The 225,446-nt window shown below is 63.1% G+C and carries 221 protein-coding genes, 3 tRNA genes and 1 pseudogene (2 of these 225 running past the window's edge); 117 read left to right on the top strand and 108 right to left on the bottom strand.

Features of this window, described 5'->3' with window-relative positions; translation table 11 throughout:
* The 4 genes from NKH01_RS08995 to NKH01_RS08980 form a co-directional block, all read right to left on the bottom strand.
* A protein-coding gene (locus NKH01_RS08995) for an ABC transporter permease (RefSeq protein ID WP_353019973.1) crosses the window boundary here: on the bottom strand, positions 1–156 show its 5' portion. It extends 657 nt beyond the left edge of the window; 156 of the gene's 813 nt are visible here — the first part of the coding sequence; the start codon lies at positions 154–156; the stop codon falls past the left edge of the window.
* A complete protein-coding gene (locus NKH01_RS08990) occupies positions 149–1,078 on the bottom strand; it encodes an ABC transporter permease (RefSeq protein WP_353019972.1) in 930 nt (309 codons plus the stop codon). The genes NKH01_RS08995 and NKH01_RS08990 overlap by 8 nt, the downstream gene beginning before the upstream one ends.
* Positions 1,078–2,178, bottom strand: coding sequence for an ABC transporter ATP-binding protein (locus NKH01_RS08985; protein ID WP_353019971.1), 1,101 nt, complete (start codon positions 2,176–2,178; stop codon positions 1,078–1,080). The genes NKH01_RS08990 and NKH01_RS08985 overlap by 1 nt, the downstream gene beginning before the upstream one ends.
* A gap of 140 nt (positions 2,179–2,318) precedes the next feature.
* On the bottom strand, positions 2,319–3,986 hold the full coding sequence (locus tag NKH01_RS08980; RefSeq protein ID WP_353019970.1) for an amidohydrolase: 1,668 nt from the start codon (positions 3,984–3,986) through the stop codon (positions 2,319–2,321).
* A 141-nt stretch (positions 3,987–4,127) separates the two neighbouring features.
* Here NKH01_RS08980 and NKH01_RS08975 point away from each other — a divergent pair, with 141 nt between their 5' ends.
* A complete protein-coding gene (locus NKH01_RS08975) occupies positions 4,128–5,159 on the top strand; it encodes a histone deacetylase family protein (protein ID WP_353019968.1) in 1,032 nt (343 codons plus the stop codon).
* Between the two features lie 21 nt (positions 5,160–5,180).
* On the opposite strand, the gene NKH01_RS08970 is transcribed toward NKH01_RS08975, so the two are convergent.
* A complete protein-coding gene (locus NKH01_RS08970; protein ID WP_353019967.1) occupies positions 5,181–6,368 on the bottom strand; it encodes a TMEM43 family protein in 1,188 nt (395 codons plus the stop codon).
* Positions 6,369–6,893: 525 nt separating this feature from the next.
* On the opposite strand from NKH01_RS08970, the gene flaF reads away from it, so the two are divergent.
* The 8 genes from flaF (at position 6,894) to NKH01_RS08930 (ending at position 14,501) form a co-directional block, all read left to right on the top strand.
* Positions 6,894–7,229 (top strand): flagellar biosynthesis regulator FlaF, encoded by a 336-nt coding sequence (gene flaF, locus NKH01_RS08965; protein WP_352918294.1) that lies wholly within the window; start codon positions 6,894–6,896, stop codon positions 7,227–7,229.
* A 172-nt stretch (positions 7,230–7,401) separates the two neighbouring features.
* On the top strand, positions 7,402–9,045 hold the full coding sequence (locus NKH01_RS08960; protein WP_353019965.1) for an MFS transporter: 1,644 nt from the start codon (positions 7,402–7,404) through the stop codon (positions 9,043–9,045).
* 137 nt (positions 9,046–9,182) lie between these two features.
* Complete coding sequence (locus NKH01_RS08955; RefSeq protein ID WP_352590625.1) at positions 9,183–10,043, top strand: FAD binding domain-containing protein; 861 nt, start codon at positions 9,183–9,185, stop codon at positions 10,041–10,043.
* Complete coding sequence (locus NKH01_RS08950; RefSeq protein ID WP_023720228.1) at positions 10,043–10,519, top strand: (2Fe-2S)-binding protein; 477 nt, start codon at positions 10,043–10,045, stop codon at positions 10,517–10,519. Before NKH01_RS08955 ends, NKH01_RS08950 begins: the two co-directional genes overlap by 1 nt.
* Before the next feature lie 2 nt (positions 10,520–10,521).
* A complete protein-coding gene (locus NKH01_RS08945) occupies positions 10,522–12,786 on the top strand; it encodes a xanthine dehydrogenase family protein molybdopterin-binding subunit (protein WP_353019964.1) in 2,265 nt (754 codons plus the stop codon).
* A complete protein-coding gene (locus NKH01_RS08940) occupies positions 12,786–13,031 on the top strand; it encodes a MoaD/ThiS family protein (protein WP_352845597.1) in 246 nt (81 codons plus the stop codon). The genes NKH01_RS08945 and NKH01_RS08940 overlap by 1 nt, the downstream gene beginning before the upstream one ends.
* Before the next feature lie 277 nt (positions 13,032–13,308).
* On the top strand, positions 13,309–13,731 hold the full coding sequence (locus NKH01_RS08935; protein ID WP_353019963.1) for a GNAT family acetyltransferase: 423 nt from the start codon (positions 13,309–13,311) through the stop codon (positions 13,729–13,731).
* Positions 13,732–13,937: 206 nt separating this feature from the next.
* Positions 13,938–14,501: a GNAT family N-acetyltransferase gene (locus NKH01_RS08930; protein ID WP_352815601.1), complete on the top strand. Its 564-nt coding sequence runs from the start codon at positions 13,938–13,940 to the stop codon at positions 14,499–14,501.
* Between the two features lie 90 nt (positions 14,502–14,591).
* Here the strand turns inward: NKH01_RS08930 and NKH01_RS08925 are convergent, their stop codons facing one another.
* Positions 14,592–14,990 carry a GFA family protein gene (locus NKH01_RS08925; protein WP_023720218.1) on the bottom strand — a complete coding sequence of 133 codons (399 nt, stop codon included), beginning with the start codon at positions 14,988–14,990 and terminating at the stop codon, positions 14,592–14,594.
* A gap of 225 nt (positions 14,991–15,215) precedes the next feature.
* On the bottom strand, positions 15,216–15,668 hold the full coding sequence (locus tag NKH01_RS08920; RefSeq protein WP_023720217.1) for an Lrp/AsnC family transcriptional regulator: 453 nt from the start codon (positions 15,666–15,668) through the stop codon (positions 15,216–15,218).
* A 118-nt stretch (positions 15,669–15,786) separates the two neighbouring features.
* Between NKH01_RS08920 and NKH01_RS08915 the strand changes: the two genes are divergently transcribed.
* Positions 15,787–16,797: a nucleoside recognition domain-containing protein gene (locus tag NKH01_RS08915; protein WP_353019961.1), complete on the top strand. Its 1,011-nt coding sequence runs from the start codon at positions 15,787–15,789 to the stop codon at positions 16,795–16,797.
* 38 nt (positions 16,798–16,835) lie between these two features.
* Here NKH01_RS08915 and NKH01_RS08910 read toward each other — a convergent pair whose 3' ends face one another.
* Both NKH01_RS08910 and NKH01_RS08905 read right to left on the bottom strand, forming a co-directional pair.
* Positions 16,836–17,948 carry a TauD/TfdA family dioxygenase gene (locus NKH01_RS08910; RefSeq protein ID WP_352850975.1) on the bottom strand — a complete coding sequence of 371 codons (1,113 nt, stop codon included), beginning with the start codon at positions 17,946–17,948 and terminating at the stop codon, positions 16,836–16,838.
* 256 nt (positions 17,949–18,204) lie between these two features.
* A complete protein-coding gene (locus NKH01_RS08905) occupies positions 18,205–19,986 on the bottom strand; it encodes a chloride channel protein (RefSeq protein ID WP_352494726.1) in 1,782 nt (593 codons plus the stop codon).
* 260 nt (positions 19,987–20,246) lie between these two features.
* On the opposite strand from NKH01_RS08905, the gene NKH01_RS08900 reads away from it, so the two are divergent.
* Entirely contained in the window at positions 20,247–20,531 is a 285-nt protein-coding gene (locus NKH01_RS08900) for an SCP2 sterol-binding domain-containing protein (protein WP_023720213.1), read from the top strand.
* Positions 20,532–20,582: 51 nt separating this feature from the next.
* Here NKH01_RS08900 and NKH01_RS08895 read toward each other — a convergent pair whose 3' ends face one another.
* Entirely contained in the window at positions 20,583–21,146 is a 564-nt protein-coding gene (locus NKH01_RS08895; protein WP_352494790.1) for a GNAT family N-acetyltransferase, read from the bottom strand.
* Positions 21,147–21,280: 134 nt separating this feature from the next.
* Positions 21,281–22,414: an ornithine/lysine decarboxylase gene (odc2, locus tag NKH01_RS08890; protein ID WP_353019959.1), complete on the bottom strand. Its 1,134-nt coding sequence runs from the start codon at positions 22,412–22,414 to the stop codon at positions 21,281–21,283.
* A gap of 563 nt (positions 22,415–22,977) precedes the next feature.
* On the opposite strand from odc2, the gene NKH01_RS08885 reads away from it, so the two are divergent.
* The 4 genes from NKH01_RS08885 (at position 22,978) to NKH01_RS08870 (ending at position 26,984) form a co-directional block, all read left to right on the top strand.
* Positions 22,978–24,177 carry an amidase gene (locus tag NKH01_RS08885; protein WP_353019958.1) on the top strand — a complete coding sequence of 400 codons (1,200 nt, stop codon included), beginning with the start codon at positions 22,978–22,980 and terminating at the stop codon, positions 24,175–24,177.
* Between the two features lies 1 nt (position 24,178).
* Positions 24,179–25,078, top strand: coding sequence for a LysR family transcriptional regulator (locus NKH01_RS08880; RefSeq protein ID WP_023720210.1), 900 nt, complete (start codon positions 24,179–24,181; stop codon positions 25,076–25,078).
* An 86-nt stretch (positions 25,079–25,164) separates the two neighbouring features.
* Complete coding sequence (locus NKH01_RS08875) at positions 25,165–25,833, top strand: DUF1007 family protein (protein ID WP_352494723.1); 669 nt, start codon at positions 25,165–25,167, stop codon at positions 25,831–25,833.
* Positions 25,830–26,984 carry a nickel/cobalt transporter gene (locus NKH01_RS08870; RefSeq protein WP_353020012.1) on the top strand — a complete coding sequence of 385 codons (1,155 nt, stop codon included), beginning with the start codon at positions 25,830–25,832 and terminating at the stop codon, positions 26,982–26,984. Before NKH01_RS08875 ends, NKH01_RS08870 begins: the two co-directional genes overlap by 4 nt.
* Positions 26,985–27,009: 25 nt before the next feature.
* Here the strand turns inward: NKH01_RS08870 and denD are convergent.
* From denD to NKH01_RS08850, 4 genes and pseudogenes are all read right to left on the bottom strand, one after another.
* A pseudogene (gene denD / locus NKH01_RS08865) lies at positions 27,010–27,986 on the bottom strand (D-erythronate dehydrogenase).
* Between the two features lies 1 nt (position 27,987).
* A complete protein-coding gene (locus NKH01_RS08860; RefSeq protein ID WP_031194351.1) occupies positions 27,988–28,194 on the bottom strand; it encodes a hypothetical protein in 207 nt (68 codons plus the stop codon).
* Positions 28,195–28,256: 62 nt separating this feature from the next.
* Positions 28,257–29,240, bottom strand: coding sequence for a cation diffusion facilitator family transporter (locus NKH01_RS08855; RefSeq protein ID WP_352918306.1), 984 nt, complete (start codon positions 29,238–29,240; stop codon positions 28,257–28,259).
* A gap of 13 nt (positions 29,241–29,253) precedes the next feature.
* Positions 29,254–29,940 (bottom strand): GNAT family N-acetyltransferase, encoded by a 687-nt coding sequence (locus NKH01_RS08850; RefSeq protein ID WP_023720204.1) that lies wholly within the window; start codon positions 29,938–29,940, stop codon positions 29,254–29,256.
* An 83-nt stretch (positions 29,941–30,023) separates the two neighbouring features.
* Here NKH01_RS08850 and NKH01_RS08845 point away from each other — a divergent pair, with 83 nt between their 5' ends.
* Positions 30,024–31,208, top strand: a complete 1,185-nt coding sequence (locus NKH01_RS08845) for a pyridoxal phosphate-dependent aminotransferase (protein WP_353019956.1) — start codon at positions 30,024–30,026, stop codon at positions 31,206–31,208.
* A gap of 28 nt (positions 31,209–31,236) precedes the next feature.
* Positions 31,237–31,617 (top strand): YciI family protein, encoded by a 381-nt coding sequence (locus NKH01_RS08840; protein WP_023720202.1) that lies wholly within the window; start codon positions 31,237–31,239, stop codon positions 31,615–31,617.
* Between the two features lie 115 nt (positions 31,618–31,732).
* Here the strand turns inward: NKH01_RS08840 and NKH01_RS08835 are convergent, their stop codons facing one another.
* Together NKH01_RS08835 and NKH01_RS08830 are read right to left on the bottom strand one after the other, a co-directional pair.
* Entirely contained in the window at positions 31,733–32,488 is a 756-nt protein-coding gene (locus NKH01_RS08835; RefSeq protein ID WP_352481957.1) for an SDR family oxidoreductase, read from the bottom strand.
* Between the two features lie 223 nt (positions 32,489–32,711).
* Positions 32,712–33,458: a tellurite resistance TerB family protein gene (locus tag NKH01_RS08830; protein ID WP_352481956.1), complete on the bottom strand. Its 747-nt coding sequence runs from the start codon at positions 33,456–33,458 to the stop codon at positions 32,712–32,714.
* 277 nt (positions 33,459–33,735) lie between these two features.
* On the opposite strand from NKH01_RS08830, the gene NKH01_RS08825 reads away from it, so the two are divergent.
* Entirely contained in the window at positions 33,736–34,095 is a 360-nt protein-coding gene (locus NKH01_RS08825) for a YybH family protein (protein WP_023720199.1), read from the top strand.
* A gap of 22 nt (positions 34,096–34,117) precedes the next feature.
* Here the strand turns inward: NKH01_RS08825 and trhO are convergent, their stop codons facing one another.
* The gene (gene trhO / locus NKH01_RS08820; protein ID WP_353019955.1) at positions 34,118–35,038 is read right to left on the bottom strand and encodes an oxygen-dependent tRNA uridine(34) hydroxylase TrhO; all 921 of its coding nucleotides are present in this window, start codon (positions 35,036–35,038) and stop codon (positions 34,118–34,120) included.
* A 169-nt stretch (positions 35,039–35,207) separates the two neighbouring features.
* Between trhO and NKH01_RS08815 the strand changes: the two genes are divergently transcribed.
* The gene (locus NKH01_RS08815) at positions 35,208–35,846 is read left to right on the top strand and encodes a 2-dehydro-3-deoxy-phosphogluconate aldolase (RefSeq protein ID WP_353019954.1); all 639 of its coding nucleotides are present in this window, start codon (positions 35,208–35,210) and stop codon (positions 35,844–35,846) included.
* 59 nt (positions 35,847–35,905) lie between these two features.
* Here NKH01_RS08815 and NKH01_RS08810 read toward each other — a convergent pair.
* From NKH01_RS08810 to NKH01_RS08800, 3 genes are all read right to left on the bottom strand, one after another.
* Positions 35,906–35,979, bottom strand: a tRNA-Gln gene (locus NKH01_RS08810).
* Positions 35,980–36,085: 106 nt separating this feature from the next.
* Positions 36,086–37,951, bottom strand: a complete 1,866-nt coding sequence (gene mepK, locus NKH01_RS08805; RefSeq protein ID WP_353019953.1) for a peptidoglycan L,D-endopeptidase MepK — start codon at positions 37,949–37,951, stop codon at positions 36,086–36,088.
* Between the two features lie 359 nt (positions 37,952–38,310).
* Positions 38,311–39,873: a sigma-54-dependent transcriptional regulator gene (locus NKH01_RS08800; protein WP_353019952.1), complete on the bottom strand. Its 1,563-nt coding sequence runs from the start codon at positions 39,871–39,873 to the stop codon at positions 38,311–38,313.
* 152 nt (positions 39,874–40,025) lie between these two features.
* Here NKH01_RS08800 and NKH01_RS08795 point away from each other — a divergent pair, with 152 nt between their 5' ends.
* The 6 genes from NKH01_RS08795 (at position 40,026) to NKH01_RS08770 (ending at position 46,223) form a co-directional block, all read left to right on the top strand.
* Positions 40,026–41,861 (top strand): M3 family oligoendopeptidase, encoded by a 1,836-nt coding sequence (locus NKH01_RS08795; protein ID WP_353019950.1) that lies wholly within the window; start codon positions 40,026–40,028, stop codon positions 41,859–41,861.
* 391 nt (positions 41,862–42,252) lie between these two features.
* Entirely contained in the window at positions 42,253–43,062 is an 810-nt protein-coding gene (locus NKH01_RS08790) for a helix-hairpin-helix domain-containing protein (protein WP_353019949.1), read from the top strand.
* Positions 43,063–43,220: 158 nt separating this feature from the next.
* Complete coding sequence (locus tag NKH01_RS08785; RefSeq protein ID WP_031194349.1) at positions 43,221–44,372, top strand: aminodeoxychorismate synthase component I; 1,152 nt, start codon at positions 43,221–43,223, stop codon at positions 44,370–44,372.
* Entirely contained in the window at positions 44,321–44,983 is a 663-nt protein-coding gene (locus NKH01_RS08780; RefSeq protein WP_031194348.1) for an aminotransferase class IV family protein, read from the top strand. Before NKH01_RS08785 ends, NKH01_RS08780 begins: the two co-directional genes overlap by 52 nt.
* 17 nt (positions 44,984–45,000) lie before the next feature.
* Complete coding sequence (locus tag NKH01_RS08775; RefSeq protein ID WP_023720190.1) at positions 45,001–45,288, top strand: YciI family protein; 288 nt, start codon at positions 45,001–45,003, stop codon at positions 45,286–45,288.
* The gene (locus tag NKH01_RS08770; RefSeq protein ID WP_352481946.1) at positions 45,285–46,223 is read left to right on the top strand and encodes a heme-dependent oxidative N-demethylase family protein; all 939 of its coding nucleotides are present in this window, start codon (positions 45,285–45,287) and stop codon (positions 46,221–46,223) included. The genes NKH01_RS08775 and NKH01_RS08770 overlap by 4 nt, the downstream gene beginning before the upstream one ends.
* 98 nt (positions 46,224–46,321) lie before the next feature.
* On the opposite strand, the gene NKH01_RS08765 is transcribed toward NKH01_RS08770, so the two are convergent.
* Both NKH01_RS08765 and NKH01_RS08760 read right to left on the bottom strand, forming a co-directional pair.
* Positions 46,322–46,765 (bottom strand): DUF6640 family protein, encoded by a 444-nt coding sequence (locus NKH01_RS08765; protein ID WP_031194347.1) that lies wholly within the window; start codon positions 46,763–46,765, stop codon positions 46,322–46,324.
* 15 nt (positions 46,766–46,780) lie between these two features.
* Positions 46,781–47,107 (bottom strand): MoaF-related domain-containing protein, encoded by a 327-nt coding sequence (locus NKH01_RS08760; RefSeq protein ID WP_156948115.1) that lies wholly within the window; start codon positions 47,105–47,107, stop codon positions 46,781–46,783.
* A 195-nt stretch (positions 47,108–47,302) separates the two neighbouring features.
* On the opposite strand from NKH01_RS08760, the gene NKH01_RS08755 reads away from it, so the two are divergent.
* From NKH01_RS08755 to NKH01_RS08720, 8 genes are all read left to right on the top strand, one after another.
* Entirely contained in the window at positions 47,303–48,352 is a 1,050-nt protein-coding gene (locus NKH01_RS08755) for a LacI family DNA-binding transcriptional regulator (RefSeq protein ID WP_352494711.1), read from the top strand.
* Positions 48,353–48,510: 158 nt separating this feature from the next.
* On the top strand, positions 48,511–49,749 hold the full coding sequence (locus NKH01_RS08750; RefSeq protein WP_353019948.1) for a hypothetical protein: 1,239 nt from the start codon (positions 48,511–48,513) through the stop codon (positions 49,747–49,749).
* A gap of 122 nt (positions 49,750–49,871) precedes the next feature.
* Positions 49,872–51,317 carry a homospermidine synthase gene (locus tag NKH01_RS08745; protein WP_353019947.1) on the top strand — a complete coding sequence of 482 codons (1,446 nt, stop codon included), beginning with the start codon at positions 49,872–49,874 and terminating at the stop codon, positions 51,315–51,317.
* Positions 51,318–51,504: 187 nt separating this feature from the next.
* Positions 51,505–51,879: an outer membrane lipoprotein Omp10 gene (omp10, locus tag NKH01_RS08740; protein ID WP_023720183.1), complete on the top strand. Its 375-nt coding sequence runs from the start codon at positions 51,505–51,507 to the stop codon at positions 51,877–51,879.
* Positions 51,880–52,182: 303 nt separating this feature from the next.
* Positions 52,183–54,318 (top strand): 5'-nucleotidase C-terminal domain-containing protein, encoded by a 2,136-nt coding sequence (locus NKH01_RS08735; RefSeq protein WP_353019945.1) that lies wholly within the window; start codon positions 52,183–52,185, stop codon positions 54,316–54,318.
* Positions 54,319–54,469: 151 nt separating this feature from the next.
* Positions 54,470–55,534, top strand: coding sequence for a ferrochelatase (gene hemH / locus NKH01_RS08730; protein WP_352845582.1), 1,065 nt, complete (start codon positions 54,470–54,472; stop codon positions 55,532–55,534).
* 129 nt (positions 55,535–55,663) lie between these two features.
* Positions 55,664–56,611 carry an SPFH domain-containing protein gene (locus NKH01_RS08725; RefSeq protein WP_023719098.1) on the top strand — a complete coding sequence of 316 codons (948 nt, stop codon included), beginning with the start codon at positions 55,664–55,666 and terminating at the stop codon, positions 56,609–56,611.
* Between the two features lie 4 nt (positions 56,612–56,615).
* Positions 56,616–57,080 (top strand): NfeD family protein, encoded by a 465-nt coding sequence (locus NKH01_RS08720; protein WP_023719097.1) that lies wholly within the window; start codon positions 56,616–56,618, stop codon positions 57,078–57,080.
* 7 nt (positions 57,081–57,087) lie between these two features.
* On the opposite strand, the gene NKH01_RS08715 is transcribed toward NKH01_RS08720, so the two are convergent.
* Positions 57,088–58,089 (bottom strand): KpsF/GutQ family sugar-phosphate isomerase, encoded by a 1,002-nt coding sequence (locus NKH01_RS08715; protein ID WP_353019944.1) that lies wholly within the window; start codon positions 58,087–58,089, stop codon positions 57,088–57,090.
* 150 nt (positions 58,090–58,239) lie between these two features.
* Between NKH01_RS08715 and NKH01_RS08710 the strand changes: the two genes are divergently transcribed.
* On the top strand, positions 58,240–59,991 hold the full coding sequence (locus tag NKH01_RS08710; protein WP_353019943.1) for an outer membrane beta-barrel protein: 1,752 nt from the start codon (positions 58,240–58,242) through the stop codon (positions 59,989–59,991).
* 129 nt (positions 59,992–60,120) lie between these two features.
* On the opposite strand, the gene galU is transcribed toward NKH01_RS08710, so the two are convergent.
* Positions 60,121–61,026, bottom strand: a complete 906-nt coding sequence (galU, locus tag NKH01_RS08705; RefSeq protein ID WP_023719094.1) for a UTP--glucose-1-phosphate uridylyltransferase GalU — start codon at positions 61,024–61,026, stop codon at positions 60,121–60,123.
* 207 nt (positions 61,027–61,233) lie between these two features.
* On the opposite strand from galU, the gene NKH01_RS08700 reads away from it, so the two are divergent.
* Both NKH01_RS08700 and NKH01_RS08695 read left to right on the top strand, forming a co-directional pair.
* Positions 61,234–62,460, top strand: coding sequence for a lytic murein transglycosylase (locus tag NKH01_RS08700; RefSeq protein WP_023719093.1), 1,227 nt, complete (start codon positions 61,234–61,236; stop codon positions 62,458–62,460).
* Positions 62,461–62,486: 26 nt separating this feature from the next.
* On the top strand, positions 62,487–63,737 hold the full coding sequence (locus NKH01_RS08695) for an SGNH/GDSL hydrolase family protein (protein ID WP_352494705.1): 1,251 nt from the start codon (positions 62,487–62,489) through the stop codon (positions 63,735–63,737).
* Between the two features lie 36 nt (positions 63,738–63,773).
* Here NKH01_RS08695 and NKH01_RS08690 read toward each other — a convergent pair whose 3' ends face one another.
* The gene (locus tag NKH01_RS08690; protein ID WP_352465855.1) at positions 63,774–65,228 is read right to left on the bottom strand and encodes a glutamate synthase subunit beta; all 1,455 of its coding nucleotides are present in this window, start codon (positions 65,226–65,228) and stop codon (positions 63,774–63,776) included.
* A gap of 143 nt (positions 65,229–65,371) precedes the next feature.
* A complete protein-coding gene (gene gltB / locus NKH01_RS08685; protein ID WP_353019941.1) occupies positions 65,372–70,102 on the bottom strand; it encodes a glutamate synthase large subunit in 4,731 nt (1,576 codons plus the stop codon).
* 475 nt (positions 70,103–70,577) lie between these two features.
* Between gltB and NKH01_RS08680 the strand changes: the two genes are divergently transcribed.
* The gene (locus NKH01_RS08680) at positions 70,578–71,630 is read left to right on the top strand and encodes a threonine aldolase family protein (protein WP_353019940.1); all 1,053 of its coding nucleotides are present in this window, start codon (positions 70,578–70,580) and stop codon (positions 71,628–71,630) included.
* Between the two features lie 93 nt (positions 71,631–71,723).
* Here NKH01_RS08680 and NKH01_RS08675 read toward each other — a convergent pair whose 3' ends face one another.
* Positions 71,724–72,188 carry an Hsp20 family protein gene (locus tag NKH01_RS08675; RefSeq protein ID WP_023675381.1) on the bottom strand — a complete coding sequence of 155 codons (465 nt, stop codon included), beginning with the start codon at positions 72,186–72,188 and terminating at the stop codon, positions 71,724–71,726.
* 476 nt (positions 72,189–72,664) lie between these two features.
* Here NKH01_RS08675 and NKH01_RS08670 point away from each other — a divergent pair, with 476 nt between their 5' ends.
* Complete coding sequence (locus tag NKH01_RS08670) at positions 72,665–73,639, top strand: alpha/beta fold hydrolase (protein ID WP_352494701.1); 975 nt, start codon at positions 72,665–72,667, stop codon at positions 73,637–73,639.
* Between the two features lie 144 nt (positions 73,640–73,783).
* Complete coding sequence (locus tag NKH01_RS08665; protein ID WP_352815566.1) at positions 73,784–74,242, top strand: styrene oxide isomerase; 459 nt, start codon at positions 73,784–73,786, stop codon at positions 74,240–74,242.
* 151 nt (positions 74,243–74,393) lie between these two features.
* Here NKH01_RS08665 and hisN read toward each other — a convergent pair whose 3' ends face one another.
* Positions 74,394–75,167 carry a histidinol-phosphatase gene (gene hisN / locus NKH01_RS08660; protein WP_352640187.1) on the bottom strand — a complete coding sequence of 258 codons (774 nt, stop codon included), beginning with the start codon at positions 75,165–75,167 and terminating at the stop codon, positions 74,394–74,396.
* Between the two features lie 357 nt (positions 75,168–75,524).
* Complete coding sequence (locus NKH01_RS08655) at positions 75,525–76,466, bottom strand: N-formylglutamate amidohydrolase (RefSeq protein ID WP_353019939.1); 942 nt, start codon at positions 76,464–76,466, stop codon at positions 75,525–75,527.
* 153 nt (positions 76,467–76,619) lie between these two features.
* On the opposite strand from NKH01_RS08655, the gene cpdR reads away from it, so the two are divergent.
* Both cpdR and NKH01_RS08645 read left to right on the top strand, forming a co-directional pair.
* Positions 76,620–76,982 (top strand): cell cycle two-component system response regulator CpdR, encoded by a 363-nt coding sequence (gene cpdR / locus NKH01_RS08650; RefSeq protein WP_006199474.1) that lies wholly within the window; start codon positions 76,620–76,622, stop codon positions 76,980–76,982.
* A gap of 104 nt (positions 76,983–77,086) precedes the next feature.
* A tRNA-Val gene (locus NKH01_RS08645) sits at positions 77,087–77,161 on the top strand.
* Positions 77,162–77,254: 93 nt separating this feature from the next.
* Here NKH01_RS08645 and fcl read toward each other — a convergent pair.
* Positions 77,255–78,217 (bottom strand): GDP-L-fucose synthase, encoded by a 963-nt coding sequence (gene fcl, locus NKH01_RS08640; RefSeq protein WP_353019938.1) that lies wholly within the window; start codon positions 78,215–78,217, stop codon positions 77,255–77,257.
* Positions 78,218–78,379: 162 nt separating this feature from the next.
* Positions 78,380–79,534, bottom strand: a complete 1,155-nt coding sequence (locus NKH01_RS08635) for a dihydrodipicolinate synthase family protein (protein ID WP_353019937.1) — start codon at positions 79,532–79,534, stop codon at positions 78,380–78,382.
* Between the two features lie 244 nt (positions 79,535–79,778).
* On the opposite strand from NKH01_RS08635, the gene NKH01_RS08630 reads away from it, so the two are divergent.
* The 13 genes from NKH01_RS08630 to NKH01_RS08570 all read left to right on the top strand — a co-directional run bounded on the left by NKH01_RS08630 (position 79,779) and on the right by NKH01_RS08570 (position 94,487).
* The gene (locus NKH01_RS08630; protein WP_353019935.1) at positions 79,779–80,834 is read left to right on the top strand and encodes a LacI family DNA-binding transcriptional regulator; all 1,056 of its coding nucleotides are present in this window, start codon (positions 79,779–79,781) and stop codon (positions 80,832–80,834) included.
* The gene (locus tag NKH01_RS08625; RefSeq protein ID WP_353019934.1) at positions 80,831–81,847 is read left to right on the top strand and encodes a Gfo/Idh/MocA family protein; all 1,017 of its coding nucleotides are present in this window, start codon (positions 80,831–80,833) and stop codon (positions 81,845–81,847) included. Before NKH01_RS08630 ends, NKH01_RS08625 begins: the two co-directional genes overlap by 4 nt.
* Positions 81,844–83,445, top strand: coding sequence for an acyl CoA:acetate/3-ketoacid CoA transferase (locus tag NKH01_RS08620; RefSeq protein WP_353019932.1), 1,602 nt, complete (start codon positions 81,844–81,846; stop codon positions 83,443–83,445). Before NKH01_RS08625 ends, NKH01_RS08620 begins: the two co-directional genes overlap by 4 nt.
* Entirely contained in the window at positions 83,438–84,214 is a 777-nt protein-coding gene (locus NKH01_RS08615) for an enoyl-CoA hydratase/isomerase family protein (RefSeq protein WP_352845567.1), read from the top strand. Before NKH01_RS08620 ends, NKH01_RS08615 begins: the two co-directional genes overlap by 8 nt.
* Before the next feature lie 25 nt (positions 84,215–84,239).
* Positions 84,240–85,751, top strand: coding sequence for an aldehyde dehydrogenase family protein (locus NKH01_RS08610; RefSeq protein ID WP_353019931.1), 1,512 nt, complete (start codon positions 84,240–84,242; stop codon positions 85,749–85,751).
* A 60-nt stretch (positions 85,752–85,811) separates the two neighbouring features.
* Positions 85,812–87,065 (top strand): ABC transporter substrate-binding protein, encoded by a 1,254-nt coding sequence (locus tag NKH01_RS08605; protein ID WP_031194023.1) that lies wholly within the window; start codon positions 85,812–85,814, stop codon positions 87,063–87,065.
* Between the two features lie 143 nt (positions 87,066–87,208).
* The gene (locus NKH01_RS08600; protein ID WP_353019930.1) at positions 87,209–88,168 is read left to right on the top strand and encodes a carbohydrate ABC transporter permease; all 960 of its coding nucleotides are present in this window, start codon (positions 87,209–87,211) and stop codon (positions 88,166–88,168) included.
* Entirely contained in the window at positions 88,165–89,109 is a 945-nt protein-coding gene (locus NKH01_RS08595; RefSeq protein ID WP_023719057.1) for a carbohydrate ABC transporter permease, read from the top strand. The genes NKH01_RS08600 and NKH01_RS08595 overlap by 4 nt, the downstream gene beginning before the upstream one ends.
* 4 nt (positions 89,110–89,113) lie before the next feature.
* The gene (locus NKH01_RS08590) at positions 89,114–90,229 is read left to right on the top strand and encodes an ABC transporter ATP-binding protein (protein ID WP_023719056.1); all 1,116 of its coding nucleotides are present in this window, start codon (positions 89,114–89,116) and stop codon (positions 90,227–90,229) included.
* A gap of 5 nt (positions 90,230–90,234) precedes the next feature.
* Complete coding sequence (locus NKH01_RS08585) at positions 90,235–91,749, top strand: GMC oxidoreductase (protein WP_353019928.1); 1,515 nt, start codon at positions 90,235–90,237, stop codon at positions 91,747–91,749.
* On the top strand, positions 91,746–92,507 hold the full coding sequence (locus tag NKH01_RS08580; protein ID WP_023719054.1) for a 3-ketoacyl-ACP reductase: 762 nt from the start codon (positions 91,746–91,748) through the stop codon (positions 92,505–92,507). Before NKH01_RS08585 ends, NKH01_RS08580 begins: the two co-directional genes overlap by 4 nt.
* A 29-nt stretch (positions 92,508–92,536) precedes the next feature.
* Entirely contained in the window at positions 92,537–94,165 is a 1,629-nt protein-coding gene (locus NKH01_RS08575) for a GMC family oxidoreductase (RefSeq protein ID WP_353019926.1), read from the top strand.
* A 10-nt stretch (positions 94,166–94,175) separates the two neighbouring features.
* Positions 94,176–94,487 (top strand): Dabb family protein, encoded by a 312-nt coding sequence (locus NKH01_RS08570; protein ID WP_353019924.1) that lies wholly within the window; start codon positions 94,176–94,178, stop codon positions 94,485–94,487.
* Here the strand turns inward: NKH01_RS08570 and NKH01_RS08565 are convergent, their stop codons facing one another.
* The 18 genes from NKH01_RS08565 to NKH01_RS08480 all read right to left on the bottom strand — a co-directional run bounded on the left by NKH01_RS08565 (position 94,488) and on the right by NKH01_RS08480 (position 112,960).
* Positions 94,488–95,333 carry an EamA family transporter gene (locus NKH01_RS08565; RefSeq protein ID WP_023719051.1) on the bottom strand — a complete coding sequence of 282 codons (846 nt, stop codon included), beginning with the start codon at positions 95,331–95,333 and terminating at the stop codon, positions 94,488–94,490. It lies immediately after the preceding gene.
* 7 nt (positions 95,334–95,340) lie between these two features.
* On the bottom strand, positions 95,341–96,255 hold the full coding sequence (locus tag NKH01_RS08560) for an endonuclease/exonuclease/phosphatase family protein (RefSeq protein ID WP_353019923.1): 915 nt from the start codon (positions 96,253–96,255) through the stop codon (positions 95,341–95,343).
* Between the two features lie 89 nt (positions 96,256–96,344).
* A complete protein-coding gene (locus NKH01_RS08555; RefSeq protein WP_352845555.1) occupies positions 96,345–97,895 on the bottom strand; it encodes a cation:proton antiporter in 1,551 nt (516 codons plus the stop codon).
* Positions 97,896–97,963: 68 nt separating this feature from the next.
* A complete protein-coding gene (locus NKH01_RS08550; protein ID WP_023719048.1) occupies positions 97,964–99,136 on the bottom strand; it encodes a glycosyltransferase family 4 protein in 1,173 nt (390 codons plus the stop codon).
* 17 nt (positions 99,137–99,153) lie between these two features.
* Positions 99,154–99,330 carry a hypothetical protein gene (locus NKH01_RS08545; protein WP_353019922.1) on the bottom strand — a complete coding sequence of 59 codons (177 nt, stop codon included), beginning with the start codon at positions 99,328–99,330 and terminating at the stop codon, positions 99,154–99,156.
* A gap of 11 nt (positions 99,331–99,341) precedes the next feature.
* Entirely contained in the window at positions 99,342–100,103 is a 762-nt protein-coding gene (locus tag NKH01_RS08540; protein ID WP_353019921.1) for an NAD-dependent epimerase/dehydratase family protein, read from the bottom strand.
* Positions 100,104–100,130: 27 nt separating this feature from the next.
* Positions 100,131–100,967 carry a methyltransferase domain-containing protein gene (locus tag NKH01_RS08535; RefSeq protein WP_353019920.1) on the bottom strand — a complete coding sequence of 279 codons (837 nt, stop codon included), beginning with the start codon at positions 100,965–100,967 and terminating at the stop codon, positions 100,131–100,133.
* A complete protein-coding gene (locus NKH01_RS08530) occupies positions 100,903–101,289 on the bottom strand; it encodes a class I SAM-dependent methyltransferase (RefSeq protein ID WP_023719046.1) in 387 nt (128 codons plus the stop codon). Before NKH01_RS08530 ends, NKH01_RS08535 begins: the two co-directional genes overlap by 65 nt.
* A 342-nt stretch (positions 101,290–101,631) precedes the next feature.
* Positions 101,632–102,696, bottom strand: a complete 1,065-nt coding sequence (locus NKH01_RS08525; protein WP_023719045.1) for an ABC transporter ATP-binding protein — start codon at positions 102,694–102,696, stop codon at positions 101,632–101,634.
* A 15-nt stretch (positions 102,697–102,711) separates the two neighbouring features.
* Positions 102,712–103,506: an ABC transporter permease gene (locus NKH01_RS08520; protein ID WP_352484656.1), complete on the bottom strand. Its 795-nt coding sequence runs from the start codon at positions 103,504–103,506 to the stop codon at positions 102,712–102,714.
* Positions 103,503–104,396: an ABC transporter permease gene (locus NKH01_RS08515; RefSeq protein WP_352494690.1), complete on the bottom strand. Its 894-nt coding sequence runs from the start codon at positions 104,394–104,396 to the stop codon at positions 103,503–103,505. The genes NKH01_RS08520 and NKH01_RS08515 overlap by 4 nt, the downstream gene beginning before the upstream one ends.
* A 72-nt stretch (positions 104,397–104,468) precedes the next feature.
* Positions 104,469–105,575 carry an ABC transporter substrate-binding protein gene (locus NKH01_RS08510; protein WP_352909130.1) on the bottom strand — a complete coding sequence of 369 codons (1,107 nt, stop codon included), beginning with the start codon at positions 105,573–105,575 and terminating at the stop codon, positions 104,469–104,471.
* Positions 105,576–105,819: 244 nt separating this feature from the next.
* Positions 105,820–106,992 carry an iron-containing alcohol dehydrogenase gene (locus NKH01_RS08505; protein WP_352590548.1) on the bottom strand — a complete coding sequence of 391 codons (1,173 nt, stop codon included), beginning with the start codon at positions 106,990–106,992 and terminating at the stop codon, positions 105,820–105,822.
* A 37-nt stretch (positions 106,993–107,029) separates the two neighbouring features.
* The gene (locus NKH01_RS08500; RefSeq protein ID WP_352590545.1) at positions 107,030–107,521 is read right to left on the bottom strand and encodes a DUF2569 domain-containing protein; all 492 of its coding nucleotides are present in this window, start codon (positions 107,519–107,521) and stop codon (positions 107,030–107,032) included.
* Between the two features lie 9 nt (positions 107,522–107,530).
* Positions 107,531–108,952 (bottom strand): aldehyde dehydrogenase family protein, encoded by a 1,422-nt coding sequence (locus NKH01_RS08495; RefSeq protein WP_353019918.1) that lies wholly within the window; start codon positions 108,950–108,952, stop codon positions 107,531–107,533.
* A gap of 137 nt (positions 108,953–109,089) precedes the next feature.
* Positions 109,090–110,460, bottom strand: a complete 1,371-nt coding sequence (locus NKH01_RS08490; protein ID WP_352815552.1) for a glutamine synthetase family protein — start codon at positions 110,458–110,460, stop codon at positions 109,090–109,092.
* An 84-nt stretch (positions 110,461–110,544) separates the two neighbouring features.
* Positions 110,545–112,113 carry an amino acid permease gene (locus tag NKH01_RS08485; RefSeq protein WP_352484627.1) on the bottom strand — a complete coding sequence of 523 codons (1,569 nt, stop codon included), beginning with the start codon at positions 112,111–112,113 and terminating at the stop codon, positions 110,545–110,547.
* Positions 112,114–112,135: 22 nt separating this feature from the next.
* Positions 112,136–112,960 (bottom strand): N-formylglutamate amidohydrolase, encoded by an 825-nt coding sequence (locus NKH01_RS08480; RefSeq protein ID WP_353019916.1) that lies wholly within the window; start codon positions 112,958–112,960, stop codon positions 112,136–112,138.
* Between the two features lie 144 nt (positions 112,961–113,104).
* Between NKH01_RS08480 and NKH01_RS08475 the strand changes: the two genes are divergently transcribed.
* On the top strand, positions 113,105–113,932 hold the full coding sequence (locus tag NKH01_RS08475; RefSeq protein WP_023719035.1) for a MurR/RpiR family transcriptional regulator: 828 nt from the start codon (positions 113,105–113,107) through the stop codon (positions 113,930–113,932).
* 34 nt (positions 113,933–113,966) lie between these two features.
* On the opposite strand, the gene NKH01_RS08470 is transcribed toward NKH01_RS08475, so the two are convergent.
* Complete coding sequence (locus NKH01_RS08470; RefSeq protein WP_352484631.1) at positions 113,967–114,110, bottom strand: hypothetical protein; 144 nt, start codon at positions 114,108–114,110, stop codon at positions 113,967–113,969.
* 338 nt (positions 114,111–114,448) lie between these two features.
* On the opposite strand from NKH01_RS08470, the gene NKH01_RS08465 reads away from it, so the two are divergent.
* Positions 114,449–115,264: an SDR family oxidoreductase gene (locus NKH01_RS08465; RefSeq protein WP_352494684.1), complete on the top strand. Its 816-nt coding sequence runs from the start codon at positions 114,449–114,451 to the stop codon at positions 115,262–115,264.
* 38 nt (positions 115,265–115,302) lie between these two features.
* Positions 115,303–115,797 (top strand): MaoC family dehydratase, encoded by a 495-nt coding sequence (locus NKH01_RS08460; protein WP_031194015.1) that lies wholly within the window; start codon positions 115,303–115,305, stop codon positions 115,795–115,797.
* 27 nt (positions 115,798–115,824) lie between these two features.
* On the opposite strand, the gene NKH01_RS08455 is transcribed toward NKH01_RS08460, so the two are convergent.
* On the bottom strand, positions 115,825–116,526 hold the full coding sequence (locus NKH01_RS08455; RefSeq protein WP_353019915.1) for a hypothetical protein: 702 nt from the start codon (positions 116,524–116,526) through the stop codon (positions 115,825–115,827).
* Between the two features lie 191 nt (positions 116,527–116,717).
* On the opposite strand from NKH01_RS08455, the gene NKH01_RS08450 reads away from it, so the two are divergent.
* The gene (locus NKH01_RS08450) at positions 116,718–117,359 is read left to right on the top strand and encodes a TetR/AcrR family transcriptional regulator (protein ID WP_352845538.1); all 642 of its coding nucleotides are present in this window, start codon (positions 116,718–116,720) and stop codon (positions 117,357–117,359) included.
* Positions 117,360–117,544: 185 nt separating this feature from the next.
* Entirely contained in the window at positions 117,545–117,784 is a 240-nt protein-coding gene (locus NKH01_RS08445; protein WP_352845537.1) for a DUF680 domain-containing protein, read from the top strand.
* Between the two features lie 99 nt (positions 117,785–117,883).
* Here the strand turns inward: NKH01_RS08445 and NKH01_RS08440 are convergent, their stop codons facing one another.
* The 7 genes from NKH01_RS08440 to NKH01_RS08410 all read right to left on the bottom strand — a co-directional run bounded on the left by NKH01_RS08440 (position 117,884) and on the right by NKH01_RS08410 (position 124,572).
* Positions 117,884–118,108: a hypothetical protein gene (locus NKH01_RS08440; RefSeq protein ID WP_352845535.1), complete on the bottom strand. Its 225-nt coding sequence runs from the start codon at positions 118,106–118,108 to the stop codon at positions 117,884–117,886.
* Between the two features lie 53 nt (positions 118,109–118,161).
* Positions 118,162–118,740 (bottom strand): sarcosine oxidase subunit gamma, encoded by a 579-nt coding sequence (locus tag NKH01_RS08435; protein WP_352845533.1) that lies wholly within the window; start codon positions 118,738–118,740, stop codon positions 118,162–118,164.
* Positions 118,733–121,726 (bottom strand): sarcosine oxidase subunit alpha, encoded by a 2,994-nt coding sequence (locus NKH01_RS08430; protein ID WP_353019914.1) that lies wholly within the window; start codon positions 121,724–121,726, stop codon positions 118,733–118,735. The genes NKH01_RS08435 and NKH01_RS08430 overlap by 8 nt, the downstream gene beginning before the upstream one ends.
* Positions 121,723–122,019: a sarcosine oxidase subunit delta gene (locus NKH01_RS08425; protein ID WP_023719025.1), complete on the bottom strand. Its 297-nt coding sequence runs from the start codon at positions 122,017–122,019 to the stop codon at positions 121,723–121,725. Before NKH01_RS08425 ends, NKH01_RS08430 begins: the two co-directional genes overlap by 4 nt.
* Positions 122,020–122,027: 8 nt before the next feature.
* Positions 122,028–122,450 (bottom strand): hypothetical protein, encoded by a 423-nt coding sequence (locus NKH01_RS08420; protein WP_023719024.1) that lies wholly within the window; start codon positions 122,448–122,450, stop codon positions 122,028–122,030.
* Positions 122,450–123,703, bottom strand: coding sequence for a sarcosine oxidase subunit beta (locus tag NKH01_RS08415; protein ID WP_353019913.1), 1,254 nt, complete (start codon positions 123,701–123,703; stop codon positions 122,450–122,452). Before NKH01_RS08415 ends, NKH01_RS08420 begins: the two co-directional genes overlap by 1 nt.
* A 128-nt stretch (positions 123,704–123,831) precedes the next feature.
* The gene (locus NKH01_RS08410; RefSeq protein ID WP_353019912.1) at positions 123,832–124,572 is read right to left on the bottom strand and encodes a hypothetical protein; all 741 of its coding nucleotides are present in this window, start codon (positions 124,570–124,572) and stop codon (positions 123,832–123,834) included.
* A gap of 194 nt (positions 124,573–124,766) precedes the next feature.
* Here NKH01_RS08410 and NKH01_RS08405 point away from each other — a divergent pair, with 194 nt between their 5' ends.
* From NKH01_RS08405 to NKH01_RS08380, 6 genes are all read left to right on the top strand, one after another.
* Complete coding sequence (locus NKH01_RS08405) at positions 124,767–125,525, top strand: SDR family oxidoreductase (protein ID WP_352494680.1); 759 nt, start codon at positions 124,767–124,769, stop codon at positions 125,523–125,525.
* A gap of 109 nt (positions 125,526–125,634) precedes the next feature.
* The gene (locus NKH01_RS08400; RefSeq protein WP_352494679.1) at positions 125,635–126,033 is read left to right on the top strand and encodes an SET domain-containing protein; all 399 of its coding nucleotides are present in this window, start codon (positions 125,635–125,637) and stop codon (positions 126,031–126,033) included.
* Positions 126,034–126,298: 265 nt separating this feature from the next.
* Positions 126,299–126,571, top strand: a complete 273-nt coding sequence (rpsU, locus tag NKH01_RS08395) for a 30S ribosomal protein S21 (protein ID WP_023675331.1) — start codon at positions 126,299–126,301, stop codon at positions 126,569–126,571.
* 161 nt (positions 126,572–126,732) lie between these two features.
* Positions 126,733–127,578, top strand: coding sequence for a tetratricopeptide repeat protein (locus tag NKH01_RS08390; protein ID WP_353019911.1), 846 nt, complete (start codon positions 126,733–126,735; stop codon positions 127,576–127,578).
* A gap of 136 nt (positions 127,579–127,714) precedes the next feature.
* Positions 127,715–128,188, top strand: coding sequence for a DUF992 domain-containing protein (locus tag NKH01_RS08385; RefSeq protein ID WP_023719019.1), 474 nt, complete (start codon positions 127,715–127,717; stop codon positions 128,186–128,188).
* A 373-nt stretch (positions 128,189–128,561) separates the two neighbouring features.
* Positions 128,562–130,061, top strand: a complete 1,500-nt coding sequence (locus NKH01_RS08380) for an MFS transporter (RefSeq protein WP_502912612.1) — start codon at positions 128,562–128,564, stop codon at positions 130,059–130,061.
* Between the two features lie 18 nt (positions 130,062–130,079).
* On the opposite strand, the gene coaBC is transcribed toward NKH01_RS08380, so the two are convergent.
* The 3 genes from coaBC to ubiE all read right to left on the bottom strand — a co-directional run bounded on the left by coaBC (position 130,080) and on the right by ubiE (position 134,031).
* Positions 130,080–131,543, bottom strand: a complete 1,464-nt coding sequence (coaBC, locus tag NKH01_RS08375; RefSeq protein WP_352845525.1) for a bifunctional phosphopantothenoylcysteine decarboxylase/phosphopantothenate--cysteine ligase CoaBC — start codon at positions 131,541–131,543, stop codon at positions 130,080–130,082.
* 66 nt (positions 131,544–131,609) lie between these two features.
* Positions 131,610–133,184 carry a 2-polyprenylphenol 6-hydroxylase gene (ubiB, locus tag NKH01_RS08370; RefSeq protein WP_023719014.1) on the bottom strand — a complete coding sequence of 525 codons (1,575 nt, stop codon included), beginning with the start codon at positions 133,182–133,184 and terminating at the stop codon, positions 131,610–131,612.
* Positions 133,185–133,254: 70 nt separating this feature from the next.
* Positions 133,255–134,031 (bottom strand): bifunctional demethylmenaquinone methyltransferase/2-methoxy-6-polyprenyl-1,4-benzoquinol methylase UbiE, encoded by a 777-nt coding sequence (ubiE, locus tag NKH01_RS08365; protein ID WP_352484649.1) that lies wholly within the window; start codon positions 134,029–134,031, stop codon positions 133,255–133,257.
* 168 nt (positions 134,032–134,199) lie between these two features.
* On the opposite strand from ubiE, the gene NKH01_RS08360 reads away from it, so the two are divergent.
* The 3 genes from NKH01_RS08360 (at position 134,200) to NKH01_RS08350 (ending at position 136,601) form a co-directional block, all read left to right on the top strand.
* Positions 134,200–135,174 carry an adenosine deaminase gene (locus NKH01_RS08360; RefSeq protein ID WP_352856933.1) on the top strand — a complete coding sequence of 325 codons (975 nt, stop codon included), beginning with the start codon at positions 134,200–134,202 and terminating at the stop codon, positions 135,172–135,174.
* A 136-nt stretch (positions 135,175–135,310) separates the two neighbouring features.
* Positions 135,311–135,940, top strand: a complete 630-nt coding sequence (upp, locus tag NKH01_RS08355; protein WP_023675320.1) for a uracil phosphoribosyltransferase — start codon at positions 135,311–135,313, stop codon at positions 135,938–135,940.
* 100 nt (positions 135,941–136,040) lie between these two features.
* Positions 136,041–136,601 carry a TIGR02281 family clan AA aspartic protease gene (locus tag NKH01_RS08350; protein ID WP_023719011.1) on the top strand — a complete coding sequence of 187 codons (561 nt, stop codon included), beginning with the start codon at positions 136,041–136,043 and terminating at the stop codon, positions 136,599–136,601.
* A gap of 3 nt (positions 136,602–136,604) precedes the next feature.
* Here NKH01_RS08350 and deoA read toward each other — a convergent pair whose 3' ends face one another.
* Genes deoA through NKH01_RS08320 form a run of 6 tightly spaced genes read right to left on the bottom strand, consistent with a single transcriptional unit; the run spans position 136,605 to position 142,776 of the window.
* Positions 136,605–137,921: a thymidine phosphorylase gene (gene deoA / locus NKH01_RS08345; protein ID WP_353019908.1), complete on the bottom strand. Its 1,317-nt coding sequence runs from the start codon at positions 137,919–137,921 to the stop codon at positions 136,605–136,607.
* Positions 137,921–138,739: a purine-nucleoside phosphorylase gene (locus NKH01_RS08340; protein ID WP_023719009.1), complete on the bottom strand. Its 819-nt coding sequence runs from the start codon at positions 138,737–138,739 to the stop codon at positions 137,921–137,923. Before NKH01_RS08340 ends, deoA begins: the two co-directional genes overlap by 1 nt.
* On the bottom strand, positions 138,736–139,128 hold the full coding sequence (cdd, locus tag NKH01_RS08335; RefSeq protein WP_023719008.1) for a cytidine deaminase: 393 nt from the start codon (positions 139,126–139,128) through the stop codon (positions 138,736–138,738). The genes NKH01_RS08340 and cdd overlap by 4 nt, the downstream gene beginning before the upstream one ends.
* A gap of 6 nt (positions 139,129–139,134) precedes the next feature.
* Complete coding sequence (locus tag NKH01_RS08330; protein ID WP_023719007.1) at positions 139,135–140,106, bottom strand: ABC transporter permease; 972 nt, start codon at positions 140,104–140,106, stop codon at positions 139,135–139,137.
* Position 140,107: 1 nt separating this feature from the next.
* Positions 140,108–141,247 carry an ABC transporter permease gene (locus NKH01_RS08325; protein WP_352484653.1) on the bottom strand — a complete coding sequence of 380 codons (1,140 nt, stop codon included), beginning with the start codon at positions 141,245–141,247 and terminating at the stop codon, positions 140,108–140,110.
* Positions 141,244–142,776, bottom strand: a complete 1,533-nt coding sequence (locus NKH01_RS08320) for an ABC transporter ATP-binding protein (protein ID WP_023719006.1) — start codon at positions 142,774–142,776, stop codon at positions 141,244–141,246. The genes NKH01_RS08325 and NKH01_RS08320 overlap by 4 nt, the downstream gene beginning before the upstream one ends.
* Before the next feature lie 181 nt (positions 142,777–142,957).
* Between NKH01_RS08320 and NKH01_RS08315 the strand changes: the two genes are divergently transcribed.
* On the top strand, positions 142,958–143,167 hold the full coding sequence (locus NKH01_RS08315; RefSeq protein ID WP_031194007.1) for a SlyX family protein: 210 nt from the start codon (positions 142,958–142,960) through the stop codon (positions 143,165–143,167).
* A 67-nt stretch (positions 143,168–143,234) separates the two neighbouring features.
* On the opposite strand, the gene NKH01_RS08310 is transcribed toward NKH01_RS08315, so the two are convergent.
* From NKH01_RS08310 to NKH01_RS08300, 3 genes are all read right to left on the bottom strand, one after another.
* A complete protein-coding gene (locus NKH01_RS08310) occupies positions 143,235–144,224 on the bottom strand; it encodes a BMP family lipoprotein (protein WP_023719004.1) in 990 nt (329 codons plus the stop codon).
* A gap of 215 nt (positions 144,225–144,439) precedes the next feature.
* On the bottom strand, positions 144,440–145,102 hold the full coding sequence (msrA, locus tag NKH01_RS08305) for a peptide-methionine (S)-S-oxide reductase MsrA (RefSeq protein WP_353019907.1): 663 nt from the start codon (positions 145,100–145,102) through the stop codon (positions 144,440–144,442).
* 72 nt (positions 145,103–145,174) lie between these two features.
* Positions 145,175–145,498: a hypothetical protein gene (locus NKH01_RS08300; RefSeq protein ID WP_023719002.1), complete on the bottom strand. Its 324-nt coding sequence runs from the start codon at positions 145,496–145,498 to the stop codon at positions 145,175–145,177.
* 420 nt (positions 145,499–145,918) lie between these two features.
* Between NKH01_RS08300 and NKH01_RS08295 the strand changes: the two genes are divergently transcribed.
* A tRNA-Ser gene (locus NKH01_RS08295) sits at positions 145,919–146,008 on the top strand.
* Between the two features lie 183 nt (positions 146,009–146,191).
* The gene (locus tag NKH01_RS08290) at positions 146,192–146,680 is read left to right on the top strand and encodes a GNAT family N-acetyltransferase (protein WP_352548339.1); all 489 of its coding nucleotides are present in this window, start codon (positions 146,192–146,194) and stop codon (positions 146,678–146,680) included.
* A gap of 419 nt (positions 146,681–147,099) precedes the next feature.
* Here NKH01_RS08290 and NKH01_RS08285 read toward each other — a convergent pair whose 3' ends face one another.
* The 4 genes from NKH01_RS08285 to NKH01_RS08270 form a co-directional block, all read right to left on the bottom strand.
* Positions 147,100–147,507 (bottom strand): heme-copper oxidase family protein, encoded by a 408-nt coding sequence (locus NKH01_RS08285; RefSeq protein WP_023719001.1) that lies wholly within the window; start codon positions 147,505–147,507, stop codon positions 147,100–147,102.
* A gap of 272 nt (positions 147,508–147,779) precedes the next feature.
* On the bottom strand, positions 147,780–148,052 hold the full coding sequence (locus NKH01_RS08280) for a hypothetical protein (protein ID WP_031194005.1): 273 nt from the start codon (positions 148,050–148,052) through the stop codon (positions 147,780–147,782).
* A 463-nt stretch (positions 148,053–148,515) separates the two neighbouring features.
* Complete coding sequence (locus NKH01_RS08275) at positions 148,516–149,124, bottom strand: YdeI/OmpD-associated family protein (RefSeq protein WP_352789345.1); 609 nt, start codon at positions 149,122–149,124, stop codon at positions 148,516–148,518.
* 90 nt (positions 149,125–149,214) lie between these two features.
* A complete protein-coding gene (locus NKH01_RS08270) occupies positions 149,215–149,640 on the bottom strand; it encodes a cupin domain-containing protein (protein ID WP_353019906.1) in 426 nt (141 codons plus the stop codon).
* 320 nt (positions 149,641–149,960) lie between these two features.
* Between NKH01_RS08270 and NKH01_RS08265 the strand changes: the two genes are divergently transcribed.
* The 14 genes from NKH01_RS08265 to NKH01_RS08200 all read left to right on the top strand — a co-directional run bounded on the left by NKH01_RS08265 (position 149,961) and on the right by NKH01_RS08200 (position 162,914).
* Positions 149,961–150,395: a DUF3597 domain-containing protein gene (locus NKH01_RS08265; RefSeq protein ID WP_353019905.1), complete on the top strand. Its 435-nt coding sequence runs from the start codon at positions 149,961–149,963 to the stop codon at positions 150,393–150,395.
* A 408-nt stretch (positions 150,396–150,803) separates the two neighbouring features.
* Positions 150,804–151,034: a hypothetical protein gene (locus NKH01_RS08260; RefSeq protein WP_023718996.1), complete on the top strand. Its 231-nt coding sequence runs from the start codon at positions 150,804–150,806 to the stop codon at positions 151,032–151,034.
* 255 nt (positions 151,035–151,289) lie between these two features.
* Complete coding sequence (locus NKH01_RS08255; RefSeq protein ID WP_023718995.1) at positions 151,290–151,478, top strand: DUF3606 domain-containing protein; 189 nt, start codon at positions 151,290–151,292, stop codon at positions 151,476–151,478.
* The gene (locus NKH01_RS08250) at positions 151,478–151,660 is read left to right on the top strand and encodes a hypothetical protein (RefSeq protein ID WP_036244723.1); all 183 of its coding nucleotides are present in this window, start codon (positions 151,478–151,480) and stop codon (positions 151,658–151,660) included. The genes NKH01_RS08255 and NKH01_RS08250 overlap by 1 nt, the downstream gene beginning before the upstream one ends.
* Before the next feature lie 161 nt (positions 151,661–151,821).
* On the top strand, positions 151,822–153,303 hold the full coding sequence (locus tag NKH01_RS08245) for a hypothetical protein (protein ID WP_352495474.1): 1,482 nt from the start codon (positions 151,822–151,824) through the stop codon (positions 153,301–153,303).
* A gap of 335 nt (positions 153,304–153,638) precedes the next feature.
* The gene (locus NKH01_RS08240; protein WP_023675300.1) at positions 153,639–153,728 is read left to right on the top strand and encodes a K(+)-transporting ATPase subunit F; all 90 of its coding nucleotides are present in this window, start codon (positions 153,639–153,641) and stop codon (positions 153,726–153,728) included.
* Positions 153,729–153,754: 26 nt separating this feature from the next.
* Positions 153,755–155,458 carry a potassium-transporting ATPase subunit KdpA gene (gene kdpA, locus NKH01_RS08235; protein WP_353019903.1) on the top strand — a complete coding sequence of 568 codons (1,704 nt, stop codon included), beginning with the start codon at positions 153,755–153,757 and terminating at the stop codon, positions 155,456–155,458.
* Between the two features lie 7 nt (positions 155,459–155,465).
* A complete protein-coding gene (locus tag NKH01_RS08230) occupies positions 155,466–155,675 on the top strand; it encodes a hypothetical protein (RefSeq protein WP_031194001.1) in 210 nt (69 codons plus the stop codon).
* Positions 155,672–157,765 (top strand): potassium-transporting ATPase subunit KdpB, encoded by a 2,094-nt coding sequence (gene kdpB, locus NKH01_RS08225; protein ID WP_353019901.1) that lies wholly within the window; start codon positions 155,672–155,674, stop codon positions 157,763–157,765. The genes NKH01_RS08230 and kdpB overlap by 4 nt, the downstream gene beginning before the upstream one ends.
* Positions 157,766–157,777: 12 nt before the next feature.
* Entirely contained in the window at positions 157,778–158,347 is a 570-nt protein-coding gene (gene kdpC / locus NKH01_RS08220) for a potassium-transporting ATPase subunit KdpC (protein ID WP_353019900.1), read from the top strand.
* 52 nt (positions 158,348–158,399) lie between these two features.
* Positions 158,400–161,135, top strand: a complete 2,736-nt coding sequence (locus NKH01_RS08215) for a DUF4118 domain-containing protein (RefSeq protein ID WP_353019898.1) — start codon at positions 158,400–158,402, stop codon at positions 161,133–161,135.
* Positions 161,132–161,824 (top strand): response regulator transcription factor, encoded by a 693-nt coding sequence (locus NKH01_RS08210; protein ID WP_352789329.1) that lies wholly within the window; start codon positions 161,132–161,134, stop codon positions 161,822–161,824. The genes NKH01_RS08215 and NKH01_RS08210 overlap by 4 nt, the downstream gene beginning before the upstream one ends.
* A gap of 148 nt (positions 161,825–161,972) precedes the next feature.
* Positions 161,973–162,278, top strand: coding sequence for a hypothetical protein (locus NKH01_RS08205; RefSeq protein WP_353019897.1), 306 nt, complete (start codon positions 161,973–161,975; stop codon positions 162,276–162,278).
* A 126-nt stretch (positions 162,279–162,404) separates the two neighbouring features.
* Positions 162,405–162,914 (top strand): NUDIX hydrolase, encoded by a 510-nt coding sequence (locus tag NKH01_RS08200; protein WP_353019896.1) that lies wholly within the window; start codon positions 162,405–162,407, stop codon positions 162,912–162,914.
* Positions 162,915–162,986: 72 nt separating this feature from the next.
* On the opposite strand, the gene NKH01_RS08195 is transcribed toward NKH01_RS08200, so the two are convergent.
* The 6 genes from NKH01_RS08195 to NKH01_RS08170 form a co-directional block, all read right to left on the bottom strand.
* A complete protein-coding gene (locus NKH01_RS08195; protein ID WP_353019895.1) occupies positions 162,987–163,838 on the bottom strand; it encodes a citryl-CoA lyase in 852 nt (283 codons plus the stop codon).
* 19 nt (positions 163,839–163,857) lie between these two features.
* Positions 163,858–165,042, bottom strand: coding sequence for a CaiB/BaiF CoA transferase family protein (locus NKH01_RS08190; protein WP_353019894.1), 1,185 nt, complete (start codon positions 165,040–165,042; stop codon positions 163,858–163,860).
* 15 nt (positions 165,043–165,057) lie between these two features.
* Positions 165,058–166,581: a tripartite tricarboxylate transporter permease gene (locus NKH01_RS08185; RefSeq protein ID WP_353019893.1), complete on the bottom strand. Its 1,524-nt coding sequence runs from the start codon at positions 166,579–166,581 to the stop codon at positions 165,058–165,060.
* A 4-nt stretch (positions 166,582–166,585) separates the two neighbouring features.
* Entirely contained in the window at positions 166,586–167,119 is a 534-nt protein-coding gene (locus NKH01_RS08180) for a tripartite tricarboxylate transporter TctB family protein (RefSeq protein ID WP_023718981.1), read from the bottom strand.
* A 155-nt stretch (positions 167,120–167,274) separates the two neighbouring features.
* Positions 167,275–168,252, bottom strand: coding sequence for a Bug family tripartite tricarboxylate transporter substrate binding protein (locus tag NKH01_RS08175; protein ID WP_352453995.1), 978 nt, complete (start codon positions 168,250–168,252; stop codon positions 167,275–167,277).
* A 207-nt stretch (positions 168,253–168,459) separates the two neighbouring features.
* On the bottom strand, positions 168,460–168,999 hold the full coding sequence (locus tag NKH01_RS08170; RefSeq protein WP_353019892.1) for a GNAT family N-acetyltransferase: 540 nt from the start codon (positions 168,997–168,999) through the stop codon (positions 168,460–168,462).
* A 227-nt stretch (positions 169,000–169,226) separates the two neighbouring features.
* Between NKH01_RS08170 and NKH01_RS08165 the strand changes: the two genes are divergently transcribed.
* From NKH01_RS08165 to NKH01_RS08150, 4 genes are all read left to right on the top strand, one after another.
* Positions 169,227–169,682: a DUF2214 family protein gene (locus NKH01_RS08165; RefSeq protein ID WP_353019890.1), complete on the top strand. Its 456-nt coding sequence runs from the start codon at positions 169,227–169,229 to the stop codon at positions 169,680–169,682.
* A gap of 183 nt (positions 169,683–169,865) precedes the next feature.
* Positions 169,866–170,843 (top strand): tripartite tricarboxylate transporter substrate-binding protein, encoded by a 978-nt coding sequence (locus tag NKH01_RS08160; RefSeq protein WP_353019889.1) that lies wholly within the window; start codon positions 169,866–169,868, stop codon positions 170,841–170,843.
* Positions 170,844–170,920: 77 nt separating this feature from the next.
* Complete coding sequence (locus NKH01_RS08155; protein ID WP_353019888.1) at positions 170,921–171,388, top strand: tripartite tricarboxylate transporter TctB family protein; 468 nt, start codon at positions 170,921–170,923, stop codon at positions 171,386–171,388.
* A 9-nt stretch (positions 171,389–171,397) separates the two neighbouring features.
* Positions 171,398–172,909 (top strand): tripartite tricarboxylate transporter permease, encoded by a 1,512-nt coding sequence (locus NKH01_RS08150; protein WP_023718975.1) that lies wholly within the window; start codon positions 171,398–171,400, stop codon positions 172,907–172,909.
* Between the two features lie 34 nt (positions 172,910–172,943).
* Here the strand turns inward: NKH01_RS08150 and nth are convergent, their stop codons facing one another.
* Positions 172,944–173,765 (bottom strand): endonuclease III, encoded by an 822-nt coding sequence (gene nth, locus NKH01_RS08145; RefSeq protein WP_353019887.1) that lies wholly within the window; start codon positions 173,763–173,765, stop codon positions 172,944–172,946.
* A gap of 22 nt (positions 173,766–173,787) precedes the next feature.
* Between nth and NKH01_RS08140 the strand changes: the two genes are divergently transcribed.
* Positions 173,788–174,282 (top strand): DUF2244 domain-containing protein, encoded by a 495-nt coding sequence (locus NKH01_RS08140; RefSeq protein ID WP_353019886.1) that lies wholly within the window; start codon positions 173,788–173,790, stop codon positions 174,280–174,282.
* Positions 174,283–174,285: 3 nt separating this feature from the next.
* Here NKH01_RS08140 and NKH01_RS08135 read toward each other — a convergent pair whose 3' ends face one another.
* Positions 174,286–175,101 (bottom strand): class I SAM-dependent methyltransferase, encoded by an 816-nt coding sequence (locus NKH01_RS08135; protein WP_353019885.1) that lies wholly within the window; start codon positions 175,099–175,101, stop codon positions 174,286–174,288.
* A 115-nt stretch (positions 175,102–175,216) separates the two neighbouring features.
* Between NKH01_RS08135 and NKH01_RS08130 the strand changes: the two genes are divergently transcribed.
* From NKH01_RS08130 to NKH01_RS08105, 6 genes are all read left to right on the top strand, one after another.
* Positions 175,217–176,110 carry a methylated-DNA--[protein]-cysteine S-methyltransferase gene (locus NKH01_RS08130; RefSeq protein WP_023718971.1) on the top strand — a complete coding sequence of 298 codons (894 nt, stop codon included), beginning with the start codon at positions 175,217–175,219 and terminating at the stop codon, positions 176,108–176,110.
* Positions 176,111–176,222: 112 nt separating this feature from the next.
* Positions 176,223–177,131 (top strand): ribokinase, encoded by a 909-nt coding sequence (locus NKH01_RS08125; RefSeq protein WP_353019884.1) that lies wholly within the window; start codon positions 176,223–176,225, stop codon positions 177,129–177,131.
* A 6-nt stretch (positions 177,132–177,137) separates the two neighbouring features.
* Complete coding sequence (locus NKH01_RS08120) at positions 177,138–178,598, top strand: amidase (RefSeq protein ID WP_353019882.1); 1,461 nt, start codon at positions 177,138–177,140, stop codon at positions 178,596–178,598.
* Positions 178,599–178,701: 103 nt separating this feature from the next.
* On the top strand, positions 178,702–179,316 hold the full coding sequence (locus tag NKH01_RS08115; protein WP_352847392.1) for a LysE family translocator: 615 nt from the start codon (positions 178,702–178,704) through the stop codon (positions 179,314–179,316).
* Between the two features lie 98 nt (positions 179,317–179,414).
* Entirely contained in the window at positions 179,415–179,735 is a 321-nt protein-coding gene (locus NKH01_RS08110) for a hypothetical protein (RefSeq protein ID WP_353019881.1), read from the top strand.
* A 249-nt stretch (positions 179,736–179,984) separates the two neighbouring features.
* On the top strand, positions 179,985–180,221 hold the full coding sequence (locus NKH01_RS08105) for a hypothetical protein (protein WP_353005899.1): 237 nt from the start codon (positions 179,985–179,987) through the stop codon (positions 180,219–180,221).
* Between the two features lie 6 nt (positions 180,222–180,227).
* On the opposite strand, the gene NKH01_RS08100 is transcribed toward NKH01_RS08105, so the two are convergent.
* Positions 180,228–181,169, bottom strand: a complete 942-nt coding sequence (locus NKH01_RS08100) for a nucleoside hydrolase (RefSeq protein WP_352483583.1) — start codon at positions 181,167–181,169, stop codon at positions 180,228–180,230.
* Positions 181,170–181,313: 144 nt separating this feature from the next.
* Here NKH01_RS08100 and NKH01_RS08095 point away from each other — a divergent pair, with 144 nt between their 5' ends.
* Positions 181,314–181,739: an Hsp20 family protein gene (locus NKH01_RS08095; RefSeq protein WP_023718964.1), complete on the top strand. Its 426-nt coding sequence runs from the start codon at positions 181,314–181,316 to the stop codon at positions 181,737–181,739.
* A 63-nt stretch (positions 181,740–181,802) separates the two neighbouring features.
* The gene (locus NKH01_RS08090; protein WP_352483584.1) at positions 181,803–182,060 is read left to right on the top strand and encodes a BQ00720 family protein; all 258 of its coding nucleotides are present in this window, start codon (positions 181,803–181,805) and stop codon (positions 182,058–182,060) included.
* Positions 182,061–182,131: 71 nt separating this feature from the next.
* Here NKH01_RS08090 and ptsN read toward each other — a convergent pair whose 3' ends face one another.
* The 6 genes from ptsN to lptC all read right to left on the bottom strand — a co-directional run bounded on the left by ptsN (position 182,132) and on the right by lptC (position 187,383).
* Positions 182,132–182,596, bottom strand: coding sequence for a PTS IIA-like nitrogen regulatory protein PtsN (gene ptsN / locus NKH01_RS08085; protein ID WP_023718962.1), 465 nt, complete (start codon positions 182,594–182,596; stop codon positions 182,132–182,134).
* A 59-nt stretch (positions 182,597–182,655) separates the two neighbouring features.
* Positions 182,656–183,240: a ribosome hibernation-promoting factor, HPF/YfiA family gene (gene hpf, locus NKH01_RS08080; RefSeq protein WP_352483585.1), complete on the bottom strand. Its 585-nt coding sequence runs from the start codon at positions 183,238–183,240 to the stop codon at positions 182,656–182,658.
* Between the two features lie 288 nt (positions 183,241–183,528).
* Positions 183,529–185,055, bottom strand: coding sequence for an RNA polymerase factor sigma-54 (rpoN, locus tag NKH01_RS08075; protein WP_352483586.1), 1,527 nt, complete (start codon positions 185,053–185,055; stop codon positions 183,529–183,531).
* 198 nt (positions 185,056–185,253) lie between these two features.
* Positions 185,254–186,072: an LPS export ABC transporter ATP-binding protein gene (lptB, locus tag NKH01_RS08070; RefSeq protein WP_023718959.1), complete on the bottom strand. Its 819-nt coding sequence runs from the start codon at positions 186,070–186,072 to the stop codon at positions 185,254–185,256.
* On the bottom strand, positions 186,072–186,683 hold the full coding sequence (locus NKH01_RS08065; RefSeq protein ID WP_023718958.1) for an LptA/OstA family protein: 612 nt from the start codon (positions 186,681–186,683) through the stop codon (positions 186,072–186,074). Before NKH01_RS08065 ends, lptB begins: the two co-directional genes overlap by 1 nt.
* Entirely contained in the window at positions 186,670–187,383 is a 714-nt protein-coding gene (lptC, locus tag NKH01_RS08060) for an LPS export ABC transporter periplasmic protein LptC (protein WP_023718957.1), read from the bottom strand. Before lptC ends, NKH01_RS08065 begins: the two co-directional genes overlap by 14 nt.
* Before the next feature lie 305 nt (positions 187,384–187,688).
* Between lptC and sppA the strand changes: the two genes are divergently transcribed.
* From sppA to lhpI, 4 genes are all read left to right on the top strand, one after another.
* Positions 187,689–188,645 (top strand): signal peptide peptidase SppA, encoded by a 957-nt coding sequence (gene sppA / locus NKH01_RS08055; RefSeq protein ID WP_023718956.1) that lies wholly within the window; start codon positions 187,689–187,691, stop codon positions 188,643–188,645.
* 78 nt (positions 188,646–188,723) lie between these two features.
* Positions 188,724–189,008, top strand: coding sequence for an integration host factor subunit beta (locus NKH01_RS08050; protein WP_006200394.1), 285 nt, complete (start codon positions 188,724–188,726; stop codon positions 189,006–189,008).
* Positions 189,009–189,057: 49 nt separating this feature from the next.
* Positions 189,058–189,390 carry a DUF1049 domain-containing protein gene (locus tag NKH01_RS08045; RefSeq protein ID WP_352483587.1) on the top strand — a complete coding sequence of 111 codons (333 nt, stop codon included), beginning with the start codon at positions 189,058–189,060 and terminating at the stop codon, positions 189,388–189,390.
* A 51-nt stretch (positions 189,391–189,441) separates the two neighbouring features.
* A complete protein-coding gene (gene lhpI, locus NKH01_RS08040) occupies positions 189,442–190,410 on the top strand; it encodes a bifunctional Delta(1)-pyrroline-2-carboxylate/Delta(1)-piperideine-2-carboxylate reductase (protein WP_352856876.1) in 969 nt (322 codons plus the stop codon).
* A 98-nt stretch (positions 190,411–190,508) separates the two neighbouring features.
* On the opposite strand, the gene NKH01_RS08035 is transcribed toward lhpI, so the two are convergent.
* Positions 190,509–190,877 carry a VOC family protein gene (locus NKH01_RS08035; protein WP_031193999.1) on the bottom strand — a complete coding sequence of 123 codons (369 nt, stop codon included), beginning with the start codon at positions 190,875–190,877 and terminating at the stop codon, positions 190,509–190,511.
* An 86-nt stretch (positions 190,878–190,963) separates the two neighbouring features.
* Positions 190,964–191,647 carry a helix-turn-helix transcriptional regulator gene (locus tag NKH01_RS08030; protein WP_352856874.1) on the bottom strand — a complete coding sequence of 228 codons (684 nt, stop codon included), beginning with the start codon at positions 191,645–191,647 and terminating at the stop codon, positions 190,964–190,966.
* A 124-nt stretch (positions 191,648–191,771) separates the two neighbouring features.
* Here NKH01_RS08030 and NKH01_RS08025 point away from each other — a divergent pair, with 124 nt between their 5' ends.
* From NKH01_RS08025 to olsB, 7 genes are all read left to right on the top strand, one after another.
* Positions 191,772–192,257 (top strand): DUF1772 domain-containing protein, encoded by a 486-nt coding sequence (locus NKH01_RS08025; protein ID WP_353019879.1) that lies wholly within the window; start codon positions 191,772–191,774, stop codon positions 192,255–192,257.
* 89 nt (positions 192,258–192,346) lie between these two features.
* Positions 192,347–193,411, top strand: a complete 1,065-nt coding sequence (locus NKH01_RS08020; protein ID WP_352483590.1) for an RsmD family RNA methyltransferase — start codon at positions 192,347–192,349, stop codon at positions 193,409–193,411.
* Positions 193,412–194,275 carry a TrmH family RNA methyltransferase gene (locus NKH01_RS08015; RefSeq protein WP_353019878.1) on the top strand — a complete coding sequence of 288 codons (864 nt, stop codon included), beginning with the start codon at positions 193,412–193,414 and terminating at the stop codon, positions 194,273–194,275.
* Between the two features lie 26 nt (positions 194,276–194,301).
* Entirely contained in the window at positions 194,302–194,778 is a 477-nt protein-coding gene (lspA, locus tag NKH01_RS08010) for a signal peptidase II (RefSeq protein ID WP_023718949.1), read from the top strand.
* Positions 194,779–194,830: 52 nt separating this feature from the next.
* Entirely contained in the window at positions 194,831–195,820 is a 990-nt protein-coding gene (gene acuI, locus NKH01_RS08005; protein WP_352847377.1) for an acrylyl-CoA reductase (NADPH), read from the top strand.
* Positions 195,821–195,907: 87 nt separating this feature from the next.
* A complete protein-coding gene (locus NKH01_RS08000; protein ID WP_023718947.1) occupies positions 195,908–198,196 on the top strand; it encodes a hybrid sensor histidine kinase/response regulator in 2,289 nt (762 codons plus the stop codon).
* 149 nt (positions 198,197–198,345) lie between these two features.
* The gene (gene olsB, locus NKH01_RS07995; RefSeq protein ID WP_023675251.1) at positions 198,346–199,221 is read left to right on the top strand and encodes a l-ornithine N(alpha)-acyltransferase; all 876 of its coding nucleotides are present in this window, start codon (positions 198,346–198,348) and stop codon (positions 199,219–199,221) included.
* Positions 199,222–199,230: 9 nt separating this feature from the next.
* On the opposite strand, the gene NKH01_RS07990 is transcribed toward olsB, so the two are convergent.
* Positions 199,231–199,863 (bottom strand): trimeric intracellular cation channel family protein, encoded by a 633-nt coding sequence (locus NKH01_RS07990; RefSeq protein WP_023718946.1) that lies wholly within the window; start codon positions 199,861–199,863, stop codon positions 199,231–199,233.
* A gap of 75 nt (positions 199,864–199,938) precedes the next feature.
* On the opposite strand from NKH01_RS07990, the gene NKH01_RS07985 reads away from it, so the two are divergent.
* Both NKH01_RS07985 and NKH01_RS07980 read left to right on the top strand, forming a co-directional pair.
* Positions 199,939–200,589, top strand: coding sequence for a TetR/AcrR family transcriptional regulator (locus tag NKH01_RS07985; protein ID WP_352483594.1), 651 nt, complete (start codon positions 199,939–199,941; stop codon positions 200,587–200,589).
* Positions 200,590–200,642: 53 nt separating this feature from the next.
* Positions 200,643–201,422, top strand: coding sequence for a cupin domain-containing protein (locus NKH01_RS07980; RefSeq protein ID WP_352847375.1), 780 nt, complete (start codon positions 200,643–200,645; stop codon positions 201,420–201,422).
* A gap of 119 nt (positions 201,423–201,541) precedes the next feature.
* Here the strand turns inward: NKH01_RS07980 and grpE are convergent, their stop codons facing one another.
* Entirely contained in the window at positions 201,542–202,177 is a 636-nt protein-coding gene (grpE, locus tag NKH01_RS07975; RefSeq protein ID WP_023675250.1) for a nucleotide exchange factor GrpE, read from the bottom strand.
* 237 nt (positions 202,178–202,414) lie between these two features.
* Here grpE and NKH01_RS07970 point away from each other — a divergent pair, with 237 nt between their 5' ends.
* On the top strand, positions 202,415–202,618 hold the full coding sequence (locus tag NKH01_RS07970; protein ID WP_023718943.1) for a hypothetical protein: 204 nt from the start codon (positions 202,415–202,417) through the stop codon (positions 202,616–202,618).
* Between the two features lie 121 nt (positions 202,619–202,739).
* Positions 202,740–203,762 (top strand): fatty acid desaturase, encoded by a 1,023-nt coding sequence (locus tag NKH01_RS07965; RefSeq protein WP_352483596.1) that lies wholly within the window; start codon positions 202,740–202,742, stop codon positions 203,760–203,762.
* Positions 203,763–203,908: 146 nt separating this feature from the next.
* Here the strand turns inward: NKH01_RS07965 and NKH01_RS07960 are convergent, their stop codons facing one another.
* The 6 genes from NKH01_RS07960 to cysG all read right to left on the bottom strand — a co-directional run bounded on the left by NKH01_RS07960 (position 203,909) and on the right by cysG (position 209,656).
* Positions 203,909–204,529, bottom strand: coding sequence for a DJ-1/PfpI family protein (locus tag NKH01_RS07960; RefSeq protein ID WP_353019876.1), 621 nt, complete (start codon positions 204,527–204,529; stop codon positions 203,909–203,911).
* 137 nt (positions 204,530–204,666) lie between these two features.
* The gene (locus tag NKH01_RS07955) at positions 204,667–205,203 is read right to left on the bottom strand and encodes a DUF934 domain-containing protein (protein ID WP_352717410.1); all 537 of its coding nucleotides are present in this window, start codon (positions 205,201–205,203) and stop codon (positions 204,667–204,669) included.
* A gap of 216 nt (positions 205,204–205,419) precedes the next feature.
* Positions 205,420–206,184 (bottom strand): phosphoadenylyl-sulfate reductase, encoded by a 765-nt coding sequence (locus NKH01_RS07950; protein WP_352717412.1) that lies wholly within the window; start codon positions 206,182–206,184, stop codon positions 205,420–205,422.
* Entirely contained in the window at positions 206,159–207,829 is a 1,671-nt protein-coding gene (locus tag NKH01_RS07945; RefSeq protein WP_352717414.1) for a nitrite/sulfite reductase, read from the bottom strand. Before NKH01_RS07945 ends, NKH01_RS07950 begins: the two co-directional genes overlap by 26 nt.
* Positions 207,830–207,902: 73 nt before the next feature.
* Positions 207,903–208,208 (bottom strand): DUF2849 domain-containing protein, encoded by a 306-nt coding sequence (locus NKH01_RS07940; protein WP_023718938.1) that lies wholly within the window; start codon positions 208,206–208,208, stop codon positions 207,903–207,905.
* The gene (cysG, locus tag NKH01_RS07935) at positions 208,205–209,656 is read right to left on the bottom strand and encodes a siroheme synthase CysG (RefSeq protein WP_353019874.1); all 1,452 of its coding nucleotides are present in this window, start codon (positions 209,654–209,656) and stop codon (positions 208,205–208,207) included. Before cysG ends, NKH01_RS07940 begins: the two co-directional genes overlap by 4 nt.
* 441 nt (positions 209,657–210,097) lie before the next feature.
* Here cysG and NKH01_RS07930 point away from each other — a divergent pair, with 441 nt between their 5' ends.
* Positions 210,098–210,547, top strand: coding sequence for a baeRF12 domain-containing protein (locus NKH01_RS07930; RefSeq protein WP_353019873.1), 450 nt, complete (start codon positions 210,098–210,100; stop codon positions 210,545–210,547).
* Positions 210,548–210,967: 420 nt separating this feature from the next.
* Here NKH01_RS07930 and NKH01_RS07925 read toward each other — a convergent pair whose 3' ends face one another.
* Positions 210,968–211,465 (bottom strand): GNAT family N-acetyltransferase, encoded by a 498-nt coding sequence (locus NKH01_RS07925; protein ID WP_023718935.1) that lies wholly within the window; start codon positions 211,463–211,465, stop codon positions 210,968–210,970.
* A 451-nt stretch (positions 211,466–211,916) separates the two neighbouring features.
* On the opposite strand from NKH01_RS07925, the gene NKH01_RS07920 reads away from it, so the two are divergent.
* Positions 211,917–213,689, top strand: coding sequence for a cation:proton antiporter domain-containing protein (locus NKH01_RS07920; protein WP_353019872.1), 1,773 nt, complete (start codon positions 211,917–211,919; stop codon positions 213,687–213,689).
* Positions 213,690–213,803: 114 nt separating this feature from the next.
* On the opposite strand, the gene NKH01_RS07915 is transcribed toward NKH01_RS07920, so the two are convergent.
* The 6 genes from NKH01_RS07915 to NKH01_RS07890 form a co-directional block, all read right to left on the bottom strand.
* A complete protein-coding gene (locus NKH01_RS07915) occupies positions 213,804–214,556 on the bottom strand; it encodes an SDR family NAD(P)-dependent oxidoreductase (protein WP_023718933.1) in 753 nt (250 codons plus the stop codon).
* 97 nt (positions 214,557–214,653) lie between these two features.
* Positions 214,654–214,992 carry a hypothetical protein gene (locus tag NKH01_RS07910; RefSeq protein WP_353019871.1) on the bottom strand — a complete coding sequence of 113 codons (339 nt, stop codon included), beginning with the start codon at positions 214,990–214,992 and terminating at the stop codon, positions 214,654–214,656.
* A 3-nt stretch (positions 214,993–214,995) separates the two neighbouring features.
* Positions 214,996–217,248 (bottom strand): transglycosylase domain-containing protein, encoded by a 2,253-nt coding sequence (locus NKH01_RS07905; protein ID WP_023718931.1) that lies wholly within the window; start codon positions 217,246–217,248, stop codon positions 214,996–214,998.
* Between the two features lie 291 nt (positions 217,249–217,539).
* Positions 217,540–217,791: a hypothetical protein gene (locus NKH01_RS07900; protein WP_023718929.1), complete on the bottom strand. Its 252-nt coding sequence runs from the start codon at positions 217,789–217,791 to the stop codon at positions 217,540–217,542.
* Between the two features lie 43 nt (positions 217,792–217,834).
* Positions 217,835–218,455, bottom strand: a complete 621-nt coding sequence (locus tag NKH01_RS07895; protein WP_031193995.1) for a ribonuclease D — start codon at positions 218,453–218,455, stop codon at positions 217,835–217,837.
* 103 nt (positions 218,456–218,558) lie between these two features.
* Positions 218,559–219,944: a M20/M25/M40 family metallo-hydrolase gene (locus tag NKH01_RS07890; RefSeq protein ID WP_352884541.1), complete on the bottom strand. Its 1,386-nt coding sequence runs from the start codon at positions 219,942–219,944 to the stop codon at positions 218,559–218,561.
* 445 nt (positions 219,945–220,389) lie between these two features.
* Here NKH01_RS07890 and polA point away from each other — a divergent pair, with 445 nt between their 5' ends.
* A complete protein-coding gene (polA, locus tag NKH01_RS07885; RefSeq protein WP_353019870.1) occupies positions 220,390–223,338 on the top strand; it encodes a DNA polymerase I in 2,949 nt (982 codons plus the stop codon).
* A 223-nt stretch (positions 223,339–223,561) separates the two neighbouring features.
* On the opposite strand, the gene NKH01_RS07880 is transcribed toward polA, so the two are convergent.
* Positions 223,562–223,966 carry a Fur family transcriptional regulator gene (locus tag NKH01_RS07880; RefSeq protein WP_023721937.1) on the bottom strand — a complete coding sequence of 135 codons (405 nt, stop codon included), beginning with the start codon at positions 223,964–223,966 and terminating at the stop codon, positions 223,562–223,564.
* A 211-nt stretch (positions 223,967–224,177) separates the two neighbouring features.
* On the opposite strand from NKH01_RS07880, the gene NKH01_RS07875 reads away from it, so the two are divergent.
* On the top strand, positions 224,178–225,446 hold the 5' portion of the coding sequence (locus NKH01_RS07875; RefSeq protein ID WP_353019868.1) for a caspase family protein. It continues 933 nt past the right edge of the window; only the first 1,269 of its 2,202 coding nucleotides appear in the window; the start codon lies at positions 224,178–224,180; its stop codon lies off the right edge, out of view.

The raw sequence follows: 225,446 nt of genomic DNA, 5'->3' as shown, positions 1-225,446 counted from the left end.
GAACCCGATGCCCTCCCAACGCGTCACCAGAGACCCTGTATTCAGCGAAAAGATCATCAGGATCAGGATCGGCGCGTAGAGCACGCAGAGGCAGATGATGGCGATCGAGCGGAACCCCGGCTGGTCCTTGATATCGGCACTGCGGGGGTCAGCCATGCGCCATCTTCCCCGACGTGTTGCGGACATAGAAGTAGAGCGCCACCAGCACCGCGGCCATCAGGATCAGCGCCTGCGCGCAACCGAGCGGCCAATTGCGCCCGGAACCGAACTGCTGGGCGATGAGATCGCCGATCATCAGATGGATGCCGCCGCCCAGGATCAGCGGCGTCACATAAGCGCCGAGGGCCGGAATGAAGACCAGCAGGCAGCCGGCGATGATGCCGGGCCGCGACAGCGGGATGATCACGCGCCACAGCACCTGCCGACGTGTCGCGTAGAGGTCGTAGGCGGCCTCGACCAGCCGGAAATCCAGCTTCTCCAGGCTGGAATAGAGCGGCAGCACCATGAACGGCAGGAACGAATAGAGCAGGCCGAGCTGGATGGCGAAGTTGGTGTAGAGCATGGTGATCGGCTTCTCGATCACCCCCAGTGCCATCAGCGTGTTGTTGATGAGGCCTTCGTCGCGGATGATGAACATGATGGCGAGCGTGCGCACCAGAAGGTTCGACCAGAATGGGATGGTCATCAGCAGCACCCACCAGTTGCGCTGCGCCGGCGGTCGCGTCGCCATGAAATAGGCGGTCGGAAAGCCGAGCAGCAGGCAGATGATCGTCGTCACCACGGCAAACAGAAACGAGCGCAAATAGATGATCAGGAAATCCGGCGTGAACTGCAGCGTGTCGTCGAAAATATCGCGCTGGAACAGGAAGTTCAGATAGGCGTCTGTCGAGAACTTCCACTGCACCCCGCCATAGGGTGCTGCGGCGAGAAATGAATAGATGAGGATGATGAGAAGCGGCAGCACGCCGAAGATGCCGATGATTACCAAAGCCGGTAGCGAAAGCAGGCGGTGGCGCCTTGCAGTGGCTTTCTCCGCCTCCGCTTCGAATACCGCCGCCTTGGAAAACGTGACTGCCATCAATCCCTCAAAATGCGCGCGCCATCGTCCTCGAACACGACACCGACCTTGGCGCCCGGCTCGAATGAGACGGCGCCCGAGCGGCTGTTCTGGTGGCGCACGATGAAATCGTCGCCGCCGTCGAGCTTCACGTGATAGTGGGTGTCGGTGCCGAAATAGACGACATTTGCCAGGGTTCCCGAGACCATGCCCTTGGCGGCATCGGCGACGAGATCGGCATGTTCCGGCCGCACCACAACAGTCACCGCGCCGGAAGGGTCGAAGTTTTCCGGAAATCCCGCCGCCACCGTCGCTTCGGAGGCGATCTTCACCATCGCGATACCGGATTTCTTCGACACGACAGTGCCCTTGAGGAAATTGGTTTCGCCAATGAAGTCGGCAACGAAGCGCTCGGCCGGCCGGTCGTAAATATCGCGCGGCGTGCCGACCTGCAGGATCTTGCCGGCCGACATCACCGCGATGCGGTCCGACATGGTCAGCGCTTCTTCCTGGTCATGGGTGACGAAGATGAAGGTGATGCCGGTCTGGTGCTGCAGCCGTTTCAGTTCGATCTGCATTTCCTTGCGCAGCTTGTAGTCGAGTGCCGACAACGGCTCGTCGAGCAACAGCACTTTTGGCTGCGGTGCCAGCGCGCGCGCCAGTGCCACGCGCTGCTGCTGGCCGCCGGAGATCTGGCTGGTGCGGCGGGCACTCAGCGCCTCCATCTTGACCAGCTTCAGCATCTCGGCGACGCGCGCCTTGATTTCGGTCTTCGGCTTGCCCAGCATCTCCAGGCCGAAGCCGATATTCTCGGCCACGGTCATGTGCGGGAACAGCGCGTAGGACTGGAACACGGTGTTGACTGGCCGCTTGAACGGCGGTAGCGGCGCGATGTCGTGCCCGTGCAGCAGGATTTCGCCTTCGCTGGGAAAATCGAAGCCGGCGATCAGCCGCAGCAGCGTCGTCTTTCCGCAGCCCGACGGCCCCAGCAGCGTGAAGAACTCGTTCTCGTGGATCGACACCGAAACCGTGTCGAGAGCGGCGACTTGTGCGTCCCCGGTACCGAACACCTTGCGGACGCCGCGGACCTCGATTGCACTCTTACCCGGCTGATCCGGCACGCACTACCCCATTTGTCATGTCCGCTCTTGATGGCGGATCCAGTTCCCATTCGATTGTCAGCATATGCCGGTCGGCTTGGCAACCATGCATCTGAATCTCGGTTCAGAATGCAAGCTCCGTGCCATCGTCAGCGCCACCATCAAACCTGATAAGTGATCTTGCCGCCGCAGATGGTGCTGACCGGATGCACCTTGTGTAGCGAACCCGGTTCAGTTGTCTCGATATCGGCCGACAGCACCACCAGATCTGCCAGATAGCCTGGTTTCAGCCGGCCCTTGCGGTGCTCCATGAATTCGGCATAAGCGCCTTCGACCGTATAGCCCGCAAGCGCTTCCAACAGCGAGAAGCTCTGGTCGGGAACGCCGTCTGCCCAAGGTTTGCGCAGCATCGCCGCCTGAATGCCCAGGATCGGATCGATCCGCGACACCGGCCAGTCGGAAGCGAAGACGACATGCGCGCCCGCCTGCTTCAGCGTCCGCCAGGCATAGCTCAGCGGCCATCTTTCGCGGCCGATGCGCGAAAGCGTCGGCTCCAGCGGGAAGTCCATGGCGCCGGGCGGGTGCGGCGGCTGCATCGAGGCGATGACGCCGAGTTCGGCGAAGCGCGGCACGTCGGCGGCAGTGGTGACCTCGATGTGCTCGACCCGGTGCCGGCTGTCGCGCCTGCCGTTCTTCCGCTGCGCCGCCTCGTAACCGTCGAGAACCGCGCGCACCGCGCCGTCGCCGATCGAATGCACGGCGATCTGCAGGCCGCGCCGGTCGGCCTCCAGCGCCACCTCGGCGAAATGCTCGGGCGTAAACAGCGGCTCACCGCGCCAGCCCGGCCGGTCGGCATAGTCGTCGACCATGACCGCGGTCCAGCCTTCCAGCACGCCGTCGTAAAACATCTTGACCATGCCGGACGACAGCCATTCCGATTGGTAGGAGTTGGCCATGCTCGATGCCTTTTCCAGCACGTCGAGTGTCATGAAATTCTTGAAATGAAAAGGTATCTTGGTGCGGCAGAGCAGCCGCCCTTCCTGTTCCAGCCCGGCTAGCAGCTGGAGCTGGTAAAAATTGCCGTCCATGTTCTGGATCGAGGTGATGCCGTGGCGGGCGCACCATTCCAACCCGCGATGCATCAGGTCGCGGTCGGCAGCGACTTCGGCGGCGGAAGGGCACGGCTCGGGCTCGCCGCCTGTCGCAAGGCCGAGCCGCACGCGGTTCTGCCCGGAAAGCTCGAGGATCGGCCCGAACGCCTCGCCCTCGCGCAATTCGCCCGCCGCCAGGCCATCCGCTCCCATGACGATCTCGTTGCCGGGACCGAGTTGCTTGCCGTGCAGGATGCCAGCCAGTTCCAGCGCCTTTGTGTTGGCCCACATCGTGTGGTGATCGGAAGCCGACATCGCGAACGGCCGGTCGGCGATGATGCGATCGAGATGATGGCGGGTGACCGGCTCTTCCTTGGAAAGGATAGTGTAGTCGACGCCGGCCCCCAGCAGCAATTTGGCGTTCGGCCGTGCCGCCGCGTAGGCGCGGATCGCGTCGCTCAGCGCATCGAAGCCATGCACGCCCTGAAGGTGCAGATTGTCGAGTTCGGCCGCGCCGCCGAAAAGATGCATATGCGCTTCGATAAAGCCCGGCACCACCGACCCGCCTTGCGCATCGATGACCTTCGTGGCCGGCCCTTTCAGCGCCTCGATCGTCCGGCGATCGCCAACCGCCAGGATGTTGCCGTCCTTTATCGCCACCGCTTCGGCCGTCGGATTGCCTTCATCCATGGTCAGCACGCGGGCATTGGTGACGATCAGGTCGGCATTTGAACTCATGATTTCCCACGGTTTGGTTGCGCTGCCGGCAGGCTAGACGACCGGCTGCCGTGCCAGCAAGCCATGGCTGGTTGGCCCAGCGCCTTGTGAAGGGCCATGCAGGACGGTTAGGGTCGCCGCGTCTCACCACGGAAAGATTTCATGAAGACTGTTTTTTCGCCTCTCCATGCCGGCCATTCCGGCAATGTCGAACTGATCGCCGGCGCCATCGTGCCGGCTTTTGAAAAGCCCTCGCGCGCCGAGTTCATCAGGGCGCGGGTGGAGAGCGAAAAGCTCGGTCCGATCCTGTCACCGGAAAGTCACGACCTCGCCGCCGCCAAGAAGGTTCATGCCAGCGACTACATCGATTTCCTGCAGACCGTGTGGCCGCTCTGGGAAGCGTCGGGCCGCACCGGTTCGGCCATTCCCTTCACCTGGCCGACGCGCGGCCTGCGCGGCGACGTGCGCCCGAAAGGCATCGATGCGTTGCTCGGCTTCTACTCCTTCGACGGCGGCGCGACTTTTGTCAAAGGCACATGGGACGCTATCAAGTCGTCCTATGATGTCGCGCTGACAGCCGCCGCGCTGGTCAAGGCCGGTGAGCCTTCCGCCTTCGCGCTGTGCCGCCCGCCGGGGCACCATGCAGGGGCGGCCTTCATGGGCGGCTATTGCTTCATCAACAACGCCGCCGTCGTCGCGCAAAGGTTTCGCGACCATGGCGCCGGGCGCGTTTCGATCCTCGACATCGACTATCACCACGGCAACGGCACCCAGGAGATATTCTATCGCCGCGGCGACGTGCAGGTGCTGAACCTGCATGGCGATCCGATGACCGAATATCCGTTCTTTCTCGGCCATGCCGACGAACGCGGCGAGGGCGACGGCGAAGGCTTCAACGACAATTATCCGATGCCCTTCGGCACCGGCTGGGACGTGTGGAACGCCTCACTCGAGGAGGCCTGCACGAGGCTTTCGGCTTATGCTCCTGACGTCGTCGTGGTTTCACTCGGCGTCGACACTTTCGAGAAGGACCCGATCAGCCAGTTCAAGCTGAAAACGGAAAACTATCCCAGAATCGGCCGCCGCATCGCCAGGCTCGGCCTGCCGACGCTGTTCGTCATGGAAGGCGGCTACGCCGTCGAGGAGATCGGCGTCAACGCCGTCGGCGTGCTGACCGGCTTCGAGGACCGCTAGAAGTGCCGCCGGTGCCTGCAATCATGTAGCGGCGCTCGGCGTGGCAAGCGGTGCGGCCTGCCTGCGCGAGCGGCCAAGATAATAGACCGCCGCCGCCGCGATGACGCCGGCGGCCAGGATGCCTGCCGCCAGCACCGGCCGGTACCAGAACCAGGCGATCGCCATCGTCGTCGTGCCGACCAGGATCGCCAGGAAAAAGGCAATGATGCCGGTGCCCATCCGCGCCACGCTGCCGAGCAAAGGAATAACGTCGAGGACGACGCCAATCGGGCTGAGCAGCAGGGCAAAGCCGATGGCCAACAGCAGCAAGCCGGCGGCGCGCAGCAGCCAGGTGATAAGCGTGTTCTGGCTGACCGCGTCGGCGAACATCTTTTCCGCCGGCACATTGCCGATGTCGACCATCAGCAACTGGTCGCCGGCCTTTGTCTGGTAGGGTTCGAGCCCGCCCGCTGCCTGGCGCGCGACGACGCTGACCAGGCCGAGCGGCGCCAGCTCGTAGCCAATGCGATAGTCGCCGAGCGCCGGCGACGTGGTGTTGAAGCCGAGATAGATCTTTCCGTCGACGATGTTGACCCGCTTGGTGCCGGTGTAGGCGGCATCGATGGTAGCCGACTGGTCCGGTGACAGTGAAAACTCCTTGTCGCCGCCGATCAGGTCCAGCACCGGCCGGTCGAGCGTGAAGGCACCGAGCTTGCCGTCCGGGATCTGGAACCTCGTGCTGTGGATCTCCATCGGCGGATTCTCATGGCCGTCCGGCTTCTTGAACTCCGACGAGTTGATCTGGCTGTCGTCCCACACTTTCGAATAGCTGTAGGTCGTCACCGTCTCCTCGCCGCCACCAAGCTTATTCGTCGTCTCGGATTTCTGTTCTTCTTTCCACTGGTACATCTCGGCGCTGCGCGACAGCCGCAATCCTTGCGCCGAAATGCCAAAGTCCGGATCGGCAAGGCCGCTCCTCGCCGTCACCGCCCCGGTGACATGGACAAGCTTACCGTCATTGCCAGCATCGATGCTATCGGCGCCAACCGAGATCACCGCGCCCGACCCCTCGGCCAGCGAACGCGCCGTCTGCACGGCGCGACCCTCGTTCCAGAACAGGCCGATCACCATCAGCACGATCAAGAGCAAGCCGAAAACGATCCCGCCGACCGCGCGCTTGATCCGCCCGAACCACGAGACGGACGTTATTTCCTGAATTGAATCGCCCATTGTTTCCCCCAATTCCCCAAAGCCAGTTTCACGAATCCGCGCTCTGTCGCGCAGTGGCATGCAACCGGCGTTACCCCAAACCGAGACAGACGCCCCATCCGTCCCGACAGCAGGAGCCTATCGCAATCGACGAACTGCCGATACGGCACACTTGCAGTTGGATCCGACCGCCGCAAAGCACACGGGCGCTTCGAAAATGTACCCTCGGAGCGCCTCGACCGATGGAATTCGTTTCAGTCAAATCGCGTTTGATGTCGGATTCGTCTACGGTTAGATTGTAGCCGAATCAGCCGTTCCTCGGGGGGCGCGGCGACCACCAAAACCTCATGTTCCGGAACCATTCCGGAGCCGGATTCGCGCTCCCTGCAACAGGTGCGATTTTGTGCGCGGCGTCGCGTGGTGGTGTCCCTGGTGAAGTGATGCGTATTCGGCAGCTGGCGATGCCAGCATCTGGATCAAATCTCGCAACTCGATCTGTTGAGTTTCCTGACCTGACAACGCCGACGGAGCGGTAGAGCAGCAACGATGTATCAATTCCCCCGAGCCGAAATGCAGACCGCTGCCGGGGCCAGGCATCGGCAGCTTCTTAGCCGTTCGATCGACATGCTGTTGGCGGCGATGGCGGCTGGCCGCGATTCGCTGGAAGCGGCCGAGGCCCTGCATTTCACCAGTCGCGTCTGGACCGCCTTCGTCGAAGATCTCCGCTCTGGCGACAGCGCCCTGCCCACGGAGCTGCGCGCCAATCTCATCTCGATCGGTTTGTGGCTGCTGCGCGAAACCGAAGACATCCGCCAGGGCCGCACCGACAATTTCGAAGGCTTGATCGAAGTGGCGGCGATCGTCAGGGACGGCATGCAGTGAGCCCGCTATGGCGCGCGCGGACGGGCTCCGCGCTCGCTATCTTGTTGTTGGACCATGATCTTTCTCGAGAATGCGTTCGCCCTTTGCGCTGTGATGTTCTATTTTTTGAATCCATGGCTTGAGGGGCCGATTCATCGCAAGAACAAACGCATTTGAGCCCGGGAAAGCATCGATGAACGACGACACACCGGAAAGCGAAAGCGCCTCGGCGCTGGCGCCGTTCCGGCACGGCATCTTCCGGGCGGTGTGGTCCGCCAGCCTCGTCTCCAATTTCGGCGGCCTGATTCAAGGCGTCGGTGCCGCCTGGATGATGACGACGATCGCCACCTCGTCCTACCAGGTCGCATTGGTCCAGGCCTCGACCACCTTGCCGATCATGCTCTTCGCGTTGCTGGCCGGCGCCATCGCCGACAGTTTCAACCGGCGCAAAATCATGCTGATCGCGCAGATGTTCATGCTCGCCGTCTCGGCTCTTCTCACCGTCTTCACCTATCTCGACCTGATGACGCCGTGGACGCTGCTCGCCTTCACCTTCCTGATCGACAGCGGCACCGCGCTCAACAGCCCGTCCTGGCAGGCTTCGGTCGGCGACATGGTGCCTCGTCCCAAGGTGCCGGCGGCGATCGCGCTCAACTCGATGGGCTTCAACCTGACGCGCAGCGTCGGCCCGGCGATCGGCGGCATCATCGTTGCCGCCGCAGGCGCCGCCGCGGCCTTTGCCGTCAACACGCTGAGCTATGTCGGCCTCATCGTCGTGCTGGCCCGCTGGAGGCCGGAACTGCCGGCATCGACCTTGCCGCGCGAGACGCTGGGCGCCGCAATGGCCGCCGGCCTGCGCTACGTCGCGATGTCGCCCAATATCGGCAAGGTGCTGGTCAGGAGCTCGGCCTTCGGCTTCAGCGCCGGCGCGGTCCTGGCACTGCTTCCCCTGGTCGCGCGCGACGTCGTCAAGGGCGACGCCTTGAGCTACGGCATCATGCTCGGCGCCTTCGGCATCGGCGCCGTCGGCGGCGCGCTGACCAGCGTCAGGCTGCGGCAGCTGCTGTCCAGCGAAACCATGGTGCGCATGGCATTCGCCGGTTTCGCGCTCTGCGCCTTCAATGCCGCCGTCAGCGAGAATGCCTGGCAGACCTCACTCGGCTTGCTGGTCGGCGGCGCCTGCTGGGTGACAGCGCTTTCGCACTTCAATGTCACCGTGCAGATGTCGACGCCGCGCTGGGTGGTCGGCCGCGTGCTTTCGGTCTACCAGACCGCAACCTTCGGCGGTATCGCGCTCGGCAGCTGGGTCTGGGGCGTGGTTGCCGACGCCCATGGCGCCGAAGTCGCCCTGATGGCGGCCAGCGTCGCGATGCTGGCGGGAGGCGCCATCGGCCTGCTGCTGCCGCTGCCGCAGCAGGCCGTGCTCAACCTCGATCCGCTCAACCGCTTCCAGGAGCCGCATCTGGCACTTGATCTGAAGCCGCGCAGTGGTCCCATCGCCATCATGATCGAATACGTGATCCGCAACGAGGACGTGCCGGAATTCCTCGCCACCATGGCCGAACGGGGCCGCATCCGCCGGCGTGACGGCGCCCGCAACTGGACATTGGCGCGCGATCTCGAAAATCCCTCGATATGGATCGAGCACTACCACACGCCAACCTGGGTCGAATATATCCGCCACAACAGGCGCGCCACCTACGCCGACGCGGTCATCGGCGAGCGCATAAGGGCCCTGCACAGCGGCAACGAGCCACCCCGCGTCCGCCGCATGATCGAGCGGCCGACGACAGCCGGCACGGCGCTGGTGATGCCGAAGGGACCGATCGAGCATTAGTGGCCGGCGCGGCGTCCAGTTGGACGAGCAAATGAAATTGCTACGCCTGGCCCAATCCGCGAATGTACGAATGGGATGGCCATTGTGGAGAGACGGTTTATATCAGTTGATGTGATTATGACCACTAAGGGGAGACGATGCGTTACATACGTCCGCTTTCAATTGAAGACGCCGCCGGCCTGTTGGCCGGCTCAGCCGGCACGGCCGCCATCCTTGCCGGAGGCAGCGACCTCTTGGTGAGAATGAAAGGCGGCTTTATCGAACCCGACCTGATCGTCGACATCAAGGCGATCGACGGGCTTGGCGAGATCAGGGAAACAGCCGAGGGCTTCAGCATCGGCGCGGCGGTCCCCTGCGCGGTGCTGGGCGAGAGCAAGGCCCTGAAGAACGCATGGCCCGGCGTCGTCGAAGCTGCGAACCTGATCGGCTCGAAGCAGGTGCAGGGACGCTGCACCATCGTCGGCAATCTGTGCAACGCCTCGCCGGCCGCCGACAGCGTGCCGGCGCTGGTAGCCGCTGGCGCCAAGGCGGTGGTCGTCGGCCCGGGAGCCAGGCGCACGATTGCCGTGGAAGCGGTACCGACGGGGCCGGGCAAGACGTCGCTGACCAAGGGCGAGATCATCGAGGCAATCCTGCTCGACAAACGTCTGCCGCGTTCGGGCGATGCCTATCTGCGTTTCATTCCGCGCACGGAGATGGACATCGCCGTGGTAAGCGCCGGCGTGAACCTGATGCTCGATGAGCAAGGTCGCGTCAAATTCGCCCGCCTGGCGCTGGGCGCCGTGGCGCCGACGGTGATTCTGGTCGAGGAGGCCGCCGAGGTTCTCATCGGCTCCAAGCTGGACGAAGCCACGCTGGAAAGGCTCGCCAAGGTCTGCTCGGGGGCCTGTCGTCCGATCGACGACAAGCGAGGCACTATCGAATTCAGACGGAAAGTTGCGGGTGTGCTGGCCAAGCGGGCCGCCACGACCGCCTATGCACGTGCAGGAGGCAAATAATGGCTGGTGTGGCAGTATCAACGACAATCAATGGCGACAATGTCGAGTACCTTTGCCAGCCGGACGAGACGCTGCTCGATGTCCTGCGCGATCGCCTGGGGCTGACGGGCGCCAAGGAAGGCTGCGGCACCGGCGACTGCGGCGCCTGCAGCATTATCCTCGACGACCGGCTGGTGTGCTCGTGCCTGGTGCTCGGCGCGGAGGCTGAAGGGCGGCGCATCGAAACCATCGAGGGCATGGCGCATGGCGACAAGCTGCATCCGCTGCAGCAGAAATTCCTGGAACACGCCGCGCTTCAATGCGGCATCTGCACGCCGGGCTTCCTCATGGCGGCCAAGGACCTGTTGGCCAAGAACCCCGATCCGACCGAGGAGGAGATCCGCTTCGGCCTCGCCGGGAACCTCTGCCGCTGCACCGGCTATGACAAGATCGTGCGTGCCGTTCAGGACGCCGCGAGCGTGATGAAGGGAGCATGACGATGAATTTCGATCCACGTTACTCCGGACGCAATTTCACCTCTGTCGGCACGCGCCCCATCCGTCCCGACGGCGTCGACAAGGTGACGGGCCGCGCACGCTATGGCGCCGACTTCAACATGGCCGGGCAACTGGTCGGGCGCGTTCTCAGAAGCCCCCATGCGCATGCCACGATCAGGAAGATCGACACGTCGAAGGCGGAGAAGCTCGCCGGCGTCAAGGCGGTGATCACCGCGGCCGACCTGCCCGACCTCACCGACGGCGATGCCGCCATGTACGACATCCTCGACAACTGCATGGCGCGCAAGAAAGCGCTCTACGACGGCCATGCTGTGGCCGCGGTCGCTGCGGTCGATGCCCGCACGGCGAGGCAGGCACTGAAGCTGATCGAGGTCGACTACGAGGTGCTGCCGCATGTCACCGACGTCGACGAGGCGATGAAGCACTCCTCACCCGTGCTCAACGACGCCATCTTCACCGAGGGCCTTGAGCAAAAGCCCGTCAAGCCTTCCAACGTCACCAAGCGCACCCAGTACGGCCATGGCGACATCCATGAAGGTTTCGGCCACGCCGATTTCGTCGTCGAACGCTCCTTCAAGACCGAGCAGACGCACCAGGGTTATATCGAGCCGCATGCCTGCGTGGCCAATGTCAGCTCCGACGGCACCGCCGATCTTTGGGTCTGCACGCAAGGGCATTTCGTCTATCGCCAGCACTGCGCCCAGCTGCTTGGCATGGAGGCCTCGAAGCTGCGCGTCACCTCGTCGGAGATCGGCGGCGGTTTCGGCGGCAAGACCCATGTCTGGGCCGAGCCGGTGGCGCTGGCGCTGTCGCGCAAAGCCGGCCGGCCGGTCAAGCTGGTCATGACGCGCGACGAGGTGTTCCGCGCCTCCGGCCCGACTAGCGCCACCTCGATCGACGTCAGGATCGGCGCCCGTAAGGACGGCACGATCACGGCGGCCGAGGCCACGCTGCGCTATTCCTGCGGCCCCTATGCCGGCATGTGGGCTGAGATCGGCGCCATGACCGCCTTTGCCTGCTACAAGCTCGAGAACGTCAGGACGGTCGGCTACGAAGTGCTGGTCAACCGGCCCAAGACGGCGGCCTATCGCGCGCCGTCGGCACCGATGGCGGCGTTTGCGGTGGAAAGCGCGGTCGACGAGCTGGCCAAGGAGATCGGCATGGACCCGGTCGAGTTCCGGATCAGGAACGCGGCGCAGGAAGGCACCAGATCGTCCTACGGCCCGGTATACGGCCCGATCGGCATCGGCCCGACGCTGGAAGCGGCGAAGAGCCATCCGCACATGAAGGCGCCGCTCGGCAAGAACCAGGGCCGCGGCATGGCCTGCGGCTTCTGGTTCAACTTCGGCGGCCAGACCTGCACCGACCTCAACATCGGCATGGACGGTTCGGTCTCGCTTGCCGTCGGAACCGTTGACGTGGGTGGCTCGCGCGCCTCGCTTTCGCTGGTGGCGGCAGAGGAGCTCGGTATCCCCTATGAGCAGGTCAAGGCGGTGGTCGCCGATACCTCCAGCCTCGGCTACAACGATATGACGGACGGCAGCCGCGGCACCTTCTCGTCGTCGATGGCGACGATCTCCGCCGCTCGCAACGCCATCAAGATCCTGCGGGATCGCGCCGCGCAGACGTGGGACATCCCGGTCGACGACGTGGTCTGGGAAAGGGGCCACGCGATCGCTAGGGGCGAGAAGTACGGCAACCTTGCTGCGCTGTCGCTGAAGGAGATCGCGGCCGCGTCGGGCAAGACGGGCGGACCGATCGCCGGCCACAGCGAGCTCGTCGCCGACGGCGCCGGCGTCTCCTTCGCCACCCATATCTGCGATATCGAGGTGGATCCGGAGACCGGCTTCACCAGGGTGCTGCGCTACACCGTCGTTCAGGACGCCGGCAAGGCGGTGCATCCGACCTACGTCGAGGGGCAGTACCAGGGGGGTGCCGCGCAAGGCATCGGCTGGGCGCTCAACGAAGAGTACATCTACGGCAAGGACGGGCGGCTGCAGAACCCTGGCTTCCTGGACTACCGCATCCCGGTCTGCTCGGACCTGCCGATGATCGACACACAGATCCTCGAGATCCCCAACCCTAACCATCCCTACGGGGTGCGCGGCGTCGGCGAGACCTCGATCGTGCCGCCGCTGGCGGCGATCGCCAATGCAGTCTCGAATGCGGTCGGCGTGCGCATGGCGCATATACCGATGTCGCCGCCGCGCATCCTGGCGGCGATCGAGGCGGAACGGGAAGGCTGATGGTTGAAGTAACGCTCTGGGGATCGCTCGGCGCGATCGCCGGAGGCAAGAACAAGGTCGAGATCGAGGCGAAGGATATTCGGGAGCTGTTCAGGAAGCTGGCTGAGCAGTATCCCGGCCTCGAGCCCTACATCGATCGCGGCATCGCCGTCGCTATCGACGGTACGATCTATCGCGACACCTGGTCGAAGGAGCTGCCGGAAGGGGCGGAGATATTCCTGCTGCCGCGTCTTGCCGGGGGATAATTTGAGGTCTACCTCGAGCCGCGCAGCGGCGTCATCGCCATGTGATCGAATATGTCATCCGCAACGAGGACGTGACGACCGCGGCCGCATCCGCCGCCGTGATGGAGCACAGCAGCAATGAGCCACCCCGCGTCTGCCGCATGATCGAGCGTCCGACGACAGCAGGCACCGCGCTAGGCATGCCGAAGCTACGGGCCTACAACGACAACTTCCAAAATCACCCGCTTATTAGGTACTGTCTGGTTCGACCCCCGATTGGCCTATCCGGGTAGACTGAATGGTCTCGATTGTAGAATACACCGACTGCCACTTTGACGGGGTCGAGGCCCTGTGGCGGGACGCATTTCCCAACGATACACCTTGGAACGCAGCCCACATCTCAATTCCCGAGAAGCTGAGGCATCAGCCGAACCTGCTCTTGGTGGCGATAGAGGCCGATCAGGTCGTCGGATCGATCATGGCCGGGTATGACGGCCATCGAGGGTGGATATCGCGAATCGCTACCCTGCAGTCCCATCGCCAAAAAGGGATCGGCGAGGCCCTCATCCACGAAGCGGAAAGGCGGCTCGCCGGCCTTGGTTGCATAAAGATCAACCTCCAAATTGTCGCTTCCAATTCGACGGTTCTTGGGTTCTACCGAAAGTGCGGATACGAGGTCGAGGAGCGCATAAGCATGAGCAAACTGTTATCGAAAGTTTGAGGTGCTCCGCCGATTAACTCCTCGTCGCGGCTCGACGGCTCAGGTCCATTGGAATCTTGCTGCCGATGATTATTGTGGCAGGCGAATCTCTCCGGGAATCGCGTTGCGGGACACGGCCGACAGCCGAAGCCGGGCGAAGTTCAGCCAACCGGTGGGGCACAAAACGCCCTACATATGGTCCAATTGCTGGTGCAGTGAGAACATGCATGCAGATCGCATCCAAGCCACGCGTCCGCCTGGCAAGCCGTCAGGAACTGGATGGAATCGGGTTGCTCATCTCCGACGCCTTCGCATCGTTACGGCCCGTTCTGGCGCCACACATATTCGAGCCCTACGTGGACGATGCGCGGGATGTCGCGGGGCGATGGGCGAAGGCTAGCGTCGCGGTGCTCGAAGCCGAGGGACGGCTCGTCGGGACGGTCACCTACTACGCCGATGCCGCCTTTGACCGCATGGGCTGGCCGCCCGGGCTGGCAGGCCTCAGGACCCTCGCGGTCGCTCCCTCGGCACAGGGCCGCGGATACGGCCGCGCGCTTTGCGAATGGTGCGTCATGCAAGCGCGTCGGCAAGGCTCAGGCGGCCTTGCGCTTCACACTGCCTCGTTCATGCCGTCTGCATGCAAGCTGTACGAGAGCCTTGGCTTCGAGAGACGCCCTGCTCACGACCTTTTCGCATCCGACATTATTGGCTTTGATCCAGCTCTCGGCGATCAGCAGATCATCGCCTACCTGCTGCCGCTCAAGCAGGTCGAGAGCAGCCACGATCGATAATGTTTGACCGCCGTTTGAACGGACGGGGGTATCATCTCGCTTCCGGACGCTGTCCTCAGCTTCCGCCGTTTGTCTCGATGCGAGCAGATCCTAGTCTTTCGTATAGTCAGGCCCAAAACGGGTCGGCAGGTTGTCGGCGAGTTTCAACCAAGGGAGCTTCTCCTCAAAGGCGACATGCAGCGTAGGTGCAAATTTTTCTGGCTCCTCCATCGCTGCCGCAAAAAAATGCATGACATCAGACATGTTCTTTGAGCGGAAGGACAGCGGCGTGCCACAGTGATCGCAAAATGTTCTTTCCACACCGGGAGAAGAGTTGAATACCTTCGGTAGCTTGCTCAGCCATCGCCATTGGCCGTTCAAGACGCCAATATAGGAGGTCATCGGCGCAGAACATTGCCGCCGACAACTTTCACAATGACAGACCACGCAGGCCTGTGCCGGGCCATCGACTTCAAAAGCAATAGCGCCACATAAGCAATGACCACGCATGCAAATTCTCCTTGAGTCAACAAGGACAGCTTCATGCCTGGGCGTGAGGGAGGCGCCATGAAATGCGTCGAGCTGGCGCCCAATTCCGACATTCGGCGCCAGCGATTGTCCTAGCGTGCGCTAGGCGTTCCTTCACTACCGCCTTTGCGGCATATTGAAAGTTCGTAAAGTTTCTTCGCCGGGCCGCTGAATTCACGGCCTAGCAGGTCTATCGCAACCCGAACACTACAGTGGAATTGCGGTCACTTCTTTGGCCGTTCGGATCACGAACATCGTTTGGTATCGCGCGACGTTGCTTCGGTCTCGGAACAGTCGCTCGCATAGCGCATCGAACTCTTCCATATCCGTCAGGCGGAGCATAAGGACGGCGTCGGTTTCGCCGCTCACGCTGTAGGCCTGAGTGACGGCCGGTTCCTGAGCGGCCAACTCGAGAAAGTCCCGCATATACTGCTCGCCATGACGCTCCAGTTCGACGGTGACGATCGCTTTCAAGCCCCGGCCAGCCTTTGCAGGTGCGAGAAGCGCGACAACGCGGCTGATGACGCCGCTTTTCTTCAGTCGTCGTATGCGGCGCAGGCAGCTCGAAGGGGAAAGCCCGACTAACCCCGCCAGTTTGGCGTTCGTTCGTGAGGCATCATCCTGGAGCAGGTTGAGAAGCCTTCTGTCGATCTTGTCCATCTCGGTCGCGCTCATCGTCGGTGTATTGCAATTTTATTGCACGTAATCGCAAACTTTGACCACAAATGCGAAGCGTCTCAGGTTACCCAGATGGCTCCAGGGATGATGGAGCAGCATGATGGCAATTTGCGCCGCCTTCTATCGCAAGACATTGGAAACGCTTGAAATCTATTGGGAGCTGGTTCGCGTGATCGTTCCGGTTGCGATAGCCACGCGGCTCCTGCAGGACCTTCGCGTCATCCAGGCAATTTCTCCGTTCTTCTCCCCGCTCATGTTGCAGGTGGGGTTGCCACCTGAACTCGCCTTTGCCTGGCTGACGGGATTGCTGGTCGGGATCTGGGGCGCGCTTGTGATCGTATTCACCTTGGTTCCGGTTTCGGCGCTCAGCACTGCCGACATGACGGTTCTTTCGGCTCTCTTGCTGTTTGCACATGCCATTCCGATCGAGCAACGGATCATTCAGAGGACCGGGCCGAGCTTCCTGGTCACCGCGGCGCTTCGTATTGGCGGGGGTTTGGTCTTTGCTGTCCTTCTGCATCAGATATTCGCCGTGACCGGATGGCTGTCAGGACCGGTGACGCCGGCGTGGATGCCGGCGAATGAAAGCACCGACTGGGGCGGCTTTCTCCTGGGTACGCTCAAAACCCTGGGCATCATGCTCGTCGTTCTGCTTGCGCTGAGCTGGGTGATCGAGCTTCTCAAGATGTCGGGCATTTTGGAGTGGATGAACAGAGGGCTTGCACCGCTCTTTCGGCTCGCCGGCATCGAAAGGCAGACGGTACCTTTCGCCGCTGTCGGCCTGTTTCTCGGGATTTCCTATGGCGCAGGACTGCTGATCCGCGACGCGCGCACGTCTAGCGCGGAGCCGCGTCAGATATTCCTCGCCTGCGTGTTCATGGGTTTTGCCCATAGCCTCATTGAGGATACGTTGGTCGTCGTCGCTCTTGGCACCGATGTCACGAGCGTGCTTCTCGGTCGCCTGGCGTTTGCCGTGCTCGCGACCGCCGTGATCGCAAAAATAATCAAGGCGGTTCCCGACGCTCTTTTCTTCAAGACACTCTTCCACAAGGAAGAAGGCAGTTCGCGCAATCGGATTTCTGAGCCGGCGATTAGCGGACCGTTGACGTGAGCCGTCCTTACGCAGCAGCCGACATGTGTGTCGCATCACTATCGCGAGAGGACGCGAATCCGGCTCTGGAACTCACCACGATCGACATAGCATCCGCGCAGATGTCGCCGCCCGGTGTTCGGGTTGAACGATTGGCGGCCATGCAACACCCGGCGATTGTCGAAGACCGCCATTTCGCCGGCCTTCAGGCGGTAGGCTATTTGGAAACGCGGCCCGCGGATCATCATCATCAGCTTGCGATAAGCCGCATAAAAGGGCGCGCATAGGTCGGAGGGAAGGTCGATGACATCGACAAGATGGGCGTTGAACCGCAACTCCGTCACTTCCCCGTCGCGTTGCGTTACAATCACAGGAAACCGACCGCGCAGATCGTAGTTTTCATCGTGAAAACGATAGGGGATCTCGATCTCGCACAATAGGCGGTAGGCTTCCGGATCTTCCGCCTGTAGCGCGGCGACGACCGCAAACCCGTCGGCAAAGATCGATCCACCGCCCTCAGCGTCATTGGCGATACAATGCAGGAACTGGTAGCCGGGCGGCACCTCCTGGTTCGCGAGATCGGTGTGTAGCGGCAAGGCGACCGGCGTATAGGCCAGATTGTTCGGGTTCGGCATCGACACGACTTCGAACATCGTGCCGAAATTTGTCTGGCGCAGGAAACCAATCCGCTCGGCCGCACGCCGCCCCGCATCGGGATCATCGTCAAGCCCATCGACGATGGAGAGCCCGTATGCAGCCGTTGCCTTCAGCCAGGCGAGCAGATCGGCATCGCTTTGCAAGATGTCCCCGGCGGCGTGACGCGGCATGGTTTCAAGATTGATTGAGGCGTCCCAGAGTTTCGGAGCGATGTCGGCCGGATCGTCCCGCTTTCTGCCGGGACGGTAGGACTCAAAGAACTGGCTCGGGAATTCCTCCTCAGCCTGGTCGTTCTGCCAGACAATGCCCACAGCGCTGCCCCTGTCCCGCACGCTGATGGGTCTGAGCGAGGGGTCTACGCTGGTCAGGTCGAAAGTTCGTTCTTCGGTCTGCGGGTGAAACGCCGATGGTGCATTGTCCTTTAGCCAAAGCCAGGGGTAGCAGACTGTTTCGCCCGACACGAAAGTCACGGCAAGCGCGGTCTCCCGGGCTTCCACGGAAAGCAGGGTATTCATGATGATGTCTCTCTGAACACAGAATTTGATTTTCAGCTTGGATCAGGCCCGCAGGCCGTCAACCCAACGGTGGTGGCCACCACAAGCTCGGCTTCCCATAGCGATGGGATCCGGGATTTCTGTTCGGTTCTTCGAGCACGCCATCTCCAGGCGGAATCTGGCTCCAGATGAAATCTGGTTCAAAGCCACCGCGATGGTAGCGGTCATTCGCCGGCGGTGTCCAGCTAAATGCAGCGGGATCGCCATCCCCTCTCGGCTACCCCTCGCCCGACAGATCGCGCCGCGCCTTGTCGAGTTCCTCGGCATAGCGGCGCATCAGGTGGCCTTCGGTCAGCAAACCGACCACCTTGCGGTCGGTGAAATCCTCGACCACTGCCAATTCCTCGGCGCCGGCGCGCTGGAAGGTCTCGGCCGCCGACTGCACGTTCATGCTCGGCACCAGCACCGCATCCCTAAATTTGGCGAAGGACAGCACCGGCATCTCGTCATCCGACAAATGGCTGTGCAATTCGGCGACGATCAGCACGCCGACATAGTGCAGTTCGGCATCCACCGCGATGACGCGCTGCGAGGCACCGAGCGGCACCTGCTTGCGGAATGTTGCAAGCGTCGTTGAGGCGTCGATGGTGCGGACATCCTTGCGCATCATCGAGCCGACCGTCAGGCTGCGCATCCAGCCTACATCATGGGCGCTGCGGATGGTTTCGCCGCGCAGGTGAAAGCGCCATGTCGAGAAGGAATAGCCAAACGTTTCTCGCACTAGGATCGCCGCCATGAGCGAGGCGGCCAGCACCACGCCGGTCAGCGTCAGGTCGCGGGTCGATTCCAGCGCCAGGAAGGTCATCGTCAACGGGCCACCGACGACGCCGACGGCGAGCGAGGTCATGCCGACGACGGCGGCGACGGCGGGGTCGATGCCGGTCGCCGGCGAGACGAACGCCATCGCGCCGGCGAACATCTTGCCGAGCAGGGCACCGAGGAACAAAGAGGCAAAGAACAGCCCGCCGCGGAAGCCGGAGCCGAGCGAGATCGCCGACGCCGACAGCTTCAGCACGAAGACGCTGGCCACCACGGCCAGCCCGTAATTCATCGCGAATTCGCGGTGCAGCGCGCCATGGCCGCTGGACAGGACCTGCGGCGTGATCAGCCCCAGCAGCCCGACCATCACGCCGCCGATGGCTGGGCGCAACGAGGCGTCGATCGACAGCCGCGCAAAGATGCGCTCGATCAGGCTCACCAGATGCATGATGGCGATCGAAGCACCGCCACCCAAAAGCCCGAGCAGCATGAACGGCAAATACTGGCTGACGGTGAGCGCCGGCAGACCCGCGAGCTCCAGCGGAAACGGCACGCCGCCGAACATTTCGGCGGTCAGCGAGGCCGAGATCGCGGCGGCCATCACCGGCGCGACATTGGCGACCGAATAGATGCCGATGACCAGCTCGAAACCGTAGAAGGCGCCGGTCAGCGGCGCATCGAAGGCGGCGGCGATCGCGCCGGCCGCACCGCAGCCGACGAGGATGCGGACATCGTTGCGGCGCAGCCTGAACAAGCGCGCCAGCCGCGACGCCAGGCCGGAACCCACCTGCGTGTAGCCGGCCTCGAGCCCGACCGAAGCGCCGAAGCCGCTCGAGATCATCGTCTGCCCGGCGATGATGAAAGTGTCGGTCAGCGACATGCGGCCGCCGTAAAGGGCGTTGGCTTCGATCGGATCGACCGGCGTGCGGAACTTCCGCTTTCTCAGCCAGATCACCGTCAGCCCGAGCAGGATGCCGCCGATCGCCGGTATCAGCGCTTGCTCCGGCCTTTGCAGCGAAAACATCGCCGAAAGCCGACCACCGGGCTGAACGCCGAACATAAGCCCATGCAGGACCTGCACCAGTTCGCTCATGCCGGTGACCAGCGCACCCGCTATCACCCCGACCAAAGCCGCCAGAATGACGACGGCGATGCCGCGCGCCTCGAGCAGCGGGATCGATCGGATCAGCACCGCGCGCAGTCGGCGGGCATAGACTTGCGGTTCGTTTCTGGAAAGCACCGGGGCGGCTCGCCGATATCAAAAGGGGAGTGGTGCCTGATACGCCCGGCGGCTTTGCATGGCAACAATGCCGGCCGCCAAGGTGTCATGCCCGCGTGATGCTGCGGCGATAAAGCCCATCTTCAGCTCGGGGAACCGCGTTGACGTAAACGTCAACCCGAAGCTATATGCGCCGACCGTGGCTGTAAAACCAGGCAAGCGGCTTCGGCCGGGTCGAAGCGCCAAGGCGCGACAAACGCAACCAGACGAGGAGAACCGCCATGAGCGTTCAGGAGATTGCCGACAAGATCAGGTCGCGCGTGGCGAGCGCCGGGTTCGATCGCTCCGTGAAATTCGACACCGGCAGCGACGGCGTCATCGTCATCGACGGCGCCGATGTCTCGACCACCGATGCACCGGCAGATTGCACCATACAGCTGTCGCTCGACGATTTGGACTCGCTGATATCAGGCGATCTCAACCCGACCATGGCCTTCATGTCCGGCAAGATAAAGGTCGAAGGCGACATGAGCGTCGCCATGGCGCTCAGCCAGCTGATCGGCTGATCGCTTAAGGTGAGACAAGCCGCCGCGCGCGACGACGGCGGCTTCGAACCATCAGGCAGCGAGCGACAGCCGCTGCGCCTTCAGCTTGCGCCCGGCCGCCTTCAACGTGCCCTGCGCGCCGTCGAGCGCGCCGACCACCAGTTCCCGCGCCAGCAGGCGGTGCCGCTCGTAAGGCCCCGGCATGGCCAGCGAGCCGGTCTTTGCGGCCGAAAACCCGAAGCGCTCGTAATAGGGTGCGTCGCCGACCAGCAGGATCGCCGCATGGCCAAGCCGCTCGGCCTCAGTCACTGCATGGCGCATCAGCGCCGAGCCGATGCCGGCATTTTTCAGCGCCGGGTCGACCGCAAGCGGGCCGAGCAGCAGCGCTGCCTTGCCGCCCTCGCCCAGCACCACGTCCCACAGCCGCACGGTGCCGGCAACAGCGCCCGACGCATCGCGCGCGACAAAGGCAAGGCCCTCCGAAGGCCGGCGGCCGCGCCGCAGCTTTTCCGACGACTTCTTCCGGCGCTTCGGCCCCATGGCGCGATCGAGCAAAGCCTCGCGCGCACCAATATCGGCAGCGGTTTCGGCAGTGATGACAAAAGCGCCGGCATTCTCCCCCCTCGAGGGGGACATCCCCGCGGCGCCTTCAACAATGAAATCCAAAACGTCCATTTCCGCGATCCTTCACGAGCGGATTGTTCCACAGGCGAGCCCGGGCGGGCGACAGGCGCCCACCTCGGGATGATCTGATCGGTTCTTTCGAACCGTCAGATCAGGTAGGATCGGAGAGGCTCGAAGCCGTTGAAGGCAACCGACGCGTAGGTCGTCGTGTAGGCGCCGGTGCCCTCGATCAGCACCTCGTCGCCAATGGTCAGCGACAAGGGCAGCGGATACGGCGTCTTTTCGTACATCACGTCGGCCGAATCGCAGGTCGGGCCGGCGAGCACGCAAGGCGCGGTCTCGCTGCCGTCATGCGCGGTGACGATCGGGTAGCGGATCGCCTCGTCCATCGTCTCGGCGAGACCGCCGAACTTGCCGATGTCGAGGAACACCCAGCGCACATTGTCGTTGTCGGCCTTCTTCGAGATCAGCACGACCTCCGACTTGATGACGCCGGCATTGCCGACCATGCCGCGGCCCGGCTCGATGATCGTCTCGGGGATCGCGTTGCCGAAGTGCTTCCTGAGCGCCGAGAAGATCGCCTGGCCATAGGCCTGCGCCACCGGCACATCCCTGAGATAGCGGGTCGGGAAGCCGCCGCCCATATTGACCATCTTCAGCACGATGCCTTCGTCGGCGAGCGTCGCGAACACCTTCTTGGCGTCGCCCAGCGCGCGGTCCCAGGCGGTCAGGTCGGTCTGCTGCGAGCCGACATGGAACGACACACCATAAGCATCGAGGCCGAGCGCCCTGGCATGGCGCAGCACGTCGACCGCCATCGCCGGCACACAGCCGAACTTGCGCGACAGCGGCCATTCGGCGCCCTCGCCGTCGGTCAGGACGCGGCAGAACACGCGAGCGCCGGGAGCGACACGGGCGATCTTCTCGACCTCCTCGACGCAGTCCACCGCAAACAGCTTAATGCCGAGCTGGTAGGCGCGCTGGATGTCGCGCTCCTTCTTGATGGTGTTGCCGAAGGAGATGCGGTCCGCCGGCGCACCGGCGTCCATCGCCATCTCGACTTCGGCAACGGAAGCGGTGTCGAAGGACGAGCCCATCGCAGCAAGCAGGCGCAGGATTTCCGGCGCCGGGTTTGCTTTCACCGCATAGTAGATCTTGGAATCGGGAAGCGCCTTCTCGAAGGCGCGGAAATTGTCGCGCACCACATCGAGGTCGACGACGAGGCACGGGCCGTTCGGACGTCGGGTAGCGAGGAAATCAAGGATGCGCTGGGTAGCCATCGGGGTCTCTCCATCAGCGCCTTTCGGCGCGCACAAAGGCTTGCGGACGCGGGCTCTCGGCCTCGCGAACACGCGGTGGACAAAGGCGGGACGGAAATCCATGGAACCAGCCGGTGGAGACCCCGGAACCATGAAGCGCCGTCTCGCGGCGGTGAACCTTGGCCTTGCCCGGCCTCGGTTCGCTTTGTCTGCCTTGGCTTGGATGGGAGACCCGTCCGCACTGCCGGCAATGAAGGTGTGCCTCTTCAGTAACCCCGGTCTTTGGACGACCGGCAGAACACCAGAAAGGCCCGCACCGTCGTTGCTTCAAGGTGTCCTCGGTTGGCGGTTGGCCGCTAAACCGACTGGAGGGGTTGGCTCCAGTTACCTTACCGATATCCCTCACCATTCGAGGATCGGCGGACACCCACAGGCACGTGCGACTTTGGGCAAGCGCGATATAAGAGCGAAAGATTTCACAATCAATAAAAATCGTATGGCAGGTTGTAAAATTTGTGGCATCGAACAATGCTGCGGCAACCAGAAGAACAATGCTGCGGCAAGCACATCCGGATATCGAACGCATGACAGGCACTCGCGGCCCGCTGAACGCTTTTCTCGACCTTGATCAAGCCCCTGTTACCAATGCGCAATCCGGCCCGCTTGTCGGCTTGCGGCTGGCCGTCAAGGATATCTTCGACGTCGCCGGCTACCGCACCGGCTGCGGCAATCCGCAGAAATACCGGGAAGCTTCACCGGCCACGGCGACCGCGCCGGCCGTCCAGGCGCTGCTTGATTCGGGCGCACGCTTCGTCGGCAAGACGCAGACCGACGAACTCGCCTTTTCCCTGCTGGGGCTGAACGCGCATTTCCCGTCGCCGGTCAATCCGGCGGCACCCGATCGCGTCACCGGCGGCTCGTCCTCCGGTTCTGCCGCGGCTGTCGCCGGCGGGCTTGCCGACATCGCCACCGGCTCCGACACCGGCGGCTCGATCCGTGCGCCGGCAAGCTTCTGCGGCCTGGTCGGCCTCAGGACGACGCATGGCCGCATCCCGCTCGACGGCACCATGCCGCTGGCGCCTTCGCTGGACACGGTCGGCTGGTTCGCCAGGGATATCGTCGCCTACGAAAAGGTCGGCACGGTGCTGCTCGGCGACGATCCGCATCGCCACGAACTGGTAAGCCCTCTTGCCCTCGACGCGCTGGACAGCCTGGTGCTCGGCCCGCTGGAGGCCGAGGAATATCGCGCCATGGTCCGCGGTGTCGCTACGGTGCTGGGAGCGCCGCGCAGCGTTGGCCCGCTGTCGCATTCAATCGACGATCTTTATTGGTGCTTCCGTAAGCTGCAGGGCTATGAAGCCTGGCAAAGCCACGGCGCCTGGATCGCCGGCGGCGACCGCATGCTCGGCCCCGGCGTCAGGGAGCGCTTCGAGCATGGCGCGACCATCAGCGCGACAACCGCGCAGCACGAAACGGAACGTCGCGTTTCGTTTCGCCTCGAACTTGCCGGCCTGCTTGGCGACGACGGCGTTCTTGTGCTTCCGACCGCTCCGGGTGCCGCGCCGCTCAAGGCCGCGACATTCGACGATTTGCAGACCTATCGCGAGCGCGCGCTGAGACTGCTATGCCTTTCCGGCCTGTCCGGTTTTCCGCAAATCACGCTGCCGCTCGGCAGGGCCGAAGGCGCGCCGTTCGGACTTTCGCTGCTCGGTCCGAAGAACAGCGACCGGCAGCTGATTGCGCTGGCCGCCCGCATCCTTTCAGCCCGCCAAGGAGGCGCATGACATGGATACGCTGACCCGCATGCGTGCCTTCATCGACGTGGTCGAGGCCGAAGGCTTTTCGGCGGCGGCGCGCAAGATCGGCCGCTCCAAGGCGCTGTTGTCGAAATACGTGCGCGAGCTCGAGGACGAGCTCGGCGCGCTGCTGCTCAACCGGACCACCAGGCAGTTCTCCCTGACCGAGGCCGGCCACACCTATTACCGGCGCGCCTCGGAGATCGTGCGCGAGGTCGACAGCCTTGCCGATGCGGTGCGCGAATCCTCCGGCGACGTGCGCGGCAGGATCAAGCTGTCGGCGCCGCGTACTTTCGCCGACGCGCCGATCGGCCAATCGCTGATCGACTTCGCCAAGCAGCATCCCGACATCGTCCTCGACATTCATCTCGACGATCGCTTCGTCGATCTGGTCGAGGAGGGCTTCGATCTGGCGGTGCGCATTTCGCGGCTGGAGAATTCCTCGCTGATCGCCAGGCGCCTGGCGCCATTTTCGGTACGGCTTTGCGCGTCTCCCGAACTGATCGCCAAGCACGGCATGCCGGTCAGGGCGCAAGACCTTGCCCGCGTGCCTTGCATCATCGACACCAATGGCCGCTGGCTCACCAACTGGCCGTTCAAGGGCGACAGCGGCGATACCGTGAGCGTCTCGGTTTCCGGCCCGATCGAGGTCAACAGCCCGATGGCGGCAAGGGCCGCTGCCGTGGCTGGATTGGGATTTTCCATCCTGCCAGATTTCATCGCCGCGCCCGACATCGAAAGCGGCAAGCTGGTGACTGCGCTGGATGACCGCATCCTGCCCGGCGGCGGCATCTTCGCCGTCTATCCGCACCGGCGCTATCTGCCTGCAAAAGTTCGCGTATTCGTCGACTTCCTGGTGCAGTGGTTCAAGGCGCTGGACACCGCATGAGCTTTCAGCCGGCTTGCGGTCCCATTTTCGCCCCCTTTCTGGTAACTGTCGGCAATTCACCGAAGCCGATTGAATCGCGACCGAGAATGCACCTGAAACAGCAAGCCATCATGCTGGCTTCGGCCTTGACCGCGACTATTGCCGCCGTCGGACCGGCCGAGGTGCATCCCCACGTCTTCGCCGAGGCCCGGCTCGAAGTGGTCCTCGGCCCGGATCACCAAACTGTGAAGGCATTGCGCCATGTCTGGCGCTTCGACGATTTGTTTTCGAGCACGGTGATGATGGAATTCGACAAGAATTCCGACCTGAAGCTCGACGACAAGGAGCTGAAGGATGTTGCCGACACCGTCCATGCCTCGCTTGCCGAATTCAACTACTTCCAGCTCGTCACCGTCGACGGCAAGGACGTGGCAATGACCCCGCCGCCGCAGCTGATGGCCAATTTCGACAACGACCAGTTGATCATCCTGTTCGAATCTGAACCGAAGGCGCCGATCAAGCTCAGCGGCAAGATCGACATCGGGGTGTACGACCCGACCTTCTACACCGCGATCGATTTCACCGAGGATGCCCATCTGCAGGTCGATGGCCTGCCGCCGACCTGCACCAGCAAGGTTGTCCGCCCGAATCCGGATGAGGCGATCGCCCAGAACCAGAAGACCCTGACCGACGCGTTCTTCAACGATCCGACGGGCACCGACATGAGCAAGATCTTTGCCACCAAGCTTGAACTGACCTGTCAGCCGGAAGGATAGATCCAGTGACGAAACCGTCCCTGCGTTTGGCAGTCGGTCTTCTGGCCGCCGCCTTTGTGATGACGCACTTTCTCGGCTCCGCCCACGCCCAGAGCTCGCTCGGCATCGGCACCAATGACGGCATGGCTCCAACCGCCACCGGCCCGTTCGCCCACATCCTGATGTGGATCAATCTGCGCCAGCAGGAATTCTATCATGCGCTTGCCGGCGCGATGAAGGCGATGCGCCAGGACGGCAGCAAGATGTGGCTGCTCATCGGCCTGTCCTTTGCCTATGGCATTTTCCACGCTGCCGGCCCCGGTCACGGCAAGGCGGTGATCTCATCCTACATGGTGGCCAATGAAGTGGCGCTCCGGCGCGGCATCATGCTGTCCTTCGTCTCGGCCCTGCTGCAGGCGCTGACCGCGATCGTGGTGATGCTGCTCGCCTATTTCGTGCTGCGCGGCACCGCGATATCGATGACCGACGCCGCATGGTTCCTCGAAATCATGAGCTATGTCTTCGTCACCCTGTTCGGCGCCTGGCTGCTGTGGCGCAAGGCTGGCCCGGCCATCCTGCGCCTGTTCGGCGCAAATCCCGGCTACAGCCTCTCGGCTGCCCATGCCGGCCATTCACATGCCGGCCATTCACATTCCGCGCATGCCCATGCGGCACATTCCCACGCGCTTCATGCGCATGACGATCACGACCATGCGCATGACCATCATGACCACGGCGCACACGACCACGCCCATGCTGCGCACGATCACCACAGCCATGCGGCGGGGGAGGTCTGCGAGACCTGCGGGCACTTGCATGCGCCCGACCCGGCGCTGCTTTCCGGCGATCGCTTCGACTGGCGCACGGCTTGGTCGGCGGTGGCTGCCGTCGGTATCCGCCCCTGTTCCGGCGCGCTGATCGTGCTGAGCTTCGCCTTGCTAAATGGGCTGTGGTTCGGCGGTATCCTGTCGGTGCTGGCCATGGCGTTAGGCACCGCAATCACCGTCTCGGCTCTGGCGACGCTTGCGGTCACCGCGAAGAACTGGGCGGTGTATTTCGCCGGCGACGGCCGCATGGGCAACCGCATCCATTCCTTCGTCGAAATCGGCGGTGCCGCCTTCGTCTTCCTGTTCGGTCTGCTGCTGCTATCGGCCAGCCTGACTGGCGCCTGACCTCGTTGCGCCCGATCGGGGTGCTTTAACTAGGGATCCTGCCGCCCAACTCGTCCTCGATATGGACGCGTATGATCTCGTCGAAGCTCGTTTCGGCAGCGAAGCCAAGCTCCCTCGAGCGCCGCGCCTCGAAGCGTGTCGGCCAACCCTTCACGATCGCCCAGATCGTCTCGTCGGGCTCCTCGCGGATCAGTTTGACCGCCTTGGCGCCGGCAACACGTTCCAGCGCTTCGATCTGTTCGCCGACACTGACGGCGACGCCCGGCATCGTCAGGTTGCGGCGCGGCCCGACTGCAGCGCCGTCAATTCCAGCCGCATGGATCAAAAAATTCACCGCCGAACGCGGGCTGGCGTGTGTGTGGACGACCGAGCGCGGCACCGGCAGGATGGCTTCATGGCCGCTCAGCGGCTCGCGGATGATGCCGGAGAAGAAACCCGAGGCCGCCTTGTTCGGCTTTCCCGGCCTGACGCAGATGGTCGGCAGCCTGATGCCGATGCCGTCGAAGAAGCCACGCCTGGTATAGTCGGCAAGCAGCGCCTCGCCCATCAGCTTCTGCGTGCCGTAAGGGTCAGCGGCGTCGGGTGGAACTCGTCCGGAATGATTTCGGGAAACGGCGCGCCGAACACGGCGATCGATGAGGTGAAGACGAGGCGCGGCGCAAATGCCGCCAGCCGGACGGCATCGAATAGCGCCCTTGTGCCATCGAGATTGACGCGGTAGCCGAGATCGAAATTGGCCTCCGCTTCACCCGACACCACGCCGGCGAGATGGAAGATCACGTCGGGCCGCGGCGCGACCAGATTTGTCGTCGCGCCCGGCGCGGCAAGGTCGCCGGTGTGGACGCTGATGCTGACGCCTTCGAGGGCGGGCGCCTGCGGTGGCACGATGTCGTGAAGGTCGAGCGCGGCGATCTTGCGGCCGCCGAGTGTCCCGTCCTTGGCCAGCCGGGCAATGAGCTTGCGGCCGACCATGCCTGCCGCGCCGGTAATCAGAATGCGCATGTCACTTTCCCTTTTTGCGCTGGCTGCGGCTACGCAGCCAGAACACGACGAAGATTGCCACCATGAAGATCGCGGCGACGACGCCGGCAAGAACCGTCGAGACGTTGCCGACCGCCAGCATCACGGTTGGAAGATAATAGGCTGCGATGCCGAACAGCAGCAAAATCCAGGCGGCGCCGATTGCCGCATTGCGGGTGTCGCGGTCCATCACGCGGCCCCAGGGTAGCGGGCGTTCATGTCGATCGTTGCCAATACCAGGAACTCCCGAAATCAGTGATAGTGGCCACGGTGCGGTGCCGCATCATGCGCGTGATCGTGCTCGCCATCATGCTCATGGCTGTCGGCACATTGGCCGAATTCCGGTTCGACGGTGGCATGGGCTATGCCATGCTCCTGCGCAAGCCGTTTCTTGATCGCGCTGACCGCCATATGCGCGTCGACGCCGTCATTGAGGCAGGCATGCAACGTCGCCATGTTGCTGGAACCGTCGATCGACCAGACATGCATGTGATGCACCTCGCGCACGCCCTTGATCGAGCCTTCGATGTCCCTCGCGATCAGGTCGCGGTCGAGGCTTGCCGGCACGCCTTCGAGCAGGACGTGGGCAGCCTCGCGCATCAGCGACCAGGCCGTGGACAGGATCAGCAGCGCGACAAGGACCGACAGGATCGGATCGATAGGCGTCCAGCCCGTCGCCAGGATTATCAGCGCCGCGATGATCGCCGCGGCCGAGCCAAGCAGGTCGCCGAGCACGTGCAGGATGGCGCCGCGCATGTTCAAGCTGTCACGGTCGCCGCCATGCAGCACGAAGAAAGAGCCGATATTGACCGCAAGGCCGGCGATCGCAACGACCAGCATCGGCCCACCGAGCACGGGCGCAGGCGTCAGCAAACGCCCCCAGGCCTCATAGACGATCCACAGCGCAATGGCGAAGATGGCGATGCCGTTGGTGTAGGCGACCAGTGTCTTGACCCGGCCGAAGCCGTAGGTGAGGCGCACGGTCCCCGGTCGGCTCGCAAGATGAAAGGCATACCAGGCAAGGCCGAGCGCAATGCAGTCGGCAAGCATGTGGCCGGCATCCGCCAGCAGCGCCAGCGATCCCGTCAGGAGACCGCCAAGCGCTTCGACGACCATGAAGCCGGCGGTCAGGCAAGCCGCGATCAGCACGCGCTTCTTGTCGGTCGAGCCATGCACATGCCCGGCACCGTGACTGTGGTCGTGGCCCTGCGCGGCATGGTCGTGGGTATGCGCCATCTATGAGCTCCTGCTACGCGCCAAACTCGGCGCGGAAATCCTCGAGCCGCCGCTTCTGCTGGCCATCGCTGTCGAAATTGGCCGGATCGAGCCACGCCTCATAGGCTCTGCGCAGATCAGGCCATTCCTTATCGATGATCGAATACCACGCGGTATCGCGGTTTTCGCCCTTGACCACAAGATGCTGACGGAAAACGCCCTCGAACTTGAAGCCGAAACGTTCCGCCGCGCGCTTCGACGGCTCGTTGCGATTGTTGCATTTCCATTCGTAGCGGCGGTAGCCAAGCTCGTCGAAGACGTACTTCATGAACAGGAACTGCGCTTCCGTCGCCGCCGGCTTGCGCGAGATCAGCGGTCCCCAATAGATGTTGCCGATCTCGATCACGCCATAGGCCGGATCGATGCGCATCAGCGTCTGGCGCCCGGCGACCTTGCCGCTGGCCTTGTCGATGACCGTGAAGAACAGCGGGTCATCGCTGGCTTCGGCCTTGTCCAGCCATGGCTGGAAGGCGGCGCGGGTCTGCGGCGGGTCGTCGAACAGCCAGGCGAAGCGGCCGCCGGCATCGACCACTGACGAGGCCTCGAACAGGCCGTCGCCGTGCTTTTCGGCGTTGAGCGGCTCCAGCCTGACAGTGCGCCCCTCCAGCAACTTGCGTTCGGGCCGCGGGCGCGGTTGCCAATTCTTGAGATTTTCCGACACCGAAAACTCCAATCCGTTTGACTTTTGCGGGCGGACGCTCACAAAAACGCACGCTCGCTGAAAGAACCACACGGACGGGAAAAATGCTCCACACGATTTCGGCCTTCGACCGCCTCGGCGAGGAAAATGCGTTCGCAGTGCTGGCGCGTGCCACTGCACTTGCCCACCAGGGCCGCGACATTGTCAATCTCGGCATCGGCCAGCCCGACTTCAAGACGCCGCAGCATATCGTCGAGGCAGCGATCAAGGCGCTACGCGATGGCCATCACGGCTATACGCCGGCCAACGGCCTGCTGGCGACGCGCGAAGCTGTGGTACGCCGCACGCTGGCCACCACTGGCGTCGAAGTCTCGCCGGAAGCGGTGATGATCCTGCCCGGCGGCAAGCCGACCATGTTCGCGGCGATCCTGATGTTTGGCGAGCCGGGTGCCGAAATTCTCTATCCCGATCCCGGCTTTCCGATCTACCGCTCGATGATCGAGTTCACCGGTGCTGCCCCCATCCCGGTGCCGATGCGCGAGGAGAACGGCTTTGCCTTTTCGGCCGCGGAGACCTTGGCGCTGATCACGCCGAAGACCAGGCTGCTGATCCTCAACTCGCCGGCCAATCCGACCGGCGGCGTCACACCGCGCGCCGAGATCGAGAAGCTGGTCAAGGGCCTGGAAGCGCACCCGGATGTCGCCATCCTTTCCGACGAGATCTACGACGTGATGACCTATGACGGCGAGACGCATTGTTCGCTGCTCGCTTTCCCCGAAATCCGCGACCGGCTGATCGTGCTCAACGGCTGGTCGAAGACCTGGGCAATGACCGGCTGGCGCATGGGCTGGTCGATCTGGCCGAACGGCGACAAGGGCGCGCATCTCTACGACAAGGTGCGCAAGCTGGCGGTCAATTGCTGGTCCTGCGTCAACGCGCCGAGCCAGTATGCCGGCATAGCCGCCATCGACGGCCGGCAGGACGATGTCGACACGATGATGCGCGCCTTCGACCGCCGCAGAAAGGTCGTGGTCGAGGGGTTGAATGCCTTGCCCGGTGTTTCCTGCATTACGCCGAAAGGCGCCTTCTATGCCTTCCCCAATGTTTCCAAGACCGGCTGGAAGGCCAAGAAGCTCGCCTCGGCGCTGCTCGAGGATGCCGGCGTGGCGCTGATCGGCGGCCCCGATTTCGGCATTCTCGGCGAAGGCTATGTCAGGCTATCCTACGCCAATTCCGAGGAGAACATCCTGCGCGCGCTGGAGCGGATCGAGACGTTTCTGACGAAGTGAGGCCACGATCGACGAAAGGAGACGCCAGATGTTCTATGCCATTCTAGCCTATCACGAGGAAGAAGCGATTACGGCGCTGACGCCGGAGCAGGATTCGGCGCTGATGACCGATCTTCTCCAGATCAACGATCGGCTTTACCGGCAAGGCACCCTCGGACCGGCGGCGCGGCTCGGCGCGACACAAGACGCCTGCACCTTGCGCGGGCCAGGCACCGGAATGGTTGTTGACGGCCCCTTCGCCGAGACCAAGGAACAATTGCTGGGACTCTATGTTGTCGACTGCGCCAACCGTGACGCCGCTGTCGACATTGCGCGCGACCTTCGCCGCGTCAATCCGACCGCCGTCTACGAAATCCGCCCGATTTCGCTGTATCTTCCCGGCGTGCCGCTTCCCGTCACGCGGCCCTAATGCATGTCGCGCAAAAGTGTGCAGCGGTTTGTGATAACGACATGCATAAACAAGAACCTAAAGCGCGTCGCATGAGGCCGGTCGAACGCGACGCGCTTTTAGGACCGGGCTGAGACTAGCCGCGGCCGACAAACGGCATCTTGGTCGCCATCACGGTCATGAACAGCACGTTGGCGTCGAGCGGCAGGCTGGCCATGTGAAGGACGGCATCGGCGACGCGCTCGACATCCATCACCGCTTCGGCGGCAATGGTGCCGTTGGCTTGCGGCACGCCGACCGTCATCGCTTGCGCCATGTCGGTCAGCGCGTTGCCGATGTCGATTTGACCGCAAGCAATGTCGAAGGGCCTGCCGTCCAGCGCCAGCGTCTTGGTCAGCCCGGTGATGGCGTGCTTGGTCGCCGTATAGGGCACCGAGCCCGGCCGTGGCGCATAGGCCGATACCGAGCCGTTGTTGATGATGCGGCCGCCCATCGGCTGCTGCCTGCGCATGGCGCCGAACGCGCCGCGAGCACACAGGAACGAGCCTGTGAGATTGACCCCGACAACGTCGTTCCACACTTCGACCGGGATATCGTCGATCAATGTCGATTTGTAGCTCGTGCCGGCATTGTTGAAGAGCAGGTCGACGCGCCCGAAGGCCGCTGCCACCGTCTCGAACAGATCGTCGACCTGATCGGCCTTGCTGATGTCGCAGGCGACCGCCAATGCCTTGGCCTGTGTCGGCCCGGCGGCGGCGATCGCATCCTCCAGCACCGGCTTGCGGCGACCGCAGAAGACCGTATTCCAGCCGGCCTTGAGCAGCGCCGTGGCGACGCTTTTGCCGATGCCCGTACCGGCGCCGGTGACGATGGCGGTTTTATAGTCGCTCATGGCTGTACTCCCTGAAAGGGATGAGGCATCGCAAATGACGGGAACCATGGCAAGCCGGCCCAAGGCCTGTGCTCGCAAAAAGGGCGGCCATTGGCGACCGCCCCTGATCCGAACCGGGCTTGGGAGGAGGAAAGCCGATCCGACTGCCTGAAATCATGCGCTCACCGGATTAACGAGAGCTAACGCGAATGCCGCCGAGCGCTCCGAGGCTCTCCCCTTCAAGCTACCAGCGCGAACCGGTCACCGGCTTGGCCGTGCTGCCCGCTGCCGGCACCTTCGCCGCCGTCACCGTCGCCTCGACATGGTCGACCAGCGCGTCCGGCAGGCCGAGGCGGCCAGCAAGCAGGTCGAGATAGCCGCGTTCGGCCCGCGTGTCCGGATCGATGGCAAGACGCGAGGCGGTGTAGAGTTCCAGCTTTTGCGCATCGGTCTTGGCGCCGGCGATCAGCACATCCAGATCGAGCGGTGCGTCCAGTTCCGACATCAGGAATTTCTCCGCTTCGGCGCCGACGCCGGCGAGGCTGAGCTTGCCGGCGATCTTCTGCCGCTCTTCGTCATCGACATGACCGTCGGCCTTCGCCGCCGAGATCATCGCCCTGACCAGCGTCAGCGTGAATTCGTCTTCGCCCTGGGGCGCTTGCGACGGATGGAAGGCGGTATCGGCCGGCGGCGGCAGCAATTCCGGTTCGCCGGCGGCTTGCGTTTCGGCCGGCGCGTTGCCGTTCTTGTAGTTCTGGTAGGCCTTGTAGGCGAGGCCGCCGATCGCGGCCAGGCCACCGAGCTTCACCGCCGCACCGGTGACCTGGCGGCCTGGGCCGGTTCCGAGCAGCACCGCGGCCAGCGCGCCGGCGGCAAGCGGATTGTCCTTGGCCATCTGCACCGCCTGCCCCGCCTTGTCGCGGACGGTCGATCCGGTGCCGGGAACTTGCGAGCCGAGCAGATCATCGAGGAGCTTCTTGGGATCGAACATCTATGCCTCCAGAATTGGCCCGGCCGAAGGTGCGCGGGCAGGTTTGCACGTCGAAGACCTAGGTCCCGCAGTTTGACATTACAATGACGCGGTGCATCCTTTTGCCCGCTGCCACGCGTGACCTCGCACCGACATCTGCTGGGATTTCACACGGAAATCAAACTGCTTCAGCCTCCTTCCGCACCCTAAAAACATGCAGTGCTGTGGACCTTGGAAGTGTCGAAACCAGCCCCGACTTCGAGTAATGTCGCGGCATGTCGCTTGCGAGGAGCCTGGCATGACCGATGAGACTGACCGCCAGCCGGCACGCGATCCCCAGGAACTGGAGCGCCTGCTGATTTCACGGCAATGGGTCGGAGACATTGACGGCATGGCCGCGCTTTTTGAGCCGCATGCAGTCATCGACAGCGGTGGCGGACAACTGACGTTCGGCCGCGAAGCCATCCAAACGCTGTTCGCGGAGATCACCGCAACCGGCCGAAAATTTCAGTCCGGAGATCAGCGTCCGGCTGTCATCAATGGCGACCTGGCGCTCACCTCGACCCGGCTTCCCGACGGCACGATCACCACCGAGGTCGCACGCCGGCAGAACGACGGGACATGGCTGTGGGTCATCGATCGCTTCTCTGTTGCTTAACGTGAAGTTGCTTGACGTGAAGCTAACTTCCGATGTGACGATCGCCGCGCGCTTGCGCCAGCTCGACCTGGCGCTGGCGCTCGGCATAGCGGGCGCGATCCTCCTCCGAGCGGGCATCGAAGCAATGCGGGCATGAAACGCCGGTTGCATATTCCAGCGACAGCCGGTCTTCTGCGGCTAGCGGATGCCGGCAGGCGCGGCAGAGTTCGGCCTCGCCTTCGACCAACCCGTGCGATACCGAAACGCGCTCGTCGAACACGAAGCATTCGCCTTGCCAGAGGCTCTGTTCGGCGGGCACGTCTTCGAGATACTTCAGAATGCCGCCCTTGAGGTGGAAAACGTCCTCGAAGCCAAGCGACTTCACATAGGCCGTCGCCTTCTCGCAGCGTATGCCGCCGGTGCAGAACATGGCGACCTTGCGCCCCTCGAGCGCATGCCGATGCCGCTCGACCCAGGCCGGGAATTCGCGGAAGCTGGTGGTGGCGGGATCGACAGCGCCCTTGAAGGTGCCGAGCGACACCTCGTAGGCGTTGCGCGTATCGATGACGATGGTGCCTGCATCCGAGATCAATGCGTTCCAGTCGGCCGGCGCAACATAGGTGCCCGCACCTGCCGCCGGGTCGATATTGTCCACGCCCATGGTGACGATCTCGCGCTTCAACCGCACCTTCATGCGGTGGAACGGCATCGCTGCGGCGCTGCTGTATTTGATCTCGAGGCCGGCGAGACCTTCGATGGATTCGAGATGACCGATGAGCGCCGCGATTGCCGCTTCACTGCCGGCGACCGTGCCGTTGACGCCCTCACGCGCCAAAAGCAGCGTGCCTTTGATGCCGCGTGCGCAGCAGAAGGCGGCGAGCGGCGCACGCAGCGCCTCGAAGGTGTCGAGCCGGGCGAAGCGGTAAAGCGCGGCAACACGGAAGGCTTGGCTGGACAGTGTCATCGCCAAGCCACTAAACGCTCACGACAGCCGGATCAAGGCAGAGCCGAGAGCGGTCTGCTCGCGACGGGTTGCGAACACCACGCGTGACATCGCGACACGCCGCGTTTCGTGGACAGAAAAACCGCCTTCTGCTAACCGGTCGACTTGATCAACAGAGGAGAGACGACGAATGCCCAGCACGACCGAAAAGCTCCTGTCGCTCCTCAACGGCCAGCCGGTCATACCGGTGCTGAAGATCGCCAATCCCGCCGACGCGGTGCCGCTGGCCCAGGCGCTGGCCCGCGGCGGCCTGCCGGCGATCGAGATTACGCTGCGCACCGCCGACGCGCTGGAGGCGATCCGCCGGGTGGCGGGCGAGGTCGAAGACGCCGTCGTCGGCGCCGGCACCATCCTGGACGCCCGCCAGTTCGGCGAGGCGGCGGCCGCCGGTTCGAAGTTCATCGTCAGCCCCGGCATCACCAGCGAGCTTCTCGCGGCAGCCAAGGACAGCGATGTACCGTTACTGCCCGGCGCCATCACGCCGGGAGAGGTCATGGCCGCGCGCGAAGCCGGCCTGCGCTTTTTGAAATTCTTCCCGGCCGAACAGTCGGGCGGCATCGCCTCGCTCAACGCCTTCGCCTCGCCGCTCGCCGACGTGAAATTCTGCCCGACCGGCGGTATCACCGGCAAGAATGCGGCCGACTATCTCAGCCTGCCCAACGTCATCTGCGTCGGCGGTTCCTGGGTGGCGCCGGACGATCTGGTCAAGGCCGGCAAATGGGACGAGATCGAAGCCTTGGCGCGCGCCGCGAGCAAGCTCGGGCGCTAGCATCTTCTGCATGAAAAGCCGCTGCCGATCTGGCTCTGCTGCCGATCTGGTTCGCCGGCTGGTTCCCGCTCATGGGCTCGAACCACGATTCACGCCTTCAAAGGGCGCTGTCCTACCATTAGACGAAGCGGGAGAATGCTGGCAGTTGATTAGCATCCCGGCACGAAGGAAGCCAGTGCCGGCGGTGGCGGCAGCCGCGCGGGGTGCCCAGCGCGGCCTTTACGATATTTGCCCAGCCGTTATTCGGTCTGGAAGCGGGCCACCGACATGAACTTGACGGCCTTGCCGGTGAACCGGTTGGCGTCGGCCATCTCGTTGCCCGGCTGGAAGCCCACGGTATAGACCTCGCTCGGTGCCGTACGGACGAAGTCGTAAGCATAGCGCGGCGCCGTTGTCGCGTCTGAAACGGTCGCGACATACTCGCCGCTGTGCAGCGCCCAACGGGCAGCCTGCGGCGCGGCAGCGACCACCACCGGCTTGGGACCGGGTTTCAGGTCGCGGGCGGTGGCCCTGGGTTCCTTGCGTGTGGTCTTCACGCCCGCGCCGATGACGGCCGTCGGATCGGAGCCGGCCGGGCGGGCAACGATGGCCTTGCGCGGCGACGCCCCGTCGCTCGATGCGTCGTCGCTCGCCGGTTCCTCGAACACCGATGCTTGCTCGGAAAGCGAAGCGACCTTGTATTCGTCGGTCGCGCTGACCCGTTCCAGAACGGCCTTGACCTCGTCGGGCTGCGAACTGTCGGGCCGCGCCGACGGCAATACCGAGAATGCATCGGTGGCGGTGTTGCTCCGCTCGGCCGCACTCGCGAGCGCCAGCAACACTTGCTTGTCCTGCGGCGCAAGACCAGCCGACGAAAGATCGGCCGGCAGCGAATGATCGGGCCGCCAGCTCGGCACGGGAATGTTGTTTGCCGCGACCTGCACCGGGCCGGCCGTAGCCGACGCGTCTGCCATGCCGAACGGAACACTTGCCGGGGCCACGCTTGCCGACGCCACACTTGCCGGCGCTTGCGCGGTTGCCACCGCCTGTTCGGTGGATGCAGTCGCATCCGCCACGCCGAACGGAACGTTTTCAGGCGGCTGGGCACCGATGTCGGCCTTCGGGCGCGGAGCAAAATCGGGCAGCGGAATGCTGCGCGCCGGCAATGCCGCGATGATCGTCTCCGGCGTGTCGTTCTCCGGTTCAGGCGCAGGCGCCGGAACATCGGCGACTTCCGGAATCTCGGCACGCTTGGCATCCCGAGGCGCCACGATGGCGATGCCAGGCAGATTGCTGCTCTTGGCCGACGGCGCCGGCTTCACGTTACGGGGCTTTGGCGCTGGCTCAGCCATCGCCACATCGGCGCTGTCGTCCGCCTCGTCGTCGCCGCCGCCGAAGAAGGCTGCCAGGAAGCCGCGGGATTTTTTGCCACCGCCGCTTGCGCTGGCCAGTTCGATGGCCGGCGCGCCGGCGCCCTTGCGGGCTTTGTAGGAGGCGAGCGCCTGTTGATAACCAGGCAGCGGCTTGCCGTCGCTCGGCACATGCAGCGTCTTGCCATTGGGGAACACGCGCGCCAATTCCTGGCGGCTGATGCCGGGCCAGTGGCGCACATTGCCGACGTCCATGTGCACGAAGGGCGAGCCGGAGCTGGGATAATACCCGACGCCGCCGCCCTGCATCCTGAGGCCGATGTCGCGCAGCTTCTTTAGCGGCACGCCGGGAATGTAGAAATCCATCGCCCTGCCGAGCATGTGCTGGCTCTTCTCGGCGACGCCCCTGCTGCGGCTGCGCAGCATCGAATTCGTCGACGGCGAACGATAACCGCAGACGACCTGGATATAGTCGGTGGCGCCGCTCTCACGATAGGCTTCCCAGACCAGGTCCAGCAGGCGCGGATCCATCTTGGTCGGCTCGTTGCGACGCCAGTCGCGCAGGATGATGTTGATCTTTCGCAAGCCCGCTTGATCGTAGCGGCCGTTGCGCTTGTAGACGATCTCCGCCTTTTCATGCGTGTGGAGATGATAGAGCTTCAGCGAACGTGTCTCGGCGCTGGCGCCGGTTGCCGCCGCTGCAAGGAACCCGACGGCAACAATCACCGCTGCCAGCCATCTCGGCCAGACGCTCATGTGATAATGCCGCCCGTTTTTGTGTCGTTCGATTCTGTTCAAATCAAAAGGCCTTGCAGGCTGCCGTTTTGTCCCCGGATTTGACCAAACGGATGCGTTAGATGTGCATCCGAATATCGATCCTAATGGTTAATCATCGCTTATTGAAGCCGAAATGCGGTAACACCGTGGCGATATCCCGCCAAAAATATTGCGCAGGAGATCTTGGTAAACCGCTGGTTTAGATCATGTTTTGGCGCCAGCTCGAAACACGATCTGTTACCGTCCGCCTTAATACGTGAACATTGCGGCGAACACGTCATTACGAGACTCAGTTGCCTGGAATGATGTCCGGATGAGAACCGGCTTGGCCCTGTGACTCAGGAAGCGAGCCTCTCGACACGGCCGGTCTCCGGGTCGATGCCGTATTCCTTGAGCTTGCGGTAGAGCGTCGACCGGCCGATGCCGAGGCGGCGGGCGACCTCGCTCATCTGGCCGTTGTAGTGGTCGATGGCGAGCTTGATCATTTCGAGCTCGACATCGGCCAGCGCACGCACATTGCCGCGCTCGTCGAGCGCCCGCAGCGTGCCGAAGCGGGGTCTGGCCGGCGCGTCGGGCTCGGCCGCGGCGGCGCCGACGGCGGCCGGGACGTTATCACGCGGCAGGCTGCCCGAAGCCAATCCGGAAGCTGGCCACCCTGAAGCTGGCCCCCCTGAAGCTGGCGAGGCGATATCCGCATCGAGATTGACCGTGCCCTCGACCTGCGCCCGGATCTGCGGGAACTCTTCTTCGGTCAGCATGTCGCCCTCGGCGAGCACCGAAGCCCGGAAGACGGCATTTTCGAGCTGCCTTATATTGCCCGGCCAGTCATAGGCCTGCAGCATGGCGAGCGCCGCAGCCGAGATGCCTCGCAGACGGTGGCGCGGATCGGCGGGCGCCACCTTCTCCATGAAGTGCTCGACCAGATGGGGAATGTCGTCGCGACGGTCGCGCAATGGCGGCACGAAGATCGGATAGACGTTCAGACGATAGAACAGATCCTCGCGGAACTTGCCGTCCTTGACCTGCTGCAGCAGGTTGCGATGGGTTGCCGAGATCAGCCTGATGTCGACCCTGACGGTCGAGCGCCCGCCAACCGGATCGACTTCGCCGTCCTGTACGGCGCGCAACAGCTTGACCTGCACGTCGAGCGGCAGGTCGCCGATTTCGTCGAGGAACAGCGTGCCCGAATGCGCTTCGACGAACTTGCCGGTGTGTTTTTCGGTGGCGCCGGTGAACGAGCCCTTTTCGTGACCGAACAGGATCGATTCGACCAGATTGTCGGGGATGGCGCCGCAATTGACGGTGACGAAGGGTTTCGAGCGGCGGTCGCCGCTGCCCTGGATGGCGCGCGCCACCAGTTCCTTGCCGACGCCGGATTCACCCTCGATCAGGATCGGAATGTTGGACGCCGCCGCCTTGCGGCCGAGCCGGATCACCCGATCCATCGCCGGACTGTGAGTGATCATGTCCTTGAACGTCAGATGGCCGCCGCGCTGCCGTGACGAGCGCTTCACTTCGCCTTCGAGCGCTTCGACCTTGAGGGCATTGCCGATCGACGCCTGCAGCCTGTCGGGAGAGGCCGGCTTGACGACGAAGTCGAAGGCGCCGTGACGCATTGCCGAAACGACGGTTTCGATGCCGCCCTGGGCGGTCTGCACGATGACGGGAATGTGGATGCCGCGCTCGCGCATTGCCTTCAGCACGCCGATGCCATCGAGGCCCGGCATCATCAGGTCGAGGATGACCACCGAGACGTCGCGCGCATTGGGCCCGTCGACAACATCGAGACCGGCCTCGCCGCCATCGGCGACGATCGCGGTGTGGCCGAATTTCGTCACCGCTGCCTCGAGCAGCCTGCGCTGCACCGGATCGTCATCGACTATGAGTATGGAAGCTGCCATGACTGATCCGACCGTGCCCGCCCGAGAATGCGCCCTATGGATCATCTTGGCACAGGGTTCTAAATAAGCTTTCAAAAAACCCGGTGAATGAATTCCTTAGGATTTGACCGGCTTCTCGTTTCCTCGAATTTTCGTGTTTGGAAGGATCGGCAATGCGCATGGTTTTTGCTCGAAAGCTGGCGGCGGCGTCCAGTCAGGGCGTGGCGGAGCTTGGCGACCTGCCGGAATGGAATCTGGCCGATCTCTATTCGGGCATGGAAGCGCCCGAGTTGAAGCGCGACATCGCCAAGGCCGCCGCCGATGCCATCGCCTTCGAGAGCCGTTGGAAAGGCACGCTCGCCGCCGAGGCCGGGCGTGGCAGCGCCGGCAGGCTGGGCGAGGCGCTCCAGGCCTATGAAGCGCTGGAGGAGCTGATCGGCCGGATCGTCTCCTATGCCGGGCTTGTCTATGCCGGCAACACGTCGGATCCGCAGCGCGCCAAGCTCTATGGCGACATCCAGGAAAAGATGACCGATGCCAGCGCGCACCTGCTGTTTTTCGCGCTTGAGCTGAACCTCATCGACGATGGCGCGATCGAAAACGCACTCGCCGCCGATCCGGCCTTCGCCCACTACCGGCCCTGGGTGCTCGATCTGCGCAAGGACAAGCCCTATCAGCTCGAAGACCGCATCGAGCAACTCTTCCACGAAAAGTCGATCACCGGGCGCGGGGCCTGGAACCGCCTGTTCGACGAGACGATGACCGATTTGCGCTTCGGCCTCGACGGCGAGGAGTTGACGCTTGAGCCGGCGCTCAATCGCCTGCAGGACGCCGACGGCGAGGTGCGCCGCCGGGCGTCCGAAGCGCTGGCCGCAACTTTCCGCAAGAATTTGCGCGTCTTCACGCTGATTACCAACACGCTGGCCAAGGACAAGGAGATCTCCGACCGCTGGCGCGGCTTCGAGGACATTGCCGATTCCCGCCATCTCGCCAACCGCGTCGAACGCAGCGTGGTGGACGCACTCGCCGCGGCGGTTCGCGACGCCTATCCGCGCCTGTCGCATCGCTATTATGCGATGAAGGCGCGCTGGCTCGGCATGGACGTGATGAACCATTGGGACCGAAACGCGCCCCTGCCGGAGACCCCGCAGGCGGTCATCGGCTGGGACGAGGCCAAGAACACCGTGCTTTCCGCCTATCAGCGCTTTTCACCCGACATGGCGGAGATCGCCAGAACTTTCTTCGACCGCAACTGGATCGATGCACCGGTGAGACCCGGCAAGTCGCCTGGTGCCTTCGCCCATCCGACGGTGCCTTCGGCGCATCCTTATGTGTTGCTCAACTACATGGGCAAGCCGCGCGACGTGATGACGCTGGCGCACGAGCTCGGCCACGGCGTGCACCAGGTGCTGGCCGGCGGCCAGGGCGCCTTGATGGCGTCGACGCCGCTGACGCTGGCCGAAACCGCATCGGTGTTCGGCGAGATGCTGACCTTCCGCTCGCTGCTCGAGCAGACCACCGACAAGCGCGAACGCAAGGCCATGCTCGCCCAGAAGGTCGAGGACATGATCAACACGGTCGTGCGCCAGGTCGCCTTCTACGAGTTCGAGCGCAAGGTGCATGCCGAGCGCAAGAGCGGCGAATTGACCTCCGACAAGCTCGGCCAATTCTGGCTGGAAGTGCAGGCGGAAAGCCTCGGGCCGGCGATCAAGCTACGCGAGGGGTACGAGGTTTTCTGGACCTATATCCCGCACTTCATCCACTCGCCTTTCTACGTCTATGCCTATGCATTCGGCGATTGCCTGGTGAACTCGCTCTACGCGGTCTACCAGAACGCCGAGCGCGGCTTTCAGGAGAAATATTTTGCCATGCTGCGCGCCGGCGGCACCAAGCATCATTCCGAGCTTCTGGCGCCGTTCGGCCTTGACGCGACGGACCCTGCCTTCTGGCAGATCGGGCTTGGTGTGATCAGCGGACTGATCGACGAGCTGGAAGCACTGGACAAGTGATGCGCAACACTGGGTGATGCGCAACACCGGGTGACCGGGTTTTCCAGAACAGTTTAGCTGCAATGCATATTGACGATGGTTCTATTCTTGTCTTGGATATTTGTTCTTAAATAACTTTCCATGGAAGTTTTCCGTTAGATTCCCGTAAGCTGTATGATAGCGTCCGCCCTCAAGCTCAGCCGGGCACGAATGGATCCGGTCGGAAAGTCCCGACCGGTCATGGCGCGTCGGCGGATGCGACAACGGTTGTTGGCCAGGGGCAAACCGGTCGCCGACAGCTCGATCGAAGCCGGCTGTTCTGCAAATTGCGGAACCACCATCGAATGGTCCTTCGCCGAGGTCATGGCTCCACAGGCCAGGGCGGACGGATCGGACTGGAGAGAGAAAGACAATGGGCACTTTTTTCTACATGCTCCTGGCGTTCCTGGTAGGTGTGTTGGTTGGCTGGTTCATTTGGGGACGCCTGCGTGGCGAACTCGACAGTTTGCGCGGCGATCTCGACCGCACGCGCAGCGAACGTGACAGATTGCGGGCCGATAGCGACCGCCTGACCGGTGAGTTGGATGAATGCGGCCGCGCCCGCGCCGACCTCGAGCGGCGGCTGGGCGAGGCGCCGGCCGCCAAGGCGCCAACCGCGAAGGCGGCAACAGCCAAGGCGCCAGCCGCCAAGGCCGGCGCAACCAAGGCGGCGATGCAGGCACCGTCAACCCTGATGTCGACATCCGCGCCGGCCAAACCGGCGCCGAAGAAATCTGCAACGGCCAAGGCTGCGACCGCGCCACGCGCAAGTGCGGCGGAAACGGCGACGCCGAAGCCGGCTGCATCGAAAGCGAGCGCCGCACCCAAGACTGCGCCAGCGGCAAAAAAGACTGCGCCAGCGGCAAGCAAGGCTGCGCCGGCGGCAAAGAAAGCCGCGACCGGCAACGCAACGACCGCAGCGGCGGGCAAAGCCAACGATCTGCGTCGCCTGATCGGCATCGGCCCGACCAACGAGCGGCTGCTCAAAGGGCTTGGGGTCACGACCTATGCCCAGATCGCCGCCTGGACGCCCGACGATGTCAGGCGGATCGAGGCGACGTTGAATTTCGACGGCCGCATCGAACGTGAACGCTGGATCGAGCAGGCGAAACTGCTTGCCGCCGGCGACGAAAAGGAATTTGCGCGCCGCTTCCCGACCGCGGGGGAAGCCAGCAACACCTGATCCATCGCAAGGCGGCATTTGGAACAAGGCGGCGCTCTCGGGCGCCGCTTTTGTTTTTGCCCCGCCGCGCCTTTGCGTCTTGAGACGCCGTTCCCTCGATTGCGCACGGTCGAGCCCCCATATAGATCGATCGCTGGTGACCGCAGCATCCGAGCCTTATGTCCCTGCCCCTGCCCTTTGCAATTTTCCGGAACGACGAGACCGCGCGTCAGCTCGTTTTCGACCGGCCGGCCGAGATCATCTCGGCGCATGGCGAGGCGGACTTCCTGCCGGCGCTTGAAGCCGCGCAGGCTGCACATGATGGCGGCAAATGGCTGGCCGGCTATTTCTCCTACGAGGCCGGCTACCTGCTCGAGCCCAAGCTCGTTCCGCTGCTGCCAGCCGGCCGCCGCGCCCCGCTTTTCTGCCTCGGCGTGTTCGACCCGCCGGTCGAAGAGACGGTCGCGCCAGGCGATCTGCCGGCTAGCAACGGCCCAATCTTCGACCCCAAGGCAGCCTGGTCCTCGGACGACTACGCCAAACGCTTTGCCAGGCTGCATGACCACATCCGCAAGGGCGACTGCTACCAGGGCAATCTGACCTTTCCGGTCCACGCGCAATGGTCGGGCGATCCGCTGGACGCCTTCAACGCGCTGACCGAACGCCAGCCGGTGAAGTATGGGGCGCTGGTCGCGCTTGGCGATCCGATCGTCTTGTCGCGTTCGCCGGAACTGTTCTTCGAGGTCGACGCGGAAGGCATGATCGAGACGCATCCGATGAAAGGCACTGCGCCGCGCGGCGCCACCAAGGCGGAGGACGATCGCCTGAAAGCGTTCTTGCGCAACGACGAGAAGAACCAGGCCGAGAACCGGATGATCGTCGATCTCCTGCGCAACGACATCTCACTGATCAGCGAGGTTGGCACGCTCGATGTGCCGGAGCTTTTCCGCATCGAGAGCTACCCGACGGTCCACCAGATGGTGAGCCGCGTGCGGGCGAAACTTTTGCCCGGCCTCGCCATCCGCCAGATTTTCGCCGCGCTGTTCCCCTGCGGTTCGATCACCGGCGCGCCGAAGATCCGTGCCATGGAGATCCTGCGCGAGCTGGAAGGTGGCCCGCGCGATGTCTATTGCGGCGCCATAGGCTGGATCGCCCCCGGCGGCCGGATGCGCTTTTCGGTGGCGATCCGCACCATCTCGCTCTTTGCCAATGGCGAGGCAGTCTACAATGTCGGCGGTGGCGTCGTCTTCGATTCGACAGCCGAAGAGGAGTACCAGGAGTGTCTGCTGAAAGCCCGTTTCGCGACGGGAACACTGCCGATTTCGAACTGATCGAAACAATGCGCTGGGAACCCGGCTCGGGTTTCCTCCGTTTCGACCGCCATCTCGCGCGGCTTTACGGCTCGGCAGACGAACTCGGCTTCGGCTGCGACCCGCAACGGGTCGGTGAAGCGCTGATGAATGCGGTCGGCCGCCAGCACATTGCGTTGCGCACTCGCCTCGTCCTGTCGCGCAAGGGCGATGTAGCGGTTTCGGTGCAGCCCTACGCGCCGCTCGCCGCAGACAAGGTCTGGACCGTGCAGCTGGCGCGCGTGCGGCTTGATTCGAGCGATATGCTGCTGCGCCACAAGACCAGCCGCCGACAAATCTATACGCGCGCCCGCGCCGAATATCTCGCCGGCCGGGCCGACGAGGTGCTGCTCGCCAATGAGCGCGGCGAAATCTGCGAGGGCACGATCACCAATGTCTTTGCCGAATTCGGCGACGGCGTGCTGGCCACGCCGCGGCTCGATTGCGGCCTGCTGCCTGGCGTCCTGCGCGGCGAACTGCTGGATCAAGGCCGCGCCCGCGAAGCAATCTACACATGGAGCGAACTGAAATCGGCCAAGGCGCTGTTCGTCGGCAACTCGCTGCGCGGATTGATCCCGGCGCGGCTGGGCTGAAGCATCGGGAGACAACAATGTTCGTGGTTTCGCTGAAGTATACGGTGCCGCTGACCGAGATCGACAGCCTGCAGCAAGCGCATGTCGAGTGGCTGAAGGCCTGTTATGCGGAAGGCATTTTTGTCGCCTCCGGGCCGAAGCGGCCGAGGACCGGCGGCATCATCATCGCGCGCGGTCCACGCGACGTGCTCGATGCCAGACTGGCGGACGATCCCTTCGCCAAGGCAGGCGCCGCCGATTACGAAATCACCGAATTCACGGCGAGAATGGCCGCCGCCGCACTGGAAGCCTACAAAGAAGCATGAGTTTCCGCCCACCGACCCACACACCCTATGACGGCTCGTCGAAACTGTTCACCATCGGGCTGAAGCCGCTCAATCTAGATAGATGGATCGAGATCGACGAATATCTGCTGCCCTATCTTGCCGAGAAACGCCGGCTTTATGCCGAAATTCCAGACAAGGTTTTTGTCGAGGAGCAAGCCACACGCGACGCCCAACGCGAAGTGCTCGATCTGCTCGGTGCGCATCTGGCGGCGAACTTTCCTGGGACCCACAGGCGTACCGACAACGGGATCGTGGTGATCGGCGGCACCGACAGTCTTGTAGGCTCAGGCACCGCAGCTTCTTTCAGCGATGCGCCGCTTGTCGCGGCCTCGTTGCTCGTCCAGGAGGATTTGATCCTGATGCGCCGCGACGAGAGCGGCTGGCGTCTGGCGGCCGGCTCGCTCTGCTTCCCCTCGTCATGGTCGCTGACCGAAAAATTCGGCAAGCCGCTGCAGCAGATCCACGCGCCGGTACCGGGTTTCGGTCCAGGCACACGCCCGGCCGATCTCATCAACCGCATGTTCGACGGCCTCCAGGGCCAAGCCGTCGAGCGCTACAACTGGTCGATCCAGGCGGGCGACGCGCTCTACCATCCGCTCTCCAATGTCGAACGCATCGACCGCGCCAGCAGTCGCCCGTCGAGATTCCCGGACGGTGACATCGACGCCCATGCCTTTATCCGCGTCGAGCGGCAGACGCTGAGAAAGCTCCCCGTTTCGGGCGACGTACTCTTCACCATCCGCATCCATCTCGACCCGCTCGCCGTGCTGGAGCGCCACCGCGACCGTGCGGCGCTCGCAGCGTCCTTGGCCGAACAACTTCTGGCGCTGGACGAGGCCCAGCTCGACTACAAGGGGATGACCGCCGATCGTGACCGGCTGGTCGCGTGGCTTAGGGCGCTGGCGCTGTCCTAGAGCAGTTCATCGTTTCACGGAAACGCCGAACCGCTCCACCTCTTTGTTCTTGCGCAATTCCGGACGGAAAACCGTCTCACACTTTTCCCGGAATTGCCCTAAATCGCAGCTAGGCCCAGCAGCAGGATCGCCGACATCGCGGTAAAGACGGTGACGTTGACATCCCACCGCCAGCCCGCCGGTCCAAACGGCGGCCGGAACGGCGGGTAGCCGTTCTCGTCATACAGCACGCCACCATAGATCGGCCGCGAGAGCATGGCCGCGAAGAATGCCCCATACATGGCCGCGGCCAATCCGCCGGCGAGATAGAGCCGCTCGGCTTCGAGTTGCCCCTTGATCCAGATGAGTCCGAGGGCAATCAGCGCCACCCCGGTATAGCTCAGCACCTGCCAGACGACGTGAAACCGGGCATGGGGAGTCCACAGTGGATTGGTGGCGTGGGTGGCGTTCAAGTCGGCTTTGATCGTCGCTACACCGTAACCCACGGTCGCGACGCTCAGCAGAATTCGAGCAAGCAGATGACTGTCATAAGCGAGTTCCATCGCATTTTCCTCCCCTCACGCCGGAACGGCTTGAATGGCGCCCTGAGCACAGAAGAGCTGCCCATCGGCCAGCCGCGCATAATTATGGACGATCCGGTTCTCGTGATCCTGCAACTGCACAATGAAGTTGCCGCTCTGCTCCGTCCAACTCGCGAGCACGAGATTCGGACGCACGCTGGTCAGGCCGACCTTGACCACCTCGTCGATTTCAGTGGTCCCGATCGACGCCTGGATATGCAATTCCTGCGGCGAAAGAAACGTCAGCCGCGGTACGAAGGGGCCGAAAACGCAGTCGAAAGTCTTGCCTACGAGCGAGGCTGGAAAAGCATCGGTTTCTGCCATCATCCTCTCCTTGGGCATTGGCCGCTGCGACCATGCCATGTGACGATTCTCGGTGTCTCAGTCGCAGAAACACCCTCAGTATATGCTCTTGGAGCGCTCCAAGGAGCACGATCCCCCTATTTTGGTTTTGAGTCAATAAAATTCTTGGAGCGCTCCAAAAAATGGTCTACCTCAGGGAAAACGAGTGAATCGCCAATGCCCACCCTAGCCGATGTCGGCAAGGCTGCCGGAGTTTCCCGGGGGACTGTCTCCAACGTCTTCAACCGGCCGGAGCTGGTCAGGCCCGAATTGCGCGAGCGCGTCGAAGCGGCCGCGCGAGCGCTCGGGTTTGGCGGCCCCGATCCGAAAGGACGATTGCTGCGGGACGGCAAGTTCAATGCCATCGGGTTCATGCCGCCTGGCGCCTACGCCATCTCCGAAGTGATGAGAAGCCCATACGGCCGCGAGCTGGTGCTCGGCGTTTCGCTCGCCTGCGACGAGGCTGGAACGACGCTCAGCCTTGTAAACGGCACCGACAACACGCGCTTCGCCAGCATCCGCGATGCCCTGGTTGACGGCTTTATCCTTGGTCACAGCGCCGACATTGGTCTCATAATTTCGGTCCAGAGACGCCGTCTGCCCTTCGTCATTCTCGAAAGCGACGCAGGTCCCGACATCAATTCGATAAAGATCGACGGCAGGAGTGGCGCGGTTGCTGCCGTCCGGCACTTGACCGGGCTGGGGCACCGGCATTTTGCCATCCTTTCGGTGCGCCGGTCTCCCGGCCCGCCGATTGTCCACATGCCCGGAAAGGCAACGCGCCCGCTTCTGGCCGGCTTCCCGCTCGACGATGAAAGGCTCGACGGTTTCAAACAGGGTTTGGCGGAGGCGAATTTGTCGATCGACGATGTCCCGATCATCGAGACGATCCCGGGCGAGCCATCTGCCGGAGCAGTGGTGTTCGACAGGGCGCCTGAAGCAACCGCGATCCTGACCATGTCGGACTGGCAGGCGATCACGATCCTGGACGAGGCGGTTCGCCGCGGCATAGACGTGCCGGGCCACGTGTCGGTCGTCGGCTTCGATGGCACCGCTGAATCCGCACGCACCACGCCTCCGATGACCACTGTCGCACAAGACGTGATCGGAAAAGGCCGGCTTGCCGCCCGAATGGTCCTTGACAATGAAGCCCCCCGCCAAGTCGTTCTGCCGGTAGAACTGGTGGTTCGAGCCTCCACAGCCGCGCCGAGGACAAAAACCCGCTGAAACGGGCGGATGCGCCATCCGCACCAGGGGCGGCGCTCGCCGCGTCTTTTCGCTGAGCAGCCTCAGGTGCGGGACGAGGCACAACTTGACTATAAGGGCCTGACAGCCGACCGTGACTGCTGGCGCAAGACAGCTGTAACTTGCGGCTTGGGGGAAAAATGATCCAGCATCTTAGCAGGCCGGTCACGTTAATGGCCGCGATCCTGGTACTGTCGACAGCAGCCGAGGCGGAGCCGGTGACTTATGCCGGCAAGCTTGGAAAGAGCGATATCGTCGTCGAATTCACCGGCGACCCCGCCGCGCCCGGCGGCCCGCTGGCCGGCCGCTATTTCTACCGCTCGAAGGGCGTCGACATCCCGCTGCAGGCCCGGTCTCAAAAGGGCAGCAAGTTCGAACTGGCCGAGGAGGAGGCATGCGGCGCCGACAATTGCGATGACGGAAAGGCTGCGCCGATTGCCGCCGTCTGGCGCCTGGCCTCATCCAGTAACGGCAAAACCCTTGAAGGCAGCTGGAACGGAAAGAGCGCGCTGCCGCTCAGATTGGAACGGGTCGCAAGTCGGCAGGTGACCGAGAACGAGCCCAGCAGCCCGCTCGATCTCTACGATTTCAGCTTCATGAAGTTCTTCGGCAATGACACGCCGCTCACCATGGAAACGTCCCCTTATGACTATCTGCGGGTGGACACTCAGCTCGATAACGGCAAGACGACTGGTTGGCCGGACGCAACCTACCGCTATGTCGTCGACCCCCGCACCAAATTTGCCACGCCGCGCATTGTCGAACTGTCCGGCGACGTTCCAATCGAGGCCGCGAACGCTCTGCTGCAAGACAGGCACTGGCGCGCCAACATCGGCGCACTGAGCTGCGTGGCGGCGCAATATGCCGGTTTCAACGAAGGCGGGCCGATTGACGGTGTGAACGGCGGCACACTCGGCGGCTATGAGGACAGCACATTCGAAGTGACCTCGCTGACTCCGCGGCTGATGAGCTGGCGGGAGTCCGGCAGCATCTTCTGCGGCGGAGCGCATCCGACCAACTATTCGGACGCCTACATCATGGATGTGCGGCGCGGCGTCCTGCTCGGCCTTCAGGACATTTTCTTGGATACGATAGATGGCAAGCCCGGTCCTTCCCTCGCCTCCTTCGTCAAGCAGCGGCGCAAGAAACCGAGCGATCAGACCGATATTGATCACGAAGCCGAATGCGGCATCGACGATCTGATCGACGAAAATTTGGCTGCCAGCCTCTGGCGCGAGGGCGACAAGCAGGTTCTGGTGTTCGGGCTCCAGACCCTGCCGCATGCCATCCAGGCCTGCGCCGACGATCTGCTGGAACTGCCGGTCTCCGAGGCACGTGCCCTCTTCAAGCCGGAGTTTGCAAGTCTGGTCGAGCCGTAGCCGGGATGGCGCGGCGTAACGCCGGCCGTCCGATTTTCGCTTTATTGTGACAATGATCTATGGTTTGTCGCGCCGCGGCCAAGCCGCTGTTCCGAAGCGTTTTTTGAGGGAGTAATCGATAAATGGTGAATGAAAACTGGCCCGTTTACGGTGAGATCACCGGCCCTGTGGTGATGATCGGCTTCGGCTCGATCGGACGGGGAACGCTGCCGCTGATCGAGCGCCATTTCAAATTCGACAAGTCGCGCATGACGGTCATCGACCCGCGCGACACCGACCGCAAATTGCTCGACGAGCGCGGCATCACCTTCATGCAGGACGCGGTGACCAAGAAGAACTACAAGAAGCTGCTGACACCGCTTTTGACCAATGGCGGCGGCCAGGGCTTTTGCGTCAACCTGTCGGTCGACACTTCCTCGCTCGAACTCATGAAGCTCTGCCGCAAGCTTGGCGTCCTCTATATCGACACGGTGGTCGAGCCCTGGCTCGGCTTTTATTTCGACGAAAAGGCCGACAATGCCTCACGCACCAACTATGCGCTGCGCGAGACGGTGCGTACTGAAATCGCGAAGAACCCAGGCGGCACCACGGCGATCTCGTGCTGCGGCGCCAATCCGGGCATGGTCTCGTGGTTCGTCAAGCAGGCGCTGGTCAACCTCGCCACAGATCTTGGCCTCGATTTCTCGGAGCCCGCGCAGCACGATCGCGAAGGCTGGGCCAGGCTGATGAAGAAAGCCGGCGTCAAGGGCATCCATATCGCCGAGCGCGACACCCAGCGCAACAAGAAACCCAAGCCGATGAACGTGTTCTGGAACACCTGGTCGGTCGAAGGCTTCATTTCGGAAGGCCTGCAGCCGGCCGAGCTCGGTTGGGGCACGCATGAGACGTGGATGCCGAAGAACGCCAAAAAACACAAGAACGGCTCGAAGGCCGCGATCTTTCTGGAGCAGCCCGGCGCCAACACGCGCGTGCGCACATGGTGCCCGACGCCCGGTCAGCAATACGGCTTCCTGGTGACGCATAATGAGGCGATTTCAATTGCCGATTTCTTCACCTTGCGCGGCAAGAAGGGCAAGGTGCAGTACCGGCCGACCTGCCATTACGCCTATCATCCCTGCAACGACGCCGTGCTGTCACTGCACGAGATGTTCGGTGCCGCCGGCGAGGCTCAGCCCGTGCATCACGTGCTCGACGAAAACGAACTGGTCGATGGCATCGACGAACTCGGCGTGCTGCTCTACGGTCACGCCAAGAACGCCTACTGGTACGGCTCGCAGTTGTCGCTGGCCGAGGCGCGCAAGCTGGCGCCCTACCAGAACGCCACCGGCATGCAGGTCACGTCGGCGGTGCTGGCCGGCATGGTTTGGGCGCTGGAAAATCCCGAGGCCGGCATCGTCGAAGCCGACGAGATGGATTACAAGCGCTGCCTCGACGTGCAGAACCCATATCTCGGGCCGGTCAGGAGCTATTATACCGACTGGACACCGCTCGACAATCGACCTGGTCTGTTTTCCGAGGACCTCGACACCAAAGACCCGTGGCAATTCCGCAACATCCTCGTTCGATAGCAGCGTTGCGTCGACACTCCGCCAGCTTGCAATCGCCCGGAAATCGGGCGATTGAAGAGGAGCGGCCTAGAGCGACGTGCGTCCATTTGGACGCACAAAGTACGCTCTAGCACTTTGAATGTGAGCATCGTGCTTTCCGAAAATCGGATCGATTTTCGGGCCGATGCGAGAGGAGAGGATTTTGAAGATGACGATCGCGCAAAGACTGCTTTCGGCTGGCATTGCCGCGGCCGCTACGGTCGCGTTGGCGGCCTGCACCACAACCGGCCCAGGCGAGCCGCCGGTGATCACGGCCAAAGGGGTTGAAGGCTCCTGGATCGACGCGCAGGGCACGGGCTTGTCCACCTTCAAGGGCGGCAGCTTCGCGACCGTCGCAACCGACACCGGCCAGAAGCTTGCCGATGGCAGCTACACCATGACCGGCGGCACCTCGGTCGAGATCCATGGCACTTCGCTGATCCGCCAGACGCCGATCAGCTTCAACTGCCTGATGGTCTCCACAAGCCAGCTCAATTGCACCAGCGCGAGCGGGCAGAATTTTGTGCTGACCAGGCGCACCTGAAATCCGATTCCGAATTGACTTTGCAAAAGGGCGGCGGCTTCAAGCCGCCGCTTTTTACGCCGGCAAAGCCTTTTTACGCCGGCAAAGCTGATGCCGATTTCCGCTTGCATCGACTGAAACGCGATGTGAACATGGCCCGAGAGGGCTGTTACATCCCAGTCAAACAAGAGCTTTAAACGCGTCTGCGCATGACCCCGAAAATCGGAGTCGATTTTCGGAAAGGATCATGCGCAAAATAAAATTGGTACTTTGCGCGTCCCAAATGACGCGCGGCGCTGTACTCAAGTTATCCGGGAGACGAGAATGAAGAAGATCGCTGCCATCGCCGCGCTGTCGGCATCGGCGCTTGGCCTGTCGGCAGGCGTATCCTTTGCCGACTACACGCTGAACATCCTGCACATCAACGACTGGCACAGCCGCATCGAGAGCAACAACAAGTATGAATCGACCTGCTCGGCCGAGGAGGAGACCAAGGGCGAATGCGTCGGCGGCGCCGGCCGCCTGGTCACCGCGATCGCGCAGGAGCGCAAGAAGCTGCAAGGCCAGAACGTGCTGCTGCTCAGCGCCGGCGACAATTTCCAGGGCTCGCTCTTCTACACGACCTACAAGGGCAAGACCGAAGGCGAATTCCTCAACCGGATGAAATTCGATGCCGAGGTGGTCGGCAACCATGAGTTCGACGATGGCGAGTCGGCGCTGGCGCCGTTCCTCGACATGATCCAGTTTCCGGTGCTCGGCGCCAATGTGAAGGCCAATGCGCAATCCAAGCTCGGCGACCGCGTCAAGCCGTCGATCGTGGTCGAGGTCGGCGGCCAGAAGATCGGCATCGTCGGCGCGGTCACCAACGACACGCCGGAGCTTGCCACGCCTGGCCCGAACATCGCCATCGAGGACGACGTCAAGTCGATCACCGCCGAGGTCGAGAAACTGAAGCGAGAGGGCGTCAACAAGATCATCGCGGTCACCCATATCGGCTACAAGCGAGAACGCGACGTGATCGCCAAGATCCCGGGCGTCGACGTGGTGGTCGGCGGCCACAGCCACTCGCTGCTGTCCAACACCGACCCCAAGGCGGAAGGCCCTTATCCGACGATGGTCGACAATCCGGACGGCTACAAAGTGCCGGTCGTGCAGGCGGCGTCCTATTCGAAATATCTCGGCGAGTTCAAGGTCGTCTTCGACGACAATGGCGTCGTCAAAGAGGCAAGCGGCGATCCCATTCATCTCGACAAATCGATCACGCCCGACCCCGCCGTGCTTGCCCGCATCAAGGAACTCGGCGCCCCGATCGAGGCTTTGAAGAACAAGGAAGTCGCCGAGACCACCAAGGCGATCGACGGCAGCCGCGAAAACTGCCGCGCCCGCGAATGCGAGATGGGCAATCTGGTCTCCGACGCCGTCCTCGACCGGGTCAAGGGCCAAGGTGTCGAGATCGTCATCTCGAATGGCGGCGGCTTGCGCGCCTCGATCGACCAAGGCACCGTCACCATGGGCGAGGTTCTCACTGTGCTGCCGTTTCAGAACACGCTGGCGACCTTCCAGATCACCGGCAAAGATCTGGTTGCCGGCCTCGAAAGCGGCCTCAGCCAGGTCGAGGACGGCGCCGGGCGCTTCCCGCAGGTTGCCGGCCTGAAATATGCGTTCGACAAATCGGCGCCGCCTAATGGACGCGTCAAATCGGTCGAGGTCATGGAAGGCGGCGCCTGGACGCCGATCAAACCGGACAAGGACTATCTGGTCGCCACCAACAACTATGTCCGCCAGGGCGGTGACGGCTACAAGGTATTCGCCGAGAAGGCCAAGAACGCCTATGATTACGGCCCGGGGCTGGAACAGGTCGTCGCCGATTACCTCGGCGCGCACCGGCCCTATACGCCGAAGCTCGACGGCCGCATCACCGAGATCGCCGCGACCGGAGCCCCGGCCGCGGAACCAGCCAACCCGGCCGAACCGCCAAAACCTGCTGAGGCAGCGCCGATAAAGCCTGCTGAGCCGGCAATGCCCGAAATGCCGGCCGGCTCCGGCGACATTTCCAAAACACCACCGGCCGTCCCGGCTGAAACCGCGCCGGCGGCCCCCGCACCCGCCGAGCCGGCCCAGCCGGCGGCACCTGCGGCTCCGGCCACACCGGCTCCGGCCACCCCTGCTCCGGCTGTACCGGCCAAACCGGCCGAGACGGCGCCTGCCCCGAGTCAGCCGGCCCCGAGTGAACCGGCCCCAAGTGAGCCGGCAAAACCTGCCGAGCCCGCCAAGCCGGCTGAGCCGGCACCGGCCGAAAGCAGCCATGTAATCGTCGCCGGCGATACCTATTGGGATCTCGCGGTGAAGGCCTATGGCGACGGCACCAAATGGAAAATGATCTTCGATGCCAACAAAGCCTACGAGCCACGCCGGCTGCCGGTCGGCGCAACCTTGACTATCCCAGCGGCCTCGAAGTAATCCGGCCGCAGGAACGCAATGCACCCGCCCGGCAAACCGGGCGGGTGCTGCATTTCTGGGATAAGGTGCGGCCAGACGCTGCATTTGAAAACCGGCGCGGCATCGCTACCTTCGCCGCGGCACCGCTGGTTTCGCGGTGTTGGAGAACCCCATGACGCTTGCCAACCCTGCTGAAAGCAAAGCCGAAACGACCGCCGGCGCGCTCCCGGCAGGACACCCTCCGGTCGGGACAGGCAAGGTCGGTGTCATGCTGATCAATCTCGGCACCCCGGACGGCACCGACTTCAAGCCGATGTGGCGCTATCTCAGGGAATTCCTGTCCGATCCGCGCGTCATCGAACTCAACAAGGCGGTCTGGTATCCGATCCTCTACGGCCTGGTCCTCACCACCCGGCCGAAGAAGTCGGGCGCCAACTATGCCAGGATATGGAACCGGGAGCGCAACGAGTCGCCGCTGCGCACCTATACCCGTGCCCAGTCCGAGAAACTCGGGCTTGCGCTCGGCGATTTATCCCATGTGATCGTCGATTGGGCGATGCGCTACGGCAACCCTTCGACCGAGAGCGTGGCCAACAGACTGGTCGAGCAAGGCTGCGACCGCATCCTGTCTTTCCCGCTCTATCCGCAATATTCGGCGACGACGACTGCGACCGCCAACGACCAGTTGTTTCGCGCGCTGATGAAGATGCGCCGCGCCCCGGCCATTCGCAGCGTGCCCCCCTATTACAACGAGCCGGCCTATATCGAGGGGCTCGCCCGTTCGATCGAAGGGCATCTGGCGAGCCTCGACTTCGATCCGGAAATCGTCATCGCCTCCTATCACGGTATTCCGAAATCCTACTCCGACAAGGGCGATCCCTACCAGGCGCATTGCCTGGAGACGACGCGGCTGCTGCGCGAAAAGCTCGGCTGGGATGAGAACAAGCTGATTACCACCTTCCAGTCGCGCTTCGGCGCGCAGGAATGGCTGCAGCCCTACACCGACAAGACGGTCGAAAGACTGGGACGCGAAGGCGTGAAATCGATCGCCATCGTCAATCCGGGCTTTTCCGTCGATTGCATCGAGACGCTGGACGAGATCGGCAGGGAAGCGGCCGAGACCTTCCACCATGCCGGCGGCGAAAAGTTCGCGCACATCCCTTGCCTCAACGACAGTGCAGAGGGCATGGCGGTGATCGAGGCAATGGTGCGGCGCGAGCTGTCCGGCTGGGCTTGAATGGATCCCGCCGTCCATGCACCCGCAATCCGTGATCACCTGATTGTAACATTGCTGAAACACACTTAAGTGTTTGGTGGAATCGGCCGCGTGGCAATGTCCAACATGGCCTTTGAGGGGAGAGCCAAAATGGGTTTCAGTGGTTTCGATATTGCGCTTCTTGTTCTTGTCGCCCTTGTCGTGCTGGTGCTTTTCAAGGGCATCCGGACAATTCCGCAAGGCTACAATTATACCGTCGAACGCTTTGGCCGTTACACCAAGACATTGAGCCCGGGCCTCAACCTCATCGTGCCCTTCGTCGACCGTATCGGCGCCAAGATGAACATGATGGAGCAGGTGCTCGACGTTCCGACCCAGGAGATCATCACCCGCGACAACGCCACCGTGGCCGTCGACGGCGTTGCCTTCTATCAGGTGCTCAACGCGGCGCAGGCCGCCTACCAGGTCGCCGGCCTGCAGAACGCTATCCTCAATTTGACGATGACCAACATCCGCACCGTGATGGGCTCGATGGACCTCGACGAGCTGTTGTCAAACCGTGATGCCATCAACGAGCGCCTGCTGCGCGTCGTTGATGAGGCCGCGCACCCCTGGGGTATCAAGATCACCCGTGTCGAGATCAAGGACATCAATCCACCGGCCAATCTCGTCGAATCGATGGGCCGCCAGATGATGGCCGAGCGCAACAAGCGCGCCCAGATCCTCGCCGCCGAAGGCCTCAAGCAATCGCAGATCCTGGAGGCCGAGGGCCGCAAGGAAGCCGCCTTCCGCGATGCCGAGGCGCGCGAGCGCTCGGCCGAGGCTGAAGCACGCGCCACGCAGGTGGTATCGGAGGCGATTTCCAAGGGTGACGTGCAGGCGCTCAACTACTTTGTCGCGCTGAAATACACCGAAGCGCTGACCAGGATCGGTGCAGCGACAAACAGCAAACTCGTGCTGATGCCGATAGAGGCTTCCTCACTGATCGGCACGCTCGGCGGCATTGGTGAAATCGCCAGGGAAGTTTTCAAGGGCGAAGGCACCGCCAGTCCAGCACGACAGGCCCGCCCGCCCGTGGTTCGTCCCAGCGAGACCTGAGGCCATGTTCGATCGCATCATTTCCGAACTCGGTCCGTGGAGCTGGATGGTCCTCGGCTTCGTCCTGCTGGTGATGGAGGTCGTCGCGCCGGGCATTTTCATGCTGTGGATCGGCATTGCCGCGCTGTTGATCGGCGTCGTCTCGCTGCTCATCTGGGACGCCGGTTTCTGGAGCTGGCAGGTCCAGGTCCTCGCCTTCCTCGCGCTGTCGCTGGTCTCGGCCTATGTCGGCAAGCGGCTGGTGGGCGGGCGGCATGAGGAAACCGACCAGCCGCTGCTCAACCGGCGCGGCGCGCAGATGGTCGGCCGGACGGCGACCCTTGCCGAGCCGATCAAGGATGGGCGCGGCCGCATCAAGCTCGGCGACACGTTGTGGCGCGTCTCCGGCCCTGACCTGCCGGCCGGCACGCAGGTGCGCGTGACCGGTGCCGCCGACACCGACCTGGAACTGACGGTCGAGGCAGTCTAGAAGCCCGCTAGGCAGCACCGATGCGCAGCAGGTCGTGCAGATGGACGAGCCCGATCGGCCGTCTGCCTTCGACCACCATCAGGCTGGTAATGGCAGAATCGTTGATCGTCTGCAGCGCCGTCGCAACCAGTGTGTCGGGCGCCGCCATTTTTGGCTCTCTGGTCATCACCTGATCCACGCTCATGGCCAGAAGATCGCTGCCGATATGGCGCCTGATGTCGCCATCGGTGATGATGCCGATCAGCTTGCCGTCCGCCGAAGTGACCGCCACGCAGCCAAACCCCTTGCGCGACAATTCGAGGATCGCCTCGCGCATGCCGGTGCCGGACGACACCAGAGGCAGGCTGTCGCCGACATGCATGATCTCGCGGATCTGCGTCAGGTTGGCTCCGAGCTGGCCGCCGGGATGGAACGTGTGGAAATGGTCCGGGGTGAAGCCGCGCGCCTCGAGCAACGCGATGGCCAGCGCATCGCCCATCACCATTTGCAGCAGCGTCGAGGTCGTCGGCGCAAGGCCGTGCGGACAGGCTTCCGGGGCTCGCGGCAGCAGAAGCACCACGTCGGCCGCACGCGCCAGAGCCGATTTTTCGCCGGCGGTGACCGCGACCAGCGGGATCGAGAAGCGCCTGGAATAGGCGATGATGCCCTTGAGCTCGAGGCTTTCCCCCGACCACGACAGGGCGATGATGGCGTCGTTCCGAGCGATCATGCCGAGGTCGCCGTGATTGGCTTCGGCAGGGTGGACGAAGAAGGCCGGCGTGCCGGTCGAAGCGAGCGTTGCGGCGATCTTCGAGCCGATATGGCCGCTTTTGCCGACCCCGGTGACGATGACGCGGCCATCGATCTGCGACACCATGTCGACTGCCCGTGCGAACGGCTCGGCCAGCCCGTTTTCGAGCGCGTCTGCCAGTGCCGCGACGCCGGCCTGCTCTGTCGCCACCGTTCTCAGCGCCGAGGCAATCGCGGCCTGCTCGTCGAGCGGCTTCCTGTCTGGGGATTTCACGTCCATGGACGATGCGATTAGCGCTTCGGCGCGCGCCTGTCCAACGGAATTGCCGCCCAGAACACCTTGGCGGGCGATCCCTCAACGCTCCGTTAACCATCCCCATTTACGGTTTCGTAAGTATGGCGCGCGTGCGCCGCGCAAGCAGTGGTGCCGATGTCCGGGTTTCAGCCTCAAAACAAAATAGGACGAAAGGGCAAGGCGGTTTGCGCTTTGCTGCTGGCAACCAGTGTCCTTGCGTTGTCGCGTCCGGCACTGCTTTGCGCCCAGGAAACCGAGCTGCGCGGTGAGGTTTCGGAATCGACAATCCTGGACGACCAGCAGTACAGGATCAGGCAGTTGGGCATGGCTGCTGCAACCGCCAACGACGATACGCCGCTGCCTACCTATCGTCCGGCCAGCCCGGGGGCCTTGCCTGACGACGGCACGGGCGAGGCGGCGGCCACAACCGGCGGCACTTTCGATCCACCAGCGGCCAGCGACGACCCGTTTGCCGACCCTGCTCCGCCGCCACGACGGCGGCCGAGCGCAACGCAACGCGCCGTCGAAGAAGGCAAGGCCAAAGATGAGGCCGTGGACAACAAGAAGAGCAAGAGAGGCGCCACTGCGACTGCAGCGACGCCGACGACCGACGACACCGACACCGCCGCCATAGACGAGCAGGATACGGCCAACCGCCGTGCGGTGACCATCGATTCCGCCGAAAGGCTCAAGCTCGACCCCGGCGCCGAGCGCACCGAAGCCATCGAAGGCCAGGACAAGAAGAACGAGGACGACCCGTTCGCCGCCACCGGCATCCAGCTCGGCTCCTTCGTGATCCGGCCGACGCTCGAGCAAGGCCTGACGTATTCAACAAACGCCGATTCGAGCAGCCTCGGCAAGCCGGCATTGCTGTCGGAAACGACGCTGCGCTTCAACGCCGTCTCCGACTGGCGGGAGAATTCGGCGACGATTGAGGGCTATGGCATCTTCCGCGAGACGTTGTCCGGCTATGACGTTCACGAGGCGCAAGGCCGCGTCGACGGCACGCTCAACATCGATCTCGACAATGATCTGCACGCCATCGCCAAACTTGGCTACGAGGCCGTGCCCGAATCGGCCTCGGCGCCGGACGCCATCGTCGGCGCCGTTGGGCAGCCGGTGCGCCAGACCGTGAGCGGCAGCCTCGCCGTCGAGAAGGATGCGGGAAAGATGCGCTTCGCGCTGACCGGCGCGGTCGAGCACGACATCTTTGGTGACGCCAAGCTTTCGTCGGGGGGATCGCTGTCGCAGAAGGGCCGCGACTCGACGCTCTATACGGCCATTTTGCGCACCGGCTACGAGATCTCGCCTGCCATCACTCCGTTCACCGAAATCGAGGTCGGCCGGCGCGCTTATGATTTGCGCGTCGATCCAAACGGTTTCCAGCGCTCCTCGACGCGGCTTGGCGCACGGGCCGGCGTCGAGCTCGATCTCCGCGAGAAGCTTACCGGCGAGTTCTCGGTCGGCTGGCTGCGCGAAGCTATCGACGACGACGCCCTGCCGGCGATTTCGGGCGCGACGGTTAATGCCGATCTCAAATGGTCGCCGGAACGCGGCACAACGATCGGACTCACCGCACAGACGACCGCCGAGAACACGACGAACGCGGGCGAAAGCGGCGACATGCTCTATTCCGGCAGCCTCACCGGCGAGCGGCAAATCCGCGCCAACCTGACCGGAAATGCCGCTCTCGGCGTTGAATGGCGCGACTATACCGGCTCCGACGATCATGATTTGACGCTGAGTGCCGAGGCTGGGCTGACATGGTGGCTGAACCGCTATGCCGGGCTCACCACCCGCGTCAGGACTGAAAAACTGACCAGCAACCTGGTTGGACGCGACTACACGGCCAACAGTATCTTCGTCGGCTTGAAGTTGCAGCGCTAATGCATGTCGCGCAAAAGTGTGCAGCGGTTTTGCGATAACGACATGCATAAAACAAGAACCTAAAGCGCATCGCATAAGACTGGTCGAATGCGACGCGCTTTAGCCAGTCAGCGCGAACCGGTGTTGAAGCTAGAAGGCTACGCCGCGGCGTTCTGACGGCGCGAGTTCGTCGAGAAGTGTGCGAATGACACCGGCCATGCTTGCATTCATGTCGCTGCGCCACAGTGCGAAGGCAACATTGGCCTCGACGAAGCCTTCGGGCGAGCCGCAGTCGAACGTCCGCCCGCGGTAGTGGTAGCCGTAGAAGGGCTGTTGCTTCTGCAGCTTCAGCATTGCATCGGTGAGCTGGATCTCGTTGCCGGCGCCTTTTTCCTGGCCTTCGAGTATCTTGAATATCTCCGGCTGCAGGATATAGCGCCCGTTGATGAAGAGGTTCGACGGCGCGGTGCCGGTCTTCGGCTTTTCCACCATGCCGGTGATGCTGAAACCGTGATGGGCGTCCTCGCCGCGGCCGACAATGCCGTATTTATGCGCCTCGGCGGGATCGCATTCCTGCACGGCGACGATGTTGTTGCCGGTCTCGGCGTAAAGCTCGACCATGTCCTTCATGCAGCTTTTTTCCGACTGCATGATCATGTCGGGCAACAGCAGCGCAAAGGGCTCGTCGCCGACAAGCTCGCGCGCGCACCAGACGGCGTGGCCAAGGCCGAGCGGCACCTGCTGGCGGGTGAAGCTGGTCTGCCCCGGCGCCGGCTGCAGCCGCTGCAAGCGGGCGAGCTGATCATCCTTGCCGCGCTGCGCAAGCGTGTCGTAGAGCTCGAACTGGACATCGAAGTGATCCTCGATAACCGCCTTGTTGCGGCCGGTCACGAAGATGAAATGCTCGATCCCGGCTTCGCGCGCCTCATCGACCACATACTGGATGACCGGCCTGTCGACGACCGTCAGCATTTCCTTGGGAATGGCCTTGGTGGCGGGGAGAAAGCGCGTGCCGAGACCGGCAACCGGGAATACTGCCTTGCGAACTCTCTTCATGTGCCAATTATCCATTTGCATGCCGGTTCGGCAATCCCGATTCGAGACATTTTCATGCCGAAATCGAGCATTACTGAACGACGGGACAGAAATCTCAGCTGGTAAAGCGTCGACGCATCTTTTCATCCCGGACGGCACCTATGGTAAACCAAATGCTAACCGGGTTCGGCGATGAATAGTCTTCCTGAGATAAAGAAGGAGGAAAAGATGTCCGTTCGCAACGTCGCAAGGCGCTTCACCAGCGTCCTGACGGCCGCCAGCCTCTCGCTTGCCTTGCTCATGCCCAGCGGGCCGGCTTTTGCCGATGCCGGCTTCCGCCAATGGGTCGCCAGCTTCCGTGCTACCGCCGTGGCGAGCGGCGTTTCCGGCTCCGTCTACGACCAGGCATTCAAGGGCATCAGCGATGCTGATCCGATGGTGCTGGAAAAGGCCCGTACTCAACCCGAATTCACCGCACCCGCCTGGGATTATTTCGACAACCGCGTCCATGACCAGTCGGTCGCCGTCGGCCAGCAGATGGCAAGGAAATGGAAGCCGTGGCTGGACAGGATCGAGGCAAGATACGGCGTCGACCGCTACATCCTGCTGGCCATCTGGTCGATGGAGTCGAACTACGGCGAAACCCTCAAGCGCGATGACATCATGCGCAATGTCGTGCGCTCGCTGGCGACGCTTGGTTATGCCGACCCGAAGCGCGCGAAATTTGCCCGCACCCAGCTGATCGCGGCGCTGAAGATCCTGCAGACCGGCGACATCGACGAAAGCCATCTCAGCGGCTCTTGGGCCGGCGCGATGGGTCATACCCAGTTCATCCCCACCAGCTACCTGTCCTATGCGGTCGATATGGACGGCAACGGCAAGCGCGACATCTGGAATTCGATTCCCGACGCACTGGCGACAGCCGCCAATTTGCTGAGGAAGAACGGCTGGCAGGCAGGCAAGACCTGGGGTTATGAGGTCAGCCTTCCGGACGGCAAGAAGCTGCCCGGGGGCTCGAAGTCGCTGTCGCAATGGCAGGCGCTTGGCGTCACCCGTGCCAACGGCAAGCCATTCAAGAACGGTGGGGACAAGGCGACGTTGAAGCTGCCCGGTGGCCGGGGCGGGCCGGCTTTCCTGATGATCAAGAATTTCTCGGTCATCAAGCGCTACAACAATGCCGACAAATATGCGCTCGCCGTGGGCCTTCTTGCCGACGAAATCGCCGGCTATGGCGGGCTTGTGCAGGACTGGAAGCGACCGTTTACCAAGCTCTCCTTCGAGGAAAGGCAGGAGCTTCAGAAGCGACTTTCCGAGCACGGCTATTACGACGGCAAGTTCGATGGCAAGATCGGTGACGGATCGAAAACCGCCATCATGGCCTTCCAGGCAAAGGCCGGCTTGACCCAGGACGGGTATCCGAGCAAGGAAGTGCTCAAATGGCTCAGGCAAAACTAGAGCCGGTTACGGGATGGAGAGGGTGATTGGTTTCGGCTGCGCGCATCCGGTTGATCGTTCGTCGCGTGCCGATCCTCGTTCTGGCGATCGTCGTTCTGGCAGTCGGCGCGGCCAGCGCCTTTCATACCTCGGCCATGGCGCAGGAGCCGGAAAGTCGTGGCTGGTCGCTGCGCGACCTGTTGTTTCCGCGCAGAAGCGAGCGGTTTGAGCAGCCGCCGCCCGAATTCCCGAGAGAATTCCAGAGAACAAAGCCCAGACCCAAGCTGAGGAAGCCCCGGTCCGTTCGCCGGCCGGCGCCGGCCGAGCCGACAACCCCGGTGGCCGAGAAGGCGCCCGATGCGCGCGTCGTTCTGGTGGTCGGCGATTTCATGGCGTCTGGACTGGCTGAGGGGCTCGACGCCGCCTTTGCCGAAAACACCGGCGTCAGGATTGTCGTCCGCGCCAACGGCTCGTCCGGCTTCGTGCGCGACGATGTCTACAACTGGCCCGAACAGGTCAAGTCGCTGATCGCTGCCGAAAAACCGGCAGCCGTCGTCGTCATGCTCGGATCGAACGACCGTCAGCAGATGCGCGTCGGCGATGTGCGTGAGCAGCCGCGATCCGAAAACTGGACCAAGGAGTACGAGCGCCGGACCGAAGCGCTCGGCAAAGCCATCGCTTCAGCCAAGGTGCCGTATCTGTGGGTTGGCATGCCGGCCTTCCGGGTCTCGAAAATGACCTCCGACATGCTGGCCTTCAACGACATCTACCGCTCGTCCGCCGAAAGCCACGGCGGCGAATTCGTCGATGTCTGGGACGGGTTCGTCGACGAGAACGGCGCCTTTATCACCAGCGGACCGGACATAAACGGCCAATCGGTGCGCCTGCGCTCCGACGACGGCATCAACATGTCGAAGGCCGGCAAGCGCAAGCTCGCCTTCTACACCGAAAAGCCGCTGATGAAGATCCTTGGGCTGGCCGCTCCGGGAAGCGTGGTCACAGCTTCTGCCCCGGCCGGCGCTCCCGTCGAGGCGCCGGCACCTGCTGCCGCACCGATAGCCGCCGATCGCACTGTGCCGATGCTGCTCAGCGATCCGGCGCTGGACGGCGGCTCGGAACTTCTCGGCGCCGCCCCGCCGGCAAAGGCGGACAAGAATTTGCCCGGCGAAAAGCTGATCGTCGAGGGCAAGGCGACCGACGCCTCGCCCGGCCGCGCCGACGATTTCTCGTGGCCGCCCAAGATACAACCTGCGACTGCGGCTGCTGCATCCGACACGACGACGGCGATCCGGCAGTAAAACCGGCGACTCTTTCTGTAGAGTTTCGGAACGGACTCAGCGCGGCAGCACGCTCGATCCCATCAGAGCCTCATCGATGGCGCGCGCCGCCTGGCGGCCCTCGCGGATTGCCCAGACGACCAGCGACTGGCCGCGCCGCACGTCGCCAGCCGCATAGAGCCTTTCGACGCTGGTTCTGTAATCGCGGTCATTGGCCTCGACGTTCTTCGAACGGCGGCTGTCGGTGACGATCGTCATCTGCCCGTCGAGTTCCGACACCGGCCCTCGAGCGGCCGGCCCGGCAAAGCCGATGGCGATGAACGCGAGATCGGCGCGGATGACGAATTCGGTGCCGGCGATCGGCTTGCGCTTTTCGTCGACCTCGCAGCATTTGACCCCGGTCAGCTGGCCGTCTTCGCCGATGAATTCAAGCGTCGCCACCTGGAATTCGCGCTCGGCGCCTTCGGCCTGCGAGGATGAGGTGCGCATCTTGGTCGCCCAGTAGGGCCAGACCGACAGCTTGTCTTCCTTTTCCGGCGGCTGCGGCCGGATGTCGAGCTGGGTGACGCGCACCGCGCCCTGGCGGAAGGCGGTACCGACGCAGTCGGAGGCAGTGTCGCCGCCGCCGACGACGACGACATGCTGGCCGCCGGCGACGATCGGGCGCGACGGCCATGCCACCGACTGGATCGGCTCGCCGCCGATGCGCTTGTTCTGCTGCACCAGATAGGGCATCGCGTCGTGCACGCCGTCGAGATCGTCGCCCGGGATGTTGGCCGGGCGCGGCGTTTCGGAACCGCCGCAATAGAGCACCGCGTCGTATTCGGCGAGCAGTTCGGCGACCGGCTTGTCGACGCCGACATTGACGCCGCAATGGAAGCTGACACCCTCGCCCTGCATCTGCTCGATGCGCCGGTCGATATAATGCTTCTCGATCTTGAAGTCGGGGATGCCGTAGCGCATCAGCCCGCCCGGCCGGCTCTCGCGCTCATAGACGTGAACGTCATGGCCGGCGCGGCCGAGTTGCTGGGCGGCCGCCATGCCGGCCGGCCCCGAGCCGATGATCGCGACGCGCTTGCCGGTCTTCCGTTCCGGCGGATAGGGCCGGATATGGCCGGTTTCATAGGCCTTGTCGGCAATCGCCTGCTCGATCGTCTTGATGGCGACCGGAATGTCCTCGAGGTTCAGCGTGCAGGCTTCCTCGCAAGGTGCCGGACAGATGCGGCCGGTGAATTCCGGAAAATTGTTGGTCGAATGCAGGTTGCGGATCGCGTTGTCCCAGTCGCCATTGTAGACGAGGTCGTTCCAGTCCGGGATCTGGTTGTGGATCGGGCAGCCGGTCGGTCCATGGCAATACGGAATGCCGCAATCCATGCAGCGCGCCGCCTGTTTCTCGACCTCCTTATCCGACATCGGCAGCGTGAACTCGCGGAAATGCCGGATGCGGTCGGAAGCCGGCTGGTACTTGTGCACCTGCCGATCGATCTCGAGAAACCCTGTTACCTTGCCCATAGTCCAGTCCCTGCTGTCCGGAAGGCACGCCTGGCGACGCACCCGTTAACCTCATAAGGCAGCCGTGGCAACCTTCAGTCCGAGGTCAGGATTGTTGATGAAGATGGTTGCCGGGACGCATGGCTTCCCGGCAATTTCCAAATCTATTCCGCCGCCACGTTCATGCGCATACGTTCCATCTCGATCAGCGCGCGGCGGTATTCGACCGGCATGATCTTCCGGAATTTCGGCCGGAAAATCGCCCAATCGTCGAGGATCTCGCGACCTCGTACCGAGCCCGTGTAGTGGACGTGGTTGGAGATCAGCTGGTAGAGCCGCTCCTCGTCATGGCTGGTCATATCGCCGGATACGTCGACACGGCCCTTGTGGTCGAGATCGCCGCCATGGTGGAGCAGCTTTTCCATCAGGTCGTCCTCTTCCGGAACCGGCTCCAGCTCGACCATCGCCATGTTGCAGCGTTCGGCGAAATCGCCCGCCTCGTCGAGCACATAGGCGACGCCGCCCGACATGCCGGCGGCGAAGTTGCGACCGGTCTGGCCGATGACGACGACGATACCGCCGGTCATGTATTCGCAACCATGGTCGCCGACGCCTTCAACGACGGCGGCGACGCCCGAATTGCGCACGGCAAAACGCTCGCCGGCGACGCCGCAGAAATAGGCCTCGCCCTCGGTCGCGCCGTAGAGCACGGTATTGCCGACAATAATGGACTCGGCAGCAACGATCTTCGTATTCTCCGGCGGACGGATGACGATGCGGCCGCCCGACAGGCCCTTGCCGACATAGTCGTTGGCCGCGCCTACCAGTTCGAACGAGACGCCGCGCGCCAGGAAGGCGGCGAAGGACTGGCCGGCCGTGCCGGTGAGCTTGACCGAGATCGTGTCCTCGCGCAGGCCCTTGTGCTTGAAGCGCTTTGCCACTTCACCCGACAGCATGGCGCCGGTCGAACGGTCGACGTTGCGGATCGGCAGTTCGATGCTGACTGGCTGCCTGGCTTCGAGCGCCGGCTTTGCCAGTTCGATCAGCTTGCGGTCGAGCACGTCGTCGATCGGATGCTTCTGCCGCTCGGTCCAGTGCACCGCCTCGTGCGGCGCATCCGGCTTGTAGAACATCTTGCTGAAGTCGAGCCCGCGCGCCTTCCAGTGCTGGATCAGCTCGCGCTTTTCCAGAAGGTCGGTGTCGCCGATGATCTGGTCGAGATGGGTGTAGCCCATCTCGGCGAGCAGCGCCCGCACCTCTTCCGCCACATAGAAGAAGAAGTTGATGACGTGCTCGGGCGTGCCCTTGAAGCGCTTGCGCAGCACCGGGTCCTGCGTCGCGACGCCGACCGGGCAGGTGTTGAGATGGCACTTGCGCATCATGATGCAGCCGGCCGCGATCAACGGCGCGGTCGAGAAGCCGAACTCGTCGGCGCCGAGCAGCGCGCCGATGACCACGTCCCGCCCGGTGCGCAGGCCGCCATCGACCTGCAGCGCGACGCGCGACCTGAGGCCGTTGAGCACCAGCGTCTGGTGCGTTTCGGCAAGGCCCATTTCCCACGGGCTGCCGGCATGCTTGAGCGATGTCAGCGGCGAGGCGCCAGTGCCGCCGTCATAGCCTGATATGGTGATGTGATCGGCACGCGCCTTGGCGACGCCGGCCGCAACCGTGCCGACACCGACTTCCGAGACCAGCTTGACCGATACGTCCGCCGCCGGATTGACGTTCTTCAGATCGTAGATGAGCTGCGCCAGATCCTCGATCGAATAGATATCGTGATGCGGCGGCGGCGAGATCAGGCCGACGCCCGGCGTCGAATGCCTGACCTTGGCGATGGTCGCGTCGACCTTGTGGCCCGGCAACTGGCCGCCCTCGCCGGGCTTCGCCCCTTGCGCGACCTTGATCTGCATCATGTCGGAATTGACAAGATACTCCGCCGTGACGCCAAAGCGTCCCGAGGCGACCTGCTTGATCGCCGAGCGTTCGGGGTTCTTGCCGCCGCCCGGCAGTGGCAGATAGCGGTCGGCCTCTTCGCCGCCCTCGCCGGTGTTCGACTTGCCGCCGATGGCGTTCATGGCGCGCGCCAGCGTCGTGTGCGCTTCCCTGGAGATCGAGCCGAAGGACATCGCCCCGGTCGAGAACCGCTTGACGATGTCGGCCGCCGGCATGACCTCGTCGAGCGAAACCTTCTTGCGCCCAGTTTCTTCCGCGAGCCTGATCTTGAACAGGCCGCGAATGGTCTGGGCACGGGCCGTCTCGCTGTCGATCTGGGCGGAATAGTCCTTGAACGTTTCCCACGAGCCCTGGCGCACGGCGTGCTGCAAGGTGGCCACCGCATCCGGCGACCAGATGTGTGCTTCACCGCGCATGCGGAACACGTATTCGCCGCCCACCTCGAGGCTGTTGCGCAGCACCGGGTCGTTGCCGAAACCATCGGTATGGCGGCTGAGCGTCTCGGCCGCGATCTCGTCCAGTCCGACGCCCTCGATCAGTGTCGCGGTGCCGGTGAAGTATTGCTGCACGAAATCGGTCTTCAGCCCGATGGCGTCGAAGATCTGCGCGCCGCAATAGGACTGGTAGGTCGAGATGCCCATCTTGGACATCACCTTGAGGATGCCCTTGCCGATCGACTTGATGTAGCGGGAGACCACTTCGTAGGCGTCCACCTCTTTCGGCAGTTCGCCACGCTTGTGCATATCGAGCAGCGTGTCGAAGGCAAGATAAGGGTTGATCGCCTCGGCGCCATAGCCGGCAAGGCAGCAGAAATGATGCACTTCGCGCGGCTCGCCGGATTCCACGACCAGCCCGACCGAAGTGCGCAATCCCTTGCGGATCAGGTGGTGGTGCACCGCGGCTGTCGCCAGAAGCGCCGGGATGGCGATCCGGTCCGGCCCGACCTGGCGGTCGGACAGGATGATGATGTTGTAGCCGCCGGCGACCGCCGCCTCCGCCCGCTCACACAAGCGGTCGATGGCACCCTGCATGCCCGCTGCGCCCTCGTTCGAGCCATAGGTAATGTCGATCGTCTTGGTGTCGAACCGGTCCTCGGTGTGGCCGATGGAGCGGATCTTTTCGAGATCGCCATTGGTCAGGATCGGCTGGCGCACCTCGAGCCGCTTGCGGCGCGAATTGCCAACCAGGTCGAAGATGTTGGGCCGCGGCCCGATGAAGGACACCAGGCTCATCACCAACTCCTCGCGGATTGGGTCGATCGGCGGGTTGGTGACCTGAGCAAAGTTCTGCTTGAAATAGGTGTAGAGCAGCTTCGACTTGTCCGACATCGCCGAGATCGGCGTGTCGGTGCCCATCGATCCCACGGCTTCCTGGCCAGTGGTCGCCATCGGCGACATCAACAGCTTGGTGTCTTCCTGGCTGTAGCCGAACGCCTGCTGGCGATCGAGCAGGCTGACATCCCTGCGCAATTCGCGCGGCTCGACCGGCTTCAGGTCTTCGAGGATGAGCTGCGTGTTGGCGAGCCAGCTCTTGTACGGATGCCTGGTCGCAATCTCCGACTTGAGCTCCTCGTCAGAGACGATGCGGCCCTTCTCGAGGTCGATCAGAAGCATACGGCCGGGCTGCAGCCGCCACTTCTTGACAATCCTCTCCTCCGGCACCGGCAGCACGCCGGCTTCCGAGGCCATGATGACGCGGTCATCGTCGGTGACGATGTAGCGTGCCGGGCGCAGACCGTTGCGGTCGAGCGTGGCGCCGATCTGGCGGCCATCGGTAAAGACCACCGCCGCCGGTCCGTCCCACGGCTCCATCAGCGCGGCATGGTATTCATAGAAAGCCTTGCGGTCGGCACCCATGAGCTTGTTGCCGGCCCAGGCTTCCGGGATCAGCATCATCATGGCGTGGCTGAGGCTGTACCCGCCCTGGAACAGGAACTCGAGCGCATTGTCGAAGCAGGCGGTGTCTGACTGGCCGTCGTAGGAGATTGGCCAAAGCTTCGAGATGTTGTTGCCGAACAGTTCGGAATCGACGGACGCCTGTCGCGCCGCCATCCAGTTGTTGTTGCCGCGCACGGTGTTGATCTCGCCATTGTGCGCGACCATGCGGTAGGGATGCGCCAGCTTCCACGACGGGAACGTGTTGGTCGAGAAGCGCTGGTGGACCAGGATCAGCGCGGTTTCGAAGCGCGGATCGGTGAGGTCCTTGTAATAGGCGCCGACCTGGTAGGCCAGGAACATGCCCTTGTAGACGATGGTGCGCGCCGACAGCGACACGCAGTAGGAACCGATGTCCTTGTTGTCGTTCTCGGCGTAGATGCGGCCCGATATCACCTTGCGCAACAGATAGAGCCTGGCCTCGTACTCCTCGTCGTCAAGAATGTCGGCTGTACGGCCGATGAATATCTGACGATGGAACGGCTCGGACGCCACGATATCAGGCGCCGTCGACAAGGACGAATTGTCGACGGGCACATCACGGAAACCGATGAGCGGAAGCCCCTCGGACTGCGCCGATTCGGCAATGATGTCCTCGATGTGAGCACGAAGTGCTGCATCCTGCGGCATGAACCAGTGTCCGACACCGTACTGACCGGCCGGCGGCAGTTCGATGCCCTGGGCTGCCATCTCTTCGCGGAAGAAACGGTCTGGAAGCTGCACCAGCACGCCGGCGCCATCGCCGGCCAGCGGATCGGCGCCGACGGCGCCGCGATGCGTCAGGTTTTCGAGCACGGCAAGGCCGTCCTCGACGATCTGGTGCGACTTTACGCCCTTCATGTTGACGATGAAGCCGACGCCGCAGGCATCATGCTCGTTGCGCGGATCGTAGAGGCCGTGCGCGGCATAGCCGGTGCTGGTTCGCCCAATATTGGTCAGGGACGGATTTTTGACGGCTGCCGCTTTCGTCTGCGCGGCCTTCGTCGCAGATGGCGTCATGTCCGTCATCGTCCTGTCCTCCGTTCCGTCCCCTTCGGGCGCTGGTTTCCGTCGGGAAGCGCGTGGCTCCCCTTTCAATCTTGCGGCACGTCTTGCGAAATTCTTGCCGACCGTGCGGCTTTCCGCATGGCTCGCATATGGTATTCGTACAGGCCAGAGCCAGGCTGTCTAGCTGTCGCTCGCGGCAATGGCCGTAGAGGCGCAATCATATGCCAATGCGGCCAGTTTTGTGCGACAAAATAAGACAGCACTACTGTCCTAAATTTTTATGACAGAAATCTTGAGCGCATACAAGACCGATTCACAAAATTATTGGAGCGTTGGCGACAGAAAATTGCGCGGAACGCGGCGACAGCGTAACCTTCAGTCGCTGCATTTACGGTCCGGCTTTCACTGGCTTTAGCGGATTTTCGGCATCTGCCACTTGCAGCCGGCATGCGAAAGCGGCCAAGCTCGCACCAATTTCCCCAGCATAGGCAGACGCATGATTTTCGCTTCCGACAATTGGGCAGGCGCCCATCCCCGTATCGCTGCCGGCCTGTCGGCCCATACCGACGGCTTCTCCACCGCCTATGGCGACGGCGTCCTCGACAAGGCCGTTTACCAGCGCTTCAGTGAAATCTTCGAACGCGAGGTCGCGGTGTTTTTCGTGGCCACCGGCACCGCTGCCAATTCGCTGTCGCTGACTACCTACAACAAGCCAGGCGGCATTTCCTTCTGCCATCGCGAATCGCATGTCATCGAGGACGAATGCGGTGCACCGGAATATTTCACCGGCGGTTCGCGGCTTTATACAATCGACGGCGCACTCGGCAAGATCGATGCCGGCGATCTGGAACGGGCAGTGGACCGTTTCGCACCCGAAAACGTCCATTCCGGGCGGCCGATGGCGGTTTCGATCACCCAATCGACCGAGGTCGGCACCGTGTACACGCTGAACGAAATCGCCAGGATTTCGGCGATTGCAAAGCAGCACGGATTGCCGCTGCACATGGACGGGGCCCGCTTTGCCAATGCGCTCGTCGCGCTGGGAACGACGCCGGCGGAAATGACCTGGAAGCACGGCGTCGACATCCTTTCCTTCGGCGGCACCAAGAATGGCTGCTGGTGCGCCGAGGCGATCGTGCTGTTCGACCTCGAGCGAGCCAAGGAATTGGCGTTTTTGCGCAAGCGCGCCGCCCAACTGTTCTCGAAATCGCGCTTCATCGCCGCGCAATTCGATGCTTATTTCAGGGGTGGGCTATGGCTCGACACGGCACGGCACGCCAATGCGATGGCGGCACGCCTAGCCGCGGCGATCGAAGATTCCCCTTCAGCCCGGCTGGCCTGGCTACCGCAGGCGAACGAGGTCTTCGCGGTCATGAAAAAGGCCGAGGCCGAAAGAGTGCAAGCAGCAGGCGCCGTGTTCCACGACTGGCATAGGCCGCTCGGCTACGACAACCATGTCGGCGAGGACGAAGCTCTCTATCGCTTCGTCACCAGCTTCGCGACCACGGCCGACGAGGTCGACCGTTTCGGCTACCTGCTCGCCGGATAGCAAGTCTTACCACCAGCAAAAAGGGGCGGCGCATTTGCTGCACCGCCCCTTTTTCCCGGGGAGTTGGCGTCCCGGGGAGTTTAGCTGCCCGATTTAGGCGGCGGTCTTGGCCTCGATCTGCTTGGCCTTGGCCGGAGCCGAGGTGATCGCGATCTTGCGCGGCTTCAGCTCTTCGGGGATGTTGCGCTTGAGGTCGACAAAAAGCAGGCCGTTCTTCAGCGCGGCGCCGACAACCTCGACGTGATCGGCAAGCTGGAAGCGGCGCTCGAAGGCTCGGCTGGCGATACCGCGATAGAGCAGTTCGGAGCCTTCGCCATTGCCTTCCTCCTTGCGCTCACCCTTGACGGTCAGCACATTGCGGTGAGCTTCGATCGAAATCTCATCTTCCGAGAAGCCGGCCACAGCCATCGAGATGCGATAGGCGTCCTCGCCGGTGCGCTCGATGTTGTAAGGCGGATAGGTCTGGCCTTCCGGCTGCGCAAGCGAATCGAGCATGGTGAACAGCCGGTCAAAACCGACGGTCGAACGGTAGAGCGGGGAAAAATCAACGTGACGCATGGTGTGTTCTCCTGTTGAGCAACAAGGTTTGCGTATGGCCGGTGCGAAACCCGTGACGGCGTTCCGGATGGGCCAGCGGCCCCGACATTGGCGGCCGCATAACAAATTTGGGAAGCGGGCGACGGCATTTCAAGATTTGCCCGCGTCCGAACCGCATCGGCCCCTGATCACGTCCCGATGCCGATGAACGGCAGATGAACCGTGGCTTCGGCGAGCGTTCAGCCAGACGGCATTAAAACTGTTCTCGAGATCAGAAACAGGTCGCCTGAGAAGGCGACACGACGAGGCCGAACCGGGTGTAACGTCCCTTCCTCCCGGGTCGACAGAGGCCGGAAGCACGCCCTAGGCTGCTTCCGGCCTTACTTGTTCGCTGCCTGGGTCGACGTCCCCGGCGTCCCGAATTCCTTTGCTTTTGGCGCATGGGCGTTTATGCCTGACTTGCGCCCACGCCGTCACCGACGCCAAGCAAACACCGTATGACCGATCTGTTCCCCCAGCCCTCCCTGTTCTACGAAACTCCAGGCAATCCGCTGCCGGAAAACGCGGCCGGCGGCTTCTTCACCACGCGCGACGGCAAGAAGATCCGCTATGGGCTGTTTGCCGCGGTTGCCCGCCCGATGAAGGGCACCGTCGTCGTCCTGACCGGCCGCAACGAGTGCATCGAGAAGTATTTCGAGACCATTCGCAACCTTGCCGACCGGGGTTTTGGCGTGGCGACCCTCGACTGGCGCGGCCAAGGCGCTTCCGACCGGATGATCGGCGATCGCCAGCGCGGCTACGTCCGAAGCTTTTTCGACTATACCGGCGATCTCGAGCAGTTCTTCGAAGAGATCGTGCTGCCCGATTGCCGGGGACCCTACTACATACTGGCCCATTCGGCCGGGGCGGTGATTGCGCTGCTCGCCGCACCCTCAATGGCGAACCGCGTACGTCGCATGGTGCTGATCGCACCATTCTTCACCGTGCCTGACCTCCCGGTTTCGGTAAAAACCGTTCGCGGCATCTGTTCGCTGTTCTGCCTTCTCGGCCTTGGCCGGCTCTATGCCGCATGGGGGCCGCGGCCGAAGGAATCGGTGCCCTTCGCCATAAACAAGCTGACCAGCGACCCGGAACGCTATCGGCGCAACACGCTGATCTACGAAACCTATCCGCAGCTGGCGCTCGGCGGACCGACGATCTGCTGGCTGAAGGCGGCCACGGAGGCGTCCTTGATCGTCAGCGACCCGGATTTCATGGCCAAGATCCAGGTGCCCTTGCTGATGATCGCCGCCGGCGCCGACCAGGTCGTCTCGACCAGGGCAGTCGAAGCCTATGCAAGACGTCTGCGCGTCGGCTCGCTAGTGATGATCGACGGCGCTCGCCACGAGATCCTGCAGGAGGCCGACCTCTATCGCGAGCAACTGCTTGCGGCATTCGATGCTTTCATCCCAGGAACCGGCGACGCTGTTTAACCGCTTCGCCAGCGCCCGGCAACAAAGCCTGCGCGGGTTGCTTGCCCGGCGCAGCTTGCCCCTTATTCCCGTTCAGGCATCGAGCGCTAGGTAGCGGCCAAAGAGATTGGAGGCAATTCGGCAGAGACCGGGAGAAAAACGACCATGAACGCATCGAACACGCTGTCACGTCAGGGGCATCGGCTACTGCAGATTGGCGTCGCGCTGCTGCTGTTTTCGTCATTCGAAGGGTTTGCAATACCGTACCTCGCCGCACCGCGGCTCGGACTGTCCGCGCACACGCTCAGCGCCCTGGAGGGCGTTCTGTTGCTGGCGCTAGGCCTCGCATGGTCTAGGCTCAATCTCGGCGCGGCGATGTCGCGGATTGCGTTCTGGCTCCTGATCTATTCGGCTTTGGCGATCCTGGCCGCCTACGTGATCGCCAGCGCCTGGGGGGCCGGCAACGAGACAATGCCGTTGGCGGCCGGAGCCTTCCACGGAAGTGCCTTTCAGGAAACAGTCATCAAAGGCGTGGCGTATTCGTCTGCGCCGACCGGCCTCATCTCTTTCGTGCTCATTTTGTGGGGCCTGCGTCTCTCGGACGCTTGGCCTGCCGATAGCTAATGCATGTCCCGCAAAAGTGCGCAGCGGTTTTGCGATAACGACATCCAAACGAGCGCGTCTCCCATGAGTCGATTCAAACCCGACGCGCTTTAGAACCGTACCACGGTTTCCGTCGGATTTGCGCAAAACAGACGCTTGGGTATACGGATCCTCAGCCGCGCAGCGCCGCCATCGCTGCTGCGTGCAGCTCCGGCGTCGCCGCCGCCAGGATGTCGCCGCCCTTTTCCGCCGGTCCGCCCTCGAAAGTGGTGACGACGCCGCCTGCCTTCTCGATGATCGGGATAAGCGCAACGATGTCGTAGGGCTTCAATCCCGGATCGGCGACGATATCGACGCTGCCTGCCGCCACCATGGCGAAGGCATAGCAGTCGGTGCCGTAGCGGGCGAGCTGGACCTGTTGCTCGAACAAGTCGTAGCGCAAGCGCGCGTCTCCCTTGAACAGCGCCGGCGTGGTGGTGAACAGCGTCGCCTCGGCGAGGTTCGTGGTCTTGCGCGTCGTGAGTCTTCGCGGGCCACCGGGACCTTCATAATGCGAGCCGGAAGCGTTGGCGTAGAACAGCTCGCCGGTGAAGGGCTGCGACATCAGGCCGGCGACGGCATCGCCGTCGACCGTCAGCCCGACCAGCGTGCCCCACACCGGCAGGCCGGAAATGAAGGCGCGTGTGCCGTCGATCGGATCGATCACCCAGACATGCCGGCTGGAGATGTTTTCGCTGCCATGCTCCTCGCCGAGAATGCCGTGATCGGGGTATTGCGCTGATATCAGCGCCCGGATCGCGCGCTCGGCCTCACGGTCGGCCTCCGTGACCGGGTCGAAGCTGCCGTGCTCCTTGTTGGCGACCGCCCCCTGGCTGCGGAAGCGCGGCAAGGTCTCGGCTGCGGCGGCACGCGCAATGCGCCGCATGAAATCGATGCTGATGTCCAACTGATTCTCCCGCTCCAGCATGTTTGAGATGCCGGTTTGCCTACGGATTTGTGCCGAAACAAGGGCGTTTTGTACCGAAACAAGGGCATTCGGAGCCTTTCGCACGACGCCAACTGTTGCTCGAATGCAACGCAGTCATCATGGAAATGCAATTTCCACTTCACAGTGAATTAAAAAAGCCGGAACGTGCCTTGACATTTGTGCAGCGCACAATACGTTTGTTCTCGGACAGGGGTTCCTGTCCATGCCCTCCTTGGGCGTTTCCTCCCTAGACTTCGACCGTGTCGTGCAAACGATGCGGTCTTTTTTTACGCTTTTTACGCTGCCACATGAGCGGCGAATGCCGCGATCCGGCCGCTATTCGGCGGCCAGCGGCAGATCGACGAAATGATGATCCGGCATTGCCATCAACTCGGCCGAAAACCGCGCCAGGTCGTCGGCCAATGCGTCGAAACCAGCTGATCTCTGGAACGTCCGCTCATTCATGTAGAGCCCGCGATTGACCTCGATCTGCAGCGCATGCAGATGGCGCACCGGGCGGCCATAGTGCTCCGTGATGAAGCCTCCGGCATAGGGCTTGTTGTGGGCGACGCTGTAGCCCATGCCGGTGAGCAGGCCGATCGCCGTCTCGGTCAACGCCGCCGCGGCGGAGATGCCGAACCGGTCGCCGACGATGAAATCCGGCCGCAATCCGCTGTCGCCAACTCTTATGCTTGCCGGCATCGAGTGGCAGTCTATTAGCACGGCATAACCGAAGCGCGCATGGGTTCTGGTCAAAAGCCGTTTCAGCGTCTCGTGATAGGGTTTGTAGACCGCTTCGATGCGCGCCACGGCTTCGGCCAGCGGCAAGCGGCCGGAATAGATGTCGAGCCCCTCGCCTACCAGCTTGGGCACGGTACCGAGCCCGCCGGCCACCCGCGCCGAGCGGATGTTGCAGAAGGACGGCACCGGTTCGGCGAACATGCGAGGGTCGAGTTCCCACGGCTCCCGGTTGACGTCGAGATAGGCGCGCGGGAAGTTTGCCGCCAGCATCGGCGCCCCGAGCGCGACGGCACCGCCGAACAATTCCTCGACATAGCAGTCCTCGGAGCGGCGGATGGCGTTGCGGTCCAGCTTGGCCATCGCCATGAACCGGTCCGGATAGTAGCGGCCGCTATGCGGCGAGTTGAAGAGGAAGGGAACGCGCGGTTCGGCGCCCGATCGGATTTCGAAGGGTGGAACGACCGAAAAATCCTCGGCTGCCGTTTTCAATTTGAACGAACCCGGAAATACCAATGCATCATGACAGGAAAGTGCCACCTCGCCGCCCGCATGTCCAGCCGCCGAAGCGCTAGCCAAATCAGGATTGTGCGCCCAACGTTCACTTGATGTTTACCGTCACCTCCTCATATACAGCATGGTTAACGGGCTTGCCGCACGGCATTGTCGGTTGGGTGATTCGGACGGGACAAGATGGCACGCATTCTGCTGGCGGAAGACGACGACGACATGCGCCGGTTCCTCGTCAAGGCGCTGGAGCGCGCCGGCTATCAGGTCAGCGATTTCGACAATGGTGCCAGCGCCTATGAGCGGTTGCGCGAGGAACCTTTTTCGCTGCTTTTGACCGACATCGTCATGCCGGAGATGGATGGCATCGAACTCGCCCGCCGCGCCACCGAGATCGACCCCGACCTCAAGGTGATGTTCATAACCGGCTTCGCCGCCGTCGCGCTGAACCCCGATTCGAAGGCGCCGAAAGACGCCAAGGTGCTGTCGAAGCCGTTCCACCTGCGCGACCTCGTCAACGAAGTCGAAAAGATGCTGCAGGCCGCCTGACGCGCTTTTTGTCCCGTCCTGACCGGCCCGGCAAGCCAGCCATTCTTTCCCTTTTCCCGCTATTGACGTGCAGAACCAAAAATGGTGTATGCGCGGCTTCGGATGGGCGTGTAGCTCAGCGGGAGAGCACTGCATTGACATTGCAGGGGTCACAGGTTCAATCCCTGTCACGCCCACCATCCAGACAATCCCTCAATTGGCCGCCGATATTTTCATCGGCGCGGCGTTCCCGGCCTCATCCAGGCATGATGCCGAGCTCGCCAGTACCACCCTCAGGCAGCGCCGAGGCGGAGATCGCCGATCTCGACGTGCTCTAGAAACCACGCATAGGTCTGTTCCAATCCGCTGCGCAGCGAATAGCGCGGGCGCCAGCCGGTGGCGAACAGGCGCGACACGTCCATCAGCTTGCGCGGCGTACCGTCCGGCTTCGTCGCATCGAACGTTATCGCGGCATCGGCGCCGGCGACCGACACGATGGTGCGGGCAAGATCGGCAATGGTGATGTCCTCACCCGAACCGACATTGATGTGGCTGTCGCCCGAATAATTCTTCAGCAGCCAGACCAGAGCGTCGGCGGCGTCGTCGACATGCAGGAACTCGCGCATCGGCGTGCCCGATCCCCACACCTCCAGGGTCTTGCGGCCGGCGCGCCTGGCCTCGTGCGCCTTGCGCATCAGGGCCGGCACGACATGGCTGGAATTGAGATCGAAATTGTCGCCCGGGCCGTAGAGATTGGTCGGCATCGCCGAGATGTAGTCGACACCGTGCTGACGCCGGTAAGCCTGGCACAGTTTCAGCCCGGCGATCTTGGCGATCGCATACCATTCGTTGGTGGGTTCGAGCGGCCCGGTCAGCAAGGCGTCTTCGGAGATCGGCTGCGCCGCGAATTTGGGATAGATGCAGGACGAACCGAGAAACAGCAGCTTCTGCACCTCGTTACGGAAGGCGCTGTCGATGACATTGTTCTGCATGACGAGGTTGTCTTGCAGAAAATCGACCGGAAGCCTGTTGTTGGCCAGGATACCGCCGACCTTGGCCGCCGCCATCACCACTGCATCCGGCTTGCGGTCGGCCATCCAGCGCCGCACGCCGGCCTGGTCGAGAAGATCGAGCTCGGCGCGCGAGGCGGTCAGGACCTCGCAATCTTCGTCGGCCAATCTGCGCAGGATGGCCGAGCCGACCATGCCGCGATGTCCGGCCACGAAAACGCGCTTGCCCTGAAGGTCGAAGGTCATCAGCTCACCCCAATGCAGAACGGCAGCTATGCCAGTTGGCCGGCGGAGCGCCGGATCGGCTTCTCTGTTGCCGGACGCATACCGCATACAGATTTGCCCAGACAAGGCAAATCGCAAAGCCACCCGAAGCAACCTTTGGATCGGACGCTGTAGCACTCGCGATCAGACGCCCGCTACCGCGCAGAGGCTTGTCATTCTGGCAATGGCACGCTCGGGGTCGGCCAGCAACCCTGCCTGGTCGGCAAGGCGAAAGACATCGGAATAGTGACGGATGCCGCGCGCCGATTGCATGCCGCCGACCATCGAAAAATGCTCCTGGTGGCCGTTCACCCATGCCATGAAGACGATGCCGGCCTTGTAATATTCGGTCGGCGCCTCGAAGATTTTGCGCGACAGCGGCACTGTCGGCGCCATCAGCGCATCGTAGCCGGCGCGGTCGCCGTCGGCCAGCTTTGCCAGCGCTGCATTGGCGACCGGCGCGATCGCATCGAAAATGCCGAGCAGCGCGTGCGAATGTCTGTCGCCGTCGCCGGCGATCAGCTCGGGGTAATTGAAGTCGTCGCCGGTGAACATCACCACGCCCTTGGGCAGCCGGTTTCGGAGCGCGATTTCCTTGCCGGCATCGAGCAGCGATATCTTTATGCCCTCGACCTTGCCGGCATGGCGTTCGATGATCGCGACCACCGTGTCGAGCGCGGTTTCGAAATCCTTACTGCCCCAATAGCCTTTCAGCGCCGGATCGAACATGTCGCCCAGCCAGTGCAGGATGACCTTGCCGGAGGCCTGGGACAGGATTCGGTCGTAGACGCCGATATAGTCGTCGGGGCCTTTGGCGATCGCCGCCAGCGCGCGGCTGGCCATCATGATCGCTTTGCCGCCAAGCCCTTCGATGAAGTCGAACTGCTCTTCATAGGCCGCGATGACATCGCCGAGCGTGCTCGCGGCTCCCGGCGCCAGATGGTCGGTGCCGGCGCCTGACGCGAGAGCGGCGCCCTCGACGTTCCGTGCCTCGATAATCGAGCAGCGGATTAATTCCCTGGCATTTGCCCAATCGAAACCCATGCCGCGCTGCGAGGTGTCCATCGCTTCGGCGACACGGAAGCCGAGCCGCCAAAGGTGATGGCGAAACGCCATCGTCTTGTCCCAGTCGACCGCGGGCCTCGACCATGGATTGGTCATGGCGAAGGGATCGGCGACGACATGGGCCGCGGCGTAGGCGATACGCGAGAACCGCGCGCCGGCCACAGGCTGCACCGGCTGGCCGATAAGCCGGTAGAGGATGCGGCCGCCGCCTTCCCCGGGCAAGGTGATGTCCATGGCTCTCTCCCTTCCCAGCGCCTATTAAATGGAACGTTCCAATAAATCAAGATACTTTGCCGCCCTGCCTAGCGCAGCTCAAATTGCTGCATCGCAGCAGGTGAAAGCCGTGCTTGCTGAGCAATTGCGCCCACTGAGCCGCACTTTTCTCGGGTTCGCAAAAACACGATTGACTCAAATGCCCCGCAGAGATTAGATCGTTCCAATAAAACCGCTTAAGAAACCACCGGGAGGACAGATCTGGATGGCCAGCCGGGCCAAGGCAACGATACTCGACATCGCCCGTGAGGCGGGCGTGTCCAAATCGACGGTATCGCTGGTGCTGCAAGGCAGCGGGCTGATCCGGCCTGAAACCGCGCTGAAGGTGCGCAAGGCGATCGAGGATGTCGGCTATGTCTACAACCGCGGCGCCGCCAATCTGCGCAAGGCCCATTCCAACGTCATCGGCATGGTCATCAACGATCTTACCAATCCGTTTTTCGCCGAGATGGCGGTCGGCATGGAGCGCGTCTTCCAGTCGGCCGGCATCGTGCCTTTCATCGCCAACACGGCAGAGAGCCCGGTGCGCCAGGAAGAGGTGCTGAAATCGCTCATGGAGCAAGGTGTCGCCGGGCTCGTCGTGTCGCCGGCGCGCGGCACCGCGCCTGGCGCCTTCCGCCGGCTTGAGACCGCGGGCGTTCCGGTCGTCTTCGTCATGCGCCGGCTTCCCGAAAGCCGCATTCCGGTGATCACGCCCGACAATCATCGCGGCGCCTATCTTGCTACCGCCCATCTGATCGGCAAGGGCCATCGCCGGCTGGCCTTCTTCGGCGGCTCGTCCGACCTTGTCGTCTACCACGAGCGGCTGGGCGGCTTTCGCGCGGCCTGTGAAGCGCTCGGCATCGCACCGGCCGACAGGCTGGTCTTCGAGGGCGAAACCAGCCGCAAGGGCGGCATAGCCTGCCTAGAAACCGCGCTCGCCATGGCCGCGCCGCCGACCGCGGCGCTTTGCTTCAACGATGCCGTCGCCTTCGGCGTCTTGCTGGCGCTGCGCAAGCGTGGCCTGGAACCCGGTGTGGATTTTGCCGTCGTCGGCTTCGACGACGTCGCCGAGGCCGAGCACTATATGCCGGCGCTAACCAGCGTCTCGGTGAACACCGCCGGGCTCGGCGAGCGCGCCGCCCATGTCGTGCTGAAGATGATCCAGTCGCGCACCACGCGCGCCGAGGATCATATCGGCGCCGTCAACCTCGTGGTCAGGGAAAGCTGCGGCCCCGATCGCGATGGAACTCGGCGTGCGGGAATGGGAGACGCGGCATGACCGTCCGATGGGGATTGATCGGCGCCAGCACGATCGCAAGGCAATTCATGATCGGCGCCATCCGCGCGCAGCCGGACGGCGAGATCGCCGCGGTGATGAGCTCCAGCCCGGAGCGCGCCGCCCCCTACGCCAGCGAAAACCGCATTCCGGCGGCGGTCTCGACGCTCGACACCCTGCTCAAATCCGATATCGACGCCGTCTACATCTCGACCACCAACGAATTGCATCTCGAACAGGCACTCGCCGCCATCAAGGCGGGAAAACATGTGCTGTGCGAAAAGCCGCTGGCGCTGACCAGCGCCGACGCCCGCAAGATGGTCGCGGCGGCCAGGGCCGCCGGCGTCGTGCTCGGCACCAATCACCATTTGCGCAATGCCGGCTCGCATCGGGCGATGCGCGCAGCGATCGCTGCCGGCCGCATCGGCAGGCCGATCGCCGCGCGCGTCTTCCACTCTGTCTATCTTCCGGAAAACCTGCAGGGCTGGCGCATCACCAGGCCGGACGCCGGCGGCGGCGTGGTGCTCGACATCACCGTCCACGATGCCGATACGCTGCGGTTCGTGCTTGGCGACGATCCAGTCGGGATCTCGGCCTTCACACAATCGGCCGGCATGGCCGCCGGCGGGCTGGAAGACGGCGCCATGTGCCTCTGGCGCTTCGCATCGGGCGTCATCGCCCAGTCGCATGAGGGCTTCACCACCAAGTTCGCCGGGACCGGCTTCGAGGTGCATGGCACCGAAGGCTCGCTGATCGGCAGGGACGTGATGACGCAGAAGCCAGTCGGCTCTGTGTTGCTGCGAACGGCACAGGGCGAGGAGGAATTGAGCTTCGATCGCGAAGACCTCTATGCCCGTTCGCTGCGCCAATTCCACGCGGCGATCCGCGGCGAGGGCCAGCCTTCCGCCACCGGCGAGGACGGCGTCTGGTCGCTGACCGCGGCCGAAGCGGCATTGCAGTCGGCCAGGTCCGGCAAGGCCGTTGCCATCGACCCGAAGCTCGGGAGCGCTGGGTGAGCAAGCTCGTCTCCGCGACTGAGGCTGCCGGCCTGATCAGGGATGGCATGGTCGTTTCCGTGTCGTCGTCGAGCGGCCTCGGCTGTCCGGACGCGGTGCTGGCCGCCATCGGCGAGCGCTTCGACGCGGATGGGCATCCCAAGGATATCACGACGCTGCACCCGATCGCCGCCGGCGACATGTACGGCATCAAGGGCATTGATCATCTCGCCAAGCCCGGCTTGTTGAAGCGCACTTTGTGCGGCTCCTATCCATCCGGGCCGTCCTCGTCCGAACCGCCGCAGATCTGGAAGATGATCGGCGACAATTCGGTCGCCGCCTATAACGTGCCGTCCGGCATCCTGTTCGACATGCATCGCGAGGCCGCCGCCAAGCGCCCCGGGGTGCTGACCAAGGTCGGGCTCGACACCTTCGCCGACCCGCGCCACCAAGGCTGCGCCATGAATGCCGCCGCCAGCGAGCCGATCGTTTCCGTGCAGCAGTTCGATGGCGAGGAGTGGCTCTATTTCCGCTCGATCGTGCCGCAGGTCGCGATCATCCGCGCCACCACCGCCGACGAGCGCGGCAACCTCACCTATGAGCATGAAGGCGCCTATCTCGGCGGCCTCGAACAGGCGCTGGCCGCTCGCAACAATGGCGGCATCGTCATCGCGCAGGTCAAGCGCGTCGTCGAGAACGGCACGCTGAAGCCGCACGATGTGCGTGTGCCCGGCGTGCTGGTCGATCATATCGTGGTGGCGCCCGACCAGTTGCAGACGACGCTGACGCCCTACGATCCGGCCATCTCCGGCGAGATCTTCCGGCCACTGTCGAGCTTTCGCAACGCTGAAATGAACGTCCAGAAGATCATTGCCCGCCGCGTCGCCATGGAGCTTGCCGACGGCATGGCCGTCAATATCGGCTTCGGCATCTCGGCCAATGTGCCGCGCATCCTGCTCGAGGAAGGCCAGCACGGCAAGGTCACCTGGGTCATCGAACAGGGCGCGGTTGGCGGCGTGCCGCTGCTCGACTTCAAGTTCGGCTGCTCGTCGAACGCCGACGCTTTCATGCCCTCGCCGCACCAGTTCATCTATTTTCAGGCTGGCGGCTTCGACGCCTCGCTGCTGTCCTTCCTGCAGATCGACCGCCACGGCTCTGTCAATGTCTCGAAGCTTTCGGCGCGGCCGCATGTCACCGCCGGCGCCGGCGGCTTCGTCGACATCACCGCGCGGGCGAAGAAGATCGTCTTTTCCGGTTTCTTCAATGCCGGTGCCAAACTCTCATTGGCCGATGGCGGCATCCGCATCGACCAGGAGGGCAAGGTCAAGAAAGTCGTCGGCGAGGTCGAGCACATCTCCTTCTCGGGCAAGCGTGCCGTCGCCCAAGGGCAGGACATCACCTACATCACCGAGCGCTGCGTGATGAAGCTGACGCCGGCAGGGCTGATGGTCACCGAGCTGGCGCCGGGCATCGACCTTGAACGCGATGTGCTGGCGCAGGCCGAGATCCCGCTTGCTGTCGCCAACGACCTCAAAGTGACGCCGGACGCGCTCTACCACGACCGACCGATCGGCCTGTTGCTTAATAGCGGCGCCTCGCTTGGGGGCGCACATGGCTGAGCGTCTAGTAACCTTTGAAACTGACGGCGCCATCGGCATTGTCACGCTGCGTCGGCCGGAGAAATTCAACGCGCTCGACATTCCGATGCTGCGGGCGCTGGAAGCAGCACTCGACGAGGCCGAGGCGGCGGATGGCGTCCGCGTCGTGCTGGTCTGCGGCGAAGGCAAGGGCTTTTGCGCCGGCGGCGATGTCGAAGCATGGGCAGAAATGAGCGCTGTCGACTTCCAGGTGCAATGGGTGCGCTACGGCCACCGCGTCTTCGACCGGCTGGCGCGGCTGCGGCAGCCGACGATCGCCGTGCTTGCCGGCCATGCGCTGGGCGGTGGGCTGGAACTGGCGGCTGCATGCGACTTCCGCGTGGCAGAAACACAGGTGAAGCTGGGTTTCCCCGAGACCTCGATCGGCGTCGTTCCCGGCTGGTCCGGCACACAGCGCGCCGTGCGCCGCTTCGGTGCACAGGCGGTGCGGCGGATGGCGCTTGGCGGCGAGGTGTTTCTGGCAACCGATGCGATGGCGTGGGGGATTGTCGACCGGGCGGTCGAGACCGGCAAGGCGTTCGCGGACGCCAAGGCCTGGGCCGGCAAGATCGCCGAGCGCGGGCCGCTGGCAACCGAAGCCGCCAAGCTGATGATTGCCATCGCCGAAGGCGAAGAGAGTGCCGCCGCGACCGAAGCGCTGGCCAGCGGCTTCGTTGCGCTGACGAGCGATCTCAGGGCCGGCGTCGAGGCTTTCAAAGCCAAGCAGAAACCGGCGTTTTCAAGATCATAGAATGCGAGCGGAACCTGGAAATCACATGAACGCGCCTCTTAACATCACTATGCCCGCCGAGGCAGCCGCAGCGCCGAAAAGCTACCGGCTGCTGATCGACGGCAAGTTCGTCGATGCCCAGGACGGCCGCACGCTGGAGCGCAGCAGCCCCGGCCACGGCTTCACCGTTTCGCGCTATGCGCAAGCCGGCGCGGCGGAGGTCGAGGCGGCGGTACAGGCCGCGCACAAGGCCTTCGAGACCGGCCCGTGGACCCGCATGAAAGCCGCCGAGCGCGCCGCGATCCTGCTCAAGGCTGCTGACCTGATCGAGGCGCGGCTGGACGAGATTGCCCGGCTCGACGCGCTGGAATCAGGCAAGCCGATTGCCCAGGCGCGCGGCGAGATCGGCGGCGCCATCGACATCTGGCGCTATGCTGCGGCACTCGCCCGCACGCTTCACGGCGAAAGCTACGCCAATCTCGGCGATGCCATGCTCGGTGTCGTGCTGCGCGAACCGATCGGCGTCGTCTCGATCATCACGCCGTGGAATTTCCCGTTCCTTATCGTCAGCCAGAAACTGCCCTTCGCGCTCGCCGCCGGCTGCACGGCGGTGGTCAAGCCGAGCGAGATGACCTCGGCCTCGACCTTCGTGCTCGGCGAGATCCTGATGCAGGCCGGCTTGCCCGATGGCGTCGTCAACATCCTTGCCGGGCTGGGCGCCGATGTCGGCGCACCGATGGTCAGCCATCCGCTGGTCGAAATGGTGTCGTTCACCGGCTCCACCCGCGTCGGCAAGATGACCATGGCGTCTGCCGCCAACTCGCTGAAGAAAGTCTCGATGGAGCTCGGCGGCAAGAACGGCCAGATCGTCTTTCCCGACGCCGACCTCGAGGCCGCCGCCGACGCGGCGGTATTCGGCGGCTTCTTCAATGCCGGCGAATGTTGCAATGCCGGCAGCCGGCTGATCGTCCATGAGGCGATCGCCGACGAGTTCCTCGGCGCCGTCAAAGCCCTCACCGCCAAGGTGGTTGTCGGCGACCCGCTCGACGACCGCACCAAGGTTGGCGCGATGATCTCCGCCGACCATGTGGCCAAGGTCACCGGCTACGTGACGGCAGCGGAAAACGACGGCAGCCGGATTTATACTGGCGGCAAGCAACTTGCTTCCAGCGCCGGCCAGTATCTCGACCCGACCATCATTCGCGACGTCACCGAAGACATGGCCATTGCGCGCGAGGAAGTGTTCGGTCCGGTGCTCTCGGTGCTGACTTTTGAATCGATTGAAAGGGCGTTGCACATCGCCAACAACACGCCCTATGGTCTGTCGGCGGGCGTGTGGAGCGCCAGCATCGATACCTGCATGTCGGTGGCGCGGAATGTGCGTTCGGGAACCGTTTGGGTGAACACGTTCATGGAGGGTTACCCCGAACTGCCTTTCGGCGGCTACAAGCAGTCCGGTTTGGGACGCGAACTCGGCAAGCGCGCCGTCGAGGATTATACCGAGGAAAAGACAATCCAGTTTCATCGCGGCCAGCGCACCGGATGGTGGGTCGGCTGAGTTGGGAAGAACCCGGTGGCCATCCGCCGGTCGTTGTAAGTTCAACAAGGGAGGAAGTACATGTTGCGCAAACTGCTTATCGGGACGGCACTCGCGTCGGGCGTTGCGTTCGCGGCCCATGCCGAGGACGTCAAGGAAGTCCAGATGCTGCATTGGTGGACGTCGGGCGGCGAAGCTGCCGCTCTGAACGTGCTCAAGCAGGATCTGGCCAAGGAAGGCTTTGCCTGGAAGGACGTGCCGGTGGCCGGCGGCGGCGGCGACGCCGCCATGACCGCGCTGAAGGCGATGGTGGCGGCCGGCAACTACCCGACCGCCTCGCAGATGCTTGGCTATACCGTGCTCGACTACGCCGCAGCCGGCGTCATGGGCGACCTGACCGAGACGGCGATAAAGGAAGGCTGGGACAAGTCCGTTCCCGCGGCCCTGCAGAAATTCTCGGTCTATGACGGCAAGTGGGTCGCGGCCCCGGTCAACGTCCACTCGGTCAACTGGCTGTGGATCAACAAGGCGGTGATGGACAAGATCGGCGGCACCGAGCCCAAGACCTTCGACGACTTCATCGCGCTGCTCGACAAAGCCAAGGCGGCGGGCGTCATCCCGCTCGCGCTGGGCGGCCAGAATTGGCAGGAAGCCACCATGTTCGACTCGGTCGTGCTGTCGACCGGCGGGCCCGAGTTCTACAAGAAGGCCTTCAACGACCTCGACGAGGAGTCGCTGAAGTCCGACACGATGAAGAAGTCGTTCGACAATCTCGCCAAGCTCGTCACCTATGTCGACCCGAACTTCTCGGGCCGGGACTGGAACCTCGCCACCGCCATGGTCATCAAGGGCGATGCGTTGGTGCAGGTGATGGGTGACTGGGCCAAGGGCGAATTCAACGCCGCCAAGAAGGTCCCCGGCACCGACTTCCTTTGCTACCGCTTCCCCGGCACCGATGGCAGCGTCGTCTACAACTCCGACATGTTCGGCATGTTCAACGTTCCGGAGGACCGCAAGGCCGCCCAGATCGCCCTGGCCACCGCCACTCTGTCGAAGAGCTTCCAGTCGGCCTTCAACGTCGTCAAGGGCTCTGTTCCGGCCCGCACCGACGTGCCGGACACCGATTTCGACGCTTGCGGCAAGAAGGGCATGGCCGATTTGAAGGCCGCCAATGAAGGCGGCACGCTGTTCGGTTCGCTGGCGCAAGGCTATGGCGCGCCTCCGGCGGTTGCCAACGCCTACAAGGATGTCGTCTCGAAGTTCGTGCACGGCCAGATCAAGACCTCGGACGAGGCCGTGACCCAACTGGTCAGCGCGATCGAAGACGCCAAGTAAGGCACCGCCGATGTGAATGATCTCCCCGGCGCAAGCCGGGGAGATCCCCTGCGGCGAGGTTTTGCGGTTGCGCCGACCGGCACGCTTTCGTGCCGCAGAGCCCGCGACAGCCGAATTCCGGACCCGCCATACGGAATGGACAGATGAGTACAGTTGCTGAAACCAGTATCACGCTGACGCCGGAGCACGATGCCCGTCCGGGCGCCTCGGTGCGCTCGCGCCTTCAGGACGCGCTGCCGAAGCTCGTGCTAGCGCCAAGCTTTGCCGCCACCGTCGTCTTCGTCTACGGCTTCATCCTGTGGACGATCTATCTGTCCTTCACCAACTCCAAGACCTTTCCCTCCTACGCCATCACCGGGCCACGCGCCTATCAGCGGCTATGGCGCTGGACCTTCGAAAGCGATCCGCCGTCCAGCTGGTACACGTCGATCACCAATATGGGGATTTTCGGCTTCCTCTATATTTCCATCTGCCTGGCACTCGGCCTGTTCCTGGCGATCCTGCTTGATCAGAAGATCCGCGGCGAAGGCATGTTGCGGCCGATCTATCTCTACCCCATGGCACTGTCCTTCATCGTCACCGGCGTTGCCTGGAAATGGTTTCTCGACCCCGGCCTCGGCCTCGAGCAGACGTTGCACCAGTGGGGCTGGACGAGCTTCCATTTCGACTGGATCAAGAACAAGGATTTCGTCATCTACACGGTGGTCATCGCCGGCGTCTGGCAGGCTTCGGGCTTTATCATGGCGATGTTCCTGGCCGGCCTGCGCGGGATCGACGGCGAGATCATGAAGGCGGCGCAGATCGACGGCGCCACCACCTTCCAGCTCTACCGCCGCATCGTCATTCCGCTGCTGCGGCCGATCTTCCTTTCGGCGTTGATCGTGCTCGCGCATCTCGCCATCAAGTCCTACGATCTGGTCGTCGCGCTGACCAGCGGCGGGCCGGGCGGCTCGGCCTGGCTGCCGTCGAACTTCATGTATGAGTACACCTTCAAGCGCAACGAAATGGCCGTCGGCTCGGCCAGCGCCGTGATCATGCTGATGACCATCACCGCGATCATCGTTCCCTATCTCTATTCCGAGCTCCGGGAGAAGCCGCGATGAGCGCCGTGGCCACTCCTGCTCGCCAGAACACTGGCGGTATCCGCGCCAGGACGGTCAACCGCATCGTCATCTACGGGCTGCTGGCGCTGTTCGCGCTGTTCTACCTGATGCCGCTATTCGTCATGCTGGTGACCTCGTTCAAGACCATGGACGAAATCCAGAACGGCAACATGCTGGCGCTGCCGCAAGCGCCGACTTTCGCACCCTGGATAAGGGCGTGGAGCGAGGTCTGCTCGGGTCTCACCTGCGTCGGCATGAAGGGTTATTTCTGGAACTCGATCAAGATGGTGGTTCCAGCGGTCGTCATCTCGACCCTGCTCGGCGCGCTCAACGGCTATGTGCTGACGAAGTGGCGCTTTCGCGGGGCGACGCTGGTGTTCGGGCTGATGCTGTTTGCCTGCTTCATCCCGTTCCAATCGGTTCTCTTGCCGATGGCAACGATCCTCGGCAGCTTCGGCCGGTTCGGCGTCAAGCTGCAGAACGCGACCGGCCTCACCTTCGGCTTCGGCAATCCGACGGTGAACCTGGTGTTCGTCCACGTCGTCTACGGCATCGGCTTCACCACCCTGTTCTTCCGCAATTACTACGAAGCGTTTCCGAATGAATTGGTGAAGGCGGCGCAGATCGACGGCGCCAGCTTCTTCCAGATCTTCCGGCGCATCATGCTGCCCAACTCGCTGCCGATCATCGTGGTGACGGTGATCTACCAGTTCACCAATATCTGGAACGACTTCCTCTTTGCCTCCGCCTATGCCGGCTCCGGCGACGTGATGCCGATGACCGTGGCGCTGAACAACGTCGTCAACACCTCGACCGGCGTCGTCGAATACAACGTCAACATGGCGGCGGCGATGATCGCCGCGCTGCCGACGCTCCTCGTCTATGTGCTCGCCGGCCGCTATTTCGTGCGCGGCCTGATGGCCGGCGCCGTCAAAGGATAATCGCATGGCTTTTCTGGAAATTGACGGGTTGAAGAAGCGTTTCGGAGCGGTCGAGATCCTGAAAGGCATCGATCTCGACCTCGAAAAGGGCGGCTTCCTCGTGCTGGTCGGGCCCTCCGGTTGCGGCAAGTCCACGCTGCTCAACACCATTGCCGGCCTGGAGACCATCACCGAAGGCGAAATCCGCGTCGACGGACGCACGATCAACGATCTCCACCCCTCCAAGCGCGACATCGCGATGGTCTTCCAGAGCTACGCGCTCTATCCGAACATGACGGTCGCCGGCAATATCGCCTTCGGCATGGAGATGCGCGGCGTGCCGGCCGACGAGCGCCAGAAGGCCATCGACAAGGTGGCGAAGGTCCTGCAGATCGGCCATTTGCTGAAGCGCAAGCCAAGCCAGCTTTCCGGCGGCCAGCGCCAGCGCGTCGCCATGGGCCGGGCACTGGTGCGCGATCCAAAGCTGTTCCTGTTCGACGAGCCTTTGTCCAACCTCGACGCCAAGCTGCGCGTCGACATGCGCATCGAGATCAAGCGCCTGCACGCCACCACCGGCACCACCATCGTCTACGTCACGCACGACCAGATCGAGGCGATGACGCTGGCCACCAAGATCGCGGTGATGCGCGACGGCGAGGTGCAGCAGTTCGGTACGCCGGCCGAAATCTATAACAATCCGGTCAACCTGTTTGTTGCTGACTTCATGGGCTCGCCGGCGATGAACCTGATCCCGGCGACGATCGGCAGCAACGGCAGCGGCTTCTCCGTCGTCATGGAGCGCGAGGCGCGCCAGCCGATCTCGCTGCCGCTGGCCAATGCGCCGGCCGGCCTGTCGGCGTTCCAGGGAAAACCGATCATCTTCGGCGTCCGCCCGGAAGCACTGACCGATCCCGAAGGGGCCGAACGCAACGCCTCGAACATCGCCCGCGCCGACTGTCACATCGAGGTCATCGAGCCGGCCGGCTCGGATACGTTCGCGGTCACCAATCTCGGCGGCAAGGCGGTGGTGGCGCGGCTGCGCGCCGACGCCAACATCCAGCCCGGCACGGTCACGCCGCTCGCCTTCAACCTGACCAAGGCGGTGTTCTTCGATCCGGCGACCGAGAGACGCATCGTCTGACGGCCATGACAAATCCAGATATCGTCATCATCGGCTCCGGCATAGGCGGCGCCACGATCGCTTCCGGCCTTGCCGGCGGTGGCGCCTCGATCCTGATGCTGGAGCGCGGCGAACCGCTGCCGGCGACGCCGCATACACGCGACACCCGCGCCATCTTCGTCGATGGCCACTACCGGCCGAAGGAGATGTGGCTCGAGGCCGGGGGTGCCGCGTTCAACCCCGGCAATTACTACTATGTCGGCGGCAATTCGAAATTCTACGGCGCGGTGCTGATCCGCTACCGCAGGCAAGACTTTTCGGAGATGGAGCACTATGGCGGCATCTCGCCGGCCTGGCCGTTTTCCTATGAGGAATTCGAACCCTGGTATTCCAGGGCCGAGCAGCTTTTTCGCGTGCGTGGTGCGCTCGGCGAAGACCCGACCGAGCCGTTCCACTCGACGCCCTACCCTTTCGGCCCGGTACCCGACGAGCCGCCTATCGCGCGTGCGCGCGCCGAGTTGAAGAGCCTGGGCCTGCATCCGGCATCGCTGCCGCTCGGCGTCGACATCGAAGCCTGGCTGAAAGACGGCAGCACGCCGTGGGATGCGTTTCCCAACACCGGCGCCGGCAAGGTCGACGCGCAAACGGGGCCGCTGGCGTCGGCCCTTGCCGACCAGAACATCAAGCTCGAGACCGGCGCGCATGTCGAACATCTCGAAGCATCGCCGGACGCCAGGACGATCGCCGCCGTCCATTATCGACAGAACGGTACGCTGAAGAGCGTCGCGCCGAAGCTGGTCATCCTGTCGGCCGGCGCGGTCAATTCCGCCGCCATCCTGCTGCGTTCGCCTTCCCCCAACGGCAAAGGCGGCGGCAAAGGCCTGGCCAACCGCTCCGACCAGGTCGGCCGCAACTTCATGAACCACAATTCGAGCGCCATGCTGGCGATCGATCCGCGCCGCCGGAACAAATCCGTCTACCAGAAGACGCTGATGCTGAACGACTATTATCTGTCCGACGGCAAGGGCGGCAAGCCGCTCGGCAATGTCCAACTCCTCGGCAAGATCGACGGCAACATCCTCAAGGCCAATGTCAGGCGCGCGCCCAAATTCGCGCTCGATTTCATGGCCGGCCGCGCCGTCGACTGGTATCTGATGTGCGAGGACCTGCCCGATCCCGAGAGCCGCATCATGGTCGACGGCAAGGACATCATCATGCAGTGGCGGCGCTCCAACATGCAATCGCTCGACGGGCTGACCAAGGTGATGCGCGAGAATTTCCGCGCCTGCGGCTATCCGATCGTCCTGTCGCGGCCGTTCGACAAGCGCACGCCCTCGCACCAGTGCGGCACGGTGAAGATGGGCAATGACCCGGCGACCTCGCCGCTCGACCCATTCTGCCGCTCCTTCGACCACAGCAATTTGTTCGTCGTCGATGCCGGCTTCCTGCCGAATTCGGCCGCCGTCAATCCGGCGCTGTCGATCGCCGCACAGGCGCTGCGCGTCGCCGACCACATCCGCAAGACGGAGCTCGCAACATGAGCCGCCCGGCAGCGATCGTCACCGGCGGCGCGCGCGGCATCGGCCTTGCCTGCGCCGAGGCGCTGGCCAGCGCCGGCTTCGACATCCTCGTCGCCGACCTTGCCAACGAAGCCGCCGACGGGCTCGCCGCCGACATCACCGGGCGCGGCGCGAAGTTCGCCTATGTCAGCGGCGACATCGCCGACCTCGACGACCATGCAGCGCTGATCGATGCCGCGACAAGCGCCTTCGGCCGCATCGACTGCCTGGTCAACAATGCTGGCATCGGCACCGTCCTGCGCGGCGACCTGCTTGAACTCAAGCCGGAAAATTTCGACCGGGTGCTCAGCATCAATCTGCGCGGCACCGTATTCCTCAGCCAGGCCGTTGCCAAAGCGATGCTCGACCTGCCGAGCGATGGTGCGAGGTCGATCATCACCATCACTTCGGTCAGTGCCGCCATGGCCTCGCCGGAACGCTCCGATTACTGCATTTCCAAGGCCGGGCTTTCGATGTGGGTGAAGAACCTGGCGCTGCGGCTTGCCGCCGAAAACATCGCCGTGTTCGAAGTGCGGCCGGGCATCATCCGCACCGACATGACCGCGGGTGTCACCGCCAAATATGACGGATTGATCGACGGCGGCCTGGTGCCGGCAATGCGCTGGGGCGAGAGCAAGGATATCGGTGCCGCCGTGGCGGCGCTCGCCGGGGGCAAGCTCGGCTTTTCGACCGGCTCGGTCATCAATGTCGACGGCGCGCTGTCCGTGCCGAGGCTATGAACAGGTGACGCCATGATCGACTACATCCCATGACTGACTACATAATTGTCGGCGCCGGCCCGGCCGGCTGCGTACTCGCCAATCGGCTGAGCGAAGATCCGTCGCATCAGGTGCTGCTGCTCGAAGCCGGCGGCAAGGACTGGCATCCCTTGATCCACATGCCGGCCGGTTTTGCCAAGATGACCAAGGGCATCGCCGCCTGGGGCTGGTCGACGGTGCCGCAAAAGTACATGAACGATCGCGTCTTCCGGTACACGCAGGCCAAGGTGATCGGCGGCGGCTCTTCGATCAACGCCCAGATCTACACGCGCGGCAACGCCCGCGACTACGATGCCTGGGAGAAGGAAGAAGGCCTTGCCGGTTGGGGCTATCGCGACGTGCTGCCCTATTTCAAGCGCGCCGAGAACAACCAGCGCTATGCCAACGATTTTCACGGCGACCAGGGCCCGCTCGGCGTATCGAACCCGATCGCGCCGCTGCCGATCTGCGAGGCCTATTTCCGTGCCGGACAAGAGATGGGCATTCCCTTTAATCCCGACTTCAACGGCGCCAGCCAGGAGGGCGTCGGCTACTACCAATTGACGCAGAAGGACGCAAAACGCTCCTCCGCCTCGGTCGCCTATCTCAGGCCGATCCGCGAGCGCAAGAATCTCACCATCAGGACCGGCGTTCTGGTGACACGCATCGTCGTCGACAAAGGCCGCGCTGTCGGCGTCGAGATCGTCGACAAGCCGGGCGGCCAGCCAACGATCCTGCACGCCGAACGCGAGGTGATCGTCTCGTCCGGCGCCATCGGCTCGCCGAAGCTTCTGATGCAGTCGGGCATCGGCCCGGCCGACCATCTGAAGGCGGTCGGCGTGACGCCGGTGCACGATTTGCCCGGCGTCGGCTCCAATCTGCAGGATCATCTCGACCTATTCGTCATCGCCGAATGCACCGGCAACCACACCTATGACAACTACGCCAAGCTGCACTGGACGGCGTGGGCCGGCCTGCAGTATCTTCTCCTGAAGAAGGGCCCCGTGGCCTCCAGCCTGTTCGAGACCGGCGGCTTCTGGTACGCCGATCCGACCGCCGCCTCTCCCGATATCCAGCTGCATCTCGGCCTCGGCTCCGGCATCGAGGCCGGCGTCGAGAAGCTGAACAATCCGGGCGTGACACTGAACTCGGCCTTCCTGCGCCCGCGCTCGCGCGGCACGGTGCGGCTGAACAGTGCCGACCCGGCCGACCGCCCGCTGATCGATCCGAACTATTGGTCCGATCCCTATGACCGCGACATGTCGATCAAGGGGCTGAGGCTGGCGCGCGAGATCATGCGGCAGAAGGCGCTGCAGCCCTACGTGCTGCGCGAGGTACTACTGGGACCCGACCTGCAGACCGGCGACGAACTGTTCGACTACGCCTGCCGCAGTTCCAAGACCGACCACCACCCGGTCGGCACCTGCCGCATGGGCCACGATGCGATGAGCGTGGTAACGCCCGATCTCAAGCTGCGCGGCATCGAGGGCCTGCGCGTCTGCGACGCCTCGGTGATGCCGCGCATCCCCTCCTCCAACACCAACGCGCCGACGATCATGGTAGGCGAAAAGGGCGCCGATCTGATCCTTGGCCGGGAGCCGCTGCCGCCGGCGGTGTTTTCCACCAACCGAGCGGCATGAGGGACAAAGAATGATCAGGCACTGTGTTTTCGTCAGATTCCGCAACGATGTCGCCACCGCCGAGCGCGCGGCAATCCATGGCGATCTCGAAGCGTTGCGGCCGGTGATCGACGGCATGGGCAAGGTCGAGTTCAGCGCCAACACCAGCCCAGAACCCTTCGCCCGCGGCTTCACGCACGGCTTCACCATCGACTTTCGCGATGCGGCGGCACGCGATGACTATCTGGAGCATGAAGCGCACCAGCGAGCCGGCGCGAGACTGGTCGCGGCGCTCGAAGGTGGCACGGACGGGCTGATAGTGTGCGACCTGGAGATCGCGTGACTATCCCAGTCTCAGCGCAACGACGCCGGCGACGATGCTAAGCACCGCAGCACCTCGCCATGCCGTCATCTTCTCGCCGAGCGCGAACACCGAGATCATCATGGCGAACAGGATCGATGTTTCGCGCAGCGACGCCACCGAGGCGATCGGCGCCTTGGTCATCGCCCACATCACGATCCAGTAGGCGCCGCCGCTGAGCACGCCGGTATAGATTCCCGCCTTCCAGTCGCGCGCCAGCACCGGCAGCGCCCGTGGGCCGCGAAAGACGACGCACAGCACCAGCGCCCACAGCGCGTCGCAGACGAACAGCCAGGCCGCATAACTCGACGCGGTGGCGGCGAGCCGCGCGCCGCTGCCGTCCGACAGCGTATAGCTGGCGATGAAGATCGATGTGCCCAGCGCGAAGCCGACGGCGCGCAGGTTCAACTTCTCCAGATGCGCGCCGCCGCGAAACGACAGCACCAGCGTGCCCGCCGACAACAAGACGATGCCGACGATAGCGAGCGGCGCCGGCATCTCGGCCACAACCACAATGCCCCCCAAAGCAGCCAATAGCGGCGCGGTGCCGCGCGCCAGCGGATAGGTCTGGGCGAAATCGCCGGCCTTGTAGGCACCGATCAGGAACGTCCTGTAGCCCATGTGGAAGACAACCGAGGCGAGGATGTATGGCCACACTTCCGGCTTCGGCACCTCGACGAAAGGCAACGTCACCAGCGCGGCGGCACCCATGCCGGCCGTCATCAGCGTAATCGACAGGAAACGGTCGAGATGGACCTTGACCAGCGCGTTCCAGATCGCATGCATGGCCGCAGCGGCAAGCACCGCGAAAAAGACAAACAGGCTCATCGGCGGCTCATCCGCCGCCGATCCCGGTGGCTACCGGCGTTTCCATGTCGATATCGACCCAGAGCGGAAAATGGTCGGAGGCGATTTGGCCGATATCGGCGTTGACCGAGCGCACGCGCCCGGCAAACATCCCGCCGACGAAGCAATGGTCGAGCCGGCGCTTTGCCACTCTGCCGTCGATGGTCTTCACATGGGTGTGGAAATCCGCCGTCGGTTCAATGGCGACGGCGGCAGCATCGACAAAACCGTCGAGATAGGCGGCACCGCGATGATAGGGCGCGCTGCCGGCGATGCGGCGGTACTCGGCGCTGCCCGGCTCCATGTTGAAGTCGCCCATCCAGATCGCCGCCAGCGGGTTTTCCGGCTCCTGTTCGCCATTGCTCCAGTTGCGCGCCGGCTCGTCATCGGCGCCGCTCCATGGCCCGCCCTCGGACGGCGCCCGGCGATGCTCGGCGAGCAAATAGTCGATCTGCTCCAGCCGCTCCTCGGCCGCGATATGCGCCAGATGCAGCGACAGCACCCGCACCGGGCCGGCAGGGGTGCGGATCATGCACTCGAGTGCGGCATTGCGGGTGTTGAGCGGACGCAGCGTGCGCCTGAGCGGCAGCGTGTGCAGCCGCGACCAGGCGATCGGCAGCTTCGACAGAAGCATGGTGCCGAATTGCCGCCGCCGGTTGACGATGCGGCCTTCACGCCGTCGGCTGGCATCCATGTCGAAGGCCGGGCCATAGACCCAATGGTAGTCGGGCAGCAATTGCGAAAGAAGTTCCGGCTGGTCGTCCTCGTTGCTGCGCAACCAGTGCCGCTCCACTTCCTGCAAGGCGATGATGTCGGCGCCGGCAACGACCTTGGCGCAGCGCGCCAGATCGTAGCGGCCATCGCTGCCGAAGCCGTACTGGATGTTGTAGCTGACCAGCTTCATTGCTTATCCGGCTCAGTTTCCTGCTGGCAGTAGCCGTTCGCTGACAGCCTTGCAATGTGCAGCCGGGCGGAGGGAGCTTGGGCCAGATGCTAAGTGGTCAGCGGCTGGAACCGACCGGGCGGGGATGCTGCCAGTTCCGACCAGTCGATTTCTTCCTCAAGGCGGTGGTAGGCTTCGTCGCCGATCGTTCCGTCGATGCGCAAACGCTCCAGCGCATCGCGCTGGCTCTTGATGGCATAAAGACGCAATCTGTCATACTCGGTCGCGGCCTGGGCATCCTCCGGGTTTTCGGCGATGGCGCGCTGCGCCGCATATTGCTCTCGCACCGCCCCTGCCGCACTCGATGTCTTGCCGCTCAGCACGTCCAGCGCCGCCTGCATGATGGCGACGCGCGCCTGCGCGACCTCCCGGTCGACGGTCTGGTCGGGGTCGAAATTGAGCAGAAGCAGCAACGGCTTCAGGCTGACGCCTTGCAGCACCAGCGTGCCGAGCACGACAGTGAAAGCGGCGAGCACGATCGGGTCGCGGCCGGGAAAATCGGCCGGCAAGGCGAAGGCTGCCGCAAGCGTCACCAGGCCGCGCATGCCGCACCAGCCGATGAGCACGCCGCCGCGAAATGTCGGAGCGTCTCTCCGCCTGTCCTCATCGCCCAGACGTGCCAGCCTTCTGAGGATCGCGCCACAGCCCAGCACCCAGACCAGCCGCGAGACGATGACGACAGCCAGCACGGCTGCGGCGAAGATGAATGCTTCGACCTGCCCCTGCTCAGCAAGGCGGCCGACGATCAACCGTGCCTGAAGTCCCATCAGAACGAAGGCCAAGACATTGAGCACGAACACCGCCGTCTCCCAGACCGAGTAGGAACTGACACGATTCCTTGCCGGCATGCGGCGCGGCGACGTACGTGCGATCGTCATGGCATAGACGACGATCGTGATGATGGCGGAAAGCCCTATCCTGTCGGCCAGGATCCAGACGCCGAACGTTGAGGCGAATTGCACCACGGTGCCGCTCGCCGGGTCGTCGATGCGGCCGAGTATCGCGAGAGACAACCGGCCGAGCACGTAGCCTGCGGCAAGGCTGCCGACCGTCGACAGCAGGATCATTGGTACGGCACTGCTCAACAGGATGGAGCCGGCGGCTGCGGAAACCGACATCCTGTAGATCAGCAGCGCGGTGGCATCGTTGAGCAGGCTCTCGCCTTCCAGGATGGCGGTGATGCGGTGCGGCACCTTGAACTGTCCGAGCACGGCCGCGGCTGCGACGGCATCGGGCGGCGCCACGATCGCCCCAAGTGCTATGGCCGCGGCAATGGGCAGGCCTGCCATCGTCCAACCGACAAATGCCACGGTCACGGTGGTAAAGATGACGGCGCCGAGCGCCAGCAGGATGAGCGAAACCTTGTAGCGGTTGAGATCGCGCAGCGACGTGTCATAGGCCGCGTCGAGCAGCACCGGCGCGATGAACAGAGCGAGCGCCAGCTCCGGGTCGATCTCGATGGTCGGTGCAAACGGCAGGAAGGCTATGCCGGCGCCGGCCAGCGCCAGCAACGAAGGATAGGGAATCTGCAGACGCCGTGACAACGCCGTCAGGGCGACCGCGGCCAGGAGAAGAACAAGGGTCAGTTCAAAAAGCGCCATGCCCAGTTATAACCGTGAAAAGCGACCGACGGCAGGGGCCTGGACGGTTCGATCATGACTGAGGGCGGTCAGCGAACTGCGGCGGCGCGCTGGAATGCTCCAAGAAGCGCGTCCGCATACATCTGGCGACGCGCCGCATGATCGGCACGCAGCTTTTCGGCCTTTTCATGCGTTCGCGCCGGTCCCTGAGACATGGTGACCATGGCGGACGCTAACGCCACGGCATCGTCGACCGGAAAGAACGTCGCGTTTGGCGCCTGCTCCCGATGAAGGCTGATATCCGAGAGGAGCATCCGTGTGCCGAGCGCCTTGGCTTCCTCGACCGTGGTTGACCAGCCCTCGAACAGCGAAGGATTGATGAGAGCATCGGAAGCAGCGTTGAGGCCGAACACATCCTCGTAAGGCACAAGGCCCAGATGACGGAAATGACCCGACACGCCGGCCTCCCTGGCGCTAGCCAGCAACTGGTCGAAATGTCGGGGATTGCGCGGGTCTTCGGTTCGCCCGGTCAAGATCACGGGGGCAACCTTATCAAGCCCGCCATTTGCCGATATGTGCGCCAATGCTTTGATCACAAGCCCATGGTTCTTGTGCGACCAGAACTGGTTCGGTAGGTAGAAATAACGCTGCGGCAGTTCATACCGTGCGATCACCTCCGCCTGCCTTGCTATATGCGGGGCCGGATCAAGATCGATTGCAAACCGAACGACCGCCGTCTTGCCGCGTGCTGCGGGATAATACGTCTCGCAGTCCCGCCTGGCGTCATCGCTCGACAACAGGATGATGCGTTTGCCGGACGTCTGCAGACGGTATCCCAAATCGCGACGCCACCACATGGAGCGCGAGAACAGGTGTGGCAAGTGTCGGTGCTGGAAGTCAGGAATCCACGATACGACAGAAATCGGAAAACGGTTGCCGTAGAACTGCGCCGGCTCGAACACCACGTCGACGCCTTCGTGGCTTAGTATCCGTGCCGCATCGGCGTCGCTGCCGCTGGCCAGCGCCCGGATGGCGTTGCGACCGCGGCCAAAATCAGCAACCTTCGCATCGACGATCGGCGGCGCGGCCAGGAAAGCATCCATCGATGTGCCGATCTTTTCTGCCTGCGCCGGAGTTAAGAACAGCTTGGCCTGCAACTTCCCGGCCAATTCGCTGGAAATAACGCCGAGCATGTTGCGCAGGTAGGTCTCCCCACCTGACCAGTTGCCTCGGCCGATGAGCGTGAAGCCCGCGGTAATCATCTTCGCCCCTCGATGCCTCAGCCTGCCTTTTTGGAAGGAAACCCGCGCACGATATCGGCCACGGCGGCTGGAAGTTCGATCTTGGCGGACCAGCCAACTCGATTTCCGATCTTGTCCACCTTGGCCAGTTGCGTTGCGCGGTCGACCCTGCGTAAGCGCGCCTTGTCCTCGACGATCTCGATATCGACCTTCATCGCCGCTCCGATCAGGCGAACAAGCTCCTCACCGATGCGTCCCTGCCGGAACCGATATTCATGACATCGAAACTCGCCTCACCAGTGTCGCCGGCCAAAGCCGCCACCCCGGCAGCGGTATCCTCCGCATGGATGTAGTCGCGCCGCGGTTTCAGATTGCCCAATGCGATCCTGGCCTGGCCCTTGGCATTGTAGAGCTGGTTGAGAATATCGGGAATGAGATGCGCATTGGGGTCGTCATGGCCGATAGTGTTGAAGATGCGCGCCACACGCCCCCTCCCGCCGGTCCTGTCGGCCCAGAAACGAAGCTGGCTTTCATTGGTCAGCTTGGACAGAGCATAGTTGTCGCAAGGCCAGGTCCTGGTCGCATCCTCGTCGAGCGGGGCATCGACCCAGTCGTACACCGCGCCGCTGGACGCCAGCACGACCGTTCCGACACCAGCCTTTTCAGCAGCATCGAGGACGATTTCGGTGCCGACCACGTTCACGTCCAACGCATAGGCGCGCTGTCGCTCGCATGTCGGAATGTGGTGAATAGCCGCCAGGTGGATAATGGTGTCGGGCTTGAAACCCTCAGCCAACTCTACCATCCCACTCTTGTCGCGGATGTCGATCTCCCGCGTCTCGCATCCGTCCATGTCAGGCATCGGCATGCCGACCGAAAGATTATCGGCGATCAACACCCGAGCGCCGTCCTTGGCGAGATTTCGCGCGCACCGCCAGCCTATGAAACCAGCTCCGCCCGTAACGAGGACGCGTTGGGGATTCGTCATCAGGATTTCTCTCCGGCTATCTGAAGTTCACAAGGGCATGGCAGCCGGGGCGGACGGATCATCGCGCGGCCGGCAGAGCACCATGAGGGAAAAGCCGCCCAGCAGCAGCGCGCTGGTAGCGGGGGCAACGCTGCCTATCAGTTTGCGCACTGGATTGAGCAATTTGGTGCGCAGAGGCCTCGTGGAAACGTTGGCTTCGCCCGCCACGTCGGTAACGTGCCAATCGACCACCGTGTAACCCGTGTCCTCAAGCGTCGCAAGCGCGGTCTCGCGCGTGAAATAATGGAGATGCCCCACCTTCTGACGTGCGTGCATGTAAGCTCGCCGAACCAGTCCCTGGACGTGAAGGTCCAAAGGAATATGAAAAACGTGATAGCGGCCGTGCGGGCGCAGTGCCCGCAAAAAGCCCATATAGTCTTCGACATGTTCGAAGACGTCGATCAGCATGACAAGGTCATGCACTGACTTGGTCGCCAGAAAATCCTCGTGGTGGAAGATCGCGCCAGACGCCTTTTGCAGCGGCCAGAGTTTTGCTGCGTCTTCGGAAATATCGTATCCATGAATAGGTCTGCCCGGATATTGCGCGGCCAATTTGCCGACGATGCCGCCGCTGCCGCAGCCGACCTCGACGGCGTCGCGCCAGACAACATTGTTGCGCTCCAGGATGTTTGCGATCTCGCGCGCCTTCCAGGCTGTATCGGCCAGATGCCAGTCAGGATTGTTGGCAAGGTACTGACTGTCCGAGTAGATGTCAGCCGCGGTATCAGTGACTGTTATCGGCCGCGCTTCTTCGACCCCTTTAGCCGACATCACGATCTTCCTTTTCACAAATGAACGATACCAGGTGACCGGCTTCGACGACATCAATGCGCGTACCGGTGTTTCTGGCGGGCGCCCGAATCGCATCAGTTCCGGTCAACGCGCTAGGGTCCGGCTCAACCGCCGTGACCTGCCATCCATCGGCCGCCGACGCAAGAGACAGGGTTCCATTGCCCACCCCGAGATCAAAGGCTCGCCCAAGCTGCTTCGGCAAATTGCGGCGCAACTCGGCACTTCCATGATAGCGGCGCGCCGGCATCGATTTCAGTTGATGGAAATACGCTGCGCGCGCCAAGTCGGCCTGTTCCGGATGACCAGGCAACCTGCGCACAGCGTCTTCAGAGTCCAGGAAATTGCTGGAGCCCATCAGCCAAAATGTCCCAAACTGCAGGTCACAAAACCGGCTGCAGACAATTCCAATTCAAGGATCAATCTTCACTCCCCAGCGGGTTTCCCTTGGCGGTCTGCTTGTCTCTTTTGACGCATGAGATTGACCGCGATTGCAACATTCCCTGACTAAATGTGGAGCACAGGAAATCACACCGTCGCGACCTCCGTATATTCGTCCGATCGACAATTGTCACGCTACCAAGCTTGGGTCTGAGCAGATCCGGTTCTTTTGCTCGCGCCGAGACAAATCCGCCTGTCTATTGGCGGATCGCCTGAAGGCGATCCCAGGAAAATGTGGAACAGTTTTTCCAGAACTGCCTCAATGCAGCACAAGCATGTCGCCGGACGAGAACGAAATCTCGGCCTTTTCGCCGACGGCAGGCGGCGGCGTTGCCGGGCTGTTGAATGTGTCTAGCGAGACCGTGCTGCCGCCGATGCCGACGCGCACCCGGATCACCGAACCGAGGAAATGCACCTCGGCGATTTCGCCCGAAAGGCTGGAGTCGCGGCCGGGGTGGCGGCCGAGCGAGATCGCCTCGGGCCGCAACGCCAGTGACAGCGTGTCCCCGGACTTCGAGCCGTTGAGCTTGCCCTTGAGCGAGACCTCTTGCGAGTTGACGCGCACCTTGCCCGAAGCCGCGTCGGTGACCGTGCCTTCCAGCACGTTCAGCGTGCCGACGAAATTGGCGACGAATTTGGTTGCCGGCCGGTTGTAGATCTCGAACGGCGTGCCGACTTGCTCGGCCTTGCCGCCATACATCACAGCGATGCGGTCGGAAATCGACAGCGCCTCTTCCTGGTCATGGGTGACGAAGATGGTGGTGATGCCGAGCTTCTTCTGGATCGAGCGGATTTCCTCGCGCAGCGACACGCGCACCTTGGCATCGAGCGCCGACAACGGCTCGTCGAGCAGCAGGAGCTTCGGCTTCGGCGCGATGGCCCGCGCCAGCGCGATACGCTGCTGCTGGCCACCGGAGAGCTGATAGGGATAGCGATCGCCCATCTGCGGCAGCTTGATGAGGTCGAGCATCTCGGCAACGCGCCTGTCGGCATCGGGCTTGGGCATGCCCGCGACCTTCAGCCCGAAGCCGATGTTCTGCGCCACGGTCAGATTCGGAAACAGCGCGTAAGCCTGGAACACCATGCCGACATTGCGCTGGTTGGGCTTGAGCCGGGTGATGTCCTTGCCGGCCACCACGATCTTGCCGGCGCTCGGCTCCTCGAAGCCGGCGACCATGCGCAGCACCGTCGTCTTGCCGCAGCCCGATGGCCCGAGGAAGGAGACGAATTCGCCCGGCTCGACGTCGAGGTTGAAATCCTGCACCACGGTGGTGGCGCCGAAGGATTTTTGCACCTGCTGTATTGAGAGGAATGGCTCGGCCATGACTTTTTCTTTCGATCAGTTCGGGCGGTTTGCCGATTTCGGCGCGAAGCGCGACAGGATCTGGATCAGCGACATGCAGCCCCAGGTGATGGCGAACGAAATGATCGCCAGTGCCGACGGCTCATAGGCACTGTTGGCGCCGATGTTCTGCAGATAGGGGCCGAAGGCTGGGCGATTCAACAGCGAGGCCATGGTGAACTCGCCGATGACGATGGCAAAACTCAGGAACGCGCCGGATAAGACGGCGATCAGTACGTTCGGCAGGATGATGCGGGCGATGATGGTGGTCCAGCCGGCGCCGAGGATTTGTGCGGCTTCGGTGAGCGTTCTGACGTCGATGGTCCTGAGACCGGTATCGACCGCCCGGTACATATAAGGCAGCGCCAGCACTGCATAGCCGATGACCAGCAGAACATCGGTGCCGCGCGCTGTCGCCAGGAAAGGCAGCGTTGAATTCGAACCGAACATTCTGATGTAGCCGAAGACGATGACGATAGCGGGAATAACCAGCGGCAGCAGAGTGATGAACTCTACGAGCGGCCGCAGATTCGGTAGCCGCAGCCGAATCCAGTAGGCCGTCGGGACAACGAGGAGCACGCCTAAAAGAATGGTGAAAACCGCCACAACGACGGAGTAGGTAAATGTCGTCTGGAAATTCGGATCTTCGAAGACTGAGCGGTAGGCGTCAAAGGAGTATTCCCCGCGCCGCTTACGCAAGGAGAATTCAAAGGTCGCCAAAAGCGGCAGGACAAAATAGGCGGTTCCCACGCCAAAAACGAGCCAAGCCCAAAAGCGGCTGCCTTGCTTCATTTCAGCCACCGCTCGGCTCGCCGTTGGAACAAGATATAGAAGAGGTTGGCCAAGCCGGTGATGACTATCATGCCGAATGCAAGCGCGTAGCCTAGATTCGGATTGTAAAGCACGTCGCCGCGAATCTGCGCGAACAGCTGGATGGGCACGATGTTGAGTGACGGCCCCGTCAGTGCATAGGCTGTTGCGACCGCCCCGAACGCGTTGGCAAAGAGGAGGACCGTCGTGCCGAGAAAACTCGGCCATAAGACCGGGATGACCACCATGCGCCAATATTGCCAATTGCTTGCGCCGAGCGTGGCGGCAGCTTCACCCCATTCCTTCTTCAGCCCATCGACCGCCGGCGTGATGATGACAATCATCAATGGAATCTGGAAATAAAGGTAGGTGAGGATTAGGCCCCAAAACGAAAAGATACTGAAGCCGAGCGAATAGATGTTGATGCCGAAAATGTCTCGCAACAGGATTGTCGCCACTCCGAGCCGACCTAGCGTCGCGATGAACGAGAATGCCAGCGGCACGCCGGCGAAATTCGAGGCGACGCCCGAGAAGGTCAAGGTCGCCGAGCGTAACCACGACGGCAAACCTCCGCGAACGACTGCCACGGCCATTGCCAGGCCGATCAAGGCGCCAAGGATCGCAGAAACAAAGCTGATCTGAATGGATACCCAATAGGCCGCCGCGAGCTTGGGTTGCGACAACGCTATGATGTTATCGAGCGTATAGTCGCCAGCTGCATTTTTGAACGCGCCCGCGACCAGCCCTACCGTGGGCAAGATCAGAAAGAGCAGCGCGAAAATGAAGAACGGAGTTACGCCTAACCAATGCAGTGGCAGCCGAAGGCGGCTGATCTCCGGCGCGCCAGGACTGACGCTGGCTGTCTGGGACATTGTGGAATCTGCCATGGAGTTCCCGAAGTTGGCATAGGGCGCCGGGCGGCGAACCGCCCAGCGCCCTATGAATTACTTCACGACGGCGCCAACGATGGCATCCCAGTTCGTGCTGATTTCCTTCTTGGCAGCGTTCTGTTCGTCCAAAGTAGGGAAGACCGCTTTTTCATAGTTCTCGGCGGCCGGCAGCTTGTCCAGCATCTCCTTCGGGATCACGCCCTTCTTGGCGAGATCGTTGAAGCGGATCGGGTGGCAGTAGCCCTTCAGCCAACCGAGCTGGCCTTCGTCCGAATAGAGATACTCCATCCACAACTTGGCGGCATTCGGGTGCGGCGCATAGGCACTGATCGCCTGAACGTAGACGCCTGCGACCACCGCTCCCTTTGGCACGACGATTTCAATTTCCGGATTGCCGGCCATCTTGTCGCGCATGGCAAGCAGGTTGTAGTCCCAGTTCATCACGATCGGCGTCGTGCCCTGGGCGACAGCTGCCGCTTCAGCGTCGACCGGCACGAAGTTGCCGGCATCGTTGAGCTGCTTGAAGAATTGCAGACCCTTGGCGGCGGCGTCCTGGCCGCCGGTACCACCAGCCGCGAGGCCCGAGGCGTAGACCGACATGACGGCGTTGTTCGACGTGCGCGGGTCACCGGCGAGCGCCACCGAGTTGGCATATTCCGGCTTCTGCAGGTCAGCCCAGTCCTGTGGCGCGTTCTGCACGACGGCTTTGTTCACGCCGAAGGCGAGCACGCCGTAGTAGTCGCCGGTCCAGAAGCCATCGGCATCCTTGGCGCTGTCAGGGATCGTATCCCAGGTCGACACCTTGTAGGGTTGGATCAGGTTATCTGCCTTGGCGGACGGGCCGAAAGACAGGCCGACGTCGATGACATCAGGCGCCTGCGGGCCTTTATTGTCCTTGTTGGCCTTGATCGCCTCGATCTCGTCGCCGGAGCCGGCATCGGGATTGAGTTCGTTGACGGTGATCCCCGGATATTTTGCCTTGAAGCCGGCGATGACGTCGCCATAGCCGCACCAGCTGTGCGGCAGCGCGATCGTGGTGAGCTGGCCTTCCGCCTTGGCTGCGGCGACCAGTTCATCCATGGACTGGGCCGACGAGATGGCAGAGGTCGCCATCAGGGCGACGGCCGAAAGGGAAAGCAGTTTTCCCGTGAATTTGAACATGTGTTCTCTCCGTTGAACTGACGCCGTTGGACGCCTGCGATGCGGTATCGTTTTCGTGTGACAGCCAGATGAAAGCTTTGTGAAAGCGATGCCCTGCAGTACGAAAAAGTAAACTCTTTTTAACCGGCTGTAGCAATCGCTACGCCGTTATTTTTCCGGCTAACTAGTTTCGGCCTTGCCTTTCATCCTTTCCCCCTTTCTTCGCCTCGTTTTTCCCAAATGGATTTGCAATGCTGAAGTTGCCTCAGACGGCGCCGGCGATGGCGTTTTCCAGCAGCGTCAGCGCCGCCTTCTTGGTCAGCTTGACCGGGTTGCCGCCGGCGGTCGGATCGACCACCGCCATGTCGGCGATCAGGCCCTTGCGCTTCTTGTCCATGTCGAGCCCCTTGATCAGGCCGGGCAGCGCGTGCGGCACCTTGAGCTCCTTGCGCAGCTTGACGATCGCCTTGGCAAAGCCGTTGAAGCCGCCCTTGATGCCGCAATAGGCGGCGAGCCGGGCGATGCGCGGCTCGATCGCCTCGCGGTTGAAGGCCAGCACATAGGGCATGAACACGGCGTTGGTCATGCCGTGGTGGGTGTCGTAAAGCGCGCCGATCGGATGCGACAGCGAATGAATGGCGCCAAGCCCTTTCTGGAAGGCGGCGGCCCCCATGGCGGCGGCACTCATCATATTGGCGCGGGCAACCAGATCCTTACCATTGGCATAGGCTTTCGGCAGGTTTTCGAAGACCAGCCTGATGCCTTCCACGGCGATGCCGTCGGCCATCGGGTGATAGCCCGGCGCGCAATAGGCTTCGAGGCAGTGGGCGAGCGCATCCATGCCGGTGCCGGCGGTGATGAAGCCCGGCATGCCGACCGACAGCTCCGGATCGGCGATGACGATCGCCGGCAAAAGCTTCGGATGGAAGATGACCTTCTTGGTGTGGGTCGCTTCATTGGTGATGACGCCGGCGCGGCCGACCTCCGAACCGGTGCCGGCCGTGGTCGGCACGGCGATGATCGGCGCGATCGCATCGGCATCGGCGCGCGTCCACCAGTCGCCGACATCCTCGAAATCCCAGACCGGTCGCGTCTGCCCTGCCTGGAAGGCGATCAGCTTGCCGAGGTCGAGCGCCGAGCCGCCGCCAAAGGCGATGACGCCGTCATGCTTGCCCTTCTTGAACACGGCGATGCCGGCGGTCAGGTTGGAATCGACCGGGTTCGGCTTGACCTCGGAAAACACGCCATACGGCACCTTGGCGTCGTCGAGGATCTTCAGCGTCGAGGCCACCACCGGCAGCTTGGCCAGTCCCGGGTCGGTGACGAACAGCGGCCGCTTGATGCCGGTCGCCGCCAGCACCTCCGGCAGCTCCTTGATGCGTCCGGCGCCGAAGCGGACGGTCGTAGGGTAATTCCATTTAGAAACGAGTTTTGTCATTTCGACCTTCTGACTGCTTTCATGCTCTCGGATGTCGTTAATTCACAAAGGTATTGGCCACACGGTCTGACCGCATCATGTACGGAATCCAGATGGCTGCGGCCCAGACCGAACGGTAAATGTCGCGCATCGTTTCTTTATCGAACGCATCATCCAGCGTTGGAAAGCTGTCGGGAAAAGCCAGATACCCGGCCCATGAATCGACAACGGAATATATCGGCATCGCGAATGCCCAAATCATGTACCAGCCGGGGAATATCTGCCAGCGCTTGAACATGAAGAACAATAATAGGGCCGGGGCTGTAAGGTTTAGTATGCCGGATATCACCAATTCGGCAACAATCAGCACACCTTGGGACAAACTGAAGGCCTGCCAGTTCTGTAACATGCCGAGATAGTCGGTATTGTGCAATTGTACCAACCCTAGTATCGGGGTGAGCATCAACCCGAGCATCGGCAGGACAAGCCAGCCGCCGATACCCTCGGGACCTTCACGATCCGGCAGCGCCGATTGTTGCGTATCCGCCATTACTCCCTCTCAACAGCGATCGTTGGCTTGCCGATCGCCACCGTAGATCACCTCGCGCAGATGGTATGATTTCGGCCTGGTCAGATTGTCGTAGCCGATGGCCGACAGTGCCGCACCCTTGCCGGTGTCCTTGACGCCGGTCCAGACCAGCGCCGGATCGAGATAGTCGCAGCGGTTCATGAACACGGTGCCGGTCTCGACGCGGTCGCCGATCGCCGCCGCATGGTCCGTGTCGCGCGTCCAGATCGAGGCCGTCAGCCCATAGGGGCTGTCGTTCATCAGCGCGATCGCCTCCTCATCGTTGCGCACCTTCATGATACCGACGATCGGGCCAAAGCTTTCCTCGCGCATCACGCTCATCTGGTGGTCGACCTGGGTAAGCACTTCCGGCGCCAGATAGGGCGAGCCTTGCCTGTCGTTAGCCACCTTCGTGTCGATGTGCGCCTTGGCGCCCTTGCGTAGCGCCTCCGCCTTTTGCTCGCGGATCAGGTCGGCGAAGCGCGCCTGCGCCATCGGCCCCATGGTGGTCGCCTGGTCGAGTGGATTGCCGACGACGTAGTTCCTGGTCTCGGCGATGAAGCCTTCGACGAATTCGTCGTAGACCTTCTCGTGGACATAGACGCGCTCGATGCCGCAGCAGCACTGGCCGGAATTGAAGAAGGCGCCGTCGACCAGATTGGCAACGGCATGGTCCATCTTGGCGTCCGGCAGCACATAGGCCGGATCCTTGCCGCCAAGCTCGAGGCCGAGCGTCATGAAGGTGCCCGCCGCCGCCTTTTCGATGGCGCGGCCGCCGGCGACCGAGCCGGTAAAGTTGACATGGTCGATCTTGCCGGAGCCGAGCAGCCTTTCGGTCTGCGCATGGTTCAGAACGAGGTTCTGGAACAGGCCCTTGGGCAGGCCGGCTCTGTCGAACGCCTGCTGAAACCGTTCGCCGACCAACAATGTCTGTGCCGCGTGCTTGAGGATGACGGCGCTGCCCGCCATCAGCGCGGGCACGATCGTGTTGACGGCAGTGAGATAGGGATAGTTCCACGGCGCGATCACCATGACCACGCCGAGCGGCACCTTCTTCACATAGCGGCGAAAGCTGTCCTTCGGGTTGGAGGCCATGACCGGCTTCAGTGCCGCCTCGGCGATCTCGACCATGTAGCTGACGCGTTCCCTGACGCCGCCGAACTCACCGCCATAGCGCACCGGCCGGCCCATCTGCCAGGCGATCTCCGGCACGATCTCGTCGCTCATGGCGACCAGCGCTTCCAGCATGGCAAGCATGTACTTGCCGCGCTCGACGACCGGCGTCTGCGCCCACTTCTCCTGCGCCGCCTTGGCGCGCTCGACCGCGGCACCGATCGCCTGGTCCGTGGCCAGAGGCCGTTCGGCATAGATCGAACCGTCGATGGGGGATTTTATCTTGACCGTTTCGGTCATGCCTTGGGTCCTCGCATTCTACAATAATTCTCGTTGGTCACGCCGCTCTGGAAGGGACGAAACACCGGCGTTGGCCCCGTTCTTCACAGCGAGCGGGTAAAGGTGAGGGACGGGCGGCGCCGACATTGCCAGGTCATTTAATACCGCTCGAACCCCCTGTGCAGTTCCCAGTCCGTAATCCGGCGGTCGTATTCGAACTGTTCCCAGTGTGCCGTGTGGACGTAGTGTTCCAGCACATCGTCGCCGAGTGCCTGCCTCAGCATCTTCGATTCCACCAGCGTCGCGGTAGCGTCGCGCAATGTCTTTGGAATTTCAGGCAACTGCGAGGCCTGGTAGGCGTCGCCGACGAAGGGCTTCTGCAGTTCAAGCTTTTCATCGATGCCGGCAAGCCCGGCCGCGATCAGCGCGGCGAAAGCCAGATAGGGGTTCAAATCGGCACCGCCGATGCGGCATTCCATGCGGATGCCCTTGGTGCCCTCGCCGCAAAGACGGAAACCGGCGGTGCGGTTGTCCTCGCTCCACATGATCTTGGTCGGCGCAAAGGTGCCGGCCTGGAAGCGCTTGTAGGAGTTGATGTAGGGCGCCAGGAACCAGGTGAATTCCTTGGCATATTTGAGCTGGCCGGCTGCCCATTGCTGGCCGAGCGTCGACAGCGTCCACTCGGCATTTTTGTCGTAGAACAACGGCGTCTTGCCGTCGGCGCTCCACAGCGAATTGTGGATGTGGCTGGAATTGCCGGCGAGCCCGTAATTGTACTTGGCCATGAACGAGATCGCCTTGCCTTCGGACTCGGCGATTTCCTTGGCGCCGTTCTTCAGGATGACGTGGCGGTCGGCCATGTCGAGCGCTTCAGCATAGCGGACATTGATCTCTTCCTGGCCGGGACCCCACTCGCCCTTGGAATTCTCGATCGGAATGCCGGCCGCCTCCATTTCGTTGCGCAGCCGGCGCATGACGCCTTCTTCCTTGGTGGTGATGCCGATCTGGTAGTCGCCGATATAGGGCGATGCCGTCTCGAGGCCCTGCCAGTGCTTCCTGCGGGCGGAATCGTAGGTCTCGCTGAACAGGTAGAATTCGAGCTCGGACGCGAAATAGCCGATATAGCCGCGCTCCTGCAGCCGCTTGACCTGCTTCTTCAGCATGGCGCGCGGCGAATGCGCCAGGTCGTCATGGGTGTGGTGGTCGAGCACGTCGCAGATCACCAGCGCCGTCTTCTCCAGCCACGGAATGCGCCGCAGCGTCGCAAGGTCCGGCTTCATGACGAAATCGCCATAACCCTTCGACCAGCTCGCCGCCTTGTAGCCGGGCACCGGTTCCATATCGATATCGGCGGCCAGCAGGTAGTTGCAACCATGCGTCTCGTCATGCGCGGAATCGACGAAGTACCGGGCCAGGAACCGCTTTCCCACAAGCCGCCCCTGCATGTCGACGATGCAGGCCAGCACGGTGTCGACCTCACCGCTGGAAACCGCTTGCTTCAACTGATCGAACGAGAAATTTCCGGCCATTCTTACGGCACTCCAGCGCTTGTCGTTTTGAAAAGGGAATGAAACCATGGCCGGCGCGATGCCGGCCATGGTCATGAGAGAGCGTCAGGCGCCGGCTTCGCCGACAGCTATCTCGGCTGCCTTGATCGCCGCCTGGCGCTTCGCGATCTGGTCGCCGATGGGCGGACCCTGGAAGCGGCGGTTCTCGAAACCGAACCAAAGCACCGCAGTCAGTACAATGAAGCCCAGGGTGATATAGAGCACTTTGTCGTTCGGCGGCTGGATGGCGATGTAGAAGATGATCGCCATGCCGATGACCGACAGGATGCAAAACAGCTTGAACAGGCCGGCACCGAGATTCCATGGGCCGGGATTCGGCCATTTCGCCGTTCCGAAAGCCATCATGCCGAGCGCGATCGGAATGGTGAAGGACAGGAACAGGAACACCAGCGTCGAATTGACGACGATGGTGTAGATGTTGGTGCCGCCGATCGAAATGAACTGGGCAAGAAAGACATAGATGATCTCGAGGATCGCAGCTGTCCAGATGGCATTGACCGGCGTGCGCCAGGTTGGGCTGACTTTGGCGAGCCCGGCCGAACCGACCGGCATGCCGCCGTCGCGAGAGAAGGCAAACAGCATGCGCGAGGCCGAGGTCACCGTAGCGAGGCCGCAGAGGAACTGCGAGATCAGGATGGCCAGATAGAGCAGTGTCTTTAACCATCCTGGCAAGATCGCGTTCATGGTTTCGAAGAACACGGCCCACCCTTGCTTGGCGCCTGCCGCCATATCCGGAATTGCCAGCACGATCGCGCACAGCATCACCCAGCCGATCAGCGACGACCAGAGCACGGATGAAACGATTGCCCGCGGAACCGAGTGCGCCGCCCTCAACGTTTCTTCCGAGGTATGCGCCGACGCATCATAGCCAGTAATGGTGTAAACCGGCAGCAGCAGGCAGAGCAGGAAGAGATACGTCATGGAATCGGACTGCGGGAAAACACCGCCGCCCGCATCGCCCGAATAGTTCGTGAACGTCCACAACCGGGTGATGTCGATCGCTGGAGCAAACACCAGGCAGGCGACGATCAGCACCGCCGTCGCTCCGAGAATCAGGAAGCCGGACGCATCCGTCAGCATGGCGGTCAGCTTGATGCCGAAATGGTTGAACAGCGCCTGAAGGACCGTGATAATGGCAACAAAACCAACGACTTGAGCCGGAGACGCAACACCGTCGGTGGTAAGCCCTGCGCCGAAGGTCCCGTAGAAAAACAAAGACGTTCCGATGTTGATCGCGCCGAGCACGGTGATCAGGCCGAGCAAATTGAGCCATGCGGTAAGCCAGCCAGTGAAACGGTTCCCCAGAATGGATGCCCAGTGATAGAGGCCGCCGGCGGTCGGAAATGCCGAGGCGATCTGGGCCATGGCGAGCGCGAAAAATCCCGAAACCATGCACCCGACGATCCAGCCGATACCAGCCCCGGCGCCACCGATGGACGATGTCGCCTGCGCGAAGGAATTGATGCCGCCTGAGAGGATGCAGATGATCGAGAACGAGATCGCGAAATTCGAGAAGCGGCTCATGCTTCGCGACAGTTCCTGAGCATAGCCCATTCCGTGGAGAACTTTCAGGTCCTCCTTCTTGTCACCTTCGCTGTAACCCGGTGCTACCATTTTGAAGTCCCCTTTTGGTTTCTTAGCTGGCCGATTGAACTGACTTTCCGACTGCGCTTGGTCTGGAGGCCTTGGCCGCTTCGGGCTCCAGATTGAGAAAAATACCCGTGAGCAGATCCGCCCATTTCCGCTGCCCGGCTGCGCCGGAGATCTCGTCGTTGCGGATTTCGATCATTGCGCAGGGCAGCCCGCGCGAGCGGGCATGGCGTTCCAGCGTGAAATAGACGCGGTCGGCCGGCGAATAGGGTTCGTTGACGCCGACGGTGACGCCGGCGACCCGCTGCAGCGCCGCGATCAGCGGCGCCGCCAGCCGGCGGTCCTCGTCGTGGATAACGCCGATATGCCAGGGCCGGCTGCCGCCCTTGTAGACCGGGGTGAAAGAATGGACCGAGACCAGCCGCGTCTCCCGTCCGGCCGCCAGGCGCTCGTCGATGATCGTCGCGATCCGGTCGTGGAACGGCCGCCAAACGAGCGCGATGCGCGCCTCCCGCTGATCGGCCGAAAGCCCCTGATTGGCCGGGACCACGGTTTTTTCGCTGGCGCTGACCGTCACTATCAGGTCCGGTGCATCGAGCGGGCGGTTGCAGTCGATGACGAGCCGCGAAATGCAGGTCTCGACCAGCGTCGCATCGAGTGCCTCGGCCATGCGGCGCGCCACCGGCAAGGCGCCGGGATCCCAGGCGATGTGGCGGGAAAGCTCCTCGGCGGCAAGTCCGAGCGTTCCGAATTCCGGCGGCAGGAAATTGGAGGCGTGGTCGCAGGTTAGCACGAAAGGGCTCAATCCGCCGGGGTTCGTCACCCTTACGGTTTCAGGCGATGCAAGGCTGGCGGGCCGTGCTGTCTCCATTGTCTGCCGTCCCGGGGAGCGCTGTACCGTATGTTACGTATTTTGCCTCATTGCGTCCCTACGGATGATTTCATACAGTTTGGCCGGCTTTGTCAAACGCGATTTCGATAATGCGGTAACGGCCCGGCCAGGGTGGGGAAAAACATGGTTTCCAGCATTGCCGAACTGATCTCCGACCGCATCGGCACCATGCCGGCCGGCGAGCGGCGCGCAGCGCAAACGCTGATCGCCAGCTATCCGCTGATCGGGCTGAAGACGGTCGCCGAATTCTCGGCTGCCGCCGGCGTATCGTCGCCGACGATCCTGCGTTTCGTCGCCCGGCTCGGCTTCCAGAACTATCCGGAATTCCAGTCGGCGCTGCAAGACGAACTGGCGGCGCAATTGCAGTCGCCGGCCTCGCGCACGCTCAATCCGCCATCGCCGGGCAGCAGCGCCGTGTCGCCGATGCTGGAAGCGACGCTCGACAATATGCGCGAGACCTTCCGGCACCTTTCGGATAAGCAGCTTGCCGACATCGTCGCCAAGCTGGCCGACCGGCGCGGCAAGACATTCCTGATCGGTGGCCGCTTCACCGACCCGCTGGCGCGCTACATGGCCGCCCACCTCGCCATCATCCAGCCCAACGTTTTTCACCTCGGCGGGCAGGAAAGCGTCTGGCGCGACCGGCTGATCGACATGGGTAAACGCGACGTGCTGGTGATCTTCGACATCAGGCGCTACCAGGACAGCCTTGTCCGCTTCGCCGAGACGGCCAACCAGCGTGGCGTGCAGATCGTGCTGTTTACCGACCAGTGGCTGTCGCCGATCGCCCGCTTCGCCCGCCACGTCATCGCCGGGCGCACCGCCGTGCCTTCGGCCTGGGACTCATCCGCCGCACTTTTCGTCGTCGTCGAAACGCTGATCGGCGCCGTCACAAGGCAGCTCGAGGCCGACGGCACCAAACGCATCCGCGAGTTGGAAAGCCTACGGTAGAGCGGCCCTTCGGGCGAACGGTCTTCGTTGGGGTCTAGTCAACCAAAAGGCTGACCATCTGCAGGATCAGGATCAGCAAAAAGACGCCAAAGACAGACGCAAAGACCGCTGCCAACAGGACGATGCGTTGTTTCTTACCCACAGCTCCCTCGGGAAGGCATAGCTCCCCCACGATCACGAACGTCAGTCCTGCCTATCGCTCGGCTACCGTCCCAAGTCCTCAAGATCCGCCTGCGGCTTGGGCGGAGGAGTAATGACGACTTGCTTCACGCGCGAAATGAACCGCTGGCCAAGGTGCTCGCTTAGGGAGACGGCTGCATCATTCATCCGACCCATGTCACGGCCGAATGACCACCTTGCCGCTGGGGCTTAACCATTTCAGCCGCAAAGCGTGCCATCGCCCCAGTCCAGATACTTTACCCGTGGCAAGGGTGATCGAAGTTCGGCTAGCCTTGGCGACGCGAAGCCGCTCCTTGACCCACCATCAAACAGCGGTGAACTGCGCGGAGGAATTCGATGAGCTATCTGGACGAGCTGTTCTCAGTCGCCGGCAAGACGGCGCTGGTCACCGGCGCCGCGACCGGCATCGGCCGCATGGCGGCGACCGCTCTGGTCAGGGCCGGCGCCACTGTGATGATCGCCTCGCGCAAGGGCGAGGATTGCGCCAAGGTAGCGGGCGAGTTGAACGGGCTTGGCGCATCCGGCCGGGCCGAGGGTTTCGCCGGCGACGTCGCGAGCGAGGCCGGCATTGCAGCGCTTGTCGCCGAGGTCAGGGCGCGGACCGAACGGCTGCACATACTGGTCAACAATGCCGGCATCTCCTGGGGCGCGCCGCTGGAAAGCTTTCCCTATCATGCCTGGGCCAAGGTGTTCGGCGTCAACGTCACTGCGGTCTTCCATCTGACGCGCGAATTGCTGCCTCTGCTCGAGGCCGCTGCCAGCGAGGCCGACCCGGCCCGGGTGATCAATCTGGGATCGGTGATGGGCACGCAGCCTTTGGCCGAAGACGCTTACTCCTACTCGGCCTCGAAGGCTGCGGTTCACCATCTGACGCGTATCCTGGCGATCGAGTTCGCCGCCCGCCGCATCACCGTCAACGCCTTTGCGCCCGGCCCTTTCCAGAGCCGGATGACGGCCTTCGCCACCGGCACCGAAGACCAGGCAAGACATGTCGGCAACCACGTTCCGATCGGCCGCATCGGCGCACCGGATGACATTGCCGGCGCAACGCTCTATTTGTGCAGCCGTGCCGGCAGCTATGTCACCGGCGCCATCCTGCCGATCGATGGCGGGCAGTCGGTGCAACACGGGCTGACATTGTTCAAGGAATGAGACGCACGCCATCCGGCGAGTGAAATGCCGGGGGTAAGATGGAGGACATCAGCGTGGAACCGATCAGTCTCGATGTGCTTCTGGCCAACGTCGGCAAGGAAGTCGGCGTGTCGCCATGGCGGGTGGTCACGCAGCGCATGATCGACCAGTTCGCCGATGCCACCGACGACCATCAGTTCATCCATTGCGATCCGGAGCGCGCCAGGCGCGAGACGCCGTTCGGCGGCACCATCGCGCACGGCTTCCTGTCGCTTTCGCTGTTGTCGGCAATGACCTTCGAAACCATGCCGCCGCTGGAAAACAGCAAGATGGGCGTCAATCACGGCTTCGATTCGCTGCGCTTCCTGGCGCCGGTGAAGACCGGCTCGCGCATCCGCACCCGCTTCGTGCTGGCCGACGTCAAGGTCAGGCCGTCGGGCTGGGTGCAGACTGCGCACGACGTGACGATCGAGATCGAGGGCTCGAAAAAGCCGGCGCTGACTGCGCGCTGGCTGACGCTGACGCTGATCGAACGCCAACCGGAGGCGGTCTGACTGGCATCCAAGCCTGGGAACCTAAATCTATTTGGCTTCGGCCGCGACGTACTTCATGTGGCGGCTGACCTGCAGCGCAATGTAGACGACCAGTGAGCAACCGATTGGGAACACGATCTCGTTGAGGCCGGTTGCGATAGCCTGTGGCAGTGCCAGAGCAGCGTCGTTCGCCGCGGCCGTCTCAATCGTCAGCACCGTGATGCCGCCACCGAATACCGCGCCTATCAGGGCGCCTGCCAGCGCGAAATGGAGCGGACGGGGTTCTTCCTTCGACGCCAGCGATGCCAGTATCCAGCCGAGCAGCCCGTATTCGATGGCGCGCAGGACACCCAGCGTAGTGAGCGAGAGAACGGCCGGCTTTGCCGCCGCGTCGAGCGCGCTGACCATGACCTTTTGCGTCCCCTTGGCGATGCCCATGGCCAGCGGTGCCGAGATCGCGCTGATTAAGCCGCCGAGCGAGGCTCGCACTTTAGCGAGGGCCGTGCCGAGGCTGACGCCGGCGCAGACGAAGAACGACCAGGTCACGCCTTGCGCCAGTTCGATCAGGATCAGCGTCGTCGCCGGGTAGGAACCTGCCGCAAATCTGACGGTCAGAATGAGAGCCTCCATGGCGAAGCCAAGCGCGATCGCCAGCCATGCAACCATGACGACGCGCCTGAGCGCCATCCTGGCGCGATGGGAAAGCGGGTTCACGTCCGGCACGCCGGACGAAAGCTCAGTCGGGGCCATGTTGGCCTCCCAGATCACAATTCTTGCAGAGCCGCGAATTAGCCTTTGTCTGTAACAGTCCGATGTTGCCGGCTTTATTGCCGGGTTACATCGTTTTGTGACGTCGAACTTCTGCTTCGTGCCACCCTTGTCCGACGCCGTACAGCGTATATATGCTGCATCCAGCCATCAGTCATAAGGCAGTCGAACAATTGCAGCTAAGCGTCCAGGAGCGCCGCGAAAAACAGAAGGCCGAACTGCGTTCCGAACTTGTCGACGCCGCGCACAAGCTTGTCCAGGAAGAAGGCTATGACGGCCTCACCATCCGCAAGCTCGCCAAGCGCGTCGGCTATGCGCCGATGTCGGTCTATTCCTATTTCGCCGACAAGCAGGACATCCTGTTCGCGTTGGCCGAAAACGCCTTCGAGACCCTGGCCAGGCGCATCGCAAATCATACGGCCGACGACCCGATCGAGGCGCTCAAGGCGGTGCTGGTCGAATATGCCGCCTTCGGGCTCGAGAATCCCAACGAATACCGCACCGTCTTCATGACCGAAAAAGTCAGGCCGCCGGCCGGCAAGACGTTCGCCGAAATGCAGAGCGGCAATCCGGCGATGAAAGTGCTGATCGAGAGGGTCGAGGCCTGCGTTGCCGCCGGCAGGCTCAAGGGCGATCCGCGCGCCATCGCCACCATGCTGTGGGCGGTCGGCCACGGCGCCATCTCGCTGCTGATCACCTTCCCGTTCTATCCGTTCGGCGACCAGACGACATTCATCACACGGATCGGCGACATCATGCTCGAAGCCATCGCCGCGCACGAGATTGCGCCGCTCGGCCCGCCGGTCAACTGCTGAGGAGCGGCGTTCCTCCCGATCTGTAGAATCTTTCTCCGAACGATCCGCGCTCCGGTGCCGAGCGTTCGGCAATTCCTGCGCCTAATTTCTCCGTACGCGTACGATTTTTGCTTGAACTCCCTCAGTCCTGGGCGTATCTGTACGCAATACCGTACATGTACGAATGCTGGAACCGGAGACAGATCATGAAGAAGGCAATTCTCACGCTCGCCGCCCTGCTGGCGCTCTCTGGCGCGGCATTTGCCGGCAGCAGTCAGCCAGCCAAGCAAGAAGCGGCCTGCATCGACACCAAGACCGATGTGAAGCTCGATTGCGCGCCGACCGGATCGCTTGAAAACGCCGATGCCGCGACCCACAAGGCCGGCAGCAAGGGCCCGAGGCTCGGCATCGGCATCGACCCGTGGATCGTGCCCAGCAGCTTCTGAGCCGACCGGCGATAATATGCGGCGATGAACCGAAAGGGCGGCAGGAATTTCCGCCCGCCCATCTTGCCGGCCTCAGCCCTGCTTATCGCGCCGTGCAGATCACTTCTTACGCTTCTGTCCCGCCACCCTCTTCGCCTTGCCGGGTCTTGCCGGCGCGCCAGGAATGGCCGTTCCGGTGATCGACACCGGATCGCTGGCCGGGAATGTATCCTCGAGGCCTTCCTCGAGTTCCTCTTCAATATCCGTCTCAGTGCGCTGCTCGTGTTCGAAAGAGCGCACGGCCGGCGTCTTGGCCGGCGACTTCGGCGCGGAGTTCGACGGCATTTGCATTCTCCCTCGGCTCGCTGTCGCAGAGCGGCCGGGCGCGGCGAACATTGCTATGCTGCCGCGTCGCGCGCTGCCTCCGACAGAAAAGTAAAGACATAGTCGGAGAAGGAACGCCAGCATTCGACGCGGAACGCGTCGGCCGCCGTGCGCAACAGCACGATCTCGACCTTGCCAAGAATGGTGCGCGACGCCGCCCCGACCGGAAAGGCGTCGAGCGACAGATCCTGCGGGCAGCCGGCATTGATCGTCGCCGCGGCCGCCGGACCGGTGACCGATATCGCGACATTGCGGTGCGAGATGCCAACCGCCGAATGCAGCGCGGAAATCTTGGCGCAATCGGCGAGTGGATCTTTGCCGCTCTCATCGATGACCAGCCATTCGTCCGGCCCGAGCCACAAGGCGGTGCGTCCAACCTTTGCCGCCGAGGTTTTCGGCCTTTGCGGCAGGGCGACCCCGAGTGCTTTCGAAAGTGCCGCGATCGAGGCGTCCGGCGCGCGCAGCGATATGCGTTCGGCCGGCGGCAGCACGGCAAGTGTGACGGCGGTGGCGGAAAGCGACTGGCCGGCGAGAGCCGGACGGCGTTCGACCGACGGCCCGGCGACGGCGGTTTTCACAGCGGCCTTAGCCATTGAGGCGCTCCCCCTTCTCGTCGAAGAACACCATACCGGTAACCTCCACCTCAATCACCCCGTTCGGCATCGGTACATAGAGCGTCTTGCCTATGCAATCGCGGCCGCCGGCAACCAGCCCCAGTGCGATCGAGCGGCCGCAATTTTGCGACCAATAGCTCGACGTGACATGGCCGATCATCTTCATCGGGATTGCCTGCTTCGGGTCCGCGACGATCTGCGCTCCCTCCTCCAGCACCACCTTGGCATCCCTGGTCTTCAGGCCGACAAGCTGCTTGCGGCCCTTGGCGACCAGATCCGGCCGCGCCATGCCGCGAATGCCGACGAAGTCGGCCTTCTTCTTGCCGACCGCCCAGTCGAGCCCGGCGTCGTTCGGCGTCACTGTGCCGTCGGTATCCTGGCCGACGATGATGTAGCCCTTTTCGGCGCGCAGCACATGCATCGACTCGGTGCCGTAGGCACAGGCGCCATGCTTCTGGCCCTCGGCCCATAGCGCTTCCCAGACCGCCTCGCCGTAATCGGCCGGCACATTGACCTCGAAGCCGCGCTCGCCGCTGAACGACATGCGAAACAGCCTGGTCGGTACGCCGCAGATCCGGCCTTCGCGCACCGACATATGCGGCAGCGCCTCATCCGACATGTCGATGCCCTCGACCAGCGGTGCGATGATGTCGCGAGACTTCGGCCCCTGCACGGCAATGACCGCCCACTGCTCGGTGATCGAGGTCAGCCAGACGTTGAGATGCGGGAACTCGGTTTGGAGATAGTCCTCCATATGGTTCATGACGCGCGGCGCGCCGCCGGTCGTCGTCGTCACGTGGAAACGGTCCGCAGCGAGTCTTCCCACCACGCCATCGTCATAGATGAAACCGTCCTCGCGCAGCATGATGCCGTAGCGGCAGCGGCCGGGCTCGAGCTTCTCCCATGGATTGGTGTAGAGCAGTTCCATGAATTTGGCCGCATCCGGCCCGACCACCTCGATCTTGCCCAGCGTTGACGCGTCGAACAGGCCGGCCGTCTTGCGCACCGTGACGCATTCGCGGTCGACGGCCGCATGTATGTCCTCGCCCGGCTTCGGGAAATACCAGGCGCGCTTCCACTGGCCGACATCCTCGAACATCGCGCCTTGACGCTCTGCCCAGGGATGGATCGCCGTCTTGCGGGTCGGGTCGAACAGGGGACCCCGCGCGTGCCCGACGATCGAGCCGAACGTCACCGGCGTATAGGGCGCACGGAACGTCGTCAGCCCGACCTGCGGGATCGGCTTGCCCAACGTCTCGGCGGCAATCGCCAGGCCGTGCATGTTGGAGGTCTTGCCCTGGTCGGTCGCCATGCCGTTGGTGGTGAAGCGCTTGACGTGCTCGATCGAGCGCATGCCCTCATGCACCGCCTGGCGGATGTCCTTGGCGGTGACGTCGTTCTGGAAGTCGACGAACGCCTTTACCGTCGTTTCTGCCCCGGCGCCGGGCGCCGCACCCAGCATGCCGCGCGACCAGCTCTCGCCGGCATCGACTTTCGGCTTGGTGCCCTTGGCTGGCTTGCTGCCGGCTTCCTTGGCCGCCTTGACGCCCGCTGCATAGGCCTCGTCGATGGTCGCCGACAGCCCGTCCGTGCCGTTGCAGGCGCCGACCGAGACGCAATCCTGTGCATAAATGCCGGGCACGAAGCGCTTGGTCTCGTCGTTGAAGGCAACCTTGCCGCGCGATTGCGAGAACAGATGCACCGACGGCGTCCAGCCGGCCGACATCAGGATTGCGTCGACCGGCATGGTGCGCTCGCCGCCGCCATTCTTCGGTTGCACGGTCATCGACGACACGCGCAATTTGCCGCCGGCGCGGATCACCGCGCGGCCGAAATTGATCTCGATGCCGAGCGCCCTCGCCTCGTCGATCACCGGCCCGGTCGGATTGTCGCGCAGATCGACGATCGCCGCCACGTTGATGCCGGCCTTCTTCAGGTCGATCGCCGCCGCATAGGCGGAATCGTTCGCCGTATAGACGCCGATATTCCTGCCGACCGCGACGCCGTAATGGTTGAGATAGGTGCGCGCCGCCGACGCCAGCATGACGCCGGGACGGTCGTTGTCGGCAAACACCATGTGGCGCTCGATGGCGCCGGTCGCCAACACCACGCGTTTGGCGCGAACCTGCCACAGCCGCTCGCGCGGCAGGTCGCGGCCGGGGCTCTGCAGATGGTCGCTGACGCGCTCAACCAGTCCGACGAAATTCTGCGCGTAATAGCCGAAGGCCGTGGTGCGCGGCAGTACGCGGACATTGTCCATCGCGCTCAACTTGGCGAGAGCGGATTGCGCCCAGGAAAAGCCGTCCTGGCCTTCGATCTTCGCCCCGCTCTCGAAGCGAAGGCTGCCGCCGAATTCCGCCTGCTCGTCGGCAAGGATGACGCGCACGCCGGTTTCGGCGGCAGCCAATGCCGCGGCAATACCCGCCGCACCACCGCCAAGCACCAGCACCTCGCAATGGGCGAAGCGCGCCGAATAATGGTCGGGATCCGGCTGGTCGGGGGCGACGCCGAGACCGGCCGCGGCCCGGATCTTAGGCTCGTAGAGGTTCTTCCACGCAGCCTTCGGCCACATGAAGGTCTTGTAGTAGAAGCCGGCCGAAAGCATCGGCGAGGCGATGCTGCTGACCGCACCGATGTCGAAGGCGAGCGACGGCCAGCGGTTCTGCGACTGTGCCGTCAGCCCGTCATAGAGTTCCTGTACCGTGGCGCGGACGTTCGGCGTCTTGCGTGCCGCGTCGCGCTTGATCTCGACCAGCGCGTTCGGCTCTTCGGCGCCGGCCGACAGGAAGCCGCGCGGCCGGTGGTATTTGAACGAGCGGCCGACGAGATGGACGCCATTGGCAAGCAGCGCCGAGGCCAGCGTGTCGCCCTCGATGCCGGTATAGGGGCGGCCGTCGAAGCTGAAGCCAGCTATCTTTGCCTGCTTGAGCCGCCCGGCGCCGGCAATGCGGAACGTCGCGCTCATTTGGCGGCTCCCGGCAGCTTCGCCGGCTTTGGCTCGCCGGCCTTGTAGGTCATCAGGAACCTGTCGCTGACGGTGTCGCGCACGGCGTTGAAGAACCGCGCGCAGCCATGCATGTGCCGCCACCGCTCATAGATGATCCCCTTGGGATTGGAGCGGATGAAGAAGAACTTTTCGAAGTCGTCGTCGCTCTCGCCGGCGATGTTTGGGGAACGCGCAATATGCGCCTCACCGGCGTTGCGGAATTCGAGCTCGGGACGCTCTTCCTCGCAATAGGGGCAGCGGATGAGAAGCATGGTTGGTCCTACAGTTCGCCGTGGCCGACGCGAGCGCCGGCAGGTTGGTCGCAAAGCCTCTGACCCATCGTGACGAAAGGCGCGACGAGCCGGATGCGCTCCTCGATGCTTGCCGCAGGGCGAAACAGAGCGCGATTGGCCATGTTGCCGATGGTCAGTTGGATTGGATCGGTGGTGACGATGACGCCGCGCGGCTGGAAAGGCTCGTCCGGATCCAGATCGGAAGGACGGGCCTCGAAGAAGAAGACGATCTTTCGCCCGCCGCTCCAGACGCAGGTCAGCATGCCGTCATCGATGGAAAACGGCCAGTCGGCCTCGTTCCCGGCGCGACTGATCGGCTGCGTGCGCACCTCGTCCGGTGACGGAAAATGAAACAGGCCTTGCTCGCCGGCGAGCATCAGCGGCATGGCGACGGCCATCTCGGTCATCATCAGTGCGCCACCGCCGCCGCCGCCGCCTCGTCGATGAGGCGGCCGGTGCGGAAGCGCTCGATGGTGAAGGGTGCGTTGATCGGGTGCGGATCGTCCCTGGCGATCGTATGGGCAAAGACGTGGCCCGAACCCGGCGTCGCCTTGAAGCCGCCCGTGCCCCAGCCGCAATTGACGTAGAGGCCGGGCACCGGCGTCTTGGCCAGGATCGGCGAACGGTCCGGCGTCACGTCGACAATGCCGCCCCATGAGCGCAGCATCTTCATGCGGGTGAAGATCGGGAACATCTCGCAGATCGCGTCGAGCGTGTGCTGCAGGATGTGCAGCCCGCCGGTCTGCGAATAGGAGACATATTGGTCGGTGCCGGCGCCGATGACCAGCTCGCCCTTGTCGGATTGCGAGATATAGGCATGCACCGTGTTCGACATCACCACGCAAGGCACCACCGGCTTGACCGGCTCCGACACCAGCGCCTGCAGCGGATAGCTTTCCAGCGGCATGCGCACGCCGGCCATGTTCATGATCACCGAGGAGTGGCCGGCGGCGACCACGCCGACCTTCCTGGCGCCAATGAAGCCGCGCGTCGTCTCGACACCGGCAACCGCGCCGTTCGGCGCGCGTTTGATGCCGGTGACCTCGCAATTCTGGATGATGTGGACGCCGCGCGCCGAGGCGCCGCGCGCATAGCCCCAGGCGACCGCATCGTGGCGCGCCGTGCCGCCACGGCGCTGCAGGGCAGCCCCCATCACGGGATAGCGCGCATCGCGCGAAATGTTGAGTGGCGGACAGAATTCCTTAGCCTGCTCCGGCGTCAGCCATTCATTGTCGATGCCGTTCAGACGGTTAGCATGGACGTGGCGCTTCAGGACCTGAATGTCGTGGATGTTATGGGCGAGCATCATGACGCCGCGCGGCGAATACATGACGTTGTAGTTGAGTTCCTGGCTGAGCCCGTCCCACAGCTTCAGCGCATGGTCGTAGATGCCGGCGCTCTCGTCATAGAGATAGTTCGAGCGGATGATGGTGGTATTGCGGCCGGTATTGCCGCCGCCGAGCCAGCCTTTTTCCAATACCGCGACGTTGGTGATGCCATGCACGGTGGCGAGGTAATAGGCTGTGGCCAGGCCGTGGCCGCCGGCGCCGACGATGACGACGTCATACTCCTTCTTCGGCTCCGGCGAGGACCACTGTTCCTCCCAGCCCTTGTGGCCGCGCATGGCCTCGCGGGCGATAGCGAATACCGAGTATTTCTTCAACGTTGCAGGCCTCGCAAATGGCGGCCGGGCAGATCAGCCAACCCCGGCGCGCGAGCTGTATCACTAGCGAAACCGCACTGCCAGCCTTGCACTGTTTGCGACGGCGCTTGCCGTTTTGCGCCGTGCCTTCAACGGCCGCTGTTCTGAGTTTCGCCTTTTGACGTTTCAGACGAAGCACGCTTGAAGATGGACGGCCCGATTGCATAGGTCGGCCGCAAATAACCTTCACGGCAATCGCTGGCGATTTTACGAACTTCCGCGTCGTCCGACTGCTCCGCCATGGCCACGAAGCGCTCGATGATCACGTCGCGTGGCCTGATAGCCACTGCCGCTGCAAAGCGCCGCAACACCGCATCCGGATCCTCGAGCAGTCGCCGCAGGTCCTTGGCGCTCGGCATGAAATACCTGCCGTAAGCGTTAACCAGCATCGCGAAAGCAGAGTCTGGACGCAGTGCGGCGGCATTTTCCACCCCGAGCCGCAACTGCCAGCGCTGCGCAAAGCAGATGAACTTGACGACGGACCACCGAACGCCCGCATGCTCATCATCCAGTCGCAGCATCACGCGACCTAGAAAGGCGCCATCTGCAGGTGTGGTACAACTTCTGAGCGTTTGGATCGCATCGAAGCGTATCGTTGAACTTTTGCTGTCGAGCAGGTTGGCTATTTCCGCCACTACACAATTCAGCTCGAAGCCCAACCTAAAGACCGTTTCGACCGTTATAAAGACGGCCGCGGCCTGGGTCTGGACATTGCTGGACACCAACAATTGCCGCAGGTTTTCGAGCGGAAAACCCTTGAGGAATTCCGAACGAAGCGCATTCGCCAATTCGCCGTCGCCCTCGTAGCCGGGCTCCAGCAACTTGCTCATCATGTCTTGGGGGGTCATTGCAAATGGGTGGCGCGTCCACCCGCGATTTTGGATGAGGACCCGTAGCTTGGTGGCCAGCGGGCGTCAAGAAGCGCTGTTGAAAACAGCGCAGGTATCGGGTGGCTCGCGCCGCCCTGATTTGCGACCAAGGATCCCGATTGCCGGCAAGGGCCGGCGCGAAAAAGGATGCAAAAATGTTCGCACTTGCCAACAAAGTTGCCATCGTCACCGGCGCCAGCTCCGGCATCGGCCGCGCCACGGCCAAGGTGTTTGCGGAGGAAGGCGCCAAGGTGGTCGTCGCAGCCCGCCGCCAGGCGGAGCTCGATGCGCTGGTTGCCGAAATCGAAGACGCCGACGGCACCGCCGTCGCTCTTGCCGGCGATGTCCGCGACGAAGCCTACGCAAAAGCCCTCGTCGACCTGGCGGTCGGGAAATTCGGCGGGCTCGACATCGCCTTCAACAATGCCGGCTCGGTCGGTAGGATGGGGCCGGTTTCGGAGCTGTCGCTGGAGGGCTGGCGCGAGACGCTCGATACCAATCTGACCAGCGCCTTTCTCGGCGCGAAATACCAGGTGCCGGCGATGATCGATCGCGGCGGCGGCTCGCTGATCTTCACCTCCACCTTCGTCGGCCACACCGTCGGCATGCCGGGCATGACCAGCTATGCCGCAAGCAAGGCCGGACTGATCGGGTTGACGCAGGTGCTGGCCGCCGAATATGGCGCCAAGGGCATTCGAGTCAACGCGCTGCTGCCGGGCGGCACCGACACGCCTTCGGCGACGTTCAAGACACCTGAATCGCGAGCCTTCGTCGAAAACCTGCATGCCTTGAAGCGCGTCGCCGAGCCTGAGGAGATCGCCCGCTCGGCGCTCTACCTGGCGTCCGACGCATCGAGCTTCACCACCGGCGCGGCGCTGTTCGCCGACGGCGGCGTCTCGATCACCCGGACGTGAGGGTTCGGAGGGCGCAACGCATGCCCGCCAGCCGAAATGTCGCGAACCGGCCCTTGATTTTTTCGGCGATTTGACGATTCCGTCTTCTCCTCGAAGACGGGTTGGAAACATGTTGCTGATCAGGACCTATATCGCTGCAAGCGCAATCGAAGGCGTCGGTGTGTTTGCCGCCGAGCCGATCCGGAAAGGCGCGCAGATCTGGCGGCTCGATCCGGACTTCGACCGGCTGATCCCGAGGGAAAAATACGAGACGGCGCCGCCGCACCTCAAGGAATTGCTCGACAGATATGCCTATCCCAGCCCGGACCGGCCGGGCTTCATGGTCTATGAGGTCGACAATGGCCGCTTCATGAACCATGCCGACAAGCCAAACACCGATTTTTCGCAATATGGCGGGGCCACCGCGACCCGCGATATCGCCGCCGGCGAGGAGATAACCTGCGACTACGGCGAGTTCTTCGAGGGTTTCGAGCAGCTCCACCTGGCCACGGCCCTGGCCACGGCATAGCGGCGCCTATCTGGCCCAAGGCGAATTTTGTTCTTGCTTTGTGCCGGCAGCTATGCTACTAAATTGCCTATGGTGATGATTCACACCAGAGACCCGCCGCCGAGGCGGGTTTTTCGTTTCGGGATCGGCACCGCCTCTCAATCGGCTGTGGACAGCGCCCCTTGATTCTGCTATCAGCCGCCCCAATTCGTGGTGTAACGCGCCGCGGAGGCTTGCGGCTATGGCCGCTTGCCTGTTGATTTCAAACCGAAAGACAGGATTGCACGTGCAGGTACTCGTCCGCGACAACAATGTTGATCAGGCGCTTCGCGCGCTCAAGAAAAAGATGCAGCGTGAAGGCATCTTCCGCGAAATGAAGATGCGCGGACATTACGAGAAGCCTTCCGAGAAGCGCGCCCGTGAAAAGGCGGAAGCCGTGCGCCGCGCCCGCAAGCTGGCCCGCAAACGCGCCCAGCGCGAAGGCCTTCTGCCGATGACGCCACGTCCGGTCGCGGCCGGTGCTGCCGGCGCCGGTGCTCCGCGTCCGCCGCGGTTCTGACGTCAATTTTTCGTCCTTTTCCAAGGATATCCAAGGTGGCGCGATGCGGAATCGCCGCCACCTTTTTGTTGTGATTTCGACCCGGTTCGAGAGAACCGGTTGGGAGAGATGCCGGTTCGGAGGGGGAACGGACCAGACGGCGCAGTAAGGACAGGGCAGACATGGACGCAATCACCGTAGAGCGCAGAACCGCGTGGCGCGGCCTCGCCCTGACGGCAGCCCTGCTCTCCGGGTTGGCGCTTGCCGGCTGCCAGAGCGTTCCGACCGGCGAGTTCAACAACATCGACAAGGCGCAAGCCTCGACCGAGAACATTTCCTCGCTGTCGGCGGTGATCCAGCGCAACCCCCAGGATCCGGAAGCCTACAATGTGCGCGGCTCGGCCTATGGCCGCGGCGGCCAGTACCAGGCGGCGCTGAAGGACTTCAACACCGCCATCCAGCTCAATCCGAATTTCTACCAGGCCTATTCCAACCGGGCGCTCATCCAGCGCTTCCTCGGTGATCAGGCAAGCGCGCTTGCCGACTACAACCGCTCGATCCAGATCAATTCCAACTACGACGCCGCCTATATCGGCCGCGGCAATCTCTACCGCAAGGCAGGCCGGGTCCAGGAGGCGTTCAACGATTTCCAGAAAGCGATCCAGCTCGACACGACCGACGCGCGCGCCTATCACAATCGCGGCCTGATCTACCAGAGCCAGGGCCAGCACGCCTTTGCCATCGAGGATTTCTCGACCGCCATTTCGCTGGCGCCGGATGCTTCCGAGCCTTACAACGGACGCGGCCTCTCCTACCTTGCCATGAACGACGAGGACAATGCCTTCGCCGACTTCAACATGGCCATCAAGCTCGACGGCAAGAACGCCGAGGCCTGGTCCAACCAGGCGCTGATCTACGAGCGGCGCGGCGACAAGGTCAGGGCCGCGAAGTCCTACCGCGAGGCAGTGCACCTCAATCCGAACTACCAACCGGCCAAGGACGGTCTGGCCCGCACCAGCGCCGGCTGACCGGGCCGGTTTATCGGGCCGCCGTTTCCGCACTCCGACAACCCTGCGTTTAGCCTTGCCTTGCTGGCGCCAAGTTTTCGGCGGAACGCTCGGCGTGGTCAGCCGTTGTTCAAAGCCATTTGGAAAGGACCCTCCCATGATCAAGCAACTTGCCTGTGCCGCCGCACTCGCCACGACCGTCGTTGCCGCTCCCGCCAGCGCCGGCAAGCTCCAGCTCGGCGTGCTCGACTGCACCATCGACGGTGGCACGGCCTATCTGGTCACCTCCAACAAGGGTGTTTCCTGTGTCTTTCGTCCGCATCGTGGCGGCCCACCCGAAGTCTATACCGGGGTAATTTCCAAGCTCGGCGTCGACGTCGGCCGGACGCATCAGGGCCAACTGGCATGGGCGGTTCTGGCAGCAACCCGCAACCACGATGAAGGCGACCTTGCCGGCAGCTACTATGGCGTGAATGCCGAGGCGAGCGTGGTCACCGGTGGCGGCGCCAATCTTCTGGTCGGCGGCCTCGGCAGCGCCTTTTCGCTGCAGCCGCTCAGTGTCCAGGCGCAGACCGGCGTCAATCTGGCGGTCGCCGTCACTTCGCTGGACTTGATCCATTCGTTCAAATAGCGGCGTAGCATGGCTCCCCGAGCAGCCGGGCAGCGTAGGTGTCGGCCTGCGAATAGCTGCCGAAAGCTCATGGATTCCGGCAGGCCCGCTCCGCAGAGGATGGGCCGCCCTGATGTTCAAAGTTGCAGCGCTCGAAGATCACGGCATGGATCCTAGGATCCATGCCGTTACCGTGACCGAAGATTGCGGCGATCCAATATTGCTTACATCTTCGGCCTGACTAAGATCTCGACATCTCGTGACTGTCTCGCGCCGCATGATCTTTGGCATCCGCCGCGCTAACGGCGATCAAAAAACCGCTTGAGCTCAACCGCGGTTGAGGTTTTACAAACCGCACGCGAACAAGGCGCGCATCGCGCCTGAAGTGGCAAAGATGCTCTGGCTCGGCAGGAATTCGGGGGTGGACTTGACCAAAACAAGCACAAACAGGGTCGATTGGCGCGCGCTGTGGGCGAGCGGCGATCTGGCGCGCTTCTGCTTCATCAGCCTCGGCATCCTGTTGCACGCCACCAACGAAACCATGGTGGCAACGGTCATGCCGGCCATGGTCGGCGAGCTCGCCGGCGTGCAGCTGGTCGGCTGGTCGCTGGCGATCTACGAGCTCGGCGCCATCGTTGCCGGTGCGGCCGCCGGACGGCTGGTGAGCTATGTCGCGCTGCGCACCAACATGACGGCCGCCGCCCTGCTCTATGCCGCCGGCGCGCTGGTCTGCGCCACCGCGCCGTCGATGCCGCTGTTCCTCTCCGGCCGCCTGATCGAAGGGCTTGGCGGTGGCGCGCTGGTGTCGCTGGCCTTCGTCTCGGTCGAGCGGCTGTTTGCTCGCGCGATCTGGCCGCAGCTTTTCGGCGTTATGTCGGCGATCTGGGGCGTCGCCGCCTTCAGCGGGCCGGTGCTCGGCGCGGTCATGACCGAATTGCTGTCCTGGCGCTGGGCCTTCGGCGCCTTCCCCCTCGGCGGCACGGCCATGGCGCTGGCAAGCTTCCTCGTGCTCGATACACCTAAAGCAACAAGGCCGCAGGCGACCGGCGGGTCGGCGCCGCCCTTCCCGTTTGCGGCACTTGGCTGTCTTGCCGTCAGCGTCGTGCTGATCGCCACCGCCGGCGTCGACATCGCCCTGCTGCGCTCGTCGCTGCTGCTCACCCTCGGCATGATCGGCCTGGCGCTGTTCGTCTATATCGACGCGCTGAAGCCGCGCTCGCGGCTGTTCCCGTCGCGGCTGTTTTCATGGCGCTCGCCGGTCGGCGCGGGCATGACCATGGTCGCGGCGTTTTCGGTGGCGACCTGCTCGTTTGCGGTCTACGGGCCACTGCTCCTGACCAGCCTGCACGACATTCCGATCCTCACCACCGGCTACATCATCGCCGCCGAATCGATCGCCTGGTCGATCCTGTCGATCCTCGTCGCCAATGCCCCGCCGGAGCGCGAGCGGCTGATCATCGTCGGCGGGGCGCTGATGATCGCCACGGGCGTCGCGGGTTTCGCCTATACGGTGCCGGCGGGCTCGATCCCGTTGATCCTGCTTTGTGCCTTGCTGCAAGGCGGCGGTTTCGGCATCGCCTGGCCGTTTGTCACGCGTGTCATCGTGGCATCGGCCAAGGAAGGCGAGCAGACGATCGCCTCGGCCGCCGTGCCGACCATGCAGCGCATCGGCTATGCCGTGGGTGCGGCACTGACCGGCATCGTCGCCAACGCCAGCGGCTTTTCCGAAGGCCTGAACCGCGAGGCCGCGGCAAATGTCGCCGCCTGGCTGTTCCTCGCCTTCATCCCGCTCGGCATCCTGGGATGCCTTGCCGCCTTGCGGATTTCGGGCGCGAGCGACGACGCGCGGCTGGCGAAGCTGCCAATCTCCCTCACGAGAGGTGAGATCGGCTAAACACCCGAGGGGAGATCGCTAAACCACGACCGTCTTCAGCCGGCCGGCGATCAGTGCCGCGAGCCGCGTCGCCACCTCTTCCTTGCTCATCTCCGGCCATTCCTCGACGCCGGCCTTCGAGACGATCCGCACCTTGTTGCGGTCGCCGCCCATCACGCCCGGGGAACCATCTTCATGCGAGACATCATTGGCGACGATAAGATCGGCACCCTTTTTCGCAAGCTTGGCCTCGGCATTCCTGACCAGGTCCTGCGTCTCCGCGGCGAAACCGACCACCAGCATCGGCCGCCTTTTGTGATGCCCGACACCGGCAAGAATATCGGGATTTTCCACCATCTGCAGCGCCGGCGGCCCCTCGCCCGCCACCTTCTTGATCTTTTCCCCGGCCGAACTTTGAGTGCGCCAGTCGGCGACAGCCGCGACGAACACTGCCGCGTCGGCCGGCAGCAGCTGTTCGACCGCATCCTTCATCTCGACGGCCGTTTCGACATGCAGCGTGGCGACGCCGGCCGGATCGGCAATGCCGACCGGACCGGAGACGAGACGCACGTCGGCGCCGAGCCTGGCCAGCGCCGCCGCGATGGCATGGCCCTGCTTGCCCGACGAACGGTTGGCGATGTAGCGGACCGGGTCAATCGGTTCATGCGTCGGCCCGGAAGTGACAATGATCTTCCTGCCCGCCAGCGGCTTTGGCCGACTGTCGAGCAGCGCCTCGATCGCGGCGACGATCTCCAGCGGCTCGGCCATGCGGCCCTCGCCCGCCTCGTTGCTTTCGGCCATCTCGCCCTTCGCCGGGCCGACGAATGCGACGCCGTCCTTACCCAGCATCGAGCGGTTGCGCCGGACCGCCGGGTGCGTCCACATTTTCGGGTTCATAGCCGGAGCCATCAAAACCTGCTTGTCGGTTGCGATGAGCACCGTCGAGGCAAGGTCGTTGGCGTGGCCGTTGGCGAGCTTTGCCATCAGGTCGGCGGTGGCCGGCGCCACGACCACAAGGTCGGCCTCGCGCGAAAGCCGGATGTGGCCGATGTCGTGCTCGTCCTGCCGGTCGAACAGCTCGGTGAAGACATGATGGGCGGACAACGCTCCGGCCGACAGCGTGGTGACGAATTGCTGCGCCGCGGCGGTCATCACCACGCGCACCGAAGCACCGCGCTCGCGCAGCCGGCGGATCAGGTCGAGCGCCTTGTAGGCGGCGATACCGCCGCCGATGATCAGCAGGATGCGCTTGCCGGAGAGGACACCTCGCGCGACTTGGCTGGGGACCGCGACCACCGGAGCTGCAGGATTCTGCAAGCTTGTCAGTTCGCGCAACGTTTTCTCGATCTGGTCGATGCGGCCGGACGAACCGAGTTGACCTTCGACCGCTGCGCGGATCATGACCCGCGCCTGGTCTTCCATCGACCGGCCATTCTCCGCAGCCAATCGGCGCAGCATATCCTTGACCTCGTGATCAAGGTTGCGGATGGTGATGCTGGCCATGTGATTGCACTTTGCCCGAGATCGCTGCAAGCAATGATATCAATGCGATCAATCGGGAACAAGCCGCTAAAGCAGCTTCCAGGCGATGTACACCAGCGTCAATGCGATTACCCACAGCGCCAGCCGGCCGGAGCGGGTGTAGCGCGCCTCGGCCTTGCCGATCGCGTGCGCGGTCCTTTCGTCGAAGCGCAGGCCGTGTTCGGCCATCAGGTCGATCTCGCGCGACAGCCGCTCGGTGCGGGCGGCGAGGTCCGGCGCCTGGCGGGCCAGCGCCAGCAGCGCGTTGGCGCCGTCGCGCGCATCGGCCAGCAAAGCGCGCGGGCCGAGATTGCGGGCAATCCAGCCGCTGACCACAGGTTCCGACGTCTTCCACATGTTGAAGGCCGGGTCGAGGGTGCGGGCGACGCCCTCGACAACGACCATGGTCTTCTGCAGCAGCACCAGCTCGGATCGCGTCGCCATGTCGAAGAGCTCGGTCACCTCGAACAGCAGCGTCAGCAGCTTGGCCATCGAGATGGTCTCGGCCGGCTGGCCGTGGATCGGTTCACCGATCGCCCGGATCGCCTGGGCGAAAGCTGCGACATTGTGCTGGCGCGGCACGTAGCCAGCCTCGAAATGCACCTCGGCGACGCGCTGGTAATCGCGCGTGATGAAGCCGTAGAGGATTTCGGCGAGGAAGCGGCGCTCCTTCCTGCCGAGCCGGCCGGCAATGCCGAGATCGACGGCGACGATGGTGCCATCGGCCTCGACGAAGAGGTTGCCCGGATGCATGTCGGCATGGAAGAAACCGTCACGCAGCGTATGGCGCAGGAACGACTGGACCAGGTTGGCGGCAATCGCCTTCAGGTCGTGGCCGGCGGCGGCGAGGCCGGCAATATCGTTCAACTTGATGCCGTCGACCCATTCCATGGTCAGCACGTCGCGGCCGGTGCGCTCCCAGTCGACCGACGGCACGCGAAAGCCGGGATCGTCCTTGGTGTTCTCGCCGAGTTCCGAAAAAGCCGCCGCCTCCAGCCTCAAATCCATTTCGATCTTGGTGGTCTGGGCCAGCGTCTCCGTCACCTCGACCGGCCGCAGCCGGCGCGACGACGGGATATATTTTTCCTGCAGCCGGGCGGCGAGGAAATAGCTCTCGAGATCGCGAAAGAAGCGGCGGCGCACGCCCGGCCGGATGACCTTCACCGCCACCCGGGTAACGACGCCGTCCTGCAGGGTTTCGGCGGTATGGACCTGGGCGATCGAGGCGGCGGCGACGGCCTCGCCAAAACTGGCATAGAGCTCGCCGACCTTGCGTCCGAGCGAGGCCTCTATTGCCGCTATGGCTTCGGCCTTCGGAAATGTCTGCATCTTGTCCTGCAGCATGGCGAGATCGAGCGCTATGTCGTTGCCGACGACGTCCGGCCGCGTCGCCAGGAACTGGCCGAGCTTGACGTAGGATGGGCCGAGCCGCACGACCGCCTTGGCCAGCCGGTCGCCGCGCTCGTAGGCAAGCGCGCGGCGACGGGTGAACAGCCGGGCCATGCGCCAGCCGAATTTCGGCAGGCCGAAGAGTTCGTCGCCGGGCAACGCCGCGATGACACCCTCGCGGACCAGCACCCAGCCGGCCCGCACGAGCCTGAAACCAGCGCCTATGCTGCTCATGGCTGGCTTTGCCTTGCCGGTTTCCTGAACTGGCGAAAGGCACGTCGGGCTATGAAAATGCGGGCCAGCCTCAAAGCTTCCAGCCCGAATGAAGCGCGGCGATGCCGCCGGAATAGTTGCGGAATGAGGCGCGCTCGAAGCCCGCGCGCGAGATCATCGCCGCGAAATTCTGCTGGTTGGGAAATTTGCGGATCGATTCGACCAGATAGGAGTAGGGCTCGCCGTCGCCGGTCACCGCCTTGCCGATCCGCGGGATGGCGTTGAACGACCATGCCTCATAGACCTTGTCGAGCAGCGGCATCTCGACCTCGGAAAATTCAAGGCAGAGAAAGCGCCCGCCAGGCTTCAGCGCGCGATAGGCTTCGGCAAGCGCCACATCGATGCGCGGCACGTTGCGGATGCCGAAAGCAATGGTGTAGGCATCGAAAGTAGCGTCGGCAAAAGGCAGTTCCTCGGCATTGGCCTCGACGAAATCGGTATTTGCCGACAGGCCCTTTTTCTCGGCTCGGTCGCGGCCGACGGCGAGCATCGAGCCGTTGATGTCGAGAACCGTTGCATGGGCGTGCCTGGCGCTCGCCTCGACGATGCGGAAGGCGACGTCGCCGGTGCCGCCGGCAACGTCGAGAACGCGCCAGCCCGGCCGCTTCGGTGGATTGAGCCAGGCGACCATGGCGTCCTTCCACAACCGATGCAACCCGGCCGACATCAGGTCGTTCATCAGGTCGTACCGGTTCGCCACCTTGTGGAAAACATCATTGACCAGGGGCTGCTTGTCGCCTGGCCCTACCCGCTTGAAACCATAGGAGGTTTCCATGCCGCCCGCAGCCGTGGTTCTTTCAACCGACATCGTTTTGATCCGCCATAAAATCGGCGGGACCATAGCCGATCGATGGTGCGGGCGCTATTGTTTAAGGCGCGGTGTTCGGCCGCGCTTCGAAGCAGGTTCCGGAAAAGCGTCGCACGGTTTTCCGACCAGAACCTGCGTCATAAGAAAAAGGCCTGACGGGATAATTGAATGCCTTTGAAAGCAGAACTGCACTGCCACATCGAAGGGGCAGCGGCGCCTGAACTCGTCCTCCGCCAGGCCGAGAAATACGGCAGGGATGCCTCGCCCTACATCCGGGACGGCTCCTTCGCCTGGCACGATTTCACCTCCTTCCTCGCCGCCTACGACTTCTCCTCCGACCTGTTCCGCACCGAAGAAGATTATGCGCGGCTGGCCGATCACTACCTGACCAGCCTCGCCCGCGACGGCGCCATCTATTCCGAGGTTTTCACCTCGCCGGACCATGCCAGCAAGGCCGGGCTGTCGCCGAAGGCCTATACCGACGCGCTCGGCGAAGGCATGGCCCGCGCCAAGGCGAAGACCGGCATCGAAGGCCGCATGATCGTCACCGGCGTGCGCAATTTCGGTGTCGAATCGATCGAGCGGGCTGCGCGTTTCGCCGCCCGCAGCGGGCATCCGCTGGTCACCGGCTTCGGCGTCGCCGGCGACGAGCGGATTGGCGATCTGGAAGATTATGTCAGGGCCTTCGAGATCGCCCGCGAGGCCGGCCTCGGCATTACCGTGCATGCCGGCGAATTGATGGGCTGGGAGAGCGTCGAGGCGGCACTCGACCACATCCGCCCGTCTCGCATCGGCCACGGCGTGCGCGCCATCGAGAACCCCGATCTCGTGCGGCGCATCGCCGACGAAGGCGTCGTGCTCGAATGCTGCCCTGGCTCCAACATCGCGCTCAAGGTCTTCGACAGTTTCGCCGACCACCCATTTCCCGCATTAAGGGCAGCGGGCTGCAAGGTGACGCTCAACTCCGACGACCCGCCCTATTTCTGGACCTCGCTGAAGCGCGAATACGACATCGCCGCCGAGCATTTTGCGATGGACGACAAGGCGCTCACCGCCGTCACCAGGACGGCCATCGAGGCAGCTTTCGTCGACAGGAAGACCAGGGCGGCGCTGCTGGGCAGGCTCGGCGCCAAGGGCAGGTGAATGCTGAATTGCGAACCTGGCGCTTCGGTCGGTCAACCGCGAGTTCTTCCGCGCAACCAAGGACTCGCAAACCAGTTCACTATTCACTATTCACCATTCACCATTCACTATTCACCTGCGCAGTTCGGAGAACACCATGAAGGGCGTCACCGTCGTCGACCATCCGCTTGTCCAGCACAAGCTGACCATCATGCGCAAGAAGGAAACCTCGACGGCCGGGTTCCGGCGGCTGCTGCGCGAGATCTCGCTACTGCTCGGCTATGAGGTCACCCGCAACCTCGAACTGACCACGACGACGATCGAGACGCCGATCGAGACGATGGAGGCGCCGACGCTGGAGGGCAAGAAACTCGTCTTCGCCTCCGTGCTGCGCGCCGGCAACGGCTTGCTCGAAGGCCTGCTCGATCTGGTGCCGGCGGCGCGTGTCGCCCATATCGGCCTCTACCGCGACCATGAGACGCTGGAAGCGGTCGAATATTTCTTCAAGGCGCCGGGCGACCTCGCCGACCGGCTGGTGATCGTCGTCGATCCGATGCTGGCGACCGCCAATTCGGCGATCGCGGCGATCGACAAGCTGAAAGGCCGCGGCGCCACCAACATCCGCTTCCTCTGCCTGTTGGCGGCACCAGAGGGCCTCGAGCGTTTTACCCAGGCGCATCCCGATGTTCCGGTCTTCACCGCTTCCATCGACCGCCAACTCAACGAGAAGGGCTACATCATGCCCGGCCTCGGCGATGCCGGCGACCGTATGTACGGCACCAAATAGGTCCGTTTACCGATTGTTTACGCAAACGGCTGGTTTCCGCATTCGTTAAAGCGGCAAACACCTTGTCGGACTAAGGATCGGCAACCACAAAGGCCGGTCCATGCTGCGCAAGCTTCTCATCCTTGGCGTGTTTGCCGGAACGTCGGCATCGCTGCCGATCGTCTATCAGTCGAATCCACAGACGATCGAGCGGCTGTTGAAATCCGCCATCGGAGCCAAGCCGGCCGACACCCAAACCGACCTGAACCTCGCCGCCGTCCCGGACAGGCCGGCGACGCCGCAGCCGCTCGGCCGCAAGGTCGTCGTCACCGCGGACGCGCGCGGGCATTTCATGTCGGTCTTCAAGTTGAACGGCCGCCAGATCGAAGGCATGATCGATACCGGTGCGACGCTCGTCGCCATCAACAGCTCGACTGCGCGCAGGATCGGCATCTCGCTCAATTCGACGGATTTCAGCCATCAGGTCAACACCGCCAATGGTGCGATCAAGGCCGCCGTGGTGACGATCGACCGCCTGCAGATCGGCAGGATCACCGTTGAGGGCGTCGAGGCCGTCGTGCTCGACGACAGGGCGCTGCACACCAACCTGATCGGCATGAGCTTTCTGCAGCGGCTCGAAAAATACCAGGTCGAAGACGGCACGCTGCTGCTGGTTCAGTGACTATCAGCGCGGCAGGATCCGCCGGATGACGGTTTTCTCCGCGGCCGGTTTGGAAGTCCCGATCGTATAGGCCGAAAGCACGGCGGCCGCGGCCGCCTCGGCATCCCCGGCATTGCGGGCATGGACCAGCGCCAGCGCCTCGCCGGTCCGCACTTCAGCGCCGACCGGCAGCAGCCTGGTGATGCCGACGGCGTGATCGATCCTGTCGTCCGGCCGCGTCCGCCCGCCGCCAAGCCCGACCACCGCAAGCCCGATCTCGCGGGTTGCGATGCCGGTGACGAAGCCGTTCGCGCTCGCCTTGACGGCGAATTCCGTTGCCGCTTTCGGCAGATATTTTTCCGGATTCTCGATGAAATCGGCGGGACCGCCAAGTGCCGCCACCATGCGCGCGAAGATGGCAGCGGCGCGACCGCCGGCCAGCGTCTCGGCGGCGCGGCGTAGGCCGTCCTGGTTGGACGACACCAGGCCTGCCGATTGCAGCATCTCGGCGGCCAGCGCCAGCGTCACATCCTCCAGCCGCCGGTCGCGAAAGCGGCCGGTGAGAAAATCGACGGCGTTGCGCACCTCGACCGCATTGCCGGCAGCGGACGCCAGCGGCTCGTTCATGCCGGTGACCAGCGCCGAGGCCTTCAGGCCGGCGCCATTGGCGACGTCGACCAGGCTGTTGGCCAGCGTGGTTGCGTCGCGCGATTTCTCCATGAACGCGCCGTTGCCGACCTTGACGTCGAGCACCAGCGAATTGAGGCCGGCCGCCAGCTTCTTCGACAGGATAGAGGCGGTGATCAGCGGCACCGATTCCACCGTTCCCGTCACATCGCGGATGGCGTAGAGCCTGGCGTCGGCGGGTGCGAGATCGGCGGTCTGGCCGATGATGGCGCAGCCGGTTTCGAGCACGGTCTTGCGGAAGCGCGCAACATCCGGCTGGCTGATATAGCCGGGGATGGCATCCATCTTGTCCAGCGTGCCGCCGGTATGGCCGAGGCCCCTGCCGGAAATCATCGGCACATAGGCGCCGCAGGCAGCGACGATCGGTGCCAGCATCAAGGAGACATTGTCGCCGACGCCGCCCGTCGAATGCTTGTCGGTGACCGGGCCGGGCAGATCCGACCAGTCGAGCACATCGCCGGAATCGCGCATCGCCATAGTCAGCGCCACCACCTCGTCGCGGCTCATGCCGTTGAAGAACACCGCCATGGCGAAGGCGCCGACCTGCGCGTCGGTAACGGTGCGGGCGGTCAGGCCCTCGATGAAAGCCGATATCTCCTCAGCCGAGAGTTTTTGACCGTCGCGCTTGCGGCGGATGATTTCCTGGGGAAGCATCAGGCGTCTACCCTGTGCTCCGGAAGCCCGTCCTGAAAAACACGCTGCAGAATGGTCGCCAGCCGCGCGCCGCCGACCGGCGCCATGTCCTTGGTCTCCTGGTGCGACAGCTCGGCTCCGGTCATGCCGGCGGCAAGGTTGGTGACGACCGAACAGGCTGCGACGCGCAGCCCGAGGAAGCGGGCGAGAATGACCTCCGGCACCGTCGACATGCCGACCGCGTTGGCGCCCATGATGCGAGCCATGCGGATCTCGGCCGGCGTCTCGAAGCATGGGCCGGAGAACCACATGTAGACGCCCTTGTGCAGCCTGGTACCGGTGGCCTTCGCGGCTTGCTCGATGGCGGAGCGGAGACCGGCGTCGTATGCTTCGGTCAGGCCGACGAAGCGGCGGTCGCTCGGCTCGCCGATCAGCGGGTTGGAGCCTGAGAAATTGATGTGGTCGGTGATCAGCATCACCGAGCCCGGGCCCATCCCGGGATCGACCGAACCGGCGGCGTTGGTGAGGATCAGCCTGGAGATGCCGAGGCCGGCGAGCACCTCGAGTGCAGGCCGCATCGCCGCCGCGTTGCCGTGCTCGTAATAGTGTGCGCGACCGGACAGCATCAGCACCGGCGTGCCGGCAAAGAGCCCCGCCACCACCTCGCCGGCATGGCCGCTGACGCCGCTTCTGGGGAAGCCCTGCAAGTCGGCATAGGAAATGCGCACCGCATCCTCGACCTTGTCGACAAGCCCGCCAAGCCCCGATCCCAGCACCAGCGCAGTGGTCGGCGCCAGCCCGTCCAGCCTTTCGACGAGGTGATCGAGTGCTTCCTTCATTTCAACACATCGCCCTGGAAGCCGTATGGCAGCAACTCGCCCATGGTCACGGTCTCGACCACGCCGCTATCATCGCAGAGATAGAACTTCGTTTCCGGCCGGCAGAATTCAGCCAGCCGCTGCCGGCAGCCGCCGCAGGGCGAGCATTTTGCCACGCGTTCGGCGATCACGGCGATTTCCGTAATCTTGCCGCCGCCACCCATGATGTAGTGGCCGAGCGCGGTGGTTTCGGCGCACCAGCCCTCCGGATAGGACGCGATCTCGACATTGGCGCCGGTGAAGACACGGCCGTCCTCGGTGCGCAACGCCGCGCCGACCGGAAATTTCGAATAGGGCGCATAGGCCTTGGCCATGGCGGCTTTCGCCGCTTCGAACAGATCACGAGCCATGATAAATCAGCGTTCCTTGACATAAGGCACGCCGCCGGCACGCGGCGGGATTGCCTTGCCGATGAAGCCTGCAAGCAGGATGACGGTCAGCACATAGGGCAGCGCCTGCATGAATTGCACCGGCACCTTGCCGATCAGCGGCAGCGGCGTGCCTTGCAGGCGGATCGACGCCGCGTCGAGGAAGCCGAACAGCAGGCAGGCGAACATGGCGTTGACCGGTTTCCATTTGGCGAAGATCAGCGCGGCCAGCGCGATGTAGCCCTTGCCGGCGGTCATGTCCTTCACGAAGCCGCCATTCTGCACCATCGACAGGTAGGCACCTGCAATGCCGGTGAGCACGCCGGTGCAGATCAGCGCCCGATAGCGCAGCCAGGCGACCGATATGCCGGCGGTATCGACCGCGGCCGGGTTCTCGCCGACGGCGCGCAGGCGCAAGCCGAAGCGGGTGCGGAACAGCACCCACCAGGTGAACGGCACGGCCAGGAAGGCGAGATAGACCAGCACTGAGTGGCCGGAGATGAGTTCCGAATAGATCGGCCCGAGGATCGGCACGCTCCTGAGCGCATCCGCGCCCGGCCAGATGATTGTCTCGAAGCGCTCGCCGGCGGCCAGCGCCGGCGTGCGCCCGCCTTGCTGGAACCAGGCCTGGCCGAGCATGATCGTCGATCCGGCGGCGATGAAATTGATCGCGACGCCGGAAACGATCTGGTTGCCGCGATGGGTGATCGAGGCAAAGCCATGGATCAGCGCGAAGGCGACCGAGATGAGTATGGCCATGCCGAGGCCGACATAAGCCGAGTGGAAGACCGAGGCGGCGGCGGCACCGGCGAAGGCGCCAACCAGCATCTTGCCTTCGAGCCCGATGTCGAAGACGCCGGCCCGCTCTGAATAGAGGCCGGCGAGGCAGGCGAGCAGCAAGGGGACCGACAGACGGATGGTCGAGTCCAGGACCTGTACGATGGCGTTGAAGAAATCCATCTCAGGCGCCCTTCCCCTTGACCGCTTCCATGCCGACCGATCTCGGGCTGAGCGAGGCGAACAGCGCCTGGACATAGGGCCGGAACATATGCTCGAGCGCGCCGGCGAACAGGATGACCAGGCCCTGGATGATGACGATCATGTCGCGGCTGATCGCCGGCATCTCGAAGGCGAGCTCGGCGCCGCCCTGGTAGAGCATGCCGAACAGGATTGCGGCAAGCACGATGCCGACCGGGTGCAGTCGCCCCATCAGCGCCACCGCGATGCCGACGAAACCGGCGCCCGAAACGAATTCGAGCGCGACATTGTGCTGGTCGCCCATCGTCGGGTTGAGCGCCATCATGCCGGCCAGCGCGCCCGAGATCATCATCGCAATGATGATGATGCGGATTTCCGAAATCCCGGCATAGCGCGCCGCTTTCGGGCTGTGGCCGTAGGTACGCATCTCGTAGCCGAGCTTGGTGCGCCAGATCAGGACCCACACCAGAAAGGCCATGGCCAGCGCCAGCAGCGAGCTGACGTTGAACGGCGCCGAACGGATTTTGGCGCCGAACAATTCGATGATCCAGTTGAGCTTCGGCAATTGTGCGCCTTCGAGGAAGGTGCGCGTCTGCGGCGCCATCGAGCCGGGCGGCTTCAGCATGCCCACCAGCGCATAGACCATGACGCTGGCGGCGATGAAATTGAACATGATGGTGGTGATGACGATGTGCGAGCCGCGCTTGGCCTGCAGATAGGCCGGGATCAGCGCCCACAGCGCGCCCATCGCCGCGGCGGCGATAATGGCGATCGGGAAGGTCAGCCACCAAGGCAGCACGCTGTCGAAGGCCAGGCAAACGATGCCGATGCCGAGACCGGCGATATAGCCCTGGCCCTCGCCACCGATGTTGAACAGGCCGCAATGCGCCGCAACCGCCACCGACAGCCCGCTGAAGATGAAGGTGGTGGCATAGAAAAGCGTGAACGCGATGCCTTGGCCGCGACCGAAGGCACCCTCGACCAGGATGACCGCAGCACGCAGCGGGTTCTCGCCGACCAATATGACGACGAAACCGGCAACGACGAAGGCGACGAACAGATTGATCAGCGGGATCAGCACATAATCGGCCCAGGCCGGCAGCTTGGCATAGGGAGTGCTCATTCCGCGGCCTCCCGGTGCTCGACGCCGGCCATCAGCAGGCCGAGTTCGCCCTCGGTCGCGTCGGGGCCGCGCTCGCCGACGATGCGGCCGGCAAACATCACCAGAATGCGGTCGGAAAGCGAGCGGATCTCGTCGAGCTCGACCGAAACCACCAGCACCGCCTTGCCCTGGTCGCGCATCGCGATTAGGCGCTTGTGGATGAATTCGATGGCGCCGACATCGACGCCGCGCGTCGGCTGGCCGACGATCAGCACGCCGGGATCCTGCTCCATTTCCCGCGCCAGCACGATCTTCTGCTGGTTGCCGCCGGAGAAATTGGCGGTCTTGAGGCGGCAGTCCGCCGGTCGGATGTCGTATTTGACGATCTTGTCCCTGGCATCGTTACGGATGGCATCGATGTCGAGAAACGGCCCCTTCAGATAGCGCTCGTCGTCCTGGTAGCCGAGAATCGAATTCTCGTTCTCCTCGAAGGCCAGCACCAGGCCGACATGATGGCGGTCCTCCGGCACATGGGCAAGGCCGCGCTCGCGCAGTTCACCGGGATCGGCGGCGCCGGTGAGGTCGATCGGCTTGCCGTCCAACGTGACCGAACCCGAAACGGCGCGCCTGATGCCGGAAATCGCCTCGAGCAGTTCGGATTGTCCGTTGCCGGCGACGCCGGCAATGCCGACGATCTCGCCGGCATGGATATCGAAGGAGACGTCGTCGACCATGGTGACGCCGCGGGAATCCTTGACCGTCAGGTTCTTGACCGCGAGCTTGACGCCGCCGGCCTTCGCCTCGCCTTTCTCGACGCGCAGCAGCACGCGCCGGCCGACCATCAGCTCGGCCAGCTCCTCGACCGTGGTCTTCCTGGTTTCGCGTGTCGCCACCATGGTGCCCTGGCGCATCACCGAGACCGTGTCGGTGATCGCCATGATCTCGCGCAGCTTGTGGGTGATCAGCACGATCGTCTTGCCCTGCTCCTTCAACTGCCTGAGGATGCGGAACAGATGGTCGGCTTCGGCCGGCGTCAGCACGCCGGTCGGCTCGTCGAGGATCAGGATCTCGGCGCCGCGATAGAGCGCCTTGAGGATTTCGACGCGCTGCTGCAGGCCGACCGGCAACTCCTCGATGATCGCGTCCGGATCGACTTCGAGCCCGTATTCGCGCTCGAGCCGCTCCAACTCGGAACGCGCCTTGGCGATGCTTTTCTTCAGCAGCGCATCGCTTTCGGCGCCGAGAATGACATTTTCCAGCACCGAGAAATTGTCGACCAGCATGAAGTGCTGATGCACCATGCCGATGCCGAGCGCGATCGCATCGTTCGGTGTCTTGATCGATGCCGGCTGGCCGCCGACACGGATTTCGCCGCTGTCGGCCTGGTAGAAGCCGTAAAGGATCGACATCAGCGTCGACTTGCCGGCGCCGTTTTCGCCGACGATGCCATGGATGGTGCCGCGCGTAATTTCCAGATTGATGTCGCGGTTGGCGCGCACGGCGCCAAAGCTCTTGTCGATGCCGATCAGCTCGATTGCGGCTTGCGCCATGCAGCCTGTTCCCACTGTTATTTTTTTACCGCTTGGTCAAACGCCTAGCATGACGCCCAGTCTGTGCCAATTGGGTCTGTGCCAATTGGCCGGAGCACGGTTCACTCTCGACAAATCCCGTCATGCTTGTCAATTTCCAACGTGGCCGCACCCTGCACAATCGCCTGATCGAGGATTTCAAATGACCATGCCCGACGACCGGCTGACGACGCTGGAAATCCGCGCCGCCGAGCAGGAGAAGACCATCGAGGAACTGTCCGGCCAGATCGCCGAGCAGTGGAAGGTGATCGAGCGCATGCAGCGCAAGCTCGACGCGCTGGCCGAGCGCTTCCTGGCGCTGGAGGAACAGGCCGCACCCGACGTGCCGGTGACTAAGCCGCCGCACTGGTGAGCGGCCTGACAATGCAAAACCGCCGGGCTTTCACCCGGCGGCTCGTCAGCTCAGCAATGTCTGTCGATCAATACGGGCAGGCATTGTCCGACATGTAGTCGTGCACCTTGATGGTGCCGGCGATGATGTCGGCCTTGGCCTTTTCGACCGCTGCCTTCATCGCATCGTCGACAAGCGCCTTGTTGTTGTCGTCCATGGCGTAGTCGACGCCGCCTTCCTTGAGGCCGAGATCGTTGATGCCGGCCGTGAACTTGCCGTCCTTGGCATCCATGAAGGTGTTGTAGACGGCAACGTCGACACGCTTGACCATGGAGGTCAGCACCTTGCCGGGCTGCAAGCCGTTCTGGTTGGAATCGACACCGATGCCGAGCTTGCCCGCGTCGGCCGCCGCCTGCAGCACACCGACACCGGTGCCGCCAGCCGCAGCATAGATCACGTCGGCGCCCTGGTCGATCTGCGTCTTGGCGATCTCGCCGCCCTTGGCGGGATCGTTCCAGGCTGCGGGCGTATCGCCGGTCATGTTCTGGATGACGTCGGTGGCGCCGGCCGCTTTGGCGCCGCCGACAAAGCCGCAGCCGAATCTGCGGATCAGCGGAATATCCATGCCGCCGATAAAGCCGACCTTCTTCGACTTCGAAGCCATCGCCGCCATCACGCCGACGAGATAGGAGCCTTCCTGCTCTTTGTAGACGAGGGAGCGGACATTGGGCTTGTCGACGACCATGTCGATGATGGCGAATTTGGTCTCGGGGAATTCCGTGGCAATCTTGTCAAGCGCATCCGACCAGGAGAAGCCCGCCATGACGATCGGATTGCGGCCGTCCTCGGCGAAACGGCGCAGCGCCTGCTCGCGCTGGGTGGCGTTGCTGACCTCGAATTCCACATAGGGGATGCCGGTCTCGGTCTTGAACTTTTCGGCGCCGTGGAAGGACGCCTCGTTGAACGACTTGTCGAACTTGCCGCCGAGATCATAGAGAAGCGCGGGTTGAATGTCCGCGGCGAAGGCCGGAAGAACCATTGCAGCTGCGGCCATGAGGCCGAGTACGATACGTTTCATGTGATCCACACCCCTGTCGGTTATTTGTCCATTATGCACCGCATGCCGACCCGGTTCTCCGGCAGGCACGCGGCGTCAGGCAGGAGCGTCCTCCTCCCGCTTCAGGCCAATCTGGCACGGCCCGAAACAAAATTCACGTGGAATTTTGACCCTTTGGAAAAGCATGGCGCCGCATCGCTGCGCCACAGCACATTCCTTGCGTCAGGGGCGCAAAATCAGGCGGAGACGGCAGCCGGAATGGCGCAGGAGACGCCGGTTCCCTGCAGGCCGCAATAGCCGTAGGGGTTCTTCGCCAGATATTGCTGGTGGTCTTCCTCGGCGAAGTAGAATTCCGGCGCCGGCGCGATCTCGGTGGTGATCTTGCTGCGTCCGGCACCGCGCAGCGAAGCCTCGTAAGCATCGCGCGAAGCGAGCGCCGCCTGGTGTTGCGCGTCGTTGAACGTGTAGATCGCCGAACGGTAGGTGGTGCCGACATCATTGCCCTGGCGCATGCCTTGCGTCGGGTCGTGGCTTTCCCAGAACAGCTTCAAAAGCTCGGCATAGGACACGATCTTCGGATCGTAGACGACGAGCACGACTTCGGCATGGCCGGTGAGCCCGGTGCAGGTTTCCTGATAGGTCGGGTTGGGCGTGACGCCGCCAGCATAGCCGGCCGCCGTGACCCAGACGCCATCGACCTGCCAGAACAGGCGCTCGGCACCCCAGAAACAGCCCAGCCCGAACATCGCCGTCTCAAGCCCTTCGGGATAGGGACCCTTGAGCGGCCTGTTCGAGACGAAATGCTTCGATGCCGTCGGGATCGGCCGGTCGCGGCCGGGCAACGCCTCGGAGGGCTTCGGCAGGTTGAGCTTCTTGTTCAGCATATCGCTGAGAAACATGTGCGATTTCCTTTTCTTCTTGCTTGAGCCTTCCCCGATCCGAGGAACGCTGGATCCGGGAACGCAGGAATTTTAGGTCGCGGCGAACCGCCCGCTGGGGCGCTGCCGCCTGTAGCCGATGGCATAAAGAACGAAGGCCAGCACCGCGAACACGGCAAAGCCGGGCTGGCTGAGCACCCAGGCGATGGCGCCGTCCCACAGCAGCGGATTGAGCTTGTCGCGGACGAAGCTTTCAAAGGCGCTGCGCGTGTCCGGCGAGACGGCGAGCCAGCTGGTGTTGAGCGGGGTCATCACCAGCGCCGAAGCCGCCACCGACCGGGTCGCGTCGAGCACGGCCATGATGACCGAAACCGAAAGCGCGACCATTGCAGCGAGACGAAAGACGAAGCGGAACATCCAGACCCTTCCTCCCCAGGAGTTTATCGGAATGTCGTGTCGGACTGTTAAATAGGATTTACCTGCTTCGTCTGCAATCGCGACACGCGAAGTTGAACTTACGCCGGCGGCTTGCACCTGGGCCGGCTGACGAGCCAGACGGCGAAGACGCCGCGGCCGACTGGTTTGTAGGCGCCCAACGAGCACACTGATGCCATGGGCTGAGCATCCCTGTCCGGCAAAGCGAATAGAGTGTCTTGGCATTCGGCACCGGATCGACTAGATGAGCCCCGCGCCTGTTGCTTGACGGCTCGGGTGCGGGGAAAGGGTATCCGCTGGTTGACGGCGCCCACGGCCGGAATTCCGGGCCGGAATCCCAAAGGAGATGCATCTCCCCAACCCGCACGGCGAAACCGGCCGCGTCGAAGATGCTAAAAGGACGGAGAGGTGGCCGAGTGGTTGAAGGCGCACGCCTGGAAAGTGTGTTTACGGGAGACCGTAACGCGGGTTCGAATCCCGCTCTCTCCGCCAGCTAATCCCGAGAAACCCTTTATTTTCCGGGCGTTTGGTAAGGTTCGGTTAGTAGCCTACTAACCAGCCTACTAATCACTAGGGTCAAAACTCCGCCAATGGCCGAGATGGGTGGAAGACCGACGTTCGTTGACAGAAAGACATCACCGTCGCAGCGTCGTCTACAAACGGGGAGGTGTCTCAATGTCAGTGGAAATCCGGGCTGCCTCGGAGGCAGACTTTGACGCGCTCGTTCGGCTCAATCAGGTGGTTCAGAGTCTCCATGCTGAATTGCATCCAGACGTTTTCAAACAGGCAGCCGATCCGTCTGCGGTGAGGACATTCTTCGCAGCGAGGCTGGCTGATCCGAAGAGCTCGATCGCGATTGCTGAGATTGATCGTGCTCCAGTCGGCTACGTCTGGTTTGAAATTCAGTCGCTGCCAGAAACGCCGTTCACTTTCCCTCGGCCCCTGATCTATGTGCACCACATCTCGGTTATGCCGGAAGCTCGTCGTCGTGGAGTTGCCGCAGCTTTGATGTGCCATGTTGAACAGCGAGCTGCTTGCGAAGGTATCGACGAAATTGCTATGGGCATCTGGGCAGCCAATCTCGACGCGCGGCATTTCTTTGGGTCGCAAGGATGCGTTCCGTACAACATTGCACTTTGCAAGAAGCTTGTGAGAGTCAGCTAAGGGTCAGCAAGCGGACGTTTGAATTACGGTGACAGTGCACTTTGAATTACGGCGACAGAATTACGGTGACAGTGCACTATTTGTCATGTTTGCTCGGCTGTCGCTGTGCGTAAATTGAACGCATGGCTCGACTTGCATTACCGCGCCGCCGATGTCGTGCAACCGATGGGCAGCGAAGCACTTCTCGACCGTGATTGCCGAGCAAACCGGAAAGAGCAGTGAAATTGGGAAACGCGACAGGCGGGAAAAAGAAAATGGTGCACTGTCACCGTAATTCGTAATTTGCAGAGGGCGCGAAGGATCGCTACTGAGCGGCTCCATCTGCGCCGCACCCCTTACCCCAGATCAGCCCACAAGCCGAACGACCCGCGCTCCACCAGAGCGCGGGCTTCGACAGGTTCGTTAGTGTCGCTACGCGTCTAGCGCGGAACCGCTTGTATTCCCGAGACCGAGCGCTCTGTTTCGCCGGAGAAAACCACGAAGGCAAAGATCAGCACGGCGACAGCGACAATCATTGAGCCGGTGGCGACGATCGGCTCGAGCGCCGGATTTCCCTGCAGCATCAGGTAAAGCGCCGGCAACATCACGACCAGGCCGAGATTGTAGACGCCATAGTGGATCATCGCCGTCCTGCGGGCAGCCTTCGCCGGGTTCAGCGCATAGTAGCCGCCGAATATTGCACTAGTGACCCATCCCAGCAGGTTGATGTGCGCGTGAGCCGGAAACGCGCCGTGATCGCCTGAAATTGCCATCTGCAGGCCAGCTGCAATTCCCAGAATAAGAAAGACGATGGCTGTCTTGAAAAAGAGCTCCGAAACCTTAGGCATGTCATTCTCCCAAACCCGTTTTGCCGCCGCATCATGCTTTGTTTCCGGCGACCTTGCCAAGGGGGGGACCGTCGGGCCTGCCGAACCATTTGTTGGCGGCCTGACGGCCCGTTGGCGGCCGGCCGCCGGGCCTGGCCGGTTGCGAGTCCAGCCGGTAAAAAATATGCGCTCACGCTAATTTGATTGCAATATCACCCGCCAGGCTTCCACGTCGTTCTCACAAGGGAAGTGTCCTGCACGATGGTGGTGCCATACGCGCCAAGGTCAGCCTGTCAGTGTTGCAGCAAGGCCTCGCCAAACTTCTCCCACAGCTGTGTGCAATCTGTTGCTCTGAGGCTGGGGGTTCCGAGTGGGCCATATCGGATGACGGCGGCGTGAACATCATAGCCAACGATAGGTGCATTGGCGACAAAGTGGATAGCCTCGCCCAATCGGCGAGAGCCAATTGGCGCATCGGTTTTGTTGGTGATGTCGAAGACACCACAAATATCCACTTCCTGATTTCTGGCTGCCAACGCAGCTTCCATTACCTGTTCGTGCATCATCGAAATCTCTCCTAACGGTCTAAGTCTAAGAACCGCGGCTTTTGCCGGTCCGGCAGCTGACAACCGCCAAGTCGAAGTGCCTTTTGCAGCATCTCGATTGGCTCTTGCTGCGAGCCACTCCGCCCGCTCCCGCGGCAAGCCGATAAGGCAACTGCCCGCGAAATCCGCAGGCACGTCCACGGTCGCATCAAACACGGCCCACGTGCCAGTCGGCTCCTGAACGGGTAAAAACCTCATAACAGCGCCTGCTAATATACGTATGCCGACTGTGGGGACGGGGCTTTGTTCCTGCATCAACCAAACGAATGAGAGATGGTGTCGAAATGTCAGGCGACGCTGGTCGAAAACAATCGTCTGCGACATCGCCAGGATCGAAGGTGGGCCTGAGCTGCGATCCGGCCGCATTCGGGGCTCACCGGCAGGGACAAGCACAAGATGCCGGAGACAAGCGCGGTCAGAATGTTCAGCCAGAATCGCGTTTTCGTTGCGGATGGATGGTCTCGCCGCGCTTCAGCATCTCCACGAACGCCGCGATCTTCTTCTTGCGTCCGGCTTCGGTCTTCATGTTGTGGGTGCGGAAGGCGAGCGCGAAGCGGTTTTGCTCGCTGAGCTTTGCCAGCATCTCTTTCGCCTTGGGCTCGGCGTCTATTGCCGCCTGGAGGTCGCCGGGGATCTTCATCTCCTTGCCGCTCCTATAGGCGCGCGCCCAGCGGCCATCGGCCTTGGCTGCCTCGGCCTGCCTCAGCCCATGCTCGGTCATCCGGCCCTCCTCGATCAGCCGGGCGACATTGTCGACATTGATCTGGCTCCAGGTGCTCTTCCTGCCGCGCGGGGTGTAGCGCTGCAGGTAGCTTTTGCCGTCCAACGCCTTTCGCACCGCATCGATCCAGCCCCAGCACAACGCCACGTCGATGGCTTGCTTCGGCGTAATCGACGGCAGTCCCGAATCGAGCTTATGGATCTTGATCCAGACTTCGTCCTCGCTGTCGTGATGCTCGCCAAGCCAGGCCTGGAAGCTTTCGGCATCCCTGAACTCGCGCACCTTGGCGGGGTCCACCTTGACGGGCGCCATCAGCCGGTCCGCCCGTGACGCAGGCGCGTAACGACGCCGAACCGCTTGCCGGCCGCGCGCGCGCTCATCTCAGCTCCCGCCGGCACGCATTCAGCCCGCACGATTGGGCGTGCCGAGGACATGGGATTTCGGCGGCAGCATGACGTCGTCGAAGGTCTGCGTGAACATCGCCGCCGCAAAGAAAGCGACGGCGCGCAGGGTTTCGGTGCCGGTGTTGACGAGGTCGTGCCGGACCGGCGTCGGAAGTACCAGGACGCTGCCGGGCCTGACCGGGTGGGTGCTGCCGCCCTCGATGTGCAGCTCGCCGGTGCCGGCGATGATGTATTGCGTCTCCTCGGTGGCGTCGGTGTGCCAGCCGAGCCGCTTGCCGGGCTCGATCTCGTAGACAATGACTGAGGACTGGGTGGTGCCGTGCCCGCCGTAAACCGCGAAAGCGCCGGCCCATTTGACCGACGGATCGTCCTCTGCCCAAACCAGCGAACGTTCGAGCCTGTCGGATGCGACGACTGCTGTCATGGCTTCGTTCCTCTCAGCGAATGGCGAACACGAATCTAGATGATTTTTCTGGTCTGCGTCAGCAAAACTGGCTGCCAACCGTTTCCCTCGCCCATTGCGCGTAACTATTTGTCGTGCCGCGATCTGACCATTCTACTCTGGGATCGGATCACTGAGCCGATTTCACCATGCAACCAAGCCTTTACCTTTCAGCCAGTTTGGAGTTGCCCCTGCGTTGCGTTCGTGGTCCGGTACAACCAGGGCGCTCAATGCGAATTCGGCAACGGTCGCCTCACCGACCGTCAAGGCAACACACCGTGAAGGCAACCCAGGAGATAGCAATGGGCATTTTCGACAGTATCAAAGGTGCGATTTTCGGAAACGCGGTTGCGGCCGAAGCGCCGCCGGCGCAACCGTCTCCCGCGCCTGCTTCGAGCACGGCCACCCAGCCGACGGCGCCTACCCGACCCGACCCGGCTGCACCCCCGGCTCCGGCAACGCCATCCGCGCCGTCCTCTGCTCCTGACATCGCTGCCATTCTCGACAAGGCGGTGGCCGCGAAAGGGCAAAAGCTCAACTGGAAGAATTCGATCGTCGACCTGATGAAGGCTCTGAATATCGATAGCAGCCTCGGCGCCCGCAAGGAGCTTGCTCACGAGCTGAACTACACCGGCGACATGAACGACACCGTAACGATGAATCTGTGGCTGCATGATGCACTGATGAAAAAGCTGGTCGAGAATGGCGGCAAGCTTCCGAGCGATCTGGCCGCCTAGAGTCATAAGACAAGCAATTCCAGGAAAACGTGTGAACGGTTTTCCATCCGGAATTGCGTCAAACAAAAAAGACAGACCGGTTCGGCGTTCCGTGAAACGAAGAACCGTCCTGGTCCTGCCCGCACCGTGGTTCTTGCTGCGCTGACTTCGACCGCAACCGAGCAGACCCGACTGCCAAGCAATCAAACTGCCAAGTAAATAAATTGAGACCCATCCCGGCCGCCGGGATGGGTCTGTGGCGAAGTCGCATGGCACAAAAGTGCTGCCGCCTCGCGCCTGGATTGCCTCACGCAAAACCGACGATTTCGGTCGCTGCCCCGCGCGCTGGTAGGACCACCATTTCGCTGGCGAAACCCGACGTTCGGCGTATCATTCTCGCGGGAGAGGGTTCATGGTGGGAGGAAGCCAATGAACGTGGTGCAGAGGGTGACTGTCGCCGACTTGACGGCCCAAGAGCTTGTTTCATCTGCGCTTTCAAGATTCGGCGCCGGCGACACCATATCGACGAGGGCGATGCTGGACATCGTTCGCCGGACGGCCCCGGCCTGCGGTGACAGTGACGACGATCTGGTCGAGATTATCGTCATGACGGCCGTTGGTAGGACCATGGGGGTCGTGTTCGACCATCGCTACCCTTAGCAATCCGCAACGAATACCAGGCTGCGCCCAGGAGCAGTGGCGGGCGGTTGGCAGCGCGCGGCGGAAATTTACTGGTGCGGCCAAGGAAGCGAGCCTTTTTGTGCGCGAAGGCCAGCCTGGCGCCGTGCCCTTGCTTTGAGCAAAAACCGCCGCTCATGTCGGGTCATGCCCGAGGGTAGGCAACTGGGCGACACGCTCGAAGGAACTCGCTGAAATCTTGCCCGTTATGCTCTCGTTGAGATGAGGAGAGCTGCCATGGCCGACGACAAAACCAGGACCGACAGTCGCGACCGCTCACGAGTGGCGGGCGGCGAAGACTATGAGGTACGCCATTTCGCCGAGGAAGCGGGCATTACCCCTGATCAGGCACGCACGCTGATCAAGCGCCACGGCACCGACCGCAAGGTGCTGAACGAAATCGCCGAGAGCATAAGAGCGTCGTAATGGCTAACAAGAAAACCGCAATGGCCGACCGCAAGACGCGCGATCCGGACGAAAAGAAGGCTCTGCACCTGGCCGAAACCACCGACGTTTCGCCGAAGCAGGCGAAGGATCTGATGCGCAAGCACGGCAAGGACAGCCCGAAAGTCGAGAAGGAAGCCAAGAACTTCAAGGCCGAGGGCTGAACGGCCGGAGGTCTGCCCCTCACCCGCAACTTAGTAGTCGCTGCTCAACGTGCCCAGCCGGCTAGACGCGCGGCACAGGGTTGTGGCCGCAATCCTGCAGCTTATCGGTTTTCTAACAAATTCGGGCTATCCCTTCCGCTATCGCGGCTCAGGGATGCCATATGCGCGGGATGTCTGGTGAGGCGAGGCCGTCGATAGACGACATACGGCATGTGAGGCTGGTGTTTTGCCTGCTGGCGGCCGTCGTGATGGCGACGGCGCTCCTCGCCTTTGCCACCTCCCTCCTGCAGGATCCCGATAGCTGGTGGCACATCAAGGTCGGCATGGATATGCTGGCAAGCCGCACATTCCCCTCCGTCGACATTTACTCCTACACTTTTGCCGGCCAGCCATGGATCGCCAAGGAATGGCTTAGCCAGGTTCTCCTTGCCCTTGCCTTCGAAGCCGGCGGCTGGAACGGCGTGGTACTGCTGGCGACTGCGGTAATCGCGCTGACGGCCTTCTTGACGTCGTGGTATCTCAGCGCGTCGTTGAAGCCGACGCTGGCGATAGCACTGACACTGGTGCTCGCGCTCTTGATCGGGCCAATCTATGTCGCCCGACCCCACATCTTTACCTTGCCCATTATCGTCGTCTGGACCGCCGGTCTTTTCCAAGCCGCACGCAACGAGAAAGCGCCGCCTCTATGGCTGCTGGCGCTGCTTTGCCTGTGGGCCAATCTCCATGCCACCTTCACCTTCGGTTTCATTATCGCCGCCTTCGCCGGCCTCGATCTCGTCATGCGCACGCGCTTGTCGAACTCCCGGCTGCTGGCCAAGTGGATCGCTTTCGGGCTGCTTTGCCCGCTGGTCAGCCTGCTCAATCCCTATGGCGTCAAGGCCATACTCGCCACATTCACCGTGGCCTATGGCAATGAGGCGGTGCCTTACATTGCGGAGTGGCAACCCTTCGACGCCTCGCGGCATACCCTCCAGGAGGTGGCCCTGCTGGTGGCGTTTTTCGGGCTGCTCGTGTCGAGATTGCGTATTGGCTGGGCCAAGGCGCTGTTCCTTGTCTTCACCTTGCACGTCTATCTCACCCACATACGGTTCATGTACCTGTTCTTTCTTCTTGTCCCGGTCGTCCTTGCCGTCGAGGTTGCGCAACAATATCCAGCGCTTTCAGCCCCTACATGGGCCGCGGAAAAGCGCGACGGACTTGAACAATTTTTCGCGCGGCAATTTTCCAGAATTTGCGCTGGACTTGCCGTTTTGCTGGTTTTGGCGGCCGCGGTCTTCCTGGCCTATCCGGTCGTGCCGAGCCAGAAGACTTCGGCGAGGGATGCGCTGGCCTTCGCCCAAGCCCATAATCTGTCAGGCAATCTGCTGAATTCCTACAATTTCGGCGGCACGCTGATTTTCCATGGCATCAAGACGTTTATCGACGGCCGGGCGGATCAGCTCTTCCTGAACGGCTTTACGGAAACGGATGAGCAGACTGGGCACAGCCGGGGCAAGCCGATCCTGAAAGCCCAGCTCGAGAAATATGCGATAGGCTGGGCATTGTTGACCGCCGACGACAGCCGCATTCCGTTCTTCGACGAACTGGGCTGGAAGCGGGCCTATGCGGACGATTACGCTCTGATCTATACCCGCGCAGACTGATCCCCGGCAGCTTCGCACACCGGTGCGCACCTCCCCCTGAAGCTGTGGCCAGCGCCGAGGCGGCGAAATCCTTATGGGATTTTGATTTCTTTGCTCCGCGTCCCGTCTCGAACCTTTATGGCACTTTGATCCATATTCGGCAGAGCGATGTATCCGGCCGCCGATGTGAAGCGGTGAGCGGGCTTGGACAGTTTTGTCCAAGTTGAAAAGAACAAACTCAATATAGGAAATTGCACGATGGACATCATTGTTGTCGGGATAGGAATCTCGTTCTTTGCTCTATGCTTCGGTTACATCAAAGCCTGCGACGGGCTGTAAGTTTAGGGGATCGAAACATGCTCTTCGACTATATCCTCGGCGGCGCCGTGACCCTGTTCCTTCTCGCTTACCTGACATACGCCCTCGTTCGCCCGGAGCGCTTCTGATCTCCGCTGGCAAGGAGCCAACCCCCATGACAATCAACGGATGGCTGCAGATCCTCGTCTATTGCGGGATCGTCGTTTTGCTGGCCAAGCCGCTCGGCGGCTACATGCATCGCGTTTTCAGCGGCGAGCGCACATTCCTGTCGCCAATTCTGGCCCCGCTCGAGCGCGGGCTCTACCGCATATCAGGGACCAGCGAGCGCGAGGAGCAGCACTGGACCTCCTATGCGGCGGCCCTGCTGTTCTTTAACCTGGCCGGCTTCCTGGTGCTCTATTTCCTGCAGCGGCTGCAAGGCGGCCTGCCCTACAATCCGGCCGGCATGACCGCCGTCGAACCTGGGCTTGGCTTCAACACCGCCGCCAGCTTCATGACCAACACCAACTGGCAGAACTACGGCGGCGAAAGCACGATGTCCTATCTCGTGCAGATGGCCGGCTTGACCGTGCAGAACTTTCTGTCGGCCGCGACCGGCATCGCCATCGCGGTCGCACTGATCCGCGGTTTTGCTAGAGCCTCAGGCAAATCGATCGGCAATTTCTGGGTCGATATGACCCGCTGCACGCTCTATCTGCTTGTGCCGTTCTGCATCGTGTTGACGCTTGTCTATGTCTATCTCGGTATGCCGCAGACGGTTGGTGCTTACGTCAACGCGACGACGCTGGAAGGCGCGCAACAGACGATCGCGGTCGGGCCGGTCGCTTCGCAGGTTGCCATCAAGATGCTCGGCACCAATGGCGGCGGCTTCTTCAACGCCAATGCAGCGCATCCCTTCGAAAATCCCGACGCGATCTCGAACCTGATCCAGATGGTGACGATCTTCGCCTTCGGCGCGGCGCTAACCAATGTCTTCGGTCGCATGGTCGGCAACCAGCGCCAGGGCTGGGCAATTCTGTCGGCGATGGGCGTGCTGTTCATCGCCGGCGTTGCCGTCTGCTACTGGGCCGAGGCCGCCGGCAATCCGCTCGTCCATACGCTGGGCATCGACGGCGGCAACATGGAGGGCAAGGAAAGCCGCTTCGGCATCGCTCTGTCGGCACTGTTTGCCGTCATCACCACCGCCGCGTCCTGCGGCGCGGTCAACGCCATGCATGACAGCTTCACCGCACTCGGCGGCATGATCCCCATCATCAACATGCAGCTCGGCGAGGTCATTGTCGGCGGCGTCGGGGCCGGCTTCTACGGTATCCTGATGTTCATCGTGATCGCCGTCTTCGTTGCCGGGCTGATGGTCGGACGCACGCCCGAATATCTCGGCAAGAAGATCGAGGCCAAGGAGGTCAAGATGGCAATGCTGGCCGTCCTCTGCCTGCCGCTGGCGATGCTGGTCTTCACCGCCATCGCGGTGGTGCTGCCGACCGGCGTTGCTTCCATCGCCAACGCCGGCCCGCACGGCTTCTCCGAGGTCCTCTATGCCTACACCTCGGCCGCGGCGAACAATGGCTCCGCCTTTGGCGGTCTCAGCGGCAACACGCCCTGGTACAACATAACGCTCGGCATCGGCATGCTGATGGGCCGCTTCCTGGTCATTATTCCGGCGCTGGCGATTGCTGGATCGCTGGTGGCGAAGAAGACCGTCCCTGCCTCCGCCGGCACCTTCCCGACCGACGGTCCGCTGTTCGTCGGGCTGTTGGTCGGTGTCATCCTGATCGTTGGTGGCCTGACCTTCTTCCCGGCCCTGGCGGTCGGACCGATCGTCGAGCACCTGGCGATGATTCACCGTCAGACATTCTGAAACGGCCATGCCCTGGTTCAAGATCATATCTCGAAAGGCCCGGCATCGTCCCGAGCCGGAGGGGGAGAAAACACCTCCTCCTTTCCCGACCCTGTCCACATTCCTCGCTATTGCGGCAGCCTTGATCATTATCTGGCTGCTGGCTTACGGGCCGCCGCACCTTCGTTCGGCACACGATCGACCGGTCACCAACATCGACACTGGAGCCACCAAATGAGCCAGTCGAAATCCGTGAGCATCATGGATCCCCGCATTCTGTTGCCCGCCATCGGCGGATCCTTCAGAAAACTGAACCCGCGCACCTTGATGCGAAACCCGGTGATGTTCGTCGTCGCCGTCGTCTCGGCGCTCACCACCGTGCTGTTCGTCAAAGATCTCGTTACCAGCGGCGGCGATCTTGGCTTCACGCTGCAGATCATCATCTGGCTGTGGTTCACAGTGCTTTTCGCCAACTTCGCCGAAGCGGTGGCCGAAGGCCGCGGCAAGGCGCAAGCAGACTCGCTGCGTCGGGCGCGAACCGAGACGCAAGCCAAGCTGTTGAACGGCGGCGACCGCCGCAAGTTCAAGCTGGTGCCCGGCACCAGCCTGAAGGTCGGCGATATCGTGCTTGTCGAAGCCGGCGACATCATCCCCTCGGATGGCGAGGTGGTCGAAGGCGTGGCTTCGGTCAACGAGGCGGCCATCACTGGCGAATCCGCACCTGTCATCCGCGAATCCGGAGGCGATCGTTCGGCGGTGACCGGCGGCACGCAAGTCTTGTCCGACTGGATCCGGGTGCGCATCACCGCGGCTTCCGGCCATACGTTCCTCGACCGCATGATCTCGCTGGTCGAAGGCGCCGAGCGCCAGAAGACACCCAACGAGATCGCGCTCAACATCCTGCTCGTCGGCATGACGCTGATCTTCGTGGTGGCGACAGCGACGATCCCGAGTTTTGCGTCCTATTCGGGCGGCTATATCTCGGTGACAGTGCTGGTCGCCCTGTTCGTCACGCTGATCCCGACCACGATCGGCGCCCTGCTGTCGGCCATCGGCATCGCCGGCATGGACCGCCTGGTGCGCTTCAACGTGCTCGCCATGTCGGGCCGCGCCGTCGAGGCGGCCGGCGATGTCAACACGCTGCTGCTCGACAAGACCGGCACGATCACGCTGGGCAACCGCCAAGCAACGGCATTCCGTCCGGTCAGGGGCGTCACTGAACAGGAACTGGCCGACGCCGCCCAACTTGCCTCGCTTGCCGACGAAACGCCGGAAGGCCGCTCGATCGTCGTGCTGGCGAAGGAGAAATACGCCATCCGCGCCCGCGACATGGCAAGCCTGCACGCGAGTTTCGTGCCTTTCACCGCGCAAACCCGCATGAGCGGCGTCGACCTGGAAGGCTCCTCGGTCCGCAAGGGCGCAGTCGATGCGGTGCTTGCCCACGTCAACCTCTCGACCATTGCCACAGGCAGTACGCGCCCCGGCAGCGACACCGTCCGCGACCTTCAAACCATCGCCGACGAGATCGCCAAATCCGGCGGCACCCCACTGGCGGTCGAGCGCGATGGGCGCCTGCTCGGCGTCGTCCACCTGAAGGACATCGTCAAGGGCGGCATCGCAGAACGCTTTGCCGAATTGCGCCGCATGGGCATCCGCACGGTTATGATCACCGGCGACAATCCGATGACCGCGGCGGCGATCGCGGCGGAAGCCGGCGTCGACGACTTCCTTGCCCAGGCGACGCCCGAGGACAAGCTGAAGCTGATCCGCGACGAACAGGCCAAGGGCAAGCTGGTCGCGATGTGCGGTGATGGCACCAACGACGCGCCGGCGCTTGCGCAGGCCGATGTCGGCGTCGCCATGAACACCGGCACGGTCGCGGCGCGCGAGGCCGGCAACATGGTCGATCTCGACAGCGATCCGACCAAGCTGATCGAGATCGTCGAAATCGGCAAGGCGCTGCTGATGACGCGTGGTTCGCTCACCACCTTCTCCATCGCCAACGACGTCGCCAAGTATTTTGCCATCATCCCGGCAATATTCGCCGTCTTCTACATCGCCCCGGGCCAGACCGCCGGGCCGCTGCAAGCGCTCAACGTCATGCATCTGGCAACGCCGCAGAGCGCTATCCTCTCGGCCATCATCTTCAACGCGCTGATCATCATCGCGCTGATCCCGCTGTCGCTGAGAGGCGTCAAATACCGCGCTGTCGGCGCCGGTGCGCTGCTCAGCCGCAATCTCATAGTCTACGGCCTCGGCGGCGTCGTCGTGCCCTTCGTCGGCATCAAGGTGATCGACATGGTCATCACTGCTCTCGGTCTCGCATAAGGAACCACGTCAATGCTCAATCAAATCAGGCCCGCGATCGTCATGATCGTCTTCTTCACGGTTCTGACCGGGCTCATCTATCCGATCGGCATGACCGGCATTGCCCAGGCGCTGTTTCCGCGCCAGGCCAATGGCAGCCTGATCGAGAAGGACGGCAAGATCGTCGGTTCCGAGCTGATCGGCCAGGCCTTCACCAGCGACCGCTACTTCCATGGCCGTCCGTCGGCTGCCGGCGACGGCTACAATGCCGCCGCCTCGGGCGGTTCGAATCTCGGCCCGACCAACCCGAAGCTGATCGACCGTATCAAGAGCGACGCCGAGAAGTTGAGAGCCGAAAACCCGAACCAGCCGGTACCGATGGATCTGGTCACCACGTCCGGCAGCGGCCTCGATCCGCATATCAGCCCCGATGCGGCCTATTTTCAGGTCGCCAGGGTGGCCAAGGCCAGGGGCGTCGATGAATCCGGGATCAAATCGCTTGTCGACAGCCATATCGAGGATCGCGAATTGGGATTCATCGGCGAGGCGGTGGTCAATGTGCTGGCCCTCAACCTTGCGCTGGACGATGCGATGAAACAATGAAGGGCGGCGCCGGGATCGACACCGAAGCCGGTGCCGTTCATGATTGATCCTTATGCCAGACGACAGCCGCACCGCCGAAACCAGGCCCTCTCCCGACGCGCTGCTCGCGCATGCCGAGCGGGAGGAGCGCGGTCGGCTGAGGATATTTCTCGGCGCCGCCCCCGGTGTCGGCAAGACCTACGAGATGCTGATGTCAGGCCGCGCCAGGCTGGCCGACGGAGTCGACGTGGTGATAGGCATCGTCGAGACGCACGGCCGCAAGGAAACCCAGACGCTGGTCGAAGGCTACGAGGTCATTCCTCGCCTTGAGATCGATTACAAGGGGCGGATCCTCGAGGAGATGGATCTCGACGCCATCCTCGCCCGGCGCCCGGCGCTGGTTCTGGTCGACGAACTCGCCCACACCAACGTCGCCGGCAGCCGCCACCCCAAGCGCTACCTCGACGTCCAGGAAATCCTGACGCACGGGATCGATGTCTACACGACACTGAACATCCAGCACGTCGAAAGCCTGAACGACGTCGTGGCCCAGATCACACGCGTCAGGGTGCGTGAAACCGTCCCCGACTCCATCATCGATCAAGCCGACGATGTCGAGATCATCGACCTCACCCCCGACGACCTGATCAAGCGGCTGGAGGAAGGCAAGGTCTACTTCCCCAACACCGCCCAGCGCGCCATCGAGAACTATTTCTCGCCGGGCAATCTGACCGCGCTCCGGGAATTGGCGCTTCGCCGCACCGCCCAGCGGGTCGATGAGCAGTTGCTCAACCATATGCAGGCACACGCCATCCCGGGACCGTGGGCGGCCAGCGAGCGTGTCCTGGTCTGGGTCGATGAGGATCCGCGCAGCGCGTCGCTTGTACGCTATGCCCGCCGCCAGGCAGAGCGGCTTCGCGCCTCGTGGCTGGCGCTCTATGTCGAGACGCCACGCTCGACCGGGCTGTCCGAGCAGAATCGCGACAGGCTGGCATCAACGCTTCGCCTTGCTGAACAATTGGGCGGCGTTGCCGTGACCATACCTGGCCACGACGTTGCCGTAGACATCCTGCGCTATGCGGCGGCCAATAACGTTACCCACATCATCACTGGCAAGCCACGCAAGTCGCGCTGGCGGCAGTTATTTGACGGCTCCGTCACTTATGACCTGATACGCGATGCCGGCAAGATCAGCGTTCACGTCGTCTCCGGTGACGCCCACGCGCAAGTCCCGCCGTCGCGGGGGCTGACTCCCGCTCAACCACCGCGCCTCGACATCAGGCCCTATCTGACTGTCGTCTTCTATGTCGTGGCAGGGCTGTTGTTCGGCGAATTGCTGTCGCGCGTGCTGGATGTGCGCAACATCGCTCTTGTCTTTCTCATGGCTGTGCTGGCGTCAGCGGTCACGGCCGGGCTTTGGCCGGCGATATTCGCTTCCGTTCTCAGCGCCGTGGTCTTCAATTTCTTCTTCCTCGATCCGCTCTACACGCTGAATATCAGCGATCCTGAAAGCGCCGTCGCACTCGGCTTCTTCTTCTGCGTGGCGATCATCGCCAGCAATTTGACGGCTCGGGTGCAGCGCCAGGTCGTGGCAGCACAATCCCGCGCCCGCACTACCGAGGATCTCTATTTGTTCTCCAAGAAACTGGCCGGAACGGGCACGCTCGACGACGTTCTCTGGGCGACTGCCTTCCAGATCGCCTCGATGCTGAAGCTTCGCGTGGTGCTGCTTCTGCCGGAGAACGGCACGATTGTGGTCAAGGCCGGCTACCCGCCCGACGACACGCTGGCCGAGGCAGACATTGCCGCAGCGCTCTGGGCCTGGGAACACAACCGCGCCGCCGGGCGCGGCGCCGACACGCTGCCGGGCGCAAAACGCCTCTATCTGCCCTTGCGGACCGGGCGCACGGCGGTGGGCGTCGTTGGCCTCGACAACGACAAGCAAGGCCCGCTGCTGACACCCGACCAGCAGCGTCTGCTCGATGCGCTCGCCGACCAGGCGGCGGTCGCCATCGAGCGCATCCAGCTCGTCGCCGATGTTGACCGGGCCAAGCTTGCGGCCGAGGCAGACCGTCTGCGCTCGGCCTTGCTCACCTCCATTTCCCACGATTTGAAAACGCCGCTTGCCGCCATCATGGGCGCGGCCGAAACACTCAGGGACTTCGAAGCCGCGCTTCCCGAGCAGGACCGGGCGGGACTGCTGTCGACCGTGCTTGATGAATCGGAAAGGCTGAACCGCTTCATCGCCAATCTGCTCGACATGACCAAGATAGAGTCCGGCACGATGGAGCCAAATTATGCGTTCCACTATGTCGGCGACATTGTCGGCTCAGCCCTGCATCGGGCCCGCAAAATCGTCGGCGAGCACAAGACCGAGATCGATATTCCATCGGATCTGCCGATGTTGCGTGTCGATCCCGTTCTGTTCGAGCAGGTGCTGTTCAACCTCCTCGACAATGCTGCAAAATACGCGCCGCCAGGTTCGACGATCCGCCTGCAGGCCTGGGCCGACAATGGCTTCGTCATCCTGCAGATCATGGATGAGGGACCAGGCATTCCGACCGCGGACCTGGAGCGCGTTTTCGACACTTTCTACCGTGTGCGCAAGGGTGACCAGGTGCGTGCCGGCACCGGGCTCGGATTGTCGATTTGCCGCGGCTTCATCGAAGCGATGGGCGCGACGATCTCGGCGGCGAACAGGACCGACCGCTCGGGCGCGGTTTTCACCATAAGAATGCCGGTGCCGGCAGAACTCCCCGATGTCGGTGAACCCGATGCTGACGATCGAAACATGGACCACCTGTCATGACGAATTTGGACGTCAGGATATTGGTGGTCGACGACGAGCCGCCGATCCGGAAACTGCTTCGCGTCGGGCTCGGCAGCCAAGGCTATGCGATCAGCGAGGCGCCGAACGCCAGCGCGGCGATTGAACTCATGGAGACGGAAAAGCCGGACCTGGTCCTCCTCGATCTCGGCCTGCCCGGCATGAGCGGGCATGAGCTGCTGCGCAAATGGCGGGATGATGGCCTGGATATTCCCGTGGTTATTCTTTCGAGCCGCGCCGACGAGACCGGCATCGTCTCGGCCCTGGAACTCGGCGCCGACGACTATGTCACCAAGCCGTTCGGCATGAACGAGCTCGTCGCGCGCATTCGCGTGGCGCTGCGCCACAAGTTCCAGCAGCGGGGCGAAAAGCCGGTGTTCCACACCGGCGATCTCTCCGTCGATCTGGTGAAGCGCATCGTCAAGGTCGAGGACAGGGAGATAAAGCTCTCGCCGAAGGAGTACGACATTCTTCGCATCCTCGTGCAGCACGCCGGCAAGGTTCTCACCCACCAATTCCTGCTGAAGCAGGTCTGGGGCGATTCTACCGACGTTCAATATCTCAGGGTCTATGTCCGGCAACTCAGGCAAAAGATCGAAAAGATGCCCGACCAGCCCCGTTATATCACCACCGAGACCGGCGTCGGATATCGGCTGCGCGAAGTCGAGTGAAATGGGAGTGCCAGCCTCGCGTACCGCAATGCCTCCTCAAAGCCGGCAGGACGACGTACCAATTCGCCGCGAATCAGCGGCGGCCATGGCATCGCCGGGCAAAACCCCTATATTAACCTGAGGTCGGTTTTTGCGCGGGAATGAATGGATGTCACGGCTTCGTCTATTGACGTTTTTAGGGTCGGCAATGCTGGCAACGGCGATGCTGTCGGGCGTAAATCCTGCCGCATCGGCACAGATCGTCAGCCCCGCCGACCGCAACGCATTGATCCAGCAAAACCAGTTGCAGATGCTGGAGAACAGGCTGCAGCGGCAGCAATATCAGCAGCAGCAACAGCAATACCGTGCGCAGGACCGCCAAATCCCGGCGCCCCAACCGCAGGTGGTGCCGCAGATCAAGCCGACTTGTCAGTTGCTGCCGTCAGGGAGCGGCTTTGTCAGCACTTGCCGCTAACGTTTTCATTTATTTAGCCGACTTATTATGCTTGGATGCCGCCGCACCTGAGACAACATCGAAGGCGGTTTGGATTTAGCAATGCTGCCCTTCGTGCTTTGGGCACCGCTTCGACTGGATTTTTGAATGGCAGCCAGCAGAAAGAAGGTCGTCCGTAAGGCAAGGAAGGGCGCCCGGGATCGCCAGGTCGCGGCGATCCCCTTTCGGCTGAGCGAGCATGGCGAAGTCGAGGTTATGCTGGTCACATCGCGAACGACGAGGCGCTTCATCGTGCCGAAGGGCTGGCCGATGAAGGGCAAGAGCGGCCGCAAGGCAGCCACCATCGAAGCACAGGAAGAAGCCGGTGTTCTCGGCAAGACACTGAAACAGCCGGCCGGTACCTATTGCTACTGGAAGCGGCTGGCGAACCGCTTCGTCCGCGTCGACGTCGTCGTCTATTTGCTGGAGGTAACCGAGGAACTTGCCGACTGGCAAGAAGCCAACAGGCGGCAGCGGGCATGGCTGGCACCGGCCGACGCGGCGTTGCTCATCGACGAGCCGGATCTTTCGACGCTGGTGAGAAACATCAGGAGTCCGGAGCTGGAGCATACCCCCAAAAAGCAGAATCCGGCTTTCGGAAAAGATCACGCTCAATAAAACATGGGGGTCTTATCCCGACTCTATCGGGAATTGGCTCCAGCGCCCTCCGCTGTCGCTTGAACCGACATCTCACTGACTGCCTTCGTCTTCCTCGGGCAAAGGCCGCGCCGGCGTGCCGGTATAGGCCCACAGCCATTCGCGCGGCAGCGGCCCTTTGTTGCGGTCGTTTTCCTGCGACTGTTCCCATGCATGGGCCAGGATGCCGACCGAGCGAGACAGTACGAAAAGGCCTCGCGTCAGCGGCGGCGGGAAGCCGAGCTCTCCGTAGATGACGGCCGTGGCGCCGTCGATATTGAGTGGGATTTTTTTGCCCTTGCGCCGCGCAACCTCGGCCTCGACCATCTCGGCGATGTCGGCGAAGCGCCCGCTGACAACGCCGCGCGCGGCAAAGTCGCGGGTCAGTTCGATGAGGCGCGGCGCCCGCGGGTCGACCGGGTGGAAGCGGTGGCCCAGCCCCGGCACATAGCCGTCTTCCCCAGCAAGGACACGATCAACCCGCGCCGACACCGCGTCCGCGAGCGGCACGCCGGCGTCCAGTTCGGCGGCGATGTCTCCGTAGAAGGAGAGCGCCTGTTCGCCGGCGCCTCCATGCACGTCGCCAAGCACGTTGACGGCCGACGCCATGGCGCTGTTGATGCCGACGCCGCAAGTGATCGCCATGCGGGCGATGGCGATGGACGGCGCCTGCGGCCCGTGGTCGACGGCGGCAGCCAGCGCGATGCCAAGCAGCGTCGCCTGCTCCTCGCTTGGCAGTTCGCCGCGCAGCATCAGCCAGATCATTGCGGGAAAGCTGACGCGACCGATCAGATCCTGGATCTCATAGCCGCGCAGCCGGATGACGCCGGGCCGCATCTCGATGATGCCGGTCTGCCACCATTCCTCGCCGCGCGCGCGGCCAGTCTTGTTTTCCGTGTCGCTCATGCCTTCTTTTCCGTGCCGCTCATGCCTTCGCTCTTTTCTTGGCGCGTGGCGGCAAACCGGCAAAAACCTCGTCCATATGCTCGCCGAGCCCCGGCGGCGGCCTGCTCGGCAAAGGTGCCTCGCCATCGACCATGAAGCCGCCGCGCACCACGGTCAGCGGCCGGTCCATCCCGGACACGGCCTGGAAGCGCGCCGTCATGCCGCGCTGGATCACCTGTTGCTCTTGCAGTACCTGCGGGATTGTCAGCACCCGGCCTGCCGGCACGCCGGCGCGATTGAACGTCTCCTCCCAGGCGGCGGCAGAGCCGCTCGCCAAGGCATCCTCGATCAGCGCTTTCAATGCAATGCGGTTCTGCTTGCGCGTTTCGCGCTCGGCAAAGCGGACATCCGACGCCAGCTCCGGCCGATCGATCAACCGGCACAGTGTGACGAACTGCTCCTGCTTGTTGGCTGCGATGTTGAGCAAGCCGTCGCCGGTGCGAAACGCGCCAGACGGTGCGGCCGTCATGTTTTCATTGCCCATCGGCTGCGGCTCGACGTCCGCCGTCAGATAGTTCGACACCGGCCAGCCGAGCGCAGAAAGCGTGCATTCGAGCATAGAGACGTCGAGGAACGCACCCTCGCCTGTCGTCTTCTGCTTGACCAGCGCGGCGGTAATGGCGAACGCCCCGACCAGCCCGCCAAGCGTATCGGCGACGGGATAGCCGACACGCAGCGGCGCCGTTTCCGGTGTACCGGTGATGCTCATGATGCCGGAAAGACCCTGGATGATCTGGTCATAGGCTGGATTGTCGCGCATCGGCCCGGTCTGGCCGAAGCCCGATATCGCACAATAGACAAGGCTTGGCCGGACCTCCTTCAGCCTGGCATGGCCAAGCCCCAGCCGGTCCATGACGCCGGGGCGGAAATTCTCGACCAGCGCGTCGGCCGAAGCGACCAGATCGAGGAAGCGTTCGCGGTCGGCCTCCTGCTTGAGATCGAGCGCCACCGAGCGTTTGCCGGCATTCTGCGCCAGGAACGAAGCGCCCATGCCCACCCGGTTGAGCTCCGGCGAGGCGCCAAGCTGGCGCGCCAGATCACCGCCTTGCGGCGTCTCGACCTTGATGACGTCGGCCCCGAGCAATGCCAGCTGGTAGGCGCAATAGGGGCCGGCCAGCACATTGGTCAGGTCAAGGATGCGGATGCCGGAAAGCAGGTCTGTCATGACGTCACGAACAGCTCAGGCATCGCCCGGCACGTGCTCCGGTCCGCGCATGCGCCTGTGCTCGATGTAGGCCCAGATATGCGGTCCAACCAACCCGATGAAGGCCAGCGTCAGCAGCGTCAGCGACAGCGGATGCTTGTAGAACACCGTCCAATCGCCGTTCGAGATGGTCATCGCGCGGCGGAACTGCGTTTCGGCAAGCGGCCCGAGAATCATGCCGATGATGACTGGCGCGGTCGGGAAATCGAAACGCCGCATCAGGAAGCCGGCGGCACCGAGCAGATAGAGGATGATGAGGTCGATCGGCGATTGCGAAATGCCGTAGGTGCCGACCGTGGCGAACACCAGAATGCCGGCATAGAGCTGCGGCGCCGGAATCTTCAGTAATCGCACCCAGAGCCCGATCAGCGGCAGGTTGAGGACGACGAGGATGACATTGGCGATGAACAGGCTGGCGATCAGCCCCCACACCAGGTCGGCCTGCGTCGTCAGCAGCAGCGGCCCCGGATTGATGCCGTAGCTCTGAAATGCCGACAGCATGATCGCGGCCGTCGCCGAGGTCGGCAGGCCGAGCGTCAGCATCGGCACCAGCACGCCGGCGGCGGATGCATTATTGGCCGCTTCCGGCCCGGCAACGCCCTCGATGGCACCGACCGTGCCGAACTCCTCCTTGTGTCTGGAGAGTTTCTTCTCGATGGCATAGGAGAGGAAGGTCGGGATTTCGGCGCCGCCGGCCGGCATGGCGCCGATCGGGAAGCCGATCAGGGAGCCGCGCAGCCATGGCCTCCACGAGCGCGACCATTCAGCCGCGGTCATGTAGAGCGACCCTTTCAACGGCACGATGTCGTCCTTGCCGGCATAGCGGCGCGAGGCCATGTAAAGCGTCTCGCCAACGGCGAACAGGCCAACGGCGACGACGATGACGTCGACGCCGTCCAACAATTCGCTCATGCCGAAGGTGAAGCGCGGCTGCCCCGTCTGCAGATCGACGCCTATCATGCCGACGACGAAGCCGACGAACAGGCTGGTCAGGCCGCGCACCGACGACGAGCCGAGCACCGCCGAAACCGTGATGAAGGCCAGCACCATCAGCGAGAAATATTCGGCCGGACCGAAAGCCAGCGCGAATTTGACGACGATCGGCGCCAGGAAGGCAACGCCGATCGTGCCCAGCGTGCCGGCGACGAAGGAGCCGATCGCCGAGGTTGCCAAGGCCGCACCGCCACGGCCGGAGCGGGCCATCCGGTTGCCTTCCAGCGCGGTGACGATAGTGGCGCTTTCGCCAGGCGTGTTGAGCAGGATCGATGTCGTCGAGCCGCCATACATGGCGCCGTAATAGATGCCGGCAAACAGGATGAACGACGCCTCCGGCGCCACCTGGTAGGTGATCGGCAACAGCAACGCGATGGTCAATGCCGGTCCGAGGCCGGGCAGCACGCCGATCGCAGTCCCCAGCGTGGTGCCGACCAGGCACCATATGAGATTGATCGGCGAGAAGGCGACCGAAAATCCTTGCGCGAGATGGCCGAGCGTTTCCATGGCGTCAGCCCCTCAGCACGGCAACGACCGAATCGACGATCGCGTTCAGCTGGTTTTCGATGAAGCCGGCGCCGATATTGACGCCGAGTGCCCTGGCAAAGCCGAAATAGGCGGCGAGCGCCAGGATCAGACCGAGCAGCACGTCACGCAGCGGACGCCGGCTGCCGAAACCGTGGCAGATGAGAACGAACATGATGACAGATGCGGCGGTAAAGCCGAGCGGCTGGATCAGCACGAGGTTGGCGATCAGTCCGAGGACGACGATGCCCATCGCCTTCCAGTCGGTCGGCGTCTCCTTTTCGTCCTCCGGCTGCCATCCGCCCCGCAAGGCGGCAATGATGAGCAGCAGCGACAGGATCACCATCCCCGTCATGGTGATGTAGGGAAAGACGGTCGGACCGACCTTGGAATAGAGCGGCGACACCGGGATTGCCAGCGTCTGCCAGGCAACCGCACCCGCACAGGCGAGGAGCCCAACGCCGATCAGCAGTTCGGGCACTGCAAGGCGCGGCGGCGCCTGCTGGTCGCTGGTGCTCATCATCGTCCTCCCAATGTCGGTCCCTTGGGGCCGGTTCTCCTTGGACCGGTCTCACTCGGCCGATCTCGGCGTAGTTTCACCTCCGGCGCCGCGTATGTCCATGCGGCTGGCGAAAGTCGGCAAGGGTTGGCGCAGGCCGCCCCTTGCCGAGAGCATCACGCCAGGCCGAGGTCCTTGAGGATCGTCCCGATGCGGGCCGTGTCTTCGGCGACGAATTTCGCATAGTCGTCACCGGTGAGCAGGATCTGCGTCCAGTTGCGGTTCTTGCATTCGGTGGCCCAGGCGTCGCTCTTGGCCATCGTCTCGATCAGCTTGATCATTGCTGCCTTGTCGGCGTCCGAGACGCCGGGCGGCGCGAAGACGCCGCGCCAGTTGAACAGCTCGACGTCGATGCCGGCTTCCTTCATGGTCGGAGCATCGATGCCCTCCTGGCGTTTGTCGGCAGATATCGCCAGCAGCCGCAGCGCGCCCGCCTTGACCTGTTCGGCGAACTCGCCATAGCCCGAGATGCCGGCCGCGACCTGGTTGCCGAGCAGCGCCGACAGCGCCTCGCCGCCGCCGGCGAACGGCACATAGGACAGGTTGGTTGCAGGAACACCGACGGTCTTGGCGATGAGGCCGAACAAGATGTGGTCCGAGCCGCCGGCCGAACCGCCGGCGACTGGAACCTGCGTCGGGTCGGCCTTGAGGGCGGCAACGAAGTCGGCCGCAGTCTTGAACGGCGAGGCGGCCGGCACCACAAGCGCCTCGAACTCGCCGGTAAGGCGGGCGATCGGGGTGACCTCGGTAAGGTTGTTGGCCGCCTTGTTGGCGATGATGGCGCCGACCATGACCATGCCAGCCACCATCAGCGCATTGCCCTTGCCCTTCCACTGGTTGACGAACTGCGGCAGGCCGACGGTGCCACCGGCGCCGCCGACATTGGTGATCTGCGAGCCGGAGATCAGCTTTTCACTGCGCAGCACCTGGTCCATGGCGCGCGCCGTCTGGTCCCAGCCGCCGCCCGGCGCCGCCGGCACGAAAATCTGCAGCTGCGGTGCGTCCTGCGCGAAAGCGGGGATAAAATGCGATGCCGCGAGCCCGGCAGCACCTGCCGCCGCGGTGCTCATCAAGAATCTGCGTCTGTTCAGCATGGGATTCCTCCAATCGCGACACCTCCTCCGGTGCCTGCCAGAAACGTAGCCTGAATTCAGACCCGCTCGATAAAATTCATGCAGAGTTTGCGTCATCCTGTCAAAGACAGAACACGCTGCATGCGCCACAATCGGCCCGTGCGATGTTCAGGCTGGCGAACTCGACGCCCGACGACGATGTGGCAGGCAGTGCCCAGACAGCATCCGTCAGGGTTGCCGCTCGAGTAGAATGGTCGGCTTGTCTTGATAGACGGTTCGCAGCACTTCGCCATAACCGCATTTTGCCGCGACGTTCAGCGAGCCGATGTTTTCCGGATCGATGATGCAGACGGTCTTCGCGGCTGCAAATGCCTCATCGCCCCAGGCAAGCACCCGTGCGACGACTTCGCTGGCCAACCCCTGGCCATGCACGTCCGAAACCAGAGCCCATCCGGCCTCCGGAATGCCCTCGATCGACGGCGTCATGTCGCGTTTCAGATCGTGGAAGCCGGCCTCGCCGATAAAGCGGCTGGTCGCCTTTTCCTCGACCGCCCAGAAGCCGTAGCCCAGAAGCGACCACAGGCCGGCATGGCGCAGGAAACGCATCCAGCTTTCCTCCCGCGTGCGCGGCTTGCCGCCGATAAAACGGGTGACGACGGGATCGGCCCACATTGCGACATAGGCGTCGAAATCGTCCAGCCGGTGCGGTCGCAGGACCGTGCGAGAGGTCTCAATCACTGGGGCGACAATTGTCTGCGGACTGGTCATGGTCATGCCTCGGTTGTGTTGCCGGTGCCTAATGCCGGTCATCCAACGGTTAGGACAGCGACATGCATGAAATGGGGAATCAAAATCCGTTGCGTAAAACAAGAACCAAGGCTGTGTAGATCATCTTCCAGGCTGATGTGAATCCCGCCAAGCGGTGTTAGTTTTTCGCCAGTATTTGGTTCACTGCGTTCGGTTTCGGCGCTGCCGTCCGACAGAGGGGAAACAGCATGGACACCACCGACCTTGTGCTTGCCATCTTCCATCATCTGCTGGTGTTTTCGCTGGCAGGCATCATCGGCGCCGAATTCGTCCTGATCCGCAGCGACCTGTCCGCCGCGACGCTGAAGCGGCTTGTCGGTATCGATCGCCATTACGGCATCATTGCCATGCTGATCATCGTCGTCGGCATCGGCCGCGTCATCTATGGTCTCAAGGGCTGGGAATTCTACGTCTACAACTGGATGTTCTGGGCAAAGATGGCCGCTTTCGCAATTGTCGGCCTGTTGTCGATTATCCCGACCGTCCGATTCCTGTCCTGGAGCAGGCAGGCGAGCGCCAGTCCCGGCTTCCAGGTGCCTGCGGCGGAGCTAGCGTCCGTTCGCACCTATGTCCGCACCCAGGCATTCATCTTCCTGTTGATCCCGGTGTTCGCGGCGGCGATGGCGCGCGGCTACGGCTATTAAGATAGGTCGGAGGAAGGGCATCGCGCGGCCCGACCTTTCCACTCATTTGCGCGGACAAATGTGCAGTTTGCCGTTTGAGGCGATTGTCATTTGTCGGGTTGCGCTAGTTATTGCTCCATCTACATTCGGTTTGAGAGGAACTCCGCGCAGCGGTTGGTATTCGTATTCTGGGAGGAAATCACGATGAGAAAATTCGTCGCCGCGCTGGGTGCCGTTGCGGTCGCCATGCTTTACCCGTTGGCCGCGGGCGCGCAGACGTACCCCGAACGCACCATCACCGTTGTCATGCCGTTTTCGGCCGGCGGCCCGACCGACACCGTCACGCGTCTTGTCGCGGAAGCCATGTCGAAGGACCTCGGCCAGCAGGTCATCGTCGAGAATGTCGGCGGCGCCGGCGGCACGCTAGGCGCCGGCCGCGTCGCGAATGCCGATCCTGACGGCTATACGCTGCTCCTGCATCACATCGGCATGGCGACCAGCGCGACGCTGTATAGGAACCTCGCCTACGACACGCTGAACGCGTTCAAATATATCGGTCTCGTCACAGAAGTGCCGATGACCATCGTCGGCCGCAAGGATCTCGAGCCGACCGATCTGAAGGGACTGGTCGACTATGCCAAGGCCAACAAGGACACCGTCACCGTCGCCAATGCCGGGATAGGCGCGGCCTCGCATCTGTGCGGCATGCTGTTCATGAGCGCCATCGGCACGCCGCTGGTCACCGTTCCCTACAAAGGCACTGGCCCGGCCATGACCGACCTTCTCGGCGGCCAGGTCGACATCATGTGCGACCAGACGACCAACACCACCAAGCAGATCCAGGGCGGCACGATCAAGGGCTATGCCGTAACCTCGGCGCAACGCCTCGACGTGCTTCCGGACGTGCCGACAACGACGGAAGCCGGCCTTCCGCAGGTGCAGGTCGGCATCTGGCACGGAATCTATGCACCCAAGGGCACGCCGGCCGAGATCACCGAGCGCCTGTCGAAATCGCTGCAGGTGGCCCTGAAGGATCAGAACGTCGTCGCCCGCTTTGCCGAACTCGGCACCAAGCCGTCGCCCGAGGCCGACGCCACGCCGGCCGCGCTCAAGGCCAAGCTGGAAAGTGAGATCGCGCGGTGGAAGCCTATCATCGAAGCGGCCGGCCAGTACGCCGACTAAAGCTTGAACGGGGCGCCACCAGCGCCCCGTTTTTACACGGCATCGGCAAAGCCCGCGGCGCGGCCCGGGAGGACGTCATGAAACCGTTCGCAATCGACAGAACCAACGGCATTTGCGCAGCGCTGTTCATCTTCCTCGGTGCATTTTTCGCGCTGCAGTCGCTCGGCCTCGAAATCGGCACCGCCTTCCGTATGGGACCGGGCTATTTCCCGCTGGTGCTGGCGATCGTGCTGATCCTGCTTGGCGCCGTCATCCTCGTCCAAGCGGTGCGTTTCGAGAGCGACCCGATCGGCCACATCGCGTGGCGCGGCATGCTGTTCATTCTGCCCGCTCCGATCTTCTTCGGCCTGACGGTGCGCGGCCTCGGCTTTATCCCCTCGATCTTCCTGACGGCGCTAATCGGATCGTTCGGCAGCGGCCGTATGAAGCCGCTGACCGCGCTCGTGCTGTCGGCCGGCCTGACGCTGTTCGCATTCGTCGTCTTCAGCTACGCACTCGGCCTGCCGTTCCGGCGTTTCGGCCCGTGGCTGCCCCTATCATTGTGAGGAGATGAAATGGAACTCCTCAACAATCTCGCACTCGGCTTTTCGACGGCCACATCTTTGGCAAACCTCGGTTTCTGCCTGATCGGCGTCCTTCTCGGCACGCTGATTGGTGTCCTGCCCGGCATCGGCGCCACCGCAACCATTGCCATGCTGTTGCCGATCACCTTCCAGATCGGCGATCCGGTTTCCTCCCTCATCATGCTCGCCGGCATCTATTACGGCGCGCAGTATGGCGGTTCGACTACCGCCATCCTCATCAACATGCCCGGCGAATCCTCGTCGGCCGTCACCGCCATCGACGGCTACCAAATGGCCAGGAACGGTCGCGCCGGGGCGGCACTGGCGACCGCGGCGATAGGCTCGTTCTTTGCCGGCACGGTGTCGACCTTCCTCGTCGCCATCTTTGCCCCACCGCTGACGGCGATAGCGCTGAGATTCGGCGCAGCCGAGTATTTTTCGCTGATGATTGTCGGCCTGGTCTCGTCCGTCGCGCTCGCCCACGGCTCGATCGTCAAGGCACTGGCCATGGTCGTGCTCGGCCTGCTGCTCGGACTTGTCGGCACGGATATCTACACCGGCACGCCCCGCTTCACGCTCGGCATCCGCGAATATGCCGACGGGCTGAATTTCGTCGCAGTGGCGGTCGGTGTCTTCGGCGTCGCCGAGATACTGCGCAACCTCGAAAACGAGCATGAGCGTTCCGTGCTGATCCGAAAGATCTCCGGCCTTATGCCGACCCGCGAAGATTTTCGGCGCATGGCGGCCCCCATCGTGCGCGGAACAATCATCGGTTCGGCGCTCGGCATCCTGCCGGGAGGCGGCGCGATCCTTGCCGCCTTTGCCTCCTACACCGTCGAAAAACGTGTCTCGAAAAGTCCGGGGGAATTCGGCAAAGGCGCAATCGAAGGCGTCGCCGGACCGGAATCGGCCAACAATGCCGGCGCACAAACCTCCTTTATCCCGATGCTGACGCTCGGCATTCCGGCCAACCCGGTAATGGCGCTGATGATCGGCGCGATGATCATCCAGGGCATCGTACCCGGCCCCAATGTTGCGATCGAACAGCCTGCACTGTTTTGGGGTATCATCACCTCGATGTGGATCGGCAATCTGATGCTGATCGTCTTGAATCTGCCGCTAATCGGGCTTTGGGTGAAACTGCTTACGATCCCGTATTACGTGCTCTTCCCGATCATCATGGCGTTCTGCTCGATCGGCGTTTACAGCGTCAACACCAACGTCTACGACCTCTATGCAGTCGCACTCTTCGGCTTGCTTGGCTATCTCCTGACCAAGCTGCGCTGCGAACCCGCGCCGCTGCTGCTTGGCTTCGTGCTCGGCCCGCTGCTCGAGGAAAACCTGCGCCGCGCCATGATCCTCTCTCGCGGCGATCCGAGTACCTTCGTGACGAGACCGATCAGCGCCAGCCTGCTCCTCATCGCGCTCGCCGTGCTCGTCATCGTGTTTCTCCCCGCGGTCAGGAAGAAGCGCGAGGAGGTGTTTGTCGAAGAGAGCTCCTGAACGTGGACGGCGCGACATAGGAGGAACTTCAGAGTCACTTGGCTGGCACTGATTCAGTAGCCGCCTCTACTGGCCCGAGCGGCGCGATCTCGACCAGTGGTGCAGGCACGCTGGTCGTCTTTTCCTTGGCCTTGCAGATATCGGCGATGACGCAGGCCGGGCAATCCGGCTTGCGTGCCTTGCAAACATAGCGGCCGTGCAGGATCAGCCAATGATGCGCATGCCGCATATATTCATCCGGAATGATCTTCAAAAACCCTTGTTCGACCTGTTCCGGCGTCTTGCCCGGCGCCAGGCCGAGCCTGTTGCCGATGCGGAAGATGTGCGTGTCGACCGCCATCGTATGCTGGCCGAAGGCGACGTTGAGCACGACATTGGCGGTCTTGCGGCCGACACCCGGCAGCTCGACCAGTTGATCGCGATCATCGGGCACCTTGCCGCCGTGGTCGCGGATCAGCGCCTCCGACAGCGCGATGACGTTCTTGGCCTTGTTGCGCCACAGCCCGATGGTGCGGATATGGTCGCCGAGCCTGGTCTCGCCCAGCGCCAGCATCTTTCGCGGCGTGTCGGCGATCTTGAACAGCGCCCGCGTCGCCTTGTTGACGCCGGTATCCGTCGCCTGCGCCGAAAGCACCACCGCCACCAATAGCGTAAAGGCGTTGATATGTTCGAGTTCGCCCCTTGGTTCCGGCCGCTGAACGGAAAAGCGCCGGAAAATCTCATGCACCTCGGCCGGGCTGTAAAGCGCCCGCGACCTCGCCGGCTGCGGACGCGGCTTGGCGTTCGAGCCGTCGCGGCGGCCGGGCAACAGGTCTTTTTTTAGCGCCGAAGAGTTTTTGGACTTGGGGCTTGTCATTGCTTTCCTATAATATTCTGTAATGAGCGACACAAACGCCTCATTTCAGGCCGACGAGCCATTCTTCCAGGCGCTGCTGATACCGCACCGGTCGCTGGGCAAGACCGGCTTTGCCATCCTGATGGGCGCATTGCTGTTCGGGTGGCTGGTGACCGGAGCGTTTTTTCTGTCGCGCGGCGCCTGGCCGGTGTTCGGCTTCTTCGGCCTCGATGTTATTGCCATCTATATCGCCTTCCGCGCCAATTATCGTGCCGCTCGGGCTCGCGAGGAGGTGTCGGTGTCACGCACCAGCCTCGATATCCGCAAGACTGCCCCGTCAGGCAAATCGGAAGCACATTGCTTCAATCCGTTCTGGGCACGCTTTTCGATCGCCCGCCACACCGAAATCGGCATCACCAGAATGGCGGTCGAGGCGCAAGGAAAAACAGTCTCGATCGGTGGCTTCCTCAACCCCGACGACCGCGAAAGTTTTGCCACCGCATTTTCGCGCGCTCTGGCGACCGCCAAGGCGCGCTGACGATCAAAACCGAAATCTCAACAGCCTGCCGGCCCTCCGAAGAGCCGGAACGTGGCTCCAGAGGCGAAAGACCAGTCCGGCGAACCAGCTCACACGGGCGGCATGTTCGGGTTTGTACGCCATCGTTTCCTCGACCAACCGCAGGCCGGGCACTGACCGTTCCAAGTCGCGCGGATCGTTGATCGCCCAGTGGAGTTCGGCTCCGGTGGCGCGGAACGACGGGTTGAGGCGCACGAGCTTTAGACCCAGGTCGCTGTAGGCATCGCAGATAAATTCGCCGCTGGCCAGATGCGACACAAGCCGCGAAACCAGTCTTGGACCCTCGTCAGCGACAAGGTAGGGGGTCAGGCCCTCCGCCACGACCATCGCCGGGCGATCGCCGGGCACTTCATCCAACCAGCCAGGCTCCGTGACGGATGATCCGATCAGGTGGTAATGCTCGCGCATCGGGTAGAGCTTGCGCCTGAGCTCGATGACTTCGGCGTAGTCGACGTCGAACCAGTCGACGCCGGCTGGCGGGTCGATACGGAATATTCGTGTGTCCAGCCCGCAGCCGAGATGCAGTACAATGGCGTTCGGGTTGTTCGCCAGAAAAGCCGAAACCCAGTCGTCCAGCGTCTTGGCCCGGATCGCCAGACCGACGCCGAGATTGTTGTCGACCTTGAGCCGCGAGAAATCGTAGTCGATGCGGCGAACCGCCTCGTCCGCAAAACGGTCTTTCAGCAGCGAGTTGGGAAGCCGGCTTTCCAGCGCCTTGCCGTAGACGGTGATCAGCAGCGTTTCTTTTTCCTTGGTCAGCTGCACCTTCTCGCCGGCCATGATTGTCCTCCCCATTCAAAAGCCAACTCTATCTGGGTACATGCTGCGGGAAAGCAAGTTTCGGGTGGTGATCGGCGCCGCGAAGGACGATATTCGCACTCAAGGAGATACTGCCATGAACGCCCAAATGCCTCTCAAAACGACAGCAATCCTTCAGAAAGACATCACGCCTGAAGGCGGCGACTACGAAATCGTCCGTCGTGCCATCGAAAAGATCAGCCTCGACTATCGCGACCAGCCTTCGTTGGAAGTGCTGGCCGAGGAGGTCGGCGAGACGCCGACCGGGCTGCAGAAGCTGTTCACCCGCTGGGCCGGCCTGTCGCCGAAGGCTTTTCTGCAGGCCGTCACCCTCGATCATGCGCGCAAACTGCTGGATTCCGGCATGCCGCTGCTGGAAACTTCGTTCGAACTCGGCATGTCCGGCCCAGGCCGGCTGCACGATCTGTTCGTCACCCATGAAGCGATGTCGCCGGGCGACTACAAGACCCGCGGCGCCGGGCTCACCATCCGCTACGGCTATCATATCTCGCCTTTCGGCATCGCTTTGATCATGGTGACGGACCGCGGCCTTGCCGGCCTCGCCTTCAACGACCCCGGCGGCGAGCGCGCGGCCTTTGCCGACATGTCCAGCCGCTGGCCGAATGCGACCTATGTCGAGGACATGGCGGCGACGGCGCCCTATGCCGCGCGCATCTTCGATCCGACGCTGTGGCGCGCCGACCAGCCGCTGCGCGTCGTCATGATCGGCACCGACTTCCAGGTCCGCGTCTGGGAGGCCTTGCTGCGCATTCCGATGGGCAAGGCCTGCACCTATTCCTCGATTGCCGCGCGCATCGGCGCACCGAGCGCCAGCCGGGCTGTCGGTGCCGCAGTCGGTGCCAATCCGATGTCCTTCGTCGTGCCGTGCCACCGGGCTCTCGGCAAATCCGGCGCGCTCACCGGCTACCATTGGGGCCTGACGCGCAAACGCGCCATCCTCGGCTGGGAGGCGGGACAAGTCTCTTCTTGAATAGCCAACGAATGGAACGATAGGAGCGAAGGGCCCCGAGGGTGACAAGCAGCGATCTTACGGAGTAGCTTCCCGCGCAATTAGAGTGACATGCGCTAGCGGGAGGCACTTCTTGATCGTCGTCATCGGTTCCATCAATCTCGACCTCATCGCCAGTGTCGACCGCTTGCCCGGTCCCGGCGAAACGGTGCGCGGCTCCGGTTTCGCCACCGCCCCCGGCGGCAAGGGCGCCAACCAGGCGCTGGCCGCCGCCCGCGCCGGCGCCAAGGTGCGCATGGTCGGCGCGGTCGGCAAGGACAGCTTCGCCGGCGAGGCTTTGGCGCTGCTGCGCGACGGCAAGATCGACCTGTCCGGCGTCGGCGAGACCTTTGCCTCGACGGGTACCGCGTTGATCATGGTCGGCGCCGACGGTGAGAACGTGATCGCCGTCGTGGCGGGCGCCAATGATTCGGTCGTGCCGGGTGACCTTTCCAAGGCTTTCCTGAAAAACGGCGATGTCGTGCTGCTGCAGTTGGAGGTCCCGTTACAAACGGTCGAGACAGCGCTTGACGCGGCAAGGACGGCCAACGCGGTCACCGTGCTCAACACCGCACCTTTCCACGGCGACGCGGCCGGCTTCCTCGGCAAGGCCGACTATCTCGTCGCCAACGAGACCGAGTTCGACCTCTATGGTGAGGCGCTGTCGTTGAGTGGCCGCGACCGCCCGGCACGGATGCGCGACTATGCCTCGAGAACCGGCCGCACCATCGTCGTCACGCTTGGCCCAGACGGCGTTCTGGCGGCGACGCCGGACGATCTCCTGATGGTTCCGGCGCTGAAGATCACTCCGCTCGACACGGTCGGCGCCGGTGACACGTTCTGCGGCTATTTTGCTGCCGGACTGGCGGCAGGCCTGCCGCGCGACCCCGCGCTTGCCCGCGCCGCCGCAGCCGGTTCGCTGGCCTGCCTGAAAGCCGGCGCCCAGCCTGCCATCCCGCTGGCCAGGGATGTCGACGCCGCCATGCCGACATCTGCCGGCTGAAGCGCGATGACAGCCACGCGCCCGACCACCAGGCATGCCGTGCCGCCCGCCGGCGACATCTGCCGCCTGTCCGCCGTGGAACTGGCCGACAGGATCAGGCGCCGGCAGCTTTCGGTGCGCGAAGTGATCGCTGCATTCCTGGACCGGATCGAGGCGGTGAACCCACAGGTCAACGCCATCGTTTCATTGCGTGAGCGTGCCGACATCCTGCGCGAGGCCGACGAGGCAGACGCTCATTTGGCGCGAGGAGCAGATACCGGATCGCTGTTCGGTCTGCCGATCGCGATCAAGGATCTTGCGCTGACAAAAGGCCTGAGAACCACCTTCGGCTCGCCGATCTTCGCCGATTTCGTGCCTGAGGAAGACGACTTCTTCGTCGAGCGTGTTCGGCAGGCCGGCGCCATCATCATCGGCAAGACCAACGTTCCCGAATTCGGGCTCGGCTCCAACACCTACAATACCGTGTTTGGACAGACGCTCAACGCGTTCGACCCAGCGCTGACCGCCGGCGGCTCGAGCGGCGGCGCGGCGGTCGCGCTGGCGCTCGACATGGTTCCCATTGCCGATGGCAGCGACTTCGGCGGTTCGCTGCGCAATCCCGCTGCCTACAACAATGTCTATGGCTTCCGCCCATCCCAGGGATTGGTACCGGCCGGCCCTGATCTTGATGTGTTTCATGCGCAAATGGGCGTCGAAGGGCCGATGGGGCGTAACGTGCGCGACATGGCGCTGCTGCTCGACGTTCAGGCCGGCTATCATCCTCGCGCGCCGCTGTCGCATGATAAGCCAGGCTCGTTCCTCGAAGGGCTGGAAACGCCGGCGGCCGGCGGGCGCATCGCCTGGCTCGGCGATCTTGACGGTCATCTGCCGATTGAAGCAGGCATTCTACAGCTTTGCGAGGCAGCACTTGGCCGGTTAGCGGATCTATCCTTCGAGGCCGAGCCGCTGATGCCGGAATTCGACTTCGAAGCGCTGTGGCAGGCCTTTGTAACGCTTCGCCAGGCGAGCAGCGGTTGTGCGCTCAAGGTGCATTACGACGATCCCTTGAAACGCCGCCTTCTCAAGCCGGAGGCCGTGTGGGAGGTGGAACATGCACTGGGCCTCACCGCGCCGCAGGTCCACGCCGCCACGGTGAGGCGCTCGTCATGGCACAAAACCCTGCTGTCGCTCTTCGATCGATTCGATCTCATCGCGCTGCCGACCGCGCAGGTCTTCCCTTTCGAGGTCTCCACCCACTGGCGGACGCAAGTGGCCGGGCGTGCCATGGATAGCTATCATCGCTGGATGCAGGTTTCAGCGTTCGCCACGCTCGGCGGCTGCCCGGCGATCAATGTGCCGGCGGGCTTCGACCCCAAGGGCAGGCCGATGGGCATGCAATTGATCGGGCGGCCACGCGGTGACCTCTCGGTGCTGGGGGCGGCTGCCGCCTATGAGGCAACGCTACCATGGCAGGCCGGCGCCTGCTGAAATCAGCTCCGCATTGTCGGCGCCTCGCCGGCTTGCACGCAACTCATCGCCATGCATTGATCGCGACAGCGCGCCGCACGAGCGGCATTCTGCGGAGGGAAAAATGTCGCTGGAACTCTACGCCACCTACGTCGTCGCTTGCATCGTCATCATTCTTGTGCCGGGGCCGACGGTCACGCTGATCATCGCCAACAGCATCCGCCACGGCTCGCGCGCCGGCCTCGCCAATGTCGCCGGCACCCAGGCCGGGCTGGCCATCATGATCGCCATCGTCGGCATCGGGCTGACCTCGCTTATCGCCGGCATGGGCCACTGGTTCGAATGGGTCCGGCTGATCGGCGCCGCCTACCTGATCTGGATGGGCGTGCAGATGTTCCGCTCGAAAGGCAAGCTGAACGCCGACGGATCGGCTAAAAAGCCGCGCGGCGGCTTCTTCCTGCAGGGCCTGCTGGTGGCGATCAGCAATCCGAAGACGCTGGTGTTCTTCGGCGCCTTCTTTCCGCAGTTCATCGCCCCCGAAGGCAATTACGCGTTACAGATCGGCGTCATGGGTCTCACCGCCATGATCTTCGCCGCCGTCTCGGATTCGACCTACGCGTTGGCCGCCGGCCACGCCGGACGCCTGCTCTCGGCCGGCCGCGTCAAGCTCTTGTCGCGAATCAGCGGCAGCTTCCTGGTGGGCGGCGGCCTGTGGCTGGCGTTTTCCAAGGCGAAGTAACAGCCGCGAGCCGGGACGCAAATAGCAATCTCCTGGAACAGGAAGGCCGATTGAAAGTCCGCCTTCTGTGCACCACATGAATCGATAGTTGGGGGTTCATGCCGGTGCCATGGACTTTTGTGGATGTGAAAAGGCACGCGATCGGCGTGATCCTGATTGTTGCTTTGTTTGCGGCGGTGTTGGCCCTCGATCCGCTCAAGTGGACGGATAACGCCAGCCCGATCCGCTCGGTGGACCCAATCGATGCAGCCGTCAAAAGTGCCCATTGGGGCAAAGGCCGAAGTGTCTACATGCTGGTCCTTGAAGACGGTTCATCTGTTTTCATCGACGACGATCGTCCGCGCCTGATCGGCTCGCACGTCGGCATCGAGCGCGTCACGCGCGACAATGGCTTTGTCTTCTACCGATTTCCAAATTGAACGGCGATCGATCAATGAAGCTGTTTTCGAAGGTAAAACGAGTGACAGAGCTCTCTTCGAAGAAATCGCTCTTGAACAACGCCCTGCGCTACTCAACTCTAAGTGATGGGTCCGACAAATCTTTCTCTTAGAAACCGCCTTCTTCTGCTTCGGGAAGAGTTTCGCGATACAGTCGTTGGCGTCGCTTTCTTTTGCTCATTCGCTCTTGTGGCCGCCGTGGCGATTGTAACAAGACAGAATAGCACGATCATGGGCACGCAACGCGTAGGAGGCATCGTCGAAGATGTTGCGACGATGCCTCTAAATCCGAAAGGTTCCGTCGGCCATGGACTTTATTATAGATATGAAGTCCGTCTCCATGACGGCAACGCACTGGTATTTATCGATGGTGAGGTGGAGACGCCCCACATGATCGGATCGGAAGTCTCGATCGAACAACAGCACCGCAATAACGGCACCAGCACCTACCGCCTGCTCAATGACTGAGCGGCACTAAAGCCGCCCCAGCCTTTCCAGCAACAGCGCGAAAAACGCATCATGATCGATGTCGCGCATCACCATGGCGTTCTTCGGCCGCTTGGTCACTCCCCACCAGTCGATCACCGTCATGCCCATGGTGAGCTCCGAGGCAGTTTCCACGCTGACATTGCAGTTGCGGCCCTTGAACAGCTTCGGCTTCAACAGATAGGCGATGACGCAAGGATCGTGCAGCGGGCCACCATCGGTGCCGTATTTCTCTTCGTCGAAGCGTTCGAAGAATTCCAGCATGTCCGCCGTCGCCGTGCCGACCCTGGTGCCGAGCTTGCGGAAAGCCTTCGTGCGCTTGGCGGTGGTCAGCGCCTTGTGGGTGACGTCGAGCGGCATCATCACGATCGGAATGTCGGATTTGAACACGACATCGGCGGCATGCGGGTCGACATAGATGTTGAACTCGGCAGTCGGCGTGACGTTGCCGCCCTCGAAGAAGCCGCCGCCCATCAGCACGATCTCCTTGATGCGCGGCGCGATTTTCGGCTCGCGGATCAGCGCCAGCGCAACATTGGTGAGCGGCCCGAGCGCGCAAAGCGTGATCGTGCCGGTCTCCTCCTTCATCAGCGTCTCGACGATGAAATCGACCGCATACTGATCCTGCAGCTTCATCTTTGGCTCAGGCAGTTGCGGTCCGTTGAGGCCGGTCTTGCCATGCACTTCCTCGGCGGTGACGAGTTCACGCGCCAGCGGCCGGATGGCGCCTGCATAGACCTTGACATCCGGCCGGCCGGCCAACTCGCAGATCTTGCGTGCGTTTTTTTCGGTGAGTTTCAGCGGCACGTTGCCGGCCACCGCGGTGATGCCGACGATCTCCAGCTCGGCGCTGCCGAGCGCCAGCAATATGGCGACGGCATCGTCCTGGCCGGGGTCAGTGTCGATGATGATCCTGCGGGATTGGGGCATTTCAATTCCTTGTTTTGGCAAGTCTTTTTGGGCGGGACGTGTGACGGCTTGAAGTCTGCCGGGCGGCGGACCATATCAAGACCATCGGGAAAAATGCCATCCGGGTTTTTCCACTTTATGTCGCTCTTGAGAGGACACTGTAACATGAGCCGAATGACGCCTTTTTCCAGCCCGCTTCTCCTCGGTTTCGATTCCATGGAAAAGACACTGGAGCGCTTGGCGAAGTCGGGTGACAGCTATCCTCCGTACAACATCGAGCGCCTCAGCGGTGCCGACGGCAAAACCGAAAGGCTGCGCATCACGCTCGCCGTCGCCGGTTTCGCGGAAAGCGATCTCGATGTCTCCACGGAGGAGAACCAGTTGGTCGTGCGCGGCCGTCAGAACGACGACACCGAGCGCGAATTCCTCCACCGCGGCATCGCCGCGCGCCAGTTCCAGCGCTGTTTCGTGCTGGCCGACGGCATGCGGGTGATTGCGGCGGAATTGAAGAACGGCCTCTTGTCGATCGATCTCGATCGGCCGGAGTCCGAACGGCTGGTACGAAAAATAAACATATCGGTGAAAGACTGAGTTTTGCCGATAGCTCTCATGCGGGATGGCCTTGAGCGGCGTCTCGCGGCAAGGAGGCTTGAAATGACCAGAACTGACGAAAATATCATCATGACCAGCGGCGAATTCGCTCATCTCGGCGAAGGTTCGGTCGCTTATCTCAGGAAAGTGTCGAGCGACGATCTGCGCGGCCGTTTCCCGGGCCTCGGCGAAATCGCGCCCGGGCTGGAACTATGGGCCCTGTTTGCCGCCAACGGCCAGCCGATCCTGCTTTCGGATGCTCGCGACCGGGCGCTGGCCGGCGCCTTGGAAAACGATCTGACCCCCGTCGCTATCCACTAACAACACGGCGCGCCGATCTGGCTGAAACGGACAGGGCCGCTCACGGCGGCCCTTCAACGGGTCCAATCAACTCAGGCGGCGTGCGAGGCCTGTGTATCCGACAGCAGCGCGTGGATGGCCACGGCATCGCGCGTGCCCCTGATCTTGGCAACCGTGTCGGCATCGCGCAGCACCCGCGCGATGCGCGACAGCGCCTTGAGGTGGTCGGCGCCGGCACCTTCGGGGGCCAAAAGCAGAAACACCAGGTCGACCGGCTGATCGTCGAGGGCCTCGAAATCGACCGGTGTCTCCAGCCGGGCAAAAACTCCAGCGATCCGCTTCACCCCGGCCAGCTTGCCATGCGGAATGGCGATGCCGTTGCCGACGCCGGTCGAACCCAGCCGCTCGCGTTGCAGGATAGTATCGAACACCTCCCGCTCCGGAATGCCGGAAATCGCCGCCGCCCTTTCAGACAGCAATTGCAGCAGCTGCTTTTTGGAGTTCGCCTTCAACGCCGGCATGATTGCCGGAACGTTGACGAGATCGCTCAGATCCATGCTTGAAATCCCTTGTTCGCCTGCCGTCGCCAGTCCCCACGCTTGCGTGCGGCTGGTTTTTACCCCTGCGCGACCTTGGCCGTAGACGGGTCGATCCAGCCGATATTCCCGTCCGGCCGGCGATAGACGATGTTGAGATGGTCGTTTCCGGCATTGCGGAAGACCAGGACCGGGCTGTCCTTGGTGTCGAGCTCGATCACGGCTGACGCCACCGACATGGTCCGCAGCGTCATGGTCGATTCGGCGACGATGGCCGGCGCGAAATTCTCCGGTATCTCCTCGTCGTCATCGGCAAGCGGGGCCATCACCGTATAGGCGACGTCGGTGAGTTCGCCATTGCTATTGCCTGAATTATGCGACTTCAGCCGGCGCTTGTAGCGCCTGAGGCGGGTTTCCAGACGGTCCGCCGCGGCATCGAAGGCAAGCGTCGGATCCTGGGCATCGCCGGTCGCCTGCAGCGAAGCACCGGAATCCAGCCGGATCATGCAATCGGCCGTGTAGCGCGACCCCGATTTGACGACTACGATTTGCCCTGAAAAGCCCCGATCGAAATATTTCCCGATCACTTCCCCGACACGGTCGTTGATGCGCGTACGGAACGCATCGCCGATATCCATGTGTTTTCCCGATATGCGCAGTGTCATCTGAAAACTGACCTTCCTTGCTCAGGCTTCAAACTGTCCCGAGTTTATACTCGTGGTCCGTGCGCACAAGCTTTGCGGCGTCACTTGCGCCGATTTTAAATCCGAACTTTCCGGTTGATCACAAGCCGCCTTCTTGGCCGTCCGTGGCCTACGTCGTGACGGACCATCTCTCGTGCGGGCATCAGCGAACTCAAATCCACTCGCCAGCCCGTCTCATGCGGGCGGGCTTCTAGCCACTTCGTTGCCGCTTGTCAATGAACGCGAAAGCTGTGGAAATTCTGCCGGAGTTCAACGGCCGGCGCTGGCCAAAGCGCGTTTTTCGCGCCGCCGTTGCACCGAAGAGGGTATGTTCATGCCTTCCCGGTATTTGGCAACCGTGCGCCTGGCAATGTCGACGCCGCTTTCCCGCAGCATGTCCACGATGGCATCGTCGGAAAGCACATCGACGGCTTTCTCTTCGTCGATCAGCTGCTTTATGCGGTCGCGCACCGCTTCCGACGAATGCGCATCGCCGCCACCCGACGAAGCGATCGAGGCGGTAAAGAAATAGCGCAGCTCGAACACGCCGCGCGGCGTCAGCATGTATTTGTTTGCCGTGACCCGGCTGACCGTCGATTCGTGCATGCCGATAGCGTCCGCCACCGTGCGCAGGTTGAGCGGCTTCAGGTGCCGCACGCCGTGGACGAGAAAAGCGTCCTGCTGGCGCACGATCTCGGAGGCGACCTTCAGGATAGTCTTCGCCCGCTGGTCGAGGCTGCGCGTCAGCCAGTTGGCATTCTGCAGGCATTCGGCGAGGAAATCCTTTTCCGCCTGGTTTTTCGCATGCGGCGTGACCTGAGCGAAATAGATGTGATCGACCAGCACGCGCGGTAGCGTCTCGGCGTTGAGCTCGACCGTCCAGCTGCCGTCATTGGCTGCGCGCACCTCGACGTCGGCCACGATCGCATCGCTGGCACCGCGCGAAAACGCCATTCCCGGCCGCGGGTCGAGCGCCCGGATCTCGGCCAGCATGTCGAGCAGATCCTCCTCGTCGACACCGCAAATCCGCTTCAGCGTCTGGAAATCGCGCCGTGCCAGGAGTTCGAGATTGGCGATCAATGCCCTCATCGCCGGATCGAGCCGGTCGCGCACGGCAAGCTGCAGCGACAGGCATTCAGCGAGGTCGCGGGCGAAGATGCCGGCGGGCTCGAATGTCTGGCAAATCGCCAGCGCCATTGCCACCGCCGGGGGGTCCGTGCCGAGGCGGGCCGCGATCTCGGCCATGTCCGCACGCATGTAGCCGGCCTCATCGAGGCCGTCGGCAAGCTCGCTGGCGATCAGGCGCGCGGCCGGATCGGCGAAGGCGAGCGCCACCTGCTCGCCGACATGGTCGCGCAGCGTGATGGCAGCCGCCGCCATATCCGCGACATCGAAGCCGTCGGAGGAAGAGGCGGAACTATTGCCGGACGCCGATTTCCATTGCGCCGTCAGGTCGGGGCCGAGCCGCTCGCTCGTTCCAGGATCGTCGGGAAACAGGTTTTCCAGCGACGTATCGAGCTTTTCCGAGATCGCCTCGGCGCTCCACGCCGTCTCCGCTTCGAACCAGTCGCCGTCGGCGGCCGGTTCCGATGCGGCGTCGCTCTTCTGCGCCTGGTCGCTGGCGGCGTCGTCCTGCGGTTCGGCGCGTTCCAGCAGGGGATTGCGTTCGATCTCGTCGTCGATGAAGCGTTCCAGCTCGAGGTGGGTGAACTGCAGCAGGCGGATCGACTGCATCAGCTGCGGCGTCATCACCAGCGACTGCGACTGTCGTAGCTGTAGTTTTGCCGCCAACGCCATGGTTCGGTTTCAAACGCCCCGTCTACGCACCCGCACTGCCGGAAAGAATTTTCCAGGCCAGCATAGAAACTGGCCCGGCTTTTGCTTGTCAAGGCGAGGTGCGGAAAAACTCGCCTGCCAGCGCGTTTTTCAGGCAGAAAATCGAAGAAAAAGCTGCCGGACTACGCCGGAAATCCCGTTCGAACCGGAATTTCGCATTTAGAGCGTAAATCCCTCGCCAAGATAAAGCCGCCGCACATCGGCATTTGCGACGATTTCGTCGGCTCGGCCATGGGTCAGCACCTGGCCGGCATGGATGATGTAGGCGCGGTCGATCAGGCCAAGGGTCTCACGCACATTGTGGTCGGTGATCAGCACGCCGATGCCACGTGCCGTCAGATGGCGAACGAGCTGCTGGATGTCGGCGACGGCGATCGGGTCGATGCCGGCGAACGGTTCGTCGAGCAGCATGTAGGCGGGGCGGGTTGCCAAGGCGCGGGCAATTTCCAGGCGCCGCCGCTCACCGCCGGAAAGCGACAGCGACGGAGCCTTGCGCAGATGGCTGATGTGGAATTCCTCGAGCAATTCGTCGAGCAGGCGCTCACGTTCCTTGCGGCTCTTTTCGACCACTTCGAGCACGGCCCGGATGTTTTGCTCGACGTTCAGGCCGCGAAAAATCGACGCTTCCTGCGGCAAATAGCCGATGCCGAGACGGGCGCGGCGATACATCGGCATCGACGTGACATCGAAACCGTCGATCTCGATGGTGCCTTCATCGACCGGCACCAGCCCGGTCACCATGTAGAAACAGGTCGTCTTGCCGGCGCCGTTGGGGCCGAGCAGCCCAACCGCCTCGCCGGCGCGCACGCCCAGCGTCACGCCGCTGACGACTTTGCGGCCCTTGTAGCTTTTGGTCAGCCCCTTGGCGATCAAGGTTCCCTTGAACTTTGCCGCTTCGACGGTGACCCTGGCCGGTGCCGCAAGTTTGCTGGCGGCGCGCCCTGGAAGACGCGCCAGCAGCGACGATATGCCGGTCATCAGGGTTTCGCTGCTCCAGACTTCGCCTGCGGCGTGATCGACATCATGACGCGGCCGCCGCAGGCGTCGACCTGGGCAAGGCCGCTCTTCATCTGCACGGTAAGCTTGCAGCCGACAAGCACGTTGTCGCCTTGCGAGAGCACGACCTTGCTGCCCGAAAGCACCAGCACCTCGGTCTTCATGTCGAAGGTGCCGCGGTCGCCGGTGGCAACCTGATTGTCCGATTTGATGTAGACCTTATCGTCGACCACGAGATGGTCGATGTTGGCGGATCCGGTCATCGCCGCGGCACCCGCCGGCTCGGCGCCTTTGGCGGCGGCTGCATCCCTGACGTAATAGACCGTCATTTTGCCGGCCTTGAGTACGGTTGGACCCTGGACGACGTTGACGTTGCCGGTGAAGACGGCGACGCTTTCCGCCTGGCGCACCTCGAGCTTGTCGCTTTCGATCTGGATCGGCTTGTCGCCCGACAGCCTGAGGCCGGACATTTGGCTGGTGGCGCTGGACTGCGCCAGCGACGAAGCCGTCCCCAGGGTGAGCCCCAATGGCAGCCCGAGGGTCAGCAACGCCGAAACCGCGGCGAGGCGCCGTGCCGAACTACTGAACCGCATTGGTCTCTCCGCTCTTTGCCTCTGCCGCCTTCAAACTGGCGGGATCGATGTCGACGCGCACCTTGTTCTCGAAAACCAGGACCTTCCCATTGTCCTGGACCGACATCGAATCCGCCCTGATCCGCGACCCGCCGCGGCTGACATCGACGGGTTCGCTTGTCTTCATAGTGCCTTCGCCCATGTCGAGATAGACTGATTTGAATTTTGCCACCACGCCATCCGTGGTCGATACCGTCACGTCGCTGGTCAGGCTGAACGTGTTGCCGTCGCGATCATAGGTGCCGCGCGCGGCATCGATGGCGGCCGTGTTGTCGGCCGCAATCGGCAGCCTGGCCTTGATGCCTTCCAGATCGATGATGCCTTGTTTGCTGACGTCCTGTATGGCGCGCAGGGCCGTCATCGAATAGGGCAAGTTCTGCTTGGTGAAGCCGTTGAGCTTGGGATTGGCCATCACCAGCTTGCCATTGGCAAAGGAGCCGCCGTCGGCCTGCACCTCGATTGCAGCGGGAGCCATGAGATAGGAATAGACCGGAAACGCGACCGCGATCAGGGCGGCGACCAGCGGCACGGCCAGCTTGAGGATCCGCACCCGGCGCGAATGACGCTGCGCGATGTCAAAGGCGTCGACCCGCGCCCGGCCTGCGGCCTTGGGAGCCAACTCCGTCTCGGTGTTGGTCGGTTCGATTGGTCCCGCTAACATGACTGCTTCTTCTAAACCCCTGCCCGCCAGGCCGCCCTATAGGTGGGGTGCCGGCGCCCTCAAGCAAGCACAAGCCGAGGAAAACCGCAAAAATATGACAGCCGCCCCTATACAACGAAAATGGCCCCAGCGCAGCCTGAACCTCATACCAGATATGGGCGCACAGTGTTAGAGCCTGTGGAACGCGACAGGTTGAAGCTTGCCCGAACGCCGAAGACGGCTTTGGCGAAGGCCGTCAGGAAACGGTAGCCGGGCGCGAATGGTTGCTTTAAAAGCATCTGCTCCCACCGACTACGAGGCTGACCATGGCATTGAGAGCCGACGACCTGATCGACCGCCGCCGCTTGCGCCGCAAGCTGACATTCTGGCGTGTTGCGGCGATTCTTGTCGCCGCAGCCGGGCTGATCGCCTTTTCCGCGTGGATTTATGGTGACGAATTCACCGGCGCGGCTGTCGACCACATCGCTAAGGTCAAGATCGAAGGTACCATCACCGAAGACGAAGAACTGATCAAGCGGCTGGAAGCCATCCGTCAGTCGCCGCGCGTCAAGGCTGTGATCCTGTCGATCGATTCACCCGGCGGCACCACCGTCGGTGGCGAGTCGATCTACGAGGCAGTGCGCAAGCTCGCCGCCGACAAGCCGGTGGTGGCCGAGGTCGGCACGCTCGCGGCGTCGGCGGGTTACATGATAGCCACCGCGGCCGACCATATTGTCGCACGCAAATCCTCGATCGTCGGCTCGATCGGCGTTCTGATCCAGTACCCGGACGTCAGCGGCCTCATGGACAAGCTCGGCGTCAAGCTGGAGGAGGTGAAATCCTCGCCCTTGAAGGCCTCGCCTTCCCCCTTCAAGCCGACCAATGACGATGAACGCGCCATGGTCCGCAAACTCATTCTCGACAGCTACGACTGGTTCGTCGGCATCGTCGCCGAGCGCCGCAACATGACCAAGCCGGAGGCGCTGGCGCTCGCGGACGGGTCGATCTTCACCGGCCGGCAGGCGGTCACCAACAGATTGATCGACGCGGTCGGCGGCGAGGCCGAAGCGATCGACTGGCTTGCAGGCAAGGGTGTCGATGCCAAGCTCAAGGTGGTGGAATGGAAGGACACGGAAAAACGCGGTGGTTTCCTGTTCTCCAAGGCGATGGCGCAGACCGTCGGCGCTGCGCTTGGCCTGCCTGGCCATGGCGGCGACGTCCTTCACGAAATTGGAGCGGACCGCTTGTTTCTTGACGGTCTCGTTTCCGTCTGGCACCCTTGAGGAGCCGCTTGGGAGTGAAAAAGCAAATAAAATCATTCTGATAATTTCGGCGGCACTGCTTTCACGGGGAGCCTTTTCATGATCAAATCCGAACTTGTGCAGATCATCGCCACGCGCAATCCGCATCTTTTCCTGCGCGATGTCGAAAACATTGTCGGCGCCATCTTCGATGAAATCACCGACGCGCTTGCCGAGGGCAACCGGGTCGAGTTGCGCGGCTTCGGCGCGTTTTCGGTGAAAAACCGCCCTGCCCGCACCGGCCGCAATCCGCGCACCGGCGAATCCGTAGAGGTCGAGGAGAAATGGGTGCCGTTCTTCAAGACCGGCAAGGAATTGCGTGAAAGGCTGAACGGAGGCAAATAGGCGCGGCGCCCGCCGACCCGTTGCTGCCTTTTCTTCCGAACGGAAAAACATGTTCAATCGCTTCATCCTCATCGTGGTTTTCGTGCCGCTGGCCGTCATCCTGATTGCGCTGGCCGTCGCCAACCGCGAACCGGTGGCCTTCACGCTCGATCCGTTCAATCCCGGCAATCCGGCGCTGACGCTGACCGTGCCGCTGTTCATTTTCCTGTTCCTGGCGCTGGCCATCGGCATGATCGTCGGCAGCCTGGCGACCTGGATCAAGCAGGGCCGCTACCGCAAGCTGGCGCGCCAGCGCGGCGCCGAGGCCGAGAACCTGCGTCTGGCAGTCAGCCGCGCGCCCACAGCGGCGCAGGGCCCGGCCTTGCCGAAGCCGATGAACTGAGCCGCGGCTCGGGCAGGAAGCGCAACCGGCCTATTTCTCCACGGAGCCATCATGCTGACCATTTCCGCCGCCGAGGTCGACCGCGCGCTGACCTTTCCCGGGCTGGTCGAGACATTGCGCGCCGCTTTTCGCGACGGCGCCGTGCAGCCGGTCAGGCATCATCACACGGTCGAGCGGCCCGACGGTGCCGCCTCGACGCTGCTTCTGATGCCGGCCTGGACCGACTTCAACGCCGCCGGCACCTCGGTCGATGGCCATATCGGCGTCAAGATCGTCACCGTGTCGCCCGACAACAACGCCGTCGGCAAGCCTGCGGTGATGGGCCTCTACCTGTTGCTGGACGGCGCCACCGGCGAGCCGCAGGCCTTGATCGATGGCCAGAGGCTGACGCAGTGGCGCACCGCCTGCGCCTCGGCGCTGGCCGCCTCCTATCTGGCCCGCGAGGACGCATCACGGCTGCTGGTGGTCGGCGCCGGCGCGCTGTCGCCATTCCTTGCAAAGGCGCATTCGGCGGTGCGGCCGATCAAGAACATCCGCATCTGGAACCGCACGCCGGCCAACGCCGAAAAGGTCGCGGTGAAATTGCGTGCCGAGGGTTTTGCGGCCGACGCCGCAGGCGATCTCGACGTCGAACTCGGCCAGGCCGATATCGTGTCATCGGCGACCATCACCACCGCGCCACTGATCAAAGGGGTACTCTTGAAACCGGGAACCCATGTCGATCTGGTTGGCGGCTTCACGCCGGCGATGCGCGAAAGCGACGACGACGCGATTGCACGCGCCCGCGTCTATGTCGACACCCGCGCCGGCGCCACCAAGGAAGCCGGCGACATCGTCCAGCCGCTGGCCTCCGGCGTGCTGAAGCCGCAAGCCATCGTCGCCGACCTCTATGAACTGGCACGCGGCCAGAAAAAAGGCCGGCAGGGCAATGACGAGATCACGCTGTTCAAGTCGGTCGGCGCGGCCCTCGAGGACCTGGCCGCCGGCATTGCCGTGTATCGCGCAAGCGTAGGGCAGTAGGGCAGTAGGGCAGTAGGGCAGTAGGGCAGTAGGAAACCGTGCTAATCGTGCGGCGCCGCGCCTAGTGCTACTTTGCTCTCGCCTACTGCCCTACTGCCTTACTCCTTTTGCCAATAAACCCGCAGCCGGTGGTTGTCCGGATCGAGCGCGACGAAGGTGCGGCCGAAATCCATGTCGGTCGGGCTCTGCAGGATGGTCAGCCCACGGTCGGCCCACTCGGCATGGGTGGTGTCGACAGCGCCAGGCGTATCCAGCGCAAAGACGACCTCGGCGCCACCGCCTGCGGCCGCCGCGGCCGGCTCTACGGTATGACGCGACCAGAGGCCGAGTTTGAAGCCGTTGTCGAGCACGAACAACACGAAGGTCGGCGAGGTGTCGACCGGCTCGCGTCCGAGCAGCGCGCTGTAGAAGGCGCCGCTTTGCTCAGGCTTGTCGACATAGAGGATGACGAAATTGGGCGGTGTCATGAATTGCTCTCCAGATGGTTTCGACTGGAGGAGCATAGCGTGCACCACTGCCAGATTCTGGCAACAGTCTTAACTGAGCGGCAGCCTTAGCTTGGCTTGTCGAGCGTCGCCCGCCATTCTTTGAGCAGCACCTGGCGACGGCGCGGATAACGCGTCTCGGTGGCGTTGAGGCCGGATATCCGATCGGCGCGAAAGTGCCTGAAATCCTGGCGCATCTCGCACCACGCCGCGACGACGCGCACCTTGTCGAAGAAGCCGAGTGCAAACGGCCAGACGGTGCGCTCGGAGGCAGCGCCGCCGGCATCGCGATAGACAAAGCTCAACTTGTGCTCCTCGCGGATGGCTTGCCGCACCATGCCGAGATCGATGCCTTCGGTGACCTCGGTGCGCGACCCGACCAGCAGCGTCGAGGCATCGAGCTCTTCGCGCAAATCGTCCGGCAGCACCGCGGCGATCTTGGCCAGCGCGTCGGTGGCGGCGTTGGCAAGCCGCCAGTCCGGCTGCTTGGCCACCCAGCGCGAACCGAGCACGATCGCCTCGATCTCCTCGTCGGTGAACATCAAGGGCGGCAGCATGAAGCCTGGCCTGAGCACGTAGCCCAGCCCCGCCTCGCCCTCGATCGGCGCGCCCTGCCCCTGCAGCGTGGCGATATCGCGATAGAGCGTGCGGATCGACACACCCATTTCGCCTGCAAGGCTGCGGCCGCTGACTGGCCGGCGATGCCGGCGCAGGATCTGGATCAGGTCGAGCAGGCGTTCGGCGCGGGACATGGATCGCAACCCGATTTGGATGGATGCCCAATTTGGATGGACGATAGTGCGCCTGCGCTTTCGGCGGCAAGCAGGATGATCGCCGACCGGAACGTATGCGGCCTGACGCCGTTGTCTGGCCATTATGGATATACGCGGTTTTCTGTTGTTCTGGTCGGTTTTGACCGCCACCGTTGCTGCCCTAAGCCTCGGACCATCCTTCGCCCACGTACTGGAATCGGTGCCGCGGCTGACCAGATGGCCGCCTTCGCTCTGGCGAGAAACCACGGTCTTCAATGCTCAGTTCCAGTTCTTTTTGACTGTCGGCGCACCGCTGGACGTGGCGGCCGTCGCCTGTCCGGGGCTCCTCGCATGGATGCTGCGCGGCGACGGCCCGGCATTCTGGTGGGTGTTGGCCGCCACCATGCTTTATCTGATGGCGCTTGTCGCGTGGGTTGCGCTCGTCAAACCGGCAAACAATGTCCTGGCCACCTGGGTGCCTGGACCGATCCCGGGCAATTTCGAAGCTATCCGGAGCCGCTGGGAAGCCGGCCATATGGTCGTCACCGGCTTCAAGGCCGTCGGTTTCATCGCGCTCGCAGTCGGGCTGCTGTCGATCAGGCGTGGCTGATCCGTTCGCAAACGCCTGCAGCCCTTTTGTTGCGCCGGTCAATTCGCTGTGGCAGAAGCGGCGCAGCCGCCGTCCGGAGATGCGCCTTCTTGAAACCTTTTCGCGACAAACGCCGCGACAGCCGCCCGCCCGCGAAAAAAGGCGGGATAGAGCAGCCGCGGCGGCGCGACCCCAATCCAACCGCTGGTCCGGAGACGAAACCGCAGGACCGGTCCGAGCAGAAAGCAGCGCCGCGCCCACTTTCGCGCCGCGATGGCGCGCTGCCTGCCGAACATCTGCCGCTGATCCTCGAAGTCGGCGCCAGTCAGGATTACGCGCTGCTCGACAGCGGCGCCGGAGAAAAGCTCGAGCAATACGGCCCCTACCGCATCGTTCGGCCGGAAGGCCAGGCGATCTGGCAAAAGGCATTGCCGGCCAGGGACTGGGAACGCGCCGATGCCATTTTCACCGGCGATACCGACGAGGAAGGCATCGGCCGCTGGCGCTTTCCGAAGACGCCGCTCGGCGAGACCTGGCCGATGAAGCATGACGGCATGGACTATCTCGGCCGCTTCACTTCGTTTCGCCATGTCGGCGTCTTTCCCGAGCAGGCCTCGCACTGGGACCACATGGCCGGGCTGATTGCGGCGGCAAAACGGCCGGTGAAGGTGCTGAACCTGTTCGGTTATACCGGCCTTGCCTCGCTGGTGGCAGCGCGTGCCGGCGCCGAGGTCACCCATGTCGATGCTTCCAAGAAGGCGATCGGCTGGGCACGCGAAAACCAGGAGATGGCGGGCCTGTCGCAAAAGCCGATCCGCTGGATCGTCGACGATGCCGTGAAATTCGCCGAGCGCGAGGAGCGCCGCGGCAGCCGCTACGACATCATCCTGTTCGACCCGCCCGCCTATGGCCGCGGACCGAAGGGCGAGGTCTGGCAGCTGTTCGAGGATTTGCCGGCGCTGACCGACATCTGCCGTGGGATCCTGACGCCGAAGCCGCTCGCTGTGGTGCTGACCGCCTACTCGATCCGCGCCTCTTTCTTCGCCATCCACGCCTTGATGCGCGACACCTTCGCCGGCATGGGCGGCACGGTCGAATCCGGCGAATTGATCATCCGCGAGAAATCCGCCGGCCGGGCGCTTTCGACCTCGCTGTTCTCGCGCTGGGTGGCCTGAATGAGTGCGTACGAACGGCACGCGGGCGCGCCAGGGCAGGTGAAGGAAGTCACCAGCCTCGCCAATCCGCTGGTCAAGGACATCAAGGCGCTCGCGCAGAAGAAATTCCGCGACCAGCAGAATGCCTTCATGGCCGAAGGCCTGAAGCTGGTCATCGACGCGCTCGATCTCGGCTGGTCTATCAGGACATTGGTTTTCGCCAAGGCCGGACGTGGCAATGCGGCGGTTGAAAAAGTTGCGGCGCGCACGGTTGCCGCCGGCGGCACCGTACTTGAAGTTTCGGAAAACGTGCTGGTCGCCATCACCCGCCGCGACAATCCGCAAATGGTCGTCGGCGTGTTCTCGCAGAAATTGCTGCCGCTGAAGGACATTCGCGCCCATGATGGCGACGTCTGGGTGGTGCTCGACCGCGTCCGCGACCCCGGCAACCTCGGCACCGTCATCCGCACGGTCGACGCCGTCGGCGCCAAAGGCGTCATCCTGGTCGGCGAGACCACCGATCCCTTTTCGGTCGAGACGGTACGCGCCACCATGGGCTCGATCTTCGCCGTGCCGGTCGCCAAGGCGTCGGCCGAGGCTTTTCTCGCCTGGCGAAAGAGCTTTTCCGGCCTCGTCGCCGGCACCCATCTTAAGGGTGCGGTCGATTACCGCTCGGTCGATTTTTCAAAAGGCCCGGTGCTTTTGATGATGGGCAACGAGCAGCAAGGCCTGCCTGACGAGCTTGCCGCAAGCTGCGACAAGCTGCTGCGGATACCGCAGGCAGGCCGCGCCGATTCGCTCAACCTTGCGGTGGCCACCGGCGTCATGCTGTTCGAGATCCGGCGCGGCGCGCTGAAGCTCGGCCCGGAGGATGCCCGATCGTGACATCCCAAACCGTGAAACTGCAAACCATGAAGTCCTGGAGCCCCTACGCTTTTCTGGTTGTCGCCGCGATAGCGCTCGACCAGTGGCTGAAATATCTGGTCGAGACCGGCCTTGCCTTCCAGGAAAGGCTCGATCTCCTGCCGTTCCTGGCGCTGTACCGCACCTACAACACCGGCATCGCGTTTTCGCTGTTTTCGTCCTTCGGCGACACCGGCCTGGTGGTCGTCGCGGTTCTGGTGGTCGCTTTCGTTCTCTATCTTGCGGCCCGCACGCCGCCCGGCCACCTGCTTGCCCGCGTCGGCTTCGCGCTGATCGTCGGCGGCGCGCTCGGCAATCTGATCGACCGCGCTGCCTATGGCCATGTCATCGACTATATTCTGTTTCACACGCCGGTCTGGTCCTTCGCGATCTTCAACCTCGCCGATGCCTTCATTTCGGTCGGTGCCGTGCTGGTCGTCTTCGATGAGCTCATTGGCTGGTGGCGCGGAACATCGAGCGATTGACCTCACTCGCCCGGCACCGCACATTTCTTATTTGCAAGCCCGAGGAGAAAAAATGCCCGAAACCTTCAAAGCCATCCTCGTTTCGCGCGACGCCGAGAAAAACCAGTCGGTCGCGGTGACCGAGCTCACCGAGGCAGACCTGATGGAAGGCGACGTCACCGTCGCGGTGGAGGCGACGACGGTGAACTACAAGGACGGCCTTGCAATCACCGGCAAGGCGCCGGTGATCCGCCGCTGGCCGCTGGTGCCGGGCGTCGATTTCGCCGGCACCGTCATCTCGTCTTCCAATCCCGACTGGCGCGAGGGTGACAAGGTCATATTGAACGGCTGGGGCGTCGGCGAGACGCATTTCGGCGCCTTTGCCGGACGCGCCCGCGTCAAGGGCGACTGGCTGGTACCGCTGCCGGACGGCATGAGCCCGCATGATGCGATGGCGGTCGGCACCGCCGGCTACACCGCCATGCTTTGCGTCATCGCGCTGGAGCGCCACGGCATCGTGCCCGACCGCGGCCCTGTGGTGGTGACGGGCGCTGCCGGTGGCGTCGGGTCGGTCGCGGTCTCGATCCTGTCCAGCCTCGGCTATCACGTCATCGCCTCGACCGGCCGCAGTGCCGAAAGCCCCTATCTGACCGACCTCGGTGCCGCGGAAGTGATTTCACGCGACGAGCTTGCGCAGCCTGCAAAACCGCTAGCCAAGGAACGCTGGGCCGGCGGCATCGACGCTGTCGGCAGCCACACGCTGGCCAACGTCCTGTCGATGACCTCCTATGGCGGCGCCGTTGCCGCTTGCGGCCTCGCCGGCGGCATGGACCTGCCGGCAAGCGTCGCCCCGTTCATCCTGCGCGGCGTCTCGCTGCTCGGCATCGATTCGGTGATGGCGCCCAAGGCGGTCCGCATCGAGGCCTGGCGCCGCATCGGCACCGATCTCGATCACGGAAAGCTTGCCAGCCTGTCGACGAGCATCGGCTTCGACGGCATCATCGGCGCCGCGCATGACATCGTCGAGGGCAAGATCCGCGGCCGCGTGGTGGTGGACATGTGAGGCTCCAAAGGGAAAAAAGAGCGCGACCGCTAAAATTCGAACGATCAACCACAACCTTCAATAAGCTCTGTCTGGCAGGAATTCCGTATGATTGCGGAACCCGGCATCAGAGAGGCGGAACCAGCCGAACGGGCCGACCGGGCGGCCCCCGAGGCGTCAGGGCGGCAGCTTGTCGCCGCGCCGCCGCTGGCGCCGGAATTGCCGGACGCCAACCGCCACGGCCTGCCCTTCCTGACTCTCGTTGCCATCGTCGTGCTGGCAGGCCTGTCGCATCTGACCGGAGCGCCGATCTTCATCACCATTGGCCTTTTGGCGACAGCCATCGCCGGGCTCGCCATGCATCTGCGCAACAGGCGCACCCAGCGTCGCGCGGTGGCCCTTCTCGATGCCACGACCGCCCGCAGTCGCGCCGAGATCGAGACGCTGGCCGACCGCATGTGGGAGATGCAGGAGAGCGAGGAGCGCTTTCGCGGTCTGATCGATGCACTCGGCGATCTCGTCGTCCACCGCGACCGCGACGGCCATATCGTCTACGCCAACAAGGTTTTCGCCGACCTTGTCGAAACCGACCAGCGCGACCTCGCCGGCAAGACCCTGGCCGAACTAGGCATCGATGTCGGCATCGTTCCCGACGCCGCCTTTTCCGACCATGAATGCCTGAGTTCCACTGATGTCGCCATTCGCACGCCGGACGGCCCACGCTGGTTCTCTTGGATCGAGCTGTCGGTGCGCGACAAGGACAGCGGCGCCGTTTCGCATCGCGCCATCGCCCGTGACATCACCGCCCGCAAACGCGCCGAATCCTCGCTGATCACCGCCCGCGAACGGGCCGAATATGCGAGCCAGGCCAAATCGCGCTTCCTCGCCACCGTCAGCCACGAGATACGCACGCCGATGAACGGCATCATGGGCATGGCCCGGCTTCTCGCCGACACCAGCCTTTCGCCCGAGCAGCGGACCTATGTCGGCGCCATCTCGACCTCGGCCAGCGCGCTGCTGGCGCTGATCGAGGACCTGCTCGACTATTCCAAGATCGAGGCCGGCCGCTTCGATCCCGAACCGCAACCGATGTCGGTGCGCGAGATCGCCGACAATGTCATCGAGCTTTTGGCGGCGCGGGCTTTTGCCAAGGATATCGGCCTCGGCTGCCATGTCGAACCCGACGTGCCGCAGCTGATCACCGCCGACCCCGGCAGGGTCAGGCAGGTGCTGCTCAACCTTATCGGCAACGCCGTCAAGTTCACCGACAGCGGCGGCGTCCTGGCAAGCATCGGCCGCGTCCGCACCGAAACCACCAACCGCATCCGCTTCACCATCACCGACACCGGCCCCGGTCTGCGCGAGGAGGACATGGAGCGCATCTTCGAGGACTTCGAACAGGCTGACGGCACCTCGACCCGTACGCATGGTGGTGCCGGCCTCGGTCTCGCGATTTCCAAGCGCCTGGTGACGGCGATGGGCGGCACTATCTCGGTGTCGAGCCGGCTTGGCCAGGGATCCGAATTCGTCTTCGAGATTCCCGCTATTTCCGCCGTCGAGGCGCTGCAGATCCGCCAGAACGCGCTGTTGGGCCGGCATGCGGTAATCGTGTCGAAGAACCTGGTCGAGGCCGAAGCCATCGCCCGCACCATTCGCGCCAATGGCGGAACGGTCGATCTGGCCGCCGCCGCCGCCCAGGCCGCCCCTTTCGCCGAGGGCTGCAACGTGCTTCTGGTCGATGCTGCCATGGAGCAAAGCGACGGCAGGCTGCTCAGGCGCCTGCGCCAGAGCGGATTTGTCGATTGCGAGGCGGTGACGCTGATCGCGCCGACCGACCGCGGCATGCTTGGCGAGTTCCGTGCCAACGGTTACGCCACCTTCCTGGCGAGGCCGGTGCGCGGCGAGACATTGCTGCGCGTGCTTTTGACCAGCCACGCACCGGTCATCGCCGAGCCGCAACCGCAAAAGCGCGGCGCGCAGGCTGGGCACGCCATTGGCGGCCGCCAGCAGGGCCTGTCGGTGCTGATCGCCGAGGACAACGACATCAACGCCATGCTGGCCCGCGCCACCCTCCTGAAGGCCGGGCATCGGGTGAAAGTGGTCGGCAACGGCAAGGCCGCGGTCGAGGCGGTCATCAGCACCGGCCATAAGCACCGCTACGACGTGGTGCTGATGGACCTGCATATGCCTGTCATGGACGGGCTGGACGCCATCGCCGCCATCCGCCGCCATGAGGAGGAGACCGCGGTTCCGCCGGTGCCGATCATGGTGCTGTCGGCCGACAGCCAGGAAAAGACCCGCCACGCCGTGCTCGCCCACGGTGCCAGCGGCTTCGTCACCAAGCCGCTCGACCCTGATGCCCTGGTTCATGCGGTTGAAGGGCAAGTGGCCGCCTGAGGCACAACATAGACGGTCGATAGATTACCCAGCCGACGAAGTATTGCCCGCAGAGCCGTATCACGGTACTGTCACAATCCTGTTGCACCTACACCGTATCCCCGTGCCAAGAGGGATGGCTCGAAGGAGAATCACTCGTGCATACAGTCATGCCGGAATGTGATGCTCGGCCGAACGCCAGCGGGCCTTTGCTCGTCGGCCGGAACGCCGATGCCGTCATAAAAGGCGCATCGCTCGGCCGCATCGGCAATCTCGAAGTGCGGCTCGCCCGCAACGAGGCCGAGATCGCTGCCGCGCAGGAAGTGCGCTACCGGGTGTTCTACGACGAGCTTGGTGCCAGGAAGGACCTGTTCCAGATGCAGGACCGCCGCGATGCCGACCGCTTCGATCCCCTCTGCGATCATCTGCTGGTCTTCGATACTTCGCTTTCCGGTCCCGAGCATCGCCGCATCGTCGGCACCTATCGCCTGCTGCGGCAGGAGATTGCCGCGGCGGCGGGCGGCTTCTATTCCGAAGGCGAATTCGAGCTGACCAAGCTGATCGCGCGACATCCCGGCCAGCGCTTCCTCGAGCTCGGCCGCTCCTGCGTTCTGCCGGAATACCGCTCCAAGCGCACCATCGAGGCGCTGTGGCAAGGCATCTGGGCCTATATCAATCATTACGGCATTGGCGTGATGACCGGCTGCGCGTCGTTCCACGGCACCGTGCCGGCGGCACATGCAGAGGCGCTGACCTATCTTGCCCACCACTGCCGGACGAATTCATCGTGGGACGTGCGTGCCGTCGCCGGGCGCTATTGTTCGATGGATCTGATGCCGATCGAAGCCGTTAACACCAAGGCGGCGATCGCCGCGATGCCGCCGCTGGTCAAGGGCTATCTGCGCGTCGGCGCGCGCATCGGCGACGGTTGCGTCATCGACCGTGAATTCTCGACGGTCGACGTGTTCGTGGTGATGCCGGTCAAGGAGATCGGTGCCCGCTACGTCAATTATTATGGCGGGGAAGCGCAGCGGTTTGCAGCCTGACACCTTAAATCAGGGAATATCTTCCGGACGCCGGCCAGGCTTGCTTTTGTAGGACGGAAAGGCCCAGCCGAATTTCAGCGCGCCGCCGCGTACGCAGAAAGCCGCCATGAAACCTGCCAGGCCCGACGCAAGCGGCGGCAGTCCGGCGAAATCGCCAAGTGTGTAGAGGCCGGCGCCGGCAAGCGCTGCGGTAACGTAGATTTCCGGTCTCAGGAGCACCGAAGGCTCGCCTGTCAACAGATCGCGCAGAATGCCGCCAAGGGTTGCGGTGAGCATGCCGGTGACGATCGAAACTGCAGGTGACCCGGTGATCGTCAGCCCCTTGGCCGCGCCAATCACCGAAAATGCGGCAAGACCTATGGCGTCGAGCCAGAGCAGCAATTTGTAGCGCGACTCGAAACGATGTGCGCTGAAGAAGACGACGACCGCCACCGCCGCACAGATTAGCACATAGTCGCGGTTTCCCACCCAGAACACGGGCACGTTGAGGATGACGTCGCGAAACGTTCCGCCCCCGATGCCGGCAACGCTAGCCAGAAACAGGTAACCGATAATGTCGAGCTGTTTGCGCGAGGCGGCCAGCGCACCGGTCGCCGCGAAGACGGCGACGCCGGCATAGTCGAGAAGCTCGATCGGGTTCATGGAGGGAATAATGAAATACCGAGTGGGGAATAGCGAGTGGCTCCTGCGAATCTGGATTGACTCCAGATAAATTAAATGATTGAATTGTTCATTCAATTATTTGGGTGGACGTCTATGTCCCCTCGCCGCTACAGCATGGCTTCCCGGACTGCCGCCTTCGCCAAGACGAGGCAGCGCATTCTCGACGCGACAATCAAGCTGCACACCCAGAACGGCATCTTTGGCACGACTTGGAAGGACATCGCTACGGAAGCCGATGTCGCCGTTGGCACCGTCTACAAGCATTTTCCTACTCTGGATGACCTGGTGCCGGCGTGCGGCGAATTGCTGATGGAGCGCCTGCGTCCTCCGTCGCCCGAAGCAGTGACGGAGATAATCGGCGACGCGACCGATCCTGAAGAACGGCTACGCCGGGTCGCCAACGAGCTGTTCGCCTTCTACCAACGTGGCGGACGGCATCTCGAAAGCGACCTGCGCGAGCGCGAGCTTCCGGCCATGCGGGAATGGGAGGAATACCTGCGACACATGGTGGCCGGATTCGTGCGTGAGGCACTGGCGCACGACGGTCCGGGCGATGATGTCGTGCAGGCAATCAGCTTTCTATTCGACTTTCCGACGTTCAACGCCATGCGGATACGCGGCATGACGGTGGACCTCGCCGTCGAAACGGCAACGACAATGGCGCTCTGCTGGCTCAAAGGCAGAGGCCGGACGAGCACGTCTTGAGCGAACAGAATGCGGGAGGCGAAACAAAGGTCAGATGGCAAAGGGAGGAAGTCATGGACACGAATGTCGTTGAAATCACTGAATTTGCATTGAAGCCCGGATTCACCGAGCAGATGTTCCTGCAGACTAGGGATGAAGTGAATGACGAGGTGCGAAAGCTCAAGGGTTTCCTCAACCGTCGCCTGCTCAAATCCGCAGGCGGCTGGACGGAGATATTCGAATGGGCGGACATGGACAGCGCCAAGGCGGCTGGCGAGGTCTGGTCCTCCCTGCCCGGCATCAAAAACTATTGCTCGATGGTGAATTCCGCCTCGATCAAGGTCGGCTACCATTCTGTGGCGGCCGTGGCTGGCGGCGAAGCTGGCAGGAGCACTCCCCACGCCTTTTGCAGTCACGCCTTGGAAGGAGAGGCGCGCTGGTGGCTTGGCTCGCTAGCGGTGATCAAGGCGACAGCGGTCCAGACCGCGGGCCAGTTCACGCTGATCGAAGTGCTCGAGAGCGAAGGTGAGGCGCCGCTGCATGTGCACCATCGCGAGGACGAGTCATTCCTGGTGATGGAAGGCGAGATCGAGTTCGAGATCGGCGGTAAGGCGATTATGGCTGGACCCGGTTCGTTTCTCTTTGGGCCACGCGATGTGCCGCACCGCTATACGGTCAAGCGTGGGCCGGCCCGGATGCTGTTCTTCTTCACGCCTGGCGGTTTCGAGGAACTTCTGAGGGCGACCAGTGTGCCCACCGCCGACAGGCGCATTCCTCCGGACGGCGAAGGAATGCCGGACATGGAGACATTCCCCGACGTGGTCCGCCGCTATGGCTGTGAACTGCTGAGCTGAGGGCAGGAAAGCCTGCACGGCGAACTGTTTGATCGCCCTGAAATCGGATAGGTTGGGGGCGGTCGATCATCCCTCACGCTTTGGTGGCGGTTGCTGGCTAACGGAGCCCTACTCCCAGTTCACGCATCCTTCTCAGCCTGCTCGTTCACCGGCCCCGGCTCCACCGGCGCTTCGCTTGCCACATGCTTGGGGCCGCCCTTGGCGACGCCGACCATGGCCGGCCGCAGCACGCGCTCGCCGATCGAATAGCCGGGCTGCACGACCTGGACGACCGTGTTGGCCGGCACGTCGGGATTGGGCACCTCGAACATCGCCTGGTGGAAATTCGGATCGAATTTCTCCCCCTCGGGCTCGAGCTTCTTCACGCCGTGGCGCTCCAGCGCCGACAGCATGGCGCGCTCGGTGATCTCGACGCCGTCGATCAGCGCCTTGAAGCCGGCATCACCCGACGCCTTGGCCTCCTCCGGGATGGCATCCAGCGCACGGCGCAGATTGTCTGATACCGACAGCATGTCGCGGGCAAAATTGGCGACCGCATAGGCGCGCGCATCGTGGACGTCTCGGGCGGTGCGGCGGCGCAAATTCTCCATGTCGGCCGCCACGCGCAGCGCGCGATCCTTCAGCTCTTCGTTTTCCTTCAGAAGCCGCACAAGCGCTTCATAGTCGCCGTCGACGCCGCCTTCCCTTGGCTCCGCGGCAGCCTCGGTCTTCTCGGCTTCATCGGGCGCGCGTTCGTCTTTTGCCTGGTCGCTCATCGCCGTTTCCCGTCATTTTCAAATGGTGTGGATTTGCGCCCGATATCGAGGTTTAGCGGCCAAAAATCAAGGGGCAAGCGATACTGCAGCCGCTGTTGCGGCTTGATGGCGGACGGCGCAAACCTTTCGATTTTAATTCAAACTTTACCGTAACCGCCGGCTTTGCTTGCCAGGCTACTACAATGCGGGAACCATTCCTCCCTTGGAAGAGTTTCGAAGCCGACACAGGATTTTGAGATGATGCCCCGCAGGAACGGCGAAAAACGCAACGGGCTCGCCGCCGATATCCGGCGCCAGCTCGGCACCGAAGCGACCAAGCGCTTTCTGCGCACCTTGCCGGCCTTCCGCACCGAGTCCGATATTCCCGACCGTCTGAAGGAATTGCTCGACCGCCTGGACGGCGTGGAAGCCAAGGTGGTCGCAGGCGGGCGCCGTCGGTAGCGCGCCGTTGCCAGGGACGCGACCGGCAATTGTGGCCGGTTGCCATCGCGCGACATTTACGCGCAGTAACTTTGCGTGATCTCCGTCTTGCGGCAGCGCCCTGCTCCGCCTATGTTTCATGATGAACATGATTTCCCCCGAAGCTGTGGCAAACAGCAAGCGCGCCTGGTTGAAAATCCTGTCGCGCTATAAAAAGCCCGACAGACGTCGCAGCGCTGTCGAACTCGCCATCACCCTCATCCCTTTCGCCACGTTATGGGCGCTGTCCTCGGCCGCCTATGCCTATGGCCATTGGTGGGGTCTGGTCCTCATCCTTCCGGCCGCCGGCTTTCTGGTGCGGATCTTCATGATCCAGCACGATTGCGGTCACGGCTCCTTCTTTGCCAATCGCTATGCCGACGACTGGATCGGCCGCGTCCTTGGCGTGCTGACGCTGACGCCCTACGATTGCTGGCGCCGCGCCCACGCAACCCATCACGCCAGCGCCGGCAATCTCGACGAGCGCGGCACCGGCGACATCAAGACACTGACCGTCGCCGAATACCGGCAACTGTCGTGGCGGCGCCGGCTCGCCTATCGCCTCTATCGCCATCCGCTGGTGATGTTTGGCCTTGGTCCGATATGGATTTTCATTTTCGAGCAGAGACTGCCCTTGGGCATGATGCGGGGCGGCCTCACCCCTTGGGTGTCGTCGATGTCCACCAACCTCGCCATCGCCGTCATCGCCGCTCTGCTCATCTGGTTCGTCGGCCCCGGCGCGTTCCTGGTCGTGCATCTGCCGATCGTCATCCTCGCCGGATCGGCCGGCATCTGGCTGTTCTACGTCCAGCATCAGTTCGAGGAAACGGAGTGGACAAAGGACTCCGAGTGGGAATTCCAGCACGCTGCCCTGCACGGCTCGTCCTATTACGACCTGCCACCGGTTCTGAACTGGATCACCGGCAATATCGGCGTCCACCATGTGCACCACCTCTCGGCCAAAGTGCCGTGTTACCGGCTTCCGGAAGTGCTGAGGGACTATCCGGAGTTGCGTGAGATCGGCCGCGTCACGCTTCTCGACAGCCTGCGCTGCGTCAAGCTGGCGCTATGGGACGAGAGCCGCAGCAAGCTGGTCTCGTTCCGCGAAGCGCGGATGGCCGTGTAGACGCACCGCCGCACCTAAAGCGCGTCGCGCTCGACCGGCCTCATGCGACGCGCTTTAAGTTCTTGTTTATGCATGCCGTTATCGCAAAACCGCTGCACACTTTTGCGCGACATGCATTAGGGGCGCGGCGGCTCCAAATTCCGAGCTTAAGCCGCCTGGCGTTGGTCGCGCATCAGGATCTCTCCCTGGCTGATCTCGGTGCCCAGCACTTTCAGACATTCGCGCATGAAGGCGGCAAGGCCCGGCCAGCCCTTGGCCGACACCAGATTGCCGTCGACATGGGCACCGGTCGGCGCAACATCGATATAGATGCCCCCGGCCAGCGTGACTTCCGGCTCGCAATATTGCAGCGCCGCGACTTCCCTGCCGCGCACCACGCCGTCGACCGCGATCAGGATCTGCACGCCGTGGCAGATGGTGAAGATCGGCTTGCCGGCCTCATGGAAATGCCGCACCAGCGCCTGCACGCGCTTGTCGATGCGGATATATTCCGGCCCGCGCCCGCCCGCCGCGTAGACGGCATCGTATTCGGCCGGGTTGACCTCGGAAAACGTCTTGTTGAGGATGTAGTCGTGGCCGAGCTTTTCCGTATAGGTCTGGTGGCCTTCGAAGTCGTGCAACGAGGTCTTCAGGATGTCGCCGGCCTTCTTGTCGGGGCAAACGACATGGACCGTATGGCCCACCGCATGCATGGCCTGTTCAAAGACGAAAATCTCGTATTCCTCGCTGAACTCGCCAACGAGCATCAATATCTTCTTGCCAGCCATACCCGGTTCCTCCCTTGTGGCCACATTTATTCGGATCGCGAAATAATGGACCTATCCTAAGACGGGGACGGGCAAAATAAAAGATCGAATCGGCAATGTGGTCCGACCAGATCGTGCTTCTGGTCCCCTGGAGCAGATCAGCTGGCGCGCACCCGCCGCCAGGAATATTTCGGGCCTTTGGCCTCCGGCTTCACCGCCGGCTGGTAGAACAGCGGCAGTCCGCCGGTGCGGCCTTGCTCGAGCCGCTTCAGCAGCACCGGGTGCGAGATCTCGAATTCGTCGAAGCCGAGGCGCAGCATGTGCGGCAGCTGGTCGATAAGCACCTGCCCGGTGGCGCGCATGGCGCCGGTGAAATGGTAACGGCTGCGCAGCAATTCGCCCTTGGAGAACGAGCGGCCGTCATTGAACGCCGGGAAGGCCAGCGCCACCAGCGACAGCTGATCGAGCAGGCCGGCGATCTTTTCGAGCTGATCGCCGGGCTGCAGCAGCACGCCGATGCGTTCCTTCGCCGACCGCCGCACCTCCGGATCGAGGCCGAGAAACGCCTGCAGCGGCAGGATGAAGCGGCCATTGCCGACCAGCGCCTCGGCGCTTTCGGCATGAACCCACTCGTCCTCGCAAAAACCATTCGGCGTCCACAGCCGGGTGGCGTTTTCCGCTATCAATTCGCTCATCAAGAAATTCCCAAGTCCACAAGGTTCTAAAGTGCAAAACACCTCAGGGGTGTGTTGAGATTCAGGTCAGGCCGAGCCGGAGCCGAAGGCGGGCGCGAAGCGACCAAACTGCGTGGCTTCCGAGAACCGGAGCGGAGCGTACTTTTGGGTACGTGAGCGCCGGAAGCGCAGGAAGCCGCCGTTTGCAGGCCGGCATCACCTGAATATCAATATACCCTAAAGTGAGGCATCGGTCAGCGACTTCTCCAGCCCCGACAAATGGATGCCGCATTCGGTCTTGGCGTGCCCGGCCCAGCGGCCACTGCGCGCGTCGTCGCCCGGCTGCACCGGCTGCGTGCAAGGGAAACAGCCGATCGACAGATAGCCATAGGCGACCAGCGGGTTTTCACGCAGCGCATGTGCGCGCATGTAGCTGGCCTGGTCCGATGTCGTCCAGTGCGCCAGCGGATTAATACGGATGCGCGAGCCAACCGCCTCGAACACCGGAAGCGCTGCCCGGGTCGCGGCCTGGAAGCGCTTGCGTCCGGTGAACCAGGCGCGGAACGGCTCGACACCGCGCGCCAGCGGCTCGACCTTGCGCACGTCGCAGCAGGCGTCGGTATCGGTCTCGTTCAGATTGCCGGTCGGGTCGATCCTTGCCAGCGCCGCATCGTCGGGCCTGATCACCCGGATATCGGTCAGCCCGAAATCGGCGACCAGCGCGTCACGATAGCCGAGCGTTTCCTCGAAATGCTTGCCGGTGTCGAGAAAGATCACCGGCAGCGTGCGGTCGATCTCCGCGATCATGTGCAGCAGCACCGCCGAATCCGCGCCGAAGGACGAGACGGCGGCGATTTCGCCGTGAAAGAATTCCCGGGCCGACCGCTCGATGATCTCCAGCGGCTTCAGATGGCCATAGAGCGCATCGAAACCCGCCGCTTCGGCGGCGATGCCGGCCTCGACGTCGACGATCCGGTCAAGCGGCCTTGGTTTCGCCAGCATAGAGCGCCTCCTTGAACGGCGCGGGACCGACACGGCGGTAGGCGTCGATAAATCTTTCGTTTCTGTCCAGCCGAAGCCCGAGATAGGTCTCGACGATCTGCTCGATGGCATCGGTGATCTCTTCCGAACTGAAGCCGCGGCCGATGATCTCGCCGACCGAGGTGTTCTCGTCGGCCGAGCCGCCGAGCGTCACCTGGTAGAGCTCGGCGCCTTTCTTCTCGACGCCGAGGATGCCGATATGGCCGACATGGTGATGGCCGCAGGCATTGATGCAGCCGGAAATCTTCAGCTTCAATTCGCCGATTTCGCGCTGGCGCTCCAGCGAGGCGAAGCGCCGCGAGATTTCCTGCGCCACGGGAATGGAACGCGCGGTTGCCAGCGCGCAATAATCGAGGCCGGGGCAGGAGATGATGTCGCTGATCAGGTTGGAATTGGCCGTGGCCAGCCCGATATCGACAAGCGTGTCATAGACCGCCTTGAGGTCGGCACGCGCCACATGCGGCAGGATCAGGTTCTGCTCGTGACTGACGCGCAGCTCGTCGAAGGAATATTTTTCGGCAATGTCTGCGACCGCTTCCATCTGGCTGTCGGAGGCATCGCCCGGCGTCTCGCCGATGCCCTTGAGCGAGATGGTCACCGCAGCGTAGTCGGGATGGCGATGGGTGACCACATTCTGGTCAAGCCATTCGGAAAAGCTTTTGGAATCGAGCCGGGCAAGCTTGACCGCCTCGTCGCCTTCCGGCCGGTCGACAAGCGCCGGCGGCGCAAAATAGGCGTCGATGGCGCGGATGTCGGCTTCCGGCAGCTTCAGCTCGGCGTCCTTCAATTCCTGCCATTCGGCCTCGACCTGGCGGGTGATCTCCTCGACGCCGGTCTCGTGGACCAGGATCTTGATGCGCGCCTTGAACTTGTTGTCGCGCCGGCCATAGAGGTTATAAACGCGCAGGATCGCCGTGCAGTAGGACAACAGATCCGCTTCGGGCAGGAAGTCGCGGATCTTCTTGGCGACCATCGGCGTGCGGCCCTGGCCGCCGCCGACATAGACGGCGAAACCAAGCTCGCCGGCGGCGTTCTTCTTCAGATGCAGGCCGATGTCATGCGTCTGGATGGCGGCGCGGTCGCGCTCGGCGCCGGTCACCGCGATCTTGAATTTTCGCGGCAGGAACGAAAACTCCGGATGCACCGACGACCATTGCCGCAGGATTTCGGCATAGGGGCGCGGATCGGCAACCTCGTCGGCGGCGGCGCCGGCGAAGTGGTCGGCCGTGACGTTGCGAATGCAGTTGCCACTGGTCTGGATGGCGTGCATCTCGACGCTTGCCAGGTCCGCCAGGATCGCCGGGATGTCCGACAACGCCGGCCAGTTGAACTGGATGTTCTGGCGGGTCGTGAAATGCCCATAACCCTTGTCGTATTTGCGTGCGATGTGGCCGAGCATACGCAGTTGCTTGCTGTTCAGCGTGCCGTAGGGCACGGCGATGCGCAGCATATAGGCATGCAGCTGTAGATAGACGCCGTTCATCAGCCGAAGCGGCCGGAACTGGTCCTCGGTGATCTCGCCGGCAAGCCGCCGTGCGACCTGGTCGCTGAACTCGGCGACGCGGGCCTTGACGAAATCGTGGTCGAACTCATCGTAACGGTACATTTTCAGGTCTTTCCGGGCGCGTCCGCCCGTTATTTTCTTCGTTCGAGCACGATCGGGATCATGCTTGTGTCATCTATGCCGCGCGTGCGGCCTGCGGACGGGCCTGCTTGCCCAGATCGTGGCGGGTGGTCGGGCCGGCGGCACGGATCTTTTCGCGCAGCCGGACCGCCTCGACAGTGCCGTTGACCACAGTCACGTCGATCAGATTGACGTCGACCACCTCGTTGTCGGCGGAGGCCTTGGCGCCGATCGCCTCCAGCCGGTCCTCGGCCGCCTTGTCATGGGCGATGTCGGCATGGTCGATGATCTCGGCCCAGCCGCCATTGGCGTACCAGACGGCTATGCCGTCGGCGAGACGGTTCGCGGTCAGCACTTTCATTGGTTCACTCCTCCCGCGGCAGCACGGGCCACGCTGTCCTGCCTGTGTGCGGCCAGCGGCTCGGACCGTTCGAAATTGGCGCCGGCGACGGCGTCGCCGATGATCGTCATCACCGGGCCGCTGAGGTCGGCGCGCGCCTCCAGCGACGGCAGGTCGGCGAGCGTGCCGTGGAAACGGCGGCGGTTGGCAAGACTGGCATTCTCGACCACGGCGACGGCCGTGTCCGGCGACAGGCCGGCTTCGATCAGCCGGCCGGCGACCTCGGCGGCGACCGAGCGCCCCATATAGACGGCGACCGTCGCGCCCGAAATGGCGAGCTTTGCCCAATCGGGCAGCGAATTTCCCTTGAGGTCGTGGCCGGTGGTGAACACCATCGACGACGACACGCCGCGCAGCGTCAGCGGCAGTTCGAAATCGGCGGCGGCGGCGAAGGCCGCGGTGACGCCCGGAACCACTTCGTAGGCGACGCCGGCATCGCGAAGTGCCGCCATCTCCTCGCCGGCCCGGCCGAACACCAGCGGGTCGCCGGACTTCAGCCGCACGACGCGCTTGCCGGCGTGGCCAAGCTCGACCAGCAGCGCATTGATTTCGGCCTGGCTCTTGGAATGGCAGCCCTTGCGCTTGCCGACCGGCAGGCGTTCGGCATCGCGGCGGCCCATGGCGACGATGGCCTCCGGCACCAGCGCGTCATGGACGATCACGTCGGCTTCCATCAGCAGGCGATGGGCGCGCAGCGTCAAAAGGTCCTCGGCGCCGGGACCGGCGCCTACAAGCGCGATATGGCCCGATGCCGGTTCGTTCGAAAGCAGCAGGCCGACGGCCGCATCATGCGCCTGCGAAAGCTCGCCGGCCTCCACGGCACGGGCCGGCGCGCCGCCAAAGAAATCGCTCCAGAAGCGGCGGCGGGCATTGCCTTTCGGCAGCAGTTTTTCGGCAGCGCCGCGAAACGAAGCGGCAAGTGCCGCGAGCGGCCCGAGCGAGGGCGACAGCATGCGGTCGATGCGGCTGCGCAGCATCTGCGCAAGCACCGGGCCGGCACCTTCCGTGCCGATGGCAATGGCGACCGGCGCGCGGTTGACCAGTGCCGGCGTGAAGAAATCGCAGAGCTCCGGCCGGTCGACGGCATTGACCGGAATGCCCAGCCGGCGCGCATCCCCGGCAACGCGCCGGTCGAGCGCCTCATCGCCGCTGGCGGCAAACACCATCACCGCACCATTGAGATGTGCTGCATCATAGGCGTCGGCAATGTGGGTGGCGCCCGTCTCGGCGATGCAGGCCAGCAGATCGGCGCTTGCGGCATCGCTGACGATGCGCAGCACAGCGCTCGACTGAGCGAGCAGCCGCGCCTTGGCCAGCGCCTCCTCGCCGCTGCCGACGATGGCGACGGCTTCGCCCTCGACCCGCATGAAGACGGGAAAGGCATTGAGCTTAGGCTTGGCTTGCGGCATGACGAGCGGAATCCTGGAACCGTTTGCCAGTTCTACGCGGGGGCGCGAAAAACCAGAAGGCACCCACTCGCGCATCGCTTCGTAGCAGGCAATCTCTTTTCTGCAAGCATAACGGCCAAGAGAAAAATATTCCACATTCAGATGCGGAGCGGATTGAAGCTGCTGTTGCGGCCCTTGATCCGCTGCCTTTCTAGCGGCTTGCCGAGCCAGCCACAAAACAGATTTTTCCAATTTCTACCAATTTAGTAGATTAAAGCCGCCGCATGCCAGCCGAGCCATCAAAGACAGCCTGGCGCTCTCGCCGGCTCCTGTCGGAGATACCGGGTCCGAGTACCGGAACATTCACGCCTCGGCACGCGTTTGCTCTATAGGGCCAAGCCCGGTCATGCCCCTGCGGCAAAGGCCCGGCTATGGGCTTGAAAAATCAAAAAGGAGCGCCCCATGAGCAACGTCAGACTGAAACGCGGACTGTGGATCGTGGTGGCAGATGGCGAAAAGGCGCTGTTCCTCGAGAACCGTGGAGACGTCCAATATCCCGAACTTCAGGTCGTGCACGAGATGGAGCAGGAAAATCCGGCAACCCGAGAGCAAGGCACGGACCGCCCCGGCCGCTACAGCGACGGCCCTTCCGTCCACCGCAGTGCGGTCGAGGACACCGATTGGCACCGCCTCGGCAAGGAGCGTTTTGCCGACGAGATTGCCGACCGGCTCTACAAGCTCGCGCATCGCGGCACCTTCAAGGAGATCGTGCTGATCGCACCGCCGCCAGTGCTGGGCGACATGCGCCGGAAACTGCACAAGGAGGTCACCGACAAGATAACGGCCGAAATTCCAAAGACGCTGACCAACCACAGCATACCCGATATCGAGAGCCTGCTGCAGGCGACCTGATCGGGCATCGGCGGTGCGTACATTCCTTATTGATCGTGAGGCTGAAGCAGCCCAGGGCAATCGCATCAGGTTTGTGCTGCCCCTCACCCTTACCCATTCCGGGGCGAGCCGCTTGTCTCGCCCGTCCTTCGGACCCCCGTGAAAGACGGGGAGAGGGGGTTGCCAGCGTTGCGTCCAAGCCCCTTCTCCCTGTCACTTACGGGGAGAAGGTGCCGGTAGGCGGATGAGGGGCAGCGTTCCGCCCTCCCACCCCGACGCAAGGGTGAGGAGAGAAACACAAGGCGGCACGTTCACCCTCCAAGCCTCGCTCCGGAAGATGTCGAAATGGGCCTCCTTCGCCACGTTCCAATCGGTTCAAAGCTGACCGGGGGCCGGATCACGGCGACAAAACGTACTGTCGGTCGGGATGCGCCAGCATCGTCATTGACCGTCGAGCATCACGGCCATGCAGATGGTGTCGACATAGCGACCATCAATGCAAACGCTACGCCTGAGGACACCTTCCGTAACGAAACCAGTTTTCTCATACAGCGTTATGGCCCGGCTATTATCGGCGTGCACCGAGAGTTCAACGCGAACGAAGTTTTCTTGCCGAGCCTTTTCTAAGGCGGCGGTGATAAGGCGACGGCCCAATCCTTGTCCACGATAATCGGGTATGATTCCTATCGCTAAACTTCCGCGATGAGCGTGAGATGGAAAGAAATGGCGGGTGATGTCGCACCATCCCACAACGCGGTCTCCTTCCGTCGCCACGATATGCGGGTTTCGCTGCTTAATCATATTCAAAACGAAATCGCGTGTCTCAGGAAGCGGGAACGCTTCAAGCATGGTCAGGTATTTTCGCTCCCGCGCGACAACGTCGAGAGCCGCATGGAAACTCTCAATGTGCTCTGCGGCTGTATTGGCGATTTCAACCATACTTCCTCCAAGGTTCTCCGCTTTCCCAAAGTCTTTGTCGAAGATTGTCTCATCCGCAAGCGCCCGGCTTCAAAAACGCCTGTGGCGCAGTAGGAGGCTGCCACGATCTGACAGGACACGGGTTGGCGAATCGTGCCTGATGCGTCGCACCCATCTTCCATCCCGAGGACCGCTTCGGTCTGCTAACGGATGAATCCCAGTTCTATCAATGCACAATTAGCAGCGTCTGCCTGCGCGAACGGGATAAGCCCTTTTCCGTATCAATCGCCTGCCTAGAGCAGGCCGCGCCGGGTGGCAACGCTTACCGGCTCTCTGCCTTTTGCTTCTTTGCCATCGATTTCATGGGGATTGCGGGTTGTCTCGCGACTGTCCGAGCCCCCATACTGCCGAGGCGGCGGCTTTCGGGCGGCGCACGTCCGACATGGCAATTCCTGAAGGCGCTCCATAGACAATGCCGCATGACACGCCCCTTATCGCCACCATCGTTGCCGGTCTGGGGCTGGCTTTCGTCTTCGGCGCACTTGCCAACCGTTTTCGCGTGCCGCCGCTGGTAGGCTATCTCATCGCCGGCGTTCTGGTTGGACCGAACACGCCGGGTTTCGTTGCCGATGCCGGCCTCGCCAATGAACTGGCCGAGATCGGCGTCATCCTGCTGATGTTCGGCGTCGGCCTGCATTTCTCGCTGAAGGACCTGTTGTCGGTCCGCGCCATCGCCGTGCCCGGCGCCATCGTGCAGATCGGCTTCGCGACAGCCCTTGGCGCCGGCCTCGCCTGGATGCTCGGCTGGTCGATGGGCGCCGGGCTGGTCTTCGGCCTGGCGCTTTCCGTGGCCTCGACCGTGGTGCTGTTGCGCGCGCTGCAGGAGCGGCGGCTGATCGAGACCGAGCGTGGCCGCATCGCTGTCGGCTGGCTGATCGTCGAGGATCTGGCGATGGTGCTGGCGCTGGTGCTTTTGCCGGCATTGGCCGGCGTGCTCGGCGGCCAGGAGCAGGTGGAGGTGCACTCCGGCGGTCTGCTGTCGCTGCCGGCGAGCTACGGCGTCTGGGGCGTCGTCGGCATCACACTGGCCAAGGTCGCGGCCTTTGTCGTGGTCATGCTGGTGGTCGGCCGCCGGCTTATCCCCTGGATCCTGCACTACGTCGCCCATACCGGATCGCGCGAACTGTTCCGGCTGGCGGTGCTTGCGATTGCGCTTGGCGTCGCCTTCGGCGCGGCCAAGCTGTTCGGCGTGTCGCTGGCTCTCGGCGCTTTCTTCGCCGGCATGATCATGAGCGAATCCGAGCTCAGCCATCGGGCGGCCGAGGAATCGCTGCCGCTGCGCGACGCCTTTTCCGTGCTGTTCTTCGTTTCGGTCGGCATGCTGTTCGACCCGTTCAGCCTGATCAGCAATGGCTGGCCGATCCTGGCGACGCTGGCCATCATCGTTATCGGCAAGTCGCTGGCAGCCTTCGTCATCGTCGTCGTTTTCCGCTATCCGGTCGCAACGGCATTGATGATTTCGGCAAGCCTTGCCCAGATCGGCGAATTCTCGTTCATCCTGGCCGAACTCGGCGTCGGGCTGAAACTGCTGCCCGAACAAGGCCGCGACCTCATCCTCGCCGGCGCCATCCTGTCGATCGTCCTCAATCCGCTGATGTTTCTTGCCGCCGACCGGATGAAACCCTGGCTGGAAGCACGCGCCGGCAGGACGGCGCCGTCCGGCGAAGCAAGGCCGATCGGCCCGGCGACCGAACCCGGCCAGGTGGCTTCGGTCGCGGCGCCCGCGAAGGAGGATGGCCCGCCGCCCAGGACGAGGCTGACCGGCCACACCATCCTGATCGGCTACGGCCGCGTCGGCAGCCTCGTCGGCGCGTCGCTGAAGCAGGCCGCCCTGCCCTTCCTCGTCATCGAGGATGCCGACAAGACGTTGGCGAAGCTCAAGGCCGAAGGCGTCGAAACCGTGGCCGGCAACGCGGCGAATGGCGACGTGTTCGCCGCATCCAATGCCGAGGGCGCGAAGCGGCTGATCCTGGCCATCCCCAACGCCTTCGAGGCCGGGCAGGTCGTGCTGCGCGCCCGCGCCGCCAATCAGACAATCGAGATCATCGCCCGCGCCCATTCCGATGCCGAGGTCGAGCACCTCAAGGGCCTTGGTGCCGACACCGTCATCATGGGTGAACGCGAGATCGCCCGCGGGATCGTCGAGGAGGTTTTGGCAGCACCGAAAGCGCCCACGGCAGCCTAAGCCTGCGCTGCCCCGCCAGCGTAGCGGTCAAGCCCCTTCTCCCCGTTCTTCACGGGGAGAAGGTCCCGGCAGGGGGATGAGGGGCAGCGTCAACGATTGATCAAAACCAACCGCTCAAACGTGCTGGCCGCCGTTGATGTGGATTTCTGAGCCGGTCACGTAGGACGCCTGCTGCGAGCACAGGAAGAAGATGATGTCGGCGACTTCCGCGGTGGTGCCGAGCCGCCTCAGCGGAATGGTCTCGACGATTTTTTCCGTGCCCGGCGACAGGATCGCGGTGTCGATCTCGCCCGGCGCAATGGCGTTGACGCGAATGCCGTGCGGACCGAAATCATGCGCCATCTCGCGCGTCAGCGAGCCGAGTGCCGCCTTCGAGGTCGCGTAGGCGGTGCCGGCGAAAGGATGCACGCGGGTGCCGGCGATCGAGGTGACGTTGACGATCGAACCCTTGGCTGACGCCAGCTCCTTGAACAGGCCCCGCGCCAGCATGATCGGCGCGAAGAAATTCACCTGGAAGACGTCGCGCCAGACATGCATCGGCGTGTCGATCGAGTTCATGCGGCTGTTGCCGTCCTTGAGCTTCGGCGAGATGCCGGCATTGTTGACCAGCGCGTGCAACTGCCCGCCATGGGCCTCGAGCCGGTGGCGGATCTCGGAGATGGCGATGCCGACATCTTCCTGGTCGGCGAGATCGACCTTGATGTGGTCTTCCGGGCCGGCCGGCCACGGGCAGTCCTCGGCAAAGGCCTGGCGCGAGCAGGTGATGACGCGCCAGCCTTCGCGTGAAAAGCGCTTGACCGTGGCATGGCCGATGCCACGGCTGGCGCCGGTCAGCACGATGGTTTTTCTGGTGTCGGGTTCAGCCATGTCGCGGTCTCCGGCGCGTGATCTAACCGAATATGGTTACAATGACGAGAGGCCGCCAGAAGATCACAGGGCCGGTTGCGTGGCTGCTGGCAACCGTTCAATAGCAGGTCGGACACTGCACATACAGGCCGAGATTGAGAACAAAGACCAGAGCCGCCAACGTCCAGATAACCCCTAAGAACGCGCCACGCGAGCGCCCGGCCAGACGCGCAACGCCCCAGGCCGCCCCATAAGGCAACAAAAGACCCATGATGACGGAGCCGTATACCGCTCCGATTCTTTCCTGATCGAGGTATGCCGGATTGGGGAAATAGAGATACGGCAGATGCCGAATGACCACGACACAAACGGTCATCCCGAGCAGCAAGAGCCACTGCCACGTGCTTAGACGCTTGTATCGTTTGACGTCAGCCGGCTTGGCCGGTTCACCGGACATCGCCTAACCTCCGCCCAGAATGTCCAGGATCGAGGTCTGCCGCTTCTTGACCGGGCCGCCAACTTCGCCGGGCGGCACCGGATGCTTGATCGATCCGGTGGCACTGTCGACGCCCGGCATGGCAAGGCCGCCGGCATCGACCGTCTCAGCAGGGCGCACGGGACGCGAAGCGGGCTGCGTAGCTGCCGCAGGCGGCGCCGATTGGCCAACGGACGCGACCGGCGCCGGCGGTGCCGTGTCGGCCGGTATCTCGTCCGGGACGACGGTGTCGGGCGGCGTCGATTTCCAGGTTCCGGGCAGCGGCCGCACCGGCACGCCCTCATGCGCGGCGACCATGAACTCGTGCCAGGCCTGCGCGGGCAAGGCGCCGCCGGTGACCTTCTTCATCGCGCTGCCGTCATCATTGCCGAACCAGACGCCGGTGGTGAGGTTGGCGGTATAGCCGATGAACCAGGCGTCGCGCGAGTTCTGGCTGGTGCCGGTCTTGCCGGCCGCCGGCCAGGCGAACGCCGCCTTCCTGGCCGTGCCGATCTCGACCGTGCCGGTCATCATCGAGTTCATCATGCCGACGACATCGGGCTTGACGACGCGCGGCGCACCGCCGCCATTGTTTTCGTAGAGCACCTTGCCGTCGCTCGTCGTGACGCGGCGGATGAAATGGATGTCGGGCTTATAGCCGCCATTGGCGAAGGGAACATAGGCCGAGGTCAGTTCCAGCGGCGTCACTTCCGAGGTGCCCAGCGCGATCGAAGTGTTGGCCGTCAGCTCGGACTGGATGCCCATGCGGTGCGCCGCCTCGACCACCGCATTCGGTCCGACTTCCATGGTCAGCTGCGCGGCCACCGAGTTCAGCGATTTTGCCAGCGCCGTCGCCAGCGTCACCTTGCCGAAATATTTGCCGCCGTAATTGTCGGGCGTCCAGTTGCCGATCTTGATCGGCGCGTCATTGCGCACGCTGTCCGGCGTACGGCCGGATTCCAGCGCCGCCATATAGACGAACGGCTTGAACGCCGAGCCCGGCTGGCGGCGCGCTTCCGAGGCGCGGTCGAACTGGCTGGTCGAATAATCATAGCCGCCGACCATGGCGCGCACCGCGCCGGAATTGTCGATCGACACCAGCGCGCCCTGGCTGACATTGAGCTTCTTGCCGCTCTGGTCGATCAGCCGGCGGATCGATTGCTCGGCGAGCTTCTGCAGCGTCAGATCGACGGTCGTGTCGACGACGATGTCGCGGCGCACGTCACCGATCAGGTCGGGCAGTTCTTCCATGATCGTATCGGCGACATAGTTTTCCGAGCCGGTCCAGTAGGACGGCGCGCGCGTCGCCGGCGCGCTCATCGCCGTGGTCATCTCCTTGGCGCTTATCTTGCCCTCGTCGCGCATCGCGGCGAGCACCAGCTGCGAGCGCTGCTCGGCCGCCTTTGGGTCGCGTGCCGGCGACAGCCGCGACGGCGCCTTGAGCAGACCGGCGAGAAGTGCCGCCTCCGACAGCGTGACGTCGCGCGCGCTCTTGCCGAAATAGCGGCGCGAGGCCGCTTCGACGCCATAGGCGCCCGAGCCGAAATAGACCCGGTTGAGGTACATTTCGAGGATCTGGTCCTTCGTATGCTTGTGCTCGAGCCACAGCGCCAAAAGCACTTCCTGCACCTTGCGCTCCAGCGTGCGGTCCGGCGTCAGGAACAGGTTCTTGGCCAGCTGCTGGGTCAGCGTCGAGCCGCCCTGCGAAAAATGCCCGCCGAGCACATTGGTCATCATGGCCCGGGAAAGGCCGATCGGGTCGATGCCGAAATGCGAATAGAAGCGGCGGTCTTCGATGGCGATGACGGCCTCGGGAATATAGGGCGACATTTCGTGCAGGCCGACGGCCTCGCCGCCGCTCATGCCGCGATTGCCAAGCAGCTGGCCGTCGACCGAGACGATCTTGATGTTGGGGGCGCGGTCGGGAATGGCCCAGGTGGTGGCCGCCGGCATTTTCGCGCCGTAATAGACGACGATGCCGGCAGTGGCGATACCGCCCCAGATGGCCAGCACGAAGCACCAGTAGAACAGCCGGCCAAGCACGCCGAACGCGCCGCGCCGGCCTTTGCCGCGCCCGCCGCGTGACGGCTTGGCCTTGGTCGATTTGCGCTTTGCGGCGGCTTTGCGGTTGTTCGGCACGACGCGGTCCTCCTCGCTCACCGAAAAACCGGCCGAGGATCTCGCCCCCGGCGATGCCTCGAAGCTGGGCTCGATGCGGCTGTCTTTCCGGTTCGCCATGCGCTGTGCTGTCTTCCCCATGCCTATGGCGTTCGGGTTGAAGACTAGATGCGGCGATTTAAGGGCGGGTTAAGTCGGGAAAAATCGAAGTAAACTGTATTCAATCACTTGCGAAGCACGCCCGGCTCGCGACAGTGCCAAAGCCGAAACGAAAAAACCCGCCTCGGCGGGCGGGTCGTTGGCGCCAATAAGCACCATAGCCGGATTAATAGCATAGCTGCCGGCACAAAGCAAGAACAAAATACGCTTCGCCTCAGAATAATCACTTCAGTTCGACGGTTGCGACCACCCTCAGTCGTCCGCGTCCGGGTCGTCGGAGGCGGGCCGCCAGCTGATCGGTTCGATCTTCTTTTGCGTATGGCCGTCCGTATAGGCCCACCAGCCGGCGTCGCTTTCGTCCCAGTCGCCGCCGGCCGCCTTCAGCCGGTCGAGCGAACGGTATTGCGCGATGCTCTCGTTAATCACGCCGTCGCTGTCCTGCCAGTAGACGGTGACCTTGGAGCCGTCCTTCGGTGCCGTTTCGATTGGTTTTCGCGCAGCCATTTCAATTCCTCCCGGCCGATGGCGTTAAAGTGCCAGAGGGCCATTAGCTGTGGGCGAAGATATCCTCCTCATCCCAGCCCATCAGATCGAGTTTCGCACGCGTCGGCAGGAAGCGGAAGCAGGCATCGGCTTCCCTGGTCCGGTTGTCGCGCGCCAGCCGCGCGCTCAGCACGTCGCGCAGCCGGTGCAAATAGAGCACGTCGGAGGCGGCATATTCGAGCTGCTCGGGCGATAGCGTCTCGGCCGCCCAGTCCGAGGATTGCTGCGCCTTCGACAGGCCGACCCCGAGAAGCTCGAAGCAGATGTCCTTCAGCCCGTGCCGGTCGGTGTAGGTGCGCGTCAGCCGCGACGCGATCTTTGTGCAGAACACCGGCTCCGGCATGACGCCAAAGGCGTTGTAGAGCACGGCGAGGTCGAAGCGGCCGTAATGGAAGAGCTTGGTGATGCTGCGGTTCTTCAGCAGGCTGACGAGGTTCGGCGCCTTCCTCTGGCCGGGCGCGATCTGGATGACGTCGGCCGAGCCGTCGCCCGGTGAGATCTGCACGACGCAGAGCCGGTCGCGATGCGGGTTCAGCCCCAGCGTCTCGGTGTCGATAGCGACCGCCCCGACATCGTAATGCAGCAGGCCGGGCAAATCGTTTTTGTGGAAACGTATGTCGCTCATCGTCTTCTCCGGTCGCGGCCCCGTGCACCGATGCGCGACGGGCCGTGCCCGTCCTTGCCGTGATCCGGTGAAAAATCAACACAAAGTTGATTGTGACGCAATTTCAGCGTGTCAGCGCCTCGAGAATGCGCGCCCAGGAGCGCTGGCCCTTGTGGAAGGAGCTCATCTCGTACTTCTCGTTCGGTGAGTGGATGCGGTCATCGTCGAGGCCGAAACCGACCAGCAGCGATTCCATGCCGAGATAGGTCTGGAAATCGCCGACCACCGGGATCGAGCCGCCGCTGCCGGTCACCACCGCCGGCTTCGGCCACTCGTCGGACAGCGCCTGCTTGGCCTTGGCGAGGAAGGGCGAGTCGTAGGAAAGCTGGATCGCCGGCGAGGCGCCGTGCGGATGGAATTCGACCGAGCAGTCGGCCGGAACGCGCTCCCTGACGAATGCCTGGAACGCGGCGCGGATTTTTGCCGGATCCTGTTTGTGGACGAGGCGGAAGGAGACTTTTGCCGAGGCTTGCGCGGCGATCACCGTCTTGAAGCCCTTGCCGGTATAGCCGCCGATGATGCCGTTGAACTCGGCCGTCGGGCGGGCCCAGGTCAGTTCGAGCACCGAGCGGCCCTTTTCGCCGGACGGAATCGACAGGCCGATCGGGCCGAGGAAGGTCTCGGCGGTCTCGCCCAGCGACAGCCACGACTGCAATATCTGCGACGGCGTTTCCTCGACGCCGTCATAGAAACCCGGAATGGTGACGTGGCCATCCTCATCGTGGATGTCGGCCAGGATTTTTGCCAGGATGCGGATCGGATTGGCCGCCGCACCGCCGTAGAGCCCGGAATGCAGGTCGCGGTCGGCGGCACTCACCGTGATCTCCTCGCCGACCAGCCCGCGCAGCGAGACGCAGATCGACGGCGTATCGCGATCCCACATGCCGGTGTCGCAGACCAGCGCGAAATCGGCCCTCAGCTCATCCGCATTCGCCTCGAGAAACGGTTTCAGCGACGGCGATCCGGACTCCTCCTCGCCCTCGAACAGGATCGTGATTCGGCACGGCAATCCGCCATGCACCTGCTTCCACGCGCGGCAGGCCTCGACGAAGGTCATCAGCTGACCCTTGTCGTCGGCCGCGCCGCGGCCGGTGATCACCTTGTGGCCGGGCTCGATCTCCTTGACCGCCGGCGCGAACGGGTCGCTTTCCCACAACTCGATCGGATCGATCGGCTGCACGTCGTAATGGCCGTAAAACAACAGATGCGGCGCGCCGGCTGGCCCGTCGTGATGCGCGACCACCATCGGATGCCCTGGCGTGTCGCGCACGCTGGCGTCGAAGCCGATCAACTTGAGCTCGGCGACCAGCCATTCGGCGGCCTTGCGGCAGTAGGCCGCGTAGTCGGGATCGGTGGAGATCGACTTGATACTGAGCAGGCCGAACAGGCGTTCCAGGCTCTGGTCGAAGTTCTTGTCGAGGCGGTCGAGGACAGGGGAAACTGCGGACATAGGCGGGCCTTTCGATTCTGGCGGCGAATCTAGAGCCCATGCGGCCAAACGGAAAGCCCGCGAACGTTGGGCCACGGGCAGGATCGGGTCGAAAGGCAAAAAAATGCCGCCGTGGTGGAGGGGGAACCACGGCGGCCTTACTCGAAACGATGCGGCAGCCCGGAGAGGGGGGATAGGCTGCCGCAAGTGTCCGGGATAGGCGGGGGACGGGCCTTGCTCCGGACTTCGGCGAAAACTGCCGATGGCGTTTATCTGTGTCTGCGAACGTGGCGATTCAAGGGCACAAAAATTACACTTTTGTAACATAGGCGTGAGCGAACAAAGCTGTGACCAAGCCTTCATGGGCCGGCCAATCTCGCGCCATTTGTCAGGGTGTTGCCGGAACCCTTGCCACAAGCCGCCTTTGGCATGGACCGCGGCGCTGCGCCGCGCTATCCCTCGTGCCATGAAAAAAGGCGATCATCTCTTCCTTATCGACGGCTCCGGCTACATCTTCCGCGCCTATCACGCACTGCCGCCGCTGACGCGCAAGTCCGACGGGCTGCCGACCAGTGCCGTGCTCGGCTTCTGCAACATGGTCTGGAAGCTGACGCAGGACGCCCGCAACACCGACGTCGGCATTGTGCCGACGCATTTCGCCGTGATCTTCGACTATTCGTCGAAAACCTTCCGCAACGACCTCTACCCCGAATACAAGGCCAACCGCTCGGCGCCGCCGGAAGATTTGATCCCGCAATTCGGCCTGATCCGTCACGCGACCAGGGCCTTCAACCTGCCGTGTATCGAAACGGAAGGCTACGAGGCCGACGACCTGATCGCCACCTATTGCCGGCTTGCCTGCGAAGCCGGCGCCGACACCACCATCATCTCTTCCGACAAGGATTTGATGCAACTGGTTGGCCCAACGGTTGCCATGTACGACCCGATGAAGGACCGCCAGATCGGCGTTCCCGAGGTGATCGAGAAATGGGGCGTGCCGCCGGAGAAAATGATCGACCTACAGGCGCTGACCGGCGATTCGGTCGACAATGTGCCAGGCGTGCCCGGCATCGGGCCGAAGACGGCGGCACAATTGCTCGAACAGTTCGGCGACCTCGATACGCTGCTCGCCCGCGCCGGCGAGATCAAGCAGGACAAGCGGCGCGAATCGATCATCGCCAACGCCGACAAGGCGCGCATTTCGCGTGATCTGGTGACGCTGAGGAATGATGTGCCGGTGACCGAGGGGCTTGACGAATTCGTGTTGCACGCGCCGGACGGTCCCAGGCTGATCGGCTTTCTCAAGACCATGGAATTCTCGACGCTGACCCGCCGCGTCGCCGAAGCGACCGGAACCGACGCGGGCGACGTTGCGGCCACTGCCGTGACGATAGAGCGTGCCGATACCGCGCATGGCCCCGATATGGGTTTTGGCGTGCCCGCGGCCGCCGAGCGCGCACCCCCGTCGGACGAAGCGGCTTCCGAAGTCCCGGCCGAAGCCAAGCAAGGCGACACCCCATCCCTGCTTTCGGCGCTTCGCCTGGAGGCTGCGACCGTCCGCAAGATCGACACCGGCGCCTACGCCTGCATCCGCGACGCCGCGACGCTGAAGGCCTGGATCGCCGAAGCGATGGAGAGAGGCATCGTCGCCTTCGACGTTAAGGCCTCCTCGCCCGATCCGATGCGGGCCGAACTGATCGGCCTTGCCATGGCCGTCGCGCCCGGCCACGCCGCCTACGTGCCGCTTGCCCATAAAAACGGCAATGGCGACCTGCTCGGCGGCGGCGCGGTCGACAACCAGATCTCGATCCGCGACGCACTAGCGTTGCTCAAGCCGCTGCTCGAGGACAAATCTGTCCTCAAGATCGTGCACGACATGAAATACCGCCTCGTCGTCATGAGCCGTCATGGCATCGAGATCGGCCCCTATGACGACACCATGCTGATCTCCTACGTGCTCGAGGCCGGCACCCATGGTGGCCATGGCCTGGAGGCGCTGGCCGATAAATGGCTCGGCCACGCGACCATTCCGCTGAAGGAACTGGCCGGTTCGGGAAGAAACTTCGTCGGCCTCGATCAGGCCGACCTCGGCAGGGCGACGGCTTACGGCGCCGAGCACGCCGACGTCGCGCTCAGGCTCTGGCAGGTGCTGAAGCCACGCCTTGCCGCCAAGGGCCTGGTCTCGGTCTATGAACGGCTGGAACGGCCGCTGGTGCCAGTCCTGGCACGGATGGAACAACGCGGCATCTCCGTCGACCGGCAGATCCTGTCGCGGCTCTCCGGCGAACTGGCACAAGGTGCGGCGCGGCTCGAGGACGAGATCTACCAGCTGGTCGGCGAGCGCATCAACATCGGCTCGCCAAAACAGCTCGGCGACATCCTGTTCGGCAGGATGGGCCTGCCCGGCGGTTCGAAAACCAAGACCGGCCAATGGTCGACCTCGGCGCAGCTTCTCGAAGACCTCGCCGCCGAAGGCCACGAATTGCCGCGCAAGATCGTCGATTGGCGCCAGCTGACCAAGCTGAAATCGACCTATACCGATGCCCTGCCCGGCTTCATCCATCCCGACACCAAGCGCGTCCACACCTCCTACGCGCTTGCCGCGACGACGACCGGCCGGCTGTCGTCCTCGGACCCCAATCTGCAGAACATTCCGGTGCGCACCGTCGAGGGCCGAAAGATCAGGACGGCCTTCATCGCCGACAAGGGCAACAAGCTGGTATCCGCCGACTACAGCCAGATCGAATTGCGCGTGCTCGCCCATGTCGCCGAAATCCCGCAGCTCAAGCAGGCCTTCGCCGACGGCGCCGACATCCACGCCATCACCGCGTCGGAAATGTTCAACGTTCCGGTAGAGGGCATGCCTTCGGAAGTGCGCCGCCGTGCCAAGGCGATCAATTTCGGCATCATCTACGGCATTTCCGCCTTTGGCCTCGCCAACCAGCTGTCGATCACACGCGAAGAAGCCGGCGACTACATCAAGAAATATTTCGAGCGCTTCCCCGGCATCCGCGACTATATCGACGCCACCAAGGCCTATGCCCGCGAGCACGGCTTCGTCGAGACCATCTTCGGCCGCCGCATCCACTACCCGGAGATCAGATCGTCAAACCCCTCGATCCGCGCCTTCAACGAGCGCGCCTCGATCAACGCCCGCCTGCAGGGCACCGCCGCCGACATCATCCGCCGCGCCATGATCCGCATGGACGAGGCGCTGGAGAAGGCGAAGCTTTCCGCCCGCATGCTGCTGCAGGTGCATGACGAACTGGTCTTCGAGACGGCCGAAGCTGAGGTCGAGGCGACGATTCCGGTCGTCTGCCATGTCATGGAGAACGCCGCCATGCCGGCGGTATCGATGTCGGTGCCGCTGCACGTCGACGCCCGCGCCGCCAACAACTGGGAAGAGGCGCATTAGGGCGGGGCCGATCAACTGCAATCTGTAGCGATTCGTCGCGCCCCCCTCTGTCCTGCCGGACATCTCCCCCACGAGGGGGGAGATTGGCAGCTTGGGCGCTGCGCACCATCGATTGGAAGTGGCAAATGCCGGGATGTTAGCCGATCTCCCCCCATGTGGGGGAGATGTCCGGCAGGACAGAGGGGGGCGCTGTCCCGCCAGCATCTCGCGGCTTAGTAAGCCCTCAAGCCGCCTCAGCCAAACACTTCGCACAGGTGCCGCGGAACTCGATCACCGCCTTCTTGGCGGCGAAGCCGGTCGAGCGCACCCATTCGTCGAGCCGGTGGCCGACATCATGGTCGGAGAACTCGGTCACCTGGCCGCAGCTGTCGCAGATGGCAAACGCCGTCATCGAATGGCTGTGGTCGTGCGGCTCGGCACAGGCGACGAAGGAATTGAGGCTTTCGAGCCTGTGCACGAAGCCGGACTTCACCAGCGTGTCGAGCGCCCGGTAGACCTGCAGCGGCGCGCGAAAACCGCGCTCGCGCAGTTGGTCGAGCAACGTATAGGCGCTGAGCGGCCCGCTGGCGGCCTCGAGTTTCTCGAGAACGCAAAGCTGGTTCTTCGTCAGTACATCCCTTGCCGCCATGATCCTGTTCCAAGCCGCTCTGTGCCGATCACTGCCAGTTCGCATGCAATCCGGCCTCGTCCACTGAGATAGCGACGAACGGCCATTTTTGCTACTGTTTCTATTCGCAGCCGGTGGTCGGCTGGCTGGCGGCGTCATATTCAAAATACTGACAAAATCCTCTGCCAGGCTGGCCGTGCTTGGAAATTCGATCGGGCTTGGGGAAGCAATCATGATCAAAGTGACACGGCGGACGCTGCTTGCCGGCACGTCCGCGCTGGCCGCTGCCGGCCTGGTGCCGTTTCGGGCATTCGCAGCGGCGCGCACCTACCATGCGCTGCTCGTTGCCTGCACCGATTATCCGAACCTGCCGAAGAAAAACTGGCTGATCGGACCGAAGAACGATGCCGGCCTGGTGCGCGATTACCTTCTGAAGAACACGCCCGCGCCGGTGAAATTCCTGGCCGAAAACGTCGCGCTGCTCGCCAAGGATGTCGAAGGCGCCAATGGACCGCCGACACATGCGGCGATCAAGGCAGCACTCGCCGACCTTGCCGCCAAGGTCCAGCGTGATGATTTCGTCTATCTGCATTTGTCCGGTCACGGCGCGCAACAGCCCGCGGCGACCAAGGGCGACGAGACCGACGGCCTCGACGAGATTTTCTTGCCGTCCGACATCGACAAATGGGTCAACCGCGAACAGGGCGTGCCCAATGCGCTGGTCGACAACGAGATCGGCACCGCACTCGACGCCATCCGCGACAAGGGCGCCTTTATCTGGGCCGTATTCGACTGCTGCCATTCCGGCACGGCGACGCGCGCCGCCGAGGTCGACGACGAACTGGAACGCAAGGTCGAGTTCGCCGATCTGGTCGGCGGCGACGATGCTGCCAGGGCGGCTGCGGTGAAAGCCTATGACGGGATTGCGTCGGCCGCGCCGCGCGGCTTTGACGAGGACGGGCAGCGCAAGCCGGCCTTTAAGCTGGCGCCGACCGGCGCCGAGCCGACCACCAAGGGTAAATTGGTCGCCTTCTACGCGGCGCAGACGGTGGAGACGACGCCTGAGATGCCGCTGCCCAAGGGCACGGCCGATGCGCCGCGTTTCGGGCTGTTCACCTTCACCATCCTGTCGAAACTGGCCGAGAACCCCAACATCACCTACCGCCAGCTCGGCCAGGCCGTGCTGCAGCAATATTCGGCGGACGGCCGCACCCGGCCAACGCCGCTGTTCGAGGGAGAACTCGACGCACGCGTCTTCGGCACCGACAAGACCGATGCGGTCATGCAATGGCCGATCGTCGTCAAAGACGACAAAGCCACGATCGGCGCCGGACTGCTGCATCGCCTCACCCCAGGCAGCAAGCTGGCGATTTTGCCGTCGGCGCTGTCGCCGCTGTCCGAGGCGCTTGGCTATCTCAAGGTGCGATCGGCAAAGAACCTGGAGAGCCGGGTCCAGCCGGTCGAGTTCGGCGGCAAGCCGGCGCTGAAGCTGGCCGACATC

This window comes from Mesorhizobium sp. M1403 (genome assembly GCF_040317695.1).
Lineage (GTDB): Bacteria > Pseudomonadota > Alphaproteobacteria > Rhizobiales > Rhizobiaceae > Mesorhizobium.
Note: the sequence above shows the minus strand (reverse complement) of the source record. Positions and strands in the feature narration are given on the sequence as shown.

Excerpts from the sequence above, each read along its gene's own strand:
- NKH01_RS08735 (WP_353019945.1), top strand. The coding sequence starts at position 52,183 with ATGAAGAAGATCGCTGCCATCGCCGCGCTGTCGGCATCGGCGCTTGGC.
- NKH01_RS08565 (WP_023719051.1), bottom strand. The coding sequence starts at position 95,333 with ATGAGCCTGTTTGTCTTTTTCGCGGTGCTTGCCGCTGCGGCCATGCAT.
- deoA (WP_353019908.1), bottom strand. The coding sequence starts at position 137,921 with ATGCTTCCCCAGGAAATCATCCGCCGCAAGCGCGACGGTCAAAAACTC.
- NKH01_RS08000 (WP_023718947.1), top strand. The coding sequence starts at position 195,908 with ATGATTGCGGAACCCGGCATCAGAGAGGCGGAACCAGCCGAACGGGCC.
- NKH01_RS08885 (WP_353019958.1), top strand. The coding sequence starts at position 22,978 with ATGACAGGCACTCGCGGCCCGCTGAACGCTTTTCTCGACCTTGATCAA.
- NKH01_RS07900 (WP_023718929.1), bottom strand. The coding sequence starts at position 217,791 with ATGGCTGCGCGAAAACCAATCGAAACGGCACCGAAGGACGGCTCCAAG.
- NKH01_RS08980 (WP_353019970.1), bottom strand. The coding sequence starts at position 3,986 with ATGAGTTCAAATGCCGACCTGATCGTCACCAATGCCCGCGTGCTGACC.
- NKH01_RS08340 (WP_023719009.1), bottom strand. The coding sequence starts at position 138,739 with ATGAAGGAAGCACTCGATCACCTCGTCGAAAGGCTGGACGGGCTGGCG.
- NKH01_RS08110 (WP_353019881.1), top strand. The coding sequence starts at position 179,415 with ATGCCGGTGCCATGGACTTTTGTGGATGTGAAAAGGCACGCGATCGGC.
- NKH01_RS08675 (WP_023675381.1), bottom strand. The coding sequence starts at position 72,188 with ATGCGTCACGTTGATTTTTCCCCGCTCTACCGTTCGACCGTCGGTTTT.
- NKH01_RS08165 (WP_353019890.1), top strand. The coding sequence starts at position 169,227 with ATGGACACCACCGACCTTGTGCTTGCCATCTTCCATCATCTGCTGGTG.
- NKH01_RS08745 (WP_353019947.1), top strand. The coding sequence starts at position 49,872 with ATGGTGAATGAAAACTGGCCCGTTTACGGTGAGATCACCGGCCCTGTG.
- cdd (WP_023719008.1), bottom strand. The coding sequence starts at position 139,128 with ATGGCTCGTGATCTGTTCGAAGCGGCGAAAGCCGCCATGGCCAAGGCC.
- sppA (WP_023718956.1), top strand. The coding sequence starts at position 187,689 with ATGGCATTGAGAGCCGACGACCTGATCGACCGCCGCCGCTTGCGCCGC.
- NKH01_RS08585 (WP_353019928.1), top strand. The coding sequence starts at position 90,235 with ATGACAAATCCAGATATCGTCATCATCGGCTCCGGCATAGGCGGCGCC.
- NKH01_RS08435 (WP_352845533.1), bottom strand. The coding sequence starts at position 118,740 with ATGGCTAAGGCCGCTGTGAAAACCGCCGTCGCCGGGCCGTCGGTCGAA.
- NKH01_RS08570 (WP_353019924.1), top strand. The coding sequence starts at position 94,176 with ATGATCAGGCACTGTGTTTTCGTCAGATTCCGCAACGATGTCGCCACC.
- NKH01_RS08290 (WP_352548339.1), top strand. The coding sequence starts at position 146,192 with ATGTCAGTGGAAATCCGGGCTGCCTCGGAGGCAGACTTTGACGCGCTC.
- NKH01_RS08185 (WP_353019893.1), bottom strand. The coding sequence starts at position 166,581 with ATGGAAACGCTCGGCCATCTCGCGCAAGGATTTTCGGTCGCCTTCTCG.
- NKH01_RS08325 (WP_352484653.1), bottom strand. The coding sequence starts at position 141,247 with ATGAGCACTCCCTATGCCAAGCTGCCGGCCTGGGCCGATTATGTGCTG.
- NKH01_RS08550 (WP_023719048.1), bottom strand. The coding sequence starts at position 99,136 with ATGATTACCGCGGGCTTCACGCTCATCGGCCGAGGCAACTGGTCAGGT.
- NKH01_RS08310 (WP_023719004.1), bottom strand. The coding sequence starts at position 144,224 with ATGAAACGTATCGTACTCGGCCTCATGGCCGCAGCTGCAATGGTTCTT.
- NKH01_RS07915 (WP_023718933.1), bottom strand. The coding sequence starts at position 214,556 with ATGGCTGAACCCGACACCAGAAAAACCATCGTGCTGACCGGCGCCAGC.
- hemH (WP_352845582.1), top strand. The coding sequence starts at position 54,470 with ATGACGCTTGCCAACCCTGCTGAAAGCAAAGCCGAAACGACCGCCGGC.
- NKH01_RS08260 (WP_023718996.1), top strand. The coding sequence starts at position 150,804 with ATGAACGTGGTGCAGAGGGTGACTGTCGCCGACTTGACGGCCCAAGAG.
- NKH01_RS07930 (WP_353019873.1), top strand. The coding sequence starts at position 210,098 with ATGAGCAACGTCAGACTGAAACGCGGACTGTGGATCGTGGTGGCAGAT.
- NKH01_RS08045 (WP_352483587.1), top strand. The coding sequence starts at position 189,058 with ATGTTCAATCGCTTCATCCTCATCGTGGTTTTCGTGCCGCTGGCCGTC.
- NKH01_RS08485 (WP_352484627.1), bottom strand. The coding sequence starts at position 112,113 with ATGGTAGCACCGGGTTACAGCGAAGGTGACAAGAAGGAGGACCTGAAA.
- NKH01_RS08535 (WP_353019920.1), bottom strand. The coding sequence starts at position 100,967 with ATGTCGTCGAAGCCGGTCACCTGGTATCGTTCATTTGTGAAAAGGAAG.
- omp10 (WP_023720183.1), top strand. The coding sequence starts at position 51,505 with ATGACGATCGCGCAAAGACTGCTTTCGGCTGGCATTGCCGCGGCCGCT.
- NKH01_RS08880 (WP_023720210.1), top strand. The coding sequence starts at position 24,179 with ATGGATACGCTGACCCGCATGCGTGCCTTCATCGACGTGGTCGAGGCC.
- NKH01_RS08920 (WP_023720217.1), bottom strand. The coding sequence starts at position 15,668 with ATGGACAAGATCGACAGAAGGCTTCTCAACCTGCTCCAGGATGATGCC.
- NKH01_RS08750 (WP_353019948.1), top strand. The coding sequence starts at position 48,511 with ATGATCCAGCATCTTAGCAGGCCGGTCACGTTAATGGCCGCGATCCTG.
- kdpB (WP_353019901.1), top strand. The coding sequence starts at position 155,672 with ATGAGCCAGTCGAAATCCGTGAGCATCATGGATCCCCGCATTCTGTTG.
- NKH01_RS08945 (WP_353019964.1), top strand. The coding sequence starts at position 10,522 with ATGAATTTCGATCCACGTTACTCCGGACGCAATTTCACCTCTGTCGGC.
- NKH01_RS08105 (WP_353005899.1), top strand. The coding sequence starts at position 179,985 with ATGGGCACGCAACGCGTAGGAGGCATCGTCGAAGATGTTGCGACGATG.
- NKH01_RS08560 (WP_353019923.1), bottom strand. The coding sequence starts at position 96,255 with ATGAAGCTGGTCAGCTACAACATCCAGTACGGCTTCGGCAGCGATGGC.
- NKH01_RS08230 (WP_031194001.1), top strand. The coding sequence starts at position 155,466 with ATGCCCTGGTTCAAGATCATATCTCGAAAGGCCCGGCATCGTCCCGAG.
- NKH01_RS08665 (WP_352815566.1), top strand. The coding sequence starts at position 73,784 with ATGAACGCATCGAACACGCTGTCACGTCAGGGGCATCGGCTACTGCAG.
- NKH01_RS08320 (WP_023719006.1), bottom strand. The coding sequence starts at position 142,776 with ATGGCGCAAGCCGCAATCGAGCTGATCGGCATCGACAAGAGCTTTGGC.
- NKH01_RS08215 (WP_353019898.1), top strand. The coding sequence starts at position 158,400 with ATGCCAGACGACAGCCGCACCGCCGAAACCAGGCCCTCTCCCGACGCG.
- NKH01_RS08955 (WP_352590625.1), top strand. The coding sequence starts at position 9,183 with ATGCGTTACATACGTCCGCTTTCAATTGAAGACGCCGCCGGCCTGTTG.
- ubiE (WP_352484649.1), bottom strand. The coding sequence starts at position 134,031 with ATGTCGGTTGAAAGAACCACGGCTGCGGGCGGCATGGAAACCTCCTAT.
- NKH01_RS08240 (WP_023675300.1), top strand. The coding sequence starts at position 153,639 with ATGCTCTTCGACTATATCCTCGGCGGCGCCGTGACCCTGTTCCTTCTC.
- NKH01_RS08595 (WP_023719057.1), top strand. The coding sequence starts at position 88,165 with ATGAGCGCCGTGGCCACTCCTGCTCGCCAGAACACTGGCGGTATCCGC.
- NKH01_RS07960 (WP_353019876.1), bottom strand. The coding sequence starts at position 204,529 with ATGGCTGGCAAGAAGATATTGATGCTCGTTGGCGAGTTCAGCGAGGAA.
- nth (WP_353019887.1), bottom strand. The coding sequence starts at position 173,765 with ATGACAAGCCCCAAGTCCAAAAACTCTTCGGCGCTAAAAAAAGACCTG.
- cpdR (WP_006199474.1), top strand. The coding sequence starts at position 76,620 with ATGGCACGCATTCTGCTGGCGGAAGACGACGACGACATGCGCCGGTTC.
- NKH01_RS08090 (WP_352483584.1), top strand. The coding sequence starts at position 181,803 with ATGACCAGAACTGACGAAAATATCATCATGACCAGCGGCGAATTCGCT.
- NKH01_RS08455 (WP_353019915.1), bottom strand. The coding sequence starts at position 116,526 with ATGGCCCCGACTGAGCTTTCGTCCGGCGTGCCGGACGTGAACCCGCTT.
- NKH01_RS08175 (WP_352453995.1), bottom strand. The coding sequence starts at position 168,252 with ATGCTGAACAGACGCAGATTCTTGATGAGCACCGCGGCGGCAGGTGCT.
- NKH01_RS08935 (WP_353019963.1), top strand. The coding sequence starts at position 13,309 with ATGGTCTCGATTGTAGAATACACCGACTGCCACTTTGACGGGGTCGAG.
- NKH01_RS08255 (WP_023718995.1), top strand. The coding sequence starts at position 151,290 with ATGGCCGACGACAAAACCAGGACCGACAGTCGCGACCGCTCACGAGTG.
- NKH01_RS08030 (WP_352856874.1), bottom strand. The coding sequence starts at position 191,647 with ATGTCCCGCGCCGAACGCCTGCTCGACCTGATCCAGATCCTGCGCCGG.
- NKH01_RS07980 (WP_352847375.1), top strand. The coding sequence starts at position 200,643 with ATGGACACGAATGTCGTTGAAATCACTGAATTTGCATTGAAGCCCGGA.
- NKH01_RS08610 (WP_353019931.1), top strand. The coding sequence starts at position 84,240 with ATGAACGCGCCTCTTAACATCACTATGCCCGCCGAGGCAGCCGCAGCG.
- trhO (WP_353019955.1), bottom strand. The coding sequence starts at position 35,038 with ATGACACTGTCCAGCCAAGCCTTCCGTGTTGCCGCGCTTTACCGCTTC.
- NKH01_RS08475 (WP_023719035.1), top strand. The coding sequence starts at position 113,105 with ATGGTTTCCAGCATTGCCGAACTGATCTCCGACCGCATCGGCACCATG.
- NKH01_RS07985 (WP_352483594.1), top strand. The coding sequence starts at position 199,939 with ATGATTGAATTGTTCATTCAATTATTTGGGTGGACGTCTATGTCCCCT.
- NKH01_RS08425 (WP_023719025.1), bottom strand. The coding sequence starts at position 122,019 with ATGCTTCTCATCCGCTGCCCCTATTGCGAGGAAGAGCGTCCCGAGCTC.
- NKH01_RS08505 (WP_352590548.1), bottom strand. The coding sequence starts at position 106,992 with ATGACAAAACTCGTTTCTAAATGGAATTACCCTACGACCGTCCGCTTC.
- lptB (WP_023718959.1), bottom strand. The coding sequence starts at position 186,072 with ATGACCGGCATATCGTCGCTGCTGGCGCGTCTTCCAGGGCGCGCCGCC.
- NKH01_RS08440 (WP_352845535.1), bottom strand. The coding sequence starts at position 118,108 with ATGCCGTCGAACTCCGCGCCGAAGTCGCCGGCCAAGACGCCGGCCGTG.
- NKH01_RS07905 (WP_023718931.1), bottom strand. The coding sequence starts at position 217,248 with ATGGCGAACCGGAAAGACAGCCGCATCGAGCCCAGCTTCGAGGCATCG.
- NKH01_RS08330 (WP_023719007.1), bottom strand. The coding sequence starts at position 140,106 with ATGGATTTCTTCAACGCCATCGTACAGGTCCTGGACTCGACCATCCGT.
- NKH01_RS08300 (WP_023719002.1), bottom strand. The coding sequence starts at position 145,498 with ATGTTCCGCTTCGTCTTTCGTCTCGCTGCAATGGTCGCGCTTTCGGTT.
- NKH01_RS08575 (WP_353019926.1), top strand. The coding sequence starts at position 92,537 with ATGACTGACTACATAATTGTCGGCGCCGGCCCGGCCGGCTGCGTACTC.
- NKH01_RS08875 (WP_352494723.1), top strand. The coding sequence starts at position 25,165 with ATGCACCTGAAACAGCAAGCCATCATGCTGGCTTCGGCCTTGACCGCG.
- lhpI (WP_352856876.1), top strand. The coding sequence starts at position 189,442 with ATGCTGACCATTTCCGCCGCCGAGGTCGACCGCGCGCTGACCTTTCCC.
- NKH01_RS08270 (WP_353019906.1), bottom strand. The coding sequence starts at position 149,640 with ATGACAGCAGTCGTCGCATCCGACAGGCTCGAACGTTCGCTGGTTTGG.
- NKH01_RS08115 (WP_352847392.1), top strand. The coding sequence starts at position 178,702 with ATGTCGCTGGAACTCTACGCCACCTACGTCGTCGCTTGCATCGTCATC.
- NKH01_RS07920 (WP_353019872.1), top strand. The coding sequence starts at position 211,917 with ATGCCGCATGACACGCCCCTTATCGCCACCATCGTTGCCGGTCTGGGG.
- NKH01_RS08540 (WP_353019921.1), bottom strand. The coding sequence starts at position 100,103 with ATGACGAATCCCCAACGCGTCCTCGTTACGGGCGGAGCTGGTTTCATA.
- NKH01_RS08940 (WP_352845597.1), top strand. The coding sequence starts at position 12,786 with ATGGTTGAAGTAACGCTCTGGGGATCGCTCGGCGCGATCGCCGGAGGC.
- NKH01_RS08135 (WP_353019885.1), bottom strand. The coding sequence starts at position 175,101 with ATGGCCGGCGAGAAGGTGCAGCTGACCAAGGAAAAAGAAACGCTGCTG.
- NKH01_RS08495 (WP_353019918.1), bottom strand. The coding sequence starts at position 108,952 with ATGACCGAAACGGTCAAGATAAAATCCCCCATCGACGGTTCGATCTAT.
- NKH01_RS07925 (WP_023718935.1), bottom strand. The coding sequence starts at position 211,465 with ATGGTTGAAATCGCCAATACAGCCGCAGAGCACATTGAGAGTTTCCAT.
- NKH01_RS08775 (WP_023720190.1), top strand. The coding sequence starts at position 45,001 with ATGTTCGTGGTTTCGCTGAAGTATACGGTGCCGCTGACCGAGATCGAC.
- NKH01_RS08200 (WP_353019896.1), top strand. The coding sequence starts at position 162,405 with ATGGCAGCCAGCAGAAAGAAGGTCGTCCGTAAGGCAAGGAAGGGCGCC.
- NKH01_RS08990 (WP_353019972.1), bottom strand. The coding sequence starts at position 1,078 with ATGGCAGTCACGTTTTCCAAGGCGGCGGTATTCGAAGCGGAGGCGGAG.
- NKH01_RS08770 (WP_352481946.1), top strand. The coding sequence starts at position 45,285 with ATGAGTTTCCGCCCACCGACCCACACACCCTATGACGGCTCGTCGAAA.
- NKH01_RS08510 (WP_352909130.1), bottom strand. The coding sequence starts at position 105,575 with ATGTTCAAATTCACGGGAAAACTGCTTTCCCTTTCGGCCGTCGCCCTG.
- ubiB (WP_023719014.1), bottom strand. The coding sequence starts at position 133,184 with ATGAGCAGCATAGGCGCTGGTTTCAGGCTCGTGCGGGCCGGCTGGGTG.
- NKH01_RS08380 (WP_502912612.1), top strand. The coding sequence starts at position 128,562 with ATGCTCTGGCTCGGCAGGAATTCGGGGGTGGACTTGACCAAAACAAGC.
- NKH01_RS08530 (WP_023719046.1), bottom strand. The coding sequence starts at position 101,289 with ATGGGCTCCAGCAATTTCCTGGACTCTGAAGACGCTGTGCGCAGGTTG.
- NKH01_RS08970 (WP_353019967.1), bottom strand. The coding sequence starts at position 6,368 with ATGGGCGATTCAATTCAGGAAATAACGTCCGTCTCGTGGTTCGGGCGG.
- NKH01_RS08350 (WP_023719011.1), top strand. The coding sequence starts at position 136,041 with ATGCTGCGCAAGCTTCTCATCCTTGGCGTGTTTGCCGGAACGTCGGCA.
- NKH01_RS08915 (WP_353019961.1), top strand. The coding sequence starts at position 15,787 with ATGGCAATTTGCGCCGCCTTCTATCGCAAGACATTGGAAACGCTTGAA.
- NKH01_RS08050 (WP_006200394.1), top strand. The coding sequence starts at position 188,724 with ATGATCAAATCCGAACTTGTGCAGATCATCGCCACGCGCAATCCGCAT.
- acuI (WP_352847377.1), top strand. The coding sequence starts at position 194,831 with ATGCCCGAAACCTTCAAAGCCATCCTCGTTTCGCGCGACGCCGAGAAA.
- NKH01_RS08015 (WP_353019878.1), top strand. The coding sequence starts at position 193,412 with ATGAGTGCGTACGAACGGCACGCGGGCGCGCCAGGGCAGGTGAAGGAA.
- ptsN (WP_023718962.1), bottom strand. The coding sequence starts at position 182,596 with ATGGATCTGAGCGATCTCGTCAACGTTCCGGCAATCATGCCGGCGTTG.
- NKH01_RS08065 (WP_023718958.1), bottom strand. The coding sequence starts at position 186,683 with ATGCGGTTCAGTAGTTCGGCACGGCGCCTCGCCGCGGTTTCGGCGTTG.
- NKH01_RS08835 (WP_352481957.1), bottom strand. The coding sequence starts at position 32,488 with ATGAGCGACTATAAAACCGCCATCGTCACCGGCGCCGGTACGGGCATC.
- NKH01_RS08315 (WP_031194007.1), top strand. The coding sequence starts at position 142,958 with ATGACCATGCCCGACGACCGGCTGACGACGCTGGAAATCCGCGCCGCC.
- NKH01_RS08930 (WP_352815601.1), top strand. The coding sequence starts at position 13,938 with ATGCAGATCGCATCCAAGCCACGCGTCCGCCTGGCAAGCCGTCAGGAA.
- NKH01_RS07945 (WP_352717414.1), bottom strand. The coding sequence starts at position 207,829 with ATGTACCGTTACGATGAGTTCGACCACGATTTCGTCAAGGCCCGCGTC.
- mepK (WP_353019953.1), bottom strand. The coding sequence starts at position 37,951 with ATGAGCGTCTGGCCGAGATGGCTGGCAGCGGTGATTGTTGCCGTCGGG.
- NKH01_RS08670 (WP_352494701.1), top strand. The coding sequence starts at position 72,665 with ATGACCGATCTGTTCCCCCAGCCCTCCCTGTTCTACGAAACTCCAGGC.
- NKH01_RS08190 (WP_353019894.1), bottom strand. The coding sequence starts at position 165,042 with ATGACAGACCTGCTTTCCGGCATCCGCATCCTTGACCTGACCAATGTG.
- flaF (WP_352918294.1), top strand. The coding sequence starts at position 6,894 with ATGTATCAATTCCCCCGAGCCGAAATGCAGACCGCTGCCGGGGCCAGG.
- NKH01_RS08490 (WP_352815552.1), bottom strand. The coding sequence starts at position 110,460 with ATGGCCGGAAATTTCTCGTTCGATCAGTTGAAGCAAGCGGTTTCCAGC.
- NKH01_RS08480 (WP_353019916.1), bottom strand. The coding sequence starts at position 112,960 with ATGGAGACAGCACGGCCCGCCAGCCTTGCATCGCCTGAAACCGTAAGG.
- NKH01_RS08830 (WP_352481956.1), bottom strand. The coding sequence starts at position 33,458 with ATGTTCGATCCCAAGAAGCTCCTCGATGATCTGCTCGGCTCGCAAGTT.
- NKH01_RS08095 (WP_023718964.1), top strand. The coding sequence starts at position 181,314 with ATGAGCCGAATGACGCCTTTTTCCAGCCCGCTTCTCCTCGGTTTCGAT.
- NKH01_RS08755 (WP_352494711.1), top strand. The coding sequence starts at position 47,303 with ATGCCCACCCTAGCCGATGTCGGCAAGGCTGCCGGAGTTTCCCGGGGG.
- msrA (WP_353019907.1), bottom strand. The coding sequence starts at position 145,102 with ATGTTTCTCAGCGATATGCTGAACAAGAAGCTCAACCTGCCGAAGCCC.
- NKH01_RS08790 (WP_353019949.1), top strand. The coding sequence starts at position 42,253 with ATGGGCACTTTTTTCTACATGCTCCTGGCGTTCCTGGTAGGTGTGTTG.
- NKH01_RS08525 (WP_023719045.1), bottom strand. The coding sequence starts at position 102,696 with ATGGCCGAGCCATTCCTCTCAATACAGCAGGTGCAAAAATCCTTCGGC.
- NKH01_RS08710 (WP_353019943.1), top strand. The coding sequence starts at position 58,240 with ATGTCCGGGTTTCAGCCTCAAAACAAAATAGGACGAAAGGGCAAGGCG.
- NKH01_RS08690 (WP_352465855.1), bottom strand. The coding sequence starts at position 65,228 with ATGGGCAAGGTAACAGGGTTTCTCGAGATCGATCGGCAGGTGCACAAG.
- NKH01_RS08950 (WP_023720228.1), top strand. The coding sequence starts at position 10,043 with ATGGCTGGTGTGGCAGTATCAACGACAATCAATGGCGACAATGTCGAG.
- galU (WP_023719094.1), bottom strand. The coding sequence starts at position 61,026 with ATGAAGAGAGTTCGCAAGGCAGTATTCCCGGTTGCCGGTCTCGGCACG.
- NKH01_RS07970 (WP_023718943.1), top strand. The coding sequence starts at position 202,415 with ATGATGCCCCGCAGGAACGGCGAAAAACGCAACGGGCTCGCCGCCGAT.
- NKH01_RS08860 (WP_031194351.1), bottom strand. The coding sequence starts at position 28,194 with ATGGACCGCGACACCCGCAATGCGGCAATCGGCGCCGCCTGGATTTTG.
- NKH01_RS08515 (WP_352494690.1), bottom strand. The coding sequence starts at position 104,396 with ATGTCCCAGACAGCCAGCGTCAGTCCTGGCGCGCCGGAGATCAGCCGC.
- lspA (WP_023718949.1), top strand. The coding sequence starts at position 194,302 with ATGAAGTCCTGGAGCCCCTACGCTTTTCTGGTTGTCGCCGCGATAGCG.
- lptC (WP_023718957.1), bottom strand. The coding sequence starts at position 187,383 with ATGTTAGCGGGACCAATCGAACCGACCAACACCGAGACGGAGTTGGCT.
- NKH01_RS08160 (WP_353019889.1), top strand. The coding sequence starts at position 169,866 with ATGAGAAAATTCGTCGCCGCGCTGGGTGCCGTTGCGGTCGCCATGCTT.
- NKH01_RS08635 (WP_353019937.1), bottom strand. The coding sequence starts at position 79,534 with ATGGACATCACCTTGCCCGGGGAAGGCGGCGGCCGCATCCTCTACCGG.
- cysG (WP_353019874.1), bottom strand. The coding sequence starts at position 209,656 with ATGCCGCAAGCCAAGCCTAAGCTCAATGCCTTTCCCGTCTTCATGCGG.
- NKH01_RS08265 (WP_353019905.1), top strand. The coding sequence starts at position 149,961 with ATGGGCATTTTCGACAGTATCAAAGGTGCGATTTTCGGAAACGCGGTT.
- NKH01_RS08590 (WP_023719056.1), top strand. The coding sequence starts at position 89,114 with ATGGCTTTTCTGGAAATTGACGGGTTGAAGAAGCGTTTCGGAGCGGTC.
- NKH01_RS08385 (WP_023719019.1), top strand. The coding sequence starts at position 127,715 with ATGATCAAGCAACTTGCCTGTGCCGCCGCACTCGCCACGACCGTCGTT.
- NKH01_RS08845 (WP_353019956.1), top strand. The coding sequence starts at position 30,024 with ATGCTCCACACGATTTCGGCCTTCGACCGCCTCGGCGAGGAAAATGCG.
- NKH01_RS07890 (WP_352884541.1), bottom strand. The coding sequence starts at position 219,944 with ATGTCCGCAGTTTCCCCTGTCCTCGACCGCCTCGACAAGAACTTCGAC.
- NKH01_RS08035 (WP_031193999.1), bottom strand. The coding sequence starts at position 190,877 with ATGACACCGCCCAATTTCGTCATCCTCTATGTCGACAAGCCTGAGCAA.
- NKH01_RS08725 (WP_023719098.1), top strand. The coding sequence starts at position 55,664 with ATGGGTTTCAGTGGTTTCGATATTGCGCTTCTTGTTCTTGTCGCCCTT.
- NKH01_RS08960 (WP_353019965.1), top strand. The coding sequence starts at position 7,402 with ATGAACGACGACACACCGGAAAGCGAAAGCGCCTCGGCGCTGGCGCCG.
- NKH01_RS08210 (WP_352789329.1), top strand. The coding sequence starts at position 161,132 with ATGACGAATTTGGACGTCAGGATATTGGTGGTCGACGACGAGCCGCCG.
- NKH01_RS08430 (WP_353019914.1), bottom strand. The coding sequence starts at position 121,726 with ATGAGCGCGACGTTCCGCATTGCCGGCGCCGGGCGGCTCAAGCAGGCA.
- hpf (WP_352483585.1), bottom strand. The coding sequence starts at position 183,240 with ATGACACTGCGCATATCGGGAAAACACATGGATATCGGCGATGCGTTC.
- NKH01_RS08680 (WP_353019940.1), top strand. The coding sequence starts at position 70,578 with ATGATTTTCGCTTCCGACAATTGGGCAGGCGCCCATCCCCGTATCGCT.
- NKH01_RS08280 (WP_031194005.1), bottom strand. The coding sequence starts at position 148,052 with ATGATGCACGAACAGGTAATGGAAGCTGCGTTGGCAGCCAGAAATCAG.
- NKH01_RS08400 (WP_352494679.1), top strand. The coding sequence starts at position 125,635 with ATGTTGCTGATCAGGACCTATATCGCTGCAAGCGCAATCGAAGGCGTC.
- NKH01_RS08205 (WP_353019897.1), top strand. The coding sequence starts at position 161,973 with ATGTCACGGCTTCGTCTATTGACGTTTTTAGGGTCGGCAATGCTGGCA.
- NKH01_RS08925 (WP_023720218.1), bottom strand. The coding sequence starts at position 14,990 with ATGCGTGGTCATTGCTTATGTGGCGCTATTGCTTTTGAAGTCGATGGC.
- odc2 (WP_353019959.1), bottom strand. The coding sequence starts at position 22,414 with ATGGCTACCCAGCGCATCCTTGATTTCCTCGCTACCCGACGTCCGAAC.
- NKH01_RS08895 (WP_352494790.1), bottom strand. The coding sequence starts at position 21,146 with ATGTCCCCCTCGAGGGGGGAGAATGCCGGCGCTTTTGTCATCACTGCC.
- NKH01_RS08700 (WP_023719093.1), top strand. The coding sequence starts at position 61,234 with ATGTCCGTTCGCAACGTCGCAAGGCGCTTCACCAGCGTCCTGACGGCC.
- NKH01_RS08130 (WP_023718971.1), top strand. The coding sequence starts at position 175,217 with ATGAACGCCCAAATGCCTCTCAAAACGACAGCAATCCTTCAGAAAGAC.
- NKH01_RS07955 (WP_352717410.1), bottom strand. The coding sequence starts at position 205,203 with ATGAGCGAATTGATAGCGGAAAACGCCACCCGGCTGTGGACGCCGAAT.
- NKH01_RS08815 (WP_353019954.1), top strand. The coding sequence starts at position 35,208 with ATGCCCAGCACGACCGAAAAGCTCCTGTCGCTCCTCAACGGCCAGCCG.
- NKH01_RS08170 (WP_353019892.1), bottom strand. The coding sequence starts at position 168,999 with ATGACCAGTCCGCAGACAATTGTCGCCCCAGTGATTGAGACCTCTCGC.
- NKH01_RS08155 (WP_353019888.1), top strand. The coding sequence starts at position 170,921 with ATGAAACCGTTCGCAATCGACAGAACCAACGGCATTTGCGCAGCGCTG.
- NKH01_RS08765 (WP_031194347.1), bottom strand. The coding sequence starts at position 46,765 with ATGGAACTCGCTTATGACAGTCATCTGCTTGCTCGAATTCTGCTGAGC.
- NKH01_RS07880 (WP_023721937.1), bottom strand. The coding sequence starts at position 223,966 with ATGGCGGCAAGGGATGTACTGACGAAGAACCAGCTTTGCGTTCTCGAG.
- NKH01_RS08555 (WP_352845555.1), bottom strand. The coding sequence starts at position 97,895 with ATGGCGCTTTTTGAACTGACCCTTGTTCTTCTCCTGGCCGCGGTCGCC.
- NKH01_RS08855 (WP_352918306.1), bottom strand. The coding sequence starts at position 29,240 with ATGGCGCATACCCACGACCATGCCGCGCAGGGCCACGACCACAGTCAC.
- gltB (WP_353019941.1), bottom strand. The coding sequence starts at position 70,102 with ATGACGGACATGACGCCATCTGCGACGAAGGCCGCGCAGACGAAAGCG.
- NKH01_RS08405 (WP_352494680.1), top strand. The coding sequence starts at position 124,767 with ATGTTCGCACTTGCCAACAAAGTTGCCATCGTCACCGGCGCCAGCTCC.
- NKH01_RS08600 (WP_353019930.1), top strand. The coding sequence starts at position 87,209 with ATGAGTACAGTTGCTGAAACCAGTATCACGCTGACGCCGGAGCACGAT.
- NKH01_RS08180 (WP_023718981.1), bottom strand. The coding sequence starts at position 167,119 with ATGAGCACCAGCGACCAGCAGGCGCCGCCGCGCCTTGCAGTGCCCGAA.
- NKH01_RS08360 (WP_352856933.1), top strand. The coding sequence starts at position 134,200 with ATGCCTTTGAAAGCAGAACTGCACTGCCACATCGAAGGGGCAGCGGCG.
- NKH01_RS08120 (WP_353019882.1), top strand. The coding sequence starts at position 177,138 with ATGACAGCCACGCGCCCGACCACCAGGCATGCCGTGCCGCCCGCCGGC.
- NKH01_RS07895 (WP_031193995.1), bottom strand. The coding sequence starts at position 218,455 with ATGAGCGACATACGTTTCCACAAAAACGATTTGCCCGGCCTGCTGCAT.
- NKH01_RS08840 (WP_023720202.1), top strand. The coding sequence starts at position 31,237 with ATGTTCTATGCCATTCTAGCCTATCACGAGGAAGAAGCGATTACGGCG.
- NKH01_RS07990 (WP_023718946.1), bottom strand. The coding sequence starts at position 199,863 with ATGAACCCGATCGAGCTTCTCGACTATGCCGGCGTCGCCGTCTTCGCG.
- NKH01_RS08100 (WP_352483583.1), bottom strand. The coding sequence starts at position 181,169 with ATGCCCCAATCCCGCAGGATCATCATCGACACTGACCCCGGCCAGGAC.
- rpoN (WP_352483586.1), bottom strand. The coding sequence starts at position 185,055 with ATGGCGTTGGCGGCAAAACTACAGCTACGACAGTCGCAGTCGCTGGTG.
- NKH01_RS08760 (WP_156948115.1), bottom strand. The coding sequence starts at position 47,107 with ATGGCAGAAACCGATGCTTTTCCAGCCTCGCTCGTAGGCAAGACTTTC.
- NKH01_RS08625 (WP_353019934.1), top strand. The coding sequence starts at position 80,831 with ATGACCGTCCGATGGGGATTGATCGGCGCCAGCACGATCGCAAGGCAA.
- NKH01_RS08500 (WP_352590545.1), bottom strand. The coding sequence starts at position 107,521 with ATGGCGGATACGCAACAATCGGCGCTGCCGGATCGTGAAGGTCCCGAG.
- upp (WP_023675320.1), top strand. The coding sequence starts at position 135,311 with ATGAAGGGCGTCACCGTCGTCGACCATCCGCTTGTCCAGCACAAGCTG.
- NKH01_RS08630 (WP_353019935.1), top strand. The coding sequence starts at position 79,779 with ATGGCCAGCCGGGCCAAGGCAACGATACTCGACATCGCCCGTGAGGCG.
- coaBC (WP_352845525.1), bottom strand. The coding sequence starts at position 131,543 with ATGGCCAGCATCACCATCCGCAACCTTGATCACGAGGTCAAGGATATG.
- NKH01_RS08910 (WP_352850975.1), bottom strand. The coding sequence starts at position 17,948 with ATGAATACCCTGCTTTCCGTGGAAGCCCGGGAGACCGCGCTTGCCGTG.
- NKH01_RS08420 (WP_023719024.1), bottom strand. The coding sequence starts at position 122,450 with ATGATGACCGAGATGGCCGTCGCCATGCCGCTGATGCTCGCCGGCGAG.
- NKH01_RS08580 (WP_023719054.1), top strand. The coding sequence starts at position 91,746 with ATGAGCCGCCCGGCAGCGATCGTCACCGGCGGCGCGCGCGGCATCGGC.
- NKH01_RS08715 (WP_353019944.1), bottom strand. The coding sequence starts at position 58,089 with ATGGACGTGAAATCCCCAGACAGGAAGCCGCTCGACGAGCAGGCCGCG.
- NKH01_RS08390 (WP_353019911.1), top strand. The coding sequence starts at position 126,733 with ATGGACGCAATCACCGTAGAGCGCAGAACCGCGTGGCGCGGCCTCGCC.
- NKH01_RS08605 (WP_031194023.1), top strand. The coding sequence starts at position 85,812 with ATGTTGCGCAAACTGCTTATCGGGACGGCACTCGCGTCGGGCGTTGCG.
- NKH01_RS08250 (WP_036244723.1), top strand. The coding sequence starts at position 151,478 with ATGGCTAACAAGAAAACCGCAATGGCCGACCGCAAGACGCGCGATCCG.
- NKH01_RS08285 (WP_023719001.1), bottom strand. The coding sequence starts at position 147,507 with ATGCCTAAGGTTTCGGAGCTCTTTTTCAAGACAGCCATCGTCTTTCTT.
- NKH01_RS07910 (WP_353019871.1), bottom strand. The coding sequence starts at position 214,992 with ATGTCCGGTGAACCGGCCAAGCCGGCTGACGTCAAACGATACAAGCGT.
- NKH01_RS08410 (WP_353019912.1), bottom strand. The coding sequence starts at position 124,572 with ATGAGCAAGTTGCTGGAGCCCGGCTACGAGGGCGACGGCGAATTGGCG.
- NKH01_RS08545 (WP_353019922.1), bottom strand. The coding sequence starts at position 99,330 with ATGAAGGTCGATATCGAGATCGTCGAGGACAAGGCGCGCTTACGCAGG.
- NKH01_RS08140 (WP_353019886.1), top strand. The coding sequence starts at position 173,788 with ATGAGCGACACAAACGCCTCATTTCAGGCCGACGAGCCATTCTTCCAG.
- olsB (WP_023675251.1), top strand. The coding sequence starts at position 198,346 with ATGCCGGAATGTGATGCTCGGCCGAACGCCAGCGGGCCTTTGCTCGTC.
- NKH01_RS08615 (WP_352845567.1), top strand. The coding sequence starts at position 83,438 with ATGGCTGAGCGTCTAGTAACCTTTGAAACTGACGGCGCCATCGGCATT.
- NKH01_RS08825 (WP_023720199.1), top strand. The coding sequence starts at position 33,736 with ATGACCGATGAGACTGACCGCCAGCCGGCACGCGATCCCCAGGAACTG.
- kdpA (WP_353019903.1), top strand. The coding sequence starts at position 153,755 with ATGACAATCAACGGATGGCTGCAGATCCTCGTCTATTGCGGGATCGTC.
- kdpC (WP_353019900.1), top strand. The coding sequence starts at position 157,778 with ATGCTCAATCAAATCAGGCCCGCGATCGTCATGATCGTCTTCTTCACG.
- NKH01_RS08025 (WP_353019879.1), top strand. The coding sequence starts at position 191,772 with ATGGATATACGCGGTTTTCTGTTGTTCTGGTCGGTTTTGACCGCCACC.
- NKH01_RS08150 (WP_023718975.1), top strand. The coding sequence starts at position 171,398 with ATGGAACTCCTCAACAATCTCGCACTCGGCTTTTCGACGGCCACATCT.
- NKH01_RS08275 (WP_352789345.1), bottom strand. The coding sequence starts at position 149,124 with ATGGCGCCCGTCAAGGTGGACCCCGCCAAGGTGCGCGAGTTCAGGGAT.
- grpE (WP_023675250.1), bottom strand. The coding sequence starts at position 202,177 with ATGAGCGACCAGGCAAAAGACGAACGCGCGCCCGATGAAGCCGAGAAG.
- fcl (WP_353019938.1), bottom strand. The coding sequence starts at position 78,217 with ATGACCTTCGACCTTCAGGGCAAGCGCGTTTTCGTGGCCGGACATCGC.
- polA (WP_353019870.1), top strand. The coding sequence starts at position 220,390 with ATGAAAAAAGGCGATCATCTCTTCCTTATCGACGGCTCCGGCTACATC.
- NKH01_RS07950 (WP_352717412.1), bottom strand. The coding sequence starts at position 206,184 with ATGCTGGCGAAACCAAGGCCGCTTGACCGGATCGTCGACGTCGAGGCC.
- NKH01_RS08465 (WP_352494684.1), top strand. The coding sequence starts at position 114,449 with ATGAGCTATCTGGACGAGCTGTTCTCAGTCGCCGGCAAGACGGCGCTG.
- NKH01_RS08795 (WP_353019950.1), top strand. The coding sequence starts at position 40,026 with ATGCGCATGGTTTTTGCTCGAAAGCTGGCGGCGGCGTCCAGTCAGGGC.
- NKH01_RS08900 (WP_023720213.1), top strand. The coding sequence starts at position 20,247 with ATGAGCGTTCAGGAGATTGCCGACAAGATCAGGTCGCGCGTGGCGAGC.
- NKH01_RS08800 (WP_353019952.1), bottom strand. The coding sequence starts at position 39,873 with ATGGCAGCTTCCATACTCATAGTCGATGACGATCCGGTGCAGCGCAGG.
- NKH01_RS08785 (WP_031194349.1), top strand. The coding sequence starts at position 43,221 with ATGTCCCTGCCCCTGCCCTTTGCAATTTTCCGGAACGACGAGACCGCG.
- NKH01_RS08195 (WP_353019895.1), bottom strand. The coding sequence starts at position 163,838 with ATGAGCGACACGGAAAACAAGACTGGCCGCGCGCGCGGCGAGGAATGG.
- NKH01_RS08975 (WP_353019968.1), top strand. The coding sequence starts at position 4,128 with ATGAAGACTGTTTTTTCGCCTCTCCATGCCGGCCATTCCGGCAATGTC.
- NKH01_RS08445 (WP_352845537.1), top strand. The coding sequence starts at position 117,545 with ATGAAGAAGGCAATTCTCACGCTCGCCGCCCTGCTGGCGCTCTCTGGC.
- NKH01_RS08520 (WP_352484656.1), bottom strand. The coding sequence starts at position 103,506 with ATGAAGCAAGGCAGCCGCTTTTGGGCTTGGCTCGTTTTTGGCGTGGGA.
- NKH01_RS07940 (WP_023718938.1), bottom strand. The coding sequence starts at position 208,208 with ATGAAAGTGCTGACCGCGAACCGTCTCGCCGACGGCATAGCCGTCTGG.
- NKH01_RS07965 (WP_352483596.1), top strand. The coding sequence starts at position 202,740 with ATGAACATGATTTCCCCCGAAGCTGTGGCAAACAGCAAGCGCGCCTGG.
- NKH01_RS08720 (WP_023719097.1), top strand. The coding sequence starts at position 56,616 with ATGTTCGATCGCATCATTTCCGAACTCGGTCCGTGGAGCTGGATGGTC.
- NKH01_RS08460 (WP_031194015.1), top strand. The coding sequence starts at position 115,303 with ATGGAGGACATCAGCGTGGAACCGATCAGTCTCGATGTGCTTCTGGCC.
- NKH01_RS08245 (WP_352495474.1), top strand. The coding sequence starts at position 151,822 with ATGCGCGGGATGTCTGGTGAGGCGAGGCCGTCGATAGACGACATACGG.